The organism is Streptomyces sp. NPDC087845 (assembly GCF_044742755.1).
GTDB lineage: Bacteria > Actinomycetota > Actinomycetes > Streptomycetales > Streptomycetaceae > Streptomyces.
The window spans coordinates 228271-412815 of the sequence record NZ_JBIUVC010000001.1; the positions used below are offsets into that span (position 1 = coordinate 228271).

The following is a 184545-nucleotide window of genomic DNA, read 5'->3' on the forward strand; positions in this document are numbered from 1 at the left end:
TGACACGCATCGCAGCGAGGGGGCCGCGGCATCTCTAAGATCTGCCCATGGCAGGTATGGAGTACATCGAGCACTGGGCGCCGGGCGATCAGATCCTGTGGCGCTACCGCGGCAACGGCCCGCTGCCCGAGGGGGCGCGGGACCCCGCCCCGGCCCCGGTGCACATCTGTCGCCCCGTCACCGTCGTGCAGGACACCGACGAGTTGCTCGCCGTGTGGGTGGCGCCCGGCACCGAGTGCGTGAAGCCGGTGCTGGCGAACGGCACCGAGGTGCACGACGAGCCGCTCGCCACCCGCTACACCGCCCCGCGCACCACCGCCCGCTCGCGCTGGCTCGGCAACGGCGTGCTGAAGCTCGCCCGTCCTGGTGAACCCTGGTCGGTGTGGCTGTTCTGGGGGGCCGGCTGGACGTTCCGCAACTGGTACGTGAACCTGGAGGAGCCGCGCACCCGCTGGGCGGGCGGCGTGGACTCCGAGGACCACTTTCTCGACATCTCCGTCCGCCCGGACCGCAGCTGGGTCTGGCACGACGAGGACGAGTTCGCCCAGGCGCAGCGGGTCGGTCTGCTGACCCCGCGGACCGCCGGGCGGGTGCGGGAGGCGGGCCGCGCGGCCGTCGAGGTGATCCGGGCGTGGGGAACGCCGTTCCGGGACGGCTGGGAGGACTGGCGGCCCGATCCGCACTGGCGCGTCCCCACCCTCCCGGATGACTGGGACCGTACCCCCTCCCCCATGGCATCGTGAGACCCTTGATGCACCCCAGGGGGGCAAACGTAGGATCGCCCTCCGGAGCGCCGCACCGCCCCAACCGGCGGACGCGGCACCGGACCTGACCGCAAGTCACCGCACGAGCACCACGCACTGCATGAGCTGGACGAGCCACATCAGTCGGATGAATCGCATGAGCCACTACGAGGGGGTGGAGACGTGCTCGCTGTCGCCCGCCCCGTCACCGGAAACGTTGTCGGCGAACCACCCTGCGGGCATCCGGTTTCGGCCCCTCTTTCGGGGGCATCCGGTGACAGCCGTTGTTATCACCGCTCTTGCCGGGGCACAGTGGCGCCCCACGAGGTGATTGCCTCATACAACCGGCCCGGACGGACGGAACCCCACGCGTGACGGAGCATCCCACCTCCCACGAAGGCCGGCAGCCTCTCGCCGCCCGGTCGCAGGAACGCACCCGGCCGCGGCAGCAGGATGCCGCGCCGGCTGCTTCCCCTGCCACCGCCGCGATCCCCGGACCCGCCACGGCGCCGGGCGCCGGGGCGAATCCGGCGGCTCCCGCCGCTTCCGCGGTGAACCCCGGCCCCGCAGGACTCGACCCCCAGGCCGCGGCCCGTCGCGAGGGCGACCGGCTGCGTTTCGTGGGGGCCGCCACCCGGCGGATCGCCCGCGGCATAGACCTCGACGAGATCGTGCTGGGCCTGTGCCGGGCCAGCGTGCCGACGTTCTCCGACGCCATACTGGTCTACCTCCGCGATCCGCTCCCGGTCGGTGACGAGCGGCCGGTCTCCCCGTTCGTGCTGCGGCTGCGCCGGTCGGACCGGCTGCGGCTGAACGAGGAGGAGACCGAGACCTCGTCGGAGATCGAGCGCCTGCGGCTGCCCGCCATCGATCCGCACGGCGACCTGCCGCCCGCGGCCGAGCTGTGCGAGGTCCGCTCGGGCGGCGCGCTCGCCGAGGTGCTGCGCGGGGTGCGGCCCGTTTTCGGGGACTCCGCGGCGGCCCGTGCCGCACTGCCCGAACTGCTCGGCTCCGGCCGGACCGTACCCACCGGGCACCGGGCGATCCTCGCCCCGCTGCGCGGCCGGCGGCGGGTGATCGGCGCCGCCGTCTTCCTGCGCGGGACCGAGCGGCCGCCCTTCGAGGCCAATGACCTGCTGGTCGCGGCCCAGCTGGCGACGCACACCGCGCTGGGCATCGACAAGGCCGTGCTGTACGGGCGCGAGGCGTACATCGCCGACGAGCTCCAGCGCACCATGCTGCCCGACTCGCTGCCCCAGCCGACCGGTGTCCGGCTTGCCTCCCGCTACCTTCCGGCCGCCGAGACGGCCCGGGTCGGCGGCGACTGGTACGACGCGATCCCGCTGCCCGGCAGCAGGGTCGCCCTCGTCGTCGGGGACGTCATGGGCCACTCCATGACGTCGGCGGCGATCATGGGCCAGCTGCGCACCACGGCGCAGACCCTGGCCGGTCTCGACCTGCCGCCGCAGGAGGTACTGCACCACCTCGACGAGCAGGCGCAGCGGCTCGGCAGCGACCGCATGGCGACGTGCCTGTACGCGGTGTACGACCCGGTCGCGCACCGCATCACGATCGCCAACGCCGGGCACCCGCCGCCCGTCCTGCTCCACCTGGGCGGCCGCGCGGAGGTGCTGCGGGTACCGCCCGGTGCCCCGATCGGCGTCGGCGGGGTGGACTTCGAGGCCGTCGAACTGGACGCGCCCGCGGGCGCCACGCTGCTGCTGTACACCGACGGTCTGGTGGAGTCCCGGCTGCGGGACGTCTGGACCGGGATCGAGCAGCTGCGCGAACGGCTCGCCACCACCGCCCGGCTGACCGGCCCGGACCACTCGCCGCCGCTGGAGGCATTGTGCGACGACGTCCTGGACATGCTCGGTCCCGGCGACCGGGACGACGACATCGCGCTGCTCGCCGCCCGGTTCGACGGGATCGCGCCGAGCGATGTCGCGTACTGGCACCTCGAACCGGAGGAGACCGCCCCGGGACGGGCCCGCAGGCTGGCCCGCCGGGCACTGAGCCGCTGGGGGCTCGACGATCTCTCCGACTCGGTGGAGCTGCTGGTCAGCGAGGTGGTGACCAATGCCGTGCGCTATGCGGAGCGGCCGGTGACGCTGCGGCTGCTGCGCACCGACACGCTGCGCTGCGAGGTCGGTGACGACGCTCCGCAGCTGCCCCGGCAGCGCCGGGCCCGGGACATGGACGAGGGCGGCCGCGGCCTGTTCCTCGTGAACCGGCTGGCCCGGCGGTGGGGGGCGACGCGTCTTTCGACGGGCAAGGTGGTCTGGTTCGAGATGCCGACCCGGGGCCAGTAGGGGGCCCGGACCGGGCACGGGGAAGAGCCCTGCACGGACGGTAGCCAAATGTTGCCGACCTCCTGTCGGCGGAGTTGACTTCAGTCGTGAACGAGACGACCTGACCGAAACCCCCACCGACGGGAGGACGCTCGTGCCCGAGGAATCGAAGACCAGGAACACCCCCTACACCACGAACAACGCCGGAATCCCGGTGGAGAGCGACGAACACTCGCTCACTGTCGGATCCGACGGACCGATCCTGCTCCAGGACCACTACCTCATCGAGAAGATGGCCCAGTTCAACCGTGAACGGGTCCCCGAACGAGTGGTCCACGCCAAGGGCTCCGGCGCCTACGGCTTCTTCAAGGTGACCAACGACGTCAGCCAGTTCACCAAGGCCGACCTCTTCCAACCGGGCAAGCAGACCGCCATGCTCGCCCGCTTCTCCACGGTCGCCGGCGAACAGGGCTCCCCCGACACCTGGCGCGACCCCCGTGGTTTCGCCCTGAAGTTCTACACCGAGCACGGCAACTACGACATGGTCGGCAACAACACGCCGGTCTTCTTCGTGCGCGACCCGATGAAGTTCCAGGACTTCATCCGCTCGCAGAAGCGCCGGCCGGACAGCGCGGTGCGCGACCACGACATGCAGTGGGACTTCTGGACGCTCTCCCCCGAGTCCGCGCACATGGTGACGTGGCTGATGGGCGACCGGGGCATCCCGCGGACGTACCGCCACATGAACGGCTACAGCTCGCACACCTACATGTGGGTGAATGCCGGCGGCGAGAGGTTCTGGGTCAAGTACCGCTTCAAGACCGACCAGGGCATCGACTTCTACCCGCAGGCCGAGGCGGACGAGATGGCCGGCCTCGACGGCGACGTGCACCGCCGCGACCTCTTCGAGTCGATCAAGCGCGGCGACCACCCGAGCTGGACGCTGTACGTCCAGATCATGCCGTTCGACGACGCGCCGGACTACCGGTTCAACCCGTTCGACCTCACGAAGGTGTGGCCGCACGGCGACTACCCGGAGATCGAAGTCGGCCGGATGACGCTCGACGAGAACCCCGAGGACTTCTTCGTCCACATCGAGCAGGCATCCTTCGAGCCGTCGAACCTGGTGCCCGGCATCGGTCCGTCGCCGGACAAGATGCTGCTCGGACGGCTCTTCTCGTACCCGGACACCCACCGGTACCGGATCGGACCGAACTACGCGCAGCTGCCCCCGAACCGTCCGCGGTTCGGCCGGAACTCGTACGCGAAGGACGGCCCCATGCGGTACGAGCCGACCCGTACGGGAGCGGTCTACGCACCGAACTCGTACGGCGGTCCCGCGGCGGACACCCAGCGCTTCGGCGACCCGGCGGGCTGGGCCACGGCGGGCGAGATGGTGCACGAGGCGTACAAGCTGCACCGCGAGGACGACGACTGGGGCCAGGCGGGCACCATGGTGCGCAAGGTCCTCGACGAAGCGGCCCGCGAGCGGCTGGTGTCGAACATTTCCGGCCATCTGCTCGACGGTGTGAGCGCCCCGGTCCTGGAGCGCGCGCTGCAGTACTGGCGCAACGTGGACAAGGACCTCGGCGACCGGGTCGCCAAGAAGGTCAACGGCGGCTGACACCGTCGCGACGGCCGCACAGGAGAGGGGCGGTGCCGGCCGGCACCGCCCCTCTCCTGTGCGCGCACGGAGTCACGCGCTCATGGATTCACACGCTCATCGACTCGGCGGATTCTCGTTGCCGTTGGTGTTGACGTTGTTGCCCGGCCGCCCGGGGTCCGCCCCGCCGTCCGGCGGATCCGGGGACTCGCTGACCGGCGGATCCGGGGACTCGCTGACCGGCGGATCCGGGGACTCGCTGGCCGGCGGGCTGGGGGGCGTGCTCGGGCGCTGGTCCGGCGAGCCGGACGACTGGGACGGATCCGGGTCGGGGGTCTCCGACGGCGAGGTGCTCGCCGGCGGGCTGCTCGGCAGGGTGACCTCGCCGCGCTCGACGTCCTGGAGGTCGAACCGGGCCCCGGAACCGCCGTTCAGCGCGCCGAGGGTGTAGTCCGCCCAGATCTCCGCCGGGAAGCCACCACCGTTGGCCCGGCCGGAGTTGGCGGTACCGGTCAGGGTGACCTGGCCGCCGCCCTCCTTGGGGGATTCGCCGAAGAGCGCCACCACCGTGGTGAGGTCCGGGGTGTACGCGGCGAACCAGGCCGACTTGTTGTTCTCGGACGTACCCGTCTTGCCCGCCGCCTGGTACGCCGAGGCGTTGGCCGCCTTGCTGCCGGAGCCGCTCTCCACGACGCCCTTCAGGACGGAGGTGACGGTGTCGGCGGACTTGCGGCTGATCACCTGGCCGCCGACGCCCTTGACCGGCTCGACCGTCCGGTCGCGGTGCTTGGCGGACTTCACGATGAACGGGGTGACCTTCTTGCCGTGGTTGTCGAGGGTGGCGTACGCCCCCGCCATGTCCCACGTCGAGGCGTTCATCGTGCCGAGCGTGATGGCGGGACGCTCGGGGAAGTTCTTGTCGGGGAGGCCGAGGGCCAGCGCGGTCTTCTTCACCGCGGGCGGGCCGACATCGACCACCATCTGCGCGAAGACCGAGTTGATCGACTTGTTCATCGCGTTCTGCACGGTGACGTCGCCGTAGCTGACGTTGTCCTCGTTCTGCGGGGCGAACGGGGTGTCGCTGCCCACCACGGGCCGCTTGCTGGTGCCGTCGTAGCGGGTGTTGACGCCGATCAGGTCGCCGCCCTGGGTCTTCGACTCGTTCTCCAGCGCGGAGGCGAGCACCAGCGGCTTGAAGGTGGAGGCGGGCTGGTAGTCCTGGCGCGTGGCGTTGGATATGTAGTGCTTGACGTAGTCCACCCCGCCGTAGAGCGCGACGACGGCACCGGTCTTCGGATCGACCGAGGTGGCGCCCGCCTGGACGGTCGCGTCGACCTTGCTGTCCTTGCGGTCCAGCTTGGACTCCAGCTGGCGGTCGACCGCCTTCTCCAGTTCCTTCTGGCGCTTCTTGTCGATGTTGAGGGTGAAGGTCCAGCCGCCGGCCTGCCGCATGTCGCCGGTGATGCCCTGCTTGTCCAGCTCCTTGTTGGCCGCCTCCACGAGGTAGCCGGTCTGGCCCTCCATGCCGCGGGCGGGCTTGGGCTTGTCCGGGACGGGGAACTTCAGGGTGTCGCGCTCGGACTTGTCGAGCCAGTGCATCTCGACCATGTTGTCGAGCGTGTAACCCCAGCGGTCCTTGACGAGCTTCTTGCCGGTCGGCGACGCGATCGCCCAGTCGTACTGGCTGGGAGCCTGGAGCAGCGCGGCCAGGTAGGCACCCTGGGAGACGTTGAGGTCCTTGGCGTCGACGCCGTAGTAGGCCTGCGCCGCAGCCTGGATCCCGCTCGCACCGCGTCCGTAGTAGGCGGTGTTGATGTACCCGGCGAGGATGAAGCTCTTGTCCTTCTTCTGGTCGACCTTGAGGGAGATCACCAGTTCCTTGAGCTTCCGGCTGATCGTCGGGTCCTGCGTCAGGTAGTAGTTCTTCACGTACTGCTGGGTGATGGTCGAGCCACCCTGCTTGCCCTTGCCGGTGAGCGTGCTGAGGATGCCGCGCGCGGTGCCCTTCAGGTCGACGCCCTTGTCCTGGTAGAACGTCTTGTTCTCGGCGGCGACGAAGGTGTGCTGCACCTCCTTGGGAACCTCGGCCAGGTCCACGATCTGGCGGTTGACCCCGTCACCGGTCCGGGTCAGCACGGTGCCGTCGCTGTACTGGTAGACGTTGCTCTGCCGCTCGGCCAGGGCGTTGGCCTTCGGGATGTCCACGTACATGTAGAGCGCGACGAAGGCGCCCATGATCAGCAGGCAGAACCCGAAGAACGTGCCCAGCATCTTCTTCCAGGTGAAGAGTCTGCGTATGCCGCCGCTCTTCGCAGCCCGCCGCGACCCGCGCCGCTGGGCTCGTCGCGCATCCGCTCGACCCATCTCTGTGTTGCTCCCGTTTCTCTGCTCGACCAGATCAGCTCAGCCCAGCCAGCTAACACCGTCGGCGAGGACAAAAAGCAAGCGATGCGGTCTTTTCCGGACGTGACAATCAGCACCCGTTCTCTAGGGAACCGACTCATGAGAGGGGCCGAGGGTTGCGAATCCGAGTAATGTGTAATCACATTGATAGCACCGAGTACCGCTCTGCCAGTCTTTCGAAACGGGGATCCCATGCCCGACCAAGGCAATCCGCACGCCGTGTCCACCCTGACCGCCGACCTCACGCCCGACGCCCCCGAGATGCCCGAACCACAGGTGAGAGAGGTGACGGCGCACAGCATCCCCGGCGGCCTCGGCCTGCTGCTGACCGTGATCGGGGTGATCGCCGGCATCGGCCTGGCCATCGTCGGCGGCGTCATCGGCTCGAACGGGAACAACGGCGCGGGCATCCCGGTGTGCATATTCGGGGCCCTGCTCGTCATCGCCTCGTTCTTCTGCATGACGGGTGTGAAGATGGTCGCACCGGGCGAGGCTCGGGTGATCCAGCTCTTCGGCCGGTACGTGGGCACGATCCGCACCGACGGGCTGCGCTGGATCAATCCGCTCACCAGCAGCCGGAAGATCTCCACCCGGGTCCGCAACCACGAGACCGCGGTCCTGAAGGTCAACGACGCCTACGGCAACCCGATCGAGCTCGCCGCGATCGTCGTCTGGAAGGTCGAGGACACCGCGCAGGCGCTCTTCGAGGTCGACGACTTCCTGGAGTTCGTCGCCACCCAGACCGAGTCGGCCGTCCGGCACATCGCCATCGAGTACCCGTACGACGCCCACGAGGAGGGCGGCCTCTCCCTGCGCGGCAACGCGGAGGAGATCACCGAGAAGCTGGCCGTGGAGCTCACCGCCCGGGTGCAGGCCGCCGGTGTGCGGATCATCGAATCGCGCTTCAGCCATCTCGCGTACGCCCCCGAGATCGCCTCCGCGATGCTTCAGCGCCAGCAGGCCGGCGCGGTGGTCGCGGCCCGGCAGCAGATCGTCGAGGGCGCGGTCGGCATGGTCGAGATGGCGCTGTCCCGGATCGCCGAGCAGGACATCGTCGAGCTCGACTCCGAGCGCAAGGCCGCCATGGTCAGCAATCTGATGGTGGTGCTCTGCGGTGACCGCGCGGCGCAGCCGGTCCTCAACACGGGCACTCTTTACCAGTGACGGAAGACCAGTGACGGAAGAGACCCCCGGACGCGGGCCGCAGCAGCGCAAGCAGATGCTGCTGCGGCTGGACCCCGCGGTGCACGACGCACTCGCCCGCTGGGCCGCCGACGAACTGCGCAGCGCGAACGCCCAGATCGAGTTCCTGCTGCGCAGGGCGCTGGCCGAGGCGGGCCGCCTGCCCGGCACGGCCCGTCCGATCCCCCGCCGGGGGCGGCCGCCGAAGTCCCCGCCCTCCGAGTGACTCCGGGGGCCGGGGAAGGAGGAACCCCCGGTATACACCCGAGGTATACATGCCGTGTACAGTGCTGTGCATGTCTATCGGCCACACCCTGCTCGGACTCCTGGAGTCCGGCCCCCGCCACGGCTACGACCTCAAGCGCACCTTCGACGAGAAGTTCGGCCACGACCGCCCCCTGCACTACGGGCAGGTCTACTCGACGATGTCCCGGCTCCTCAAGAACGGCCTCGTCGAGGTCGACGGCGTCGAGAGCGGGGGCGGCCCCGAGCGCAAGCGGTACGCCATCACCGAGGCGGGCATCACCGACGTCGGCACCTGGCTCGCGCAGCCGGAGAAGCCCGAGCCGTACCTCCAGTCGACGCTCTACACCAAGGTCGTCCTGGCCCTGCTCACCGGCCGCAGCGCCGAAGCCCTGCTGGACACCCAGCGCACGGAGCACCTGCGCCTCATGCGCATCCTCACCGACCGCAAGCGCAAGGGCGACCTCGCCGACCAGCTGATCTGCGACCACGCGCTCTTCCATCTCGAAGCCGATCTGCGCTGGCTCGAACTGACCGCCGCCCGGCTCGACCGGCTCGCCACGGAGGTGGGCGCATGACCCCCGCCGGCTCCCTGCTCAGCGCCGACGGCCTGTACAAGTCGTACGGCCCGACGCCCGCGCTCGACGGCGCGTCGTTCTCCATCCACCCCGGCGAGGTCGTCGCCGTGATGGGCCCGTCGGGCTCCGGCAAGTCCACCCTGCTGCACTGCCTCGCCGGAATCGTCACCCCCGACCAGGGCACGATCACCTACGCGGGCCGCGAGCTCTCCGCGATGTCCGACGCCGAACGCAGCGCTCTGCGCCGCACCGAGTTCGGCTTCGTCTTCCAGTTCGGCCAGCTCGTCCCGGAGCTGACCTGCGTGGAGAACGTCGCCCTGCCACTCCGGCTGAGCGGCACCAAGCGCAAGGACGCCGAAGCCACCGCCCGCCACTGGCTGGAGCGCCTGGAGGTCGACACCGTCGGCGGCAAGCGCCCCGGCGAGGTCTCCGGCGGCCAGGGCCAGCGCGTCGCGGTGGCCCGTGCGCTCGCCGCCTCCCCCAAAGTGATCTTCGCCGACGAGCCGACCGGCGCCCTGGACTCCTTCAACGGCGAGCGGGTCATGCAGCTGCTCACCGAGGCGGCCCGGTCCGCCCATGTCGCCGTGGTCCTGGTGACCCACGAGGCCCGGGTCGCCGCGTACTCCGACCGCGACGTCACCGTGCGCGACGGCCGGGCCCACAATCTGGAGCACGCCGGATGACCCTGCTCGACCACAAGGACGCCCCGGCCGACGCACCGCCGCGCCCCGCCCGGCCCACCGGTTTCGCCTGCCTGCTGCGCGATCTCGCCCTCGGTGTCCGGTTCGCCGCGTCCGGCGGGCGCGAGGGCTGGATCCGCACCCTGCTGACCGCCGTCGGCGTCGGCCTCGGCGTGGCGCTGCTGCTGGTCGCCGCCTCCGTGCCGAATCTGCTCGACCACCGTTCCGCGCGCGACCAGGCCCGCTCCGAGACCAAGATCTCCGAATCACCCGACGCCCAGGCCGAGAAGACCGACACCTCGGTGCTCCGGATCAACGCGGAGACCGAGTACCGCGGCCGGACCGTCGGGGGCTACCTGATGCGTGCGGACGGTACGCGTCCGGTAGTCCCGCCCGGTGTCGCACGCTTCCCCGGCGCGAACGAGATGGTGGTCTCCCCCGCTCTGGAGAAGCTGCTCGGCTCCTCGGAAGGCAGCCTCCTCAGGGAGCGACTGCCGTACCGGATCACCGGCACGATCGCCGACCCCGGCCTGCTCGCGCCGGGAGAGCTGCTCTACTACGCGGGCAGCGACACGCTGACTCCCGCCAACGGCGGCCACCGGATCGCCGGTTACGGCGACCCGGGCCCGTCCGATCCCATGTCGCCGATCCTCGTCGTGCTGACCATCATGATCTGCGTCGTCCTGCTGATGCCGGTCACGATCTTCATCGCGACGGCCGTGCGGTTCGGCGGCGAGCGGCGCGACCGCAGGCTCGCCGCGCTGCGTCTGGTCGGTGCGGACATCCGGATGACCCGTCGGATCGCGGCCGGCGAGGCGTTCTTCGGGGCGGTGCTCGGACTGCTGGCCGGCCTGGCCTTCTTCCTGGTGGGGCGTCGCTTCATGGGCTCCGTCGAGGTGTGGGACGTCAGCGCGTTCCCGGCGGACCTGGTCCCCAACACCTGGCTGGCGGCGCTGATCGTGGTCGCGGTTCCGGTGGCGGCGGTCCTGGTCACGCTGGTCGCCCTGCGTTCGGTGATCATCGAACCGCTCGGAGTCGTGCGCAGCGGCCGCAACCGCAAGCGCCGGATCTGGTGGCGCCTGCTGGTTCCGGTCGCGGGCCTGGCGGTGCTCGTGCTGTCCGGCAAGACGGACACCGATGTGAACCCGTATCCGGTCGCGGGCGGCGCCGTGCTCGTGCTCGTCGGGCTCGCCCTGCTGCTGCCGTGGCTGGTCCAGGCGTGCGTGAACCGGTTGCACGGCGGTCCGGTGCCCTGGCAGCTCGCCACCCGCAGGCTCCAGCTGAGCAGTGGCGCGGCCTCCCGCGCGGTCAGCGGCATCACGGTCGCGGTCGCGGGCGCCGTGGCACTGCAGATGCTGTTCGCCGCGGTGGGCGACGACTTCAAGCGGATGACGGGACAGGACCCGAGACGGGCCCAGTTCTACACGTACTCCGAGACCGTCACCGGCGACGCGGCCACGCGGACCATCAAGAAGTTCCGGGCCACCGAGGGGGTGACCGGGGTCATCGGGATGGTCGAGACGTACGTCGTCAAACCCGGCAAGTACAAGGGCGACGACGTCCAGCCCACCACCTCGCTGACCGTCGGCGACTGCGCGACCGTGCGCGAGATCGCCCGGATCGGCTCCTGCAAGGAGGGCGATGTCTTTGTCGTCCACCCCCGGGACAAGGACACGGCCAAGTGGACGGACCGGACGGCCCGCAAGGGCAAGCCGGTCGAGCTCAACTACATGGTGGGGGAACCCGGCGAGAAGTCGAAGCTGTGGACCCTGCCCGCCGACGCCCGGACCGTTCCGGCCCGCCCCGATCCGATGGGCCAGGAACACTTCGGCATCGTGGCCACGGTCGGCGCGATCGACCCGACCACCCTGCCGCACGCCCAGACCAACGCGCAGATCCGGGTGGACCGGAGCGTCGAGGACGTCTCCGAGTACGTACGGAACACGGCGGCCGAGCTCGACCCGGGGATGCGCATCGCCGCCGTGAACTCGGTGGTCCGCGACCGGCAGTACGCCAGTGTGCAGAGGGGTCTCCAGGTCGGCGGGACCGCGACGCTGCTGCTGATCGCCGCCGCGATGCTGGTCTCGCAGCTGGAGCAGTTGCGGGAGCGCAAGCGCCTGCTGTCCGTCCTGGTCGCCTTCGGCACCCGGCGGACCACGCTCGGCTGGTCGGTGCTCTGGCAGACCGCCGTTCCCGTCCTCATCGGACTGGCGGTCGCGATCGCCGGTGGTCTCGGCCTGGGGGCCGTGATGGTCCGCATGATCAGCAAGAAGGTGACCGACTGGTGGCTGTTCCTGCCGATGGCGGGGGCGGGCGCGGCGCTGATCGCGCTGGTCACCCTGGTGTCGCTGCCACCGCTGTGGCGCATGATGCGTCCGGACGGACTGCGCACGGAGTGACGTCGCCATAGCCGCGAGGGGTGCGGTCCCGGCAACGGGGGACCGCACCCCTTTCCCGCGCCCTACCTGCCCGCCGTCACCCGGACCGGCAGCCCCCTCATCGCCACCCGCAGCGCCGCCGCGAACTCCTCGAACTCCTCGTGCCGCGCCGCCCCCGTCCGCATCGCCAGCGCCACCCGCCGCGACGGTGCGGGTTCCCCGAAGTACCCGGTGGCCAGCGCGTCGTTGCGGCCGGTCTCGACCGTCACCGCGGTACGCGGCAGCAGCGTCACCCCGAGTCCGCCGGCCACCAGCTGCACCAGTGTCGAGAGCCCGGCCGCGGTCGTGGTGACCGGCGCGCCCTCCGTACGCCCCGCTTCCCGGCATATGTCGAGCGCCTGGTCGCGCAGGCAGTGGCCCTCGTCGAGCAGCAGCAACGGCAGCTCGCGCAGGGCCTCGCGCGGGATGTCGGTGCGCCCGCCCAGCCAGTGGTCCCGCTCCATCACCAGCACGAAGTCCTCGTCGAAGAGCGGAAGCTCGGTCACGCCCGGCACACCGAGCGGCACGGCGAGCAGGAGCAGGTCCAGCCTTCCCGCGGCCAGCCCCTCCAGCAGGGAGGAGGTCTGCTCCTCGTGCACCTGGAGGTCCAGCTCCGGGTAGCGCTCGTGGACCAGCCGCAGCACGGTCGGCAGCAGGTACGGCGCGACGGTCGGGATCACGCCGAGCCTGAGCACTCCGGTGAACGGCGCCCGGACCGCCTCGGCCTCCTCCATCAGCTCACCGACGGCCTCCAGCACCGCCCGCGCCCGCACCGCCAGCCGCTCCCCGGCCGGCGAGAGCAGCACCTTGCGCGTCGTACGCTCGATGAGCTGGACGCCCAGGGCCTCCTCCAGCGCCGACACGGCCCCGGAGAGTGCCGGCTGACTCATCCCGATGGCTGCCGCCGCGTCCCGGAAATGCAGGCATTCGGCGACGGCCGCGAAGGCGCGCAGCTGCGACAGGCTGGGCTGTTTGGTCCGACTGCCCTGATTACTCTGCGCCACTGATAGGCACCTCCGATCATCACGACCGAGTATAGCTATTTCCGTGATCAATGCAGTCTGTGCCAAGGTGGGGACCGTCCAACCCTCAGGAACTCCCCCAAAAGGGATTTCCAACGCTGCAAGGAGAGCGCGTGCTCACTGTCGGTGACAAGTTCCCCGAGTTCGACCTGACTGCTTGTGTTTCGCTGGAGAGCGGCAAGGAGTTCGAGCAGATCAACCACAAGACCTACGAGGGCAAGTGGAAGATCGTCTTCGCGTGGCCGAAGGACTTCACCTTCGTGTGCCCCACGGAGATCGCCGCCTTCGGCAAGCTGAACGACGAGTTCGCCGACCGTGACGCCCAGGTCCTCGGCTTCTCCGGTGACTCCGAGTTCGTGCACCACGCCTGGCGCAAGGACCACCCGGACCTGACCGACCTGCCCTTCCCGATGATGGCCGACTCGAAGCACGAGCTCATGCGTGAGCTCGGCATCGAGGGCGAGGACGGTTTCGCCCAGCGCGCCGTCTTCATCGTCGACCAGAACAACGAGATCCAGTTCACGATGGTGACCGCCGGTTCCGTGGGCCGTAACCCCAAGGAGGTCCTGCGGGTCCTGGACGCCCTGCAGACCGACGAGCTGTGCCCGTGCAACTGGACCAAGGGCGAGAACACCCTCGACCCGGTCGCGCTCCTCTCGGGCGAGTGAGCTGACAGCGACATGGCACTCGACGAACTGAAGGCCGCCGTTCCGGACTTCGCCAAGGACCTGAAGCTGAACCTCGGTTCGGTCATCGGGAACAGCGAGCTCCCGCAGCAGCAGCTGTGGGGCACCGTCCTCGCCTGCGCGATCGCCTCGCGCTCGCCGAAGGTGCTGCGTGAGCTGGAGCCGGAGGCGAAGGCCAATCTCTCCGCGGAGGCGTACACCGCCGCGAAGTCGGCCGCCGCCATCATGGCGATGAACAACGTCTTCTACCGGACCCGGCACCTGCTGTCGGACCCCGAGTACGGGACGCTCCGCGCGGGCCTGCGGATGAATGTCATCGGCAAGCCCGGCGTGGAGAAGATCGACTTCGAACTGTGGTCGCTCGCGGTCTCCGCGATCAACGGCTGCGGCCAGTGCCTGGACTCCCACGAGCAGGTGCTGCGCAAGGCCGGCGTGGACCGTGAGACCATTCAGGAGGCCGTCAAGATCGCCTCGGTGATCCAGGCGGTCGGCGTGACCCTCGAAGCCGAGGCCGTGCTCGCCGAGTAGGACCAGCACCACCCCTGATACGAGAAGGGCCCCGAGGACGACCGACCGTCCACGGGGCCCTTCTTCTGTCCTCGTTCAGGTGGTCTTCCTGCCGCCGCCCTCGTCGCCGCCGCGGCCGATGCCCTCGTGCGGCGATCCCGGCGCGGGTGTCGGAGCGATGTCGAGCGCGGATGCCCCGTGCGGAGGCGGTGCGTGCCGCAGCGCCTCCTCCTGCCCGTACGAGCGCAGATAACCGACCACCGTGTTGGTGACCGCCACCAGCGGCACCGCGACGACCGCTCCCCCGATGCCCGCGATCATGCCGCCCGCGGCCACCGAGAGGACGACGGCGAGCGGATGCACCCGTACCGCGCGTCCCAGGATGAACGGCTGCAGCACATGGCCCTCGATCTGCTGCACGGCGAGCACCACGGCCAGCACCATCAGCGCGGCGAACACCCCCTCGGTGACCAGCGCGACGACCACCGCGAGCGCGCCGGAGACCACCGCGCCGACCAGCGGGATGAAGGCGAAGAGGAAGATGAAGACGGCGAGCGGCACCGCCATCGGCACGTTCAGGAACCAGATCCCGAGCCCGATGAAGATCGCGTCGATCAGCGCCACGACGACCGTGCCCCGCACATAGGCGGTCAGCGTCCGCCAGGCGCGGGGCCCGGCACCCGCGACGCCCGGCCGGGCCTGCGCCGGCACCAGCTTCAGCACCCAGTGCCAGATGCGCTTCCCGTCGTACAGCAGGAAGAGCGTCGAGAACATCGCCAGCAGCATCCCGGTGAGGAACTCCACCATCACGGTGACGCCCTGCAGTCCGGCGGAGGTGATCTGCTCGGTGTTGGTGCCGATGGTGTCGCTGAGGTTCTTCGCGACGTCGTTGATCTGCTGCTCGGTGACGTGGAAGGGGCTGTCGAGGAGCCAGTTCTTCAGGTCGTCGATCCCCGTCCGCACCTTGTCGGAGAGGGTGTCGATGTTGTCCATGACCTGCCAGACCACGAACCAGCCGACCAGCCCGATGATGACGAAGCCCAGAATCGCGGTGACCGCGGTGGCCAGTCCGCGCGGCAGGCCGTACCGCTTCAGCCGGGCGACGGTCGGTTGCAGCATCGCGGTGACGAGCAGCGCGGCGACGAAGGCCAGCACCACCAGCTGCACGGCGCTGATGACCCGCATCAGCACCCAGAGCGTGCCCGCCAGGACGAGCAGCCGCCAGCCCGCCTCGGCCGCGACCCGCATACCCCAGGGTATCGCCGCGACCGGATCGGGCCGGGCGGCCACGGAGGGCGCGTACGCGGGCGGCGGCGGCACATGTTCGGCGGCCGCGGCCTCGCGCCGGGCCCCGTCGTCCGGCACCGCTCCGGCGGGCACGGCTCCGGCGGGCACCGCTCCGGCAGGCACGGCTCCGGCGGGCACCGGCGGTTCGACGGGCTCGGCCCTGCCCCCCTCGGCCTCGGCCCTGCGCTGTTCCAGCCGCTCACCCAGCTCGGTCAGTTCGGCGCCCAGGCGGCCGAGCCACCCCGGAAGTTTCGACATGATCGTTTCCTCTTCCCCCGTCTTTCTCTCCCCACCGCTCCCCCACCGCTCCCCCGCCGAGCCGTCCGGACCCGACCGTACACGCGCGAAGCCCCTCACCGTAGGACGGCGAGGGGCTTCGTGTGGTTGAGACCAGAACCTCCGAAGGTTCTAGTACCAGTGGTTGGCCTGCCAGAAGGACCAGGCAGCGCACGGGCTTCCGTAGCGGCCGCTGTTCATGTAGCTGAGGCCCCACTTGATCTGCGTGGCCGGGTTGGTCTGCCAGTCGGCGCCGGCGGACACCATCTTCGAGCCGGGCAGCGCCTGGACGAGGCCGTAGGCACCGGTGCTCTGGTTGGTCGCCAGGTAGTTCCAGCTCGACTCCACGTTCACAATGTTGCTGAAGCACTGGAACTGGTCGGCGGGCACAATCTGACGCGCCATCGCCTGGATCTCGGCCACGGTGTACGAGCCCTTCACCGCGAACGAGGAAGCGCTGCGCATCTCGGAACGGCTGGCACGCTCGGAGTCCTTCTTGGCCTTGCGTTCCTTCTCCAGCTTGTCCTCGGCCGCCTGCTTCTTCGACTTGGCGTCCTTGGCGGCCTGGATGCGGGCCGCTTCCTCCACGGACCTCTTCGCCGCCGCGTCGGCCGCGGATGCCTGGGCGTCGGCCTGCTGCGTGAGCGAGGCGGTCTGCACCTGGGCCTGCTGGCCCGCAGGGATGTCGGCGAGAAGCGTGGTGTCGGCTGCGGTCGCCTCGAAGTTGTTGTCGTCGGCAGCGGGAGTGCTGCCCGAGGCAACGCCTACGACGGCGCCGACGGTGGTGACCGCGGTGGCTGACGCCACGGCGAACCCCCGGACCGAGATCCGGCTCACACGGTGTCCTTCCAGCATCGCCCGCTTAGGTGACCTCGCGGACGCAATCGTGCCCCTGGCGCTGGCCTCCCTACTGCTTGGGTCACGGGAGGCACGGACCCGGTGGGCAACTCCCCGGAGGGAGCGCCGCGTGGTGCTCGCGGGCGGCATACGGACGGCGATTGTTGAGTTGTGTGGTGCCTGGCACCTCTGGAGGTGCGGGTGTGCCGTATGCGGGGCCTGACGGAAGCAAGACTCTGCCGGACCGGCACACCGGGAGGCAATTCTCCGTTGCGTGTGAAAGCTCACACCTCGTTCGGAGCAAGTGATGTACGGAAAAGCCACCGCAGCACGATGCCGCCCGGCTAAGCTACTTCGCTCGCCGGGCGGCACCAACTGTCCTATCCCGTATCAGATCTGGCCGTCCTCCAGCATTTCGGTCACCAGCGCGGCGATCTGCGAGCGCTCGGAGCGGGTGAGCGTGACGTGCGCGAAGAGCGGATGGCCCTTCAGTTTCTCGACCACGGCCACCACTCCGTCGTACCGGCCGACCCTGAGGTTGTCCCGCTGGGCCACGTCATGCGTGAGCACCACCCGGGAATTCGCCCCGATCCGGGACAACACGGTCAGCAGGACGTTCCGTTCGAGGGACTGCGCCTCGTCGACGATCACGAAGGCGTCGTGGAGCGAGCGGCCCCGGATGTGGGTGAGCGGCAGGATCTCCAGCATGCCGCGCCCCAGCACCTCCTCGATCACCTCGCGTCCGGCGACCGCCGAGAGCGTGTCGAAGACGGCCTGCGCCCAGGGGCTCATCTTCTCGGCCTCGGTGCCGGGGAGATAGCCCAGTTCCTGCCCGCCGACCGCGTACAGCGGGCGGAAGACCATCACCTTCTGGTGCTGCCTGCGCTCCAGGACGGCTTCGAGACCGGCGCAGAGCGCCAGCGCCGACTTGCCGGTGCCGGCCCGGCCGCCCAGCGACACGATGCCGACGTCCTGGTCGAGGAGGAGATCGAGCGCGATGCGCTGCTCGGCGCTGCGGCCGTGGATGCCGAAGACCTCCCGGTCACCGCGCACCAGGCGCACATTGCCCTCGGCGGTGACCCGGCCGAGCGCCTTGCCGCGCTCGGACTGGAGGACCAGTCCGGTGTGCACGGGCAGTTCGGCGGCCTCGGGTACGTACAGCGTTTCCTCTCCGTAGAGCAGGTCCACCTGGTCGGCGGCGAGGGGGATTTCCGACATCCCGGTCCAGCCCGAGTCGGTGATGGCGAGTTCGGCCCGGTACTCCTCGGCGAGGAGGCCGACCGAGGACGCCTTGATGCGCAGCGGCAGGTCCTTGGAGACGACCGTGACGTCGTACCCCTCGGCCTGGAGGTTGCGCGCGACCGCGAGGATCCGTGAGTCGTTGTCCCCCAACCGGTAGCCGGCGGGCAGTACGCCGGGGTCGGAGTGGTTGAGTTCGACGCGCAGGGTCCCGCCCAGATCCCCGAGCGGGATCGGGGCGTCCAGCCGGCCGTAGCGGGTGCGGAAGTCGTCCAGCAGGCGCAGGGCCTGCCGGGCGAAGTACCCCAGCTCCGGGTGATGCCGTTTGGCCTCCAGTTCCGTGACCACGACGATCGGGAGCACGACTTCGTGCTCGTCGAACCGGGCCATGGCGTTCGGATCGGCCAGCAGGACGCTGGTGTCGAGAACGTAGGTGCGCCTGTCGAGCAAGCGGCGCTTTGTGCTGGTCACCACGGAAGGACGTACCCCCTCGGACGAGGTTGGGGTGCGACGGCGTCGCGGAGCATCCCAATGGGAGAGGACGGACCGGGCTGCGGCCCCGATGCACGGGCCGAGCGCCGGCCCTCCGCGTCGGCCGCACTGTATGTACGGTCCTTCGTGTGCAAAGGGCCTCCCGGGCGAGCGGACTCCATGCCGCTCACTTGGACACGACGTCCGCCTGGTTGGCGACCGGACGTCGACCTGTCAGGGGTATTCCCTCGAACACGCGAAGCCATGCCGCCCGGGACGGGCGGGTGAGCTGGGAATGGTGCCTTGAGCACATGGGTCCGGGCACGGGGCCGGGCACACGGAGGGCCTGGCACGCCCGCGGGTCCGGGCACACGGAGCCTGGCACGCCCACGGGTCCTGGCGCACGGGTCCTGGTACACCCACGGGTCCGGGCGTATCACCCGAACGGCTCCGCCCTCGAACGCAGGACGGGCTGGAAAGGGCCGGGGAGCGGCACCGTTCGAGCCCGTCGTGAGAAGGCGGTGTCAGCCGCCGTAGCGGCGGTGGCGGGCCGCGTAGTCGCGCAGGGCGCGGAGGAAGTCGACGCGGCGGAAGGCCGGCCAGAAGACCTCGCAGAAGTAGTACTCGGAGTGCGCGCTCTGCCAGAGCATGAAGCCGGACAGCCGCTGCTCGCCGCTGGTGCGGATGACCAGGTCCGGGTCGGGCTGGCCCCGGGTGTAGAGGTGCTCGGAGATCAGGTCGGTGGAGACGATCTCCGCCAGTTCCTCGAAGGACGTCCCCTTGTCGGAGTGGTCCAGCAGGAGCGAGCGGACCGCGTCCGCGATCTCCTGGCGGCCGCCGTAGCCGACGGCGACATTGACCAGTATCCCGTCGACACCGGCCGTGGCCTGCTCGGCCTCCTTGAGGACGGTCTGGGTGTGGGCGGGCAGCAGGTCGAGCGTGCCGACGTGGTGGACCCGCCAGCGTCCGTCCGCCGCGAGGTCGCGCACGGTGTTCTCGATGATGCCGAGGAGCGGCGTCAGCTCGGACTCGGGCCGGTCGAAGTTGTCCGTGGAGAGCAGCCAGAGGGTGACGACCTCCACGTCGGTCTCACTGCACCAGCCGAGCAGCTCCTGGATCTTGACCGCGCCGGCCTGGTGCCCCTGCGCAGCCGTGCCGCCGGACGCCTTCGCCCAGCGCCGGTTGCCGTCGAGGATGACACCGATGTGCTTGGGCACCTGGGTGTGGTCGAGGCGGGCCTCCACCCGGCGCGCGTAGAGCCCGTACACCAGGTCGCGCAAGTTCACTGAGTTCACCTCTCGGTTCTGTGCGGGCCCGCCCGCCCCAACGCCCGGGGGCCGGGGTCGCCCCCTGGGGATCGCCGCACTGTTCCGCAGAGTCCATCGCCCCGCCGTGCCGTGGCAGTCCCCGAAGCCGCCACACTACTGCGCGGGCGGCGCACCGGCCCAACCCGGCCTGTCACAAGTCCGTGATAAGGAGAGAAACGTGACTGATTCTCCTCTCTCCTACCGGGCCGCCGGTTCGCGCTACGACTCCATGGAGTACCGCCGCACCGGCCGCAGCGGCCTCAAGCTCCCGGCCGTTTCCCTCGGCCTCTGGCACAACTTCGGCGACGACCGCACGCTGGACTCCCAGCGGGCGATCCTGCGCCGCGCCTTCGACCTCGGGGTGACCCACTTCGATCTGGCCAACAACTACGGGCCGCCGCCCGGCTCCGCCGAGCTCAACTTCGGCACGATGTTCCGGCAGGACTTCGCCCCGTACCGGGACGAGCTGATCATCTCCACCAAGGCCGGCTACGACATGCACCCCGGCCCCTACGGTGAGTGGGGCTCCCGCAAATACCTGCTCTCGTCGCTCGACGCCTCGCTGAGGCGGATGGGGCTCGACTACGTCGACATCTTCTACTCCCACCGCTTCGACCCGGACACTCCGCTGGAGGAGACGATGGGGGCGCTCGCCTCCGCCGTGCGGCAGGGCAAGGCGCTGTACGTGGGGGTCTCCTCGTACAACGCGGAGCAGACCGCCGAGGCGGCCCGGCTGCTCAGGGAGATGGGTGTACCGGCCCTCATCCACCAGCCCTCCTACTCGATGATCAACCGCTGGATCGAGGACGACGGGCTGCTCGACACCCTGGAGGCGGCCGGCATGGGCTGCATCTCATTCGTGCCGCTCGCCCAGGGGCTGCTCACGAACAAGTACCTGACGGGCATCCCGGCGGGGTCGCGCGCCACCCAGGGCAAGTCCCTGGACCCGGGCCTGCTCTCCGAAGAGGTGCTCCGCCGGCTGAACGGGCTGGACGACATCGCTCGGCGGCGCGGCCAGTCACTCGCCCAGCTGGCACTGGACTGGGTGCTTCGCGACAGCCGTATGACGTCGGCGCTGATCGGCGCTTCGAGCGTGAAGCAGCTGGAGGAGAACGTCGCGGCGCTCGCCGGGCCGCCGCTGTCCGCCGAGGAGTTGAAGGAGATCGACACCTTCGCCGTGGACACCGCGGGAACCAACATCTGGGCCGGACGGAACTGACGGGAAGGGCCTGCGCGAGGCCGGTACGCGGTCGGCGCTCGGGCCTCACCCGGGCCGGAACAGCCCGGCCACAAAAAACGGGCCGGTCCGTGGGGGGGGATACGGACCGGCCCGAGGGGGGGTTTCCACCATAACCCTTCGTAAGTGATGCTGCGTGCCACGCCACTCCACAATTACTCTCCGAATTCACCGGACTCCGGTGCGAGCACGGCGCGCGGTCGACGGTCAGTGGCCCCGACCGGCTTCACACAGCCGGTTCCTTCGAGGTATCTGCCGTGCGCCTCGCCCTTGACGAGCCCGTTGACCACCCCGTCCAGGGACCCCCGCACCCCCGCGCCGGCGAGAGCCTCGGCCGCACGTCTCGCAGAGGTCATGGGCCGAGTAGAGGGCCGGGACGTGCTGCCGCCGGCCCTCTACGTGGTCGCCGGTGCGCCGCGGTGGCCGCGGGTGAAGCGGATGGTCACGGTGTCGCCGCCGACGACCACGAAGCGTCCTCCCTCGCAGCGGATGACGGCCTCGTGCACCTCGCCCCGCCCGTCCCTGCGCTCCTCGGTGCGGGTGACGGTCCAGCCGCCGTCGGGGGGCTGCGGCAGGTTCGACACGGTGGTGAACTCCCACTGCCCCGCCGGTACGCACCAGTCGGGCAGCCGGGGCCAGGCGCCGGGGCCGACCCGCAGGGTTCCGTCGGAGGCGCAGGTCAGGAGCACCGACTGGCCGTCCGCCAGCAGGAATTCGACCGCCTCCGGCTCACCCACCCGCCCCTCCGGCCGGTAGAAGACGCCGAGCACTCCGACGATCCGTGCGCCTCTGAGCCAGTCGGCCCTGCCCTGCCGCGGGACACGCGGCGCCTCGTCTTCGTTCCCCACCCTCATGGCCGGTTCCCTCCCCATGCGCTCACCGTCCAGGGTCGCACCCTTCGGACGAAAGCAGGGGGCATGTCCTACTCCGGTTTGCGGGCCTCGACCAGAAATCGGGTGGTGTGGGCGACGAACGGCCCCTCGGTCTCGATCCGGCGGTGCAGTTCGGCCAGTCGCGGCCGGTACTCCTCGACGGTGAAGCCCGGCACCATCCAGATCACCTTCCGCAGGAAGTAGACGACGGCCCCGACGTCGAAGAATTCGGTGCGCAGCCGCTCCATCCGCAGATCGACCACGTCGAGTCCGGCCGCCTCGGCGGCGACGCGCGCCTGCTCCGGGTCGCGGCCGCCGCGCACCTCGGGCGGCTGCGGGCCGAGGAAGTACTCGACGAGCTCGAAGACGCTGGCCGGGCCGACCTGCTGCGAGAAGTACGTGCCGCCGGGGGTGAGCACCCTCGCGATCTCCGCCCACCAGGTGGTCACCGGATGCCGGCTGACCACCAGGTCGAAGGCGTGGTCGCCGAACGGCAGCGGCGGCTCGTCGGCGTCGGCGACCACGGCCGCGCCGAGCGGGTGCAGGAGGGCGGTGGCGCGGGCGATGTTCGGCGGCCAGGACTCGGTGGCGACCGTGAGCGGCGGGAGCTTCGGTACGGAGGCGAGGACCTCGCCGCCGCCGGTCTGGATGTCGAGCGCGGCCCTCGCCCGTCCCATCCGGTCCGCCATGGCGCGGGCGTAGCCCCAGGAGGGGCGCTGTTCGGTGGCCCGGCCGTCGAGCCAGGAGAAGTCCCAGCCGTCGACGGAAACGGTGGCGGCCTCCTCGACGAGTGTGTCGAACCGTGCGCGCTCTGCTGCCTCTGCGGGTGCTCCGGACATACGGGAATGGTGTCAGCCGGGCAGTGCCCTGCGCGACCTCAATACGGGCGCGGGCGTACCGGCGCGGGGCGGGTGCCGTCCGTCCTCCGCCCGGTGGCCGGGCGGGCAGCCGGTCAGGCGGGCAGCTGGTCAGGCGGTCAGGCCGCCGAGCAGCAGGCCCAGCAGCGCGCCCGAGATCATGAACGGTCCGAACGGGATGCCGGTCTTGCGCCCGGCCCTCTTCAGGACCATCAGCCCGAACCCGTACACCGCACCGAGCAGGAACCCGGCGAATCCGCCGGCGAACACCACGGCCCAGCCGTACCAGCCGAGGGCTGCGCCCAGCGACAGGGCGAGCTTGACGTCTCCGAAGCCCATTCCGTTCGGGTTGATGAGGAAGAGCAGGAAGTAGAAGGCGCCGAGGGCCGCTCCGCCGAGCAGCGCGGACAGCCAGGATCCGCCGTGCTCCGGGAGCAGCGCCGCGACGCCCAGGAGTACGGCGACCGCCCCGGCGGCGGGCAGGGTCAGCCGGTCGGGCAGGCGGTGGACCCGGCGGTCGATGGTCGCGAGGAGTACGCCGACGGGGGCCAGCAGCAGCCACACCACGAGCTCGGGCCGGAGACCGGTGCCCGCCGCGAGGACGGCGCAGGCGAGCGCGGTGACGACGGGGACGAGGACGCCGGGGGCGTACCGTGCCGCGGGCCGCGCGAGGTCCTCCCCGGTCTCCGGGCCTCCCGGCTCGCCGCCCGCGGGGACCGGCACCGCCGCGCACGGGGCGCACCGGGTGGAGCCGAGCCAGCCGCGTGCGGCCCCGGTCAGGGCGTGGCCCGCGGGGCAGGTGTCCCGCCAGGCGTCCTCCGGATCGACGGAGAACCGATAGGCGGCGCGCGGGACCAGCAGTCCGGCCGCTGCGCCCCAGAGTGCGGCGAACACTGTCAGCATGGCGTACACGGAGCAGACCTTAGGCGGGTGCCGGGACACGGGTCCATGGGTCCTGGGGCCCACCGCGTACCGTTCCGGACCCAGCGGCCGTCACCGGACGCTACCGTCTGGGCCATGGCTCAATGGCGTAATGGGAATGGGACGTTGACGGTCACCGATCCGCAGGGAGGGCAGGAGCCGGAGATACCGCTGCGGATCGCGGCCACATACCGGGCCAGGAGCCGGGGACTGCTCGGGCAGGACGGGATCGACGGCGCCCTGCTGATCACCCCGTGCGGGAGTGTGCACACCTTCCGGATGCGGTTCGCCATCGATGTGGCGTACCTGGACCGGAAGTTCAAGGTGGTCGCCGTCCACACGATGAAGCCGGGCCGGCTCGGGATGCCCCGGCTGCGGGCCCGTCATGTGATCGAGTCGGAGGCCGGGGCGATGGCGAAGTGGGGGCTGCGGCCGGGGGCGAGGGTGCGGATCGCCCAGGCGGAGGAGGGCCGGGGCTGAGGTGCGGGCGGCGTTGCGGCATCCTCCGCATGGTTTTCCCCTCCGCCGTTCTGTTGTGCGCGGCGGCTGTCAGGGGGTGTCGGTGCCGGCCGTCAGCCACTGCGCGGCGGCCGCCAGCAGCGACGTCACGCCGACTTCGACGGTGGGATCGACGGCCGGGGCGAACAGCGGCGAGTGGTTGCCGGGGATCTCGGCGGGGATTCCGTTCTCCAGCAGGGCGTCGGGGTCGACGTCCTTGAACGCGGCGAGATCAACGCCGCCGAAGCACCAGAAGACCGAGGGGACTTGGAGCTCGGTGCCGAAGATCCCGAAGTCCTCGCTGCCGGTGAGCGTATGGGGCAGGGTGAAGACGTACCCCTCTCCCAGGGCCTGGGAGAGTGCCGCCTGGACGGTGGCGGTGGCCTCGTGGTCGTTGACGGTCACCGGGAAGGCGTTGAAGTCCGCGATCTCGGGTTCCCCGGGGGCGCCGGAGGCGGCGGCCTCGGCGCGGACGATCCGCTTGACGGCCGCCAGGACCCGTTCGCGTACCGCCGGAGTCGTGCTGCGGATGTTGATCCTGAGGTCGGCGGTGTCCGGGATGATGTTCTCCTTGGTGCCGCTGTGGATCGAGCCCACGGTCACCACCGCCTGCTGTTCCGCCCCCACTTCCCGGGAGACCACCGTCTGCAGCCGCATCACGATCGCGGCGGCCATCACGACCGGGTCCACGGTCGTCTCGGGCATCGACCCGTGACCACCCCGCCCGAACAGCCGCACCCGCACGCTGTCGGAGGCGGCCATCACCGGACCGGGCCGGGTGCCGACGAAGCCCGCGGGGATGGGCCCCACGTGCTGGCCGAGGCACACCTCGGCGCGCGGGAAGCGCTCCAGGAAGCCGTCGTCGATCATGACCGAGGCTCCGCCGATCTCCTCGGCGGGCTGGAACACCGCGACGACCGTGCCGCGCCAGGCGTGCCGGTTGGCGGCCAGCAGGGCGGTTGCGCCGAGCAGGCAGGTGACGTGCATGTCGTGGCCGCAGGCGTGCATCACCGGGACCTCGTTGCCCTCCGCGTCCACCGCGGTCCTCGTGGACGCGTACGGGAGTCCCGTCTCCTCCCTCACGGGCAGTGCGTCCATGTCGGCACGGAGCAGCACCACCGGGCCGTCGCCCGCGGTGAGGACGCCGACGACACCGGTTCCGCCCACCCCTTCCGTGACGTCCCAGCCCTGCTCCCGGAGCCGGGCGGCGACGATCCCCGCCGTACGGACCTCCTGGAAGGAGAGCTCCGGGTGGGCGTGCAGATCCTTGTACAGGGCGCGCAGTCCGGGCAGTTGGCCGTTCAGTCCGGAAAGCAGCGAAGTGGCCGAGGCGGTCATGAGAGCTCCAGTACGAGAGGGGTACGGCGTGCGGTGGAAGCGAGGAAGGACGGGGTGTCCTGAGGGGTCGCGACGGCCATGACCGCTGCCATGACCGCGCCCAGCGCGAGGAAGGCGAAGGCGGCCTGGAAGGAGGGGGTGTCCGCAAGGACGCCCATGACGGGCGGGGCGGGGGCGGCCATGACAGCGGCCCGTCCGCCGAAGACGATCACCTCGCCGACCGTGCGGTTCGCGGCCTCGGAGCGCGGGATTCGCGGGCGCGGAGCAGGCACGGCACTCCTCTCTCCAGTGGCCGATACTGAGTGTCGGCCGGAAGTGCCCCTACGATCCGGCCTGTGCGTGAGGGAGGACCGAAAATGCCGGAAAGCGTCGTCGGCTCACCGGAAGCACCGGATTCCGGCGCACGGTTCTCGGAGCTGGATCTCGCCCTCGTCGACGCACTCCAGGCGGCGCCCCGCGCACCGTGGACCCGTATCGGCCGGGCGCTCGGTGTGGACGCGACGACCGCGGCCCGCCGCTGGGAGCACCTGCGCGCCAACCGCCTGGCGTGGGTCACCGCCTACGACGCCCCGAAATCGGCCACGGTCGCCTATGTCGAGGTGCGGTGCCGGCCCAGTTCCCTCGAAGCGGTCAGCGCTGCCCTGGCCGAACTGCCGTGGGTCTTCAGCATCGACGAGACCGCCGGGGACTTCGATCTCTTCCTGTCCGTCGCCGCCACCGACCTGCCCGCGCTCGGCCGGTCGGTCCACCGCACCATCGGCGGGCTGCCGGGGTTGCGCTCCACCCGTACCCGGCTCGGGATCACGCTCTACGGGGAAGGCGGCGACTGGCGGATCCGGGCGATGGAACCGGCCGGCCGCGCCACGCTCTCGGCTCCGCGCGCCGCACGGCAGGCCACGTACAGCACGGACATGCACGACGGGCCGTCCCCCGAGGACCGGGCGTTGATGACCGCGCTCGGCGGCAACGGGCGGCTCGGCTACACCGAGCTCGGCGCCGCGACGGGGATGAGCGAGCACACGGCCCGGCGCCGGCTCCAGCGTCTGATCCACCACGGCGACGTCAGTTTCCGCTGCGACATCGCCCATCCCCTGGCCGGTCTGCCGGCCATGGTGATCTACCGGGCCGCCGTCCCGCACGCCCACCTCGCACACACCGGAAACGCGCTGGCGCGCATGGAGCAGGTCCGTATGTGCGTCTCCGTCAGCGGACCGCACAACCTCCTGGTCGTCGTCTGGCTCCACGGCCTGAACGCCATCGGCCCGTTCGAGACGCTGTTGGCGGAGCGCTTCCCGGCGCTGGAGGTCAAGGACCGCACGGTGGCACTGCACTCCCCCAAGCGGATGGGCTGGCTCCTCGACACCCGGGGCCGCGCGATCCGCCGCGTCCCGCTGGACGTACCCCGGTCCTGACCGGACCGCCTGTCCTGACCCGGATTGTTTGGCCTGACCCGGGCCGCCCGCTCGCCCCGGACCGTTTCTACGGCGGGCCGGAGCCGAGCAGCGTCCACGCCCCGTAGGCCGCCGAAGCCACCGCGAGCACGGCGACCACCGTCACCGTGCGGGCCGTGGTGCGCAGCCGCAGCAGCGCGACGGCGGGCGGGAGGAGCAGGGGGAACGCGGGCATCATCAGCCGCGGCCTGGACCCGAAGTACCCGGAGCCGATCAGCGAGATGACGACGACGGCGACGCAGTAGGCGAGCACGGGGAGCGGCTGGCGCTGCCGTACGCACAGGAACACCACCCACCCCAGGCCCGCCAGCGCCGCACACAGTCCGAGCGCGGCGGGCAGCGGCAGCCCGAGGATGAACGAGGCGAGCGCCACGCCTCCGTCGATGCTGTTGCCCCACTGCGCCTGGACGTCGAAGTACGCGAACGGGCTGCCCTGCCGTACGGCGACGAACACCACGTACGCGAGCCAGCCGAGCGGCGCGAGCGCGGTACCGATCAGCATCCGCGCGTTGCGGCGGACGAGGCCGTCCGTCCGGCCGGCCCGGTACTCCCGTACGAGCGCGACCGCGGCGGTGATCGCGAGGGCGGCGATCAGCGCCGCGGCGGAGGGCCTGGTCAGCCCGGCGAGCACGCACAGGGTGCCTGCCACGATCCAGCGCCGGGTCAGCACGGCGTACAGCGCCCAGGCGGCGAACGCGGTGAACAGGGTTTCGGTGTAGGCCATCGACTGGACGAACGCCGTCGGGTACACGCCCCACAGCGCGGCCAGCACCACCCCGGTCCGGCGCCCGTACAGACGCGCCCCGACGGCGAAGATCCCCCAGGCGGCGAAGAGCGCGGCAACCCAGGCGACCAGCAGTCCGGCGCCCGCGAGGGAGAGCGGGGTCAGTTCGGCGACCCCGCGTTCCAACGCCGGCAGCAGGGGGAAGAAGGCCAGGTCGGGGTGGACGCCGCCGTTCGGGAGGACGGCGGTGTGGCCGTAGCCGTTCTCGGCGATCCGCTGGTACCAGACGGAGTCCCAGCGCTCGGCGAGGAGGTGGAAGGCGCTCTTCCCGGCGCCGGACGCCGCGGCGGCGAAGACGGCGAGACCGATCAGGCGTACGGCGGCGTATGCCCCGAGGGCCGGGGCCGCCGCCGCGAGAGCTGCGGTGAGGCGACCACGGGCGGAGGACCGCGAGGGCCGGGGCGGCTGCGTTCGGGGGCCGCGCTGCCGCACGAGCCGCTGTGCGGGGGCGGTGGCCTGGGCGGCCGGTACGTCGTCGGGCATGCTGCCGATTATCTCCGCGGCGGATGGCCCGGCCGCCACGGGCGGCGGAGCGTACGGGCTGCGAAGCTACGGGCGACAGAGCCACGGGCGACGGGGTTACCGGCGGTGCGGCCACCGACTGCGAAGCCACCGGCGGGCTGAGCCACCGGCGGGCTGAGCTACGGGCGGAGTTTGGTGCGGGAGAGCGGCAGGGCGGGGGCGATCGACCAGAGGACCTCTGCCTCGTCCTCCCCCGGGTTGTCCCAGGCGTGCGCGGCGCGGGCCGAGAAGGTCGTCGAGTCGCCGGCCTCCAGGAACCGGGGCTCACCGTCCACGCTCAGCCGCAGCGTGCCGCGGACCAGGTAGGCGAAGACGGTCTCCGCCTCCAGGCTGTACGCCCCGCCCGAGCCGCCGCCGGGCCGCAGGATCGTCCGCATGACCTGGACGTGCCGTTCCTCGGCCGGTGTGAGGAGGAACTCCTCGATCCCGTGCCCGCCCATCTCCAGCTTGGCGCCCAGGCCGCCCTTGACGATGTCCTGGTCCGGGTAGTCGAAGAGCGCGGCGATGCCGGTGCCCAGCGCCTCGCAGATACGGATCAGGGTCGGGACGGAGACCGAGGTCTTGCCGCGCTCGGCGAGGCTGACGAACCCCTTGGTCACGCCCGCGGACTCGGCGACCTGAGCGAGTGTCAGCCCCTGTGCCAGGCGGAGCTCGCGCAGCCGCGGACCGATCGTGGACATGTGGCTGTCAGGGGCTTCGGACATGGCGGACACGCTACCTGCCGGAGAGGTCACGGTCAGTGGCCGGGGACAAACGCAGGTCAGAAGGGTCTTTACCCATCGAGTTTAGTGCTGTAAAACTTTGACGAAAGTTTAATGGCGCTAAACAAGGCGCCCCGGTGGACCGCTGATCCGCCCACCCCGGTGGACCGCCGTGCCGTCCGCCCCGGTGGACCGCCGATCCGCCCTCCCCCTCCCCTGCCCGTCCCGCACCACCCGAGGAGTAAGCCGATGAGCTCCCCGTCTTCCCCCGCGAGCACCGCACGCACCGTGCGCGGCGTCGTCTTCCGCTCCCCCGGGCAGGAGGTGACCGTCACCGACGTCACCCTGGCCCCGCCCGGCCCCGGAGAGGTCGAGGTCGCCGTCGCGGCGGCCGGTGTCTGCCACTCCGACCTGCACGTCATCCGCGGCGAGTGGGACCACCCCACCCCGGTCGTGCTCGGACACGAGGGCTCGGGTGTGGTCACCGCGCTCGGCGAGGGCGTCACCGGTCTCGAACCCGGCGACCACGTCGTCCTGTCCTGGGTTCCGTCCTGCGGCACCTGCCGCTTCTGTGTCTCCGGGCGCCCGGCCGCGTGCAGCCTGGTCGCGGAGGTCGTGGCGCCCGGCGGGGTGCTGTACGACGGCACCAGCCGGCTCTCGGTCGACGGCGAGCGGGCCCACCACTACCTGGGCGTCTCCTCGTTCGCCGAGCGTGTCGTGGTCCCCGCCTCCGGCGCGGTCAAGGTGCGCAAGGACGCGCCCCTCGATGTGATCGCGCTGGTCGGCTGCGCCATCGCCACCGGTGTCGGCGCGGTCCGCAACACCGCGGGGGTCGAGGCCGGGGCCACCGTCGCCGTCATCGGCTGCGGCGGCGTGGGCCTCTCCTGTGTGCAGGGCGCCCGGCTGGCCGGGGCCGGCCGCATCGTCGCCGTCGACGTCGTCCCCGAGAAGCTGGAGCTGGCCCGCAGGCTCGGCGCGACGGACGCGGTCGACGCCCGGGACGGCAATGTCGTCGAGGCGCTGCGGGCCCTGGTTCCGGAGGGCCTGGACTACGTGTTCGACGCCATCGGCAAGATCGAGACCACCGAGCAGTCCATCGCGGCGCTCGGTCAGGGCGGCGCCGCCGTCATCGTCGGCCTCCCGCCGACCGGCCGTACCGCACGCTTCGACCCGCTCGCGCTCGCCGAGGCGGACCAGCGCATTCTCGGCTCCAACTACGGCTCGGTCGACGCCGCCCGCGACATCCCGGATCTGGTGGACCTCGTGGTGTCCGGTGAGCTCGATGTGGAATCGATGATCTCGGCGCGGCGCCCGCTGGACGAGGCGGGCGACGCGCTGGCCGACCTCGCCGCCGGCCACGCCCTGCGTCAGCTGCTGATGATGGAGGACCGGACATGAGCACCGCCGGAAAGCAGGCCGCGCCGGGGAAGCCGGCCGACGGGCTGGCCCACCGCTCCGTCTCCACGTTCGAGGTCGGCGCGCAGAGCGTCGCGAACGTCGCGCCCAGCGCCGTCATCGCGTTCGCCCCCGCCAGCATGGCCGCGTCCGCGGGCAACGGCGCCTGGTTCTCGTTCTTCCTGGCCATGGCGGCCGTCCTCGCGATCGCGTACTGCATCTGCGTCTTCGCCCGCAGGCGCGCCGGGGTCGGTTCGCTGTACGCCTTCTCCCGGCTCTCGCTCGGGGCGCCCGGCTCCTTCGTGACCGGCTGGGCGCTGCTCATCGGGGCGGTGTGCATCGGTTCGGGTTCGCTCGCGGGCGCCGGCTACTACACGGCGCGCGCCCTCGACCAGATCGGCATCGGGATCTTCACCGGGATCACCGGCCAGATCCTGCTCGATGTGCTGCTGGCCGCCGTCGCGATGCGGCTGACGATCGCCAGTGTGCGGACGGCGGCCCGGGTCGCCTCGGTGCTGGAGGTCGTGTCGATCGTCCTGATCGTGGTCGTGCTGCTCCCCGCCTTCTTCAAGAGCGGGAACATCATCGACACCGACCAGCTGAGCCTGAGCGGTTCCACCCTCGACGGCATCGTCTTCGCCGTGGTGCTGGGTGTGCTCGGCTTCGTCGGCTTCGAGGGCGCCGCCTCGCTCGGCGCCGAGGCCACCGACCCGTACAAGGCGATCCCCCGCTCGGTGATGGGCAGCGCGATCCTGGCCGGTGTGCTCTACATGTTCGCGACGTACGCGCAGGTCGCCGGGTTCGGCGGGGCGGACGCGCTCGGGAGGAGCTCCGACCCGATGGACGAACTGGCGGAGATGTCCGGGCTGGGCTTCCTGAAGTTCTTCCTGCACGCGGGCTTCGCCGCGTCGTTCGTGGCCGTGGTGATGGCCTGCATCACCGTCGCCGCCCGGCTGCTGTTCGGCATGGCGAAGGAGGGGGTGATGCCGGCCCGGCTCGGTGTCGCCCACCCGCGCCACCGCACCCCGTCCGCCGCGATCTGGACCATCACCCCGTTCGTCGTCGTCCCCGCGGTGCTCGTGGTCGGCGCCGGGACCGCGCCGCTCAACGCGACGTCGTACATCGACACCATCGGCGTCTTCGGCTACATGCTCAGCTACACCCTGGTGTGTCTGGCCGCGCCGCTGTTCGTACGCCGGATCGGGGCCCGCGGCCTGCTGCTCACCTGGGGCCTCGGCCTGATCGGGGCCGCCGCGATGGTCTACGTCTTCTACCGCAACCTGTGGCCGGTCCCCGAGTGGCCGCTGAACGTGCTGCCGTACGTGTTCGTCGGCGCGCTGGTCGTCGGTGTCGTCGGCTTCGCCGTGCTGCGGATCCGCAGGCCGGAAATCGCCCAGCGCGCGGGAACGTTCGCGGACGACCTGGACTGACTCCCGTACCGCCTCTCCCCGATGCCCGGTCCCGCACGCGCACCCGCGCGTACGGGCCGGGCACCGTACGTCGTTGGGCCCGACTTTGGGGCCAAGGGCCCAGGTCACCCGGCTCGTACACCCGTACGCTCACCCTCACACCCGCATCGCTGAACTGCGGGCACAGGCATGTCGAGTGGGCGTCGGAGAGGAAGAGCCGTGACTGGTGGCGGGGGCTGGGAAAGCGGAGGTGCGGGCCACATACCGCCGGGAAGCGGGGGTGGTTCCCGTGCGAGCGGTGGCGTGTTCTTCGCCCTGACCCGTAGTTGGGCCGCCGGTGCCCTGGTCTACATCGCCGCCGGTTATCTGGTGTCGCGCGGGCTCGTCGAGATGCTCGCCACCGACGACCGGCTCGCGAGCTTCGGCTGGCGCCTCGGGCTGCTGCACGTGCCGAACGTCATCACGACCGTGCTCACGGTCCTGGCGTCGGCCCGCGTCCTGCCCGACGAGCAGCGCGAGTCCCGGCCGCTGACCCTGCTCGCCTCCCTGGGTGTGCCGCTGGCCGCGCTCGCCTACGGATTCGCCGTGTCCTGGCATCTCGTGTCCCTGGAGGGCGCGTTGATGCCGGTTGTCACACTGGTGACCGGTTCGGCCGCGGGACTGGCCGTCGACCGGCTGCTGGACGACCGCGACGACGAGCCGGCCGCGGCTCCGTACCACCCGTACTCCTGGCGGGACGGCGGAGCCACCGCCCTGGAGTACCTCGGGGTGATCGTCCTCGTCGTCACGATGATCGGCGCGATGGCCATGGCGGGGGTCGGCGGGCAGATCGGCGAACGCATCCGCTGTGCGATCAACTCGCTGGGCGGCGGCGGTGGCAGCTGCTCCACCGGCGGCGGGGACACCACCGCGAAGCCGAAGACGGACGCCGACTACGAGCCCAAGATGTGCCAGGTCTCCAGCATCTCCGACACCGTCGGCGACAAGGTCAAGATCGGCTGGTTCGAGTGGGGCAACGAGTACGGCTTCCAGCAGAAGGTCAGCCAGGCCAAGACGGATGTGAACAACGACGGCAAGGTCGACGAGAACGACAAGCTGGTCTACATGACGTTCACCGACGCGGCCTCGGCTGGTGCCACCGCCAGCACCCCCGGCATCAAGCTCGGCAAACTGGGCAAGGCCGACGTGGACGTCGGCGGCGGCATCAAGATCACCAACGGTGACACCTGGGTCTTCAAGAGCGAGGAGGACGCCAAGAAGATGCGGGACGACATCGAGGAAATGAAGATGTGGGAGACCTCCACCAAGTACAGCGGAGGCTACGGCGGCGGCTGGTACTCCGGGATGAAGTGGGCCGACAAGAAGAAGGACGTCGAGAGCAAGATCGGCGACAAGAAGATCTCGTACTCGACCATCGGCCTCAACGCCTACGCGGACGGCGGCCTCTCCATCAGCGCGGGTGACGAGACGAAGCTCGGTGCCAAGCTCGGCGGCAAGGCCAAGTTCTCCCCCGAGGTGACCGTCACCAAGGACGACGTCAACGGCAACGAGTCCTACACGTACACCGCCAAGCTCGAACTGGAGGGCAAGGTCAGCGGTTCGGCCGGTCCGCTCGGCGGCACGGCCGCCGCGAAGGACAACCGGACCGGGGCGATCACCGTCACCCGCGACCAGAAGACCGGCAAGATCGTCCGCATCGACATGACCCAGACCGTCGAGAACGGCTCGACCTCCCACAAGGGCGACATCAGCGGCGACAACGGCGAGAAGGGCAAGGACAAGCGCGGCGGCAAGGTCAGCGGCTCCGACTCCTCCGGCGAGACCGGCATCGAGGTCCTGACGAACTCCATCGTCTTCGGCAAGGACACCGACAAGGCCACCGAGGACAAGCGGGCCGTGGCCGAGCAGTGGCTGAACGGCTCCGGCAACAACACCGCCCCGTTCGAGTACATGTTCGGCGACCACTCCATGCAGCAGAAGCCCGCCGGCACCGACCCGTTCGACCAGCTGATGTTCCAGGACGGGCTGTCGAGCACCATGAAGTACCACGGCGAGACGGACGCCCAGGAGTTCGGCTTCGAGGTGTCGCTCGGCATGAGTCTGGGGTTCTCCATCTCCGACGAGCACAAGAAGGAGACACTGACGGACGCGCAGTTCCTCGGGGCTCCGCAGGGCGACAAGCGGGCGTACCTTCCGTACAGCTACTGCGCGAAGTAGCCGCACGGACGGGTACGGCTATGGCATACGGCACGGCACGCGGCAACCACGCACGACGAAGAGGCGACAGGCGATGACGACGACGATGAAGATGTCCCGGGCAATCGGCGCAGCTGCTGCCGCCGCCATCGGCCTCACCCTGCTCACCGGCTGCGGCGGCGACGCCGCCGCGGTTCCGGAGGGCTGGGGCACGCTCGACACCAAGAGCCTCTCCGTCGGCTACCCCGAGAACAAGGGCTACAAGGAGCAGTCGGCGGCCGACCGTACCAAGGCCAACGCCGCCGTCGCGCTCAAGGAGGAGGGCGGGCTGCGCACCGGCATGGTCTCCGTGCAGCTCGATTTCGCCACGGGGGTGGACGACGCCGGTGAGGCGGCGGCCGCGGCGGGCGCCGGCATCGGTCTGGGGGCGACCCGGAAGGAGACCTCGGACGTGCGGCTGGCCGGTGCGGAGAGCGGCCGCGAGGCGCGCAGGATCGACTACGAGTTCACGTCGAGCGGCAAGGAGCGGACCCCGGCGCCGGGTACCCCGATGACGGGCGTCGTGGTGGCGGGCGTCGATTCGAAGCACGTGCCGTTCGCGGTCCGGATCAATGCGGTGAAGGGCTCGCTGAGCTCGCGGGACCTCGACGCGTTCGTCGATTCGATCACGGTCAAGTAGCGGTCGGGCGGCTTCGACGACTTCAAGGGCCCCAACGGCCCCAACGGCCTCCACGGGCTTCACGGCTTCACGGCTTCACGGCTTCAGGCAGTTTCGAGTAGCTTCACACAGCGGATCAGAGGCGCGCGTTCATGCAGATCCTGCCCGGTGGCACGGCCACGTTCCTGCTCCTGTTCGGCCTGTTCTGCGGCGCGTTCGCGATCCGGTCGGCGCTGCGGCTGAACCGGGTGCTGCGGCTGGTCCGGCACGGCGAACACGCCGAGGGCCGGTGCGCGGACCGCCGGACGGTCGACCGGGGGCCGGGCACGGACCGGAGTCACGTCACCGAGTACGTCTTCGCGTTCCGTACCCGCGACGGCCGCCACATCGAGTTCACCGACCATGCCCCGGGCCCGTTCGGCTTCGAGGTCGGGAGGCCGGTCCGGGTCAGCTATGACCCGGCGGACCCGGCGAAGCGCGCCACGGTGGCCGGGCCGGGGGCGTGGGGGCCGGTGGTGATGCCCGTGGTGTTCGCTGCCGTGCTGGGAGTGTTCGCGGTCGGACTGCTGCTGGGGTTCGCGGCGATGCGGGGGTGGCTCTGAGCGGGAGGTACCGGTGCCCGCGTGCGGTGTGTGCCGTGCGCTCGTGTGCCGTGTGCGTGTGTGCCATGCGCTCGTGTGCCGTGTGCGTGTTTGCCGTGTGCCGGACACCGGCGGTCGTCGCGGAGACCGGAAAGCTGGAAGGCCGGGAGGCGGGAAGACCGGAAGCCGTCCCGCCAGCGGTTGTCGGGGACCGCGCCGCTACCGGCTGGGGACCTCGCTCCCGAACAGCATCCACGGCGATTCGTCGAACGACGCCACCCCGGCCAACTGCGGCTGGGTCGCGGCGATTTCGTGGCGCACGGCGAGCGTGTCCGGCCAACTGTCGAAGTACGTCGTCCCATTGATGACGACACCGCTCCAGTCGGTCGCCGCGGAAGCGCCCTCCCGGTCGACCACGAAGCCGATGCAGAGCACGGAAGCCCGCCCTATCGCCTCCCTGATCGCCCGCGCGGCCACCTCCTGCTCGTCCCGCGCCAGCCGCCCGAATCCGAATTCGAGCGCGACGACCCCGTCCCCCATCCGCCGGACGCGCGCGGGAACATCGGTCCCGCTGTTCACCCACAGCAGGAAGTCGACCCTGTCGATCCGCTGCAGGCCGGCCAGGAGCACGAGCTGCTCCCTGGTCACCCACGAGGGAGTGCCCCAGGGGTCCGGGCCGGGGCCGAGAAGCGTGACCCGTCGCGTGACGGGGTGGCTGAGCCGCAGCCCCGCCGCGTCGAGATCGCCGAAGAGCGACTCTGCGTCCGGGCGGCTCCAGCCGAGGTGGTACGAGTAGAAGAAACCGTCACTCATCGATACATCACCCCATGGAACGGATACAGGTGGAGCGTGCAGATCAACGTGCGTATGGGCGCGCCGGACGGACGCCCGTGACGGGCGCCGGTCAGGGATGCTCACGGTTGGTCACGTACGAGCGTAATGAGCCCGGCCTGTCCGGGCTTGGGCCCACGGGCCCAGGCGCGGGCCCCAATGAGCGGTGCCCGTGGGCCGGGCGCCGGGGATCCGCAATTGTCTGAAAGGCATCGTCGAGCCGCTGCCGCGGGCCGCGAAATCGAAACGATAACCCTGGAACACCTCCCCCTTCTAGCGTCCCCGACAACAGCTGCCGCGCGTCCGTGTGCAGCTCGGAACGGGGGAAACACATGGAGTTCAGCATCCTCGGCCCGGTCGAGGCTTCCGTCGGCGGCACCGACATACCCCTCGACGGAACCAAACAACGCACCACCCTCGCAGCCTTGTTGTTGGCTCATGGGCATATGGTCACCGACGACCGGCTCAGCGCGCTGCTGTGGGGCTGGGAGCCGCCGGCCACGATGAGCGCGCAGATCTACACGTACATCTCCCGGCTGCGCAAGCGGCTCGGACCCGGGATCCGGCTGGAGCGGCGCGGACCCGGGTACTGGCTCGACATCGGACGGTCGGGTTTCGACTGGGCCGAGTTCGAGCGGCTGGCCGGGACGGGGACACGGGCCCTCACCGACGGGCGGTTCGAACAGGCGGCGCGGGACCTGCGGGACGCGCTGGCGCTGTGGAGTGCTCCCGCGCTCTCCAACACCACCGACTACCTGGGTGAGATCGAGCTCCCCCGGCTGGAGGAGGCCTACATGGCGGCTCTGGAGAGCCGCATCGAAGCCGACCTGGCCATGGGCTCGCACACCGCGCTGGTGGCCGAACTGACGCCGTTGGTGGCCCGCCATCCGCTGAGGGAGCGGTTGCGCGCACAGTTGATGACCGCCCTCTACCGCAGCGACCGGCAGGCCGAGGCACTCGCCGTCTACCGCGCCGGACGGCACACACTGCGCGAGGAATTGGGGATCGACCCGGGTCGGTCCCTGCGTACGGTGCACGACGCCATCCTCACCGGGGAGCTGACCGGGCCCGCCGCGGCCACCGCCGTGCTCTCCTCGTCCTCGCGCAGCTGGAACGGACTCGTGCCCGCGATGCTGCCGCCGGACGTCACCGACTTCCACGGCCGCGAGGAGCAGCTCGCCGAGGTGACCGCTCTGCTGCGGCCGCACACGGCGGGGCCGCACCGGGCCGTGATCACCGGTATGCCGGGCATCGGGAAGTCGGCGCTCGCCGTGCACGCCGCCCAGCTGAACCGCGATCACTTCCCCGACGCGCAGCTGTACGTCGATCTGCGCGACGCGCAGGGCCGGCCGAAGAACCCGTACGAGGTGCTCGGCTGGTTCCTGCACGCGCTGGGCACCGCGGAGGCCGATCTGCCGGCTTCGCTCGACGAACGCAGCCAGCTGTACCGCAGCCGACTGGCCGGACTGCGTGCGCTCGTCGTGCTCGACAACGCGCAGGACGACCGCCAGACGAGACCGCTGCTGCCCGGCGGGCGGCTGTGCCGCACGATCATCACCGGGCGCAGTCCGTTGGGCGGTCTGGAGGGCATTCGGCTCGTCCATCTCGGGCTGCCCGAGCAGGGCGAGGCCATCGGGCTGCTGTCCCGGCTGGTGGGGGCCACGCGCGTGTCGGCGGAGCCCGAGGCCGCGCTGCGGATCGTCGAGCTCTGCGACCGGCTGCCGCTGGCACTGCGGGTCGCCGCCACCCGGCTCGCCGCCAACCCCCGGTGGCCGCTGTCGCGGCTGCTGGGCCGCCTCGTCCGGGAAGAGCACCGGCTGAACGAACTGCGGCTCGGTGGTCTCGATCTGCGGGCTTCCCTGCGGCCCGGGTACGACGCGCTGGACGAGACCTCCCGGCAGGCGTTCCACGGGCTGGCACTGGGGTGTTCCGCGGAGCTGAACGCCCGCGAGGCGTCCGGTGCGCTCGGTCTGTGCGAGGAGCGGGCCGAGGAACTGCTGGAGGCGCTGGCCGATGCCCGGCTGATCGAGGTCAGCGGGGTCGGGACCGATGAGCGGCTGCACTACCGGTTCCTGTCGCTGGTGAGGCTCTTCGCTCAGGAACAGGGGCACGTGTCCCCATCGCGCGTCCCGCCCCGCCGGTCGCGGGACCTGCGGCGCCCGTCCTGCCCGTGACATCTGGAGGACCCCGGCCCGCGTCGGGCGATGACACGTCGGCGACGCCCCTGTGGCGGCAGGGGCGTCCCCGGCGTGTCAGGACCAGCCGTGCAGGCGCAGTATCAGGCGCTTGACCTCGGTGGCGTGGTAGCGCTGCTGTGTCTGCGTCGGGTCCGAGCAGAGCAGCATCGGGGCGTCCTGGCCGTCGTCGGGGAGCCGTCCGTGACTGCCCCGTACACAGTGGGGGTCGATCGGTACGACCGTCATCGGCGCTCGCATCCCCGCCTTCTTCCGCAGCAGTGTCAGGGCCGCCTTCGCCTTGATCATCGGATCGGCGGGGTCGAAGAACAGCTCGGCCGGGTCGTAGCCGGGCTTCCGGTGGATCTCGACACCGCGGGCGAAATCGGGAGCGAGGGCGTCGTCCAGCCAGTAGTAGTACGTGAACCAGGCGTCCGGCTCCGCGACCGCCACGAGTTCGCCCGCGTTGGGGTGGTCGATCCCGAAGTCCGCCTGCTGGACGCGGTCGAGTACCAGGTCGACGCCCTCGGTGGCCTTGAGCGCGTCGCGCACCCGTGGCAGATCCGCGGGATCGGCGACGTACACATGCGCGACCTGGTGGTCCGCGACCGCGAAGGCCCGCGAGGTGTGCGGGTCGAGGTACTCCATGCCGCGCTGGACGTAGACGGAGAGCAGGCCCTCGCGGCGCAGAGCCCGGTTGATGTCGACGGGCCGGTGGACGGGCGCGATGCCGTATTCGCTGAGCGCGACCACTGTGGTGCCGCGGTCCCTCAGATCGTCCAGGAGCGGGCCGAGCGCGGCATCCGCCTCCCGCGCCGCGCGCACGGCCTGCGGGCTGTCGGGGCCGAAGCGCTGCAGGTCGTAGTCGAGGTGCGGGATGTAGATGAAGGTCAGGTCGGGGCCGCGGCGGTCCAGGACGTAGCGGGAGGCCTGGGCGATCCAGCGGGTCGAGGCCAGTCCGGCGGTCGGCCCCCAGTAGTGGAAGAGCGGGAAGTCACCATGCAGGGCGGCGAGTTCGTCCCGGAGTCCGGCCGGCACGGTGTAGCAGTCGGGCTGTTTGCGGCCGTCGTAGTGGTAGACGGGGCGCGGGGTGATGACCGTGTCGACCTCGGCCCCCATCGCCCACCACCAGCAGAGGTAGGCGGTGGTGTGGTCCGGATCCCTCTCACGGGCCGCGTGCCAGACCTTCTCGCCGTACACCAGGGCGTTGTGCTGGCGCCACATGAGCACTTCGCCCTGGTCCCTGTGGTACCAGCCGTTGGCCACCGCTCCGTGGTCATTGGGCAGGCTGCCCGTGGTCAGTGATGCCTGGACGGTGGCGGTGACGGCCGGGAAGACCGTGTCCAGAGCGGCGGCGAAACCCCGTTCGCCGACGGCCCGGAGATTGGGCATGTGCGGCAGCAGCCGCGCGGTCAGACCGACCGTGCACAGCACGGCGACCTTTCGGCGTCTTCCGGTCATCGACGGCGCTCCTCACGCGGGGGGTGGTGTGGCCCTTGGGCAGCCGGAACCTGTGAACCGGCCGGGCCCCTGAGACCGAGTGCGGCCAGCTCCGCACGGGTCCAGTCGAGTTCTGCGGCAATCCCCGCGACGAGCCCGTCGCGGCCGGCCGGACGGCGCTCCTTCGGCAGAACGGTCCAGGTATAGGTCTCCACCTCGACGTGGTCCGTGAGGGCACGCCCGCCGGCGAACAGGGTCCGCAGGGTGGCCCGCAACTCCGGCCTGGTGCTGCTCAGCGGTGGAGCGGGCTCGGTGTGCAGGGGTACGTGGTAGTGCACCCGCCACGGGGCACGCCCCGGCAGCCCGGTCTCCTCGGCCAGCGCCTCGTCGAGGTCGTCCCGGGCCTGCGGCGCGAGTACCGGCTCCCGGCCCCCGGGGGCGGAGCCGCCCGCCCGCTCCCTCGTCTGGTGCAGGAAGCGCGGTTCCACGAACGTCCTGAGCGCGGCACGGACCTCCGGGTCCCGCGGACGGTCCGCGCACAGGGCCGCGGACGCCTGGAGCTTGACCAGCGGCACCCCGTGAGCGGCCAGTTCGGACACGGCGTCGTCCGCGCTCTCGTGGGCCACGGCGAGGTGGCAGGCGTCCAGGCACAGCCCGATCCGCTCGTGGTCGGTGCCGGCCAGGGCGGCGGCGGTCTGCCGCACGGTCTCCGTCACGCAGCCGGGTTCGGGTTCGACGGCGACCTTGATGGTCCGGCCCGTGTCGGCCTCGATCCGTCTCAGCCCCGCCGCCAGCAGGTCGAGTTGGCGCAGGGCCGCCTCGTGGCGGTCCGCGGGCCAGGGGGTCCGCCAGCCGAAGGGAAGCGTCGAGATGCTGCCGCGTGCGGCGTCCTCGGGCAGCAGCGCGGCGAGCACCCGCGCCAGGCGCAAGGTGTGGGCGAGCCTGCGCGGGTCGGACCAGTCGGGGGCGTACACGGCGTGTTTGACGACCGGGTCGTGGAAGCCGCGGTAGGGAAAGCCGTTGAAGGTGACCGTCTCCAGGCCCCGGGCCCGCAGTTCGGCACGCAGCCGGGCGAGGGCGGCCGGGTCGGAGTCGAGCACGTCGGCGGTCGAGTGCGACAGCCAGAGGCCGAGCCCGAGCGTGTCGGCGCCGAGCCGTTCCCGTACCGGAAGGGCGTAGTCGTCGAGTTGTGCGGTGATGCCGGGCAGGTCCTCGGCCGGGTGCACGTTGGTGCAGTAGGCGAGGTGGACGTCGGTGCCGTCGGGGTGCTGGAGTCTCACGGTCGTACCGTCCTCAGCTTCCGCCGCGGGCCACGGAGTTGCCCGCATACAGTCCGGACGCCTCCGCGGCCCCGGTGGTGCCGAGGTCGAGCCGGCCGCTCTGTCCGTAGAACTCCTGCGGATTGCGCCACAGGACGCGGTCGACGTCCGTCTCGTCGAATCCGGCGGCCAGCATCGCCTCGGCGGTGGCACGTGTCAGGAGCGGGTCGCTGTGCCCCCAGTCGGCCGCGGAATTCACCAGCATCCGTTCGGTGCCGTATCCCCGCAGGATCTCGACCATCCGGGAGGGCGTCATCTTGGTGTCCGGGTAGATGGAGAACCCCATCCAGCAGCCGGAGTCGGCCACCTGTCGGACCGTCAGTTCGTTGAGATGGTCCAGCACGACGAAACCCGGGTCGATCCCGGATTCCGCCACGACGGCCAGGGAGCGTGCGGTGCCGCCGGCCTTGTCGCGGTGCGGCGTGTGGACGAGTGCGGGCAGCCGGTGCGCGACGGCCAGCGCGAGCTGCGCGGCGAAGGCGTGCTCCTCGGCCGGGGTGACGGTGTCGAAGCCGATCTCACCGACGGCCACGACGCCGTCCTTGGCGAGATAGCGCGGCAGCAGATCCAGTACGGGGGTGCAGCGCGGGTCGTTGGCCTCCTTCGGGTTGAGCCCGATCGTGCAGTGGTGGCTGATCCCGTACTGGGCGGCGCGATAGGGCTCCCAGCCGAGCAGTGCGTCGAAGTAGTCGGCGAAGCTCTCGGCCGAGGTCCGGGGCTGACCGAGCCAGAACGCCGGCTCGACCACGGCACGGACACCGACGCGGTGCATGGCGCGGTAGTCGTCGGTGGTACGTGAGGTCATGTGGATGTGCGGGTCGAAAATCCGCATGTGCGGGCTCCTGCGGGATAGGGGGGTGGGCCGTGGGGCGCGCTAGCCGGCCGGGACGAGCAGCGCGGCATCGGCCGGTACGGGGCGGCCCGCGGCACGCCTCTCGTCGGCGAACGCCTGGGTCATTCGGGACAGTTCGGCGTCCTTGCGCGCGTGCAGTCCGGCCACCGCGGTCAGCGGTATGCCGCTGAACAGGCACTTGAGGACCGCATGGCGCCAGCGGTGCTGGTCCAGGTGGGCTCGGGCGTACGGGCCGAGCGCGGCAGTGATCAGCCGGGCGTCGTTGGTGCGCAGGGCGTCGTCGGTGAGTACCGTTGCGGCGTCGCCGATCGGCAGGTAGGGCAGCGACAGCAGCACTCCGCGCCGTTCGCCGGCGTCGCCCTGCGCGTACCGGCGGGCCGCCTCGGCGGCGGTGCGTTCGGGGGCGAGGGACAGCAGCAGCGCGGCGCGTACGGCATCCTCGACGGCCCAGCCCGCGCGGTCCGGGAGCGCCCGTTCGGGCAGTGGAAGGCGGCCGTAGACACGGCCGGCCGAAGGGAAGCGGCTGTCCAGTGCGGTGGGGTCGGCGGCCACGGCGGCCCGGTCCGCGGCGAGCCGTTCACGGCGGGATCCGTCGAGCGCGGCGTCCAGCGTGCCCAGCAGGGCGCGGACGGTCCGGCTGTCATGGACGGCGCCTGCCGCTGTCGGGGTTTGCGGGGTCGTCATGGCCGGGGCCCGCCCTTCACGAGTTCGGGTACGGACGCGCTCGCGGTCTCGGCCGCCTCGCGCAGGAATGCGATGCTGCGGCGTGCCTGGACGGTCGCGGCATGGCTGTGCCGGGGAAGTTCCACCGAGACCAGGCCGCGGTAGCCCACCTCGGCGAGCGCCGCGAGCACCGGCGGGAAGTCGATCTCGCCGTCCCCGAAGGGAAGGTGCTCGTGGACCCCGCGCCGCATGTCCTCGATCTGTACGTGGGCCAGCCGGTCCGCCGTCCGGTGCACGCACTCCGCCTCGGAACGGGGCTCCAGGCAGCGGCAGTGGCCGATGTCGAGGGTCAGCCGGAGCCGGTCGTGTCCGTCGAGCAGCCCCACCAGGCGGCGGTAGTCGTCCAGCGTGGCGACCAGCATGCCCGGCTCCGGTTCGAAGGCCAGGTCCACCCCTGACCGCGAGGCGTGGGCGAGGACGGTGGCGCAGCCTTCGGCGAGCCGCTGCCACGCCTCCTGCTCGGGGACGCCCTCGTCGGAGGCGACGCCGCTCCACAGGTGCACTGTCGTGGCACCGAGTTCGGCGGCGATGTCCGTCGCCCTGCACAGCAGGTCGACGCGGTGGCTGCGGCCGTGGGCCGACACCAGGGTCGGCCGGTGCTTGCGCATCGGGTCGAGCAGATAGCGGGCGCCGGTTTCGACGACCACGTCGAGTCCGGTGGTTTCGAGGACCGTGCGGACCTGGGCGATCCGCGCGGTGAGATCCGGCGCGTACGGGTCCAGGTGCTGGTGATCGAGGGTCAGCGAGACCCCGTCGTAGCCGAGATCCGCCAGTACTCTCAGTGCGTCCGCGATGCGGTGGTCACCGAAGCCGTTGGTGCCGTAGGCGAAGCGCAGAGCATCGGCCGTCGTCATGTCGGTGACACCTTCCGGGCCAGTCGTCGGGCCAGGGGCAGCGCCGCCGTCAGCGGCAGGGCGGCGGCCGTGGAGCCGGCCGCCGCGGTCAGCGCGGCCTGGAGCGGCATCATCGCGTGGATTCCGGCGCCCACCGCCCGTCGTACCGTCGGGGCCGAGGGGGTACGGGCCGCGTCGAACTGGGCCGGCCCGCACGTCGTGAGATAGACGGCGGCGAGGGTGCGGCCGACTGCCCGGTCCCCGGGCGCCGCCCGGTTCCCGTACGCCGCCGCTGCCGCCGTGACCGCCCCGGTGACGGCGAGCGTTGCGGCGGGGACCGCCCTGGTGGCACCGCTCACCTCGCGTCGGCTGAGCACCGTCACGGCGAAGGTGTGCGCGGCCATGGTGAGCGCGGCGGGGAGCGCGGCCCGGGTCCGTCCGCGCCGCCCGTGCGCGCCGCCCGTACTGCCCAGCAGAACGTCGAGGCCGCGGGCCGCGGCCATGGCCGCGGGGCCGGCCGGGGTCGCCTTGAGGGCGAGGTCGTACGCCCAGACGACTCCGGCCAGCGACACGGCGGCGGGCAGTGCCGCACGACCGCCGCTCAGCGCGGCGAGGCCGAGGCCGGCCGCGGTGAGACCGGAGGCGATGGCCAGCGCCTGTCCGGGCGAGACCTCGCCGGACGGGATCGGGCGTTCGGGACGTTCCACGGCGTCGAGGTCGCGGTCGGCGTAGTCGTTGAGCGCCATGCCCGCCCAGTAGAGGCAGACGGACGACGCCGCGAGTCCCAGCGTCCCGCGTCCCGGGATCCGGCCGTTGGACACTCCGGCCGCAGCCGCTCCGGCCAGCACATCGCCGGGGACGGTGAGTGCCGCGGGCGCCCGTACCAGGCGGGCGACGGCGCCGGCGGAGGGAAGCCACCGGTCGGAGGGACCGGACCGGTACCCGGCACGGCGCCGGCCGGCCGGAGCGTACGGCCGTGCGCGCCGGCCCGCGTGCTCGGCCGCGTACGGGCCGGTTTGCCCGGCGGCGTACGGGGCCGTGTCCCGGCCGGAGCGGCCCGAGCGGCCCTGGAGGCCGCTCACGGTTTCACCGCCGCCGCGCCCAGCGCCCAGTCGGCCAGGGCCGTGAACTGTTCCTCCAGCCCGTGGACGGTCGAGCCCACCGGGTCCTTGAAGAAGAAGCCCAGTTCGGGCACCGGCCCCACGGCACCCGACCGGTGGGCGAGCGCCATGAACCGCGCCAGGTCGAGCACGAGCGGCGCGGCGAGGGCCGAGTCGCAGCCCTCCCAGGTGAACTGCATCGTCATCCGCACGTCGAGGAAGCCGTTGAAGACGATGTGGTCCCAGGCCGTCTTCCAGTCGCCGAGTGCGGCGATGTGGTGGATGTGGACCCCGCCCTCGACGGCGTGGCCCAGCCCTTCGTCGAGCACCCGCCGCTTGGACGCCGTCTTGCTGCGGGCCCGGGACGGCTCGGCGAGGGCCGCGCCGTCGCCGCCGCCGAGCAGGTTCGTACCCGACCAGGAGCGCACCTCCAGGGCCCGACGCGCGAACATCGGCATCAGGACGGACTTGACCAGGGTCTCCCCCGTCTTGCCGTCGCTGCCCGCATAGGGCAGTCCGGCCGCGACGGCGTACTCGTCCAGCGCGGGCAGACGCGCCCCCGCCGACGGGGTGAAGTCGACGTAGGGACAGCCGGCTCTGAACGCGGCGAGGGCGTAGACCGAGCTGTACGTCAGCGGGGACGCCCCCAGGGCGAGTGCCGTGTCCAGTGCGTCCAGCGATGCGCACGCCGGGTCGGGGTCGGCGTGCGGTTCGGTCGTGGCGACGTTGATCACCACGACCCGGTCGAGGCCCGCACGGAGCCGGAAGGACTCGATGTCCGCGGCGACCGCCTCGATCAGCCGGTCCTGCCGGCCGGCCGCCGACGCATCGCGCACGGGCCGGATCTCGGCGTCGGCCGCGGCGAGGTCGGCGGCCAGCGGACCGAGGAGCGCGGAGGGCAGGACACCTGCCTCGGACAGCTGCTCGGCCCGCTTGGCCAGCGGGGTCTCGTCGGTGTCGTGGCCGCCGAACACCAGTTGGTCCAGCCCCGGCAGGCCCAGTTCCGCGAAGGCGGGCAGCGCTGCGACACAGCCGGTCTGCCGGGCGAGTCCGGCCCGGATCGCCGCGGCTCCGACGATCGCGGTCGTCGCCACGGAGCCGCGTGCGCCGATCAGCCAGACTCCGGTTCTCTCCTCAGACACTGCGGTCGGTTCCGTCCGTTTCGACGTATGCATGGCGATGCCCTCTCCCTCTCGGAACTCGATGGACGTGTCAGCTGACGCCCTGCGGGTACGGGAACGTCTCGAAGGCGGTGTCGACCTGGGCAGGGCTGCGGCTGAGCCACTTCGCGGTCAGCGTGCGCAGCTGCCCGGGTGCCATCGGCGGGTAGATGACGTCGGGCTTCGGTTTCACGATCGACTGGATCTCCCAGGAGAGACCGATCAGCGGGTCGATCGGCGCCCAGCGGCGGGAGTCGATGCCGAGCAGCTGCATGGCGCGGAGGTAGCAGTGCCAGGCGTGGAAGCCGACCGGCGGGTTGCCGTTCATGGTGTGGCTGCGCTGGCCCTCGGACAGCCGCGGGTCGTAGAGCACGCCCTGGCCGAAGTCTGCGAACGCCTTGGTCAGACCGGCCGGATCGGTGCGCGGGTAGTAGCGGTCGATGACGCTCCACTGGGCGTCGGACAGTACGGTCAGCGCGTCCTTGAGCGGGGTGACGAGCGTGCGGAAGCCGCTGGGGTAGGTGCCGGCGCTGCGGTGCGCGAGGTAGGCCTGGACGATGGCGACCTCGGGGTCCTCGCCGAGTACCTCACCGAGCTTCTCGTTGGCGGCAATCACCTCCGGAGTGCGGTGGTACCAGAGTTCCTGGTCGAAGACGTACCAGAACTCGTTGGAACGAGGGTCCCCGTTCATGCCCGGCACGGTGGGAATCTCCGGACCGTCCTTGGGCGTGATCCGGCGAGAGGCGGACGGTGCGGCAGGAGATGCCGTTGCCGCAGAGGCCGCCGTGGCCGTCGCGGCGGTGCCGAGGCCGGCCAGGACGGCGGCGCCGGCGGATGTGCGCAGGACCTGGCGGCGGTCGATGGGCGGAGTCATGGGGAAGTCTCCTTCGAAGTACGGAGGTTGATGGTCCAGAACCTAGGAAGAGGGGCTATACCGGCCCTATACAGCGGACCGGTCGGCGGCCGGCGCCGCGTCGGGCCGCCGAAGTGCCGGACTGATCAGGGCGGTCAGGGCCAGCAGCACCATGCAGCCGGCGATCGCGGCGAGGGCGTGTGTCACACCGGCGCCGTCCAGGAGGAAACCGCTGCCGAGTGCGCCGAGGGCGCCCGCTCCGGAGGCGATCAGCGTGAGGACGCTGCTGACCCGCCCCTGCATCGCGTCGGGTGTGACGGAGACCTGATAGACGCCGCCCAGCACATTGACGAGGCCACCGGCGTACGCCATCACGGCGAGCAGCACACCGATCACCACACCGCGGCCGGCGCGAGCCGCTCCCCGGCGACCGGCGGTGCGGCGTCCGTGGCGGCCGGCCTGCCCGGCCACCAGAACCTGCGGCCGACATCGAGGGCCAGGGCGGGGACCAGCACGGACCGGACGAGGAAGGTGTCGATGAGGACGCCGATGGCCACCACGATGCCGATCTCGATGAACGCCACCTGCGGTGCGGTGGTCAGCGCGGCGAAGGTCGCCGCGAGCACGGCGCCCGCGCTGGTGATGACCCCGCCGGTGGAGGTGAGGCCGGAGAGCACCCCGGCACGGTGGCCGCGGTGACCGACCTCCTCACGGATGCGGTGGATGAGGAAGATGTTGTAGTCGACGCCGAGCGCCACCAGGAACAGGAAGCCGATCAGCATGACCTGGATGTCCACCGCCGGGAAACCCAGGACGTGCTGGAACAGCTGCCAGCTGATGCCGAGCGCGGCGAAGTAGGACAGCACCACGGTCGCCATCAGGAGGAGCGGGGCGACCAGCGCCCTCAGCAGCGCCACCAGGATGAGGAAGACGACGGCGAGCACCAGCGGGATCACCACCTTGCGGTCGTGCGCCTGCGCCTCGGCCTTCTCCTGAGCCATCGCCGTGGGCCCGCCGACCTTCGCGTCGGCATCGGTCACGGAGTGCACGGCGGTGCGGATACGGTCCACGGTGCGGGCCGCGGCTTCGCTGTCCGCGCTGTCCTTCAGCACGACGCGCGTGGCGGCGAGAGTGCCGTCGGTGGACTTCTCCGCCGGGGCCACCTCGGCGATCCCGTCGATTCCCTTGAGCGCGGCGGCGATCGCGGGGGCGGCGTCGGCCCTGCTGATGACCTGGGCCGGCTGGCTCTGCCCGGCCGGGTAATGGGCGGCGAGAAGGTCCTGGCCGGCGATCGAGCCCGGCTTGCCGACCACGAGGTGTTCGTCGTCGAGTCCGGTCCTGAGGCCGAGCGAGCCGAGTGCGAGGACGGTGAGGACGAGAGCGGAGCCGATCCACACCAGACGGGGACGCCGGGAGATCCGGCCGCCCATCCGGTCCCACAGGCGGTGGTTGGCATTCTTCACGGCCACTCCGGCACGCGGCACGTTGGGCCAGAACACCCAGCGCCCGAGCAGCACCAGCACGGCCGGGAAGAGCGTGGTCATCGCGGCGAGTCCGCAGACGATGGCGATGGCTCCGGAGGGGCCGAGCGTGTAGTTGAACCCGACGTCCGCCCGGGTGAGACAGAGCAGACCGATGCTGACGGTCGCCGCGGACGCGGCGATGGCCGGCACGGCACGGCGTACCGCGGTCTGTGCGGCCAGGTGCCGGTCGTCGTGGACCCTCAGTTCCTCGCGGTAGCGGGCCAGCAGCAGCATCGCGTAGTCGGTGCCCACACCGAACAGCAGGGCAGTCACCACGATCTCGTTGCCTCCGCCGACCGTCAGGCCGAAGCCCTTGGCGAGGAGATACGAGACGGCCTGGGTGGTGAGGAAGGCGACGCCCACGATGAGGAGGGGCAGCAGCCACAGGATCGCGCTGCGGTAGGTGATCAGCAGGAGCGAGGCGACGACCAGGACCGTGATGATGGTCAGCGCGCGGCCGGTCGACTCACGGGCGTCGGTGGCGTCCAGCGAGTTGCCCGCCGGTCCGGTCAGCTTCGCGTCGAGGCCGTCGGGCCGGTCGGCCGTGGCCCGGTCCCGCACCTTCTTGGCGTTGTCCGCGAGTGCGGTGCTGTCCTCCTTGTCGAGGGGCACCAGTACGGTCAGCGCCTTGCCGTCGGCGGAGGGCCTGGCCGGTCCGACCGGCCCGGCCGCCAGTGCGGCGTACTCTTTGACGTCGGCGGCGACCTTCGCCCTGTCCTCGGAGGTGAGCCCGTCGGCGCGGGCGTAGACGACGATGCCGAGCGAGATCTTGCCGTCGGCGAACCGGTCGGCGAGGCCCGCGACATCGGTGGACTCGGCCCCGCGGGGCAGCTCGACGGTGAGTTCGTCCTTCTCGATGCCGGACAGCTGTCCGGCGAGCGGTACGGACACGGCGACGATGATCAGCCAAGCGACCAGCGTCAGCCATTTCCCCTTCCTTCCGCCCGGTAAGGTCAGGAGCCGGTCGGCCCAGCTCTGCGGTCGTGACATGGGGACTCCTCGTCCAGGGGTTGGATGATGGGGGTGGGGGGTCAGGCCGCGGGTTGTGCGGCGAGTGCCGCCTCCGCGTCGTGGCGCTGGATCCAGGAGGTGTCGGCTACGAGCGCCTTCATCTCCTGGCCGGACTGATTGCGGGGCTGCGGGCCGGCCGGCCCGCCGCCGAGGCGCTGTGAGCCGCTGTCGCGGCTGCCCAGCTGGACCTGTGCGGTGTGCGCGAGGCGGACCGTCTCGTACCGGTGCAGAGCCGCGGCGATGTCCTGCCGCCGGCTCCCGCCCGCTTCGGCGAGGCAAGCGGCCAGCACGACGGCGTCCTCGATGGCCTGGCTGGCGCCCTGCCCGTGGTGCGGCAGCATCGGGTGCGCCGCGTCGCCGAGCAGGGTGGTGCGCGGGGTGCTCCAGCGGTCCAGGGGGTCACGGTCGCGGAGCGACCAGTGACCGGCCTCGCCGGCGGCATCGACCAGCTCCTGGACCGTGGGGTCCCAGCCCTGGAACGCCTTTGCCACCAGGTCGAGTTCGGCCGGCCGGCCCCAGGACTCGCGCTGCTGCTCGTCGTCGTTCTCCGGGATCACCGCGACGAAGGAGAGCTGCCGCCCGCCGCTCACCGGGGCGGTGAGCATCCGGCCGCCGGGGCCCGCCCACACGTACATGTCCTCAGGGTCGAGGCGGGGCAGCCGGTTCATGTCCACGAGTCCGCGCACCGCGCAGGTACCGGTCGGCACCAGCAGGTCTCGACCACCCGCAACAGCCGCCCTGACCAGCGAGTTGACGCCGTCCGCGCCGATCAGGACGTCGGCCCGCGCGGTGGATCCATCGGCGAAGCGGAGTTCGACGCCGTCGGCGTCCTCGGTGTGGCCGGTGCACCGGCTGCCCAGGCGCAGCGAACCCGCCGGGAGCCGCTCGGCCAGCAGGCCGTGCAGGTCGGCGCGGTGCATGGTGTAGTGCGGGCCGCCGAACTCCGTCTCCCAGACATCACCCATCCGGCGGCGGGTGAGAACCTGGCCGTCGTTCCAGCGCCGCACTTCGAGGGCCTCGGGACGTACGGCCACCTCGCGCAACTGCTCGGCCAGGCCGAAGCGGTGGAGGATCCGGCTGCCGTTGGGCGCCAGGTGGAGGCCGACGCCGACCTCGCGCAGTACGGGCGCCTGCTCGTAGACCTGGGCCCGCAGTCCTCGGCGGGTCAGTGCCATCGCGGCGGTGAGGCCGCCGATGCCGGCTCCGACGATGGCGATCTCGGGGGCGGTGTGCCGTGTCATGGAATCTCTCACGCTCTCTCAGATACGACCGGCGGTGGCCAGCTGGTCCCGGACATGGCTGACAAGGGCATCGACCGTGGGGTGTTCCCACACCAGGGCCGCGTCCAGTTCCAGGCCGAAGCGGTCCTCCAGATCGCCGCAGAGCGCGACGGCGTAGACCGAGTCGAGGCCCATCGAGATCAGCGAGGCGTCACGGGCGACGGCGGCGGGGGACTTTTCGAGATAGTCGGCGACCCGTTCGATCAGCCAGTCGCGGGTGGTCGCGGCTTCGAAGTCCAAGGCGTCCTGGTTCGTCATCACGCCTGCCTCTCGGTGGCGTACAGCGGGGTGAGCGCGTCCGAGAGGAACAGCTCCCGCATCAGCGTGCGCTGGATCTTCCCGCTGGTGGTGCGGCGGACCTGGCCCGGCCTGACCAGCACGATGTGCGGGGCCTTCATGCCGAGGCTGCGGCCCATGGCCTCCTTGACGCGGGCGGCGAGTTCACCCAGCCGGGCGGGGTCCCGCTGCCCGGCCCGTATCTCCTGCACGACGACGATCTCCTCGCCCCGGCCGTCCGGGCCGGGTACGGCGAACGCGCTGGCGATGCGTCCTTCGAAGGCCGGATCGAGAGCGCCGACCTCGCGCTCGATGTCGTGCGGGTAGAGGTTGCGCCCGTGGATGATCAGCATCTCCTTGATCCGTCCGGTGATGAAGAGCTCCCCGTCCAGAAGGGCGCCGAGGTCGCCGGTGCGCAGGAAGCCCCGTTCGTCGTCGGTGGTGGCGGCGTGGAAGAGGCGTTCAGTGGCCTCGGGGCGCTGCCAGTAGCCCTGGGTGAGGGATGCACCTCGCACCCAGACCTCGCCGATGTACCCGTCGGAGAGTTCGTCGAGCGAGGTGGGGTCGACGATCCTGACGTCCATGCCGGCGACCCGGCCGGAGCCCGCCAGGGTCACGGAGTCCCGCTGCGGGCCGACCGGCACCAGGCGGTGCCCTTCGAGAGCCTGCGGATCGACCTGCCGCAGCACGGGCGCGCGGCCGGTGGGGGTGCCGGAGACCAGGAGGGTGGTCTCGGCGAGGCCGTAGGCGGGAGCGAAGGCCTCGTAGCGGAAGCCGGACGGGGCGAAGCGCTTGGCGAAGCGCTCCATCGTCGCGGCGTCGACGGGCTCGGCGCCGTTGGCCGCGCAGAGCCACCGGGAGAGATCGAGGCGGGCGATCTGCTCGTCGGTGAGGCGTCGGGCGCAGAGGTCGTAGGCGAAGTTGGGGGCGCAGCTGACCTGGATGTCGTAGCGGTCGATCAGGTCGAGCCACATGTGCGGCCGTTTGAGGAAGGACGTCGCGGTCATGAGGACCGTCGTGGTGCCGAGGTGGAGCGGTGAGAGCACGGTCAGGATGAGACCCATGTCGTGGAACATCGGGACCCAGCCGCAGAAGCGCATGCCGGCGGTCCAGCCGAGCGCGTCGGTGAGTTCCCCGATGTTGTGCGCGATGTTCGCGTGGCTGACGACCACACCGCGCGGCTCGCTCGTCGATCCCGAGGTGTACTGCAGGAAGGCCACGTCGTCGGGGCCGCTGCACGGATCCGTCCAGTTCCCGGGCTCCGCGAGTTCTCCCTGGTCCGTAACGGCGAATTCCAGTACGGGAGTTCCGGGCTCGGCCAGCCATGTCTCGACGTCGGGAAGGCTGACGCTGTCGGTGAGCACGAAGGCGGCCGCACAGTCGACGGCGATCCGGGCGGTCCGCTCGGCCTGGTGGGCCTGGCCGCCGGGCACCGGGACGACGACCGGGGCGAGTCCCGCGTAGAGGCAGGCGGCGAAGGACTTCACCAGGTCGAGGCCCTGCGGGTGCAGCAGCAGGACCCGGTCGCCCGGACGGCAGCGGGTCTGCAGCCAGGCGGCCGTCGACCGGGCGGCGCGGTCCAGGCCGGCGTAGTCCAGCCGCTCGGGGGCGTGGTCCTGTGCCGATCCGCGGAAGAACAGCACGGCGTCCCGGTCGGGCGTTTCGGCGGCATGGCGCCGCAGCCTGCCAACCATTCCTTCGAATTCTGGAGATCCGGCTCGCATTATTCCTACTCTCCCTGTCGGACCGACCGGCCCATTCATGTGGCGCATCTCTGATTTCTCTGAATTTCCCCGAATGAGGTCATGACTCATCGGGCGCAGCATGCCCGTGACGGCTATACGGCGCCTATACAGCTGCGACGTTCAGGAATTCAGATAGGCAAGGACGGCGAGAACGCGGCGGTTGTCGTCGTCGGAGAGTGCCAGGTCGAGTTTTGTGAAGACATTCGACGTGTGTTTGGTGACGACCTTCTCGCTGACGCCGAGCCGTGCGGCGATGGCGGCGTTGGACCGGCCCTCCGCCACCAGCGCGAGCACCTCCCGCTCGCGTACGGTGAGCCGGGCCAGCGGTTCGTCGCTCGCGTTGCCCGCCAGGAGTTTCGCCACCACGTCCGGGTCCATCGCGCTGCCTCCGGCGGCCACCCGGCGCACACAGTCGATGAACTGCCGGCTGTCGAAGACCCGGTCCTTGAGCAGGTATCCGATCCCACCCGAGCCGTCCGCCAGCAGTTCGCGCGCGTAGAGCTGCTCCACGTACTGCGAGAGCACCAGCACCGGGAGTCCGGGGATCCTGGTCCGTGCCTCGATGGCGGCGCGCAGTCCCTCGTCGGTGAAGGTCGGCGGGAGACGTACATCCACGAGCGCCACGTCCGGCCGGTGCTCGATGAGCGCGTCCAGGAGTGCGGGTCCGTTGTCCACGGCTGCGGCGATCTCGAATCCATGAGCCGTGAGGAGGCGGACCAGACCTTCCCTCAGGAGGAAGAGGTCTTCGGCAAGAACAATGCGCACGGGATCTCCATAGTCGCCATCGTCGGTCCGCCCTGGGGGCTGTTCACGGCAAGTATGCCGTCGAATGCGGCAATGCGGCTCTCAATTCCGCGCAGCCCGGTTCCCGCCGATGCGGTCGCACCACCGACTCCGTCGTCGCTCATGCTGATGCGCAACGCGTCGTTCTCGTGCCGGATATCGATCCAGACGCGCCCGGCGCGGGCGTGCTTCGCCACGTTCGTCAGCAGTTCACTGACGGCGAAGTACGCGGCGGACTCGACGGGTGCGTCCAGCCGGCCCGGCAGATCGACGACGACGTCGACCGGGAGGGGACTGTCCAGGGCCAGGGCGCGTACGGCATCGCCCAGTCCCCGGTCGGAGAGGACCGGCGGGTGAATTCCCCTGACGAGATCGCGGAGTTCGCCGAGCGCCTTCGAGGACGAGTCCCGGGTCTCCGCCAACAGGGCGCGGGCGGCTTCGGGGTTGGTGTCCAGGAGTTGCTCGACGGCGTCGAGATTCATGCCCATGGCGACCAGCCGGGCCTGGGCCCCGTCGTGCAGATCCCGTTCGATGCGGCGCAGCTCCGCCGCCTGACTGTCCACGACCGCCCCTCGTGTCAGAGTCAAATGGCCGACCCGGGCGGCGAGTTCGTCCCCGGGCCGCGGGCCGAGCAGCTTGCTTGTGAACAGGGCGTGGGCGGTGAGGAGGCGGGGGCCGGCCCAGAGGCCGAGACCGATGAACCCGATGCCGGCCAGAGGCATCAGCCAGGTCCCCACACCCCGCTCGCCGCTCACATGGATCAGACCGGCGTAGTGGTCGTCGTAGCCGGCCGACACGAGAGCGTCCCAGACGAACGGGAAGACCAGGCCCTCCAGTCCGTAGACGAGCAGGGCCGCGGGCAGCAGCGCGAGCACGGTGCCGATGACCGGGTCGGTGATCGTCCACAGCATGTCCCGCCAGGTGGCGGGGTCAAAGAGCAGTTGCCGGCAGCGGCGCACCCGGCCGAGGAATCCCGGCTCACGGTCGGGCAGCGGAAGGTACGGCTCGGAGATCCTGACCCCGGACCAGGTGTACGCCAGGCGCCGGGACCGGTTCGCCAGCTTCCGTACGCCCGCCACCACGAGCGGCAGGAGCAGCACACCCACACCGAACCCGAGATAGACGAGGGAGATCACCATCAGGACGAAGAGTGCGAGCTGCGGCACCTTCTGGGCCGCCAGGGCGATTCCCCGCAGCGGCGCCTGCCAGAGCCTGGGCGGTGCTGGTGTTGTCATGACTGCCTCCTGCGAGTGGGTCCTCTTGGTCCCGGCAGAGATCAGTCTGTCGTGCGACCGCCTCGGCATCATTGGGCCTGCCACCCCTTTTCCAGGGGGGACTCAGGTCCCCCCTGGAGATCCCCTGGAGATCCCCTGGAGGATCCTTGGGGGGACGCCTATGCGGGAGCCTTGCGCGGGGCCGCCTCGATGAGGGCGGCACGGGCGCCGCGGGTGATCGCCGAGGTGTCGAAGCCGCCCCGGTCGAGCAGGGCACGCCACTGCGACTCGGTACGCTCCCGGCCGCCGAGCAGCACCAGCATGTGCAGGTCCAGGAGTGCGGCCGGGTGCCGCGATCCGTCGTCGGGAACGACCTGTTCCAGGATGAGGAGCCTGCCGTGCTCACCCATGGCACGTCGGCACGACGCCAGGATCCGCACGGCCTGCTCGTCGTCCCAGTCGTGCAGGATCTGCGCCAGCACGTAGACGTCGCCGCCGGACGGCACCCTGTCGAAGAAACTGCCGCCGACACAGTCGGCCCGGCCGTCGAGCCCGGCGTCGGCGAGGACACGGCGGGTCTCTTCGAGTACGTGCGGCAGGTCGAGGATGACGCCCTTCAGCCGGTCGTTGCCGCGCAGCAGATCGCTGAGCAGGGCGCCGTTGCCGCCGCCGACGTCGACGACCGTGCCGACCTCGCTCCAGTCCCACTCCAGGAGCGGCAGGAGGCGGAGGGCCACGAGGCCCGCCTGGCCCTCGTTGAAGGTGCGGGCCGCCTCGGGGTTGTGGGCCAGCCACTCGAAGTAGGGGCTGCCGTAGACGTGCTCGAAGCCGGGACTGCCGGTGCGCAGCGAATGCGTGGCGGCGCCCCACGCCCGATATGCCTCACCCGCCATCAGGCTGGAGAGATGCGCGAGCGAACCGGGGACGTCGGTACGCAGGAGGGAGCCCATGTCCGTCAGTGCGAAGGTGCCGGGCTGTTCCTCGGTCAGGATTCCCTCGGCGGCGAGGACGCGGAGGAAACGGTGCAGGGCGTCGGGGTCGGCGCCGGTACCGGCGGCCAGTTCGTCGATGCGGTGCGGGCGCCGGGCCAGCAGATCGGGGATGCCGAGTTCACAGATCGCGTGGATGGCCTGCGAGACGATGTAACCCATGATCTTCTGGCGGAGTTCATGGTTGTACCGCTCGGCGGTGTCCGGCCGGCTGTCGTGCATCAGTGGACTCCCTCGTCCGTGGTGGTGTGGCTCGCGCCTTCCGCTCCGGCGTCGCGCCTGAGGCGGGGGAACAACGGCACCTGCGCGGCCGTCTTGAGATAGGAGGCGCCGCTGGTCCCGCCGGTGCCGGGCACATCACCGATGATCTTCAGTGTGAGTCCCCAGTGGTTGCGCTTCATGGCGCCCCACGCCTTGTCCAGCCGCAGCATCGCCTCGGCCACCCGGCGTGCGTCATCGGTGTGCAGGGCGGCGGCGCGTGCCACGAACGCGGCGTCCAGACCCGGCCCTTCGACGCGCACGTCGGGGATCTTCTTCCCCGTGGGCATGGGCTGTCCGGGCATGCAGAACGCCTCCACCTGCCGGTACCAGCGGGACTGGATGGCGCTCCGGCCGTCGGTGTATCCACGGATGACCGCGAAGGATTCGACGGGCATGCCGGTCAGCACGCGGTAGAGGATCGGGGTGGCCTCGATGCGGGCGGCCGCGTCGGCCAACAGCTCGCACACGGCTGCCACGTCGCCGCGCTCCAGCCCCGCCGACGCCGCTTCCACACCACGCGCCACCTGCTGGTAGATGCCTTCGAATATCTGGATGCTGCGGATGAACATCAGCTCGTCGTGCAGACGGGTCGTCGGAATCAGGGTGAGTTCCACCGCCTTGCGGTGGATCACCGGGAAGCGTGCGGCCGTCGACTGGGCCGCCTTGGCTGCGACGGCTGCCAGGATGTCGGCGGCGCTCTGCACGCTCAGCACGGTCCGCAGCTGCGCCAGGTCCTCCGACTCGGCTGCCGCGTACGGGAGATAGTCCCCGATCCGGGTCAGTGTCCGGGCGGCGGCCCGCGTGCGCGCGTAGGCGCGCGGCGCGTCCGGCGCCGCGGCCAGGGCATCCGCCTCGATGGCGACCAGGTCGGCGACGGCCACGGCGGTGAATCCGTCGACGGCCTCCACTCTGCGGCCCGGACCCGCCTGTTCGACCAGCGAGTCGAAGACCGTTGTCCCGATGTACGAGTCGTAGTCCCCGTCCGTCCGGTCGTACGTCATGGGCAGCCAGTCGGCCAGCAGCCGCTCCTCCCCGTACGCCGGGGCGGCCGGGGTCAGCCGCTCACCGACGGCCCGGAGTTCGGCGAGCAGTTCGTCGTCGGCGTGGTTGCGTCCCACGGCCCGGTAGTACCCGAGCACGTCGGCGTACGGGAACGCCTGCGCCGGAGCTTCGGACCAGCGTGCGAGTGCCGCGCGAGCCGCGTCCGGGGAGCGGTCGGCCGGTCGGGCGCGTTCCACGGCCAGGCTCACTCCGCCCACGCCGCTGTGGGCCGGCCAGACGGTCTCCTCGGGGGCGGCGGCGGCCTGACCACCGCTTCGATCTTCTGATGTGGATCCCACGGACTACCCCAATATTCCCAGGATGCGGACGGACGGGCCCGCACCAACCGATCAGTCGGGTCTGTGCACCGCCACACTCCTGCTGGTCGGTCTGGCTGCCGCGATCAGCACGGGCCCGACGACGGCGGACGGCCACCGGGTCACCGTCGAGCAGCCGTGGAGCAACCCCGGCAACGGGGACAGCGGCACTGCGACGAACGAGCAGCCGTGGTCGTGACAGCGACGCACCCGCAGACCTACTCGTGACCAGCACCGGACGAGCCCGCCGGGCCGGTCCCCGCCCCTGCCGCGGACCGGCCCGGCGTTTCCACCACCGCCCCGTCGCTCTCAGCGCTCCAGCAGCCGGGCCAGTTCCGCGACCGGTAGAGACCGTCCCGCACCCACCGTCCGTGCCGCCCGGGCGACCCGGGCCACCCGACGCTGCCAGGCATCGGCCCCCAGGTCGGCGAACACCTCCTGACTGCGGCTGAGCACGGACACGCCTTCCCCGTCTCCCCGTGCGACCAGAATGACACCGAGATCGACCGTGATCCTGGCCTGCAGGAACCGGTCGGCCAGATCCACGGCCAGGACGAGGGCGTGCTGAAGACAGCTCTGCGCGTCGTCCAGCAGCTCCTGGCGCCACAGTGCCTCGCCCAGACCACGCAGGGCGTACACCTCGCCGACCGCGTCCCCTTCGACCCGGGAGAGCCCCAGCGCGGTGCGGCAGTGTTCCGCCGCCCTCGCGGGCTCCCCGTTGCGCATCTGGGCTTCGGCCAGCCGGTAGGTGTTCTGCGCCTCGCCCCGGAGGAAGCCGGCCGCCCGGCTCATCGAAACGGCCTCGGCGCTCAGGATGATGCCTTCACGGACCCGCCCACACTCCAGTTCGATCTGGGCCATCAGACCGAGAACGTAGCTCTCGGACATCAGATCACCGACTTTCCGGAATCCCCGCAGCGCTTCCTCGGCGTGGTGCAGGGCTGCCCCGAGGTCCCCCCGGAACCGCTCGCACAGCGCGAGATTGCGGCGTACGAGCGCCAGGCCGTGGTCCTCGCCCTGCGCGTCGAAGAGTTCCTGTGCGGGAGCCAGCCAGGCCTCCGCCTGCGCGTACCGGTTCTGGTAGATCTCCAGTGAGCCGAGCGACTGCAGCATCGCCGCTTCCCCGACCCGGTCGCCCGCGCTGCGGGCCGCCTCCAGGGCATGCGCGGCGCACGTACGCCAGTCCTCCAGATAGTTGTGGGTGGAGAACAGCGTGCTGCTGCTCATCGTCAGATCCCATGCCTGTGCCGACCGGCCGGTGCGCGCCGCCTGCTCGACGACGGCCACGATCGCGGCCCGTTCGGATTCGAACCACTCCATCGGGTCGGCGAGCAACGCGTCGACCATCTCCGCGGGCAGGGTCAGGCGGGGCGCGGGCCCGTGAATGATGGTGTAGTCGCCGCCGTGCGCCCGCCGGTGGGCTGCGTCGGCGAGCGCGAGCCACCCGCCGTGAGCCCGGTCGAGAGCCGCGTCGCGCTCCTCCTCGGTCTCCTCCGCCTGTGCGCGCTCCCAGCCGAACAGGCGCAGCAGGTCCTGGAAGCGGTAGCGGATCGCGCCCTCGCTGTCTCCGGTCACCACCTCCAGCAGTTGGGCGTCGACGAGCTGCTCGATCAGGGTTTCGGCCGTCGCCGGGTCGGTGTCGAGCACGGCGGCGCCCACCCAGGACGTGAAGTCCGGTACGGCGAGCAGCCCGAGGCGTCGGTACATCCGGGCGGCGGTCGGAGGCAGCGCCTGGTAGCTGAGCTGGAATCCGGCGCGTACCCCCTGGTCGCCCTGGCTGAGCTCGTCGAGCCGCAGCCACTGGTTGGACAGCCGGCTGACCAGGGTCCGAACCGACCAGTGCGGTTTGGCGGCAAGCCGGGCGCCCGCGATGCGCAGGGCCAGCGGCAGCCGGTCGCAGAGCCGGCTGAGCAGTTCGGCCCCGGCGGGATCGGCATCGATCCGCTCCTCCCCGGCGACCTTTCGCAGCAGCCGGACGGCCTCGTCCTGGTTCATGACGTTCAGCCCGATGCGGCGTACCGCGTAGTCGCCGGTCAGTCCGTCCAGCGCGTCCCGTCCGGTGATCAGCACACAGCAGCGTCCGTTGCCCGGCATCAGCAGGTGGACCTGCTGGTACGAGGCGGCGTTGTCGAGCACGATCAGCGCACGTCTGCTGCCGAGGACACTGCGGTACAGCGCGGCCCGTTCGTTCGGGTCGGCCGGGATCTGCGGGCCGGGAACCCCGAGCGCCCGCAGGAAACGGTCCAGGACTGCGCTGGCCGCCGTGGGGTCGTCATGTTCGTCGTATCCCCTCAGATCGGCGAAGAGCTGACCGTCGGGGAAGTGTTCGGCGACACGGTGGGCCCAGTGCACGGCGAGCGCCGTCTTGCCCACCCCGCTCACCCCGGATATCGCACCCACGGCGAGCGGTGCGTGCCCCCGGCGCTCGTCGAGCAGTCCGTCCAGCAGCGCGAGTTGTTGCACCCTGCCGGTGAACGCCGCTCCACCGGCGGGAAGTTGGGCGGGCACGGAGAAGGCCGGTGCGGCGACATGCCGTACCGTCAGCTCCGGGGCGTCGCGGAGCACCTGGTCGTGCAGCTCCTGAAGTGCGGGGCCCGGCTCGATCCCCAGCTCCTCCACGAGCAGTTGCCGTGCCTCACGGAAGACCTCCAGCGCCTCCGCGCGCCGCCCCGACCGGTAGTGGGCGAGGATCAGATGGGCGCGCGCCTGCTCGCGCAGCGGATGCTCCTTGACCAGCCCGGCGAGTTCGCCGATGAGCGAGCGGTGCTGGCCCAACTGGAGGCGCAGCCCGGCGAGTTCCTCGTACGCGTCGAGTCTGAGCTCGTTGAGCGCCGCGGCGCCCTCCTCGACGCCGTTGATCCCGTCCAGAGCCGGCCCGCGCCACAGGTTCAGTGCGCTCTCCAGCACGGCTCCGGCTTCGGCCGTCTGCCCGCGCCTGATGAGCTCGCGCCCGCGACGGATCTCTCCCTCGAACTCCAGCGAGTCCACCACGTGATCGCCGGTTGCCAGGATGTAGCCCGGATGGGCCGTCACGATGAGGTTGTCGGCCTTCGCCTCGGACTCGAAGGTCTTGCGCAGTCCCGAGACACAGATCGCGATCTGATTCCTCGACGTCGAGGGCGGGCTTCCCTGCCAGACCGCCTTGATGAGACTGTCCACGGACACGACGCGGTCCGGTGACAGCAAGAGCATGGCCAGGACCGTGCGTTGTCGCGCTCCCCCCAGTGCCAGTTTGCGTTCCCCTGCGTTGACGACCAGTTGTCCCAGAATTCTGAACACCAACTGCTGCGACATGGACTCCCCCGTCCCTCGAACCAGTCTGACTGCATGCAATCAGACCTGGCCATAAAAAATGACCAATAGAATCACTGGATCACCTCGACGCACAGGGTTGCGCCGGCTGGAGCGGTCCGGGCCGAGCTGGACGATCCCGGCTCGCGCGCCCGGCCGGGCCGACCGGGGTTCCCGCCGAGGACCAGAAAGGGATGGACAGGGAGCGGGCCGTCCCACAGGGTTTACGTCGATGACACGTACCGATTCGCCTCCCGCATGGGACGAGCGCACCCAGCTGACCACCTTCCTCGACTACGTACGCGACACCGCACGCGCGAAGTGCGAAGGCCTCTCGCCGGAGGATGCCCGCCGGGCCCCGCTGCCCGGCTCCCCTCTGATGACGGTCGCCGGGCTGATCAACCACCTCAGCTGGGTCGAGTACTACTGGTTCGAGGTGGCCTTCCTCGGCGGCGAGGACGAGGGCCCGTGGACGGACGAGGACCCCGACCGCGAGATGCGCATCGCGGTGGACATGCCGCTCGCCGATGTGCTGTCCCAGTACGAGGCGCGGACGGTCCGCTACCGCGAGCTGGTCGCCTCCCACGACCTGGACACCCGGGCCGAACAACCCCGCAGGGACGGCCGTCACCCCGATCTGCGCTGGATCCTCCTGCACCTGATCGAGGAGACCTCTCGGCACAACGGCCACCTCGACGTGATCCGTGAGATCGTCGACGGCACCACGGGCATCTAGTGCTGTGACCGGAGGACGAAGCACCCCACCTGGTGAACTCCGGCCCTGAGGCACTCGTCGCGTTCACCCGTGCTTACGAGAAGGCCGCCGCCGAGGCCGCTGCAAGGCCCGCGGCTCAAGGGGCCCTCCGACCCGATGTGGATGGCGACAGCGCGGGCACGGTCTGCGAAACCGGGCCCCTGCGGGGTGTGCGGTGCATCCGACTGTCCGTGATGACCGACAAGACCACCAGCCCCGAGCGGCAGCGCGAAGCCGACGGCACAGCGGCGCGAGCGTCCGGCCGGTGCCTTTGGTTCAGGACGGTCCTATTGCGCCACTCGCGGCCGGTCCCAGGGTGGATGCCGACGAGGGGGCCGGCCTCGCTGTTGCCGTACCCGAGATCCGTGAGACGGAAGTACTCCTCCCGCTCACGACGCAGCTTGAAGCCCCGGTGTGCTGCTTGACCGGCCGGATCCCTAAGTCCGTCACATCCCCTGAGCCGGAGTGTTGCGATGACCACTGGAACTCAAGGGGCCTTGTTCTGCAACGTGACACCCACCCCCCAGAGTGTCACGTTCGTTCATACCCCCTCTGGTCCGACGGCAGGCCAGGAAGCAACCGGCCGACGCGCCGCCAGAGGGTGAGTGGGACCGGGCGAGGGTGCCCAACCCCAATGATCGGGGCAATCCCTACCGCCAGACGCCTTCTCGACCTCCGGTCACGGACATCAACGGGGCAGCCGAACCAAGGACTTGGTGCCCCGCTGCGGCGAGGTCGCATCACACGCACCCCACTCCCCTCCCCAGTCGTCCACAACAGCAGTCAGCAGCCAGAGCGCCCGCCGACGCCGCGTCTCACAGAGCGCGGCGTCGGCGGGCGCTCGAAGGTGGCGGGGGTGCTGGTCCCAGACGAGCAGACGGAGCGCGTCGTCGCGGTGGCCCAGCGATACGTACAGCTCCTTGCCCGGACTCATTCTTACGGTCACGGTGATGAGTTCGGCGACAGCGAGCGTGGTCGGCCAGATGGACGAGCTGAGCCCGTGCGCCTTCAGGGCGGCGGCGATCGCGGTACGGCCGATGAACGCGCTGCGGACATCGCCGGGCAGCGTGAAACTCAGCGCGAGGCCGTGCGCGGAGCGGCCCTTCGAGCGGAGGTAGGGCTGCGGGTACTGCTGCGGGTCGGAGTGAGCGCCGGGATGCGGATACGGGACCGGCGTGCGCGTCTCGGCGAGAGCCGGGCAGAGTGCGGTGAGTGGAGATGGGTGCATGGCGGACTCCCCTGGTACGGGTGGCGAGTTGGCGGCGTCTCTCTTTCGCGTGGGCGCGCACGGGTGGCTCACGCCGTTGCGCTGCGGACGAGCAGTGGCCTGTCTCCCTGGCGCGGGACCACCCCTCCCAGGGCAGGAGGTTGCGGGCAGGACCGCGCGATGCACTTCGGCTCGTCGCCGCGTGAGCGGTGCGTGACCCGCCGTAGTGCAGAGATGGCACTTGTGTCATAAAGATGGAGGCAATTGCCTCCCAGTTGTTGGACTCGGTACCCCGCGCAGCGGCAGATTGTGTCCACAGTCCGTGAAAGAGGGGGCCCATGCCGAGCAGTGCCACTCCCACAGAGCGCCAGAAACGACTCGGTGCCGAGCTGCGCAAGATGCGCGTCGCAGCCGAGGCGACCACCGCCTACGCGGCCGGCCTGCTGGGCATCGACCGGACGGAGATCTCCAACATGGAGGGCGGCGTCCGTCCGATCACACCTGCACGAGTTCGCACCTTGGCCTGCAACTACGCCTGCGCCGACACGCTTTACGTCGACGCCCTCGTCGATATGGCCGAGCAGCGCGAACGCGGGTGGTGGGAGCAGTACAGGGGCACGCTCCCCTCAGGCCTTCTGGACATCGCCGAACTCGAATGGCACGCGACACGCATCCGTACGGCGCAGACCGTCCATCTTCCCGGCCTGCTCCACACCGACGGATACGCTCGCGCGGTGTTCGGCTCCGTTCTGCCCGAGCTGTCCCGTCTGGAGGTCGAGTTGCGGGTTGCGCACCGGATGGAAAGGCAACAGCTACTCGACCGTGAAACCCCCGTCGACTACGTGGGATACGTACATGAAGCCGCCCTGCGCATGCAGTTCGGCGGCCGGGACGTCACGCGGGAGCAACTGCTCCACCTGTGCGAGATGTCGGAGCGCGAGCACGTCGACGTACGGGTGATTCCAGTCGCCCGAGGCGCATTCCCCGGAGCCGGACACGCGCTCCTCTATGCGCACGGTGTCGTACCCCAACTCGACACCGTGCAGCTCGACTCAGCTCACGGTCCTGAGTTCATGCACGCGGATGCGCAGCTGACCAAATATCGCGCACATCTGGACTGGATGGAGGATGCCTCGCTGGCTTCCGCCGCGTCCAGAGACTTCGTTCACGCCATCTCCAGCCAACTCTAAGGAAGTTCAGCATGCCGGACATCAACTGGGAAGAGCCCTACTGCGGCGAAGGAAACAACTGCTTCAGGCTCGGGACAGACGCCGAAGGCAACGGCTTCATCGCCGTCCGCGGCGAGGAGGATCGTTACCTCACCGACAGCCGTGAGGCGCTTCAGCAACTGATCCGCGACATCAAGGCCGGCAAGGCCGACCACCTGCTCTAGCAACAACAGGGGCCCGGCACCGCGAAGCGCTCGCGGTGCCGGGCCCCTGTTCCGGCGCGGGGCCTCAGGAAGTGCCGCCACGCGGGAAGGAGACCTCCACGCGGCGGTTCTTCTTGCGGCCCTCTTCCGTGCTGTTGTCGGCGATCGGGTACTGCTCGCCGTAGCCGCGGATGTCGAAGGTGACCGTCGAGCCCAGCTCCTTGACCAGCACCGACTGCACCGCGTTGGCGCGCTGCTTGGACAGCACGTCGCCGTGGGCCGAGGTGCCGAGGTTGTCGGTGAAGCCGAAGACACGCACCTTGATGGCCTTCTGCTTCTTGATCTCGGCGGCGATGGCCGCGATACGGGAGTTGGCAGCGGAGCTCAGCTTCGCGCTGTCCTTGCCGAAGAGGACCTCGGCCTGGAGCGCGAACTTGATGTCCGCGTTGCTGTCCTCGCGGCGCTCGTCGCCGCCCTCGTCCTCGACGACCTGGATGATGTCGAGAACCTTGCCCGGTGCGAGAGTGCCGCCTTCGGGCATCTTCAGGTCGGGGTCGTTGGGGTCGAGCTTCACTGGCGGCACCGATGTCGCCTCAGTGCCGGGCGGTACGCTCGGGCCGTCGTCGGCGAGCGCCGACGAAGCTCCGAACAAGGTGGCCGTGGCCACGACCATGACTGCCGCAACGGAGAGTCCGGCGACGCCGATCGGCTTCAACCGGGTTCGGTTGTGGTCCATGTCGGCCGTCACCCCGAGATCTTCAGGGAAGTCGTGGCAAACGTCGGCAGGGTGAAGTCGACCTCGGTCGTCGTGCTGGGGGGTGCCGGGAACTGCATGAAGATGGGGGTCGACTCCCCTACCGGCAAAGGTGCGATGCCGGTGGTGCAAAGGCAACGGTTCTCCGTGTCCCGAAGGACGTAGTAGCGCTTCTTGCTCGCTTTGTCCACCAGTGTTGCACCGGCGACGGAGTTCGGATTGCCGTTGACAATCGCGGTTTCCGCGCCCTCCCACCCACTGGAGTTCCGCACCCTGTCGCTCACGTTCTTGATCTCGCCCTGAACCGTGACAAAACCTCCGGAGTCACGCTTCACCTGGTTGATCACGAGAGTCAGCCCATTCCCCCTGACCTCGGCGAGTTTCACATTCGGGTCCACGTTCTCCCCGGTGGCGGTGTCCTCCGGTTTCGTCCCCTTGTCCTCTTCGGAGGGCGTGGAGGACTGCGACGAACCGGTGTCGTTCGTCTTTCCGCCGTCATCAGCACCGCAGCCGCTGATCGCCAGGGCGAGCGCCGCCGTCAGGGAGACGGTCAGCACCGCCCGCCGGGACGTGGTGGAGCACCGAATGCTCATGGGTTCTGATTCCTTTACTCGTCGTTCGCTGTCACTTGTCGACCAGGTGCACGTCGTAGAGAATCTTGCTCACCTTGGACCAGGGCGGGGGGTTGCTCGGCTCTATTTCGAGCATCTCGCCACCTCTGCAGGTGAAGAAGTACATGTCCTGGACTCCGTCGTCGTTGAAGTCCACGGACTCCCAGTCAGGGCAGCGGAACTCGATCACCACAGTCGCCTTGGTCTCCGCGAAGATCTTCTTCGTATCCGGAACCACCGGCGAGTCCACCGGGTCGTGGCCCTTGACCTCAACCCTGATCCGGTCTCGAAGGCCGCCAGGAATCGGGTAACAGTCCGTGACACGCGCCCGGTTCGAGTCAGCCAGTCCCTGGGCCGCAGTGCACCCTTGAACCGGGTGGGCCTGTAGAAAGGGATCCAGCATCTTCCCGGGAAGTGACGCGAGGAAAGGTGCCTCGAAGTTCTCACGAGCCTGCTGGCCGGCAGCCAGGGCCGCGGCGTCGGCCGCCCCCTGGGCCCCATTGCGCAGGGCCGCAGCCTTGCCGACGGCAAAGAAGACGAACGCGAGGAAGAGCAGGCCCACCACCATCACTACGTAGATGGGGAAGGCCTGCCCTGCATCGGTTCGGGTGCGACGCCGCATTACTGGGTCTTGATGGTGTTCACCAGGCCCTTGATCTTCTCGCTGATCGCGCTGCCGATACCCGTCGCCACGATCGCGCCGATGATCGCCACGACCACCAGGATGATGCCCAGGTACTCGAACGCCGTCTGGCCGCGGTCCATGTTCTCGTAACGCTTCTGGATGCGGCTCACGGCGGTGTTGGCCCAGCCCTGGACGCGAACGACGGTCTTCAGGGTCATGTCCGACATGGTTTTCCCCTCCGGGTTCGGCCGACCGACAGCCGGCCGACTCGCACGTTTCCTTGGTGTCGCCCGCGGTACCGGCTTCCTCCTGGCCGGTGCCGCTGGCGACATGAGAAACATACGGCCGGGCGCCCTGGCCGCCGGAGGGCCCCAGGACCCATTCCCGGGCCCAAACAGTCGGTTGGGCCTGTGCCGTGATGTGCCGGACCCCACGCCCCGCACTCACGGCCGCGGTATCCCCGTCGCTTGTGCTTCTCCGCTCAGCCACGGTGACCACCGGCCCCGCGTACCCCTGGTCCCGCAGCAGGAGCTGTTCCGAGCCAGCGTGCGATTGCCTCGCTCCGAGTGGCGCTGTGCAGCTTGGTGAAGATGCGGTTGATGTGGTTCTTGACCGTCTTCTCGCTGATGAAGCAGGTGGCGGCGATCTGCTGATTGCTCATGCCGGACGCGATCAGTTCCATGACCTCCACCTCCCGCGAACTCAACCCGTACTGCCGCCCGTTGGGAGACAAGTCCGGCCTCCCGGTCACGGAAGACTGTGCCACAACTGGTTGCAGATGCGAAAGACCCTGTGCGGGAAGGAGCGGTCGTGCCGCAGGTGGAGACGGTTCGGACGTGGGCACACGGGCGGGTACACCATGTTGCTGAAGGGAACTCGGGCCCTGCCCGTCGTACCCGGGTCCCTGGTAGGGAACACCTGTGGTCAGGGCCGCGCCCAGGCCTTCCGGGAGCGGTCGCCCCTGCGGTCCGGGGCCCTGACGCATGTGGGCCAGGAGCGCGTTGGCCGCGGTGGCGGTGAAGTGGGCCCGGCCGTTCTTGGTGTCGCGTACGGCCTGCACCAGCTGACCGGCCGTGAACTCACCGTGGACCAGGTAGCCGCTCGCGCCGAGGCGCAGTGCCTCGTGCACGATCTCGCTCTCGCGGCTGTAGGTCAGCATCATGACCGGTGCGACCCGTACGAGGTGCGGCAGCGCGGAGATGCCGTCGACGCCGGGCATGCGGACGTCGAGCAGGACGACGTCCGGGCGGTGCAGAACCGCCATGTCATAGGCCTGGCGGCCGTCCGTGGCCTCGGCCACGACGTCGATGTCGTCGCGGCCCGAGAGCAGGACGCCCAGGCCTGCCCGGACCACCGGGTTGTCGTCGGCGACGACGACTCGCAGGGCGCCGGGAACGGGCGCGGACGCCGCTGCGGGGAAGGGAGGCATGGACTCGGATGCCGCGGACTGCTTGGGGACGGGGAGCGCTGGGGAGCTGGGCTCCGAATTGAGCGGGGTGACGTGCGAGGACGTGTGCTGGGAGGCGTGGTTCTGTGCTGCCCAGTTCTGGCCCGACGCGCGGGAGACGTCGTCCGGCATCTGCGACCTCCTCTCAGGGTTCTATGGGGGGGTGAGGGTGGAGTTTGAACTGCTCGGTTCGGCTGCTGTTCAGTCGGGTTGTTCTGCTTCCGGTGCGGTGCTGAGAGCGGCGATCGGGAGCTCCAGGCGTACCTCGGTGCCTTTGGCCGCCTGGCCCTTCCCGATGCGGATGCGGGCACCGATGGATGCGGCGCGTTCGACCATGCCGACAAGACCGAAGTGCCCGGCGTGCCGGAGGTCGTCGAGCGTGATGCCCGCGGGCAGACCGCGCCCGTCGTCGTACACGCTGACGCGCAGGACATCGCACTTCACGCCTGCGAGCACGACGAGGTAGGTGGGCTGGGCGTGTCGGTGGGCGTTCTCCATCGCTTCGGACGCGACAGTGAGCAGCTGACGCGCGACCGCCTGGGGGACGTTGGGGACAGGGGTGTCGTTGAGCAGTCGGAAGGTGGCTGTGAGCGGGTGGCGTCGGGTGAAGTCCTCCGCCCGGGCCCGGAGTTCTCGTACGACGTCCACGCCGCCGTCGAGTCCCGACTCGCGGCGCAGGTCAGAGAGGAGTTCGCGGGACTCGGCGGCGGCCCGGCGGGCGGCGCGAGCCACCAGTTCGGCCCGGTGTCTGACGGTGAGCGGGTCCATGCGGTCGGAGGAACCGGCCAGGCCGTCGGCGGCCAGGGCCAGGCCGTGCAAGGTCTTGGCCACCGAGTCGTGCATCTCTCGTGCGAGCCGGGTCCGTTCGCCCTCCACGGCCTCGTTGACGGCGAGACGGGCCCGTGTCTCGGTAAGAGCTTGGCTGGCTGCACCGAAGCGCAGAAGCAGATTGCGCAGGGTGACGCCCACCGCCCCGGCGATGATGCAGAAGCCGGGGAGGAGAAGCGCCGTGGCGTCGGCGGGCTGCAGCTTCGGATCGGTGCCGTACACGCCGAGGACGATCACTATCTGGAGTGCGGCGAAGACCGCCGCCCCACGCCAGCCGTAGACGAGACCGGCCAGCAGCGGAGTGCACACGGTGACGTACGCGAGGGTGGACTCGGGGCTGGCCGTGATCAGCAGCAGGGCGCCGAAGAAGGCGTCTATGCCGAGCAGCCAGGGGTGGCGCAGGAGTACGGGTCCGAAGCGTTCCCAGTCGCGGAAGAGGACGTACGAGCCCATGAAGGTGACGAGGATGGCCGAGCCGATCAGCCAGGAGGCCGGGCCCGAGGCGGTGTGGCCGATCGCGAACGGGGTGGCGATGGCGATCATCGCGAGCCGGAAGCCGAAGACCTGTCGGCACATCGCCTGGAGCGCGTTGACCTGGATCGTGAACGCCGGACGCAAACCGGGATCAGCGATCGCCCGACGCACCTCCGCGTTCAGTCCGGTCTGAATGCCGCCGAGTTGGAACGACATGAGCCTGTCACCTCCGTCCGACCCTCCTGCCCACCGTGCGCGTTGTTCACGTCATCCGCCCGTGAGGAAGCTGAAGTCGACGTTGGCCCCGTAGACGAAGCCGACCGTCAGCAGCACCAGGGTTCCGGGGAGCAGGAAGGTCGTGACCGCGAAGGTCGCCTTGGGAACGGCCCTGGCGGCCTTCCGACGGGCGTTCTGGGCGTCGGTGCGCCGCATGTCGTTGGCGATCTGGATCAGCGTCTCGACGATCGGCGCACCGAGCTCCTCGCCCTGCTGGAGCGTGGTCACGAACATCGCGACCTGCTCCGAGTCGTTGCGCTTGCGCAGCTGCTCGAACGCCTCACGGCGGCTGACGCCCATGTCCATCTGGCGCAGGGTGATCCGCAGTTCGTCGGCCCAGGGGCCCTCGTACTTCTCGGCGACGCGGGCCAGGGCCTGACGGAATCCGAGGCCCGCGGAGACTACGACGGCGAGGACATCGAGGAAGTCGGGGAGGGTTCGGTCGATGTGGTCGCGGCGGACGCGGACCGCCGACCAGAGGCCGACCTCGACCCAGAACAGTCCGAAGGCGATCAGCACCAGGGAGAGGAAGATCTGCCCGCGGATGATCATCGTGAACGCGCCGAGCAGACCGAGGCCCCCGTAGACGGCCCGGCGGGCGGCGTAGCGGTCGATGGTCAGACCGCCCGGGTTGCCCGCCAGGTCGATCTGGTGGCGCTTCTTGTTGACGGCCTTGGGGCCCATCATCCGCAGGACCGAAGGGGCCCAGCGCATGCCGAGACGGTCGATGCCGGAGCCGACCGCGCTGGTGCGGGTGGAACCGACCTCCAGGGCGATGGCGAGGTCGACGGGGAGCTTGGCATCGCGCCGGTACATGCGGATGCCCGCGATGGCTCCGTACACCGCGAGTCCCATGACGCCCGCGAGCAGCAGGTCCATGTGCGCCCCGCCCATCAGACGTCGATCCGGGACATGCGGCGGATCACGATGAATCCGATCGTGTACAGGGTGATGGCGATGACCACCGCGACCTGGCCGATGAAGGCACCGGTCATGCGGTCGAGCGCGCCGGGCATGACCGCGTTCATCAGGAGCATGGCGCCCAGGCCGAAGATGGGGACGGCATAGGCGGTGACTGTGACCTGGGAGAGCTGGGTCTTGACCTCGCGCCGGGTCTCCTTGCGCTCTTCCAGTGTCTCGGTGAGGTTGCGCAGCGAGCTGACGACCGTACCGCCGGCCCGGTTGGACAGGACGAGGGTGGTCACGAGAACGACGAGTTCGCGGGAGGGCAGCCGGTCGGTCAGCTCGCTCAGTGCGTCGTCGAGCGGTTCACCGACGGCGAGGCGGCGGGAGACCCGGGCCAGTTCCTCGCCCGCCGGGTCCTCCATCTCGTCCGCCGCCATGCTGATGGAGGTACGCAGCGCGAGGCCGGCCTGGGTGGCGTTGGCGAGGATACGGGCGAGCTCCGGGAGCTGGTTGATGAAGCGTTCGGTGCGCTTGGTCCGCTGCCAGTTCAGAAAGGCGTTGGTGCCCCACAGGCCGATCAGGGCGGCCACCGGGCCGAAGAAGCTGGCGAGGATCGACGAGGCGATCATCCACAGTCCGGCCATGGCGGCCAGCGCGTAGACGAAGAACTCACCCGGGGTGATGTCCAGGCCGGTGGCGGCCAGCTTCAGTTCGAGCTTCCGGCCCAGGGCGGTCTTGCGCAGCCTGGTGTCGAGGCCCCGGAAGCGGCGGTGCCGTCCGGTCTCCGGGATGTGACCGGTGTGCGAAAGGCGGTCCACCAGGGCGTCCCGGTCGGCCTTGCCGCCCGAGTAGGCGTGCAGGCCCGCGACGCCCGTAATGCCGCAGAGCAGCGTCACGCCGATCGTGAGAAGAGGGAGATTCGTCATGACACGGTACCTAGTTGGCCTCTCGGGTGGCGAGCTGTTCGGCGGAATCGGCGACCCCGAAGGCCTGCGGGACGGGCTGGCTGGCCATGTAGAGGCGCTCGGCGATCTTGCGCGGGATCGGGAGGTAGGTGAACTCGCCGTTGATCCGCCCTTCGGCGTCCATCGGCTGGGCGTCGAACCGGGCGACGGTCACGATGCGGTACGGATCGCGGCCGTGCGAGTCGAGGACGGCGATCTCGGTGATCTTGCGGGAGCCGTCGGCGTGCCGGGTGAGCTGGACAATGACGTCGACGGCGCTGTTGATCTGGTCGTGCAGCGCCTCGAACGGGATCTTGATCTCCGACATCGAGGCCAGGGTCTGCAGACGCATGAGCGCGTCCTCGGCGTTGTTGGCGTGGACGGTGGCGAGCGAGCCGTCGTGACCGGTCGACATCGCCTGGAGCATGTCGAGCGATTCACCGCCACGGACCTCACCGACGACGATGCGGTCGGGGCGCATACGCAGGGAGTTGCGGACCAGGTCGCGGATGGTGATCTGGCCCTTCCCCTCGACATTCGCCGGCCGGGACTCCAGCCGGATCACGTGGCTCTGCTGGAGCTGGAGCTCGGCGGAGTCCTCGATGGTGACAATGCGCTCGCTGTTGGGAATGAGGCCGGAGAGCGCGTTGAGGAGCGTCGTCTTCCCGGTGCCGGTGGCACCGGAGACGATGACGTTGAGCTTGGCCTGGACGAACCCGGACAGCAGAATCAGCATCTGCTCGTCGAGCGAGCCGACATTGATCATTTCCTGGAGCGTGAAGGCCCTCGGGAACCGTCGGATGGTGAGCGTCGCACCGGTCAGCGAGAGCGGTGGGATGATCACGTTGACACGCTCACCACTGGGTAGACGCGCGTCGACCATGGGGTTCTGCTCGTCCACGCGCCGGTTGACGGTCGACACGATGCGCTCGATGGTCTGCATCAGCTGTTCGTGAGAACTGAAGCGCATCGGCAGCTGTTCGACCCTGCCGCTGCGCTCGACGAATATCTGGTCCGGTCCGTTCACCATGATCTCGGTGATGGACGCGTCTTCGAGGAGCGGTTCCAGGATGCCCAGACCGAGGGCCTCGTCGACGACCCGGCGGATCAGCTGGGTGCGTTCGACGGTCGAGAGAACTGGTCCTTCGCGGCTGATGATGTGGCTGAGCACGCGCTCCAGCCGGGCCCGCCGGTCTGCGGCGGCGAGCGAGGACATCTCGGCCAGGTCGATCTCTTCGAGCAGCTTGGCGCGGTAGGACGCCACCATGTGGCTGTCCTCCCGCCCCCCGCCGTTCTTCTCGGGGGCGGTCATGCGTGCCCGCAGACTCATTGCGTAACTCCTCGCTCGGAAAAACTGTGGTGCCCCGGTCGTGCGGTGCGGGCGCCGGTCACCCTCGCGGCATGGTGGAACTGCGCTCGGCCCAGCCCCAGTTGTCGATTCCGGGTACGACGGAGGGGATCTTCACGCGAGCCGTGTAGGTCACTTCGCCGGTCCCGACATCGCGGATGAACCGCGAATTCTTGTAGCGGCCGAGCCAGTCGCTCATCGCCTCGCGGCCGGCCCTCACGGGGTCTCCCTGCGACACGTCCTGGCTGGCGGTACGCGCCGCCGCGCGGGCGCCGGTGCCCGCCTGGTTCACGGCGTACGCCGCGACCCCCAGCTGGATCGCGAGAAGACCCACCAGAAGCAACAGCGGAATGAAACCCATGTACTCGATGGCGACTTGGCCGCGGTCCCGGCGGGACGCAACGGCCGTACCGCCCGGTGTGTGGATCGGCATGTTCATCGCTCAGCCTCCAGCGGTGCCGCGGCATTGCCCTCGACGCCGAACGGCCAGTTGAGTACGCCGGGCACCAGGACGGGCACCTGCAGCCTGACCTCGGCCTTGTACAACCCGCCCGAAGCGCTGCACTTCGTCGTCTTCATCGCACGCCGCCAGGCCTTCGGCAGCTCCCTGTCGGCCGCGTCCCTGCACGCGTCCTTGCGCGAGCCCTCCGTGATGGCCCCCTGGTGCGCCGCCTCGTCCGCCGCGTTCCCCGCCAGGGAGAACGTGTAGCCGATCAGCGCGCACTGCCAGAGCGCGACCGCCAGCAGGATGATCAGCGGCGTGACACCCAGGAACTCGATCGCGGTCTGGCCGCGGTCCCGCTCGCGGCCGAGCAGTCGGCCGTGCATCCGGCCCCGGACCGTTCCCCGGCCCGTTCCCCGGGCCGAGGAAGGATCAACGCAGCGCCTTCCCCGTATCTCCACGTCTGTCGTCTCGGTAACTGCCATTGGTCAACTTGCCCCCTTGGTCGTTGCCCGGTTCCGGGCATCGCCGTCGCGTCTGCCGAGGCGTGGGCGCCCGATCGAGCCCCGGTCGTTCTTGAGTACTCCGCCGCTCTTCGCGCCACTCTTCTCCGCCTTGTCAGGAACCTTCACGATGCCCAGCTCGCCCGCAAGGGCCCAGAGGGCCTGTTTGACGGTGCTCCTGGAGTCGAGGTCGTGCAGTCGGCCCGCGTCGACGACGCTCTGGAGTTCCTTGAAGTTCGCGGGAACGGCCGTGTTCGCCGTCCGGGTTCCGGTGATCTTCTCGATCAGCTGCGGCTGGATCTCGGTGTTGCGGATGAACCGGTTGACCACGGTGACCGTCTCCTCCGCCTTGCGGATCTGGAGCCGGTCCCACATGCGTACGAGGCGTTTGGCACCGCGCACCGCGATCACATCGGGGGTGGTGACCAGCAGCGCCCTGTCGGCCATCTCGATGGCCGCGGCGCTGGCGCCCTGGAGCTGGCTGCCGCAGTCGATCACCACCACCTCGTAGCGCGAGCGCAGGGCGCTGACGATCTGCCGGGCCGAGCGGTCGCTGACCTCCTCGGCGCTCTCGCCCTCCCCGGGCGCCAGGAGCAGCGCGAGGCCGGAGGCGTGGCTGAACACGGCGTCGGACAGGACGCGCGGCGAGATGTCGGTGATGGTCGACAGGTCGACGATGGAGCGCCGGAACTGCACATCGAGGTACGAGCCGATGTCGCCGGCCTGGAGGTCCATGTCGACGAGGGCGACGTTGCGCCCGGATGCCTGGGCCGCCAGGGCGAGTTGGACGGCGGTGACGGTGGCGCCGACCCCGCCCTTGGCGCCGCTGACCGTGATGACCGTGCCGCCGGGGCCGGTGAAGACATCGGCTCCGGCGCTCAGGTGGCGGCGGACGCCGACGGACCACTGGGCGGCGGACTGGACCCGGTTGGCCAGTTCCTCGTAGCTCAGGGGCAGCGTGATGACACCTCGCGCGCCCGACTCCATGGCGGAGGCGAACAGGCCGGGGGTGACGTCGGCGGTGATCAGCACGACCCCGATGGCGGGGAAGCGCAGGGAGACCTCCCGGATCAGCTCCAGCGCCGGCACCGGGCCGATCCGCTCGTGGACCAGCACGACCTCGGGCAGATCGTCGAGCGATTCGCCCGCGAGCCGGGCGAGGGCGTCGATGAGCTGGGTCGAGTCATTGACCGGAGTTGCCGGATCCGCGTCGGGGAGCTGGCTGAGCAGGGTGGTGACGGATCTGGCCGCGTCGAGGTCACCGACGGCCGGGAGGATCCTGGTGGTCATCCGATCCTCACTTGTCCTTGTCGAGCGTGTAGGTGCGGTCGCCCGGACGGATGGTGCTGTCGCTGCCGGAGGCCAGGAGCGCGAGGCGTACGTGCTCCGCGAAGGACTCGGCGTAGGCGATGCGCTGGGTGTCGAGCGTGTTGAGCGCGAAGGTGATCGGGACGGCCTCGGTGCCCATGTTGGACTTGCCGTCGTGGCTCGGCTCCAGGGCGGTGAGCTTGCCGACGTCCAGCACCTTGGCGTTGGAGACGATGACCTTCGACTGGGAGGGGTCGCTGTCGCGTTCACCGGCGAAGGTGGCGTAGATGTTGACCGTGGCGCCGGGGGTGATCTTGCCCGCGACGCCGGTCGCGGCGTCGATCATGATGGCGATCTCCTGCTCCCCGGGCTGCAGTTCGGGGCGCTTCTGCATCATGTCGGATTGGAGCAGCGAGCCCTTGCGCAGCTGGGTGACCGCGATCTTGCCGTTCACCTCGGAGAGGTCGGTCACCGCGTTGGTGGAGAGCCAGCGCTTCGGCATCGAGATCTTCTCGAACTGCCCGGACGACAGGGCTGTGTAGGGCGCCACGTCGGACTTCAGCTGGTAGGCCGAGACTTCGGGGCCGACCTTGGAGTTGACGTCGCTGATCACCGAGAGCACGCCGGCGAAGGCGCCGAAGGCGCACAGAACCGACAAAAGCAGGAGTATCACGCCGCGGCGCTGGCGGGAGTTCATGGGCCGGACAACCTCGTTCGGATCGGATGCGTGGGGCAGCGGACAGGAGGGCGTCTACGGAGGAAAGCGGAAGCGCTAGGACTGCGGTGGTGCGGGCGCTCCGTGGCTGAGGACACCGGCGGGGTGCATTCGGCTCTCGGCTGCGGGTAGCGGGGAGGAGCAGAACCCGCAGCGGTCACCGATGAGCTCCATTCCGCACCAGTGGCAGTTCTCACGGCGTACGGAGGACACCAATTGGTACAGGACGGAGATGTCTGGAAGATAGGCGGCGAATTCCACCAGTTTCCCGGTTCCCCACCAAGCCGGGGAATCGGACGGGAGGGCGGCCTCATGAATGGACTGGACCTGCCACGCGGGTGCGAGAGTCTGCTTGACCCACTCGGATTGCGACTGCCCCTTGGCGGTCATGAGGTGGGTGGCGAACTCCGGGCCGGTCGGCAGGTCCGCCTTCGGGCCGACCTTGACGAGCTGCGGGTTCGGCCCCGCGACCACGGCGAACTGGGAGCCCGGGACCCAGGACTGCGCGTGCGTCCTGAGGTCGACCGGGACCCGGTCGAACTTGGTGACCGAGTTCAGCAGGGCACCGGCGTGGATGTAGTGGGACAGCAGCCGGGCGGCGGAGGCGACCACTCCCGGGCTGAAGTCACAGATGGACAACTGGCGCAGCTGCCTGACGAGCACGGCGACACCCAAGGGGGGGAGGTCCACCTTGAGCAGAGCGATGCGGTCGCTCTCCAGTACGGACCGTACGGAGTAGAGGCGGCGCTCGTGAGCGGGCGCGATACCGGTCGGGTAGACGGCGACGACGTACCCGTGCTGTTCGAGCAGCACATGCATGTCACCGATGGCCATCTCCAGCGCCTGCGCGTCGGGCGCCTGCAGCAGAGCGGCTGTCGGTGTCTGCTGGTCGGTCGGAGGTAGTACCAAATCAGCACTGGTCACTGCTATTGCGGTCGGCACGCTGTTCCCCGTTTCGGCTCCGGCCAAACGCCGGTCATGACGTAGGCCGCAATCGCTCCTGCTCCGCGGTTCTGCCTCAGCACTTTATCCACGTCCTACCTGGCAGAGAACACTTTTCGGGGGCCAGTACGACAACGTGTGCGAGACGGCCGGGCAACGCCCCCGTACTAAATCGGACCAAATCGAAATCCGTTAACTTCTGTACCACTGCGGAGTGTTACGAATCCACCTTCTGATTACCTGTGGCCTCGAATTGATTTCCGCACGTCAGGCCGGATGCGGAACCTGACGCACGACGCCCCCGCGAGGGCCGGGTCGTCACTGTCCGGGCATCTGGGCCGCGTCACCCGCACGGGGGAACACGAGGTCAACAAAACGTCAATTCATTGGGAGTTCACGGCGGTTCCGGAACCTGCGCGGGGGTGGTCGCGGGTGCGCGACGGGGATGGCGCGGAGCGGTCCGGCGGGCACCGCCCGCACAGCTGTCGCCGCCAGAGGTCTTGACAACTTGATTGGTCTGGACCAGTTTATCGGCCAGCGGTGGCCACCGTCGCTCCACTCCACTCCCTCTTCATCCCCGCGTCACTCCGAAGACAGTCAGCGATACCCGTCGGCCGACCCCACCGGCTCCTTCCCGGGTGTCCCCGGGCACCTCCGAGCACCCCTGCCCGGCCTTCCCCGAGTACCCCCGCTCGGCATCCCAACTCCCCCACGGAGGCAGCAAGTGGAACCTTCCCCCGTCAGCGGCCACAGACTCCGCAGGCGCCACACCCGACCGCTCCTCGGCGGCGCCCTGGCCGTCCTCGCGGCCGGCGCGCTGACCGCCACCGGTCTCGTCAGCAACGCCCAGGCCGCCGACATCAACGTCGCCAAGAACGCGGGCTTCGAGTCGGGGCTCGCCAACTGGACCTGTTCCGGCGGCAGCGGCACCACCGTCTCCTCGCCCGTGCACGGCGGCACCGCCGCCCTCAAGGCCACCCCGGCCGGCCAGGACAACGCGAAGTGCGCCCAGACCGTGGCCGTGAAGCCCGACTCGACGTACACGCTCAGCTCCTGGGTGCAGGGCGGGTACGCGTATCTCGGCGCGAGCGGCACCGGGACCACCGACGTGTCGACCTGGTCCCCCGGCTCCACCGGCTGGTCGCAGCTCACCACCAGCTTCAAGACCGGCCCGAACACCACCTCGGTCACGGTCTACACGCACGGCTGGTACGGGCAGGCCGCCTACCTGGTGGACGACGTCTCGGTCAGCGGTCCCGACGGCGGTGGCGGCACCGACCCCATGCCGAGCATCCCCGCCGCGCCCGCCGGCCTCTCCGTCGGCGCGACCACGTCCTCCTCCGTGGCCCTGTCCTGGAACGCGGTGTCCGGCGCGACCGGCTACACCGTCTACCGGGACGGCACGAAGGCCACCACGTCCACCGGTACCTCCACCACGGTCACGGGCCTGGCCGCCGACACGGCGTACCAGTTCGCGGTGACCGCCACCAACGCGGCCGGTGAATCCGTCAAGTCCGCGACGGTCAGCGGCCGTACGGCCAAGGACGGCGGCGGCAACCCCAACCCCGGCACCTCGGTGCCCAAGCACGCGGTGACCGGCTACTGGCAGAACTTCAACAACGGCGCGACCGTGCAGAAGCTCAGCGACGTGCCCGCGAACTACGACATCATCGCGGTCTCCTTCGCCGACGCCACGACCACGCCGGGTGCCGTCACCTTCAACCTGGACACGGCGGGCCTGAACGGCTACACCGTCGACCAGTTCAAGGCCGACATCAAGGCGAAGCAGGCGGCCGGGAAGAACGTCATCATCTCGGTCGGCGGTGAGAAGGGGTCCGTCTCGGTCAACAGCGACGCCTCCGCCACCAACTTCGCCAACTCGGTGTACTCGCTCATCCAGGAGTACGGCTTCAACGGCGTCGACATCGACCTGGAGAACGGCCTCAACTCCATGTACATGACGAAGGCGCTGCGCTCGCTGTCCCAGAAGGCGGGCTCCGGTCTCGTCATCACGATGGCCCCGCAGACCATCGACATGCAGTCCACCTCGGGCGAGTACTTCAAGACGGCGCTCGGCATCAAGGACATCCTCACCGTCGTCAACATGCAGTACTACAACAGCGGTTCGATGCTCGGCTGCGACGGCAAGGTCTACTCGCAGGGCTCGGTGGACTTCCTCACCGCGCTCGCCTGCATCCAGCTGGAGGGCGGCCTCGACCCGTCCCAGGTCGGCCTCGGAGTCCCCGCCTCCACCAGCGGCGCGGGCAGCGGCTATGTGTCCCCCTCGGTCGTGAACGCGGCCCTGGACTGCCTGGCCTCGGGCACCAACTGCGGCACCTTCAAGCCCTCGAAGACCTACCCGGGTCTCCGCGGCGCGATGACCTGGTCGACCAACTGGGACGCCAAGTCGGGCAACGCCTGGTCGAACGCGGTGGCCCCGCACGTCCACGGCCTGCCGTAGCCGGTAGCCGTACCTCCTGACCAGCAGCGCCGCCGCTCCCCCGGCGGCGCTGCTGCATGTACGGGGCCGGGGCCCCGCCCTGGCCGGTCCACCGGGCCGGGGGCGTCCCGCGCCTGTCCCGGACCCGGGTGCGGTGTCCGGGACGGCCCCGGCCCATGGCCTCATGGGCGCTCGCGTGCCACCGTGGTGGGGGCGCGGTGCTGCGACAGGGGGAGTGACATGGCCGGGGCGCGGGTTCAGGCGCTGGGTGCGGACGATCCGGCGGTGCTCGGACCATACCGGCTGATCGGGCGGCTGGCCTCCGGCGGCATGGGACGGATCTACCTGGCCCGCGGCGGTGAGCGCGGCGGCCGGGGCCTGGTCGCCGTGAAGACACTGCTGGCCGAGGGGACCGTCAGCGCGGTCGACCGGCGGCGCTTCGCCCGCGAGGTGTCGCTCGCCCAACGGGTCGACAGCGCGTACACGGCGCGCGTACGTGACTCCGACCCCGACGCCGAGCGGCCGTGGATGGCCATCGACTACATCGCCGCACCGCCGCTCTCCGAACTCGTCCGCAACTGCGGTGTGTTACCGGCCTCGGCCGTACGGTGGATCGCCGCCGGGACCGCGGAGGCGCTGGTCACGCTGCACGGGGTGGGCATCGTCCACCGCGATGTGAAGCCGCAGAACGTGCTGCTGCCGCTGGAGGGCCCCCGGGTCATCGACTTCGGCATCTCGCACGCCAGCGACCTCACCCTCACCGGGCTCACGCTCGGCACGATCGCCTTCACCTCGCCGGAACAGGCCCGTGGCGAGGCGTCGACCGCCGCGTCCGACGTCTACTCCCTGGGTGCCACGCTCTTCCTGCTCGCCACCGGACGGCCGCCCTACCGCGCGGACGGCGACACTCTCCGGCTGCTGGCCCGCGTCCAGCGGGGCGAACTCCACCTCGACGGTCTGCCGAAGGAACTCGTCGCGACGATCCGGCCCTGCCTGGCCGTCGACCCGGCAGGACGCCCCGAACCCGCGGAGCTGCTCGCCCGGTTCCACAGGGACCAGGCCGGTCTGCCGGCCACGCACAGCGGCACCCGGTGGCTGCCGCCGCGGTGGACGGCGCTGATCGGCGCGTACGCGACGCAGGGCCTGGAACTCGCGAACGACCGCCGTACGCACCCGGTGGCCCCGACCGTCGACCAGCGCACGAGGGTGGTGCCGCCCTCGCCGCCGACCCTGGTCTACCCGCCGGAGCGCGAGGCCCGCGCGGCCCGTGACCGCGCCCGCCGCGAACGCGCGCGGCAGGACCTGGCGGTGCTCGCGGAGCTGGCGGAGCGGCAGCGGGCGGAGCAGGCCGAACGGGAACAGGAGGAGCGCGACCGGGCCGAGCGCGTCCGGCAGGAGCGTGCGGAACGGGAACGTGCGGAGGCCGAGCGCGCGGAACGGCAGCGGGCGGAGGCGGCCTGTCTGGAGGCCGAGCGCGCGGAGCGGCAGCGGGCGGAGGCGGCCTGTCTGGAGGCCGAGCACGCGGAGCGGCAGCGGGCGGAGCGGCAACGGGCCGCGCAGCAGGAGGCCCAGCGGGAGCGGGCCGCGCAGGAGCGCGCCGAGCGGGAGCGCGCCGAGCGGGCGGCCCGTGCCGCGCGGGCGCGTGCCGCTTCGGCCGCCACCGGTTCGCCCACCCCGGGCCCGACGCGCACGACGCCCTCGCCGGCCGCCCCTTCGGGCAGCTCCTCGAACTGGGGCTGGCTGGTCGTCGTGGCCGTCGTCGTCGCCCTGGCGATCTGGCAGCCCTGGGAGACGTCGGGGTCGGCGGGCGGCAGCGGCGGGACCTCTTCCAGTACCACCGGTTCCGGTGCCGTCACCGCAGGCAGCGACCTCGACACGCGTACCGACGGCAGCGGCGCCGGCTCCGACAGCCACGACGACGGCGGTTCCGGCGGCGACAGCACCGACGACTCCAGCAGCGGCGCCGCAGATTCGTCCCCCACACCCACACCCACACCTACGCCGACGCCCACCCCGACGCCCACCCCGGACGCCACCGACCGGGCGTTCGCCGCGGTGCGCTCCGGTGACTGCCTCGACGTCTACAACGACGGGCACGGCAACATGAGCGCCACCAGGCCGATCCGGGTGGGCTGCCGGGCGTCGAACGCCTATATGCACGTCAATCGCGTCAGCACCGGCGCCGGGGCCTCCGGTTCCTGCGCCAGCGGGCCGGGCTTCACGTGGTGGCGCAAGTCCGGTGCGGACGGTGTCGCGAGGACGCTCTGCCTCGACCGCGTGTACCAGGTGGGCCAGTGCTTCCCCGCACAGGTCAAGGGGGCCACCAACGCCGATCTGACGGTGGTATGGAACTGCCACGCGTCGACCGTGCCCCGGGCCGGCCAGTCGATCCTCCGGATCACCGGCTACTACCGGGCACCTGCGGCGGGCACGAACTGGACCTGTCCGGCCGGGCCCGGCGAGCGGTTCTGGTACTGGCCGGTGAACAACGGCCGGAGCATCATCTGCGCGTCGGGGGTCTGAACCGGCCCGGCCCGGCGCCCCCGGCACGATCCGGACGGGAGACGCTAGATCACCAGGCTGAGCAGCGCCGCCACCGCGAACCCCGCGACCGACAGGACCGTCTCCAGGACCGTCCAGGACTTCAGGGTGTCGCGTTCGGAGATGCCGAAGTACTTCGACACCATCCAGAAGCCGCCGTCGTTCACGTGCGAGGCGAAGATCGAACCGGCCGAGATCGCCATGATGATCAGGGCGAGGTGTGCCTGCGACAGGTCCTGGCCCTCGACCAGGGGGACGACGATGCCGGCGGTGGTGACGATGGCGACCGTCGCCGAGCCCTGGGCGACGCGCAGCACCACGGAGATCAGCCAGGCGAGCAGGATGACCGGCAGGCCGACGTCGTTGAAGGTCTTGGCGAGGGCGTCCGCGATGCCGCTGGCCTTGAGGACGGCGCCGAACACACCGCCCGCGCCGACCACCAGCAGGATGTTGCCGACCGGCTTGAGTGAGGAAGTGGACACCGATTCCAGGGACTTGCGGGACCAGCCGCGGCGGATGCCCAGCAGGTAGTACGCCAGCACCAGCGCGATCGTCAGGGCGACGAAGGGGTTGCCGAAGAACTCGATGACGGAGCGCGGGGTGGAGGGGTCCAGTGCGATGGAGGAGAACGTCGCGGCGAGGATCAGCGCCAGTGGGGTGCCGATGATCGTGAGTACGGTGGAGAGCGCGACCGGCTCCTCGCGCGGGGCGACGCCCGCGGCCCGCTGTTCGGCGACGACCGCGGCCCTGGCCTCCTCGGCGGCGTCGACCATGTCCTGCGGGACCTCGACGAAGATCCGCTTGCCGATCCACGCGGCGTAGCCCCAGGCGGCGAGCACGGACGGGATGCCGACGACGGCGCCCATCAGGATGACCCAGCCGAGGGAGACGTGGAAGAGTCCGGCGGCGGCGACGGGGCCCGGGTGCGGCGGCAGGAAGGCGTGGGTCATCGAGAGGCCCGCCAGCAGCGGCATCGCGTAGAGCAGGATCGACTTTCCGGAGCGCTTTGTGGCGGCGTACACGATCGGCGCGAGGACGAAGATGCCGACGTCGAAGAAGACCGGGACGCCGAAGACGAGGCCGGTGAGTCCCATGGCGAGCGGGGCCCGCTTCTCGCCGAAGAGGTTCAGCAGGCGGGCGCTCAACACCTCGGCGCCGCCCGAGACTTCGAGGATCGCGCCGAGCATCGTGCCGAGGCCGATGATGATCGCCACATGGCCGAGGATGCCGCCCATGCCGGATTCGATGACGGAGACGGCGGCGGACTTCTGGACCGTGCCGAAGAGCTCGGTGACGGAGAGGCCGGCGCCCAGGCCGACGGCTATGGAGACGGCGAGCAGCGCGACGAACGGCTGCAGCCTGACCTTGATGATCAGGAAGAGGAGGAGCGCGATGCCGAGGGCGGCGACGGTCAGCAGACCGGCGGTGCCGTCGATCAGCGGGAGGATGCCACCGGTGTGGGGTGGGGTCTCGGCCGGTGGTGGGGTTGCGGCGAGCAGCATGCGTAACTCCGTTGTGGGCGACGGGTTCCGGGTGTGGGGGAGCACGGCACGGCGCCCCTGCGGGGTGGGGCGCCGTGCCGTGCGCGGTGGTGCGGTGGAGCGGGTGCGGCAAGTGGATCGCTGGTTCAGCCGAGGACCGCGAGCGCGTCGATCTCGATGAGCAGGCCCTTGGGGAGGCCGACGTAGACCGTCGTACGGGCGGCGGGGGCCGCCTTCAGGTTCTGCTCGCCGAAGTAGGTGTTGTAGATCTCGTTCATCTCGGCGAAGTGGTCCACATCCGTGAGGTAGACGCGCATCATCATCACGTCGTCCCAGCTCGCGCCGCCCTCTTCCAGGATCGCCTTGACGTTGGCGAAGGTCTGGAGGGTCTGCTCGCGCAGTGTCGGACCGGCGGGGGTCGGGGCCTGGCCCTCGACGGCGGGGAGGAAGCCGACCTGGCCGGCGACCTGGAGGATGTTCCCCTTCTTCACGCCGTGCGAGAACTTCGCGGGGGGCGTGGTGTGGGTGCTCGGGGTGAGGGCGATCTTCTCGGTCATGGCTGTTCAGGCTCTCTTGGGTTGGTTGGTGCCGGAGTACTCCCGGCTGATGGTGTCGGCGGTGCGGCGCACCAGGGGGAGCAGGGTGAGGAGTTCCTCTGCCGTGACGACGACATTGGGCGCGGAGACCGACATGGCGGCGACGACCCGCCCGTCCGCTCCCCGGATGGGGGCGCCGACGCAGTTGATGGACTCCTCGTGGCCGCCGAGGTCGGTGGCCCAGCCCTGTTCGCGGACGACGGCGAGCTCCTTGAGGAAGGCACCGGCGTTCGGGATCGAACGGGACGTGTACATGGGGTAGTCGAGCTTCTCGGCGAGGGCACGCCGCTCGGGCTCGGTGAGGTCGGCAAGGAGCAGCTTCGCCACGGCGGCGACGGTGATCGCGACGGGTTTCCCGATGCGCGAGTACATCCGGACCGGGTAGCGGCTCTCGACCTTGTCGATGTAGAGGACCTCGTGCTCCTCGTACACCGCGAGATGCACGGTGTGACCGCAGCTCTCGTTGAGTTCGACGAGGTGGGGGTGGGCGATCTCGCGTACGTCGAGGTTCTCGACGGCTTCCTGCGCGAGGGCGAAGAGACGGGCGCCGAGGCGGTAGCGCTGGTCCTGCTGGCGGTAGACGAGCCCGTGTTCGTGGAGCGTGCGGAGCAGGCGCAGCGCGGTGGACTTGTGGACGCCGAGCCGCTCGGCGACCTGTCCGAGGTCGGCGGGCCCCTGGGCGAGCAGCGGCAGGATGCTCAGCGCCCGGTCGACGGTCTGGCTCATGCGCGTGCCTCGCTGCCCTCGGCCCGGTCTTCGCCCGGGACTCCCCTCTTGTCCGTTCGCTCGCTGTGCTCGCTCACGTCGTCCGTACCTCCTGGTCGTCCCCCGTCCACCCGGGGCCGAGACGAAGTCTCCCCCAGGCGTCGTCGTCCAGTGCCGCAAGGGCGTCAGCGTGCGCGCGGGCCGGAGGGGCGGTGAGGTCGCCGGGGACGGTGAGGACGGCGGCGGCCATGAGGTGGCCGTGCCGGACGCGGTCGCGTACGGGGAGATCGCGGAGGGTGGCGGAGAGGAACCCGGCGGCGAAGGCGTCGCCGGCGCCGACGGGGGCGACGACGTCGACGTGGAGGGCGGGGACGGTGATGACGGAGTCGGCCTCTGCGGAGGCTCGACCGGCCCTTCCGGAGACATGTCCGGCCTCTGCGGAGGCTCGACCGGCCTTCGCGGAGGCATGTCCGGCTTCCCCGAAGGCCTGGCCGGCCCCTGCCGCGTTCGAGGAGCGGGGGCCGGGGCGGCGCCCCGAGAACACCGTCGCGCCGTCGGACCCGCGCTTCACGACCAGCACCTCCGGCTCCGGCAGCACCGCGCGGATCGCCTCCGCGCCCTTCACCCCCCACGCCTCCTCCGCCTCGTCCTCGCCGACGAAGACCAGGTCGGAGCGGCGGGCCAGGTCGAGGAGGACGCCGGGGGCGGCGTCGGTGTCACGCCACAGGCCCGGCCGGAGGTTGACGTCGAAGGAGATCAGGGGGCGGTCGGGCCGGGGCGCGGTCAGGTCGTGGAGCAGGGCCAGGCAGTCGGCGGAGAGCGCCGCCGTGATGCCGGACAGGTGCAGGACACGGGCCGCGAACAGCACCTCGTACGGGACGTTGTCCGGGGACATCGCGGAGGCGGCGGACCCGGCCCGGTAGTACGCGACCTCGTGCACATCGGTGGCCCGGTCCGTCGCCGTACGGAAGTAGATCCCGGTGGGCCGCACCGGATCGCGCCGCACGGCGGAGGTGTCGACCCCGTACCCGGCGATCGCCTCGACGAGGTGGTCCCCGAACCCGTCCGCGCCGACCCGCCCGACCCAGGCCGCCCGGTGCCCGGCCGCGGCGAGAGCGCAGGCGACGTTGGACTCGGCGCCGCCGATGCCGCGGCCGAAGGAGGGCACGTCGGCGAGGCGTCCGGGCTGCGACGGCAGGAACGTCACCATGGACTCGCCGAGGCACACGACTTCGGCGGCCGTGTCGGCGTCGGCGGTCCTGGCCGGGGTTCCGGGCACTCGGGGCTCCTCGCGGGATCGGTGGGGTTCGGCGATGCGGGGCAGTGGTTCCGGGAGGAACGGCGCCGGCCGGCGGCATTGACCCGGCGTCGGCTCGGATGTTAGACAGCGTCAAGCGATATGCGCAATGGGTGTTGCATATGCTGCAACGAACACTTCGATCGAGGAGGCCCCCTTGGCCGCCGACCGTCCTGTGGCCGGACTTGCCGACGAGCTGGTCGACCACCGCTTCAAGGCGCTCCCGCCCGACGCGGAGGGCCTGACCGTCGGCGCCCTCGCCGCCGAGCGGCGCAATCTCTTCTCGGGCGGCTTCACCACCCCGGTGCTCGCCCTGTCCGCCGAGTCGGTCGAGCACAATCTCGCCCTTCTGGAGGCGTACGCGGAGCGCCATGGGCTCGCCTTCGCCCCGCACGGCAAGACCTCCATGTCCCCGCAGCTCTTCGCCCGCCAGCTGGCGCGCGGCGCCTGGGGCATCACCGCGGCCGTGCCGCACCAGGCGCGGGTCTACCGGGCTTACGGAATCCGGCGGATCTTCCTCGCCAACGAGCTCGTCGACGCCGTGGCCCTGCGCTGGCTGGCCGGCGAGCTGGACCGCGACCCGGAGTTCCGGTTCATCTGCTACGTCGACTCGGTGCGCGGCGTGGAGCTGATGGACGAGGCGCTGCGGGCGGCGGACGCCTCCCGCCCCGTGGACGTCGTCGTGGAGCTGGGCGCGGGCGACGGCGCGCGCACCGGTGTCCGCACCGGGGCGGAGTGCGCGGCGGTCGCCGACGCGGTGGCCGCGACCGGGACGCTGCGTCTGGTGGGCGTGGCCGGGTACGAGGGCGAGGTGCCGGACGCGTCCGGCGAGCGGGTACAGGAGTGGCTGGGCCGGCTCGTGGCACTGGCCGTCGAGTTCGACCGCGCGGGCAGGTTCGCGGCGTTGGTGGCGGCCGGTGAGGGGATCGTGATCAGCGCGGGCGGCAGCGCGTGGTTCGACGCGGTGGCGGACGTGTTCGCCCGGATCCCGGAACTCTCCGGTCCGGTGCTCAAGCTGCTGCGCTCGGGGGCGTACGTCTCGCACGACGACGGCCACTACCGCCACCTCACCCCGTTCAACCGCGTTCCGGAGGAGGGAGCACTGCGGCCCGCCTTCCGGCTGTGGGCCCAGGTCGTCTCCCGCCCCTCGCCCGAGCAGGCGTTCCTGAACGCGGGCAAGCGGGACGCGGCGTACGACCTCGACCTCCCGCAGGCCCAGGTCGTACGGTCCGGCCGCGACGGCACGGTCCGGCCCGCGACGGGTGTCACGGTCAGCAGGCTGTCGGACCAGCACACGTGGGTGCGTACGGAGCCGGGCACGGAGCTGGAGGTGGGCGACTGGGTGGGGATGGGCCTGTCGCATCCGTGCACGAGCTTCGACAAGTGGCAGCTGATTCCGCTGGTGGAGGCGGACGGCACGGTCACCGACTACATCCGCACGTTCTTCTGATCCTTCGCGGGTCGGGGAGCGAACACCCCTGAAAGGCGAGCCCCATGGACCTGGTCATCCGCAACGCACACGTCGTCGACGGCACCGGCGCCCCCGCCCGCCGCGCCGACGTGGCCATCGCCGACGGCCGGATCGCCGAGATCCACCCCGAAGACGCCCCCGGCCCGCGCCCCTCCGCCCGTCGCACCCTCGACGCCGACGGGCTCGCCCTCTCCCCCGGCTTCGTCGACATGCACGCGCACAGCGATCTCGCGCTGCTGCGCGACCCCGACCACAGCGCCAAGGCCGCGCAGGGCGTCACGCTCGAAGTCCTCGGCCAGGACGGCCTGTCGTACGCCCCCGTCGACGACCGCACGCTCGCCGAGGTGCGGAAGACGATCACCGGCTGGAACGGCGACGGCGCGGACGTCGACTTCGACTGGCGCACGGTCGGCGAGTACCTGGACCGCCTCGACCGCAACTTCGGCGGGCAGGGCATCGCGGTCAACGCCGCCTACCTCATCCCCCAGGGCACGGTCCGGATGCACGCGATGGGCTGGGAGGACCGCCCGGCCACCGGCGCCGAGCTGGCCCGGATGAAGGAACTCGTCGCCCAGGGCATGACGGACGGCGCGGTCGGCATGTCCTCCGGCCTCACGTACACCCCCGGCATGTACGCGGACGACTCCGAACTCACCGAACTGTGCCGGGTGGTGGCCCGGTACGGCGGCTACTACTGCCCGCACCACCGCTCGTACGGGGCGGGCGCGCTCGGCGCGTACGAGGAGATGGTGCGGCTCACCAGGAACGCGGGGTGCGCCCTCCACCTCGCCCACGCCACCATGAACTTCGGTGTGAACAAGGGCAGGGCGCCCGAGCTTCTCGCCCTGCTCGACGCCGCCCTGGACGCGGGCGCGGACATTTCCCTCGACACCTACCCGTACACCCCCGGCTGCACCACCCTCGTCGCGATGCTGCCGAGCTGGGCGGGCGAGGGCGGACCCGAGTCGGTCCTCACGCGCCTGGCGGACGACACGACGGCGGAGCGGATCCGGCACCACATGGAGGTGCTGGGCTCGGACGGCTGCCACGGCGTGCCCATCGAGTGGGACACGATCGAGATCTCGGGCGTCAGCACGCCCGGCCTCGCCGGCCATGTCGGCCGTACGGTGGCGGAGTCCGCCCGCCTGCGCGGCGAGGCGCCCTGGGTGACCGCCCGCCGGCTGCTCGTCGAGGACCGGCTCGGCTCCACGATCCTCCAGCACGTGGGCCACGAGGAGAACGTCCGGCGGATCATGCGCCACCGGGTGCACACCGGCGGCAGCGACGGCATCCTCCAGGGCGACAAACCGCACCCGCGCGCGTACGGCACGTTCCCGCAGTATCTCGGCAGGTACGTGAGGGAGTTGGGCATCCTGTCGCTGGAGGAGTGCGTCGCCCACCTCACCTCCCGCCCCGCGCGGCGGCTGCGGCTGGCCGACCGGGGGTACGTCCGCGAGGGCTACCGCGCGGATCTGGTCCTCTTCGACCCGGCGACGGTGGCGGCGGGCTCGACATTCGAGGAACCGCGCACGCTGCCGGTCGGCATCCCGCACGTGCTGATCGACGGCCGCTTCGTCATCAAGGACGGCCGCCGGACGCAGGTACTGGCGGGAAAGGCGGTGCGGGGCGGCGCGGCACGGGCGGGGCAGGGCGCCGGCGGTCTGCCGGACCAGACGCCCGGCCACAGGTGATCGGCCGGAGCCGGCACCCGACCAAAAGTGATCCGCCGGAGCCGATGCGCGGCCACGGGTGATCTACCCGCGGCGCCCGGCCACAGGTGATCCGCCGGAGCCGGCGCCCGCGCCCCCGGAGCGCTCGCCGTCCCGAGCCCGAGGCGCCCGCCTCGTGCCGTCACCCTCCCGGACGCGCCCGTGGGAAGCCGGTTGCGACCTGGCCTTCGAGCGGCGGCAGGGCCGCGGGGCGCGGCCGGAGGAGCCCTACGCCGGGTCCCGGTCCTGCGCCGCCCGCTCCTGCGCCCAGGCCAGGTCCTCCTCGGTCGGGGCGTCGTCCTGGGTGAGGCGCGCCCGCCAGTAGCCGCTGAACTCCACGGCGGCCCTGGGCAGTCCGCGCTCCTCGACCAGGTGGCGGCGCAGGGCCCGTACCGCCCCGGCCTCGCCGGCCAGCCATGCCGCACCGGATCCGGCGGGCAGCGCGGCGCCCCGCACCGTGTCCGCCAGCGTCTCGCCCCGGTCCCGGTGCGCCCAGTGCACGGTCACCTCGCCGGGCGAGGCCAGCACCTGCTCCTCCGCCTCGTCGGCGACCTCGGCGCAGACCACCGCCCGCCGCCCGGCCGGGAGGGATTCCAGGAGCGTCCCGATCGCCGGGAGCGCCGTCTCGTCCCCGGCCAGCAGCAGCCAGTCGGCGCCGGGCAGCGGCCGGGCGTACATCGACGACGGGCCGACCATGCCGAGGACGTCCCCGGGGCGCGCGTCCCGTCCCCAGCGGGCGGCCGGTCCTCCGTCGCCGTGGAGCACGAAGTCGACGGTCATCAGACCGAGCCGGCGGTCGTACCCGCGGACGGTGAAGCTCCGCATCAGCGGACGCTCCGGCTCGGGGATGGCGAGGTACGCCTCGTACCACCGCATGCCGTAGGTGTCGTCGGCCTCCGGCTCCGGCAGCCGGGGCGCCCCCTGCCCCGCCCTGGGGAAGCAGAGCTTCATCTGCTGGTCCGGCCGGTCCTCCATGAGCTCCGCCAGCGCGTCCCCGGCGAAGGCGACGCGCGCCGTCCTCGGGGTGATCCGCTCCACCTCCACGACCCGTACGTACGACACAGGCAACGCCCGGCCCATCGCGGCCCCACTCTCTGCGACTGATACTTTATGTCATAAGGAATTGATTGGCGAAGTTACTTTATGCCGTAAGGAGTCGCAAGTGGTGGTCTTTGCCGGACAGGGCGATGCCCGCCGTTCGATGTCCCTGCTGTGGCGTGCCGAACGGCCGGAGCCACCGCGCCGCGGCCCCGCGCCGGGCCCCAGGCCGGGGTTGAGCGTCGACGCGATCGTGACCGCCGCGATCGCCGTCGCCGACGAGGAGGGCATGGCCGCGCTCTCGATGCGCGCGGTGGGCGAGCGGCTGGGGCGTACGGCGATGGCCCTCTACACGTACGTCCCCGGCAAGAGCGAGCTGCTGGACCTGATGTACGACGCGGTCCACGCCGAGCTGCCCGCGGAGTACGCCGATGCCGGCAACTGGCGGACCGGGCTGACCGATTGGGCGCACCACACGCTGGCGTTCCACCTCCGCCACCCCTGGGTGCTCCAGGTCTCCCAGGCCCGCCCGGTCCTCGGCCCGCACGAGTACGCCGCCCTGGACACCCTCGTACGCCTCCTGACCGGAACCGGGCTCGACGCCCGGCTCCTGCGGCGACTGGTCGGTGCGCTGTCCCACTTCGTCCGCGGCTGCGCCGGGACGGTCGCCGAGGCACGGCAGGCGGCGGCGGTGACCGGCGAGTCGGACGAGGAGTGGTGGTTCGCCCGCTCGGCGCTGCTGGGCGAGGTGGCGCCCGACTTCGCGGACCGCTACCCGGGCCTGATCGCCATGGAGCGCGCGTCCGCTCCGGCGCCGCCCTCACCCGCCCCCGGCGACGAGGCGCTGCCGCACCTGGAACGCGAGGCCCGGGAGACGTTCACCGCCGGACTCGACGTGCTGCTCGACGGGATCGAGGCGGCGATCCGCCGCACGGGCGGGCGGTGAGCCCACGAGCGCGTCGCCGCCGCGTCGCCCGGCCGGGCATCGCGGCGGCGACGGGTCACGCGGTCACGGCTTGGGCAGGACGCAGCCGGGCCGGCCGAGGTCGAACTTGTTGCCGGTGCCGATGCACGGCACGATGCCGTAGGTCTCCTGGGCGTAGTTGATGCCCTGGCGCACCGTCACATTGCCGCTCTCGTCGACCTCGCACGGGTTGTTGTCCGTGCACTGCTGGCCGTCCTCGTTGCCGGTGTTGTTGACGGCGACGACCTTGCCGGTGGCGTTGTCGATCACCGGGGAGCCGGACGTTCCGCCGATGGTCTGGCAGGCGGAGGTGTAGCGGACCGAGTCCTTCCAGGTCCACTCGCCCTCCTTGAGGCGGTAGACGAAACCGTCCACATTGCAGGCGTACGTGCGCTTCCAGTAGCCGGAGACGACCGTGATCGCGCTGCCCTGGACGGGGTGCGCGGTGTTGAGCTCCAGCGCCTTGATGCCGTAGGTGCTCTCGATCTGCGCGTAGGTGCGGGTGAGTTGGTACACCGATATGTCGGTGTCGGTCATCGTCCCGTACGCGATCTTGCTCGCCCGAAGGGTGCCGACACCGCTGCCTGCGGCGTTCAGCAGGGTGAAGCTACGGGTGGACGGCTGGTCGAACACCACCTCGCCCGGCCCCGGGAACCCCGACTCCATGCAGTGCCCGTTGGAGAGTACGAGCGCGGGGTCGGACGGCTGGGAGTCGGGCGTGCGGACGACGGAGCCGGAACAGTTGCTGAGCGCGACGGTCCCGGCGAAGTTGACCGCCTTGGGCTTGATCTGCGCCTTGACCGTACCGGCCGTCGCCGCGTCGTGGCCGGCGGCCGCGGTCGCGGGTGCGATTCCCGCCCCGAGGAGCAGAACGGTGAAAAGCGCGCCGACGAGAGGCTTCTTCATGTGGGGGTCCCCTCTAGTGACCTGTGCAGGGTCCGAGTGGCCCCTGCGACCGAAGTTCCTTCGGTTTTGACATGCGCATGTTGGCGCACGAGAGGGGCCCCCACAAGGGGCGGTTTCAAGCCACCCCGTATCGGGCGGCCCGGCACCGGCCCTCCGGTACCGGGCCGCCGGGGCTCAGGACATGGCCCGCTCCACCGGGATCCACAGTTCCGCTTCGGCCTCCCCCGCGTCCGGCGACAGCCGGGTGCGCAGGATCTCGGGTCCGGGCCTGCTCCGGTAGGAGTTGGACGGGAACCACTGCGTGAACACGTCCCGCCACAGGAACTGGAGAGCCTGCGGGAAGGGCCCGGAGTTCTCGAACACGGCCCAGGTGCCCGCCGGGACCACCAGTGCGTCCAGGTCCCCGGGCACGGCCGCGCCGGTCACCACGGCGTGGTAGTAGTCGAGTTCCGTCCCCTCCGCCCGGCCCTCGGCGAGGTTGTCGCTGACCGAGACGATCCCTTCCGGTTCCTGGTCGGACAGTTCGGCGATGCGCCGCACCGTCTCCTGATCGATGCCCCGGATGAAATCGGCGATGGCCGGGTTCACCCCCTCGTGCACGAGGGGAACCCTCGCCTTCTTCCCGACCACACGGAACTCCTCCTTCGCCACGATCCGGTAGCGCATGCTGCTGCTCCCTTCGACCACCAGGCGGAAGGACATCCGGGGCTGCGAGCGCAGAGCCGCACCGGTCCGCCGGGCCTCGCCGGGGCCGATGCCGTGCATGGCCCGGAACGCCCGCGCGAACGCCTCCCCCGAGGCGTAGCCGTAACGCACCGCGACGTCCAGCAGCGTCCGCTCCCCGGCCAGCACCTCGGCGCCCGCGAGCGTCAGCCGCCTGCGCCGGATGTACTCCGACAGCGGCATCCCGGCCAACGCCGAGAACATGCGCCGGAAGTGGTACTCCGACGTCATCGCGATCCGCGCCAGGTCGGCCGCCTCGATCCGCTCATCGAGGCGGCCCTCGATGTGCTCCACGGCCCGGTTCAGCTGCTCCAGCACCCCGGTCTCCTTCCCTTGCAGGCATCACGTGAGGAAGCACGCACCCTGCCGGACCCGACACTCTGCGCCCGGATCGGTCGGGCCGGGTGCGGCGGGGCGCCGAAGCGGGCCAGGCAGTGCCAGACCATCATGAGCGACTGCGGCTCGTACCGGCCGGTGCGGGCGGCGTCCCCGATGATGCGGGGGTCGAGCATCCCGTCCTGTGCGATCTCGGCGCCGAGGCCGACGGACTCCGCTCCCCGGTAGTCGGGGTGGCGCCGCAACCGCTCGACGGTCAGCCGGAATCCGGCGTGCCACTCCGTGCGGCAGGGGAGCCGGCGGGCCGCCTCCTCGACCGGAGTCGACCGGTGGCTGGGGTCCAGCACCAGGGCTTCGACATGAAGGCCGAGGGCGACCGGGCCGTGGATCTGCGCCTCGACGTAGTCGTTGAGCGCGTCCCGGTCGTCGGGGCACCGGGAGCACGACGGGCATGGTCGGCTGCTGGTCCGACGACCCACCCGGTTGCGTACGGTCGGCGCATGACATCCGACCGCGAAGCCGATCACAGCCGACGCACCACCGTCTCCCCCGGTCTCGACCTCGACGCCTATCTCGCCCGCATCGGCTGGACGGGGAAGCGCCGGCCGACCGCGGAGGTCCTGCGCTCCGTGCACCGCGCCCACGCGGTGGGCATCCCGTTCGAGAACCTGGACCCCGTCCTGGGCACCGCCCCCTCGCTCGCCCTGGCGGACCTGGAGGCGAAGCTCGTACGGGGCGGGCGCGGCGGGTACTGCTACGAGCAGAACACCCTGCTCGCCGCCGCGCTGAGAGCCCTCGGGTTCCGTGTCACGCTGCTCTGCGCGCGGGTCGTGCTGGGGGCCGGGCCCGGGGACGTACGGCCGCGCACCCACATGCTGATGCTGGCCGAGGTGCCGGGCGAGCCGACCCCGTATCTGGCCGATGTCGGCTTCGGTGCCACCGGCTCGCTGCTGGAGCCGATCCCGCTGGTCGCGGACGCGGAGCTGCACGACGCCCCGCGCCGCCACCGCCTCGTGAACACTCCGCACGACGGGCCGCTGGCGCGGTGGGAGCTCCAGTCGCACACCGCCGAAGAGGGGTGGGAGGCCCAGTACGCCTTCACGCTGGAACCCTTCGAGGCGCCGGACTTCGAGGTCATCAACTGGCACATCGCGACCAACCCGCGCTCCCCGTTCCAGCACCGGGTGTACGTCCAGCGCACCACACCGGACGCCCACCTGTCGCTGACCGGCCGCACGCTCACGGTCACGGCGAACGACGGCACCCACACGGAACGGGAGCTGGCGGACGGCGCCGAGGTGCTCCGGGTGCTGGCGGCCGACTTCGGCATCCGCCTTCCCCGGGACACCCGGCTGCCGGAGTGACGGCGGGGCGAGCGCCGCCACGCGTCCGTCACGCTCCGCGCATCCGCGCTGACGTGGCGCATCTCACCCGTCCGTGTCCGTCACGTCCCCGTTCCGGCCCATTCCAAGCCCCGCCCCCGTCCCCGCCCGGCGTTCCCACGGCCTGGGGGTGGTGGGCGCATGGGGATGGAAGCCGGGGCGGGGCGCCGGGGGTACCCGGGTGGGGCAACCGGAGGACAAAGGCCGGGCGGCTCGTGAAACGCGGTCGTAAGCTCCCAGACATGCAGGTCATCCAGTCCACGAAGCTCGCCAATGTCTGTTACGAAATCCGGGGCCCCGTGCTCGAAGAGGCGATGCGGCTGGAAGCGGCCGGCCATCGCATCCTCAAGCTGAACACCGGCAACCCTGCCGCGTTCGGGTTCGAGTGCCCGCCCGAGATCCTCGAAGACATACTGCGCAACCTCGCCGGGGCGCACGGCTACGGCGACGCGAAGGGGCTGCTGTCCGCGCGGCGGGCGGTGATGCAGCACTACCAGACCAAGGGGATCGATCTCGACGTCGAGGACATCTACCTGGGCAACGGCGTCTCCGAGCTGATCCAGATGTCGATGCAGGCGCTGCTCGACGACGGCGACGAGGTCCTGGTACCGGCTCCGGACTATCCGCTGTGGACCGCCTCGGTCTCGCTGGCCGGCGGTACGGCCGTGCACTACCGGTGCGACGAGCAGGCCGACTGGATGCCCGACCTCGCCGACATCGAGCGGAGGATCACCGACCGCACCAAGGCGATCGTGATCATCAACCCGAACAACCCGACGGGTGCGGTCTACGACGACGAGATGCTGCGCGGGCTGACGGAGATCGCCCGGCGCCACCGTCTGGTCGTCTGCTCCGACGAGATCTACGACCGGATCCTGTACGACGGAGCGACCCACACCCCGACCGCGACGATCGCGCCCGATCTGATGGTGCTCACGTTCAACGGGCTCTCCAAGAACTACCGGGTGGCGGGATACCGCTCGGGGTGGCTGGCGGTCTGCGGGCCGAAGGCCCACGCGTCCTCGTACATCGAGGGGCTGACGATCCTCGCCAACATGCGGCTCTGCGCCAACATGCCGTCGCAGCACGCCGTGGCCACCGCGCTCGGCGGGCGGCAGTCGATCACCGACCTGGTGCTGCCGGGCGGGCGGATCCTGGAGCAGCGGGACGTCGCGTACGACCTGCTCACGCAGATTCCGGGAGTGACCTGCGTGAAGCCGAAGGGGGCGCTGTACCTCTTCCCGCGTCTCGACCCCAAGGTCTACAAGATCAAGGACGACCGGCAGATGGTCCTCGATCTGCTGCGGGCCGAGAAGATCATGGTCGTGCACGGTACGGGGTTCAACTGGCCGGAGCCCGATCACTTCCGCGTCGTGACGCTGCCCTCCGTGGAGGATCTGACGGACGCGGTGACCCGGATCGCGCACTTCCTGGACGGGTACGGCCAGCCGTAGCGGGGCGGCCGGCCGGCCCCCTTGAATCGATCGGGGCCGGCTGGCCCCCTTGAATCGATCGCGGAGAATCGATTGCGGACAACTTTAGACTAAATCCAATGTAGGATGGTTCCACAGCACCACCAGGAGGCCATCCATGTACGAACCGATCCGCACCAAATCGGTCCACACACCGGCCGACCACGCCGACGACTTCCCGCACCGCTCCCGTGAGGAAGAGCTGGACATCCAGCTCGCCGGGCACCTGGCCGCACTCCTCGCGGTCACCGACGAGCTGGACCTCGGCGCGGCGGGCGACCGCATCGCCGAGCAGGTGGCCAGGCTGCGCGGCGCGCCGCCCGCCCGGCACGCCGGCCGGACCGACGCACCCGCACTCGCGCTCCACCGCCGCGCCCACGCCCTCGCGGGCCGCGCACTGGTGGTGGCCGCGTCCCGCGCCGACACCGCCGTCGCGATTCTCGCGGCCGAGCGCATGGACGCCCACACGGCGGCGATCGCCGCCCCCGCCGCCGCCCCGTCACGACTGGTCGGCGCCCTCTGACGGCCCCGGTCCACGGGCCGTCGAGGCGCGTGGACCGGGTGCCACCCATCCGGACCCGGACCCTGACTCGGACCCCGGGACGGGACGCCGCGGCCGCCCGCGGCCACCGGCTCCCGTTCCGCTCCCGTTGCGTACTGGGATACGCACTTCACCTCCCGTCCACCCAACTCCGCCTGGAATGTGGGTTTCCGCGAGCAGGCTTCGCGTGTGAGACGCATCGTGGGAATCGTCCTGGCGGTGCTGCTGATCGGCGGAGTGGCAGTGGCCGTCGCAGCAGGCCGCGACAGCAGGGACACGAGCACGGCAACGAAGACCGTGCGTGGAGTGATCGGTTCGGAGAAGGCCGAGTTCTTCGCCGATCCCGATGTGGTGAAGGCCCTTGCCGCCAAGGGGTTCACCGTCAAGGCGGAGACATCCGGGTCCTGGGCCATGGACCAACTCCCGCTCAAGGATTACGACTTCGCCTTCCCCGGCTCGAAGGCCCCGGCCGACGAGCTCCGACGCAGGTCCTCCGTCAAGGGCGGGCCGCTCAGGCCGTTCTACTCGCCTCTCGTCGTCGTCGCGCACCGCGGCGCCGCTCAGGTGCTGGCGGACAACGGACTCGCGGCACTGAGCGGAAAGTCCAGCGGCAAGCTGCTCATGGGCCCGTACCTGAAGGCCGCACAGGCCGACCGGACCTGGCAGCAGCTCAAAGGGGCGGCGAAACATGCCGAGTTGACCGGGACGCTCTTCATCACCAGCACCGACCCCGTCTCGTCCAACTCCGGCGCGCTCTACCTCGCCGCCGCCTCCTACGTCGCCGACGGTGGCCGGGTCGCCGCGGACGAGGCCGCGATCAGCCGTACCGCACCGCTGCTGAAGAAGCTCATCCAGGTGCAGGGCGCGCAGCAGACCAGCAGTGACGCCCCGTTCCGGGACTTCATCAGCGGCGTCGGCAATCCGCTGGTCCTGGTGTACGAGTCGCAGGTCGCCTCGCTGCTGACGCAGAAGCAGGAGGCCGGGGACCTGGTTGTGCTGTACCCCGACACCACCGTCTCCAGCGACCACACCCTCGTACCGCTGACCGAAACCGGCCGTCAGTTGGGCGAGCTGCTCTCCACCGACCCGGAGCTGCGCAGGCTCGTCGTACGGCACGGGTTCCGGCCCCAGGGCGCCGCGGCCGAGTTCACCGCGGCCACCGCGGGCCACACCGACTACATCGACCAACAGCTGACCGGGGTCCGTCAGGCGCCCGTGCCCACCGCCACGGTGCTGCGCGCGATGGCCCGGCGGACCCGCGGCTGATGATCCACGCCTCCCGGGAGACCTCACCCATGACCCACGTGCCGCAACCGCCCGCCCTCACCCCGCCCGACGGACCCGCCCCGCCGCTCGTCCTCACCCCGCCGGAGCCGGTCGCCCCGGTCCGCGCCGAGCAGGCCGCCGGTCTCGTACCGGTCGACGACGCGGTGCGGACGGAGATGACGCGTCGCGCCGACGAGTACGTCGGCGGCCTCGCCGGGCTCGACGCCCGGTCGCCCGAGTTCGCCACCCGGATCGGGGAGATCACCGCGCTCGGGCAGGCCGACATCCGCGGTGCCGCCCAGCAGTCCAACCGGATGCTGGACCGCACCGTCCGCTCACTGGCCGGGGACGGTTCCGGAAACGGGAGCGGGGACGCGCAGACCCGGGTCGGCGCCTCCCTCGTCGAGCTGCGCCGCACCGTCGAGGACCTCGACCCGCGCGACACCCCGGGCCGCGGCGCCCGCCGGCTCCTGGCCAGGCTCCCGGGCGGCAACAAGCTCCGCGACCACGTCGCCAAGTACGCGTCCGCCCAGTCCACCCTGAACAGGATCGTGGGCTCACTGCGCGGCGGGCAGGACGAGCTGCGCCGCGACAACGCCGCCCTGCACACCGAGCGCACCCGGCTCTGGGAGACCATGGGCAAGCTCCAGGAGTACGTGGTCCTCACCGAGGCCCTGGACGGCGCCGTCGAGCAGCGCATCGCGCAGACCGCGGCCACCGACCCGGTGCAGGCGGACGCGCTGCGGGCCGATGTGCTCTTCCCCGTGCGGCAGAAGCACCAGGATCTGCTGACCCAGCTCGCGGTCTGCGCGCAGGGATACCTCGCGATGGATGTCGTACGCCGCAACAACGACGAGCTCATCAGGGGCGTCGACCGGGCCGCGACCACCACCGTGTCCGCCCTGCGGATCGCCGTGATGCTGGCGTCGGCGCTGGAGAGCCAGCGCAAGGTGACCGAACAGGTGCAGGTGCTGCGCTCCACGACCGAGGACCTGATCCGCGGCAACGCGGAGATGCTCGCCGGCCAGAGCGGCGAGATCCAGCGCATCGCCGCCGATCCGGCGGTCGGCGCGGAGACACTGCGCACGGCGTTCCAGCAGATCTACCGGACGCTCGACGCCATCGACACGTACAAGGTGCAGGCCACCGAGTCGATGGCGGCGACCGTGGAGTCGTTGACCTCGGAACTCCAGCAGGCCAGTGCCCACTTGGAGCGCAGCCGGTCCGCCGGTGCCCTTGAGGGCGGCGGTCTCGGGTGACGGTCCGCCCCCGGCGCCGGCCGGGACGGCTGCGGCGCCGGGCCGCCCGGTCGCTCGCCTCGCTGCTGGCCGTCGCCGCACTCGTCCCCCTCGCCGCCTGCTCCGCGTCGGGCAGCGGATCGTCCGGCGGGCCGGAGAAGGACGACGGCGCCCCGCGGGCCGGCACGCTGCGGGTCCTGGCCTCCAGTGAACTCGCGGACATGGAGCCGCTGTTGGAGCAGGCACGCAAGGCGACGGGAATCACCGTGCGGCCCACCTGGACCGGCACGCTCGACGCCGTCGAGCTGCTCGGGTCCGGGAAGGCGGACGGGGCGTACGACGCGGTGTGGCTGTCGTCCAACGACTATCTGCGGCTGCGCCCGGACGCGGCGGGGCGCATCACGTCGGAGACTGGGCTGATGACGTCGCCCGTCGCCCTCGGCGTCCGCCCGGCGACCGTGGAGCGGCTGGGCTGGCAGCCCTCGGACGTCACCTGGTCGCAGGTGCACCGGGCGGTCGCCGAGGGCCGGCTGACGTACGGAATGACCGATCCGGCCCGTTCCAACTCCGGTTTCTCCGCGCTGGTTTCGGTCGCCTCCGGGCTGTCGGGCGCGCAGTCCGCCCTGACCGACGCCGATGTCCGCAGGGCGAGCGGAAAGCTTGAGGAGTTCTTCGCGGGACAGCGTTTGACCTCCGGTTCCTCGGGCTGGCTGGCCACCGCGTACACCCGGCGCGGCACGGTCGACGCGCTGATCAACTACGAGTCCGTGCTGCTCTCGCTCAACCGCGACAGTCACACCGGGCTGACCGTGATCCGCCCCCGCGACGGCGTGGTGACGGCCGACTACCCGCTCAGCACCCTCTCCGCCGCCGCACCGGAGGCGAAGGACTCGGTGCGCGCGCTGACGGCCTATCTCCGCACCCCGGCCGTCCAGCGGCGGCTGACCCGGGAGACCTTCCGCCGCCCGGTCGTGCCGTCGGTGCGGCCCGCGCCGCCGCTCGCCGCCGAGGCGCGTCGCGAACTGCCGTTCCCGGGTTCGCGGTCGGTCGCCGACGGCCTGCTCCACTCGTACGAGAACAAGCTCCGGCGGCCCTCGCGCACCGTGTACGTCCTGGACACGTCCGGTTCGATGGCGGGGGAGCGGCTGCGGAGGCTGAAGGCGGCGCTGGCCGGGCTGACCGGGGACTTCCGGGAGCGGGAGGAGGTCACGCTGCTGCCGTTCGGCTCGTCGGTGAAGCAGGTCCGCACGCATACGGTCGACCCCGCCGATCCGCAGGCCGGCCTGGCGGCGATCAGGGCGGACACCGCGGCGCTGACGGCGAGCGGCGAGACGGCGGTCTATTCGAGTCTGGAGTCGGCCTACGAGCACCTCGGCGACGGCACCGAGTCAGCGTTCACCTCGATCGTGCTGATGACGGACGGGGAGAACACGACGGGCGACACGGCCGACGAGTTCGCCTCCTTCTACCGGTCTCTCCCTGCCGCGCGGCGGGTCACCCCGGTCTTCCCGGTCGTCTTCGGCGACTCGGACCGCGGCGAACTGGACCGGATCGCCGCGCTGACCGGCGGCCGGCTCTTCGACGCGACGAAGGACCGGGGGCCGGGCTCCCTGGACGGGGCGTTCGAGGAGATCCGTGGATACCAGTAGACCGCCGGGCGGATCGCGCGGCAGGCCCGCGCACAGGGTCCTGGCCTATGTCGAGTCGCGGAAGAACCTCGCCGGGAGCGCCTGCGGGATCGCCGGTCTGGTCCTCACCTTCACGGGGCTGGCCGGGGCGTACTGGCCGGTGGTGGTCGTCGGGCTGTACGGCGCGGGCGCGCTGATCGCACCCCCCGAGCGGCCGGCCGCCCCGGACTTCCCGGACCCGTCGTCGCAACTGGAGGCGCTGCGGGCCGACTTCCAGACCCTGCGGGCGTATCTGGACGAGGTGGAGCTGCCGCCCGCCGCGTCCGGCCGGCTCACCGAGCTGACGGAACTGCTGGACGGGCTGCTCGCCCCGGGCTGGGTGTCGAAGGCGCTGGCCACCGACCCGGAGGGCATCCACGCCCTGTCGCGCGCCGTCCACCAGGACATCCCGGAGTCGGTCGACACCTTCGTCCGCACCCGCTGGTGGACGCGGATCGCGCCGGGTACGGAACCGCCCGAGCGCCATCTGGAACGGCAGTTGGAGCTGCTGCACCGGGAGGCGGAGGAACTGGCGGCGGGACTGCGGGAGGCGGAGGCGCGACGGCAGCAGACCCATACGCGATACCTGGAGGACCGGGGCCGGAACGGGTAGCGGGGCGGCGGTCGGGGCGAGGACCCGGACCGCCGCTCCGGGACGAGGACCGCCGTTCACGGAGGCGGTGCGTTCACGGAGACGGTACGGAGCTTGCCGGTCGCGGACCCGTGCCGACGCCGGCGTGCCGGTGCCCCGGGTCCCATGAAGGGGCGGCAAAGGGGCGACCCCCGGAACCGTGAGGGGATTCCGGGGGTCGTACCGCGGCGCGGGCCGATGACCCCACAGGTCAGGGCGGATGTCCAGAGACCCGGCCGCGGGGTGTGCGGGGCGCACCCGCGCGGGGTGCGCCCGGGGGCGTCAGCCCAGGCGCTGGACCAGCGCGCGGTACTCGTCCCACAGTTCCTTCGGCGCGTGGTCACCGAAGGTGTCGAGGTGCTCGGGGATCAGCGCGGCCTCCTCGCGCCAGACCTCCTTGTCGACCGTGAGCAGGAAGTCCAGGTCGGACTCGGAGAGGTCCAGGCCCTTGGTGTCCAGGGCACCCTTGGCGGGCAGCACGCCGATCGGCGTCTCGACGCCCTCGGCCCGGCCCGCCAGGCGCTCGACGATCCACTTCAGGACGCGGCTGTTCTCGCCGAAGCCGGGCCACACGAACTTGCCCGCGTCGTTCTTGCGGAACCAGTTCACGTAGTAGATCTTCGGGAGCTTCGACTGGTCCGGCTTGTCCGCGCCGACCTTGAGCCAGTGGGCCATGTAGTCGCCCATGTTGTAGCCGCAGAACGGCAGCATGGCGAACGGGTCGCGGCGCAGCTCGCCGACCTTGCCCTCGGCGGCGGCGGTCTTCTCGGAGGCCACGTTGGCCCCGAGGAAGACTCCGTGCTGCCAGTCGAAGGACTCGGTGACCAGCGGTACGGCCGAGGCGCGGCGGCCGCCGAAGAGGATGGCCGAGATCGGCACGCCCTTCGGGTCCTCCCACTCGGGCGCGATGATCGGGCACTGGCCGGCCGGGACGGTGAAGCGGGCGTTGGGGTGGGCGGCCGGCGTCTCGGACGCGGGCGTCCAGTCGTTGCCCTTCCAGTCGGTGAGGTGGGCCGGAGCGGTCTCCGTCATGCCCTCCCACCAGACGTCGCCGTCGTCGGTGAGCGCGACGTTGGTGAAGACGGAGTTGCCCCACATGGTCTTCATGGCGTTGGCGTTGGTGTGCTCACCGGTGCCGGGCGCGACGCCGAAGAAACCGGCCTCGGGGTTGATCGCGTAGAGGCGGCCGTCCTCACCGAACCGCATCCAGGCGATGTCGTCGCCGATCGTCTCGACGGTCCAGCCGGGGATCGTGGGCTCCAGCATGGCGAGGTTGGTCTTGCCGCAGGCGCTCGGGAACGCGGCGGCGATGTACGTCGGCGAGGCGGCCTCGCCCTGCGGCGGCGTGAGCTTGAGGATCAGCATGTGCTCGGCGAGCCAGCCCTCGTCACGGGCCATGACGGAGGCGATGCGCAGGGCGTAGCACTTCTTGCCGAGCAGGGCGTTGCCGCCGTAGCCGGAGCCGTACGACCAGATCTCGCGGTCCTCGGGGAAGTGCGAGATGTACTTGGTGGAGTTGCACGGCCACGGAACGTCCTCCTGGCCCTCTTCCAGGGGAGCGCCCAGCGTGTGGACGGCCTTGACGAAGAAGCCGTCGGTGCCGAGCTCGTCGAGCACGGCCTGTCCCATGCGCGTCATGGTGCGCATCGAGACGGCGACGTACGCGGAGTCGGTGATCTCGACGCCGATGGCGGAGAGCGGGGAGCCGACAGGGCCCATGCAGAAGGGCACGACGTACATCGTGCGACCGCGCATGGCGCCTCGGAAGACACCCTGGTCCCCGGTGAAGATCTCCCGCATCTCGGCGGGGGCCTTCCAGTGGTTCGTCGGACCCGCGTCCTCCTCCTTCTCGGAGCAGATGAACGTACGGTCCTCGACGCGGGCGACATCGCTCGGGTCGGACGCGGCGTAGTACGAGTTCGGGCGCTTGGTCTCATCCAGCTTCGTGAACGTGCCCTTGGCCACGAGCTCCCCGCACAGGCGCTCGTACTCGGCCTCGGAGCCGTCGCACCAGACCACCCGGTCCGGCTCGGTGAGGGCTGCGATCTCGTTCACCCAGGAGATGAGTTCCCGGTGGTTGGTGGGGGCAGTGAGGGGAGCCGCGATGTCGCGCGCCACGATCGCTCCTTGTTGAGGGTGTCTGTTTGGTTGGCCCCGTGGGGGCTGCGACCCGGATGCTTCGAATCTCGCTGGCGCTCATCCGGTGCCGACCGCACTCATTTGATCATCCGACCGATGCGCCCATATGTCCAGAGGGCCGCACACGTGAGCATTGCCACTCCTGTCCGCTACCTACGGTGGCGTAGGTACGATGCGGGAATGACTGCTGCCGCCGCGCCCGAGCCGACCGGGCTGGAACCAGCCGAGTTCGACACCGCCCCGGTGAAACCACGCCTGCGGGGCTGGCTGCACGCCGGAATGTTCCCCGCCGTGATCGTCGCGGGGGTCGTGCTGATCGCACTGACGGACAGCAGCCGCGGCCGGATCGCCTGCGGCGTCTACGTGCTGTCCGCGTGCCTGCTGTTCGGTGTGAGCGCCCTGTACCACCGCGGCACCTGGGGCCCGCGCGGCGAGGCGGTGCTCCGCCGGCTCGACCACGCCAATATCTTTCTCATCATCGCGGGCACCTACACCCCGCTGACCCTGCTCCTGCTCCCCGAGTCGACCGGGAAGCCGCTCCTGTGGGCGGTCTGGGCGGCGGCGGCCGCGGGCATCGCCTTCCGGGTCTTCTGGGTCGGCGCCCCGCGCTGGCTCTACACGCCGTGCTACATAGCGATGGGCTGGGCCGCGGTCTTCTTCCTGCCGGACTTCATGCGGACCGGCGGGATCGCGGTACTGGTGCTGGTCGTCGTCGGCGGGCTGCTCTACAGCGCCGGCGGCGTCATCTACGGCATCAAGCGGCCCAATCCGTCACCGCGGTGGTTCGGCTTCCACGAGGTCTTCCACTCGCTGACCCTGGCGGCCTTCGTCGTGCACTACGTCGGCATCTCGCTGGTGGCCTACAACCACAGCTGAACGCCCTCGCGGGAGGGTACGGGCATGGTCCCGGCGCCCGCCGATGGCCGACAATGCCGACCATGGCCGCCACCTCCCGTACCCCTTCCGTTTCCGCGCCCGCGGCGCAGCCCCGGCCGGGGCTGCGCGAGCGGAAGAAGCTCAGGACCAGGAGCGCGATCCGCCGGGCGACGTACCGGCTGATCTCCGAGCAGGGGTACGACGCGACGACGATCGAGCAGATCGCGGAGGCGGCCGAGGTGTCGCCGAGCACGGTGTTCCGGTACTTCGCGGCCAAGGAGGACATCGTCCTCACCGACACGTACGACCCGGCCCTGGAGGCCCGGCTGCGCAGCCGGCCGGCCGGTGAACCGCCGCTGGAGTCGCTGCGGCTCGTCATGGCCGAAGCGCTGACGGCGTTCCTCGCGGGCGAGGAGGACGAGCTGCGGCAGCGCACCCGGCTGATGGTGGAGGTCCCCGCCGTCCGGGCGCGGATGACGGAGACCCTGTCCGACACGGCGCGGGCGCTGGCCCGTGCGCTCGCCGACCGCGGCGGCCGGGACCCGGACGACCTGGAGGTCCGGGTGTTCGTCGCGGCCGTGCTGGCGGCGCTGCGCGAGGCCACGCTGTACTGGGCCGAGCACGGGCAGGCGGGCGACCTGGTCGCGGTGATCAACCGGGCGCTGGACACGCTCGAAGGCGGCCCGGCGCTGTAACCGGGACTCCGCGCCCCCGGGGCCATCGCTCCCCGGTCACCACTCCCCCGTCACGGCCGCCGTCGCTCCCCCGCCGGGGGTCCCCGTCACCGCTCCTGTAGCTCCCCCGTCACCGGCGCCCCGTCACCGCTCCTGCCGCTCCCCCGTCAGCGGTCCCCGGACGGGTCCGCTCCGATGCTCCGCGCCAGCTCCCGCGGGTCCGTCGTCGGAGCGTCGCACACGAAGTGCCTGCACACGTACGCCGTCGGCGCCCCGCCCACCATCGGCCGGTCCGCCAGCAGCGGGAACTCCGTCCCCGCCGTCTCCCCCGCCGCCACCACCGCGCCGGGTGCCCGCCCCAGCAGCGCCGTACGGTGCAGCTCGCCGCCGACGGGCCCGGCGACCGCGACCTCGCGCGGCCCGTCGAGGAGCGCCTCGGCGACCGCCAGCCCCCAGCCGATGAACCGGGGAACCCGCGGCCCGAGCGCCTTCACCACCCCCAACGCCCCCTCGGCGGCGGCGCGATGAGCCTCCGAGCCGGTGTGCGCGGCGTACGAGAGCAGCGCACCCGCCGCCGCCGTCCAGCCCGCCGGGGTCGCACTGTCGGTGGGGTCCTGCGGGCGGCGGATCAGCTGCTCGGCGTCGTCCGCCGTGTCGTACAGCTGTCCGCCCTCGCCGGTGAAGTGCTGGAGCACGATGTCGAGCAGGAAGCCGGCGAACTCCAGCCAGACTCCCTCGCCGGTGACCGCGGCCAGGGCGAGGAAGCCCTCGGCGACGTCGCCGTAGTCCTCCAGGACCCCGGCGTGCCCGCCGCCGCGCCCGTCCTTCGAGGTCCGGTCCAGCCGGGCGGCGTCGCCCATGTGGACCCGTACCAGCAGATCCGCCGCCTCCGTGGCGCGCTCGACGAGGTCGGGCCGGTCGAAGTACGCCCCCGTCTCGGCGAGCGCGGCGATCGCCAGGCCGTTCCAGGCGGCGACCACCTTGTCGTCCCGCCCCGGACGCGGGCGCAGCTCACGGGCGGCGAGCAGCTTCGCCCGTACGTCGGCGGCCCGGTCCGCGTCCGCCCCGGTGCCGGCCCGCGCGAGCCGCAGGACGGAGGCGCCCTCCTCGAACGTGCCCTCCTCCGTCACGTCGAAGTACGCGGCGGCGAAGGCCGCGTCCTGATCGCCGAGGACCTCCCGCAACTGCTCGGGCGTCCACACGTAGTACGCGCCCTCGACGTGCCGGCCCGCTCCGTCCTCGCTGTCGGCGTCGAGCGCGGAGGCGAAGCCGCCCTCCGCCGTCCGCAGCTCGCGCACCATGAAGTCCGCGGTCTCCAGGGCGACCCGGCGGGCCTCCTCCGAGCCCGTCGTCCGCCACAGGTGGGCGTAGACGCGGCAGAGCAGCGCGTTGTCGTAGAGCATCTTCTCGAAGTGCGGGATCAGGGGTCCGTCGGGCCGGCGCAGCACGTACCGGTGGAAGCCCCCGCCCACCTGGTCGAACAGGCTCGACTCCGCCATGGCCCGGCACAGCCCGTCGGCCATGTCCCGGGCCCCTTCGGACTCCGTCCGGGCCCAGTGCCGGAGCAGGAACTCGACGACCATGCTCGGGGGGAACCTGGTGTTGCCGGAGAACCAGCCGGAGGCGGGGTCGTACTCGCGGGTGAGCCCGAGCAGCGCCTGGGCCAGCTCCGCCTCGCGGGGCGGTCCGGCCTTCGCGTAGTCGAGCTGCCGGCCGGCCAGATCCCGCACGATCTTCTCCGCCACCTCGGCCACCTCGTCGGGCCGCCCGGTCCAGGCCGCCCTCACCCCCTCCAGCACCTGCATGAAGGACGGCGACCCGTGGCGCGGCTCGGGCGGGAAGTACGTGCCGAAATAGAACGGACGGCCGTCCGGGGTCATGAAGACCGACATCGGCCAGCCGCCCTGGCCGGTCGCCGCCTGGAGCGCCTCCATGTAGACGGCGTCGATGTCGGGCCGCTCCTCCCGGTCCACCTTCACGGACACGAAGTGCTCGTTCATGAAGGCCGCCGTCTCCTCGTCCTCGAAGCTCTCGTGGGCGAGCACGTGGCACCAGTGGCAGGAGCTGTACCCCACGCTCAGGAACACGGGCACGTCACGCCGGCGCGCCTCCTCGAAGGCGGCGGTCTCCCACGGCCACCAGTCAACGGGGTTGTCCGCGTGCTGAATGAGGTACGGAGACGTGGCGTGCGCGAGTCGGTTGGACATGCCCCAATCCTTGCGCACTCGGCGGGGCCGTGCCCATGCGCCACGGGACGGCACGCGAAAGGGCCCCGCTCACGGGCGTGCGGGGAGGGGACCACAGGACAGTAGGCTGAGCCCCAGCAGCTCCGGAACTGTGGAAGCTCCTCGAAGGAGGCACACCATGACCGCCGAGATGGTGGCGCCCGCGTGGATGCACACCCAGATCAGCGCGGAGCAGTACGACTCCTGGTCCGAAGAACAGTGCGCCGGGATCGAAATCGTGGACGGGATGGTCGTCGTGAGCCCGAGCGCCTCGAAGCGGCACAACCGGCTGGCCCGGATCCTGGCCAATGCCCTGGACGCCGCGGCAGGCCCGGACTGGAACGCCGACACCGACTTCGACGTACGCCTGCAGGACGTTCCGCTCACCAACCGCCGCCCGGACGTCACCGTCTACCGGGCAGAGAGCATCGACCTCACGCCCACCCGCCCAGAGCACGTGCTCCTGGTCGTCGAGGTCGTGTCACCTGGCTCGGAGACGACGGACCGGATCGTGAAGGTGGACCAGTACGCCAAGGCCGGCATCCCCTTCTACTGGCGGGTCGAACAGGCCGCCACTGGTGTCCCGATCGTCTACACCTACGTCCTCGACCCCGCCACCAAGGCCTACAGGGACGGCGAGATGTTCACCGGTGTGATCAAGACTGCGGCGCCCTTCTTGGTGACCGTTGACCTGGGATCCGTCTGACAAGCAGGCTGAGGGAGTGGTGGTGGGGCCCGGAAGGGGCAGCATCAGGAGTCTCTCTCCGCCTCGCTGCCTGAGCCCCGCAGGCGGCTCCCGTCGGCAGTGCCTTCCACCTGCCTGCTCATGTCACCCGCCATTGCTCCCAGGTCCCCCAGCGCCGCAGGAGCAAGTGGTGGGAGCAGAGGGATCGTGTGCGTCCACGCGTCGGATCTCAATAGCTTCAGCGCGATATGCCGAGCCGTCGCCTCGGCGGGGGGACGGCCATCGCCAGACACACGGGCGAGTGCCAGGCAGGTCCGGATCACCCGGTCGGCGGCGCGATTGTCCGTGGTCAAGGTCACCTGGGCGCCCGCCAGATGTGCCGCGGCGGTGCGGAGTGCCATCAACTGGGCGTCCGGGGCCCTTGCCGCATCAGCGTGGCGCCACACAGCAACGATGTCACCGTCCACCGCGGCCAGCAAGGCCAGTTCCGCTGCGGGCTCCTGCCCCGGCTGGAGGGAGCGCCACCATCTGTCGGTCGAGCTTACGACGATGAAGGTGTCGTCGTCGGGAAGGCAGCCGAGCCGTGCCAGCAGGGCAAGGACGGCCATCGACTGTGCCGGCCACGGCAAGGAGGGGGCGGCGACGTACAGCGCGGCGCGGTGGAGTGCGTCGCTCAGTCGCGGGACGGGGTGCCGGACGTCCGGGAAGGCGAGAAGCAGCGCCGCCAGCTCGGTGAGAGGGATGCGTGGGCTGCCGTGTCTCCCGACCTCGATCCGCTGTGCCAGGGCCTCCACCAGGGGCGCCGCGACGCGTGCCGCCCCCTCGGGACAGTGTCGTACGAGCCCGGCGGCGACGGCCGCCAGCGCCTGCCGTCTCTGCGGAGCGGTGTCTCCCGTTGCCATCGCCGAGGCCGCGGGCTCGTCTCCGGTATGGGCGAGCGCCTGGGCCACGACGTTCGCCAGATCGGGGGCCGCGCCATCGGACACCAGGCGTGCCGCCGCTTGGGCGTAGCAGGTGCCCAAGTCGTCGTGCCCGGCAAGGGAGCAGCCGAGGGAGAGGGCCGCCAGGTGCCGCGCACGGTCATGTGGGGCAGGCAAGCTCCGCGCGAACGCTTCGGCCTCGTCCTGCCGGCCTCCCGAGCCCATCGCCTGGCAAAGGTCTGCTGTCCAGTCTCCGGGGCGAGGTGAGCTGCTCGCGGGCGTCGAGGGCTGTGCGGCAGCACAGTTCCGCAGCGCTGTCTCAAGCAGTTCTCGGCTGCGCAGGAGGTTGCCGGCGCCCAACTGGTCTTCCGCCTCCAGCAAGAGAGGGAAGTGAGGATGATCGGGGTGAGGGCCGTCGCCGAGGGGAGGCAGGCCGGCCGACCGCCGGTGCGTGGGTTTGTGCCTGGTCGGGGGCGGTCTCCGTACACCTTCGGGCCCCGCCTGTGCCGCCTCTGTCATCTGCACTGCTCGTGCTGCTGCTGCCTTTCCCCGCTCTTTGCGCGTCGCCAGATAGGTGTCGCGCTTGTCCTTCGCGGTCTTGCGCTTGCCGTCCTCCTCCCTGCGCTTCGCCTTCCTCTGCTCGTCGGCAGCAGCCACCACCTCACTGTCCTCTCGCACCCTCTCCTCCTGGGTTGCCTCGAATACCCACTGCGCCCGTTCCAACAGGGCGTCCCCCAGCACCCCGCTGCGCAGCTCTTCCGGCAGGGCCTCCATAAGTCGTCTGATGCCGTCGAGGTCATCCCTCACGACGCCCGTGTCGGCCACCGCCTTGGTCAGGCGCGCCAGCGTTCCGGCCAGTTCGCGGCGAAGGTGGGCCTGATCGTCCTCGGACAGGGGAACGGAGTCCCTCAGCGTCTCGATCGCCTTGCGCATCCGGGCCAGGGCCTTCCGCGTCAGTTCCGGAGCCGAACGACGTCGCTGGGCGGGGAGATCGATGAGCGCCGACGCCGCGGTGGCCAGGACGTCGATCGCTCCCAGACCGTCCGCGTCGCCGAGTTCCTCGCAGATGGCCTCGATACGGTCACCGGCGTACGAGCCGAAGGACGGCGCGGTCCGTGCCAACGCACCCCAGAGATCTACCGCCGCCGTTCGGGCACGCATCCCACCCTCACTGAGCATCCACGCCCGGTCGTGCAACACCGCTGCAGCATCTCGGTCTTCCATCGAAGCCAGCATTCCTGCCGCCTCGATGAGCGTTTCTGTCCCGGCCGTCCGGTCCTGGAGAACCGCGCGCAGCAGCGGTCGGGCCGACTCGGGACCCTTCAGTGTCGCGAGCGTACGGGCCGCGCCAAGGAGCCGCGCGTGCGACTCGGGGTCTCGGAAGGTGCCAGGAAAGCCCTGGTGGGCACGGTCTCGAACCAGCCACTCGACTGCCTCCCGTACGACGGCGTCGGCGTCCAGGTCGGCCCGTCGCGCGTATGCCATTTCCACCGCCACGTCCGCCAGGTGCACGGCTTTGGCGACGGCCGTGGGCGCGGAGCGGGCCAGACCGCGTGCCCGCTCCACGTCCCCCAGCCTGACGAGGAGGGAGGCAGCCCCGGCAGGTACGTCGCGTATGTCCTGGCGCAGTAGAGACCGCGCGGCGCAGAGAGGTACGAGCGCCGCCAGAGCGTCGCCGTCGGGCGTGGCGTCCGACGAGCCGGTGATCTCCTTTTCGGAGGATTCCAGTTGAGCGAGTGCGGCATCCGGCCCGACCATGCGGGCGAGACGACGCAATCGGGGCATGTCGAGGACGTACGCGGCACGTTCGGCGGTGTCGGTCAACAGGCGAAGCTGATGCGCCACGGGGTATGGGGGCGTGTCGTCCGGCCAGCCGGCCGCGCGCCATCTCCGCGACCAGGCCAGTAGTACATGGGTGTACCGAAGGACCCCTGCCTCCCCCAAGTCCTCGCGCACCGCGCGGAGGAGTTGGGGATCGGCCAAGGCGTACGTCCGGAGTACCGGGTCTTCGGTCACGAGCGCGCGCCCCGCCGGTCCCTGCGCCAAACGGTCCAGGCGTTCTGCGGGGAGTCCGGTCAGGTCCGCCAAGTCCGCCGTACGCAGGCCGCCGCCCGCCACAGCCAGCAGGCCCGCGACCGGTTCGCCCAGCGCGGCGACATCCGGCGGTGGCTGTCGGATCAGCGGTACCCCTGGGATGGGTACGAGAGTCCGCAGGTGTCGGCTCTGGCGCAGTGGATGCCGTACTGGGGGAACGTCGTCGGGGAGAACGACGCAGCGCCGGAGGGAGACGATGACGCGCATGTTCGGCGGAGGCCGGGAGGGCAGGAGGGCGGCGATGCTTCCACGCGCGGGCCTCCGCCCGGTTCCGGCCGATCCCATGGCGTTGGTGGCATCGGCTCCGGCCCCCGGCGTCCCGCTCTCGGCTGCGAGGCCCGACCAGGCCACGTCGTCATCAAGTCCATCGACCACGAGCAGAAGCTTCCGTCCGTAGCGTGCGCTCTTCGCGGCGGCCTCGGCGAAGAGCGCCTTCCACCCCCGGGCGTTGCTCGGGACGGGGCTCTCGGTCCTGTCGAGGAAATCGTCGATCTGGTCGACGATCTCCGCCTCGAACTCGGCGCGTGTGTCCGTGCCGTGGGCCGCGGAGATGAAGAAGGTCACGATGTCGGCGTCGGCCGAGGACTGCCGACGGACGTAGTCGGCAAGCAGCGCGGTCTTGCCCACGGGAGCGTCGGCGTGCCAGCACAGATAAGACGGTGCGTCGGCGCGGGAGTCCCGGACGAACGCGTTCATCGCCGTACGCTCGTCCGTTCGTCCCTGAATCGCGACCGCCGAGGTGTCGGGGGCGGAACGGTGCAGCCGGATGAAGCGTAGGCCAGGATTCGCCTCTCGGCGGTTCGCGAGGATCTGCTGTTCCTGCGCGTTCCTTGCTTCGTCCCGAGCCGCATGCAGGGCGGATTCCCACTCGACGTGCGCGTACGTCGAGGAACCGGCGGCACGCTGCAGCTTCCCCACCAAGGCCCAGAAGTCGCGCTCTCGCGCCGACGAGGGGACCGTCTTACCCTCAACCCAGCCCCCCAGCGTCGAGGGAGCGACCCCCAACTTCGCAGCCACTTCTGCGATGTGCGCCCGCCCTTCGGCTCCCCACGCCCCCTTCAGCATGCGGCTCAGTTTGTCGCGCGCGCGTCTCGACGAAACCGCCACCCGCTCACTCCCGTTCCTGACTCATTACCCCGGAAAACTCGGCCGTCTTCGTACGCCCACAGCAGGTCCTACCTGCGGAAATCGTGGCGCGGCAGTAAGCGCAACTTCACGTCGCTCAGAGCCGCCGCGATTCTGGAGCCATCGCCACAGCCGCCGAACCAGGCTCCCGACATAAGGATGGACCGTGCCCCAGATTCCCCAACTGCTCCATTACACCGTGATCTTTAGCGGATGCGCCGGCCTTCTCTACACGGGCGTCCTGTTCGTCGTGGCCCTCGTCTCCGTCCTCGCCTCCGCACCGGAGCGACGCAAGGACGCGAGGACAACGCTTAGCATCCTCGTACGTCGGCGGTCGCGTTGAGACGACTCATCCGATGCCGTGCGAGCCGGCCGCGCCCTCGCTTCCAGCGAGCGATCCCTGCTCAAGCTGATCGGCTGCCGCCGGCAGCGGGAGGTGGCCCGTCGGGAGTTTGAAGGGCTCTGGTCGGGCCTTTCCCCGCGTGGACGGGGGTGTCCCTCTCCACGGCTTACCCAAAGCATGGCGAGAAAAGGAAACACGTCCTTGCTGCGACCATCGCCTGATAGTTTCCTGGCTGTTGCTCCAGACTGGATCAACAGCCAGGCAAAAGGTGGTGACATGAATTGCCCGAAGCTCGACCGCTGAATCCCGCCGGGCAGCACCCCAGTTGGGATCCTCGCTTCAAGCCCTGCATCCCCACCGTCACCATCGCTGGCGCGACCGCTCACCACTCCCTGTGCGGGCTCTTCGCCCAAGCCGATGACCTGGCCACCCTCGACTGCGCCTCACCGGGCGAGACCGTCGCCGTCATCGAGCACCTACTGGCGATCTGCTTCGCATCCAGCACCTGCCCGTCCTCCGACAAGGAATGGCGCGCCTGGATTCTTGACCAGAGAAGCCTCGCGCCGGCTGCCACATGGCTGGCGGATCAACCTGCAGACTCCTGGGACCTGTTCCACCCCACGCAGCCGCTGGCGCAGAACTCCGAACTAGCGGCGGACCTTCGCGAGAGCGGCACCGGAACAGCCCAGCTGGTCATCGAGCATGCCGGCGATTACAACCAGCATTTCGACCACCATCACCTCGAACTCGATAATCCGCTCCCGGCTGCGGACGCGTTTCGCGCCACTCTCACCCAGCACGTCTACGGCCCTTACGGGCGGGCACGTATGTCCGGAAGGCGGCTCGGCGCCAAGGTCACCAATCTCGCGGCGGGTCGTCTGACGGGACGGATCCGGGTCGTCGCCCTGGGACAGACACTCGGCGAGACCCTGCGCCTGAACCTCTATCCGCCCGACGGCCCCGGGAAGCCGCTCAACACCTCTTGGACCACGGCCGGCTTCGAGCGGCGCACCTTCAAGGAGAAGGCGAAGCCCCGGATGCCGCGAAGCTCTGCGGACCTGCACAGCTCCCTGGGGCGTTCCGTGCTGCTGCGTCCGGCGCACGGGCCGCACGGGCAGATCACGGTCGACCGGGTCCTGATCGGAGCCGGCGAGGTACTGGCTCTCGACCCGACACGTCACCTTCAGGACGCCGTATACGGCAAGACGACGAACGGCATGTCGAAGCCGCTGTGGCCCTCCCCCAGCAGGGCCCTCTGGCAACAGGCCCACGCCCTCTACAGCGCCGTCAAGGATGACCGGACCGGGTTGTACGCGCGGCTGCGGTCCATTCTCCCGTACAAGCGGACGACGCCGGGCGCCCCCTACCAGCTCTGGGCTGTCGGTCTCCTGGCCAACAAGACGCTTCCCGTCATCTGGACACACGGTGCCTACCCCTATGCCCCTGGCATGGCCGCGCACCTCTACCGGGCGTCCCGCAGGGGCTCGGACATCGCCGAACACATAGCGCGGACCCTGAAGCACGCGGCGATCGTGGCCGCAGAGACCGCGTTCCCGGCCGTGCGGGCCGCGGACGAGGCCGGACAGGTAGCACGGCTCGACGCCCGCTACGCCTTCTGGCCCGCGGCCGAGAACCCCTTCCACGAATTGCTGGACGAGGTGATCGACCGAGGGATTGAGGACGACGATCCGGTGTCCGCGCCATTGGTCGCCTATGCACTGGAGTTGATGAAGACGGCTCGCACCCACTTGCTCCAGCGCTTGGACGCCCTGCCGCCCAGCGACCGCAATCACCGCGCGCGGGCCCGGGGCGTACAGCTCTTCGAAGAGGCCATGTCCGGTGATCGGGCCCCTGCCGAACTCCGAGGGGAGACCGCACTTGACTGAGCAGAGTCCGCCGGCCGGGGTGGGGGCACAGCAGCCTGGGTTCCCGCACGACAGCACGGCACTCACCGCTTGGCTCACCGCCCTCGTCCGCAACCGCGAGTACGGAACTCTCGCCGAACTCCGCAGGGCCCGGGTCCGCACCAATGCGCATATCCGCGCGGGCTGGTTCGGGGGCGACGACCACCGCGACCTTTTCGAGCAGATGGCATTCCTGTTCGCGATCTACCATCAGGGGCGCCCCACACCCTCGTACGGCCACGGCAGCCTCGGCGCCGCGGCCCGCAGGATCGGGGACGGGACCGGGCGCGGGCCGGACAATCCGGGTGCCCAGCGGCTTCTGGACCGTGTCGTCGCCAGTCGGCGCATCCCCTGGCGCCACCTCCAGCACACGGTCACCCGGCTCCGGTCCTGCGAACAGCCCCCACCGTCCTGGACCGGCCTGACCGAGGACCTCATCCAATGGCATGACCGCAAAGCGCGCGTCGCCTATCAGTGGTCGGTCGAGTTCCACACTCCGCCGGGCGCGACCGGGACGCACCGGACGAACCGATGACGCCACCGACGGCTCCACCAATGATTCGACCGACTACGCGGAAGGACACCACCCCGTGACCGAGTCACCTCGCAGCCAGTTCCTCTCCTTGCATCTCATCGAGACGCTGGCCGCGGTCCTTCCGGTACGCGACGAGAACGGGCAGCCCAAAACCCTGGTCTTCGGCGGCGTGGAACGCCACATGATCACGAGCCAGGCGCGCAGGCGTGCCGAGCGGGTCCACGCGCGTAACCGGGCCAACGCCGGCCGGGGGGCGCTCAAGGGGCGGAGCATGGGCGTCCGTACCCGGGAGTGGGCACTCCTGGCCGGACGCGAACTCGAGTCCGCGCACGGCTGGGACGCGGACAGGGCTCTGGCCACGGCCCGAGCGGTGCTGGAGGGGAGCGGTCTCAAATTCGGCGACCCGAACAAAAAGACCGTTGCCAATCTGACCAGGGTGCTCATCTTCGCCCCGTCCGACGCCGGGGCGAAGATCGCGCATCACATCGCCGGTCGGGCGGCGGAGGTCGAGGAGTGGCGCGGCACATATCTCGAAGCTCAGGCGAACGCCGAGGCGGCGAAGAAGGCCCGTCGCGGAGCGAAGAAGAAGGCCGCGACACCACCGGAGGCGGAGGGAGCCACAGCGGAGGCCCCGGAGGAAACCGCCGCTGCCGTCGCCCTTCCCCCGCTGCCCAAGGCCACACGCGATGCCGTTCTGCTGGCGCTCGCTCCTCGCGACGCCGTCGACATCGCTCTTTACGGCCGCTTCCTCGCCGAGCTTCCCGACTCACCGAACGTCGACGGCGCCGTCCAGACAGGGCACGCCTTCACCGTGCACGAGTCGGAGCAGATCGAGGACTTCTACGCGGCCGCCGATGACGCGAAGCTTGATCGCAAACGCAATGCTCTCGACTTCCTCGACGCCGCCGACGACGCGGGCGCCGGCATGACCGGGTACCAGTCCTTGATCTCCGGCACCTTCTACCGGCACGCGGTTCTCGACCGTATACAGCTCCGCACCAATCTACGAGCGGCCGGAATGGATGAAGTCGAGGCCAAACAGGCCGCGTCCGAGGCTGAGAAGGAGTTCGTGAACTCCTTCGTGGAGGCATTTCCGGAGGCGAAGAAGAACTCCACCGCGTCCACCGGATCGCTCCCGGCGCTCGTCCTCGCCTTCGAAGGGGAACGCCCCTACAACTACGCATCCGCCTTCCAGAAGGCGGTCGACGAGGGGCCCTCGTCGACCGGCGGAGAAGGGCCGGCGGGCCCCGCCGCCGTACGCAGGCTGCTGCGCCACCACACCTTCGTCAGCCGCCGACGCGACGATCTACGTACCGCAAGGGTGCTCACGTACGACCCCGAGATCGACCTGCTCCTGAGCGAGCTCGGACTGCCGGAGTCACTGTCCGTGGTGGAACGAGCCGAGGACCTCACGCCGTGAGCAGAGAGAGCGACACGCACGTCCTGCTCGTCCGTCTGGCCGGACCTCTGCAGTCCTGGGGCGTCAACGGCAGGTTCGCCCGTCGCGACACCCACAGCCGTCCCACGAAGTCGGGCGTGATCGGCCTGTGCGCCGCGGCTCTCGGGCTGCCCCGGGATGAACCCCTCGGGGATCTGGCCGAGGTGCTCTTCGGGGTGCGGGCCGACCGGCCCGGCAGGCCGCTTCGCGACTACCACACGGTCGGCGGGGGAACGTATCCGCTGCGCCCGCGCGACCTCATCACCGACCACCAGCGAGCCGCCAAAGCAACGACGGACCGGTTGTCGGTCCCACCGGCCTCGGAAGCCGGTCCATTCGGCCGGGAAGAACTGGAAGCCTGGTACGGCTCGCCGAAGTACGTCACCGCCGACCGGGCATCAGGAGCCCTCGTCTCCGGAGAGGTTCGCCGCCATAGCCTGATCACAGAGCGCTGGTACCTCGCCGACGCCGCTTTTCTCGTCGGTCTGGAACACCCGGACACAACCCTCCTGGAACATGTGGCCCATGCTCTGGAACACCCGAAGCGGCTGCTATGGCTCGGTCGCAAGGCCTGTCCGCCTTCGGGGGACATCGCCCTCGGCATCGTCCCCGGCCCTCTCCGGTCAGCGTTCGAAACACACGCCCTGCTCCCCGACGCCGTCGGCCCCGAAAGTGAGCCGCCGGCTGCCGTGACGCGCGCACGCCCATGGGCCTGGATCGAGAGTCCGAGACCGCTGCCCAGTGTCGGCCCCCTGTCCGACCAGCCCGTGCACTTCGGAGCGGACGGGGGCACGCACAGCGTCCGCTGGGAGACCCGCCATCGCATCACCATCGCCGCACACGCCCGTGGATGGGACATCATCCTGTGAACACGACTGCCGCTGCGTCGAGTACGCCGTCAGGCGCGAGTGGGGCCGCCAGGTTCGTCGCCGCGCAGACCCTGCTGACCCTGGATTCCCGGCATCCGTTCGCTGGTAAATCACTCATCGACGCCCAGGACATGCACCGGACCGTCATGAGTGGCTTCCCCGGTTGGGTGGACGACGGCAGCCCGGACCCGCGTGCACAGATGGGCATCCTGTCGACCTGGACCGTCGACCTCCGTCAGGCGCGGCTCAACCTGGTGGTCCAGTCGTCACTTCCCGCGGACTGGAGCGGTATCCCCCACGCGGCCCTGGCCGAAAAACCGGAGCCCCTCACCATCGACCGCACCTTCCGCGTCGGTGACCAGGTCGCCTTCCGCACAGTCGTCAATCCGGTCCGCAGCGTTCCACCCCCACCAGGCTCTCCGCCGAAGACCCGAGGTACCCGTGTTCCCCACACACGCCCCGAACACGTGAAGGGGTGGTTCGCGCGCCGCCTCCAACCGCCCGGCGAACCCGCGATCGCCCCGGACGGTCTCATTCGCCTCGGTGCGGACACCGACACCGACCGGATCACCGTGCGCATGCTCCCGCGCGTCTCCAGCCCGGCACCACACAAGGGACTGCGCATCGCCCGCGCAGAGATCAAGGGCACCCTGACGGTCACCGACCCAAGGACATTCGTCGCGGCCCTCACTCAGGGCATCGGCCACGCGCGTGCGTACAGCTGCGGACTGATCCTCGTACGCTGAACCTTCTCGACCGCTGGCCGAGGCGGATCTCCCGGGCGTGGCGGCCAGCGACGGACGCGGGGGTCGTGCTCCGCAGGATCGTCCCCGCACACCTGTGGGGACCACACGGGTCGTCCCGGCCATCAACCTCACTGCCGCGGACGCCGCCTCTAGTACTCGGCGCCAGCGGGAGAGTTCTCCATGCACGAGCGGATCTGGACGTGGTGCTCAGGAGCCCATTCGGGAGAGGCCGAAAGCTGGTCGGCACCCAAGTACCCATCTCTCCAACCGTCCAGTATCGCTTTGCATCCTGATCAGCATGGCATGTTAAGTATCCAGGTCGGGACTACCTGGTTGTGCGCATCTACTGGCACCAGTGGCAGGAGCTGTACCCCACGCTCAGGAACACAGGCACGTCACGCCGGCGCGCCTCCTCGAAGGCGGCGGTCTCCCACGGCCACCAGTCAACGGGGTTGTCCGCGTGCTGAATGAGGTACGGAGACGTGGCGTGCGCGAGTCGGTTGGACATGCCCCAATCCTTGCGCACTCGGCGGGGCCGTGCCCATGCGCCACGGGACGGCACGCGAAAGGGCCCCGCTCACGGGGCTCACGGGCGTGCGGGGAGGGGGCCGCGGGTCAGCCGGCCCACCGTCCGGAGAGGAAGGTGACGGCGACGACGGTCATCAGCGGTGCCGCGACGGCGAGATAGGCGGTCTTGACGTGGCGGCACCGCAGGCTCCAGGCGGCGAGACCGGTCCACAGCGGCCACCACAGGAGGGTGGCGCGGGGGACGGAGGTGTACCAGTAGGACGTGCCCAGGGCCCACAGCGTCAGGGCGATGTACACGGCTTCCGGCCAGCGCCGCCGCCACACCAGCAGGGCCAGCAGGCCGACGCCGATCAGCATGGTGAGGAGTTCGGCCTGGGACATCAGGGCGTACCCGGTGCTCTGGGAGTGTCCGAAGGCCGCGTGCCAGGTGTTCCGCCAGGCTTCCCAGGGGGCGTGGAATTCGCGGTACCAGCCGCGTTCCTCCGCGTGCTTCCACGCCATCCAGTCACCGGTGTGTGCGTGCAGGTACCAGCTCTGGAGAAGCGGCGGGAGGGCGGGCAGCGCCAGCCAGGGAAGACGGCGCCAGTGGGCGGCGGTGCGGGCGGTGGCCACGAAGTGCACCGCCAGGGCCGCGGCGAGGAAGAGACCGCTGACCCGGACGGTGGTGGCCAGGCAGGTCAGGGCGGCCGCGAGCGGCCAGTTGAGGCGCTGGGCGGCCAGCCAGGCCGGCAGCGCCAGGGCGAGGAAGAGCGCTTCGGTGTAGCCGGCGGCCAGGAAGACGGCACACGGGGAAAGCAGGAAGAAGAGGGCGGCGCGCTGCCCCGCGTTCTCCTGCGGCAGGTGCAGCCGGGCGATCCGGGCCAGGGCCAGCACGGCGACGCCTCCGGCGACGAAGGAGATCAGCGCACCGGCCGCGGGCCAGCTCGGGACGACGGCGTGGACGGCCCGCAGCAGGTAGGGGAAGCCGGGGAAGAAGGCTTCCCTGTTGTCCCAGCCGGATATCCAGGGGCCGGTCCCGTCCGGGAAGTAGCCGTCCTGGGCTATGTGCAGGTAGTGCCACCAGTCCCACCGCTGCCACGGCGCGAAGAACGAGGCGGGGTCGCGGGTCTGGCGGTCGTCGAGGAACAGCCAGCGGGTGCAGTAGGCGGTGGTCCAGATGCCCAGCCGGGTCAGCAGGTACAGCCACAGCACCTCGCGGTCGGCGGGCTTCAGCCGGTGCAGGAGCCGGACGAGGAACACCGGGCTCGCCGACGGGGTGTCGCCGGACGGCTCGGAAGCGGTCCCGGTCCGGCCGGGCGGGCACTCACGCGGCCGCCGAGGGGTCGAAAGGCTCACAACGAAATCTCCTGGATCGAACGTGCGCGTGCCGAACGGACCCGGGCTGCGCTGCCGGGACATGGGGCGAACGGCCCCGGCCGGCACTGCCCGGGGCGCGGGAGGCGGGTCGTCAGGGGGGCGTGCTGGTGCTCCCGGTGGGGGCGGTCGGTGTACTTGAGGCGCTCCGGCCGGGAGTGGGGGCGTCCGTCGTCGGCGCACCGGTGCGCGACGGGGAGAGCCGGGGAGAGGGCTTCGGGGTGGTGGGCGTGGTGGCCGGGACGGTGGTGCCCGGGTTGTCGGGCAGGAGCGTGGCCATGGCCGCGCCCGTGCCGGACAGGACCAGGCACGCTCCGACCGCCAGCGCGACGACCCGGCGCCGGCGCACGCGCTCCCCGCGCTCGGTGATGTACGAGGGCGGCGCGGAACGGGCGCGGGACTGGCCGGTGGCCGCGGCCTCCTTGAACAGGGACCGCAGCGGGTCGTTGGGTTCAGACACAGGGCCCCTCCTCGGTACGCGGATCCTGCAGGCGGTGCGAGAGCGTGGCGCGGCCCCGGGCCAGATGGGTCTTGACGGTGCTGGCCGCCAGACCGGTCTCCGCGGCGATCTGCTCGACCGTCAGATCGCATACGTAATGCAGGGCCAGCGTGCGGCGCTGCTTGGACGGCAGCTCCCGCAGCGCTTCCACCAGGGCCACCGACTCCGGGCCGGGCGCCTCCGCATGGGGTGGGACGCCGCTGCGCCGCCAGGCGTCCGCCGTACGCCGCCGGCCGCGCCACCGGGTCACCGCCAGACGCCAGGCGACCGTACGGATCCACGCCTCGGGCTGCCCGTCGAGGTCGAGCTGTCGCCGTCGGCTCCAGCCCTTGACGAAAGCTTCCTGCACCACGTCCTGCGCCTCGTGCTGGTCACCGAGCATCACGAACAACTGCCCCGTCAGCCGGGCGACCGTCTGCGCATAGAACTCTTCAAACTCCTCGACGGTCAACAAACAGCTCCTGGATCTCCTCGGTCTCACCGGGCATACGCCCGGCGCCCCGTGTCCGGACTACACCGGACCCGAAGAAACCGGCGTGACGGTCGTCACACGAGCTGCCCGGACCGGCGCCCACCGCTGCCGGGCCGCACCTCGGCCGCCCGGCCCGGCAGCCCGAAAGCCCTCGGCCGGCCGGGCCGCCGGACCCGCCGGCCGCCGGATTGCCGGCACCCCGGCATGCCGGGGCAGGGACGGGGAAGTCTCACGGTCCGGGCGGGACGGCACACCCACATCCTCTCTCAGGCGCGGTCGGCCGCCTCGCCCCCTCGCACCGACGTGCCGCACGCAGGACACTGGGCGGCGCTGCCGGGGCAGGAACCATCGTCGTATCCGGAGGGGGACACACATGCGGGACAGCCATCGGGCGGAAGCCGAACGGCTGTTGGTACGCGCCGTCGAGGAAGAGGTGCGGCGCTCGGGCGGGCGGGCCGACGCCGACGCGCTGACAGCGCGCGGGCGGGCCGCGCTCGACTCCCTGGCGGCCGGCGCGGCCGACGAGTACGCCGCGTATCTCCAGGCGCTGGACTCGGCGCAGGCCGGGCAGCAGCCTCTGTCGCAGCGGTTCAGCCGGGCGGCCCTGGGGACGCCCCTGCTGGTCACCGGGGTCACCGCGGTCACCGCCTTCGGCGCGGACATCGCGTTCGGTACGGCGGCGGGGTCGGCCCTCGGCGCGGGCGCCGTCGTCGCGGTCGCGGGGGCCGCGGCGACCGTCGCCAAGGCCACCGCGTCGCACTGGCCCGCCGCGCACCGGCGCGCGGGCGCGCTCGGGCAGCCCGGCGGCACCGAACAGCTGCGGCTGCAGTGGCTGGCGGCGCTGGAGGTACGGGGCATCCGCCCGTTCCTCGACCAGCAGCGGATGCTCACCGCCTTGTCGCGCACACCGGCGAAGAAGGTCCCCGCGCAGTCGCGCACCGCCCCGCAGCTGCGGGGCGGGGACCGCAGCGCCGCGGCCCGCATGCGCGCGGTCCTCGATCAGTCGTTCGGCCAGCTGCCCGCCGCCGACGGGCCGTTCGCCGGGCGGCGGGCCGAGCTGGCGCAGATCGCGCAGTGGGTGCGCGAGGCCCGCGCGTCGACGGAGACCAAGCCGACGGTCGTCGTCCTGCACGGCGCGCCCGGCGCGGGACGCACCACGCTCGCGGTGCGGGCGGCACGCAGCCTGAAGGATCAGTTCCGGGGCGCGTGCGTGGTGGACCTGCGCGGCGACGTGCCCGGCGAGGCACCGCTGCCGACCCGGGACGCGCTGCTGCATCTGCTGAACCGGCTGGGCGCGCCCCGCGAGCAGCTGCTCTTCCGTGAGCGGGCCTCCGCCGAGCAGCAGGTGGGGCGGCTGAGCGAGCTGTACCACCAGCATCTGACCGGCACCCCCGTGACGATCGTCCTCGACGACGCGGGCGACGCCGCCCAGGTCCGCACCCTGCTCCCGGAGCGCTCCGACAGCCTCGTCCTGGTCACCGCCCGCGAGCCCCTGGAGCTGCCCGCCGACATCCCGGCCCGGGTCCACCACCTGCCGGTCGGCGCGCTGGACGCGGCGGGCGCGGAGGAGCTGCTGCGCGAGGCGGCCGGGGAGGCGGAGGAGGGGCCGTACGACGCCCGGTCGACGGACACCGTCGTCGAGCTGTGCGGCGGGCTGCCGCTGGCGCTGCGGATAGCGGGCTCCTCGCTCGGCGCGCGCACCCGCGGCGCGCTCGCCACCGATCTCGCCGCACACGGCGGCCGGGCCGCACCGGTCGAGCGGGCGCTGTGGCTGCGCTACACCGACCAGTCCGAGCAGGCGCGACGGCTGCTGCGCCGGCTCGCGCTGGCCGGGCGGGCCAGCCTGGGCGCCGCGGCGGCGGCCGCGCTGCTCTCCGCCGACGAGCAGGAGGCCGGGCGGCTGCTGACGGCCCTGGCCGGGGCCGGGCTCCTGGACCACGTACGCGGCTCGCGCTACCGGCTGCACGAACTCGTACGGGGCTTCGCCCTGGACCGGCTGCGGGATGAGGAGGCGGCGGCCGACCGCACCGCGGCCCAGGAGCGGCTGATCAAGAACTACGCGGAGCTGGCCGGTGCGGTGATCCGCATGGTGGACGGCAAGATGTCCACCCGGGCCGGGCAGTTCGGCTCGCACGGGTTCAGTTCGCTGGACTCGGCGCTGCGCTGGCTGGACGACGAGTCGAGTTTCATCACCTCGGCGCTCCGGTACGCGGAGGGCGTCGACCAGGGGGCCGTACTGGATCTGCTGGGCGCGCTGTGCGACTACTGCCTGCTGCGCGGCGATCTCTACCGGCTGGGCGAGATCAGCGAGCTCACGCAGGCCGTGGACAAGGGGCTGCTGGAGCGGTCCGTGCAGTGGCGCACCGGCATCGCGGCCCGTCAGCTCGGCGAGCTGGACAAGGCCCGCACCACGCTGTCGTCGGTCGTCGGGCTCTACCGCGAGGCGCAGAACGAGGCGGGTGCGGCGCTGGCGCTCTGCTCCCTCGGCATCACCCTGCACCACCAGGGCAATCTGACCGAGGCGGCGGAACGGCTGCGCGAGGCGATCGAGCTCCAGTCCTCCGAGGAGCAGGCGGAGGACCGGGCGTGGTCGCTGCACGCCCTGGCCGCCGTCGAACGCGACCGGGCCCGGCCGGCCCTGGCGCTGACCCTCCTGGACACCGCGCTGGCCCTGCACCGGGAGGGCGAGTCGCTGCACGGCGAGGCGTGGACGCAGTTCCAGCTGGGCCAGACCCTGCTGCGGACGGGCGAGGTGGAACGCGCGGAGGAGGCGCTGCGCACGGCCCTGGATCTGTACGGCCGTACCCGCGACGAGCGCGGTGAGGCATGGGCGCTGACCCAGCTGGCCCGCGCCCGGCTGCTGGACGGCGACGCGGCCCCGGCCGTCGAGCAGCTGAACGGGGCCCTGGCCCGGCACCGCGACAACGAGGACGCGCGCGGCGAGGCGTGGACGCTGTACTACCTGGGCCAGGCCCTGGAGGAGAGCGGCGACACCGACCGGGCGGTGCGGCAGCTGGAGCGGGCCCGCTCGATGTTCTCCCGGATGCGGGACGTGTACGGGCTGGCGTGCGCCCGCCACCACTCGGGCCGGGTCACCCGCGACCAGCGGGCCGCGCAGACCGGGAACCTCCGCAACTCCGGCTTCGCCCGCCAGCTCCTGGTCGACGCACGGGCCGACTTCCGGCGCATCGGGGTCGCCCACGGCGAGGCATGGACGTGCCTGGAGCTGGCCCTGATCGACGCGGGCAACAACCGCGCCACGCAGGCCCTGGAGCTGTGCGGCGAGGCGGCGGAGCTGTTCGACTCCTACGGCGACACGCGGGGCGCGGACTGGGCCCGCTTCCTGCGCTGCACACTGCTGCCGTACGCGTCCCCGGGCGGCAGCGAGGTGGGCACGGTGGTGGCCCAGCAGGAGCTGTCCGACCTGCTTCTGGCCGGCCGTCCGGCGCGCGACAGCAAGCTGGAGGAGTGCGCGGAGGCGTTCGCGGTGGTGCTGAACCGCGGAGTGGACCTGGAGGACGGCTGGCAGGCGTGGCGCCTGGGCATGACGCCGACACGCCAGGCCCGGGAGGTCATGGGCGTGGCGGTCCCGCCCACGGCCGGCCCGTCCGGCGGCTGAGGCCGTGTTCGGTCCCGGCCGGGGTTCTCCGGCCGGGACCGAACACGAACGGTGCGGCCACCGGACTTCCGGGTACCGCCCCGCCCCGCGCCTACTTCCGCTTCGCGGACCCCGCCCCGACGGGGGCGTCGGCAGCCGCCGCCGGGTCCGGCGCCTCCACGAAGTCGACCTTGCCCATGTGCCGGTTCATTGACTTCATCAGCAGCCATACGCCGCCGGCGAGCGCCGCGAAGACGATGAAGCCGAGGATGCCGGGGGTCACCTTGTTGTCGTCGATCTCCTTGGCGAGAGGGACGAGATGAGTCAGTGCCTGGGTCGCGTACATATCAGGCATTGTCGCGGATGCCCGCGAAGAGGTCGCTCTCGGGGAGGGAGGTATCGACGAGAGACTTCGCCAGCTCGTACTCCTCGGTCGGCCAGACCTCCTTCTGGAGGTCCATCGGAACCCGGAACCAGCCGCCGTCGGGATCGATCTGCGTCGCGTGCGCGATCAGCGCCCTGTCGCGGATCTCGAAGAAGTCCGCGCACGGAACGTGCGTGGTCAGCGTGCGTTCGTCACGCTCGAACTCCTTCCAGCGCGCCAGCCACTCGCCGTACGGGGACTCCAGGCCGCGGGCCAGCAGGGCCTCGTGGAGCGCCACCGTGCGCGGCCGGTTGAAGCCCTGGTTGTAGTAGAGCTTCTGCGGCTGCCAGGCCGGGCCGGACTCCGACTCGGGGAACAGCTCGGTGTCCGCCGCACCGTCGAAGGCGATCATCGAGATCTTGTGGGTCATGATGTGGTCGGGGTGCGGGTAGCCGCCGTTCTCGTCGTACGTCGTGACGACCTGCGGCCGGAACGCGCGGATGCTGCGGACGAGGCGGCCGGCGGCCTTCTCCTCGTCCTCCAGCGCGAAGCAGCCCTCGGGCAGCGGCGGCAGCGGGTCGCCCTCGGGCAGCCCCGAGTCGACGAAGCCGAGCCACTCCTGCCCGACGCCCAGGATCTCCCGGGCCTCGTCCATCTCCTTCTTGCGCACCTCGTGGATGTTCTCCTCGATGTACGCGTCGCCCTGGAGCTTCGGGTTGAGGATGGAGCCGCGCTCGCCCCCCGTGCAGGTCACGACCAGCACGTCCACCCCCTCGGACACATACTTGGCCATCGTGGCCGCGCCCTTGCTCGACTCGTCGTCGGGGTGGGCGTGAACGGCCATCAGTCGCAGCTGCTCAGTCAAGACTCGATCCTCATTGATTCTGGACGCCGTGGAGAGGTGTCGCCCCGAAGGGGCGTCGGTGTGGGGTGGCGGTCGGGTGGCGGGCGGCAGGCTTCTATAGTGACCGAACCGGGGGGTGGAAAATTCCTCGATCCCCGGTCCGGGAGGAACGATCATGACTGCGGTGCGCGAAGTGCTTCCGGAGAACCGCTACGGACGCTCCGCGGACCAGCACGCGGACCGCCGCCTCAAGATCATCGGCTCGGTGCTGGGCGCCGTGCTTCTCGGCGTGGTCGGCTGGATCGGCTACGACTACGTCACCGGCCAGACCATCAGCGCCGAGGTGATCAAGCGCAAGGTCGTCTCGGACGAGCGGGTCGACGTCCACCTCGAAGTGCGCAAGGACAAGGACGCCGAGGGCTACTGCACCCTGCGCGCACAGCAGGAGGACGGCAGCGACGTGGCCCGCAAGGACTTCCGCTTCGACGACCGCACGGACCGCATCGACCGTGTCCTGTCGCTGCGCACGACGTCCAGGGCGACCAGCGTCGAGCTGCTGGGCTGCACCGAGGACGGCGGGGCGGCGCGTTGACCGCCGCACGCCGGAACTGAACCACCGTTGCAGGCGCTGACCTGCCCATACGCGGTTCCGACGGTTTACCTTCTCCCCCTTTTCCTGGGGAATTGTTAGGCTCGTGGTTTCGCCCACCCGCGAAGGCACATGCTTACGGGTAGGGCGATGCTTTGTATTCCCAGTACCGACGAGGAGCACCCTGTGACCCAGACCAGCGAAAACGTCACCTGGCTCACGCAGGAGGCGTACAACCAGCTCAAGGCCGAGCTGGAGTACCTGTCTGGTCCCGCGCGCACGGAAATCTCCGTAAAGATCGCGGCGGCCCGTGAGGAGGGTGACCTCCGGGAGAATGGCGGGTACCACGCGGCCAAGGAGGAGCAGGGCAAGATGGAGCTGCGGGTGCGCCAGCTCACCCAGCTCCTGGAGCACGCGAAGGTCGGCGAGGCACCCGCCGACGACGGCGTGGTCGAGCCCGGCATGGTCGTGACGATCGCCTTCGACGGCGACCCGGACGACACGATGACCTTCCTGCTCGCCTCGCGCGAGTACGCGAGCTCGGACATCGAGACGTACTCCCCGCAGTCGCCGCTCGGCACCGGTGTGAACGGCAAGCGCATGGGCGACGACGCCGAGTACGAGCTGCCGAACGGCAGGACGGCGACCGTGAGGATCCTCACGGCGAAGCCCTACACGGGCTGATCCCGCACCACCCGTGCGAGGTGCCTCCGGTCCGCCGGGTCCGAGGCATCTCGCACCGGTGCACGGGCGTCAGCCCATCACGAGGTACCCCGCGTCGCGCAGCGCCGCCGAGACCTCCTCGCAGTGCTCCGGCCCCTTCGTCTCCAGTTGCAGTTCCACCTCGACCTCGGTGAGTCCGAGCCGGGGGTCGGTCCGCACATGGCCGATGTCGAGCACATTGGCGTCGACCACCGAGAGCGCGGCCAGCAGCGTGGCCAGCGCGCCGGGGCGGTCGGTCAGCCGCAGCCGCAGGCTCAGATACCGGCCGGCCGCCACCATGCCGTGGGTCAGGACGCGCTGCATCAGCAACGGGTCCACGTTGCCGCCCGACAGCAGCGCGACCACCGGCCCGCGGAACGACTCCGGATCGCTCAGCAGCGCCGCGACCGGGCTCGCGCCGGCCGGCTCCACCACGAGCTTCGCCCGCTCCAGGCAGAGCAGCAGCGCACTGGACAGCTCGTCCTCGGAGACCGTGCGGACCTCGTCGACCAGATCCCGCACCAGGTCGAACGGCACATCGCCGGGACGCCCCACCTTGATGCCGTCCGCCATGGTGGTCGGTGAGCCGATCGACACCGGATGCCCGGCGGCCAGCGACGGCGGATAGCAGGCCGCGCCCGCCGCCTGCACGCCGACGATCCGCACATCGGGCCGCAGCGCCTTGACCGCCACCGCGATGCCGGCGGCGAGCCCGCCACCGCCCATCCCGACGACGATGGTGCGCACCTCGGGGCACTGTTCGAGTATCTCCAGGCCCACCGTGCCCTGCCCCGCGATGATGTCCGGGTGGTCGAAGGGGTGGATGAAGACCGCACCGGTCTCCTGCGCGTATTGCTGGGCGGCGGCGAGCGTCTCGTCGACGACATGGCCGTGCAGCCGCACCTGCGCCCCGTACTGGCGGGTGGCGGCCACCTTCGGCAGCGGCGCCCCGACCGGCATGAAGACCGTCGACCGTACGCCGAGCAGCTCGGACGCGAGTGCGACACCCTGCGCATGGTTTCCGGCGCTCGCGGCGACGACCCCGGCCGCCCGCTCCACCGGGGACAGCCCGGCAATCCGTACGTACGCGCCGCGCAGTTTGAACGAACCGGTCCGCTGCAGGTTCTCGCACTTGAGGTGGACCGGAGCGCCCACGAGCTCCGTCAGATGGCGGCTGCCTTCCATGGCGGTCACCCTGGCCACGCCGGAGAGCATCTTCTGCGCCCCGAGGACGTCATCGAGGATCAGCGGAGGAAAAGGACCGGGCGTGCGGAAGTTCATACGGTAAGTCTTGCAGCTCGGCGGGGCCCCGGACGTCCGGTACGGCCCCGTCCCGCCCCGTTGTCCACAGGTTTGTGCAGCGCTGGTACGCGTTGCCCCGTGGCCGCGTACTCTGTCCCCCACCCATCCGACACCGCACGAAGAGAGCCCCCGGCCATGCCCCCTCAGGACATGACGACAGCTGCGTCTCCTTCCGGGGGCGCCACCCCCGAATCCACGGGTTCCGACCACGTCCTCGATGCGCTCCAGCACCAGGTCGCGGTATTCGCCCGCCGTGCCGAGCAGACCCGCCTCGGCGGTGTCGGCCAGGTGCGCAATTCCATGGACCGTGCCGCCTATCTGCTGCTCAACCGGCTGGATCGGGAAGGCCCGATGGGCGTCAAGGCACTGGCCGCGGGCATGGGGATCGACTCCTCGACCGTGACCCGGCAGGTCGCGCCGCTCGTCGACACCGGCCTGGTCAAGCGCACCTCGCACCCGGAGGACGGCCGGGCCGTCGTGCTCCAGCTGTCGCCGCGCGGCCAGGCACGGCTGGACGAGGTCCGCGCCTCCCGGCGCGAACTCATGACGCAGGTGACGGACGACTGGACGGCCGAGGAGCGCGAGACGTTCTGCACGCTGCTCACCCGGTTCAACACGGCACTGGCCGCCCGGCAGACCGCGCACCAGGCACCCCCGGCCGGATAGCGGGAGGCGGCGGCGCCCGGCGGTGCGGCGCGGGTCCCGGTGCACACCTCTTGACCAGGAGCCCCCGCAACGGCTCGGATGAGGACTGTGCGAGAGCGCCAGGCGGGCCGGGAGCGGCGCCGCGCCCAGGAGTTCGAGACCTTCGTGGCGGGCGCGGCCGGCCGACTGCTGCACACAGCCACACTGCTCACCGCCGAGCCCCTGCGGCCGCCCGGGGCCAACCCCCGGGCCCAGCGGATGCTCACGGCCGCGCTGGCCCGCACGTACGCGCGGTGGGAGCGGCTGCGCGGCGAGGACCCGTACGACCGCACCCGGCGGGAGCTGGCCGTCCGCTTCGCCCATGAGGTCTGGCGCCACCGCCGGCCGCGCGGCGGGCCGCTGGACCGGCTCACCCCGCAGGAGCGCCTGGTGCTCGTGCTGCGACTGTACGAGGGCGTCGCGGAGGAGCAGGCCGCGGCGCTGCTGGGGCTTCCGGTGGAGCGGGTCCGGGCGATCTGCAACCGTTCGGTGGCCACGATGCGCGGCACCCGCAGGCCCACGGCGCGATGGGGGCTGCAACGACCGCTGGAGGTCGCCCCGTGAGCCGCGGCGGCGGAGGGAGCGGCAGCCGGGAGGACGAGGTCCGGCGCATGCTGGACGGTCCCCATCCGCAGGTGCCCGCCGATCTGGCACAGCGGGCGGCCGAGCGCGGCGGCCGACGGCTGCACCGGCGGCGTCTGGCCCGCCGGCTGATGCTGCTGGCGGCGTTCGCCGCGGTGGTCGCGTTCACGGTGTGGGCGGTGGCGGCGCAGCCCTGGCAGGTGCCGCCCGCCGAGACGACGCCGCCGCTGGACGGCTGGTGAGCTCCGGTGCGGGGCGAACGGTCGAACTATCCTGGAACGGGGCGCCGCGGGAACCGGCCGAGGAGGCTGCGATGACCAGGAAAGTCGCCGACTGCCGCAAGTATCCGAGCGTCACGGACTGCTCGCTCACCATCTCGGGCGAGGAAGAGGAAGTCGTACGGGCCGCGGCGGAGCACGCGGTCTCCGTCCATGAACACACCGACAGCCCGGAGCTGCGTGAACAGATCCGGGCGTCGCTGGACGACGAGAACGGCCTTGGGTAACACCGGAACAGCCCTCGACGCCGAGGAATCCGGCGCGTTGCAGCTGGTCATCGAGACCGGGAAGAACGCGGGCACGCACCCCTCGGTCGCCTCGCTCCACCGGGCGCTCACCGAAGCCGAGGAAGCCGCGGCGGACGGCGGCCTGCTTCTGCGGCCCCAGACCGTCCGCATCCGCCGGCCAGAAGACTCGCTCACCCCCGAGGGGATCGACCTCCGCGAACGCCTCCGGGCCCAGCCCCACCCGAACACGGAGATCCGCAGCTGGACCTCATGATCATTCTCGGCTCCAGCGGCTGTACCGATGTTCGTACCGGGGCCGGGGCCGGTGTCGGTGTCGGTGTCGGCCGGTTGTCGGCGGTGGACGGTGACCTGTCGGTGAGCTGTCGGTGGCTGCCGGGACATTGGAGCTGGTTGGCGTCGGCCATCAACGGCACCGGCCACCAGCATCGCACCGTCCCGACTCAATGGAACGGCGCTCCGGGTGTCACCTGCCGGGTGTCCGCCCAGCGGTCCGTGATCAGGAAGAAAGCCCCATGACCACTGACGTCACGATCATCGGCGCCGGGCTCGGCGGCCTCACGCTCGCCCGCGTCCTGCACGTCCACGGAATACCGGCCACGGTCTACGAGGCGGAGCCCTCCCCGGCTGCGCGTTCGCAGGGCGGGATGCTCGACATCCACGACTGCAACGGGCAACTCGCTCTCAAGGCAGCCGACTTGATGGACGAGTTCCGTGGCCTCATCCTGGAGGGCCGCCAGGCAATGCGGGTCCTCGACCCGGACGGGACCGTCCTGTTCGACAAAGCCGACGACGGCACGGGAGGACGCCCCGAGGTGCAACGCGGCGAGCTGCGACAGGTCCTGCTCGACTCACTGCCCGCCGACACCGTCCGCTGGGGGCGCAAGGTCAGCAGCACCCGCGCCCTCGGCGGGGGCCGCCACGAGGTGACGTTCGCAGGTGGCGGCACCGTCGTCACGAGCCTGCTGGTCGGCGCGGACGGCGCGTGGTCACGGGTCCGGCCGCTGCTCTCCACCGCCACACCCGAGTACGTCGGCAAGTCGGTCGTCGAGACCTACCTGTTCGACGCCGGCACCCGGCACCCCGCCGCCGCGAAAGTGGTCGGCGGCGGGTCGATGATCGCGCCCACGCCGGGCAGGGAGATCTTCGCCCACCGGGAAAGGGACGACACCCTGCACGCCTACGTGGGGCTGTCCGAGCCGCGGGACTGGTTCGCCGCCATCGATTTCACCGATGCCGCCATGGCCACCGCGCGGATCGCACAGGAGTTCGACGGCTGGGCACCGGAGCTCACCGCGCTGATCACAGACGGCGACATCGCGCCGGTCCTGCGCCCCCTCTACGCTCTGCCGACCGGGCACCGGTGGGACCGGGTGCCAGGGGTGACTCTGGTCGGCGACGCCGCCCACCTCGCGGCCCCGAACGGCGAAGGCGCCAACCTGTCCATGCTCGACGGCGCCGAACTCGGCAAGGCCGTCGCTGCGCACCCCGACGACATCGAGGCCGCGCTCACCGAGTACGAGCAGGCCATGTTCCCCCGCAGCGCCGAGGCTGCCACTTTCGAAGGTGCCGAGGCCCACGGAACCGACTCCGACGACAACACGGCCCACGACCTGATCACCGCGTTCACCCGACACGAGCAGGCCCGATAAGACATTCGCCGTCGTGTGGGCCTCGGGCACCGACGAACCGGCCAAGACGAAGCGCGGTCTCGGTTCGCCGGCAACCGAGACCGGAGAAAACCTGGAGCCGATTCGCCGCCGTCGACCACACACGGTCCCCAGCAGGCTGTACTCCACGAGAACTGGCGACAGTTGAACAGGAGAGTCCACCCGCACCAAGGCCGGAGAAGGCCGGCACCTGACGGTGCCGACCGCCCCGGGCGCGGCCGAGCGGGCCGGCGGGCGGGCTTCGGTGACCGGGCCCGCCCGCCTTCACCGAGCCCGACCGCGCACCGGTCTCAGCCGAGGGCCTGCGTCAGATCGGCCATCAGGTCGTCGGCGGACTCGATGCCGACGGAGATCCGGACGAGGTCGGCCGGCACCTCCAGGGGGGAGCCGGCCGCCGAGGCGTGCGTCATGCGGCCCGGGTGCTCCACGAGGGATTCGACGCCGCCCAGCGACTCACCGAGGGTGAACAGCTTCGCCCGGTTGCAGACGTGGACGGCCGCCTCCTCGCCGCCCACGACCCGGAAGGACACCATTCCGCCGAAGGCCTTCATCTGCTTGGCGGCGACCTCGTGACCCGGGTGCTCGGGCAGCCCCGGGTAGAGGACCTGGGTGACCTTGGGGTGCCGGGTCAGCAGATCGACGATCTTGGTGGCGTTCTCGCTGTGCCGGTCCATGCGGACCGCGAGGGTCTTGATGCCGCGCAGCACCAGCCAGGCGTCGAACGGTCCGGCGACCGCGCCCATCGCGTTCTGGTGGTACGCCAACTCATCGGCCAGTTCCGGGTCGTTGACGATCAGTGCGCCGCCGACGACGTCCGAGTGGCCGCCCATGTACTTCGTGGTGGAGTGCACCACCACATCGGCCCCCAGGGCGAGCGGCTGCTGGAGGTAGGGGCTGGCGAAGGTGTTGTCGACGACCAGACGCGCACCCGCCGCACGGGCCACACCGGCGATCGCGGCGATGTCGGTGATGCCGAGCAGCGGGTTGGACGGGGTCTCCACCCAGATCGCCTTGGTGCGCGGGGTGAGCGCCGCCCGCACCGCCGCCACGTCCGAGGTGTCGGCGACGGAGAACTCCACGCCCCACCGCGAGACGACCTTCGCGAACAGCCGGAACGTGCCGCCGTAGGCGTCGTTCGGGATGACCACGTGGTCGCCCGGGGTGAGCAGGGTGCGGAGCAGGCAGTCCTCGGCGGCCAGGCCGGACGCGAAGGCGAGGCCGCGGCGGCCGCCCTCCAGGGCCGCGAGGTTGTCCTCCAGGGCGGTACGGGTCGGGTTGGCGCTGCGGCTGTACTCGTAGCCGCCGCGCAGTCCGCCCACGCCGTCCTGCTTGTACGTGGACACCTGGTAGATGGGCGGAACAACGGCGCCGGTGAGGGGATCGGCGGTGTTTCCCGCGTGGATCGCGAGAGTCTCGAAGCTGTGCTGGTCGCTCATGGGGCCCGAGCGTAGTTCGTCACGAGGGCGCTCACCGGGCTTCAGGGCCGTCCGGTGACAATGGAGGCATGGAGATTCTCTGGTTCCTGCTCGCGCTCTGCATGCTCGCCGCGGTCATCGGCCCCTTCGTGCTGCGCCGCCGCGGCGGAATCCGGCAGGTCGCGCCCGGTTCGCCGGACGCCGCCGATCCGGACACCTACGGCTTCGTACGCCAGGAGGAACTGGACGTCCGGCTGCCGGGCCCGGACCAGGATCTCCTCGACGTGCTCGACGTCGTGCAGCGCTCCCAGGACTGGCGGGCGGCCTCGCAGCTGCTGGCCGGTACGCCGAAGGAGGGCGAGGTGCGGTGGCAGCGGGTGCAGGCGTTCGCGGGTGCCGCCTCGCTGGAGCTGGCGCAGCAGCCCGGTGTCGGTGGTGCGTGGCTGCGCAAGTGGCGGGCCGAGGCGCCGAAGGACGCGGGCGGTGCGGCGGTGCACGCCGAGTTCCTGGTGCAGCAGGCGTGGCGTTCGTCGACCGCGGGGACGGACGACTTCCGGATCATCCTGGAGGAGGCCCGCACGGTCTGCGGCGAGGCTGCGCTGCTGGCGCCGGGCGACCCCGTTCCGTACCTCGTCGAACTGGCCGTCGCCCGCGGACTCGGCTACTCCCACGAGGAGTTCGACCAACTCTGGGCGAAGATCATCGACCGGGCCCCGGCCCACATGGGCGCGCACATCGCCGCGCTGCACTACTGGTGCGAGAAGTGGCACGGCTCCCGCGAGGAGGCCGATCGCTTCGCCACCACGGCCGCCGCCCGTGCCCCGCAGGGCTCACTGCTGGCCGCGCTGCCGCTCTTCGCGGTGTACGAGCACCTGCCCGAGGTCAATCTCGTGCAGGGCTTCTACCGGAGCGCGGTGGTGACCAAGGCGGTCGAGGGCGCCCTGTTCGCGGTGCACGCGGCCCGTACGGACGATCCGATGCTCGCCCACGTCCGGCACCTGCTGGTCCTCTTCCTCGTCCGGATGGAGCGCTGGTCGGAGGCGATGAACCAGCTCGTCCACATCGACGGCCACGTGGGCGCCCTGCCGTGGACCCAGAACTCCGACCCGGCCGCCGAGTACACGGTCTACCGGGCGCTGGCGGTCGCCGGCTACGAGGCGAACGGCGGCAGCCCGGCGACGCTGCCGCGGTAGCCGCACGGAATCCACGGCAATCCCGGTGCGTTGTACCCACTGCACGCCGACCCCACGAGGAGCCCCCGCATGTTCCTGCAACGCCGTACCCCGCAGCTCCCCGCCCCCGAGGAGGCCCTGAAGGGCCGCCCCACCCCCGAATTCACCGTCCCGTCCCGCCACACGGTCCTCGGCAACCCGTTGCTGGGCCCGTACCCGGAGGGTCTGGAGATGGCGGACTTCGCGCTGGGCTGCTTCTGGGGCGCCGAGCGCAAGTTCTGGCAGACGGACGGCGTCTGGACGACGCTCGCCGGCTACCAGGGCGGCTACACGGAGAACCCCGCGTACGAAGAGGTCTGCTCCGGCCTGACCGGCCACACGGAGGCCGTCCGCGTCGTCTTCGACCCGCGGACCGTCTCGTACGCCGAGCTGCTGAAGCTGTTCTGGGAGTCCCACGACCCGACGCAGGGCTTCCGCCAGGGCAATGACGTGGGCACCCAGTACCGTTCCGCGATCTACACCCACTCCCCCGAGCAGGCCGCGACCGTGGCGGCCTCCCGGGACGCGTACCAGAAGGTCCTCACGGGCTCCGGCCACGGCGAGATCACCACGGAGATCCTCCCGGCGGAGGGCCGCACGTTCTGGCCCGCCGAGGCGTACCACCAGCAGTACCTGGACAAGAACCCGGCGGGTTACTGCGGGATCGGCGGGACGGGCGTCTCCTGCCCCGTGGGGGTGGCTCCCGCCGGGGAGTGACAGGCTGCCCGGGGCCCGGTGAGTGTCCGCCCGCCTGCCGTCGGCCGGCGGGCACGCCCACACCCGGGCGTTGCGGCGCACCCCCGCCCCACCTGCTGATACAACCACCGTGACGGTGGTCAGCGGGTGTCTCGTGCCGCCTTCACTTCAGCGATGAACGCTGACCAATTGCGACCGCTGAAGTCGGCCACGGGCCCCGAGGCGTCCCTGCGCGCACCGCCCCTACTTGGTCGTGTGCGTGGGGTAGACCTCGACGTCGGTGTAGGCGCCCTTGATCTCCCCCGCGCCCGCGGGCCACTTCAGGCTCACGGTGTGGGTCTCGTTCGGGGGCGTCACCAGGATGTTGGTCGGGTGCGCGAGGCTGTCGCCGGTGTTGTCGATGTCGTAGGCGAGGTTGAAGACAGCGGCGTCGCCGGGCTTCAGGGTGGTGATACGCGGCTGGGCGTGGCCGCGCTCGATGGGGTTCGAGGTGTTGTCGGCGTCCTTGATGTCGACGCCTGCGAAGCCCGTCGCCGAGCAGGTGGTCGAACCCCGGTTGATCATGGTGATGTCGATCCTCCCGGAGTCCTTGTCGGGCGCGGCGTCCATGGCGTCGATGGCCAGGTCCTTCGTCTTGCAGAACGTGACCTTGCCGCCGGTCTTCGTCGCGGCGTTCGCGGCGCCGGCGCGGGCCTCGGTGCCCTCACCGGAGCCCGACTTCGCGTTGCCGGCCTCCGAGCCGCCGGAGCCCGAGCCGCCCTCCGACTTCGAGCCACCGTCCGAGGACGAAGAAGACAAGGACGAGGAGCTCTTGGAGGACGAGTCCTTCCCGGAGCCGTCGCTGCCACAGGCGGTGAGCGAGAGGGTGGCGGCGACGCCGATGGCGGCGAGAGCAGTGATGCGGGTGTACTTCACGGTGTTCCCCCAGGAGTAGCGCGGTGCATGTGGTCAGAAGCATTTGTATCTCGCACCGAGTTACAGGCGGTCCTCCGCGACGTCTTCGTTCTGTCACAGGCGTATTGACCTCACGGTCCGCCAAGGCGTCGCTGTACGGTCACCTGCCTGGCCTGAGCTCCCGCACCACCAGAGCCTCAACCAGCCTCAGCAACCCTCTGAGCAGGGTTCACATACGGGTTCTGAGCTTGTTCTTTATGGTCTGACCTGGTCACGTTCGGCGATGCTCTCGGGCCGCCTGACCGTTTTGCCCACGTCGTAGCGGGTGGCGGGGTGTCGGTTCTTCGAGCCGAGCGGTCTGCCGGGGCCAGGCCGGCTGGGTTTCGGCGCACGGGCCGGACAGGGCAGGTCCGGGCGGAGGTTCCTGAACCCCCGGCGGACCCGGGCGGGGGGTGAGCCGACCGGGCTCGGCCCGCTTCTCCCAAGGCTGGCGAAGGTCGGCGGCGAGGGTGCGGGCGAGGCGGAGTCGGGTGTGGGCGGCGACGACCGGCCAGGTCCAACGGTCCGCCGCCGCAGGAGTGCGGAGCTTCGGGCGGACCCAGCCCAGCGTCTGCTTGATCATCCGGAAGGTGTGCTCAAGATCGAACCTGCGCAAGAACGCCTGCCGGCGCAGATCGACGTCCTCGCCCGACAGGCCGGTGGCCGAGGACCACAGCCAGACGGGGCGGGTCGTGACCGCCGGGCAGACGGTCGACCTCCAGGCGGATCACCATGCCCTCGATGACGGGGAGTTCGCCGGTGTGGTCGATCCACGCCGGGTGAGTGGTCAGCCGCGGGTGGATGCGGTCCCAGGCCATCGCGCGAGCGGTGCCATAGCGGTCGGTGACCTGCACCGTCGCGGCATCGGGCTCGCCCCAGGTGTCGGGCTTGGCGAAGCGGAACTCCTTGCCGTGCTTCGGCGGTCGTCCGCCCTGTGGCGGTGAGATCCACGGCACCGGGACGGGCTTCCGCATCACGCGGTCCGTGCGCATCCGCCCGAGGACCTCCACCGGCAGCCCTTCCAGCAGGCAGGCCATGCGCGGGGCGTCGTAGCCGGCGCCGAAGACGATCAGGATGTCGCGGTCGCCTGCCTTCCAACGGCCCATGTCGATGAGGTCCCCGCAGAACAAGCGGTCCGCACTGGTCGGCGCGCCCGGCCGGAGCCAGTGGGTGACACCTGAGCACGCTTGTTCGCAAGCGCGCGTGCCTGGGGCTATCCAGGGGTGGTGCCGGGGTCGACGCCGGTCAGGTCACAGCTTGCGTCCCACAACTGCGCCGCGACGGAGGTGTCGGCAAGGTGGTTCCATATCGGTTCCTGTCGGGGCTCGCCGCGCAGGCCGAAGACGCGCGGTCCCCACAGCTGGCCTCCATGCACGGCCGGGTCGAGCACCGCCCGGACCGCGGGCCATGCGCCGGCGTGCTTGCCCTGGACGAGGAGAGCCGCAGGTGCCGCGCTCAGCCGTGCGCGGGTAGTTCGCACATGGACCGGCGGCCGTGACGGGGTGAGGGAGTCCAGCGCGCCGCCGGGATGGACCACCACGCTCTCCACCGTGCTGCCGACAGCGCGCAGGCGGCGGTCGAGTTCGAGACCAAAATACATCTGCGCCAACTTGGAACGTCCGTAGGTGCGCTTGGGCTGGAAGTCGTTCCAGGACTGCAGGTCGTCCAGGTCGAGTCGCTCCGACTTCGCTGCGAAGCTGCCCATGGTCACCACGCGAGCCGCCGGCGCAGCCGACAGCAGCGGCATCAGCCACTGGGTCAACGCGAAGTGCCCGAGGTGGTTCGTGCCGAACATGAGCTCGTGACCGTCCTCGGTCTCCCTGCGCGGCGGGTCGTCAAGCGCGACGCCGGCGTTGTGGACCACCGCGTCGAGGCGTTCAACCTCCAGTGATTTCACCTCCGTTTGCAGCGAACCGAGGTCGGCGAGGTCCAGCCGTACGGACCGCACCCGCGCACCAGCAACGCGCGCACGGATCGAGGCCATGGCGGCCTCGGCCTTCACAGGATTCCGGCTGCCGAGTACGACGGTCGCTCCGGCTTCCGACAACTGCTCCGCGACGAAGTACCCGATGCCGGCGTTGCCGCCAGTGACCAGGAAGATGCTGCCGTCGGCACGTGGCAGCCGTTGGACATTCCAGGGCGGGGTGGAGGATGCGGACGACATGGCGACGGGACTCCCTTGCTGTTGATGGCGGCTGCGGCTGCTCTGCTGGCAACTCGACACCCACGGTTTCAGCGGCCACCGACACATCGCCTAGGGATCAACGACAGTCCCGCCAGACGGCCGATATCCCACCGACACAGTGCTGGCCCATCACGCAGCGTGCCAGTGAACGTCACGTTGGCCAACCGGAGCACTCAAAAACCAACTGGGCCCCTCAGCCACCAGAGGTTAGAAGACAAGCTGAGAGGTCGTTTTCCTCCAATTCGGTTGGGAAGATGGCGATTCTCTCGGTGCGTGAGTGAGGGACGGTTGAGGCCACTGAGGCGGATGCCTCGAAAGTGCTCTTCTGGGGTGCCGGGTGGGGCGGAGTAGGTCTTGAGCCTGTTTCATCCCAAGGCGGGAGGGCGCATTGGCCTTGCTCCCGTTGTCGGTGCCGCACGCCTGGGCGTGGGCTGCCCCGAGCGGTACGTCCAGAGCATGACTGAACGCCGCCCGTATCCGAGTGATCTGTCCGATGCCCCCTGGGAGTTGATCGAACCGGTCCTGACCAACTGGCGCGCCGAGCGCCGCAGCAGGGCCCTGGACATCGGGCGACCACCCGATGAACGGCTGGCCCAGATCACACCGGATGGGGTGTGTCACTTCTCCCGTGGTGGATGGAGTACATCCCTCGGGGGCGCCGCATAGCTCTGGGCTGCTCGTTCGGCGCCGACCCTTGCCATACGGAAGGAAGGTGATTGCATCATTGCTTTCGGCCATCGGCTGGTGCGACGGCCTCTTTCGGTCGCTGTGCGGCCACCGGGTTTGCCTCCCTATGCTTAGGGGGATTTCCCAGCGCTGACGCGAGGTCCTCATGAAGTTCCTGCATCACATCGTGGCTACGACCGCTGTCTTAGGGATGGCAGCAGGCGCCGCTCCCGTCGTTGCCTCAACCCCGACGGATACCGCTCACACTGCAACTGAGGCCGCAGCGGCCGGCTGGCCGCTGGCATATGAGGCGGACCCCGCGACAGGGCGCTACGTCCCTCTGGGGTTCGTAAGCCCACACGGCCGAGTGGTGCCGCTCTCCGCAGGGCAGCAGGGCTACATTGCTGATCCGCGTACCGGCAGGCTCGCGCCCGTAAGGGAGGGGCAACTCTTCTCCCCGGCGCCGGCCGACTACGCCCAGCAGCCAAGGTAGTAAACGGCAATGTCCCCACCGTCGGTGGGGACATTGCCGTTTGTGGCGCGTGCCAGACGGCCTGAAGCGCTCCAGGTGGTCAAGGCAATCGCCGTCGGGCGGAGCCGGGCTCGTCCCGACGATGCGCCGCTCGTCGTCTCCGATCCCCGGGAGGTGATCGTCAGCCGCCCGTACGCGTCCGCGCTCGAAGCCGTCGCCGAGGGAAGCGACGAGTACCACCGAATCCTCCGAGACCTGCGGGCCAACCGGAACCGGCCGGGCGGCTTCTGGGTGGCCAAGGACGACCCGCGGGCGGCGGACGAAGCGATCACCGGAAGCTGCCCGCTCTCCGAGCTGACCGGTGCCGTCCTGCTCAGCAACGGAGCCGGCCGCATCGTGGATCGGTTTGGGCTCGCCGACTGGCCAGGGGTCATGGCCCTCCTGGCATCGAGCGGACCGGCCGAAATCATCCGCCGTGTCCGGCGGGCGGAGGCCCGCCACGCGGTGGCGGCGGACGATGCGACGATCGCGCACTGCACCGGCCTCGGTGGGGCCTGACCGTCGCCGCCGGAGCGCGGCTCCCCTTCGATCACACACAACCGGGGCGGGGGGCGAGGTGGCCTCTGGGGGCCTGCTCCGGGCTTGAGTTCCACCGCCCGGACGGTCCGCATCGGAGGCCGGGAATCACGCTCAGGGCCGAAAAGCCCTCAGCGTGACGTCAACGAGCGAGTCGGCGTACTCGGCGGTCAGCGGGCCCGAGCGGTGCAGCCAGCGCTGGAACAGGGGCGCGTAGAGCACCTCCAGGACCAGGTCGAGGTCGGCGTCCGCAGCCAGTTGGCCGGCCCGTTGCGCGCTGCGCAGCCGCTCCTTCTTGGCGTCGTCCACCGGCCGGGCCAGCTTCTCGCGGTACTGCGCGGCAAGGCCGGGATCGTTGATGATCTCGTTGTTGAGCGCCCGGACCGGCTTCTCGAACTCCGGGTCGGCGAACTCGGCGACCGTCGCGCGCATGACCGTCCTGAGGTCGGCCTCGATGTCGCCGGTGTCCGGCAGCGCCGCGCCCTGCCCCTCGGCGCCCTCGCTGAGCGCCAGGAAGGCGTCGAAGATCACCGCACCCTTGGACGGCCACCAGCGGTAGATCGTCTGCTTGCCGACGCCGGCCCGGGCGGCGATGGTCTCGATCGCCACCTTGCCGTACCCGACCTCGGAAACCAGCGCACGGGTCGCTTCGAGGATCGCCTGCCGCGAACGTTCGCTGCGCCGGGAGCGGTCCGGCTTCGTGGCCTGGGGCATGGGCTCAGGCTAGCACCTCAACGAGACGGACCGGTTCGCGTTGGCAAGGTCGCTGCCCGGCACAAGGTCGCTGCCCCGGCAGGGGAAGAACTCAGCCGCAAGGCTCCGGGCCGACCGGAACCGCGCCCGGAACCGCCCCGGCCCCGGTGCGAGCCCGGCGCGGGGCCTCGCACCGGGGCCCGGCGCCGACGGCATCGCGAGCCGAGGGGACGTCCGGCGCGGGACACGGCCGAGAATGGGGCGTCACAGGATCTGCCGGACACTCCCCGGTCCCGACAGCGCAGTCGGGCCGCGGAGATCCGCGCCCGGTCGGCCACCGCCCCCGGCGGGGACCGGCCACCGTACGAAGAGGAGTTTTCACCGATGACGAACGAAGGCCGCGGCACTGCTGCCGCCCCGGCCGGCCGGCCCTGGTTCATGGCCAACGAACTCCTCGCGTTCGCCGTCGAGCTGGCGGCACTGATCGCTCTGGGCCGGTGGGGTTTCCTCACCGGTGACGGCACGGCCGGCCGGCTGCTGCTGGGGCTGGGAACCCCGGCGGTGGCCATCGCGGTCTGGTGGATGTTCGCCGCCCCGCGCGCCCGCTTCCGGCCGCCTCTCGCGGGGGTTCTGCTGGTCAAGGCGGTGGTGCTCGGCGGCGGTGTGTACGCGGTCCACGCGGTGGGGCATCCGGTGGCGGCGGTGTTCTTCGCGGTGGTGGTGGTCGTGAACACGGGGCTGGCGGAGACCTTTCGGCGCCGCGCGCCGCACAGTGCCGTGGAGGCCGCCTGACACGGCTTCGGCCCGGTCGCGTGAGGCGGCCGGGCCGAAGCCGTCACTGAACGGACGGGCGGGTCAGATCAGTCCCTGTGCCAGCATCGCGTCCGCGACCAGTTCGAAGCCGGCGATGTTGGCGCCGACCACGTAGTTGCCGGGGCTGCCGTAGCGCTCGGCGGTGGTGTGGCAGGAGTCGTGGATGTGGCGCATGATCTCCGCGAGACGCTCCTCGGTGTGGGTGAACGTCCAGGAGTCGCGCGAGGCGTTCTGCTGCATCTCCAGGGCGCTGGTGGCCACGCCGCCCGCGTTGGCCGCCTTTCCGGGGGCGAAGGCGACGCCCGCCTCCTGGAAGACGCGTACGGCCTCCGGCGTGGTGGGCATGTTGGCCCCTTCGGCCACTGCCTTCACGCCGTTGCGCACGAGGGCCAGGGCGTCGGTCTCGTGGAGTTCGTTCTGGGTGGCGCAGGGCAGGGCCACGTCGCAGGGGACGTTCCAGAGGCCGGTGCCGGGGACGAACGCGGCGTGTTCGCCGCGGCGCTCCGCGTACTCGGAGACCCGGCCGCGACCGGCCTCCTTGATCTCCTTGAGCAGGGCGAGGTCGATGCCCTTCTCGTCGACGACGTAGCCGTCGGAGTCGGAGCAGGTCACCACGGTCGCGCCGAGCTGCTGGGCCTTCTCGATCGCGTAGATCGCGACATTGCCCGAGCCCGATACGGCGATGCGCTGCCCGTCGAGGGACTCGCCCCGGCTGCGGAGCATCTCGGCGGTGAAGAGCACACAGCCGTACCCGGTCGCCTCGGTGCGTGCCTGGGCGCCGCCCCAGCCCAGGCCCTTCCCGGTGAGGACTCCGGACTCGTAGCGGTTGGTGATCCGCTTGTACTGGCCGAACAGGTAACCGATCTCGCGGCCGCCGACGCCGATGTCACCGGCGGGGACATCGGTGTACTCGCCGAGGTGGCGGTGGAGCTCGGTCATGAACGACTGGCAGAACCGCATGATCTCGGCGTCGGAGCGGCCCTTCGGGTCGAAGTCGGCGCCTCCCTTGCCACCGCCGATGGGCATGCCGGTGAGGGCGTTCTTGAAGATCTGCTCGAAGCCGAGGAACTTCACGATGCCGAGGTTGACCGAGGGGTGGAAGCGCAGCCCGCCCTTGTACGGCCCGAGCGAGCTGCTGAACTCGACCCGGAAGCCGCGGTTCACGTGGATGTCGCCGGAGTCGTCGGACCACGGCACGCGGAAGATGAGCTGGCGCTCCGGTTCACAGACGCGCTCGATGATCCGGGCGTCCACGAACTCCGGTCGCTGTTCGAGGACCGGGCCGAGGGTCTCCAGGACCTCCCGTACCGCCTGGTGGAACTCCTTCTCGCCCTGGTTGCGACGGAGTATCTCCGCGTACAGCGGCTCGATGACACTCATGTGGTCAAAACCCTTCCGTGGGTCGGGATCGCGCGCGAAGGTGCCCCCGTCCCGGAGGCACCAGCGGTCCCCCTCGCCATTGAGGGCGTCGCCCGGACATCGCGCGCTCTGCGCTCACGAAAGCGACGTACAGAACCGTTGTGGCATCACGATTGTCCCAGTGGCCCCGGAAATCCGTCCACGGTGTCCCCATCGTGGACTCCGCCGTCCTGGACGCTGCCGTCTTGGAGGCCCGCCTCGGGCGCCCCGCCTCGGAGGCCGCCGCCTCGGAGGCCGCCGCCTCGGGCGTCCCCGTCGTGGACGCCCCCGTCGCGGACCCGGTCTACCGCTGCGAGGTGCGGTGCTGCATCCACAGCCCCACTCCGGACGCGAGGACGACCACGCCGGAGACGATGCTCAGCGCGATGTTCAGGGCGTTGTCCCCCACGAGGACATTCAGGAAAACATTCGCGGCGAGCGCCGCGCACAGCACGGTCCAGAGCAGGGCCTTCATGGAGTTCCTCCGTGGTGGGGATGACGTCGACGGTGTTCGGCGATGTCTCCATTCTCCCGGCCGCTGTCCGCCGTCACGAGGGACCGACCCCCCTGATCCGTGGTGGAGCCCGCTCCACCATCGTGCGGTTCTCACGGCCCCGTTAGGGTTTGCGGGATGGGGATCACCGAGGAGACGGCGACGCGCGAGCGGCGGAGCGAGCGGTCCGGTGCCGGTCCGCGCCCGGCGGCCACGGAGGCCGCGCGGTGGTGGGTTCCAGGTGTCGCCGTGCTGGTCGTCGTGCCGTTGTACGGGGTGTGGGCGCTGGTGCTGGCCACCGGCGGCGGTGATCTGGCGGCGCAGTTCGCCTGGGCCGGATTCGCGTCCCGCCACCCCATGTCCGCGTACAACCTCTCCTGGTACGGAGGGACGCACACCGCCAACTACAGCCTGCTGACGCCGCCGCTCATGGCGGTGTTCGGGGTGCGGGCGGTCACCGTCGCCGCCGGGCTCGGCGGGTCGTGGGCGCTGGGGCGGCTCTGCGTGCGGGCCGGGGTGCGGTGGCCGGCCGCGGTCTCGGTGCTGGGGTCGCTGGTGCTCTGGTGCAATGTCGCGTCCGGGCGGACGACGTTCGCGCTGGGCGTGGCGATCGGGCTGGTCGCGCTGTTGTACGTGCGACACCGTACGGGCGTCGCCGCGGCCTGTGCGGCGCTGGCGACGGCGGCGAGTCCGGTGGCGGGACTGTTCCTGGTGGTGGTGGGTGCGGCGTACGGGCTCGACCGGCAGTGGCGGCGGGCGGCCGTGCTGCTCGTACCGCCCTTCGTGGTGGTCGCGACGACAACCGTGCTGTTCCCCTTCACGGGCGAACAGCCCATGGCCGTGGGGAAGTTGTGGATGCCGCTGGCCGCCTGCGCGGCCGTGTGGCTCGGGGCGCCGCGCGAGGGCGGCTGGCGGGTGGTCCGGTTCGCGAGTGCGGTGTACGGGGCCGGTGTCGTCCTGACCTTCCTGATCCCCTCGCCGATCGGGACGAACGTGGAGCGGCTGGTGGGGGTGGCCGGGCCGCCCGTGCTGCTCGCGGCGGCACTGGCCGTCCTGGCGGGGTGGGCACGGGGCGGCAGGCTGCTGCGACTGCGGGCCGTCCTGCTCGTCGGGATGCTCGCGTTCAACACCGGCTGGCTGGTCGACAAGACCGATGACGATCTGCGGGTCTCCAACACGGTGCCCGCCTGGGCGGCCCACACCGGCGGTGTGGTCGCCGAGTTGCGCAGGCTCGGTGCCGAACGGACCCGGGTGGAGGTCGTCCCGGCCCGCAATCACCGGGAGGCCGACGTCCTCGCCTCGCACGTGAACATGGCCCGCGGCTGGAACCGGCAGCTCGATGTGGAGCGCGGGCGGCTGTTCTACGGGGAGGGGCCGACCCCGGCCGCGTACCGCGCCTGGCTGGACCGGTGGGGTGTGGGCCTCGTGGTGCTGCACAGCGGCAGGCCGGACGGCCCGGCGGAGGCGGAGGCGGACATCGTCCGGCGCGGGACGGACTGGCTGGAGCCCGTCTGGCAGGACAACGGGTGGCGGATCTACCGGGTGCGCGACGCCGTTCCGCTGGTCTCCGCGCCGGGCACCGTCGTACGCGGGGACGACGCCTCCCTGGTGGTACGGATGCCGGCGGCCGGGTCGGTGACGGTGCGGATCGCGTACTCGCCCTGGCTGCGGGCCGACGGCGGCGGTTGCGTGCGGCAGGACGGCGAGTGGACGCGGCTCACGGTGAAGCGGGGCGGCGCGTACCGGCTGGACTCGCGTTACCGGTTGTGGCCGTTCGGGGGCTGCTGACGGCGCCCCGAGCGGTTCAGTCGGTGACGCCGAGGTCCTGGCGCATCAGCCCCCGCATCGTGTCGAGGCAGGGGTCGGCCGCCTTCAGGTCCTCCAGGACCCGTTCGACGCTCTCGCCGTCGCGGGCCACGCCCCGGTCGAGGCGTTTGATGGCGGCGTCACCGGCGGCGAGGACCCGGTTGAGGTCGCGGGACGCCTGCAGTATCCGTTCCGGGACGATCATCTGCGCCTCGGCGTAGCGGTCGCGGTGGTCGAGGCGGGCCTCTTCGAGCTGAGTGCGTTCCTGCTCGGTGTAGACGTCGTCCCGGATGCGGTGCAGGGCGTCCTTGAGGAGCGTGTGGAACTGCCGGGAGGCCCGGTTCATGGCCGTGTACTGGACGCGCCGTTCCTCGAACTTCCGCTGCTCGCCGTCGAGTCGGGCCTGCTCGACGCGTCGGCGGTCGGTCAGCCGCTGCGCGAGGACCGGCGCGAAGAGAGTGCCGAGCACCCCGACTACTGCGGTGATCATGGCGGTGACGGCGGCGGTCATGACTGCGAGATTAATGCGACGGGACCGGTGCGGTGAGTCGATGCGGTGATATCGGCGCGACGAGACACGTGCGGTGAGATCCGTGCGACGAGGCACGTGCGAGGGCGTGAGTGCGGTGAGATCCGTGCGACGAGACACGTGCGAGGGCGTGAGTGCGGTGAGATCCGTGCGACGAGGCACGTGCGAGGGGTGGGTGCGGTGCACGGGCCTGCGGGGAAAATCCGGGCAGGAGTGCCCGGGTACGCGGACCTGGGCACACCGCGACGGCTGATCGGACATGATGCCGTCATGACGACGTCGCGGGGCCCCAGACGCCCCCGGAGCGGTACCCGGCCCCTCTTACCGGCCGCCCGGCCGCCGTGGGGACACGGACTGCCGGAACCTGCGGGACCGTACTTCCTCCCCGCCCTCCCACCCGTCCCCGGGCAGCGGGCCGCGCCCCGTGTCCCGCCGCGTGCGGGCGACATGCGCCGCTATCTCGCCGTCGGTCTCGACTGCTACCTCTGCCTGGTCACCGCCGGCCTTCTGGCCCGGCCCTACGTGCACACGGCCGGGGTTCCCGAGATCGCCGGTCTGCTGCTCGGCCCGGCGCTCGCGTTCTCGTTCCTCAATCAGGTGGTCCTGACCGCCGCCGCCGGAGGCGGGGCAGGCAAGCTGATCATGGGGATACGGGTGATCAGACTGCCCGGCGCCGGGCGCCCGGGGCCCCGGCTGCTGGTGCGGCGCTGGCTGTACGGGCTGTGCCGGCTGCCGTTGCAGCCCTGGTACGTACTGCGCTCGTACCTCGCGGGACCCGGCGCCCTCCCCCTCAGCGCCTTCTGGACCAGCGGGCACACCGACCTCATGGGCCTGCGCCAGGTCCGGCGCGGCGACCTCGCCGTCCTCCGGACCGCCGCCGCCCCCTACTGAGGCCATCCGCCGCGATCGGCCGCCGGGACACCGACGGCGGTCCGGCCGCCCGCCGTAGACGGCAGGGGCCCGCCGGGCGCCCGGCGCCCGGCACGCCCCTCCTCAGGCCGCCGCGGGCGTCCCTCCGCCTTGCGATGCACCGCATCCGACGCCGCACGCCGATCCACCAGGGACTACGGGACAGCCCTCAGGGACGCGTTGTGACGGCGGGTTGAAGCCACGATGAGAGCCGGATGAGAACCCCTGCGTACGCCGGAGGCGGCGACACCGCGGGATCCGTGGGATCCGGGTGCCGCCGCCTCCGTACGGGATTCGGGAAGGGACTGCGGGAACTGCGGGAGGGGTGGGTGCCGCGGGTCAGGCCGCGGAGCCCGCCTTCCAGTCGGCCCAGCTCATGTTCCAGCCGTTGAGACCGTTGTCGGGGGTGATGGTCCGGTCCGGGGAGTTCTTGACGATGACCACGTCGCCGACGAGGGAGTTGTTGTAGAACCAGGCGGCGGGCTGGTTGGCGTCGCCCGCGCCCTTCACGTCGGCGAGGCCGACACAGCCGTGGCTGGTGTTGGCGCTGCCGAAGATCGACCGCGCGCCCCAGTAGTTGCCGTGGATGAAGGTGCCCGAGGTGGAAAGCCGCATGGCGTGCGGCACGTCCTTGATGTCGTACTCGCCGCCGAAGCCGACGGTGTCACCGTTCATCCGGGTCTCCTTGAACTTCTCGGAGATCACCATCTGCCCGTTGTACGTGGGGTTGGTGGAGGAGCCGGAAGAGATCGGGATGGTCTTGATCGTCTTGCCGTTCTGGGTGACGGTCATCGTCTTGGTGTTGGCGTCGACCGTCGAGACCTGGTTGCGGCCGACCTTGAAGGTGACCGTCTTCTGCTGCACACCGAAGACGCCGTCCGCACCCTCGACGCCGTCCAGCGCCAGCTTCAGCGTGACGGTGGAGCCGCCCTGCCAGTAGCTCTCGGGGCGCAGGTCGAGGCGCTGGGAGTTGAACCAGTGGCCGACGACCTCCTGGCCGCTGCTGGACGTCACGGTGATGCCGTCCTGGACGGCCTTCTTGTCCGTGATCGGCTTGTTGAAGTTGACCGAGACCGGCATGCCGACGCCGACGGTGGAGCCGTCCTCGGGCGTGAAGTTGCCGATGAAGCTGTTGGCGGGCGACACGGTGGTGAAGGAGGAATTCTCGTGCGCCTCGCGGCCCTTGGAGTCCTTGGCCGTCGCGCTGATCTTGTACGTGGTCGAGCGCTCCAGCTGGACGTCGGGCTTCCAGCTCTTGCCGTCGGCGGCGAGCGAGCCCTTGACCGGCGCACCGGCCGTCGTGGTCAGGGTGACCTCGGACAGCGTGCCCTTGGAGACGGTGACCTTGGCGTCGTTGTTGATGCTCGCATTGGTCGCGCCGTTCTTCGGCGCGATGGCTATCTGCGCTTCCGACGCGTCCTCTGCGGCCGCCTTGTCGACCTCGGCCGTCTGCGACTTCTTCGAGCCGTCGGCGCCACCGCCGTTCGCACTGCCGCCGTTGCAGGCGGTGAGCACCAGTACGCCGCCCAGCAGTGCGGACGCGGCCGTCAGGCCCCTGCGCCGCTTGCTTCCCGTCATCACACGCTTCTCCATCGTTGCCGAATCCCCAAAAACCCCGAGCAGAGCCACCGTCGACCGGCGGAACCCGTCAATGTTCCTAGAACCCATGGAAAGGGTCCTCCGTTCCACATCCAAGGAAGATGTGGGGAACAACACTCATCGACGCGTACGCGGCAGCGGCGGTTCCCGGCGCCGGTCGCGTATGTGCGACCGGTACGCACCACGGCCCCGGTCCGCCGGGAGCGGGCCGGGGCCGTGGCACATCGCGCCTGCTAGACCCGTTGTCCCGCACCGCCGCTCACGCCGCCGCGCTCGCCGTCGTCCACCCCATTGTGCGGGACGCCGTCGGCACCCCCCGTGCCGTCCCCCTCGCCGTTCTCCTCGTCCTCCTCCTCGGCCTCGTAGACCTCGTAGGCCTCGTCGTCCGCCTCGTCCTCGTCGTCGGGGTCCCAGGAGTCCGGGTCGGACGGGTCGTGGTCGACGAGCTCGCTGCTCCACGACGCCTGGGCGAGTTCGACCCCCGGCACCTCGCCGACCAGGTCGAACGGGTCGACGAGAGAGGCGAGGGCCTCCGCGCCGTCCTCCCGTACGGCCGCCTCGGCGCGCCTGCGCTCCTCGGCGGACCCACCACCGGGCTCCCCGTACTCGGCGGCGATGGACTCCAGTGCGGTACCGCTCAGGGCGGCGGGGTCCGTGATCTCCAACACCATGTCGACCCGAAGCCGAACAAAACGCGCTGACTCAGAAGTGCTCATGCGCCGGAGCGTAAGCGCCCCGCACGTGCGACTTTCCCGCGACCCGCTGCTTTCACTAGCATCGGCGTACAGGCCCGACTCACGGCTGTACAAAGGGGATCGATTCCGTGGCCGCTGCTCGCCGCCCGCTCCTGACCGCCACCGCCGCGGGCACCTTGCTGACCGCCCTGTGGTTCGTACCCTCCGCCAACGCGACGGACGATCCGGCCGCCGCACCGGGCGCGCAGGGCCGGCCGGCCGGCGCCGGCGGGAGCGCCGCGGCCGGTCCGGGGCTCGCCGACACCGGGACCGGGGTCGACACCACCCCGTATCTGATCGGCGGCACGGCGTTCCTGGGCATCGGCGCGGCGCTCGTCGCGCACGCGGTACGCCGCTCCGGACCGGCCCCGGTGGGCCGCGCCGACGCCCCGTCCGCCTGATGCGTCCGTTCTTCCGCCGGGTCCAGGGTCTTTCGTTTGGATCAGGCCGGATCAGGGAGCGGGGTCCGGTGCGTGCCGGGCCCCGCGAGCCCGCGTGATCCGAACGAGAGGCCCTAGGCCAGCGGTCCGGTCACCGGCTCGACCGCGGCGACCAGCCGGCCCGCCCGTACGAACGCGTCCGCCGCGGCCAGGTCCGGCGACAGGAAGCGGTCCGGCCCCGGGCCCTCGACGCCTGCCGCGCGCAGCGCCTCGATGGCGGCCTGCGAGGCGGGCGCGGGGGTGAGGCCCTGGGCGGCGCGCAGTTCGACGGCGCGGGTCGCCGCGTACAGCTCGACGGCGACGATCCGGGCGAGGTTGTCGACGGCGGTACGGAGCTTGCGCGCCGCCGACCAGCCCATGGAGACGTGGTCCTCCTGCATCGCGGAGGACGGGATCGAGTCGGCCGAGGCCGGGACGGCGAGCCGCTTCATCTCGCTGACCAGGGCGGCCTGGGTGTACTGAGCGATCATCAGGCCCGAGTCCACACCGGCGTCGTCGGCGAGGAACGGCGGCAGCCCGTGCGAGCGGTTCTTGTCCAGCAGCCGGTCGGTGCGGCGCTCCGTGATCGAACCGAGGTCGGCCGCGACGATCGCCAGGAAGTCGAGTACGTACGCGACGGGGGCGCCGTGGAAGTTCCCGTTGGACTCGACCCGGCCGTCGGGCAGGACGACGGGGTTGTCGACGGCGGAGGCCAGTTCGCGGCCCGCGACGATCGCGGCGTAGTCGAGGGTGTCGCGTCCGGCGCCGTTGACCTGGGGCGCGCAGCGCACGGAGTAGGCGTCCTGCACGCGGGGCGCCTCGTCCTCCTGGAAGTGGCCGGTGAGGCCGGACCCGGCGAGGACCCGCAGCATGTTGTCGGCGCTGACGCCCTGGCCCGGGTGCGGGCGGATGGCGTGCAGTTCCGGGGCGAGCACCTTGTCCGTGCCGAGCAGCGCCTCCAGGGAGAGGGCGGCGGTGATGTCGGCCGAGGTGTAGAGGTTCTTCAGGTCGGCGAGGGCCATGACGAGCATGCCGAGCATGCCGTCGGTGCCGTTGAGGAGGGCGAGGCCCTCCTTCTCGCGCAGCTCGACCGGGGTGATGCCGTGGGCGGCGAGCAGTTCGCCGGCGGGGCGCACGGTGCCGTCGGGGCCCTCCGCGTCGCCCTCGCCCATCAGCGCCAGGGCGCAGTGGGAGAGCGGGGCCAGGTCGCCGGAGCAGCCGAGCGAGCCGTACTCGTGGACGACGGGGGTGATGCCCGCGTTGAGGACGTCGGCCATGGTCTGCGCGACCTCGGGCCGTACGCCGGTGTGCCCGGAGGCAACTGTCTTCAGCCGCAGGAACATCAGGGCGCGGACGACCTCGCGCTCGACCCGCGGTCCCATGCCGGCGGCGTGCGAGCGGACGATGTTGCGCTGGAGCCGGCCGCGGAGCTCCTGGCTGATGTGCCGGCTGGCCAGCGCCCCGAAGCCGGTGGAGACGCCGTAGACCGGCTCGGGCTTGGCGGCGAGCGCGTCCACGATCTCGCGGGCGGCGGCGAGTGCGCCGACGGCCGCCTCGGAGAGCTCGACTCGGGCGTTGCCGCGGGCCACGGCGATGACGTCCTGGGCGGTGGTACCGGACGTCCCCACCACGACTGTGTGCATATCCATATTCAGAAGCGTACGGACTGAATCCCTTCATGTCACTAGTCGTCGTACGGTTGACCCCTTACCGATCCGTCGTACGAGCGCGGCGCGCCCCGCGCCGACCACGTGCCGGTGCGGCGCCGTACGGTCACGGACGGCTGCCGCGCAGGTGGCGGCGGTCGTGCGGAGACCTGGGCGGCGAGTCGGCCAGCCGGATCACCTCGCCGTCGCGCCCCGCCACCACCGGCTTGGCGGAACGGGCCGCCTTCGCGCGGTACTGGGCCGCGTCCGCCAGCCGGAACAGCCGCCGCGCCGACACCACCGGGCCGATCGGATCACCGGTCGACGCGATCCCGCACGCCACCCCGTCCCCCAGCTCCAACTCGGCCGCCCGCTCGCAGAGTTCACCGGCCACCCGGATCACGTCGTGCGCCCCCGGCCCCACCGCGAGCAGACAGAACTCGTCACCGCCGAGCCGGGCCGCGAGCGCACCGGGCAGCATGGCCCCACAACGGGACAGCACCGAGCCGAAACGTTCCAGCAGACGGTCCCCGACCGCATGGCCATGGGTGTCGTTGACCCGCTTGAGGCCATTGAGGTCGCACACGACCAGGCTGACCACGGCCCCGTCCACCCGGTGCCGCTCCACCGCCTCGTCGAGCCGCACGTCGACGGCGCGGCGGTTGGCCAGCCCGGTGAGCGGATCGGTGAAGGCGAGCTTGCGGACCTCTTCGAACCGTTCGCTCTGGGAGATCCCGGCGGCGACGACCGAGGCCAGCACGGTCGCGAAGTCCGCGTCCTCCCGCCCGAACACCGGCTCCCCCATCGGGCGGGCCACATACAGCTCGCCCCAGGCGCGCCCGTGCAGCACGATCGGCGCCACCACACAGCAGCCGCGCCCGCGCCGGCGCAGGGCGGCCACCCGCTGCTCGCAGTACCCGCGGCCGTACCCGCGCACCCCGGCGCACGGCATCCCGCCCGCCGGGCCGTCGGCGGTCTCCACCCAGGCATCCGGTTCGCCGCCGCCGGCCCACCGTTCGTGCAGGAACTCGGTGATCTCCGGGAACTGGTGCACCGGGTACGCCTCGTCCTCGGGGAACTCCTCCTCCCCTTCGGCCCGTTCGCCCGCGTTGACCAGCACGCGCAGCCGCCCGGGGCCGCGCTCCCACACGGAGAGCGCGGCGAAGCTGCCGCCCAACGCCTCGCACGCCCCCAGCGCTGCCGCTCGCCACGACCCCCGCGGGGTGTGCGCCGCCGCCATCGTCTGTGCAAGCGAAACCACGGCCCGCAGCCGCGCATCATCACCACCCATCACTACAGCTTATGTAGCTTTGTGGTGATTTGATCAGTTTGGGACATCGACGATATTCACTGCGTGTCTTTTTGAACGCGCAACGTTACTCACCGGGCCAGTTCGGCTTCCTCTTCTCGTTGAACGCGGCCACGCCCTCGGCCCGGTCGCCGGAGAAGGCGACCGACCGCCAGGCGGCGTCCTCGACTTCGAGACCGGCCCGCAGGTCGAGGCCGTGCCCGAGCCGCAGCGCCCGCTTGGCGGCCCGCAGCCCCACCGGGGAGTTGGCGGCGATCCGGCCCGCGAGCGCCAGCGCGGCCTCGCGGTCCCGCCCCTCCTCCACCAGCTCGTCGACCAGCCCCGCCTCGCGCGCCTCGGCCGCCTCCACCCGCCGGGCCGTGAAGACCAGCTCGGCGGCGCGCGCCGCGCCGATCCGCCGCGGCAGCAACTGCGTACCGCCGCCGCCCGGAATGACGCCGACGGACACCTCGGGCAGGCCCACCACGGCGGTGCGGTCGGCGACGATCAGATCGCAGGACAGGGCCAGCTCGAATCCTCCGCCGAGGGCGAAGCCGTGGACGGCCGCGATCGTCGGCATCGGCAGTTCGAGCACGCCGGTGTACGCGGCGCGGGCGGTGGGGCGCTGGCGCAGCAGCTCGGCGTCGGTGAAAGAGTTCCGCTCCTTGAGGTCCGCCCCCACGCAGAAGGCCCGCTCGTGGCTGGAGGTGAGGACGGCGACCCGTACACCCGGGTCGGCGGCGAGTGCGGCACAGGCGGCGGCGATCGAGCGCGCCATGTCCGTGGACACCGCGTTCATCGCCTTCGGCCGGTCCAGAACCAGTTCGGCGACGTGCTCCTGCCCCTCGTGGACCCGTACGACGACATGTTCCCCGAACCACTGCTCGGACGTGACGGTCATGACTGCACCCCTCCGGTTAACGAGCGTTACCGGAGGGATCCTATGGGGCGCCCCGCACAACGGTCCCGGGCCGGGACCGGGCCGGGACCGGGGTGAGTCCGCGCCCGGGGCCGGACGGAGGCCGGAGCCGGGGCCGGACGGAGGTGTCAGCCGACGCCGGGGCCTGGACCAGGGTGAGTCCGCGCCCCGGGCCGGACGAGGGATGGGACCGGGACCGGCTCAGGACGTGCCCCGGCGCGCCAGCAGCCAGGGCTCCACGACGCCGAGGCCGCGCACCGGGCGCTGCCACATCGGCTGCAGCCCGTAGCGGTACGCGGGCACCGCCATCGGCTCCACGCCGGCCTGGCGCTCCTTCTCGGCGACCGCGGCCTCCGCCGCCGCCTGCGCCTCGGAGGCCGGGGCGTCGCCGGTGCGGGTCAGCTCCTCCGCGAACGCCCCGTCCACCAGCACGGCGTCCTTGGGCGCTATGGAGGTCAGCCTGCTGGCGAGGTTCACCGTCGTACCGAAGACATCGCCCATTCGGGTGGTGACCGTGCCGAACGCGATGCCGACGCGCAGCGCGGGCATCGTCTCGTCCTGGGTCATCGCCTCGATCAGACGCAGCGCGATCTCGGCCGCGGTGCCCGCGTCGTCGGCGGCGAAGAGGACCTCGTCGCCGAGGGTCTTGATGAGCCGGCCGCCATGGGCGGCGACCAGGTCGGCGCAGGTGGTCTCGAACGCCTCGACCAGTTCGCCGAGCTCCTCCTCCTCCAGCCGCCGGGTCAGCCGGGTGAATCCGACGAGGTCGGCGAAGCCGACGGCCAGGCGCCGGTCGACCATCTCCTCGTCGTCGGCGGCCTGCACGACCCGGCCGGTGGCGGCGGCGAGCTGGCGCCGCCACACGTACACCAGGAACTCCTCCAGCTCCGGCAGGAGCAGCTCGACCAGCGGGTACGTGACCTCGGTCCGGGTCATTCCGGGCTCGGGCGGCTCGGTCAGCCCTTCCAGGAAGGAGTCGATCTGCCACTCCGCCAGCCGGGCGGTGGTCTGCCCGGTGGACCGGGCCACCTGGATCGCCATCGGCTCGCTGAGCAGCCCCGCCTCGACGAGGCCGGCGAGCCGGCGCAGCGCCAGCACATCGGCCTCGGTGAGCGCCCTGGCCTGTCCGATGTCGGCGAAGCCCATGGCCCGCCAGAACCGGGAGGCCAGGTCCATCGAGACGCCGGCGGTACGGGCCGCCTGGAACGGCGTGTAGCGACGGTCGGCGCCCAGGATCAGCTGCTCCAGCCGGATCGCGAGGGGGTCGTCGGTCGGTTCCGCCGTATGGTCGACTTCGTGATGCGGCGTCGGGTGGACCGAGGGTTCCGACGGGGGCTCCGCGCCCGCACCGGAGGTCGTGTCGTCGACGGTCACCAGCCGCCTCCTGCCCGTTCCCTGCGCACTGCCCTGCCGATCTGTCGGTGGATCGCCTCAACGATACGGCAGGTGTGCCGTGGCTCACGTCCCCAGGGCGTCAGGGAACGCTCCCGGGTGAGCCGGGAGCGCGGGAGGTTTCGGCCGATGGCCGGTTTTCGGGAGGGCGTGGTCCCGTGCCCCGGGTACGCGGCCGGGTGAGCCGGGGGCGCGGGGCGGGGCGGAGACGTCGCGGCGGCCCCCGCGGGCGCCCGTGCCGGAGGTACCGCGGCAGCCTCCGTGCGCACCCGGGCACGGGCACCGTGCGTACCGGGCCCGCGTCCGGGCGGCGGCAGGGGTGGCCGGGCGCGCCGTGGCGGCCGCTTCCGCGCCCTCAGGTCAGGCCGCCCCCGATCCCCCGCAGGTGCACGATGTCGCCCGCCGAAACGGGTTCCTGAAGGCCGTCGTCGGTGGACAGGACCAGCCGGCCGTCGCCGTCGACCGCCACGGCCTCGCCGATGAGTGTGCGGCCGCCGGGCAGCTGGGCCCGTACCGTCCGGCCCAGCGTCGCGCAGCCCGCCGCGTACGCCTCCTGCAGGCCGCTCGCCGCCGCGTCGCCGTCCGCGGCGCGCCACTGGCCGTACCAGTGCTCCAGCGAACGCAGTACGCCCCGCAGCAGCGTCTCCCGGTCGGTGGAGACCGCCCCGGCCAGGGCCAGCGAACCGGCCGTGGGGGCCGGGAGTTCCCCGGCGCGCAGGGAGACGTTGAGGCCGATGCCCACGACGACGCCGTCCCCGGCGCGCTCGGCCAGGATGCCGCCCGCCTTCCGCTCCTCGCTCTCCACTGTCACGAGGAGGTCGTTGGGCCACTTCAGGGCCGTGTCGACGCCCGCGGCGCGCGCCAGGCCGGTGGCCGTCGCGACGCCGGCGAGCAGCGGCAGCCAGCCCCACCGCCCGACCGGGACGCCGCCCGGCTTCAGGAGGACGGAGAAGAAGAGGCCCGAACGGGCCGGAGCCGTCCAGGTGCGGTCCAGCCGGCCGCGGCCGGCGGTCTGCTCCTCGGCGATCAGCACGGCGCCCTCGGCGAGCCCCTGCGCCGCCCGCCGCGCGAGATCGGAGTTGGTGGACCCGGTGGTCTCCACGACGTCGAGCGCGGTCCACAGCCCGCCCGGCCGCAGCAGCCCGCGGCGCAGCGCGGGGACGTTCAGGGGCGGCCGGTCCAGGTCCGACCAGCGGCTGTGAGGCGCATCCGAAGGTGTCATGCAAGCCAGACTAGGTGTGGTAAACGACGCACTGCCGAACCGTATCCACGCCGATACGCTACGGGTCAGTAGGTGTCCAGTACCTGATCAGTGGTGGTTCAGCAGCTGATCAGCAGCACAGTCGTCCCCCGTGACCAGGCAGGGAGCCGCCACCCGATGTCCGAGCCGGAAGAGATCGACATCCACACCACCGCGGGCAAGATCGCGGACCTGCAGCGCCGAATCGACGAAGCGACGCACGCAGGCTCCGCACGCGCGGTCGAGAAGCAGCACGCGAAGGGCAAGTTGACCGCCCGCGAGCGGATCGACCTCCTGCTCGACCAGGGCTCCTTCGTGGAGCTCGACGAATTCGCCCGGCACCGCTCCACCAACTTCGGCATCGAGAAGAACCGCCCGTACGGGGACGGCGTCGTCACCGGATACGGCACGGTCGACGGCCGCCCCGTCTGCGTCTACTCGCAGGACTTCACCATCTTCGGCGGCTCGCTCGGCGAGGTCTACGGTGAGAAAATCGTCAAGGTGATGGACTTCGCGCTGAAGACCGGCTGCCCGGTCATCGGCATCAACGACGGCGGCGGTGCCCGCATCCAGGAAGGCGTCGCCGCGCTCGGCCTGTTCGCCGAGATCTTCCGCCGCAATGTGCACGCCTCGGGCGTCGTCCCGCAGATCTCGCTGATCGTCGGACCGTGCGCGGGTGGCGCGGTCTACTCCCCCGCGATCACCGACTTCACCGTCATGGTCGACCAGACCTCGCACATGTTCATCACCGGCCCCGACGTCATCAAGACCGTCACCGGCGAGGACGTCGGCTTCGAGCAGCTCGGCGGCGCCCGCACCCACAACACCACCTCCGGCGTGGCGCATCACATGGCGGGCGACGAGAAGGACGCCATCGAGTACGTCAAGTCGCTGCTGTCGTATCTCCCGTCGAACAACCTCTCCGAGGCACCGGCGTTCCCGGAGGAGGCGGACCTCACCACCACCGACGAGGACCGCGAGCTCGACACCCTCATCCCGGACTCGGCGAACCAGCCGTACGACATGCACACCGCCATCGAGCACGTGCTGGACGACGGCGAGTTCCTGGAGACCCAGGCCCTGTTCGCGCCGAACATCCTCACCGGCTTCGGGCGTGTGGAGGGCTATCCGGTCGGCGTCGTCGCCAACCAGCCGATGCAGTTCGCGGGCTGCCTGGACATCAACGCGAGCGAGAAGGCGGCGCGGTTCGTCCGCACCTGCGACGCGTTCAACGTGCCCGTGCTGACCTTCGTCGACGTCCCCGGCTTCCTGCCCGGCGTCGACCAGGAGTACGGCGGCATCATCCGCCGCGGCGCCAAGCTGATCTACGCCTACGCGGAGGCCACCGTCCCGCTGATCACGGTGATCACCCGCAAGGCCTTCGGCGGCGCGTACGACGTCATGGGCTCCAAGCACCTGGGCGCCGACATCAACGTCGCCTGGCCGACCGCGCAGATCGCCGTCATGGGCGCGCAGGGTGCGGTGAACATCCTGCACCGCCGCACCATCGCCGCCGCCGAGGATCAGGACGCCACCCGCGCCGAGCTGATCGCCGACTACGAGGACACGCTGCTCAACCCGTACGTGGCGGCCGAGCGCGGCTACGTGGACGCGGTGATCATGCCGTCCGACACCCGCGCCCACATCGTGAAGGGGCTGCGCCAGCTGCGTACGAAGCGGGAGTCGCTGCCCCCGAAGAAGCACGGCAACATCCCCCTCTAGAAAGGGTCCTGGCCATGATCAAGGTCGTACGGGGCAACCCGACCCCTGAGGAGCTCGCCGCCGCACTGGCGGTGGTCCGGGCCCGCGCGGCGGCGACGTCCGAGGTGTCGTCCGGCGCGCCGGCGCTGCCCGGCCAGTGGTCCGACCCGGGACGCCTTGCCCGGCGCGGGCGCCGTCTGCCGGGGCCGCGGGCCTGGGCGCGCACGTACTGGCCCGGATAGTCGCGGCCGCACCCGTTCGCACGTGTTTCCGGAGGTCCGGGTCCGTACGGGACCCGGACCTCCGGTGCGTCCGGGCGCGATTCTGGTCCGTACGCACCAGGGCGCCTGAGTACCCGTACTCAGGCGCGGCATACGCGACCGCAGCAGGATCGGTCCCATGCTGTGGTCCGACCCCGAGAACAAGCCGCCGAAGGAACTGCGCGACGCCCAGGACATGATGCGTCGCGCGGGGCTGGTGCTTGCGCTCGCGATGGTGGTCGCGATGCTCGTGCTCGGGACGCGGTGAGGGGCACCGTCACCGGGCTCCGCCCGGCCCCTGGTCCCTGATCCCGAACCTCCCGGACCCCGGTCCCGGCCTCTGGTCCCGAACCTCCCGGACCCCGGTCCTCGAACGCCGGACGGCCGGGTTGCCGCCCGGCGGGCCGGCCGCCGCCCGTCTGCTTCTACGATGGCGCGTATGACTGATCAGCGCCGTCTCGTGCTCGCCTCCGCCTCCCCCGCCCGCCTCGGTCTTCTGCGGCAGGCCGGGTTCGCGCCCGAGGTGATCGTCAGCGGGGTGGACGAGGACGCGCTCGACGCCCCGACGCCGGCCGGACTGGCCCTCGTTCTCGCCCAGGCCAAGGCCGCCGCGGTGGCCGGCCGGCCGGAGGCGGCGGGCGCCCTGGTCATCGGGTGCGACTCGGTGCTCGAACTCGACGGCGAGGCGCTCGGCAAGCCGGCCGACGACGAGGAGGCCACCGCCCGCTGGAAGTCCATGCGCGGCCGCGCCGGGGTACTGCGGACCGGCCACAGCGTGATCGACACCGCGACCGGGCGCACGGCCTCGGCGACCGCCTCCACGACCGTCCGCTTCGGCGAACCGACGGACGCGGAGATCGCCGCCTACGTGGCCTCGGGCGAGCCGCTCCACGTTGCGGGCGCCTTCACCCTGGACGGCCGCTCGGCGCCGTTCGTCGACTCCATCGAGGGCGACCACGGCAATGTCATCGGGCTCTCGCTGCCGCTGCTGCGCCGGCTGCTGGGCGAGCTGGGGATCTCCGTCACCGAGCTCTGGGCCTGAGCCGGACCGGTGTCCCGGCCGGACCGCCCTCGGGCCGGGCCGGGCCGACCGGGTTCGGGCCCTGTACACCGTCCGGGTCAGGTCGTGGCCGGCGCGCTCGGCTCGGCGTCGCCCGCGGGCCGGTCGGCACCGGGCCCGGCCTCGGGGCCGGGGCCGTACGCCACCAGCGTCAGCACGATCAGCCCGAGCACCACCATCATGGACCCGAACGCGGCCCAGCCGACCAGACCGACCGTCAGCGCACCCAGCACCCCGTGCACCACGGCGCAGGCGATGAGGGCGATGCGGCCGATACGGCCGGGGGTCCGGTCGCGGATGCCGGTCAGCAGGAGGACCAGTCCGCACAGCAGCAGGTACAGGCCGAAGACACCGCCCATCACCCAAGTGCCGTGGGAGATGGCGGCGGGGTCCAGCCCGGCCAGTGACATGTCCTGGTTCTTGACGACCGTCGCCAGGACGGCATTGATGAACACGATGCCCACGGCTTCCACGAACAGCACGATCGCGGCCACGAACGCCACCGGTCTGCGCACCACGGTGCTCACCCCCTGTTACCTGCAGTACGTGCGACAGCGGGGACCCTACTCATGGGTAACGCGCGGGACAAGGGTGCGGCCGGCCTTCACTTCCGCCCCGCACCACCCGCGCGCGTCCGTGCGCTTCCTCTGCGCCCCCTTGTGGCGGCTCTCGTGCGTCGGGCAAAGAATCGTTCGCCCGTTAGTGGGGACTCGACAAAGAAACGCCGGGCGTAGCTGCTTGCGTGAACAGAGACCTGGACCACACCTTGTGGCTACTGTGCGGTCATGAAACCCGGCGTACCGTGGTGCCACAAGGGATTTCGCGACTTGAGCAAGCCTCGAATCACACTCCGTGTGGGCAAGCTCACCATTGGGGACGGGTCGTAGGGCCGTGTCGGTAGTCCCTAAACTCAGCTTGTTTCAAGGAGGGAGCCATCGTGCGCAAGGTGCTCATCGCCAACCGTGGCGAAATTGCTGTCCGCGTTGCTCGGGCATGCCGGGATGCCGGGATCGGGAGCGTGGCCGTCTACGCCGACCCGGACCGCGACGCTCTGCATGTGCGTGCGGCCGACGAGGCATTCGCTCTGGGCGGTGACACCCCGGCCGCCAGCTATCTGGACATGGCCAAGGTGCTCCAGGCTGCCAAGGACTCCGGGGCGGACGCGATCCACCCGGGATACGGCTTCCTGTCGGAGAACGCCGAATTCGCCCAGGCCGTCATCGACGCGGGTCTGACATGGATCGGCCCGCCGCCGCAGGCGATCCGGGACCTCGGTGACAAGGTCGCCGCCCGGCACATCGCGCAGCGCGCCGGTGCCCCGCTGGTGGCCGGCACGCCCGACCCGGTCGAGGGCTCAGCCGAGGTCGTGGCGTTCGCCGAGCAGCACGGGCTGCCGATCGCGATCAAGGCCGCCTTCGGTGGCGGCGGTCGCGGACTGAAGGTGGCGCGCACGCTGGAGGAGATCCCGGAGCTGTACGACTCCGCGGTCCGTGAGGCCGTGGCGGCGTTCGGCCGGGGCGAGTGCTTCGTGGAGCGCTACCTCGACAAGCCGCGCCACGTCGAGACGCAGTGCCTGGCCGACACCCACGGCAACGTCGTCGTCGTCTCCACCCGTGACTGCTCGCTCCAGCGCCGCCACCAGAAGCTGGTCGAGGAGGCCCCCGCGCCGTTCCTCTCCGAGGCGCAGAACGCCGAGCTGTACGCGGCGTCGAAGGCCATCCTCAAGGAGGCCGGATACGTCGGTGCGGGCACCGTGGAGTTCCTCGTCGGCACGGACGGCACCATCTCCTTCCTGGAGGTCAACACCCGCCTCCAGGTCGAGCACCCGGTCACCGAGGAGGTCACCGGCCTCGACCTCGTACGCGAGATGTTCCGCATCGCCGACGGCGAGGAGCTCGGCTACGACGACCCGGCCGTACGCGGACACTCCTTCGAGTTCCGGATCAACGGCGAGGACCCGGGCCGCGGCTTCCTGCCGGCTCCCGGCACGGTGACCGTCTTCGCCCCGCCGACCGGCCCCGGCGTCCGCCTCGACGCGGGCGTGGAGTCCGGTTCCGTCATCGGCCCCGCCTGGGACTCGCTGCTGGCGAAGCTCGTCGTGACCGGCGCGACCCGTGAGCAGGCGCTGCAGCGGGCGGCGCGCGCACTGGCCGAGTTCAACGTCGAGGGCATGGCCACCGCCATTCCGTTCCACCGCGCGGTCGTCGCCGACCCGGCGTTCACCAGTGACCCGTTCCGGATCCACACCCGGTGGATCGAGACCGAGTTCGTCAACGACATCAAGCCCTTCACCGCCGCCGCCGACGTGGAGGCGGAGGAGGAGGCCGGTCGCGAGACCGTGGTCGTCGAGGTCGGCGGCAAGCGGCTCGAGGTCTCGCTGCCCTCGTCGCTGGGCATGAGCCTGGCCCGTACCGGTCTCGCGGCGGGCGCCAAGCCCAAGCGCCGCGCGGCGAAGAAGTCCGGCTCCGCGGTCTCCGGCGACACCCTGGCGTCCCCGATGCAGGGCACCATCGTCAAGATCGCCGTCGAGGAGGGCCAGCAGGTCCAGGAGGGCGACCTCGTCGTCGTCCTGGAGGCCATGAAGATGGAGCAGCCGCTGAACGCGCACCGCGCCGGCACCATCAAGGGACTGGCCGCCGAGGTCGGCAGCTCGGTCTCCTCCGGCGCCGTGATCTGCGAGATCAAGGACTGACCGGGCGGCCGATCGAGCGGCACCCGTTGTTCCACCGGGCCCCCGCGGGCTCGGAGCCGTACGGCTCCGAGCCCGCGGGGGCCCGTCGTGCGTCACCCCTCGGCGGACGTCACCCCTTCGGATCCGCGATGGCATCCTGGACCCTGGGGCGGAAAAGAGGGAGGACTGCGCAATGGCGATGAGCACGGCACAGACGCCGGCCCGGCCCATGCGCGCCGACGCGCGGCGCAATTACGACCGGCTGCTGAGCGAGGCCCGTACCGCGTTCGCGGACCACGGCACCGACGCGTCCCTCGAAGACATCGCGCGCCGCGCGGGCGTCGGGATCGGCACGCTGTACCGGCACTTCCCCAGTCGGCACGCGCTGATGAACGCCGTCTTCCAGGAAGCCCTGACCTCGCTGATCTCCCGTGCCCACAAGCTGGCGGGGGCGGAGCAGCCGTGTGCGGGCCTGGTGGAGTGGCTGGGCGCCCTCATCAGCCACGCGGGTGAATATCGCGGGCTCGCCCAGGCGCTCATGTCGACGTCACGGGACGAGACGTCCGCACTCTCGCCGTGCAATGTGCCGCTGCGCGAGGCGGGGGCGGCCCTGCTGACGCGGGCACAGGAGAGCGGTGCGGTGCGGGCGGACGTGTCCATCGACGACCTGATGCAGCTGACGAACGCGATCGCGCTGGCCGCGGAGCAGGCGCCGGACGACCCGGAGTTGGCTGGCCGGCTGCTGACGCTGACCTTGCAGGGGCTGAAGAGGACCGCGGCAGGGAGCGGTTGAGCGGGCGCGGCCGGCCGTGGGCGGTGCGGGGTCGCTGCGCGGGGAACCGTTCCCCTGCCCGCCCCTTCCCACAACCGGGGCCCCGCCCCGGACCCCGCGCCTCCGATCGCCGGTGGGTCCGGCTTCGCCGGGGTGCACCCACCCCTACCGGCGCCGCAGGTCCGCCACCCTCGCCCGGTCCCCCGGCCCCTGGCCCTGTTCCGCCAGCGCCGCCGCGCTTCGGAGTTGCTGCGCCCCCGGGCCCCCGGGGCCGCCACGCGTCCGGCGCTGGCCGGGGAGCGGCATGTCGCGGCGGGGCTGGCGGCCCGGTGGAAGGGCTTCGGCCGGTGCGGGGCCACTGCCCGCGCCGGCCACCGCGATCTGCACCCCCTGGTCCGCCAGGGCCTGCAGTTCGGTGGCGGCGCGCTCGTCGTGACCGGGCGGCTCGTCCGTCACCAGGCGGGTGATCAGATCCGTCGGCACCGTCTGGAACATGGTGTCGGAGCCGAGCTTGGTGTGGTCCGCCAGGACCACCACCTCCGCCGCGGCCTGCACCAGGGCCCGGTCGACGCTCGCCGAGAGCATGTTGGACGTGGAGAGGCCGCGTTCCGCGGTGAGGCCGCTCCCGGAGAGGAACGCGCGCGACACCCGCAGCCCTTGGAGGGACTGTTCGGCGCCGCTGCCCACCAGGGCGTAGTTGGAGCCGCGCAGGGTGCCGCCGGTCATCACCACCTCCACCCGGTTGGCATGGGCCAACGCCTGGGCGACCAGCAGCGAGTTGGTGACGACGGTCAGGCCGGGGACCCGCGCGAGCCGGCGGGCCAGCTCCTGCGTGGTCGTACCGGCGCCGACGACGATGGCCTCGCCCTCTTCGACGAGGCCGGCGGCCAGGTCGGCGATGGCCGTCTTCTCCGCGGTGGCGAGATGGGATTTCTGCGGAAAGCCGGACTCCCGCGTAAAACCGCCCGGCAAGACCGCACCGCCGTGCCGGCGGTCGAGGAGTCCTTCTGCCTCCAGCGCCCGCACGTCCCGCCGTACGGTCACTTCGGAGGTCTGGACGACGCGGGCGAGCTCACGGAGCGATACCGCCCCGTTGGCACGCACCATTTCGAGGATCAACTGACGACGTTCTGCAGCGAACACGAAACTGACAGTAACGTGATGTCCGAGCGTTTTCAGCGGTTTGCACCGAATACCAGAAGTTGTACATACACGGGGCCGCCAAGTGGTATAGGCGGCCCCGTTGTTGTCCCGTACTGACCGGACGGCGGCCGGACGACCGCCCGACCGCCGCAAGTTGACGGGGATCGCCGGGTATCGCCGGGTCCCCCGAGGTGCTTACGCCTCGCCCGCGCTCTTACGGGTGTGCAACTGGCGGGCCACTTCCGCGATCGATCCCGACAGGGACGGGTACACGGTGAAGGCGTTTGCTATCTGTTCCACCGTCAGATTGTTGTCGACGGCGATCGAGATCGGATGGATGAGTTCGCTCGCCCGCGGCGCGACGACACAGCCGCCGACCACGATGCCGGTGCCGGGCCGGCAGAAGATCTTGACGAAGCCGTCGCGTATGCCCTGCATCTTGGCGCGCGGGTTGCGCAGCAGCGGCAGCTTGACCGCCCGGGCGTCGATCTTGCCGGCGTCGACGTCGGCCTGGGTGTAGCCGACGGTGGCGATCTCGGGGTCGGTGAAGACGTTCGACGAGACCGTCTTCAGGTTCAGCGGGGCCACCGCGTCCCCGAGGAAGTGGTACATCGCGATGCGGCCCTGCATGGCGGCGACCGAGGCGAGGGCGAAGACCCCGGTGACGTCACCGGCCGCGTACACGCCGGGGGCGCTGGTGCGGGAGACCTTGTCGGTCCAGATGTGGCCGGACTCCTTGAGCCGGACACCGGCCTCCTCCAGCCCCATGCCCGCGCTGTTCGGGATCGCGCCGACCGCCATCAGGCAGTGCGAACCGGTGATGACCCGGCCGTCGGCCAGGGTGACCTCGACCCGGTCGCCGACGCGCTTCGCCGCCTGGGCGCGGGAGCGGGCCATGACGTTCATCCCGCGGCGGCGGAAGACGTCCTCCAGCACGGCGGCCGCGTCCGGGTCCTCGCCCGGCAGCACCCGGTCGCGGGACGAGACGAGGGTGACGCGCGAGCCGAGCGCCTGGTAGGCGCCCGCGAACTCGGCGCCCGTGACACCGGAGCCGACCACGATGAGCTCCTCGGGGAGCTCGTCGAGGTCGTAGACCTGGGTCCAGTTCAGGATGCGCTCGCCGTCGGGGAGCGCGTCCGGGATCTCCCGGGGGTGACCGCCGGTCGCGATCAGCACGGCGTCGGCGGTGAGCCTCTCCTCCGTGCCGTCGGCGGCGGTCACGACGACCGTGCGGGAGCCGTCGGCGGCCTGGAGGCCGTCGAGGCGGCCGCGGCCGCGCATCACGCGTGCGCCGGCGCGGGTGACGGAGGCGGTGATGTCGTGGGACTGGGCGAGCGCCAGGCGCTTCACACGCCGGTTGACCTTGCCGAGGTCGACGCCGACGACCCGGGCCGCCTGCTCGATGTGCGGCGTGTCGTCGGCGACGATGATGCCCAGCTCCTCGTACGAGGAGTCGAAGGTGGTCATCACCTCTGCCGTCGCGATCAGGGTCTTCGAGGGCACGCAGTCGGTGAGCACGGACGCGCCGCCGAGGCCGTCGCAGTCGACGACGGTCACCTCCGCGCCGAGCTGGGCGCCCACCAATGCCGCCTCGTACCCGCCGGGTCCGCCGCCGATGATCACGATCCGGGTCACGAAAAGTCCGCCTCGCGTGTGTCATCCCGCGGCCGTCTGCTGCCCCGGCCGGGGGTCCGGGGGGCCGCCCCGGGGAATGCAGTACGTACTTCATTGTCCCGCACGCGCCAAGGTGCTTCGCCCCGGGGCCCTCCATACGGGCACCGGGGCGTACGGGACGGGGCCGCGGGGCCGGGTTCCCGGACGGGAGCGGAACCCCGTACGGGGTCTTCCTCACAGGAATCGACGTTCCGGCCACCACCTCCCGTACCCTCGATCACATGTCGCTCTACGCCGCGTACGCCGGCAACCTCGACGCGCGGCTGATGACGCGCCGCGCACCGCATTCCCCCCTGCGTGGCACCGGCTGGCTCAACGACTGGCGGCTGACCTTCGGCGGGGAGCAGATGGGCTGGGAAGGCGCGCTCGCCACGGTGGTGGAGGCCCCCCGTTCCCAGGTCTTCGTGGCGCTCTACGACATCGCGCCGATGGACGAGGACTCCATGGACCGGTGGGAGGGCATCGGCCTGGACATCTACCGGCGGATGCGGGTCCGGGTGCACACCCTGGACGGCGAGGAGCCGGCCTGGATGTATGTGCTGAACGGGTACGAGGGCGGGCTGCCGTCCGCCCGCTACCTGGGCGAGATCGCGGACGCCGCGGAGTCCGCGGGCGCGCCGCACGACTATGTGATGGAACTGCGCAAGCGCCCCTGCTGACCGGCCGACCAGCGCTTTTGTGTGAATGTACGAAGAAGCGTGTGCAGTCTCTGCGCAAGGGCATCTACGCGCGTAGGGAATCACCGGCTACCCTCATCCGCGTGAACGCATCAGTTATTCCGGACAACATCCAGGGCGACCCGCACGCCGCCGCCGCCGACGCCGCCGCCCGCCTGCGCGAGCTGACCGGTGCCGAGACCCACGACGTCGCGCTCGTGATGGGTTCGGGCTGGGCGCCCGCGGGCGATGCGCTCGGCACGCCGGAGGCCGAGTTCCCGGTGACCGACCTGCCCGGTTTCCCGGCGCCCGCCGTGCAGGGGCACGGCGGCACGATCCGCTCGTACCGGATCGGTGCGAAGCGTGCCCTGGTCTTCCTCGGCCGCACCCACTTCTACGAGGGCCGGGGCGTCGCCGCGGTCGCGCACGGGGTCCGCACCGCCGTCGCCGCGGGCTGCAAGACCGTCGTGCTGACGAACGGCTGCGGCGGCCTGCGCGAGGGCATGCGTCCCGGGCAGCCGGTCCTGATCAGCGACCACATCAACCTGACCGCGGCGTCCCCCATCGTCGGCGCCAACTTCGTCGACCTGACCGATCTGTACTCGCCGCGGCTGCGCGCGCTGTGCAAGGAGGTCGACGACACCCTCGAAGAGGGCGTGTACGTGCAGTTCCCCGGCCCGCACTACGAGACGCCGGCCGAGATCGGCATGGTCCGGGTCATGGGCGGCGACCTGGTCGGCATGTCCACCGTGCTGGAGGCGATCGCCGCACGGGAGGCCGGCGCCGAGGTGCTCGGCATCTCGCTGGTCACGAACCTGGCGGCGGGGCTGAGCGGAGAGCCGCTGAACCACGAAGAGGTGCTCCAGGCCGGGCGGGACTCCGCCACGCGGATGGGCGCGCTGCTCGCGCGGGTGCTTGAGCGGATCTGAGCCGAACCGGGGCTCCGCCCCGAACCCCGCGCCCCGAACGCCGGTGAGGCCGGCTCGCACGCCGCACCCGCCCGGGATCAGGCCCGCCGGCGATCGAGGAGCGGGGGCCCGGGGGCAGCGGCCCCCGCAACCCACCCCACCCCGCAGAAAGGCGGACACCGTGCAGCAGGAGCTGATCGCGCAGGCCAGGACGTGGCTCGCGGAGGACCCCGACCCCGAGACCCGTGACGAGCTCGCGGCGCTCATCGACGCCGAGGACCTCGACGAGCTGGCCGCGCGGTTCGCCGGCACGCTGCAGTTCGGCACGGCCGGGCTCCGCGGTGAGCTGGGGGCCGGGCCGATGCGGATGAACCGCGCCGTCGTCATCCGCGCCGCGGCCGGCCTCGCCGCCCATCTCAAGGCCGAGGGCCGAACCGGCGGGCTCGTCGTCATCGGCTACGACGCCCGCTACAAGTCCGCCGACTTCGCCCGCGACACCGCCGCCGTGATGACCGGCGCGGGCCTGCGCGCGGCCGTGCTCCCCCGCCCGCTGCCCACCCCCGTGCTGGCGTACGCCATCCGGCACCTGGGCGCCGTCGCGGGCATCGAGGTGACCGCCAGCCACAATCCGCCCCGCGACAACGGCTACAAGGTCTACCTCGGCGACGGCTCGCAGATCGTCCCCCCGGCGGACGACGAGATCGCCGCCGCGATCGCCGCGGTCGGCCCGCTCGACGGCGTGCCCCGCCCCGACGATGGCTGGGAGGTCCTCGGCGACGAGGTCCTGGCGGCCTACCTGGCCCGTACGGACGCCGTGCTCGCCACCGGATCGCCGCGCACCGCCCGGGTCGTGTACACGGCGATGCACGGCGTCGGTACGTCCGTGCTCACCGCCGCCTTCGCCCGCGCCGGGTTCCCCGCCCCCGTGCTCGTAGCCGAGCAGGCGGAGCCCGACCCGGCGTTCCCGACCGTCGCCTTCCCCAATCCGGAAGAGCCCGGCGCGATGGATCTCGCCTTCGCCACCGCACGCGGTACGGACTGCGACCTCGTCATCGCCAACGACCCGGACGCCGACCGCTGCGCCGTCGCCGTCCCGGACCCCCTGGCCGAAGGCGGCTGGCGGATGCTGCGCGGCGACGAGGTCGGGGCGCTGCTCGCCGCCCATCTGGTGGACCGGGGCGCGACCGGTGTCTTCGCCGAGTCGATCGTGTCGTCCTCGCTGCTCGGCCGGATCGCCGGCAAGGCGGGCCTCGGCTACGAGGAGACGCTGACCGGCTTCAAGTGGATCGCCCGCGTGGACGGCCTGCGGTACGGATACGAGGAGGCGCTCGGTTACTGCGTCGACCCGGACGGCGTACGCGACAAGGACGGCATCACGGCCGCGCTGCTCGTCGCCGAACTCGCCTCCGGGCTCAAGGAGCGGGGGCGTACGCTCCTGGACCTCCTCGACGACCTCGCGGTCGACCACGGACTGCACGCCACCGACCAGTTGTCGGTCCGGGTGGAGGACCTGTCGGTCATCGCGGACGCCATGCGCCGGCTGCGCGAGCAGCCCCCGACCGCGCTCGCCGGACTTCCCGTCACCTCGGCCGAGGACCTCTCACGGGGCTCCGCGCAGCTGCCGCCCACCGACGGGCTGCGCTACCACCTTCGGGGTGCCCGGGTGATCGTCCGCCCGAGCGGCACCGAGCCGAAGCTCAAGTGCTACCTGGAGGTCGTGGTGCCGGTCGCCTCGGCGGCCGAGCTGCCGGCGGCCCGTACGCGGGGTGCGGAACTGCTCGCCGGGATCAAGCGGGACCTGGCGGCGGCGGCCGGGATCTGACGGCGGGGCCCGCCCGGCGGTTCGGCCCGATGCGTGGCCGTCCGCCGGTCCGCGCGGCATTCGCGCATCAGGTACGTGAAGCCGGTGTCCGGCCCCGGCACGGCCGGGGGCCGGGGGTTCGGGGCCGCCGTCCGTACGGGCGGGGAGGTCCGGGCCTGCGGAACCGCGGCCGGTCCCGCCCGCACGGGTTCCGTCGGCCGGGACCGCGGCGGCGCCGCGGCCGTGACGGCACGGGCTCCGCCGCCCGTGCGGCCACGGGGAGCTCCCGGGCCGCCGGGCCCGCGCCGCACCCGGTCAGCAGGGCGAGCGGCAGCCAAAGCACGAGCACGGCGGGCCCGCGGGGGGTCAGCCGAAGCGGCCGTTCACGTAGTCGGCGGTCCGGGTGTCCCGCGGGGAGTGGAACATGCCGTCGGTCGGGCCGTGTTCGACGACGACGCCCGGCGTGCCCTGTTCGGCGAGGAAGAACGCGCAGTGGTCGGAGACGCGCGCCGCCTGCTGCATGTTGTGCGTGACGATGACGATGGTGACCTCCTCCTTGAGGTCGGCGATGGTCTCCTCGATCCGGCGGGTGGAGGTCGGGTCGAGCGCGGAGCAGGGTTCGTCCATCAGGAGCACTCGGGGGCGCACCGCCAACGACCGGGCTGTGCACAGACGTTGCTGCTGTCCGCCGGAGAGCGCGCCGCCGGGCTGGCGGAGCCGGTCCTTGACCTCGCGCCACAGCCCCGCCTTGGTCAGGCATTCCTCGACGAGGTCGTCCCTGCCGTCCCTGGCCGCCTTGATGCCGTTGAGTTTCAGGCCCGCGAGGACGTTGTCGTACAGGGACATGGCGGGGAACGGGTTGGGCTTCTGGAAGACCATGCCGATCTCGCGGCGGGCGCGGGTGATGCGGCGGCCGCGGTCGTAGATGTCGTCGCCGTCGAGCAGCACCCGGCCGGCCAGCGAGGCGGAGCCCACCAGTTCGTGCATCCGGTTGAGGATGCGCAGGAAGGTCGACTTGCCGCAGCCGGACGGGCCGATGAGGGCGGTGACCTCCAGGGCCGGCATGCGCAGGGAGACCCGGTCCAGGACCTTGTGGTCGCCGAACCATGCGGAGACCGCTTCGGCTTCGAGGGTGGCCGGGGAGACAGCGGTGGCGGTGCGCGGCCGGTTCCGCGCGGCGCCGGGCAGCGGGATGGTCTCGGTCATCGGGACGTTTCAACTCCTGTTTTCTCAGAGCAGGTTCGGGAGGAGGCGGGTGGCGGCTCCGGCGACCGCGAGGCCGAGTGCGGCCAGGACGGGGCCGGCGGTGATCCAGGTCTGCCACTTCCCCCAGACCCGGTGCAGCCAGACCGTGAGGAGTGCGGCGGCGAGCAGGGCCTGCGACCGGAGGAAGACGGCGAGCCAGGCGTCGCCCTCCCCGCTCTCCTGGCCGAGCGCCTGCTCGGCGGGGCCGATCCAGCCGGGCCGGACGTAGCGGGGCGGGCTGGGCTGGACGGGGGTGGTGAGTCCGGCGTCGACGTACAGCACACCCTCGGGGGTGTACGGGCCGCCGGACGCGGTCACGAGGGTCAGCCGGCCCCGGGTCCCGGCGGGGGCGGGAAGCCTGTCGCCCGAGCGGCGGACCCCCAGGACCTCGTACACGGCCCTGCCCTGGCCGGTCGTCACGTCGATCTCCGCACCGGCCCGGAGTCCGGACAGGGCGTGGAAGGGGCTGCCGTATCCCCACTGGCGCCCCATGATCACGCTGGTACCGGCCTGGCCGGGCAACGGGGTGTCGCGGCGGTGGCCCGGTCCGGACATCAGGACGCCGGAGGTGGTGCCTTCGCCGACGACCTCGCGCAGGCCGAGGGCGGGTATGCGCAGGAGGGCGACGGGCGCGCCCGGGGGGACGGGCTTGTCGTCGAAGGTGCGCTGGCCGACGGGGGCGGTACCGAGGGCGAGTTGGCGGCGGAGTTCGTCGTAGGCGGTCTGCTGGTCGCGGGCGTGCTGGAGGTGTCCGACGACCGTGAGGTTGGCGGCGAAGCCGAGGAGTACGGCCGCGAGCACGCACAGCGCCGCTCCGGCCAGGGCGAGACCGGGGCGGGCGGGCGGCCGGGGCTCGCCGGCGCGTTCCGGCCGGGGCGGCGCGGGAGCCGGGGCGGGTGTCGCCGGTGGGGGCGGAGTCAGCACGGTCGTCACGTCGGATGCGCTCCTGTCGGGGCGGGAGGGGATACGAGGCACGGGGAAGGCGGGGGCCGCGGCCCCCGCCCCCGTACGTCAGAACCGCAGCAGGCCCCTGCGGCGGGCGTGCGTCACGAACGCGGTACCGAGCCCGCAGAGCGCGAGGGCGGCCGCGCCGAGCGCGAGGGCGCTGGTGCCGGTCGAGGCGAGCGGGCCCGTGGCGGTGTCGCCGCCGCCCGGTCCGCCGCCCCCGCCGGTGGCCGTCCGGTCGGCCGCACCCCGCGCCGGGTTCGCCGACCCGGCAGAATCCGCCCTCCGGCGGGCAGGCACGCGCCGCGCTCGGGTGCGGGCACAGGTGCGGCCGCGCACACTAGGTAGACTGGTCTACCTAGTAACGGAGAGGGGCAGCCATGACGGACGCGAGGGCCACCGAAAAGCAGCGGGGGAAGGAGCCGGGGAAGCGGCGGCAGGGGCCCGCGCGGGGGCGGATCCTCGATGCCGCGGCGCGGCGGTTCTATGCCGACGGCGTGGCGGCGACGGGGATCGACACGATCACGGCCGAGGCCGGTGTGGCGAAGATGAGCCTCTACAACAACTTCGCCTCCAAGGCCGACCTCGTCCGCGCCTACCTCCAGGCCCGGCACGAGGAGTGGCTCGGCCTCTACCGGCGGCGCCTGGCCGAGGCACAGGGACCGCGGGCGGCCGTGCTGGCCGTCTTCGACGCCTACGCCGACCACGCCGGTCTCGCCTACGAGCACGGCTTCCGGGGCTGCGGGCTGCTCAACGCGGCCGCCGAGCTGCCCAGCGGGCACGAGGGCCGAGCGGTGGTGCGCCGCCACAAGGAGGAGGTCGAGAGCCTGCTCGCCGCCCATCTCCGGGAACTGCTGCCCGACCGCGAGGAGGAGGCCCGAGCCGTGGCGGAGCACCTGGCGTTCCTGCTGGAAGGAGCCATCGTGCGCGCGGGCCTCGAAGGAGACGGCGTACGCATGCGGCACGCGCGCGACATGGCGGCGCGCCTGGTGGACGGCCTGTGACGCGGCAGGCCGGGCGCGCCGCCGGGCCGGGGGCGGGCGCGCTCGCCGTGTTGCTGGCCTCGGTGCTCTGGGGCACCACGGGTACGGCGGCGACCTTCGCGCCGCAGGTCGGGCCGCTCGCGATCGGCGCGGCGGCGATGGGGCTGGGCGGCCTCTTGCAGGCGCTGATGGCCGGGCGCCGCATCGCGCGGTTCCGCACGGAACTGAGGGCGCAGTGGCGGATCGTGCTCGTCGGCGGAGCGGGCGTGGCCCTGTACCCGCTGGCGTTCTACACCTCGATGCATCTGGCCGGTGTCGCGGTGGGGACGGTCGTCTCCATCGGCTCGGCCCCGCTGGCATCCGCCCTGATCGAGCGGATCGCCGACCGGCGGCGTCTGTCCCGGCGGTGGACGGCCGGTGCCGCCCTGGGGCTGGCCGGCACCGTGCTGCTGTGTGCGGCCGAGGCCGCGCAGGCCGGTTCCAAAACGGGCACGGGCTCCGCCGGGCAGACCGTCACCGGCGTCGGACTCGGGCTGGTCGCGGGAGTGACGTACGCCGTGTACGCGTGGGCGGCGCACCGCCTCATCACGCGCGGCATCACCTCGCGCGCGGCCATGGGAGCGGTGTTCGGGCTGGGCGGGCTGATGCTCGTACCGGTGCTGGTGGCCACCGGCGCCCCGCTGCTCACCTCCTGGACGAACGCGGGTGTCGGCCTCTACATGGCGCTGGTGCCGATGTTCACCGGGTACGTCCTGTTCGGGTTCGGCCTGTCCCGCATCCCCGTCAGCACCGCGACGACCCTGTCCCTGCTGGAGCCCGCCGTGGCGGCCGTGTTCGCGGTCCTGGTGGTGGGCGAGCACCTGCCCGCCCTCGGCTGGACCGGCATCGTGCTCGTCATCGCCTGCCTCGGCGTGCTGACCGTTCCCTCCCGGCGCCGGCGCCCTCCCACCGTGCCGCAGGAGGCCGGGACCGCGCCCGGTGAGCCCGGACCCGAGGCTGCCGGGCGCCGGATCCGCCGGGCGCGGTGCGACCGCTCCGAAACACTGCCGGCCAGGAACGCGTAGCGGCGCGAACGGCCGGCGCGGGCGGCCGGGGTGACGAGCGGCGGGTTTCTCGCCCCGGAGGGGCCCGCCCGGCCTCAGCCCCGGCCTCAGCCGATCGCGAGCAGCACCACCAGCAGCACCGCGCCCACCACCGCCGGTGCGATCACCTCGTACGCCCAGCGCACCGAAACCGAGGCCTCCGAAGACGCCGAATCCACCGAAGCCGCGGAAGCCTTCGAAGACGCCGAGGCCTTCGAGGACGCCGAGGCCTTCGAGGACGCGGAAGCCTTCGAGGACGCCCCCGTCTTCGCCCGCTCCACCAGCTCCCGCAGGTCCGCCATGGTCTGGTCGGCCGTCGCCATGCGGGACCTGCTGTCGCGGACGTCGGCGTGCACGGAGGTCCGGCCGTACGGGTCGTCCAGCGACTGCCGGGACTGCTGGCGGGCCGCCTTCTTCCGCTGCCGCAGCGACACCGGTACTGCCCACAGCTGGAACTTGGCGCCGCTCTCGGTGAACAGTTCGCTCGAATACCCGGCCCGCAGGTCCACCACCTCGGTCCACGGCATGGTGATCGTCCGGAACGGGTTGCGGATCCGGATGCGCTGCTCATTGGCGTACACGACGGGCCGCAGCGTGAACGCCACGACCAGCGGCACCACGGTCAGCAGCCCGGCCAGTGCGAGCCAGGGCACCCGGCCGTGGCCCCGGAACACGGCGTCCCCGCCGATCCAGCAGACGAGGAGAAGCAGCAGGACACCCCCGACGATCCCGGCGGGCGACCGGAAGGTCCGGTCGGCGTAGGTCGGCTCGGCGGGCGGTGTGGGGCTTGTCATGGGCCCGATTCTGCCTGACGTACGCCAGGAGTACCGGGGCGGCCGCCCCGGTACTGCGCGACGCTCGGAGGACCCGGCCCCCTGTACAGGTCGCTACGCGCGTAGATATGCTCATCTGGTGACCATGCCCACCACAGCTCCCGCATTCTCCGACGCGACCGCGTCCGACAGTGCGCTGCGCCGCTTCCTGCACGGGCTGCCCGGCGTCGACGCCGTCGGCCTCGAAGCGCGCGCCGCGTCCCTCGGAACCCGCTCGATCAAGACGACGGCCAAGGCGTACGCCATCGACCTGGCCATCTCGATGATCGACCTGACGACGCTGGAAGGCGCGGACACCCCGGGCAAGGTCCGGGCTCTCGCCGCCAAGGCCGTCCATCCCGACCCGACCGACCGCACGACCCCGCACACCGCGGCGGTCTGTGTCTACCCGGACATGGCGGCGACCGCCGTCGCCGCGCTGGCCGGTTCCGGTGTGAAGGTGGCGTCCGTGGCGACGGCCTTCCCCGCCGGCCGCGCCGCGCTCGACGTCAAGCTCGCGGATGTCCGCGACGCCGTGGCGGCCGGGGCCGACGAGATCGACATGGTGATCGACCGGGGCGCCTTCCTCTCCGGCCGCTACCTGAAGGTGTACGAGGAGATCCTGGCCGTGAAGGCCGAGTGCGGCAGCGCGCGGCTGAAGGTCATCTTCGAGACCGGCGAGCTGTCCACGTACGACAACATCCGCCGCGCCTCCTGGCTCGGGATGCTGGCGGGCGCGGACTTCATCAAGACGTCGACCGGCAAGGTCGGGACGAACGCCACCCCGGCGAACACCCTGCTGATGCTGGAGGCCGTGCGCGACTTCCGGGCGCAGACCGGTGTGCAGATCGGGGTGAAGCCGGCCGGCGGCATCCGCACCTCCAAGGACGCGATCAAGTTCCTGGTGCTGGTGAACGAGACCGCGGGCGAGGACTGGCTGGACAACCACTGGTTCCGCTTCGGCGCCTCCAGCCTGCTGAACGATCTGCTGATGCAGCGCCAGAAGCTCAGCACCGGCCGTTACTCCGGCCCCGATTACGTGACGGTGGACTGATCCCCATGGCATCTGCATTCGAGTACGCACCCGCCCCCGAGTCGCGCTCGGTCGTCGACATCGCGCCCTCGTACGGCCTGTTCATCGACGGCGAGTTCACCGACGCGGCCGACGGCAAGGTCTTCAAGACGGTCTCGCCGAGCAGCGAGGAGGTGCTCTCCGAGGTCGCGCAGGCCGGCGCCGCGGACGTCGACCGGGCCGTGAAGGCGGCCCGGAAGGCGTTCGAGAAGTGGTCGGCGCTGCCCGGCTCCGAGCGCGCCAAGTACCTCTTCCGGATCGCCCGGATCATCCAGGAGCGCAGCCGCGAGCTCGCCGTTCTCGAAACCCTCGACAACGGCAAGCCGATCAAGGAGACGCGCGACGCGGACCTCCCCCTGGTCGCGGCGCACTTCTTCTACTACGCGGGCTGGGCCGACAAGCTGGACCACGCCGGGTACGGCGCGAACCCCCGCCCCCTCGGCGTCGCGGGCCAGATCATCCCGTGGAACTTCCCGCTGCTCATGCTGGCCTGGAAGATCGCCCCGGCGCTCGCCACCGGCAACACGGTGGTCCTCAAGCCCGCCGAGACGACCCCGCTCTCCGCGCTGTTCTTCGCAGACATCTGCCGCCAGGCGGGCCTGCCGAAGGGGGTCGTCAACATCCTCACCGGCTACGGGGACGCGGGCGCCGCCCTCGTCGAGCACGAGGACGTCGACAAGATCGCCTTCACCGGCTCGACCGCGGTCGGCAAGGCCATCGCCCGGCAGATCGCCGGTACGGACAAGAAGGCCACCCTGGAACTGGGCGGCAAGGGCGCCAACATCGTCTTCGACGACGCCCCGGTCGACCAGGCCGTCGAGGGCATCGTCACCGGCATCTTCTTCAACCAGGGCCAGGTCTGCTGCGCGGGCTCGCGCCTGCTCGTGCAGGAGTCGATCCAGGACGAGCTGCTGGACGCCCTGAAGCGCCGGCTGTCCACCCTCCGGCTCGGCGACCCGCTGGACAAGAACACCGACATCGGCGCGATCAACTCCGCGGAGCAGCTCGCCCGGATCACCGCGCTCGCCGAGACGGGCGAGGCGGAGGGCGCCGAACGCTGGTCCGCCCCCTGCGAGCTCCCCTCGTCCGGCTACTGGTTCGCCCCGACGCTGTTCACCAACGTCACCCAGGCGCACACCATCGCCCGCGACGAGATCTTCGGCCCGGTGCTCTCCGTGCTGTCGTTCCGCACGCCCGACGAGGCGGTCGCCAAGGCCAACAACAGCCAGTACGGCCTCTCGGCCGGCATCTGGACGGAGAAGGGCTCCCGCATCCTCGCGGTGGCGAACAAGCTCCGGGCGGGCGTCGTCTGGGCCAACACGTTCAACAAGTTCGACCCGACCTCGCCCTTCGGCGGCTACAAGGAGTCGGGCTTCGGCCGCGAAGGCGGCCGTCACGGCCTGGAGGCGTACCTCGATGTCCGATAACCGTCTGAGCGTCTTCAAGACCTACAAGCTGTACGTCGGGGGCAAGTTCCCCCGCTCCGAGAGCGGCCGGGTGTACGAGGTGACGGCAAAGACATCAGCCGCCGGCGCGGCGGGCAAGGGCAAGTGGCTGGCGAACGCCCCCCAGTCCTCCCGCAAGGACGCACGTGACGCGGTCGTGGCCGCGCGCAAGGCGTTCGGCGGCTGGTCGGGCGCCACCGCGTACAACCGCGGCCAGATCCTCTACCGCGTCGCGGAGATGCTGGAGGGCCGCAAGGACCAGTTCGTCCGGGAGGTGGCGGACGCGGAGGGCCTGTCGAAGTCCAAGGCGGCGGCCGCCGTCGACGCGGCGATCGACCGCTGGGTCTGGTACGCGGGCTGGACCGACAAGATCGGCCAGGTCGTGGGCGGGGCGAACCCGGTCGCGGGCCCGTTCTTCAACCTGTCCACGCCCGAACCGACCGGTGTGGTCGCGGTCCTGGCGCCCCAGGAGTCGTCGTTCCTGGGGCTGGTCTCGGTGATCGCCCCGGTGATCGCGACCGGCAACACGGCGGTCGTCGTGGCCTCGGCGGACTCCCCGCTGCCGGCCCTGTCCCTGGGCGAGGTGCTGGCCACCTCCGACCTGCCGGGCGGTGTGGTGAACATCCTGTCCGGGAGGACGGCGGAGATCGCGGCGCCGCTCGCGTCCCACCAGGACGTGAACGCCATCGACCTCACGGGGGCGGACGCCGCGCTTGCGAAGGAGCTGGAGATCGCGGCGGCGGACAACCTGAAGCGGGTCCTGCGGCGGCGGCCTGCCGAGGAGGACAACTCCTCCGACTGGACGGCCGATCCGGGCACCCACCGCCTGACGGCCTTCCTGGAGACGAAGACGGTCTGGCACCCGACGGGCGCACTGGGCGTGTCCGGGTCCTCGTACTGATCCGCGCGGGCACACCGGCCCGCACGGAGACGGCCCGCTCCTCCGGATTCCCGGTGGAGCGGGCCGTCTCCGTGTACGCGCCCCGTGCGTTCCCGCGACGGTCTCAGCCGTGCAGGACCGCTGCCGCCTGCCCCACCACCGGCAGGTCCTTCAGGGCGCCGCCGCTGGTCAACGGGTCGGTGACCGCGCTCGTGGAGAGCGGCTTGAAGTCGGCGACCTGTGTCCCCACCGCGTTGTCCAGCGGGTCCGTGCCGGTACCGGCCAGCGGGTCGAGCCGCAGATGCGTCACCGGTGCGATGCCGTTCCTGAGCGAGTGCCCGAGCGCCCCGGTCACCGCGCCCGTGGCCGCCTCACCCGCCGCGCCGAGGCCGGTGTCGGCGCCCGTGGCCGGTACGAGGGGAAGCGGCGCCGCCTGGGCCGCCGCACCTCCCGCTCCGAGTGCGGCGCCGACCGCCGTGACGGTCAGACCTGCCCGCAGCAGGGCGCGGCGCCGGGACGTGGATAGTGCGTGACGTGCCATGGATTTCCCACCTGATCGAGCCGATCGAGTAACCATTTGAGTACGTAGAGTAGTTGAGGTGTGATGCTCGATACCAACCCGACCTCCGGGGGATCCCCTGCGCGGGTCAATGCCTCACACTCGTGTCCTGTGAATTCCCAACCGCTCCCGACCCGCGTCGTGCTGCTCGCGGGCCCCTCCGGCTCCGGCAAGTCGTCCCTCGCCGCCCGCACCGACCTGCCGGTGCTGCGCCTGGACGACTTCTACAAGGAGGGCGACGACCCCACGCTGCCGCTCGTCCCCGGCAGTACGGACATCGACTGGGACTCCGCGCAGTCCTGGGACGCCGATGCGGCGGTCGCCGCGATCACGGAGCTGTGCCGCACGGGGCGGACGGATGTCCCGGTGTACGACATCGCGACGAGCTCCCGCGTCGACCACGAAGCCTTCCACATCGACCGCACAGTGCTGTTCGTGGCCGAGGGGATCTTCGCCGCGGACATAGTCGAACGGTGCCAGGAGCTGGGGGTGCTCGCGGACGCGCTGTGCCTGCGCGGCCGCCCGACGACGACGTTCCGCCGCCGGCTGCTGCGGGATCTGCGGGAGGGCCGCAAGTCGGTGCCGTTCCTGCTGCGGCGGGGGTGGCGGCTGATGCGGGCGGAGCGGCGGATCGTGGCGCGGCAGACGGCGCTGGGCGCGTATCCGTGCGGCAAGGAGGAGGCCCTCGGACGGCTGGCCGCCGCGGCGGCGGGCCGGTGCCGCCGGGCGCCCGCGGCACGGGGCGCGGCGTAGCGGACTTGCCGTGCCCGGGGCACCGCCCCGGGCCCCGGCTCCCCCGCTCCTCGGTCGCCGGCACAGTCGGGCTTCACGCCGACGGGGCCGGACAGGACCCCCCGGCCCGTCCGACCCCGCAGCACTCCCCCGTGCACCGCCGCCTCCCCCGAAGCAGCGGCACCACTCTCCCCCGTATCCCCCGTTTGTTCCCCCGTCCCCTCAGGCCACCAGCTCGCCGAAGGACTCCTCCTCGTCACGGCCGAAGCTGAGGACCTCGTCCTCGCGCAGCCGGCGGAGCGACCGCCAGATGCTCGACTTCACCGTGCCGACACTGATGTCGAGGATGGCCGCGATCTCCGGGTCGGTGCGGCCCTCGTAGTACCGCAGGACCAGCATCGTGCGCTGGAGTTCGGGCAGCCGCGCCAGCGCCTGCCAGAGCACGGCGCGCAGTTCCGTGCCGCGCATCGCGTCCGTGTCGCCCGCCGTCTCCGGCAGCTCCTCGGTCGGGTACTCGTTGAGCTTGCGCCTGCGCCAGGCGCTGATGTGCAGGTTGGTCATGGTGCGGCGCAGATAGCCGCCGACCGCCGCCTTGTCGCTGATCCGGTCCCATGCCCGGTACGTCGAGAAGAGGGCGCTCTGCAGCAGATCCTCGGCCTCGAACCGGTCACCGGTCAGGTGGTAGGCGGTTGCGTACAGGGAGGCGCGGCGCTCCCGGACGTAGGCCGTGAACGCCGTTTCGGCGTCGTCGGCCCCCGCCGGGGACTTCCGCTCCCCCATGGCCTCCCCGTACGCGGATCCCCCGTTGCTTCCCCCGCCGATTCCCCCGTTGCCCCTCGCAGGCACGTCAACCACCGTCATGTACGACGTGTGCTGACGCCCGGCGCCACGAACGCACCCCCGCCCGTTCGCGGCCCCGGACTTCTCGGTGCTCCGGCCGACATCGTGGAGACGCGTGACAACTGCGCTTGCGGTGATGCTGTGACTTGCGTTCATCTCGCGCCCCCCATCGGTGGAGTCCGTTCGTTCCTTGTGCCAATGAGCTTGCCGGGGCAGTTTCATCACGCTGTCCGCCGACTGTCACAGCCCTGTCACAGGGCCTGCCGTCGGTGCGTCCGCGGTGTGCCGGATGTATGAGTCGGCACCAACTGTCGAACTGGGGCTCCACCATGGGTCAGAATGACCAGCGTGCCTTTCCTGTTGCTGATCGAGGACGACGACGCCATCCGCACGGCCCTCGAACTCTCGCTGTCACGCCAGGGCCACCGTGTGGCCACCGCGGCGACGGGAGAGGACGGCCTGAAACTGCTGCGTGAACAGCGGCCTGATCTGATCGTGCTGGATGTGATGCTGCCCGGCATCGACGGTTTCGAGGTGTGCCGGCGCATCCGGCGCACCGACCAGTTGCCGATCATCCTGCTGACCGCGCGCAGCGACGACATCGACGTGGTGGTCGGGCTGGAGTCCGGCGCCGACGACTATGTGGTGAAACCCGTGCAGGGCCGGGTGCTCGATGCCCGTATCCGGGCGGTGCTCCGCCGCGGCGAGCGCGAGTCCACCGACTCCGCGTCCTTCGGGAACGTGGTGATCGACCGTTCCGCGATGACCGTGACCAAGAACGGCGAGGATCTGCAGCTCACGCCGACCGAGCTGCGACTCCTGCTGGAGCTGAGCCGCCGACCGGGCCAGGCCCTGTCCCGGCAACAGCTGCTGCGGCTGGTCTGGGAGCACGACTACCTCGGTGACTCCCGGCTCGTGGACGCCTGTGTGCAGCGGCTGCGCGCCAAGGTGGAGGACGTGCCGTCCTCGCCGACCCTGATCCGTACCGTCCGGGGTGTGGGCTACCGGCTGGATTCGCCTCAGTGAGCGATGCCACCAGGCGGAGCCTGCTCACCGGGCTCCGCTGGACGAGTCTGCGGCTGCGCCTCGTCGTCGTGTTCGCGCTGGTGGCGCTCACCGCCGCGGTGTCCGCCTCGGGGATCGCGTACTGGCTGAACCGCGAGGCCGTCCTGACGCGTACCCAGGACTCGGCGCTCGGGGACTTCCGCCAGGAGATGCAGAACCGGGCGGCGTCGCTGCCGCTGCGGCCCACCAAGGACGACCTGCAGAACGCCGCCGTGCAGATGGCAAGCAGTTCGCCCGGCTACAGCGTGCTGCTGGTCGACGAGCGCGACACGGGCAAGCCGATCGTCGGCAACTCCGATCTGGACACCTTCACGCTCGACAACGTGCCGCTGTCGCTGCAGAAGGCGGTCACCGAGAAGCAGCCGGTCGAAGCGGGCAACAAGTACGAGTACCACCTGTTCTGGCAGCGGACCAGCATCCGCGGTACGCCGTACCTGGTGGGCGGTACGAAGATCATCGGCGGTGGCCCGACCGGCTACATGCTCAAGTCCCTCGACCAGGAGCGGCAGGATCTGAACTCCCTCGCCTGGTCGCTGGGGATCGCCACCGCGCTCGCCCTGATCGGTTCCGCGCTGCTCGCGCAGGCCGCGGCGACGACCGTACTGCGGCCCGTGCAGCGGCTCGGCGACGCCGCCCGCAAGCTCGGCGAGGGCAAGCTCGACACCCGGCTCGTGGTGTCCGGCACCGATGAGCTGGCCGATCTCTCCCGTACGTTCAACAGGACCGCCAGTTCGCTGGAGAAGAGGGTCGCGGACATGAGCGCGCGGGACGAGGCGAGCCGACGGTTCGTCGCCGACATGTCGCACGAACTGCGCACCCCGCTCACCGCGCTGACCGCCGTCACCGAGGTGCTGGAGGACGAGGCGGACAGCCTCGACCCGATGATCGCGCCCGCGGTGCGCCTGGTGGTGAGCGAGACCCGGCGCCTCAACGACCTGGTGGAGAACCTGATGGAGGTCACCCGTTTCGACGCGGGGACGGCCCGGCTCGTCCTCGACACGGTCGACGTCGCCGACCAGGTCACCGCCTGCATCGACGCCCGCGCCTGGCTGGACGCGGTGGATCTGGACGCCGAGCGCGGCATGATGGTCCGCCTCGATCCGCGCCGGCTCGATGTGATCCTGGCGAACCTGATCGGCAACGCGCTCAAGCACGGCGGTTCGCCGGTACGGGTCGCGGTACGGACCGAGGGCGGCGAACTCGTCATCGAGGTCCGCGACCACGGCCCCGGCATCCCCGAGGACGTCCTGCCGCACGTCTTCGACCGGTTCTACAAGGCCAGCGCCTCCCGCCCGCGCTCCGAGGGCAGCGGTCTGGGCCTGTCGATCGCCATGGAGAACGCGCACATCCACGGCGGTGACATCACGGCCGCGAACTCCCCGGACGGCGACGGCGCGGTGTTCGTCCTGCGGCTACCGCGCGACGCCGAGCCGCTCACCCGTTCCGACGGGAGTGACGGGGATCAGGACGCGGGGGTCCAGGACGAGGAGGGCGACGCGACGTGAGGGGCAGCAATCGCCGGGGGCGCCGTTCGGCCGTGGCGCTGGCCGGTGCCGTGACCGCGGCCGTGCTGGCCGCGGGCTGCGGGATCAGGACCACCTCCGTGCCGGTGGACGCCGGGGCCGCGCCGTCCCAGGTGCCGTGCTCGATGTCCGCCGAGGACGTCGCCACCCAGGCGTTCCGGGGCATCCCCGTACAGATCTATCTGGTCTGCTCCTCGCAGCTGGTCACGGTGGACCGCACGGTGCAGGTCGACGAGACGACGTCGGACCGGGTCCGGATCGCGCAGGCCCTCCTGGCGGAGCTGGAGCAGAAGCCGTCCACCGAGGAGCGGCAGGCCGGTTACTCCACCGCCGTACCGGCGGGCCTGCGGATCGGCGCGGCCCGCGGCGGCGACCGTCAGGGCGCGCTGCGGCTCAGCGAGCAGCCCGAGGACCTGCCGGCCGAGGCGCTGGCGCAGATCGTGTGCACGTACGCGGAGAGCGAGGCGCTCGCCCCGGACGGCAGGGTGACGCTGGGCGGGCCCGGGAACTATCCGGCGCGCGGATATCTGTGCACCTCGGAGACGAAGGCCCGGCCGAAGGCCGTGCCCACGCCGGCGGCGGGAACGGGCGCGGGGGCCTGAGCGGGAGGGGCGCCGGGGGCCGGTCCCGCCGCCCGGGGCCGGGCCCGGTTCCGGGCGAGCGGAACCGATCCTGCCGCCCGGCGCGTCTTGGGGAACGTGCGTCCAGGTTCGGGCAGTCAAACTGTCATCCGCTTCCGCGCGGCCGGAGTCTCCCTCCTCCTCGCGCATCTGCTGCTTGTCGGGTGGCTGACTCTGCGTCCGCTCGATGTGCCGTGGATGACCGCCTCGAATCTCCGACCGCTCGCCGGCATCAGAGCCGACCTGTCCCTCGGTCCGGTCGAGGCCACCCGCCGCATCGGTGAGGGGCTGCTGCTGCTCGCCCCGCTGGGCGTCCTGCTGCCGATGGCCGGGGGCCGGCTGTTCGTCTCCCCGTGGGCCTCGCTGGCCCGTACCGTCGCGGCGGGGGCGCTCATCTCGATGGCGATCGAACTGGCGCAGACCGGAGTCCCGGGGCAGGTCGTCGACGTCGACTCACTGCTGCTGAACACCATCGGGGTGGCGCTCGCCCATCTGCTGGTCGTACCCATGTGCCGGTCACGGCTGCGCCGCAGGAAGCAGCGGCGGATCAGGGTGATGCCCCATCCCAGGGACGAGACGGCCCAGGGATCGACCCCGACGATTCCCAGGGTCGGTATCGCACCGTAGAGCGACGCTTTGCCCCCGTTCGCCCGGCGACCATGGATGCATCGGGAGCACGACGGAGCTGCTCCCTCAGCAACGGTTCGCGAAGGAGCCCACCATGGCCGCACTTGCCCGCCCCCGTGACGGACGCATGATCGGCGGAGTGTGCGCAGCGCTGGCACGGCGCTTCGGCACCTCCGCGGGAACCATGCGCGTCATCTTCGTCCTCTCCTGCCTGCTGCCGGGGCCGCAGTTCCTGCTCTACCTGGCGCTGTGGGTGCTGTTCCCGTCGGAGAAGACGGCGTCCACCGCCTGGTGACCCGCGTACGCACCACATGCCTGTGGGGCGGGCACCCGGTCCGGGTGCCCGCCCCACGGGCGTGTGTACGGGGATCAGCCGCCGAGCGGGAGACCGTTGGCCGACAGGCCGCCGGTCTTCAGGCCGCCCGCGGGGAGGCCGCCGAGCAGGCCCTTGACCGGGGCGGTGGCGTCGCCGACGAGCTTCTGCTGGCCGGTGCCGAGGAGCTTGGTGGCCGTGTCCTGGACCGGCAGGGACTGGGTCGCGGTCTCCAGCGCCGAGCCGGCGACCGGCAGGGCGGTGGCCGCGGCGTCGGTCGGCAGCACGGCGGCGGAGGCGGTACCCGCGGCGGCGGCGAAAGCGGCGCCGAGAACGGCGGCACCGAGAGTCCTGACAGCAGACTGCTTCATGTGAAATTCATCCTTGGGGAGAGGGATGTGAGCAGCTCTGAAACGTAGTCAGCCCACTACCGGTCCCGCAAACATGCCCAACACGGAAAACAGCCGGGCAGCGGCTTCGATTTCGCCGTCCCGGCCGTTGCCCGGAAGCGCGGATCAGCCCGCGGAGGCGGAAGACGCGCTGGTCGTAGCGGTCTGCTCGAAGAGCCACTCGGACTTCAGCTCGGCGTATCCGGGCTTGATCACGTCATTGATCATCGCGAGACGTTCATCGAAAGGGATGAACGCGGATTTCATCGCGTTGACGGTGAACCACTGCATGTCGTCGAGCGTGTATCCGAAGGTCTCGGTCAGCTTCTCGAATTCACGGGTCATGCTCGTACCGCTCATCAACCGGTTGTCCGTGTTCACGGTGGCCCGGAAATGCAGCCTCCGCAGCAGCCCGATGGGGTGCTCGGCGTACGAGGCGGCGGCGCCGGTCTGGAGGTTGGAGGTCGGGCACAGCTCCAGCGGGATGCGCTTGTCCCGCACGTAGGAGGCGAGGCGGCCGAGCTTCACGGTGCCGTCCTCGGCGACCTCGATGTCGTCGATGATGCGGACGCCGTGGCCGAGCCGGTCGGCGCCGCACCACTGGAGGGCCTGCCAGATCGACGGCAGGCCGAAGGCCTCGCCCGCGTGGATGGTGAAGTGGTTGTTCTCGCGCTTGAGGTACTCGAACGCGTCGAGGTGCCGGGTGGGCGGGAAGCCCGCCTCCGCGCCCGCGATGTCGAAGCCCACGACGCCCTGGTCGCGGTAGCGGTTGGCGAGTTCGGCGATCTCCAGGGAGCGGGCGGCGTGCCGCATCGCGGTGAGGAGGGCGCCCATGCGGATGCGGTGGCCGTCCCGGCGGGCCCGCCGCTCGCCCTCCCGGAAGCCCTCGTTGACCGCTTCGACGACCTCTTCGAGGCTCAGCCCGGCTTCCAGGTGCTGCTCGGGCGCGTACCGCACCTCGGCGTACACCACACCGTCCGCGGCCAGGTCCTCGGCGCATTCGGCGGCCACGCGGACCAGTGCGTCGCGGGTCTGCATGACGGCGCAGGTGTGGGCGAACGTCTCCAGGTAGCGCTCCAGCGATCCGGAGTCGGCCGCCTCGCGGAACCAGACGCCGAGCTTGTCGGGCTCGGTCTCGGGGAGTCCGTCGTATCCGCTCGCGAGGGCGAGGTCGACGATCGTTCCCGGGCGCAGGCCGCCGTCGAGGTGATCGTGGAGAAGAACCTTGGGGGCACGTCGGATCTGATCCTGGCCGGGCACATGGAGGGTCGGGCTCATCATTTGGGCACTCTAGCGCCTACGCGCGTAGATTGTCGCTTGCCGATGCGTAACAGTGACCGCGAATACGGGTGGAGTACACCTGTCCTTCTGACACTGTTCTGTCATGGCACAGCGCGCACTCCCCCTGCCTGCTGCGAGGCTGGGACGGGCCGTCAGAACGGCCGGAGCACCAAACGCGGTCAGCGGCGTGGTTCTGCTGCTCCCGGACGGCGAGGCCGACTCGCACCGCCGTCCTTCCCCTCTTTCGTACGCCCTCCAGCTGCCGCTGGCCCGGACCCTGGCCCGCGCGGGCCGGGAGGACGGGCTCGCCGCGCATGTCGTGCGATACCGCTGCCGCGGCTGGAACGCGACCGACGCGCAGCTCGCGGCGGACACCCGATGGGCGGTGGACGAGGTCGTACGACGCTACGGCGACGTCCCCGTCTGCCTCGCCGGCCACGGCATGGGCGGCCGGGCCGCGCTCCGGGCGGGCGGCCACGCGGCGGTCGGCTCCGTCCTGGCGATGGCCCCTTGGCTGCCGGAGAACGCCGCGGACGAGCCGGAACCGGTGAAGCACCTGCTCGGCCGGCAGGTCCTGCTCGTCCACGGCACGAACGACTCCCGCACCGACCCCGAGCTCTCCTTCCGCCTGGCCGAACGGGCCAAGAAGGCCAACCGCGACACCTGCCGCTTCGAGGTCCACTCGGACGGCCACGGCCTGCGCCAGCACCGCGCCGAAGTGATGGCCCTGGCCACGGACTTCGTCCGGGGATCCCTGTTCGGCCGGGCCTACGCCCGCCCGGTCGCCGACGCCCTGGCGGCGCCGCCCCCGCTGGGGCTGCGGATGCCGCTGGCCGCGGGGTTCGGGAGATCACTGAGGGACTGAAGAGGCCGGGGCGGGTACCGGCCGTGGAGCGGGTGCGCGGTGACTGCGAGGACGACTGGACCACGACCGCCTGTCCGGCAGCCCGTCGGCTGAGCCCAGGCAGTGCAGCACTGTCTGGGCCCGCTCACTCGTGACCTGCGCTCAGCTGGGCTGGTCGCCGGTGTACCGGTAGATGTTGCCGCCGGAGTTCACGCCCCACACGGTGCCGTCGGCCGCGGCGCCGATGTCGCTCAGGGA

The 184545-nt window shown here is 71.2% G+C and carries 170 protein-coding genes and 4 pseudogenes (1 of these 174 only partly in view); 82 read left to right on the forward strand and 92 right to left on the reverse strand.

The window, feature by feature from the left end; all coding sequences use genetic code 11:
* The 4 genes from ACIOMQ_RS01010 to ACIOMQ_RS01025 all read left to right on the forward strand — a co-directional run.
* Positions 1–3: the final stretch of a class II fumarate hydratase gene (locus tag ACIOMQ_RS01010; RefSeq protein ID WP_401985443.1), read on the forward strand. It extends 1422 nt beyond the left edge of the window; the window shows 3 of its 1425 coding nt (coding positions 1423–1425); its start codon lies beyond the left edge, outside the window; its stop codon occupies positions 1–3.
* 44 nt (positions 4–47) lie between these two features.
* Positions 48–743, forward strand: coding sequence for a DUF402 domain-containing protein (locus tag ACIOMQ_RS01015; RefSeq protein ID WP_362200160.1), 696 nt, complete (start codon positions 48–50; stop codon positions 741–743).
* Positions 744–1114: 371 nt separating this feature from the next.
* Positions 1115–3055: a SpoIIE family protein phosphatase gene (locus ACIOMQ_RS01020; RefSeq protein WP_362200157.1), complete on the forward strand. Its 1941-nt coding sequence runs from the start codon at positions 1115–1117 to the stop codon at positions 3053–3055.
* A gap of 133 nt (positions 3056–3188) precedes the next feature.
* Positions 3189–4658, forward strand: a complete 1470-nt coding sequence (locus ACIOMQ_RS01025) for a catalase (RefSeq protein ID WP_402187471.1) — start codon at positions 3189–3191, stop codon at positions 4656–4658.
* 96 nt (positions 4659–4754) lie between these two features.
* Here ACIOMQ_RS01025 and ACIOMQ_RS01030 read toward each other — a convergent pair whose 3' ends face one another.
* Entirely contained in the window at positions 4755–7001 is a 2247-nt protein-coding gene (locus ACIOMQ_RS01030; RefSeq protein ID WP_362200151.1) for a transglycosylase domain-containing protein, read from the reverse strand.
* A 231-nt stretch (positions 7002–7232) separates the two neighbouring features.
* On the opposite strand from ACIOMQ_RS01030, the gene ACIOMQ_RS01035 reads away from it, so the two are divergent.
* The 5 genes from ACIOMQ_RS01035 to ACIOMQ_RS01055 all read left to right on the forward strand — a co-directional run bounded on the left by ACIOMQ_RS01035 (position 7233) and on the right by ACIOMQ_RS01055 (position 12122).
* Positions 7233–8204, forward strand: a complete 972-nt coding sequence (locus tag ACIOMQ_RS01035; RefSeq protein WP_402187475.1) for an SPFH domain-containing protein — start codon at positions 7233–7235, stop codon at positions 8202–8204.
* Positions 8205–8259: 55 nt separating this feature from the next.
* On the forward strand, positions 8260–8448 hold the full coding sequence (locus tag ACIOMQ_RS01040) for a hypothetical protein (protein ID WP_389794583.1): 189 nt from the start codon (positions 8260–8262) through the stop codon (positions 8446–8448).
* 70 nt (positions 8449–8518) lie between these two features.
* Positions 8519–9043 carry a helix-turn-helix transcriptional regulator gene (locus ACIOMQ_RS01045; RefSeq protein WP_401753805.1) on the forward strand — a complete coding sequence of 175 codons (525 nt, stop codon included), beginning with the start codon at positions 8519–8521 and terminating at the stop codon, positions 9041–9043.
* Complete coding sequence (locus ACIOMQ_RS01050; protein ID WP_362200139.1) at positions 9040–9726, forward strand: ABC transporter ATP-binding protein; 687 nt, start codon at positions 9040–9042, stop codon at positions 9724–9726. Before ACIOMQ_RS01045 ends, ACIOMQ_RS01050 begins: the two co-directional genes overlap by 4 nt.
* Positions 9723–12122 carry an FtsX-like permease family protein gene (locus ACIOMQ_RS01055; protein ID WP_401938071.1) on the forward strand — a complete coding sequence of 800 codons (2400 nt, stop codon included), beginning with the start codon at positions 9723–9725 and terminating at the stop codon, positions 12120–12122. The genes ACIOMQ_RS01050 and ACIOMQ_RS01055 overlap by 4 nt, the downstream gene beginning before the upstream one ends.
* A gap of 62 nt (positions 12123–12184) precedes the next feature.
* Here the strand turns inward: ACIOMQ_RS01055 and ACIOMQ_RS01060 are convergent, their stop codons facing one another.
* Positions 12185–13144, reverse strand: a complete 960-nt coding sequence (locus ACIOMQ_RS01060; RefSeq protein WP_362200133.1) for a hydrogen peroxide-inducible genes activator — start codon at positions 13142–13144, stop codon at positions 12185–12187.
* A 131-nt stretch (positions 13145–13275) separates the two neighbouring features.
* Here ACIOMQ_RS01060 and ACIOMQ_RS01065 point away from each other — a divergent pair, with 131 nt between their 5' ends.
* Positions 13276–13830 (forward strand): peroxiredoxin, encoded by a 555-nt coding sequence (locus tag ACIOMQ_RS01065; RefSeq protein ID WP_362200130.1) that lies wholly within the window; start codon positions 13276–13278, stop codon positions 13828–13830.
* A gap of 12 nt (positions 13831–13842) precedes the next feature.
* Positions 13843–14376: an alkyl hydroperoxide reductase gene (locus ACIOMQ_RS01070; RefSeq protein ID WP_361442585.1), complete on the forward strand. Its 534-nt coding sequence runs from the start codon at positions 13843–13845 to the stop codon at positions 14374–14376.
* A gap of 75 nt (positions 14377–14451) precedes the next feature.
* Here the strand turns inward: ACIOMQ_RS01070 and ACIOMQ_RS01075 are convergent, their stop codons facing one another.
* The 4 genes from ACIOMQ_RS01075 to ACIOMQ_RS01090 all read right to left on the reverse strand — a co-directional run bounded on the left by ACIOMQ_RS01075 (position 14452) and on the right by ACIOMQ_RS01090 (position 19751).
* Positions 14452–15900 (reverse strand): AI-2E family transporter, encoded by a 1449-nt coding sequence (locus ACIOMQ_RS01075; RefSeq protein ID WP_401753799.1) that lies wholly within the window; start codon positions 15898–15900, stop codon positions 14452–14454.
* A gap of 150 nt (positions 15901–16050) precedes the next feature.
* Positions 16051–16755, reverse strand: coding sequence for a lytic transglycosylase domain-containing protein (locus tag ACIOMQ_RS01080; protein WP_362200123.1), 705 nt, complete (start codon positions 16753–16755; stop codon positions 16051–16053).
* A 390-nt stretch (positions 16756–17145) separates the two neighbouring features.
* Positions 17146–18468 (reverse strand): PhoH family protein, encoded by a 1323-nt coding sequence (locus ACIOMQ_RS01085; RefSeq protein WP_362200120.1) that lies wholly within the window; start codon positions 18466–18468, stop codon positions 17146–17148.
* A 521-nt stretch (positions 18469–18989) separates the two neighbouring features.
* Positions 18990–19751, reverse strand: coding sequence for an isoprenyl transferase (locus ACIOMQ_RS01090; RefSeq protein ID WP_362200117.1), 762 nt, complete (start codon positions 19749–19751; stop codon positions 18990–18992).
* Between the two features lie 199 nt (positions 19752–19950).
* Between ACIOMQ_RS01090 and mgrA the strand changes: the two genes are divergently transcribed.
* The gene (gene mgrA / locus ACIOMQ_RS01095) at positions 19951–20991 is read left to right on the forward strand and encodes an L-glyceraldehyde 3-phosphate reductase (protein WP_401938066.1); all 1041 of its coding nucleotides are present in this window, start codon (positions 19951–19953) and stop codon (positions 20989–20991) included.
* Between the two features lie 173 nt (positions 20992–21164).
* Here the strand turns inward: mgrA and ACIOMQ_RS01100 are convergent, their stop codons facing one another.
* From ACIOMQ_RS01100 to ACIOMQ_RS01115, 4 genes are all read right to left on the reverse strand, one after another.
* Positions 21165–21365, reverse strand: a complete 201-nt coding sequence (locus ACIOMQ_RS01100; protein ID WP_362200111.1) for a hypothetical protein — start codon at positions 21363–21365, stop codon at positions 21165–21167.
* A gap of 39 nt (positions 21366–21404) precedes the next feature.
* Positions 21405–21863: a hypothetical protein gene (locus ACIOMQ_RS01105; RefSeq protein WP_362200108.1), complete on the reverse strand. Its 459-nt coding sequence runs from the start codon at positions 21861–21863 to the stop codon at positions 21405–21407.
* Positions 21864–21931: 68 nt separating this feature from the next.
* Positions 21932–22720, reverse strand: a complete 789-nt coding sequence (locus ACIOMQ_RS01110) for a class I SAM-dependent methyltransferase (protein ID WP_362200105.1) — start codon at positions 22718–22720, stop codon at positions 21932–21934.
* 129 nt (positions 22721–22849) lie between these two features.
* Positions 22850–23641 carry an A24 family peptidase gene (locus tag ACIOMQ_RS01115; protein ID WP_362200934.1) on the reverse strand — a complete coding sequence of 264 codons (792 nt, stop codon included), beginning with the start codon at positions 23639–23641 and terminating at the stop codon, positions 22850–22852.
* A 114-nt stretch (positions 23642–23755) separates the two neighbouring features.
* Between ACIOMQ_RS01115 and ACIOMQ_RS01120 the strand changes: the two genes are divergently transcribed.
* Positions 23756–24139: a DUF192 domain-containing protein gene (locus ACIOMQ_RS01120; RefSeq protein WP_401985451.1), complete on the forward strand. Its 384-nt coding sequence runs from the start codon at positions 23756–23758 to the stop codon at positions 24137–24139.
* 69 nt (positions 24140–24208) lie between these two features.
* On the opposite strand, the gene ACIOMQ_RS01125 is transcribed toward ACIOMQ_RS01120, so the two are convergent.
* Together ACIOMQ_RS01125 and ACIOMQ_RS01130 are read right to left on the reverse strand one after the other, a co-directional pair.
* Positions 24209–25495, reverse strand: a complete 1287-nt coding sequence (locus ACIOMQ_RS01125; protein ID WP_401261387.1) for an amidohydrolase — start codon at positions 25493–25495, stop codon at positions 24209–24211.
* Positions 25492–25767, reverse strand: coding sequence for a hypothetical protein (locus ACIOMQ_RS01130; protein ID WP_362200096.1), 276 nt, complete (start codon positions 25765–25767; stop codon positions 25492–25494). Before ACIOMQ_RS01130 ends, ACIOMQ_RS01125 begins: the two co-directional genes overlap by 4 nt.
* An 84-nt stretch (positions 25768–25851) precedes the next feature.
* On the opposite strand from ACIOMQ_RS01130, the gene ACIOMQ_RS01135 reads away from it, so the two are divergent.
* Positions 25852–26907: an Lrp/AsnC family transcriptional regulator gene (locus tag ACIOMQ_RS01135; RefSeq protein WP_402187480.1), complete on the forward strand. Its 1056-nt coding sequence runs from the start codon at positions 25852–25854 to the stop codon at positions 26905–26907.
* Between the two features lie 67 nt (positions 26908–26974).
* Here ACIOMQ_RS01135 and ACIOMQ_RS01140 read toward each other — a convergent pair whose 3' ends face one another.
* Together ACIOMQ_RS01140 and ACIOMQ_RS01145 are read right to left on the reverse strand one after the other, a co-directional pair.
* A complete protein-coding gene (locus tag ACIOMQ_RS01140) occupies positions 26975–28213 on the reverse strand; it encodes a hypothetical protein (RefSeq protein ID WP_362200090.1) in 1239 nt (412 codons plus the stop codon).
* A 158-nt stretch (positions 28214–28371) separates the two neighbouring features.
* Positions 28372–28956, reverse strand: a complete 585-nt coding sequence (locus ACIOMQ_RS01145) for an XRE family transcriptional regulator (RefSeq protein ID WP_362200087.1) — start codon at positions 28954–28956, stop codon at positions 28372–28374.
* Positions 28957–29202: 246 nt separating this feature from the next.
* Between ACIOMQ_RS01145 and ACIOMQ_RS01150 the strand changes: the two genes are divergently transcribed.
* From ACIOMQ_RS01150 to ACIOMQ_RS01170, 5 genes are all read left to right on the forward strand, one after another.
* Positions 29203–30351 (forward strand): Zn-dependent alcohol dehydrogenase, encoded by a 1149-nt coding sequence (locus ACIOMQ_RS01150; protein ID WP_362200084.1) that lies wholly within the window; start codon positions 29203–29205, stop codon positions 30349–30351.
* A complete protein-coding gene (locus tag ACIOMQ_RS01155; protein ID WP_402187483.1) occupies positions 30348–31778 on the forward strand; it encodes an APC family permease in 1431 nt (476 codons plus the stop codon). Before ACIOMQ_RS01150 ends, ACIOMQ_RS01155 begins: the two co-directional genes overlap by 4 nt.
* Positions 31779–31976: 198 nt before the next feature.
* Positions 31977–33974 (forward strand): hypothetical protein, encoded by a 1998-nt coding sequence (locus ACIOMQ_RS01160; RefSeq protein ID WP_401261394.1) that lies wholly within the window; start codon positions 31977–31979, stop codon positions 33972–33974.
* A gap of 73 nt (positions 33975–34047) precedes the next feature.
* Positions 34048–34632 (forward strand): hypothetical protein, encoded by a 585-nt coding sequence (locus tag ACIOMQ_RS01165; RefSeq protein ID WP_402187485.1) that lies wholly within the window; start codon positions 34048–34050, stop codon positions 34630–34632.
* 131 nt (positions 34633–34763) lie between these two features.
* Positions 34764–35213 (forward strand): DUF3592 domain-containing protein, encoded by a 450-nt coding sequence (locus ACIOMQ_RS01170; RefSeq protein ID WP_362200075.1) that lies wholly within the window; start codon positions 34764–34766, stop codon positions 35211–35213.
* A gap of 198 nt (positions 35214–35411) precedes the next feature.
* Here the strand turns inward: ACIOMQ_RS01170 and ACIOMQ_RS01175 are convergent, their stop codons facing one another.
* On the reverse strand, positions 35412–36005 hold the full coding sequence (locus ACIOMQ_RS01175; RefSeq protein ID WP_362200072.1) for a hypothetical protein: 594 nt from the start codon (positions 36003–36005) through the stop codon (positions 35412–35414).
* Positions 36006–36355: 350 nt separating this feature from the next.
* On the opposite strand from ACIOMQ_RS01175, the gene ACIOMQ_RS01180 reads away from it, so the two are divergent.
* Positions 36356–38197, forward strand: coding sequence for a BTAD domain-containing putative transcriptional regulator (locus ACIOMQ_RS01180; protein WP_402187488.1), 1842 nt, complete (start codon positions 36356–36358; stop codon positions 38195–38197).
* A 78-nt stretch (positions 38198–38275) separates the two neighbouring features.
* Here the strand turns inward: ACIOMQ_RS01180 and ACIOMQ_RS01185 are convergent, their stop codons facing one another.
* The 17 genes from ACIOMQ_RS01185 to ACIOMQ_RS01265 form a co-directional block, all read right to left on the reverse strand.
* A complete protein-coding gene (locus ACIOMQ_RS01185; RefSeq protein ID WP_402187490.1) occupies positions 38276–39658 on the reverse strand; it encodes an alkaline phosphatase family protein in 1383 nt (460 codons plus the stop codon).
* On the reverse strand, positions 39655–40917 hold the full coding sequence (gene eboE / locus ACIOMQ_RS01190) for a metabolite traffic protein EboE (RefSeq protein WP_401261401.1): 1263 nt from the start codon (positions 40915–40917) through the stop codon (positions 39655–39657). The genes ACIOMQ_RS01185 and eboE overlap by 4 nt, the downstream gene beginning before the upstream one ends.
* Before the next feature lie 13 nt (positions 40918–40930).
* Positions 40931–41788 (reverse strand): TatD family hydrolase, encoded by an 858-nt coding sequence (locus ACIOMQ_RS01195; RefSeq protein ID WP_401261402.1) that lies wholly within the window; start codon positions 41786–41788, stop codon positions 40931–40933.
* Between the two features lie 42 nt (positions 41789–41830).
* Complete coding sequence (locus ACIOMQ_RS01200; protein ID WP_362200056.1) at positions 41831–42493, reverse strand: EboA domain-containing protein; 663 nt, start codon at positions 42491–42493, stop codon at positions 41831–41833.
* Positions 42490–43386, reverse strand: coding sequence for a sugar phosphate isomerase/epimerase family protein (locus ACIOMQ_RS01205; RefSeq protein WP_362200053.1), 897 nt, complete (start codon positions 43384–43386; stop codon positions 42490–42492). The genes ACIOMQ_RS01200 and ACIOMQ_RS01205 overlap by 4 nt, the downstream gene beginning before the upstream one ends.
* Positions 43383–44447, reverse strand: a complete 1065-nt coding sequence (locus ACIOMQ_RS01210) for an SCO3242 family prenyltransferase (RefSeq protein ID WP_362200050.1) — start codon at positions 44445–44447, stop codon at positions 43383–43385. The genes ACIOMQ_RS01205 and ACIOMQ_RS01210 overlap by 4 nt, the downstream gene beginning before the upstream one ends.
* Complete coding sequence (locus ACIOMQ_RS01215) at positions 44444–45640, reverse strand: inositol-3-phosphate synthase (protein WP_362200047.1); 1197 nt, start codon at positions 45638–45640, stop codon at positions 44444–44446. The genes ACIOMQ_RS01210 and ACIOMQ_RS01215 overlap by 4 nt, the downstream gene beginning before the upstream one ends.
* Before the next feature lie 37 nt (positions 45641–45677).
* Positions 45678–46499, reverse strand: a complete 822-nt coding sequence (locus tag ACIOMQ_RS01220) for a hypothetical protein (protein ID WP_401261406.1) — start codon at positions 46497–46499, stop codon at positions 45678–45680.
* 66 nt (positions 46500–46565) lie between these two features.
* Positions 46566–46865, reverse strand: a complete 300-nt coding sequence (locus tag ACIOMQ_RS01225) for a hypothetical protein (protein WP_401753776.1) — start codon at positions 46863–46865, stop codon at positions 46566–46568.
* A gap of 5 nt (positions 46866–46870) precedes the next feature.
* The gene (locus tag ACIOMQ_RS01230; RefSeq protein WP_402187495.1) at positions 46871–48991 is read right to left on the reverse strand and encodes an MMPL family transporter; all 2121 of its coding nucleotides are present in this window, start codon (positions 48989–48991) and stop codon (positions 46871–46873) included.
* Positions 48992–49032: 41 nt separating this feature from the next.
* Positions 49033–50253, reverse strand: a complete 1221-nt coding sequence (locus ACIOMQ_RS01235) for an FAD-dependent monooxygenase (RefSeq protein ID WP_402187498.1) — start codon at positions 50251–50253, stop codon at positions 49033–49035.
* A gap of 18 nt (positions 50254–50271) precedes the next feature.
* The gene (locus ACIOMQ_RS01240) at positions 50272–50550 is read right to left on the reverse strand and encodes an acyl carrier protein (protein WP_402187501.1); all 279 of its coding nucleotides are present in this window, start codon (positions 50548–50550) and stop codon (positions 50272–50274) included.
* The gene (locus tag ACIOMQ_RS01245) at positions 50550–52262 is read right to left on the reverse strand and encodes a fatty acyl-AMP ligase (RefSeq protein ID WP_401943208.1); all 1713 of its coding nucleotides are present in this window, start codon (positions 52260–52262) and stop codon (positions 50550–50552) included. Before ACIOMQ_RS01245 ends, ACIOMQ_RS01240 begins: the two co-directional genes overlap by 1 nt.
* A gap of 171 nt (positions 52263–52433) precedes the next feature.
* Positions 52434–53078: a response regulator transcription factor gene (locus ACIOMQ_RS01250; RefSeq protein ID WP_362206933.1), complete on the reverse strand. Its 645-nt coding sequence runs from the start codon at positions 53076–53078 to the stop codon at positions 52434–52436.
* Positions 53042–54331, reverse strand: coding sequence for a sensor domain-containing protein (locus ACIOMQ_RS01255; RefSeq protein ID WP_362206932.1), 1290 nt, complete (start codon positions 54329–54331; stop codon positions 53042–53044). The genes ACIOMQ_RS01250 and ACIOMQ_RS01255 overlap by 37 nt, the downstream gene beginning before the upstream one ends.
* Before the next feature lie 158 nt (positions 54332–54489).
* Positions 54490–55521 (reverse strand): methyltransferase, encoded by a 1032-nt coding sequence (locus tag ACIOMQ_RS01260; protein WP_401943211.1) that lies wholly within the window; start codon positions 55519–55521, stop codon positions 54490–54492.
* Positions 55521–56900 (reverse strand): hypothetical protein, encoded by a 1380-nt coding sequence (locus ACIOMQ_RS01265; protein WP_401261428.1) that lies wholly within the window; start codon positions 56898–56900, stop codon positions 55521–55523. Before ACIOMQ_RS01265 ends, ACIOMQ_RS01260 begins: the two co-directional genes overlap by 1 nt.
* A 22-nt stretch (positions 56901–56922) precedes the next feature.
* On the opposite strand from ACIOMQ_RS01265, the gene ACIOMQ_RS01270 reads away from it, so the two are divergent.
* The gene (locus ACIOMQ_RS01270) at positions 56923–57117 is read left to right on the forward strand and encodes a hypothetical protein (protein ID WP_362206929.1); all 195 of its coding nucleotides are present in this window, start codon (positions 56923–56925) and stop codon (positions 57115–57117) included.
* A gap of 110 nt (positions 57118–57227) precedes the next feature.
* Here ACIOMQ_RS01270 and ACIOMQ_RS01275 read toward each other — a convergent pair whose 3' ends face one another.
* On the reverse strand, positions 57228–60212 hold the full coding sequence (locus ACIOMQ_RS01275; RefSeq protein WP_362206928.1) for a BTAD domain-containing putative transcriptional regulator: 2985 nt from the start codon (positions 60210–60212) through the stop codon (positions 57228–57230).
* Positions 60213–60441: 229 nt separating this feature from the next.
* Here ACIOMQ_RS01275 and ACIOMQ_RS01280 point away from each other — a divergent pair, with 229 nt between their 5' ends.
* Positions 60442–60945: a DinB family protein gene (locus tag ACIOMQ_RS01280; protein ID WP_401261435.1), complete on the forward strand. Its 504-nt coding sequence runs from the start codon at positions 60442–60444 to the stop codon at positions 60943–60945.
* Positions 60946–61651: 706 nt separating this feature from the next.
* Here ACIOMQ_RS01280 and ACIOMQ_RS01285 read toward each other — a convergent pair.
* Positions 61652–62191 (reverse strand): ATP-binding protein, encoded by a 540-nt coding sequence (locus ACIOMQ_RS01285; RefSeq protein WP_402187506.1) that lies wholly within the window; start codon positions 62189–62191, stop codon positions 61652–61654.
* Positions 62192–62508: 317 nt separating this feature from the next.
* On the opposite strand from ACIOMQ_RS01285, the gene ACIOMQ_RS01290 reads away from it, so the two are divergent.
* Both ACIOMQ_RS01290 and ACIOMQ_RS01295 read left to right on the forward strand, forming a co-directional pair.
* Positions 62509–63360: a DUF5753 domain-containing protein gene (locus tag ACIOMQ_RS01290; RefSeq protein ID WP_402187508.1), complete on the forward strand. Its 852-nt coding sequence runs from the start codon at positions 62509–62511 to the stop codon at positions 63358–63360.
* Between the two features lie 11 nt (positions 63361–63371).
* Entirely contained in the window at positions 63372–63563 is a 192-nt protein-coding gene (locus ACIOMQ_RS01295) for a hypothetical protein (RefSeq protein ID WP_362206924.1), read from the forward strand.
* 64 nt (positions 63564–63627) lie between these two features.
* Here ACIOMQ_RS01295 and ACIOMQ_RS01300 read toward each other — a convergent pair whose 3' ends face one another.
* The 14 genes from ACIOMQ_RS01300 to ACIOMQ_RS01365 all read right to left on the reverse strand — a co-directional run bounded on the left by ACIOMQ_RS01300 (position 63628) and on the right by ACIOMQ_RS01365 (position 75647).
* Positions 63628–64215 (reverse strand): OmpA family protein, encoded by a 588-nt coding sequence (locus ACIOMQ_RS01300; protein ID WP_401261670.1) that lies wholly within the window; start codon positions 64213–64215, stop codon positions 63628–63630.
* A gap of 71 nt (positions 64216–64286) precedes the next feature.
* A complete protein-coding gene (locus ACIOMQ_RS01305; protein ID WP_362206922.1) occupies positions 64287–64889 on the reverse strand; it encodes a hypothetical protein in 603 nt (200 codons plus the stop codon).
* Between the two features lie 31 nt (positions 64890–64920).
* Positions 64921–65529 carry a pilus assembly protein TadG-related protein gene (locus tag ACIOMQ_RS01310; protein ID WP_389794149.1) on the reverse strand — a complete coding sequence of 203 codons (609 nt, stop codon included), beginning with the start codon at positions 65527–65529 and terminating at the stop codon, positions 64921–64923.
* Positions 65529–65759: a hypothetical protein gene (locus tag ACIOMQ_RS01315; protein ID WP_362206920.1), complete on the reverse strand. Its 231-nt coding sequence runs from the start codon at positions 65757–65759 to the stop codon at positions 65529–65531. The genes ACIOMQ_RS01310 and ACIOMQ_RS01315 overlap by 1 nt, the downstream gene beginning before the upstream one ends.
* Before the next feature lie 254 nt (positions 65760–66013).
* Positions 66014–67111 (reverse strand): response regulator, encoded by a 1098-nt coding sequence (locus ACIOMQ_RS01320; protein ID WP_402187512.1) that lies wholly within the window; start codon positions 67109–67111, stop codon positions 66014–66016.
* Between the two features lie 69 nt (positions 67112–67180).
* Positions 67181–68497 carry a sensor histidine kinase gene (locus ACIOMQ_RS01325; protein WP_402187515.1) on the reverse strand — a complete coding sequence of 439 codons (1317 nt, stop codon included), beginning with the start codon at positions 68495–68497 and terminating at the stop codon, positions 67181–67183.
* A gap of 51 nt (positions 68498–68548) precedes the next feature.
* Positions 68549–69436, reverse strand: a complete 888-nt coding sequence (locus ACIOMQ_RS01330) for a DUF5936 domain-containing protein (RefSeq protein ID WP_362206948.1) — start codon at positions 69434–69436, stop codon at positions 68549–68551.
* Positions 69437–69450: 14 nt separating this feature from the next.
* The gene (locus tag ACIOMQ_RS01335; protein ID WP_362206917.1) at positions 69451–70389 is read right to left on the reverse strand and encodes a type II secretion system F family protein; all 939 of its coding nucleotides are present in this window, start codon (positions 70387–70389) and stop codon (positions 69451–69453) included.
* 10 nt (positions 70390–70399) lie between these two features.
* A complete protein-coding gene (locus ACIOMQ_RS01340) occupies positions 70400–71737 on the reverse strand; it encodes a CpaF family protein (protein ID WP_362206916.1) in 1338 nt (445 codons plus the stop codon).
* A 58-nt stretch (positions 71738–71795) separates the two neighbouring features.
* On the reverse strand, positions 71796–72194 hold the full coding sequence (locus tag ACIOMQ_RS01345) for a TadE/TadG family type IV pilus assembly protein (RefSeq protein ID WP_362206915.1): 399 nt from the start codon (positions 72192–72194) through the stop codon (positions 71796–71798).
* On the reverse strand, positions 72191–72583 hold the full coding sequence (locus ACIOMQ_RS01350) for a TadE family protein (RefSeq protein ID WP_362206914.1): 393 nt from the start codon (positions 72581–72583) through the stop codon (positions 72191–72193). The genes ACIOMQ_RS01345 and ACIOMQ_RS01350 overlap by 4 nt, the downstream gene beginning before the upstream one ends.
* Positions 72584–72685: 102 nt before the next feature.
* Positions 72686–73990, reverse strand: coding sequence for an AAA family ATPase (locus tag ACIOMQ_RS01355; RefSeq protein WP_362206913.1), 1305 nt, complete (start codon positions 73988–73990; stop codon positions 72686–72688).
* Positions 73991–73997: 7 nt separating this feature from the next.
* Complete coding sequence (gene cpaB / locus ACIOMQ_RS01360) at positions 73998–74705, reverse strand: Flp pilus assembly protein CpaB (RefSeq protein ID WP_362206912.1); 708 nt, start codon at positions 74703–74705, stop codon at positions 73998–74000.
* Between the two features lie 75 nt (positions 74706–74780).
* Positions 74781–75647, reverse strand: a complete 867-nt coding sequence (locus ACIOMQ_RS01365; RefSeq protein ID WP_362206911.1) for a hypothetical protein — start codon at positions 75645–75647, stop codon at positions 74781–74783.
* 742 nt (positions 75648–76389) lie between these two features.
* Here ACIOMQ_RS01365 and ACIOMQ_RS01370 point away from each other — a divergent pair.
* Positions 76390–78126 carry a chitinase gene (locus tag ACIOMQ_RS01370; RefSeq protein ID WP_402187519.1) on the forward strand — a complete coding sequence of 579 codons (1737 nt, stop codon included), beginning with the start codon at positions 76390–76392 and terminating at the stop codon, positions 78124–78126.
* A gap of 219 nt (positions 78127–78345) precedes the next feature.
* On the forward strand, positions 78346–80628 hold the full coding sequence (locus tag ACIOMQ_RS01375) for a serine/threonine-protein kinase (protein ID WP_402187522.1): 2283 nt from the start codon (positions 78346–78348) through the stop codon (positions 80626–80628).
* A gap of 44 nt (positions 80629–80672) precedes the next feature.
* On the opposite strand, the gene ACIOMQ_RS01380 is transcribed toward ACIOMQ_RS01375, so the two are convergent.
* From ACIOMQ_RS01380 to ACIOMQ_RS01395, 4 genes are all read right to left on the reverse strand, one after another.
* A complete protein-coding gene (locus ACIOMQ_RS01380) occupies positions 80673–82148 on the reverse strand; it encodes a GntP family permease (RefSeq protein WP_401985478.1) in 1476 nt (491 codons plus the stop codon).
* A gap of 125 nt (positions 82149–82273) precedes the next feature.
* Positions 82274–82684, reverse strand: coding sequence for a RidA family protein (locus tag ACIOMQ_RS01385; protein WP_362206908.1), 411 nt, complete (start codon positions 82682–82684; stop codon positions 82274–82276).
* 6 nt (positions 82685–82690) lie between these two features.
* Positions 82691–83449 carry an IclR family transcriptional regulator gene (locus ACIOMQ_RS01390; RefSeq protein ID WP_362206907.1) on the reverse strand — a complete coding sequence of 253 codons (759 nt, stop codon included), beginning with the start codon at positions 83447–83449 and terminating at the stop codon, positions 82691–82693.
* 73 nt (positions 83450–83522) lie between these two features.
* Entirely contained in the window at positions 83523–84707 is a 1185-nt protein-coding gene (locus tag ACIOMQ_RS01395; protein ID WP_362206906.1) for a sugar kinase, read from the reverse strand.
* A 127-nt stretch (positions 84708–84834) separates the two neighbouring features.
* Between ACIOMQ_RS01395 and ACIOMQ_RS01400 the strand changes: the two genes are divergently transcribed.
* Together ACIOMQ_RS01400 and ACIOMQ_RS01405 are read left to right on the forward strand one after the other, a co-directional pair.
* Positions 84835–86175, forward strand: a complete 1341-nt coding sequence (locus ACIOMQ_RS01400; RefSeq protein WP_362206905.1) for an alanine racemase — start codon at positions 84835–84837, stop codon at positions 86173–86175.
* 44 nt (positions 86176–86219) lie between these two features.
* A complete protein-coding gene (locus ACIOMQ_RS01405) occupies positions 86220–87887 on the forward strand; it encodes an amidohydrolase family protein (protein ID WP_402187527.1) in 1668 nt (555 codons plus the stop codon).
* A gap of 246 nt (positions 87888–88133) precedes the next feature.
* Here the strand turns inward: ACIOMQ_RS01405 and ACIOMQ_RS01410 are convergent, their stop codons facing one another.
* The gene (locus ACIOMQ_RS01410; RefSeq protein ID WP_402187529.1) at positions 88134–88985 is read right to left on the reverse strand and encodes a siderophore-interacting protein; all 852 of its coding nucleotides are present in this window, start codon (positions 88983–88985) and stop codon (positions 88134–88136) included.
* An 82-nt stretch (positions 88986–89067) separates the two neighbouring features.
* Between ACIOMQ_RS01410 and ACIOMQ_RS01415 the strand changes: the two genes are divergently transcribed.
* On the forward strand, positions 89068–89889 hold the full coding sequence (locus ACIOMQ_RS01415) for a TetR/AcrR family transcriptional regulator C-terminal domain-containing protein (protein ID WP_402187534.1): 822 nt from the start codon (positions 89068–89070) through the stop codon (positions 89887–89889).
* A gap of 63 nt (positions 89890–89952) precedes the next feature.
* On the opposite strand, the gene ACIOMQ_RS01420 is transcribed toward ACIOMQ_RS01415, so the two are convergent.
* The 3 genes and pseudogenes from ACIOMQ_RS01420 to ACIOMQ_RS01430 form a co-directional block, all read right to left on the reverse strand.
* The gene (locus ACIOMQ_RS01420; protein WP_362206901.1) at positions 89953–90813 is read right to left on the reverse strand and encodes a serine protease; all 861 of its coding nucleotides are present in this window, start codon (positions 90811–90813) and stop codon (positions 89953–89955) included.
* A gap of 174 nt (positions 90814–90987) precedes the next feature.
* A complete protein-coding gene (locus ACIOMQ_RS01425) occupies positions 90988–91854 on the reverse strand; it encodes an AraC family transcriptional regulator (protein WP_362206900.1) in 867 nt (288 codons plus the stop codon).
* Positions 91839–92300 (reverse strand): annotated as a pseudogene (locus tag ACIOMQ_RS01430) (DUF3626 domain-containing protein); the annotation flags it as partial. The gene ACIOMQ_RS01425 and the pseudogene ACIOMQ_RS01430, both read right to left, overlap by 16 nt.
* Before the next feature lie 72 nt (positions 92301–92372).
* On the opposite strand from ACIOMQ_RS01430, the gene ACIOMQ_RS01435 reads away from it, so the two are divergent.
* The 7 genes from ACIOMQ_RS01435 to ACIOMQ_RS01465 all read left to right on the forward strand — a co-directional run bounded on the left by ACIOMQ_RS01435 (position 92373) and on the right by ACIOMQ_RS01465 (position 100051).
* Positions 92373–93236, forward strand: coding sequence for an arylamine N-acetyltransferase (locus ACIOMQ_RS01435; RefSeq protein WP_401759083.1), 864 nt, complete (start codon positions 92373–92375; stop codon positions 93234–93236).
* 260 nt (positions 93237–93496) lie between these two features.
* Entirely contained in the window at positions 93497–94708 is a 1212-nt protein-coding gene (locus ACIOMQ_RS01440; protein ID WP_362206898.1) for a pyridoxal phosphate-dependent aminotransferase, read from the forward strand.
* A gap of 136 nt (positions 94709–94844) precedes the next feature.
* Complete coding sequence (locus ACIOMQ_RS01445) at positions 94845–95249, forward strand: hypothetical protein (RefSeq protein ID WP_401261461.1); 405 nt, start codon at positions 94845–94847, stop codon at positions 95247–95249.
* Between the two features lie 180 nt (positions 95250–95429).
* Positions 95430–96533 (forward strand): hypothetical protein, encoded by a 1104-nt coding sequence (locus tag ACIOMQ_RS01450; protein WP_401759085.1) that lies wholly within the window; start codon positions 95430–95432, stop codon positions 96531–96533.
* 29 nt (positions 96534–96562) lie between these two features.
* Positions 96563–97792: a toxic anion resistance protein gene (locus tag ACIOMQ_RS01455; protein ID WP_401985488.1), complete on the forward strand. Its 1230-nt coding sequence runs from the start codon at positions 96563–96565 to the stop codon at positions 97790–97792.
* Positions 97789–99420 carry a substrate-binding domain-containing protein gene (locus tag ACIOMQ_RS01460; protein ID WP_401261466.1) on the forward strand — a complete coding sequence of 544 codons (1632 nt, stop codon included), beginning with the start codon at positions 97789–97791 and terminating at the stop codon, positions 99418–99420. Before ACIOMQ_RS01455 ends, ACIOMQ_RS01460 begins: the two co-directional genes overlap by 4 nt.
* Positions 99421–99460: 40 nt before the next feature.
* Positions 99461–100051, forward strand: a complete 591-nt coding sequence (locus ACIOMQ_RS01465) for a hypothetical protein (RefSeq protein WP_362206946.1) — start codon at positions 99461–99463, stop codon at positions 100049–100051.
* A gap of 300 nt (positions 100052–100351) precedes the next feature.
* Here ACIOMQ_RS01465 and ACIOMQ_RS01470 read toward each other — a convergent pair whose 3' ends face one another.
* Complete coding sequence (locus tag ACIOMQ_RS01470; protein WP_362206893.1) at positions 100352–102187, reverse strand: phosphoenolpyruvate carboxykinase (GTP); 1836 nt, start codon at positions 102185–102187, stop codon at positions 100352–100354.
* Between the two features lie 201 nt (positions 102188–102388).
* Here ACIOMQ_RS01470 and ACIOMQ_RS01475 point away from each other — a divergent pair, with 201 nt between their 5' ends.
* Positions 102389–103084, forward strand: coding sequence for a hemolysin III family protein (locus tag ACIOMQ_RS01475; RefSeq protein WP_362206892.1), 696 nt, complete (start codon positions 102389–102391; stop codon positions 103082–103084).
* A 62-nt stretch (positions 103085–103146) separates the two neighbouring features.
* On the forward strand, positions 103147–103779 hold the full coding sequence (locus tag ACIOMQ_RS01480) for a TetR/AcrR family transcriptional regulator (protein ID WP_401759092.1): 633 nt from the start codon (positions 103147–103149) through the stop codon (positions 103777–103779).
* Between the two features lie 146 nt (positions 103780–103925).
* Here ACIOMQ_RS01480 and ACIOMQ_RS01485 read toward each other — a convergent pair whose 3' ends face one another.
* The gene (locus ACIOMQ_RS01485) at positions 103926–105965 is read right to left on the reverse strand and encodes a thioredoxin domain-containing protein (protein ID WP_402187537.1); all 2040 of its coding nucleotides are present in this window, start codon (positions 105963–105965) and stop codon (positions 103926–103928) included.
* A 157-nt stretch (positions 105966–106122) separates the two neighbouring features.
* Between ACIOMQ_RS01485 and ACIOMQ_RS01490 the strand changes: the two genes are divergently transcribed.
* Positions 106123–106689, forward strand: a complete 567-nt coding sequence (locus ACIOMQ_RS01490) for a Uma2 family endonuclease (protein ID WP_401759096.1) — start codon at positions 106123–106125, stop codon at positions 106687–106689.
* A gap of 44 nt (positions 106690–106733) precedes the next feature.
* Here ACIOMQ_RS01490 and ACIOMQ_RS01495 read toward each other — a convergent pair whose 3' ends face one another.
* Positions 106734–110378, reverse strand: coding sequence for a hypothetical protein (locus tag ACIOMQ_RS01495; protein WP_401759098.1), 3645 nt, complete (start codon positions 110376–110378; stop codon positions 106734–106736).
* 1053 nt (positions 110379–111431) lie between these two features.
* Here ACIOMQ_RS01495 and ACIOMQ_RS01500 point away from each other — a divergent pair.
* The 5 genes from ACIOMQ_RS01500 to ACIOMQ_RS01520 are packed head-to-tail and all read left to right on the forward strand — an operon-like array spanning position 111432 to position 116642.
* Positions 111432–113036: a type I-E CRISPR-associated protein Cse1/CasA gene (locus tag ACIOMQ_RS01500; RefSeq protein WP_401759101.1), complete on the forward strand. Its 1605-nt coding sequence runs from the start codon at positions 111432–111434 to the stop codon at positions 113034–113036.
* Positions 113029–113589, forward strand: coding sequence for a type I-E CRISPR-associated protein Cse2/CasB (gene casB / locus ACIOMQ_RS01505; RefSeq protein ID WP_401759104.1), 561 nt, complete (start codon positions 113029–113031; stop codon positions 113587–113589). Before ACIOMQ_RS01500 ends, casB begins: the two co-directional genes overlap by 8 nt.
* Positions 113590–113644: 55 nt before the next feature.
* The gene (locus tag ACIOMQ_RS01510) at positions 113645–115009 is read left to right on the forward strand and encodes a type I-E CRISPR-associated protein Cas7/Cse4/CasC (RefSeq protein ID WP_401759107.1); all 1365 of its coding nucleotides are present in this window, start codon (positions 113645–113647) and stop codon (positions 115007–115009) included.
* Positions 115006–115896, forward strand: a complete 891-nt coding sequence (gene cas5e, locus ACIOMQ_RS01515; protein WP_401985496.1) for a type I-E CRISPR-associated protein Cas5/CasD — start codon at positions 115006–115008, stop codon at positions 115894–115896. Before ACIOMQ_RS01510 ends, cas5e begins: the two co-directional genes overlap by 4 nt.
* Entirely contained in the window at positions 115893–116642 is a 750-nt protein-coding gene (locus tag ACIOMQ_RS01520) for a type I-E CRISPR-associated protein Cas6/Cse3/CasE (RefSeq protein WP_401759113.1), read from the forward strand. The genes cas5e and ACIOMQ_RS01520 overlap by 4 nt, the downstream gene beginning before the upstream one ends.
* A gap of 349 nt (positions 116643–116991) precedes the next feature.
* Here ACIOMQ_RS01520 and ACIOMQ_RS01525 read toward each other — a convergent pair.
* The 4 genes and pseudogenes from ACIOMQ_RS01525 to ACIOMQ_RS01540 all read right to left on the reverse strand — a co-directional run.
* Positions 116992–117150: pseudogene (locus tag ACIOMQ_RS01525) on the reverse strand (DUF255 domain-containing protein); the annotation flags it as partial.
* A gap of 107 nt (positions 117151–117257) precedes the next feature.
* Positions 117258–118505 carry a mannosyltransferase family protein gene (locus ACIOMQ_RS01530; protein WP_402187540.1) on the reverse strand — a complete coding sequence of 416 codons (1248 nt, stop codon included), beginning with the start codon at positions 118503–118505 and terminating at the stop codon, positions 117258–117260.
* A 112-nt stretch (positions 118506–118617) separates the two neighbouring features.
* Positions 118618–118983: a hypothetical protein gene (locus ACIOMQ_RS01535; protein WP_362206889.1), complete on the reverse strand. Its 366-nt coding sequence runs from the start codon at positions 118981–118983 to the stop codon at positions 118618–118620.
* Positions 118976–119473, reverse strand: coding sequence for a SigE family RNA polymerase sigma factor (locus ACIOMQ_RS01540; RefSeq protein WP_362206888.1), 498 nt, complete (start codon positions 119471–119473; stop codon positions 118976–118978). The genes ACIOMQ_RS01535 and ACIOMQ_RS01540 overlap by 8 nt, the downstream gene beginning before the upstream one ends.
* 394 nt (positions 119474–119867) lie before the next feature.
* Here ACIOMQ_RS01540 and ACIOMQ_RS01545 point away from each other — a divergent pair, with 394 nt between their 5' ends.
* Positions 119868–123113: a tetratricopeptide repeat protein gene (locus ACIOMQ_RS01545; protein ID WP_402187542.1), complete on the forward strand. Its 3246-nt coding sequence runs from the start codon at positions 119868–119870 to the stop codon at positions 123111–123113.
* Positions 123114–123204: 91 nt separating this feature from the next.
* Here the strand turns inward: ACIOMQ_RS01545 and ACIOMQ_RS01550 are convergent, their stop codons facing one another.
* Positions 123205–123438 (reverse strand): hypothetical protein, encoded by a 234-nt coding sequence (locus ACIOMQ_RS01550; RefSeq protein WP_362206886.1) that lies wholly within the window; start codon positions 123436–123438, stop codon positions 123205–123207.
* 1 nt (position 123439) lies between these two features.
* The gene (gene mca / locus ACIOMQ_RS01555) at positions 123440–124321 is read right to left on the reverse strand and encodes a mycothiol conjugate amidase Mca (RefSeq protein WP_402187544.1); all 882 of its coding nucleotides are present in this window, start codon (positions 124319–124321) and stop codon (positions 123440–123442) included.
* A gap of 154 nt (positions 124322–124475) precedes the next feature.
* On the opposite strand from mca, the gene ACIOMQ_RS01560 reads away from it, so the two are divergent.
* Positions 124476–124892, forward strand: coding sequence for a DUF4307 domain-containing protein (locus ACIOMQ_RS01560; protein WP_402187546.1), 417 nt, complete (start codon positions 124476–124478; stop codon positions 124890–124892).
* A 183-nt stretch (positions 124893–125075) separates the two neighbouring features.
* Positions 125076–125573 carry a transcription elongation factor GreA gene (gene greA, locus ACIOMQ_RS01565; protein ID WP_362206883.1) on the forward strand — a complete coding sequence of 166 codons (498 nt, stop codon included), beginning with the start codon at positions 125076–125078 and terminating at the stop codon, positions 125571–125573.
* Between the two features lie 69 nt (positions 125574–125642).
* Here greA and ilvA read toward each other — a convergent pair whose 3' ends face one another.
* On the reverse strand, positions 125643–126872 hold the full coding sequence (gene ilvA, locus ACIOMQ_RS01570; protein WP_362206882.1) for a threonine ammonia-lyase: 1230 nt from the start codon (positions 126870–126872) through the stop codon (positions 125643–125645).
* A gap of 156 nt (positions 126873–127028) precedes the next feature.
* Between ilvA and ACIOMQ_RS01575 the strand changes: the two genes are divergently transcribed.
* The 6 genes from ACIOMQ_RS01575 (at position 127029) to ACIOMQ_RS01600 (ending at position 130334) form a co-directional block, all read left to right on the forward strand.
* The gene (locus ACIOMQ_RS01575) at positions 127029–127559 is read left to right on the forward strand and encodes a MarR family transcriptional regulator (RefSeq protein ID WP_362206881.1); all 531 of its coding nucleotides are present in this window, start codon (positions 127029–127031) and stop codon (positions 127557–127559) included.
* A gap of 87 nt (positions 127560–127646) precedes the next feature.
* Positions 127647–128141: a sigma factor-like helix-turn-helix DNA-binding protein gene (locus tag ACIOMQ_RS01580; protein ID WP_362206944.1), complete on the forward strand. Its 495-nt coding sequence runs from the start codon at positions 127647–127649 to the stop codon at positions 128139–128141.
* A gap of 47 nt (positions 128142–128188) precedes the next feature.
* Positions 128189–128401, forward strand: coding sequence for a hypothetical protein (locus ACIOMQ_RS01585; RefSeq protein WP_362206943.1), 213 nt, complete (start codon positions 128189–128191; stop codon positions 128399–128401).
* A 71-nt stretch (positions 128402–128472) separates the two neighbouring features.
* Entirely contained in the window at positions 128473–128664 is a 192-nt protein-coding gene (locus ACIOMQ_RS01590; protein WP_401261483.1) for a DUF1059 domain-containing protein, read from the forward strand.
* Complete coding sequence (locus ACIOMQ_RS01595; protein ID WP_401261484.1) at positions 128657–128938, forward strand: hypothetical protein; 282 nt, start codon at positions 128657–128659, stop codon at positions 128936–128938. The genes ACIOMQ_RS01590 and ACIOMQ_RS01595 overlap by 8 nt, the downstream gene beginning before the upstream one ends.
* Before the next feature lie 259 nt (positions 128939–129197).
* Positions 129198–130334: an FAD-dependent oxidoreductase gene (locus ACIOMQ_RS01600; protein ID WP_402187548.1), complete on the forward strand. Its 1137-nt coding sequence runs from the start codon at positions 129198–129200 to the stop codon at positions 130332–130334.
* A gap of 308 nt (positions 130335–130642) precedes the next feature.
* Here ACIOMQ_RS01600 and ACIOMQ_RS01605 read toward each other — a convergent pair whose 3' ends face one another.
* Entirely contained in the window at positions 130643–131788 is a 1146-nt protein-coding gene (locus ACIOMQ_RS01605; RefSeq protein ID WP_362206877.1) for a cystathionine gamma-synthase, read from the reverse strand.
* Positions 131789–131856: 68 nt separating this feature from the next.
* Between ACIOMQ_RS01605 and ACIOMQ_RS01610 the strand changes: the two genes are divergently transcribed.
* Both ACIOMQ_RS01610 and msrA read left to right on the forward strand, forming a co-directional pair.
* On the forward strand, positions 131857–132960 hold the full coding sequence (locus tag ACIOMQ_RS01610) for a hypothetical protein (protein ID WP_402187551.1): 1104 nt from the start codon (positions 131857–131859) through the stop codon (positions 132958–132960).
* Positions 132961–133029: 69 nt separating this feature from the next.
* Positions 133030–133695: a peptide-methionine (S)-S-oxide reductase MsrA gene (msrA, locus tag ACIOMQ_RS01615; RefSeq protein ID WP_402187553.1), complete on the forward strand. Its 666-nt coding sequence runs from the start codon at positions 133030–133032 to the stop codon at positions 133693–133695.
* Between the two features lie 222 nt (positions 133696–133917).
* Here msrA and ACIOMQ_RS01620 read toward each other — a convergent pair whose 3' ends face one another.
* The 3 genes and pseudogenes from ACIOMQ_RS01620 to ACIOMQ_RS01630 form a co-directional block, all read right to left on the reverse strand.
* The gene (locus tag ACIOMQ_RS01620) at positions 133918–134589 is read right to left on the reverse strand and encodes a DUF4232 domain-containing protein (RefSeq protein WP_362206874.1); all 672 of its coding nucleotides are present in this window, start codon (positions 134587–134589) and stop codon (positions 133918–133920) included.
* Between the two features lie 234 nt (positions 134590–134823).
* Positions 134824–135728: pseudogene (locus ACIOMQ_RS01625) on the reverse strand (transposase); the annotation flags it as partial.
* A gap of 92 nt (positions 135729–135820) precedes the next feature.
* Positions 135821–136771, reverse strand: coding sequence for an SDR family NAD(P)-dependent oxidoreductase (locus ACIOMQ_RS01630; RefSeq protein WP_402187555.1), 951 nt, complete (start codon positions 136769–136771; stop codon positions 135821–135823).
* A 477-nt stretch (positions 136772–137248) separates the two neighbouring features.
* On the opposite strand from ACIOMQ_RS01630, the pseudogene ACIOMQ_RS01635 reads away from it, so the two are divergent.
* Both ACIOMQ_RS01635 and ACIOMQ_RS01640 read left to right on the forward strand, forming a co-directional pair.
* Positions 137249–137339, forward strand: a pseudogene (locus ACIOMQ_RS01635) (IS5/IS1182 family transposase); the annotation flags it as partial.
* Positions 137340–137993: 654 nt separating this feature from the next.
* Entirely contained in the window at positions 137994–138488 is a 495-nt protein-coding gene (locus tag ACIOMQ_RS01640; RefSeq protein ID WP_401261489.1) for a hypothetical protein, read from the forward strand.
* 132 nt (positions 138489–138620) lie between these two features.
* On the opposite strand, the gene ACIOMQ_RS01645 is transcribed toward ACIOMQ_RS01640, so the two are convergent.
* Positions 138621–139220: a TetR/AcrR family transcriptional regulator gene (locus ACIOMQ_RS01645; RefSeq protein WP_362206871.1), complete on the reverse strand. Its 600-nt coding sequence runs from the start codon at positions 139218–139220 to the stop codon at positions 138621–138623.
* A gap of 363 nt (positions 139221–139583) precedes the next feature.
* Here ACIOMQ_RS01645 and ACIOMQ_RS01650 point away from each other — a divergent pair, with 363 nt between their 5' ends.
* Complete coding sequence (locus ACIOMQ_RS01650) at positions 139584–139991, forward strand: YrdB family protein (RefSeq protein WP_362206870.1); 408 nt, start codon at positions 139584–139586, stop codon at positions 139989–139991.
* 63 nt (positions 139992–140054) lie between these two features.
* Here ACIOMQ_RS01650 and gdhA read toward each other — a convergent pair whose 3' ends face one another.
* Both gdhA and ACIOMQ_RS01660 read right to left on the reverse strand, forming a co-directional pair.
* Positions 140055–141392 carry an NADP-specific glutamate dehydrogenase gene (gene gdhA, locus ACIOMQ_RS01655; protein ID WP_362206869.1) on the reverse strand — a complete coding sequence of 446 codons (1338 nt, stop codon included), beginning with the start codon at positions 141390–141392 and terminating at the stop codon, positions 140055–140057.
* Positions 141393–141714: 322 nt separating this feature from the next.
* Positions 141715–141885: a hypothetical protein gene (locus ACIOMQ_RS01660; protein WP_362206868.1), complete on the reverse strand. Its 171-nt coding sequence runs from the start codon at positions 141883–141885 to the stop codon at positions 141715–141717.
* A gap of 156 nt (positions 141886–142041) precedes the next feature.
* Between ACIOMQ_RS01660 and ACIOMQ_RS01665 the strand changes: the two genes are divergently transcribed.
* The gene (locus ACIOMQ_RS01665; protein WP_401943289.1) at positions 142042–143691 is read left to right on the forward strand and encodes a hypothetical protein; all 1650 of its coding nucleotides are present in this window, start codon (positions 142042–142044) and stop codon (positions 143689–143691) included.
* Between the two features lie 16 nt (positions 143692–143707).
* Here ACIOMQ_RS01665 and ACIOMQ_RS01670 read toward each other — a convergent pair whose 3' ends face one another.
* The gene (locus tag ACIOMQ_RS01670; protein ID WP_362206866.1) at positions 143708–144220 is read right to left on the reverse strand and encodes a hypothetical protein; all 513 of its coding nucleotides are present in this window, start codon (positions 144218–144220) and stop codon (positions 143708–143710) included.
* A gap of 465 nt (positions 144221–144685) precedes the next feature.
* Here ACIOMQ_RS01670 and ACIOMQ_RS01675 point away from each other — a divergent pair, with 465 nt between their 5' ends.
* On the forward strand, positions 144686–145129 hold the full coding sequence (locus ACIOMQ_RS01675; RefSeq protein ID WP_401261496.1) for an RDD family protein: 444 nt from the start codon (positions 144686–144688) through the stop codon (positions 145127–145129).
* 357 nt (positions 145130–145486) lie between these two features.
* Here ACIOMQ_RS01675 and ACIOMQ_RS01680 read toward each other — a convergent pair whose 3' ends face one another.
* On the reverse strand, positions 145487–146740 hold the full coding sequence (locus ACIOMQ_RS01680) for an Ig-like domain-containing protein (RefSeq protein WP_362206864.1): 1254 nt from the start codon (positions 146738–146740) through the stop codon (positions 145487–145489).
* Positions 146741–146979: 239 nt separating this feature from the next.
* Positions 146980–147462 (reverse strand): hypothetical protein, encoded by a 483-nt coding sequence (locus ACIOMQ_RS01685; protein WP_362206863.1) that lies wholly within the window; start codon positions 147460–147462, stop codon positions 146980–146982.
* A gap of 107 nt (positions 147463–147569) precedes the next feature.
* Here ACIOMQ_RS01685 and ACIOMQ_RS01690 point away from each other — a divergent pair, with 107 nt between their 5' ends.
* Complete coding sequence (locus ACIOMQ_RS01690; RefSeq protein ID WP_402187558.1) at positions 147570–147881, forward strand: hypothetical protein; 312 nt, start codon at positions 147570–147572, stop codon at positions 147879–147881.
* Between the two features lie 113 nt (positions 147882–147994).
* Here the strand turns inward: ACIOMQ_RS01690 and hutH are convergent, their stop codons facing one another.
* The 5 genes from hutH to ACIOMQ_RS01715 all read right to left on the reverse strand — a co-directional run bounded on the left by hutH (position 147995) and on the right by ACIOMQ_RS01715 (position 154366).
* Complete coding sequence (hutH, locus tag ACIOMQ_RS01695) at positions 147995–149548, reverse strand: histidine ammonia-lyase (protein WP_362206861.1); 1554 nt, start codon at positions 149546–149548, stop codon at positions 147995–147997.
* A 124-nt stretch (positions 149549–149672) separates the two neighbouring features.
* Positions 149673–150836: a diguanylate cyclase domain-containing protein gene (locus ACIOMQ_RS01700; RefSeq protein ID WP_401261501.1), complete on the reverse strand. Its 1164-nt coding sequence runs from the start codon at positions 150834–150836 to the stop codon at positions 149673–149675.
* Positions 150837–150921: 85 nt separating this feature from the next.
* Positions 150922–151734: an enoyl-CoA hydratase/isomerase family protein gene (locus ACIOMQ_RS01705; RefSeq protein ID WP_402187560.1), complete on the reverse strand. Its 813-nt coding sequence runs from the start codon at positions 151732–151734 to the stop codon at positions 150922–150924.
* A 219-nt stretch (positions 151735–151953) separates the two neighbouring features.
* Positions 151954–153126, reverse strand: coding sequence for an adenylate/guanylate cyclase domain-containing protein (locus ACIOMQ_RS01710; protein WP_362206858.1), 1173 nt, complete (start codon positions 153124–153126; stop codon positions 151954–151956).
* Positions 153127–153499: 373 nt separating this feature from the next.
* Positions 153500–154366: a biotin--[acetyl-CoA-carboxylase] ligase gene (locus tag ACIOMQ_RS01715; RefSeq protein ID WP_362206857.1), complete on the reverse strand. Its 867-nt coding sequence runs from the start codon at positions 154364–154366 to the stop codon at positions 153500–153502.
* Between the two features lie 156 nt (positions 154367–154522).
* Between ACIOMQ_RS01715 and ACIOMQ_RS01720 the strand changes: the two genes are divergently transcribed.
* The 4 genes from ACIOMQ_RS01720 (at position 154523) to ACIOMQ_RS01735 (ending at position 157387) form a co-directional block, all read left to right on the forward strand.
* Positions 154523–156106 carry an acyl-CoA carboxylase subunit beta gene (locus ACIOMQ_RS01720; protein ID WP_362206856.1) on the forward strand — a complete coding sequence of 528 codons (1584 nt, stop codon included), beginning with the start codon at positions 154523–154525 and terminating at the stop codon, positions 156104–156106.
* Positions 156107–156120: 14 nt separating this feature from the next.
* On the forward strand, positions 156121–156327 hold the full coding sequence (locus tag ACIOMQ_RS01725; protein ID WP_402187563.1) for an acyl-CoA carboxylase epsilon subunit: 207 nt from the start codon (positions 156121–156123) through the stop codon (positions 156325–156327).
* A gap of 157 nt (positions 156328–156484) precedes the next feature.
* Positions 156485–156613: a morphogenic membrane protein MmpB gene (mmpB, locus tag ACIOMQ_RS01730; RefSeq protein ID WP_018519111.1), complete on the forward strand. Its 129-nt coding sequence runs from the start codon at positions 156485–156487 to the stop codon at positions 156611–156613.
* A 162-nt stretch (positions 156614–156775) separates the two neighbouring features.
* Positions 156776–157387, forward strand: coding sequence for a nucleoside triphosphate pyrophosphatase (locus ACIOMQ_RS01735; RefSeq protein WP_362206854.1), 612 nt, complete (start codon positions 156776–156778; stop codon positions 157385–157387).
* Positions 157388–157464: 77 nt separating this feature from the next.
* On the opposite strand, the gene ACIOMQ_RS01740 is transcribed toward ACIOMQ_RS01735, so the two are convergent.
* The gene (locus ACIOMQ_RS01740) at positions 157465–157932 is read right to left on the reverse strand and encodes a hypothetical protein (RefSeq protein ID WP_362206853.1); all 468 of its coding nucleotides are present in this window, start codon (positions 157930–157932) and stop codon (positions 157465–157467) included.
* 410 nt (positions 157933–158342) lie between these two features.
* Between ACIOMQ_RS01740 and ACIOMQ_RS01745 the strand changes: the two genes are divergently transcribed.
* Entirely contained in the window at positions 158343–160097 is a 1755-nt protein-coding gene (locus tag ACIOMQ_RS01745) for a biotin carboxylase N-terminal domain-containing protein (protein ID WP_362206852.1), read from the forward strand.
* Between the two features lie 172 nt (positions 160098–160269).
* Positions 160270–160869, forward strand: coding sequence for a TetR/AcrR family transcriptional regulator (locus ACIOMQ_RS01750; RefSeq protein WP_402187566.1), 600 nt, complete (start codon positions 160270–160272; stop codon positions 160867–160869).
* 144 nt (positions 160870–161013) lie between these two features.
* Here the strand turns inward: ACIOMQ_RS01750 and ACIOMQ_RS01755 are convergent, their stop codons facing one another.
* Together ACIOMQ_RS01755 and ACIOMQ_RS01760 are read right to left on the reverse strand one after the other, a co-directional pair.
* Positions 161014–161991, reverse strand: coding sequence for a DeoR/GlpR family DNA-binding transcription regulator (locus ACIOMQ_RS01755; RefSeq protein ID WP_362209728.1), 978 nt, complete (start codon positions 161989–161991; stop codon positions 161014–161016).
* 195 nt (positions 161992–162186) lie between these two features.
* Positions 162187–163626 (reverse strand): NAD(P)H-quinone dehydrogenase, encoded by a 1440-nt coding sequence (locus ACIOMQ_RS01760; RefSeq protein ID WP_362209731.1) that lies wholly within the window; start codon positions 163624–163626, stop codon positions 162187–162189.
* Positions 163627–163886: 260 nt separating this feature from the next.
* Here ACIOMQ_RS01760 and ACIOMQ_RS01765 point away from each other — a divergent pair, with 260 nt between their 5' ends.
* From ACIOMQ_RS01765 to ACIOMQ_RS01775, 3 genes are all read left to right on the forward strand, one after another.
* Complete coding sequence (locus ACIOMQ_RS01765) at positions 163887–164324, forward strand: gamma-glutamylcyclotransferase (RefSeq protein ID WP_362209734.1); 438 nt, start codon at positions 163887–163889, stop codon at positions 164322–164324.
* A 101-nt stretch (positions 164325–164425) separates the two neighbouring features.
* A complete protein-coding gene (locus tag ACIOMQ_RS01770; protein WP_362209737.1) occupies positions 164426–165250 on the forward strand; it encodes a purine-nucleoside phosphorylase in 825 nt (274 codons plus the stop codon).
* A gap of 160 nt (positions 165251–165410) precedes the next feature.
* Positions 165411–167051, forward strand: a complete 1641-nt coding sequence (locus ACIOMQ_RS01775) for a phospho-sugar mutase (RefSeq protein WP_362209740.1) — start codon at positions 165411–165413, stop codon at positions 167049–167051.
* Between the two features lie 345 nt (positions 167052–167396).
* Here ACIOMQ_RS01775 and ACIOMQ_RS01780 read toward each other — a convergent pair whose 3' ends face one another.
* The 3 genes from ACIOMQ_RS01780 to ACIOMQ_RS01790 form a co-directional block, all read right to left on the reverse strand.
* A complete protein-coding gene (locus ACIOMQ_RS01780; RefSeq protein ID WP_402187568.1) occupies positions 167397–168236 on the reverse strand; it encodes a phosphate ABC transporter ATP-binding protein in 840 nt (279 codons plus the stop codon).
* A gap of 24 nt (positions 168237–168260) precedes the next feature.
* Positions 168261–169208: a sortase gene (locus tag ACIOMQ_RS01785; protein WP_401753452.1), complete on the reverse strand. Its 948-nt coding sequence runs from the start codon at positions 169206–169208 to the stop codon at positions 168261–168263.
* Positions 169209–169286: 78 nt separating this feature from the next.
* Positions 169287–169520, reverse strand: a complete 234-nt coding sequence (locus ACIOMQ_RS01790; protein ID WP_402187570.1) for a hypothetical protein — start codon at positions 169518–169520, stop codon at positions 169287–169289.
* A gap of 80 nt (positions 169521–169600) precedes the next feature.
* On the opposite strand from ACIOMQ_RS01790, the gene ACIOMQ_RS01795 reads away from it, so the two are divergent.
* Positions 169601–170224, forward strand: a complete 624-nt coding sequence (locus tag ACIOMQ_RS01795; RefSeq protein WP_362209748.1) for a TetR/AcrR family transcriptional regulator — start codon at positions 169601–169603, stop codon at positions 170222–170224.
* Positions 170221–171267 (forward strand): EamA family transporter, encoded by a 1047-nt coding sequence (locus tag ACIOMQ_RS01800; protein WP_362209751.1) that lies wholly within the window; start codon positions 170221–170223, stop codon positions 171265–171267. The genes ACIOMQ_RS01795 and ACIOMQ_RS01800 overlap by 4 nt, the downstream gene beginning before the upstream one ends.
* 86 nt (positions 171268–171353) lie before the next feature.
* Here the strand turns inward: ACIOMQ_RS01800 and ACIOMQ_RS01805 are convergent, their stop codons facing one another.
* Positions 171354–172079, reverse strand: coding sequence for a PH domain-containing protein (locus tag ACIOMQ_RS01805; RefSeq protein WP_401943318.1), 726 nt, complete (start codon positions 172077–172079; stop codon positions 171354–171356).
* A 124-nt stretch (positions 172080–172203) separates the two neighbouring features.
* Here ACIOMQ_RS01805 and deoC point away from each other — a divergent pair, with 124 nt between their 5' ends.
* Genes deoC through ACIOMQ_RS01820 form a run of 3 tightly spaced genes read left to right on the forward strand, consistent with a single transcriptional unit; the run spans position 172204 to position 175515 of the window.
* Positions 172204–173151 (forward strand): deoxyribose-phosphate aldolase, encoded by a 948-nt coding sequence (deoC, locus tag ACIOMQ_RS01810; RefSeq protein WP_362209867.1) that lies wholly within the window; start codon positions 172204–172206, stop codon positions 173149–173151.
* Between the two features lie 5 nt (positions 173152–173156).
* Entirely contained in the window at positions 173157–174596 is a 1440-nt protein-coding gene (locus tag ACIOMQ_RS01815) for an aldehyde dehydrogenase family protein (RefSeq protein ID WP_362209757.1), read from the forward strand.
* Positions 174586–175515 carry an aldehyde dehydrogenase family protein gene (locus ACIOMQ_RS01820; protein WP_362209759.1) on the forward strand — a complete coding sequence of 310 codons (930 nt, stop codon included), beginning with the start codon at positions 174586–174588 and terminating at the stop codon, positions 175513–175515. Before ACIOMQ_RS01815 ends, ACIOMQ_RS01820 begins: the two co-directional genes overlap by 11 nt.
* Before the next feature lie 103 nt (positions 175516–175618).
* On the opposite strand, the gene ACIOMQ_RS01825 is transcribed toward ACIOMQ_RS01820, so the two are convergent.
* Positions 175619–176035: a hypothetical protein gene (locus ACIOMQ_RS01825; protein ID WP_362209761.1), complete on the reverse strand. Its 417-nt coding sequence runs from the start codon at positions 176033–176035 to the stop codon at positions 175619–175621.
* 63 nt (positions 176036–176098) lie between these two features.
* Between ACIOMQ_RS01825 and ACIOMQ_RS01830 the strand changes: the two genes are divergently transcribed.
* Entirely contained in the window at positions 176099–176806 is a 708-nt protein-coding gene (locus ACIOMQ_RS01830; protein ID WP_362209764.1) for a uridine kinase, read from the forward strand.
* 201 nt (positions 176807–177007) lie between these two features.
* Here the strand turns inward: ACIOMQ_RS01830 and ACIOMQ_RS01835 are convergent, their stop codons facing one another.
* The gene (locus ACIOMQ_RS01835) at positions 177008–177781 is read right to left on the reverse strand and encodes a SigE family RNA polymerase sigma factor (RefSeq protein WP_362209767.1); all 774 of its coding nucleotides are present in this window, start codon (positions 177779–177781) and stop codon (positions 177008–177010) included.
* 192 nt (positions 177782–177973) lie between these two features.
* On the opposite strand from ACIOMQ_RS01835, the gene afsQ1 reads away from it, so the two are divergent.
* From afsQ1 to ACIOMQ_RS01860, 5 genes are all read left to right on the forward strand, one after another.
* A complete protein-coding gene (gene afsQ1 / locus ACIOMQ_RS01840; protein ID WP_176729344.1) occupies positions 177974–178651 on the forward strand; it encodes a two-component system response regulator AfsQ1 in 678 nt (225 codons plus the stop codon).
* Positions 178648–180195, forward strand: coding sequence for a HAMP domain-containing sensor histidine kinase (locus tag ACIOMQ_RS01845; protein ID WP_362209770.1), 1548 nt, complete (start codon positions 178648–178650; stop codon positions 180193–180195). The genes afsQ1 and ACIOMQ_RS01845 overlap by 4 nt, the downstream gene beginning before the upstream one ends.
* Positions 180192–180815, forward strand: a complete 624-nt coding sequence (locus ACIOMQ_RS01850; RefSeq protein WP_401261521.1) for a hypothetical protein — start codon at positions 180192–180194, stop codon at positions 180813–180815. The genes ACIOMQ_RS01845 and ACIOMQ_RS01850 overlap by 4 nt, the downstream gene beginning before the upstream one ends.
* A gap of 96 nt (positions 180816–180911) precedes the next feature.
* Entirely contained in the window at positions 180912–181460 is a 549-nt protein-coding gene (locus ACIOMQ_RS01855; protein WP_362209776.1) for a VanZ family protein, read from the forward strand.
* Between the two features lie 94 nt (positions 181461–181554).
* A complete protein-coding gene (locus ACIOMQ_RS01860) occupies positions 181555–181755 on the forward strand; it encodes a PspC domain-containing protein (protein ID WP_362209779.1) in 201 nt (66 codons plus the stop codon).
* A 74-nt stretch (positions 181756–181829) separates the two neighbouring features.
* On the opposite strand, the gene ACIOMQ_RS01865 is transcribed toward ACIOMQ_RS01860, so the two are convergent.
* Positions 181830–182144, reverse strand: coding sequence for a hypothetical protein (locus ACIOMQ_RS01865; RefSeq protein WP_362209782.1), 315 nt, complete (start codon positions 182142–182144; stop codon positions 181830–181832).
* Between the two features lie 144 nt (positions 182145–182288).
* Complete coding sequence (locus tag ACIOMQ_RS01870) at positions 182289–183443, reverse strand: adenosine deaminase (RefSeq protein ID WP_402187573.1); 1155 nt, start codon at positions 183441–183443, stop codon at positions 182289–182291.
* Positions 183444–183546: 103 nt separating this feature from the next.
* On the opposite strand from ACIOMQ_RS01870, the gene ACIOMQ_RS01875 reads away from it, so the two are divergent.
* Entirely contained in the window at positions 183547–184308 is a 762-nt protein-coding gene (locus ACIOMQ_RS01875; RefSeq protein ID WP_362209788.1) for an alpha/beta hydrolase, read from the forward strand.
* The last annotated feature ends 237 nt before the right edge of the window (positions 184309–184545 follow it).

What these genes read in the sequence shown, in the direction of transcription:
- ACIOMQ_RS01040 (WP_389794583.1), top strand. Translation starts at nt 8,260, where the DNA reads ATGCTGCTGCGGCTGGACCCCGCGGTGCACGACGCACTCGCCCGCTGG.
- ACIOMQ_RS01610 (WP_402187551.1), top strand. Translation starts at nt 131,857, where the DNA reads ATGGAGATTCTCTGGTTCCTGCTCGCGCTCTGCATGCTCGCCGCGGTC.
- ACIOMQ_RS01175 (WP_362200072.1), bottom strand. Translation starts at nt 36,005, where the DNA reads ATGAGTGACGGTTTCTTCTACTCGTACCACCTCGGCTGGAGCCGCCCG.
- ACIOMQ_RS01035 (WP_402187475.1), top strand. Translation starts at nt 7,233, where the DNA reads ATGCCCGACCAAGGCAATCCGCACGCCGTGTCCACCCTGACCGCCGAC.
- ACIOMQ_RS01300 (WP_401261670.1), bottom strand. Translation starts at nt 64,215, where the DNA reads ATGGTCGTGGCCACGGCCACCTTGTTCGGAGCTTCGTCGGCGCTCGCC.
- ACIOMQ_RS01835 (WP_362209767.1), bottom strand. Translation starts at nt 177,781, where the DNA reads ATGAACGCAAGTCACAGCATCACCGCAAGCGCAGTTGTCACGCGTCTC.
- ACIOMQ_RS01750 (WP_402187566.1), top strand. Translation starts at nt 160,270, where the DNA reads ATGGCGATGAGCACGGCACAGACGCCGGCCCGGCCCATGCGCGCCGAC.
- ACIOMQ_RS01070 (WP_361442585.1), top strand. Translation starts at nt 13,843, where the DNA reads ATGGCACTCGACGAACTGAAGGCCGCCGTTCCGGACTTCGCCAAGGAC.
- ACIOMQ_RS01075 (WP_401753799.1), bottom strand. Translation starts at nt 15,900, where the DNA reads ATGTCGAAACTTCCGGGGTGGCTCGGCCGCCTGGGCGCCGAACTGACC.
- ACIOMQ_RS01280 (WP_401261435.1), top strand. Translation starts at nt 60,442, where the DNA reads ATGACACGTACCGATTCGCCTCCCGCATGGGACGAGCGCACCCAGCTG.
- ACIOMQ_RS01155 (WP_402187483.1), top strand. Translation starts at nt 30,348, where the DNA reads ATGAGCACCGCCGGAAAGCAGGCCGCGCCGGGGAAGCCGGCCGACGGG.
- ACIOMQ_RS01820 (WP_362209759.1), top strand. Translation starts at nt 174,586, where the DNA reads ATGTCCGATAACCGTCTGAGCGTCTTCAAGACCTACAAGCTGTACGTC.
- ACIOMQ_RS01585 (WP_362206943.1), top strand. Translation starts at nt 128,189, where the DNA reads ATGCTGGACGGTCCCCATCCGCAGGTGCCCGCCGATCTGGCACAGCGG.
- ACIOMQ_RS01440 (WP_362206898.1), top strand. Translation starts at nt 93,497, where the DNA reads ATGCAGGTCATCCAGTCCACGAAGCTCGCCAATGTCTGTTACGAAATC.
- ACIOMQ_RS01805 (WP_401943318.1), bottom strand. Translation starts at nt 172,079, where the DNA reads ATGACAAGCCCCACACCGCCCGCCGAGCCGACCTACGCCGACCGGACC.
- ACIOMQ_RS01205 (WP_362200053.1), bottom strand. Translation starts at nt 43,386, where the DNA reads ATGACGACGGCCGATGCTCTGCGCTTCGCCTACGGCACCAACGGCTTC.
- ACIOMQ_RS01165 (WP_402187485.1), top strand. Translation starts at nt 34,048, where the DNA reads ATGACGACGACGATGAAGATGTCCCGGGCAATCGGCGCAGCTGCTGCC.
- ACIOMQ_RS01860 (WP_362209779.1), top strand. Translation starts at nt 181,555, where the DNA reads ATGGCCGCACTTGCCCGCCCCCGTGACGGACGCATGATCGGCGGAGTG.
- ACIOMQ_RS01335 (WP_362206917.1), bottom strand. Translation starts at nt 70,389, where the DNA reads ATGACGAATCTCCCTCTTCTCACGATCGGCGTGACGCTGCTCTGCGGC.
- ACIOMQ_RS01870 (WP_402187573.1), bottom strand. Translation starts at nt 183,443, where the DNA reads ATGATGAGCCCGACCCTCCATGTGCCCGGCCAGGATCAGATCCGACGT.
- ACIOMQ_RS01105 (WP_362200108.1), bottom strand. Translation starts at nt 21,863, where the DNA reads ATGAGGGTGGGGAACGAAGACGAGGCGCCGCGTGTCCCGCGGCAGGGC.
- ACIOMQ_RS01560 (WP_402187546.1), top strand. Translation starts at nt 124,476, where the DNA reads ATGACTGCGGTGCGCGAAGTGCTTCCGGAGAACCGCTACGGACGCTCC.
- ACIOMQ_RS01435 (WP_401759083.1), top strand. Translation starts at nt 92,373, where the DNA reads ATGACATCCGACCGCGAAGCCGATCACAGCCGACGCACCACCGTCTCC.
- ACIOMQ_RS01600 (WP_402187548.1), top strand. Translation starts at nt 129,198, where the DNA reads ATGACCACTGACGTCACGATCATCGGCGCCGGGCTCGGCGGCCTCACG.
- ACIOMQ_RS01700 (WP_401261501.1), bottom strand. Translation starts at nt 150,836, where the DNA reads ATGGGTGGTGATGATGCGCGGCTGCGGGCCGTGGTTTCGCTTGCACAG.
- ACIOMQ_RS01315 (WP_362206920.1), bottom strand. Translation starts at nt 65,759, where the DNA reads ATGTCGGACATGACCCTGAAGACCGTCGTTCGCGTCCAGGGCTGGGCC.
- ACIOMQ_RS01270 (WP_362206929.1), top strand. Translation starts at nt 56,923, where the DNA reads ATGCGGACGGACGGGCCCGCACCAACCGATCAGTCGGGTCTGTGCACC.
- ACIOMQ_RS01170 (WP_362200075.1), top strand. Translation starts at nt 34,764, where the DNA reads ATGCAGATCCTGCCCGGTGGCACGGCCACGTTCCTGCTCCTGTTCGGC.
- ACIOMQ_RS01475 (WP_362206892.1), top strand. Translation starts at nt 102,389, where the DNA reads ATGACTGCTGCCGCCGCGCCCGAGCCGACCGGGCTGGAACCAGCCGAG.
- ACIOMQ_RS01145 (WP_362200087.1), bottom strand. Translation starts at nt 28,956, where the DNA reads ATGTCCGAAGCCCCTGACAGCCACATGTCCACGATCGGTCCGCGGCTG.
- ACIOMQ_RS01245 (WP_401943208.1), bottom strand. Translation starts at nt 52,262, where the DNA reads ATGGTTGGCAGGCTGCGGCGCCATGCCGCCGAAACGCCCGACCGGGAC.
- gdhA (WP_362206869.1), bottom strand. Translation starts at nt 141,392, where the DNA reads ATGAGTGTCATCGAGCCGCTGTACGCGGAGATACTCCGTCGCAACCAG.
- ACIOMQ_RS01325 (WP_402187515.1), bottom strand. Translation starts at nt 68,497, where the DNA reads ATGTCGTTCCAACTCGGCGGCATTCAGACCGGACTGAACGCGGAGGTG.
- ACIOMQ_RS01590 (WP_401261483.1), top strand. Translation starts at nt 128,473, where the DNA reads ATGACCAGGAAAGTCGCCGACTGCCGCAAGTATCCGAGCGTCACGGAC.
- ACIOMQ_RS01405 (WP_402187527.1), top strand. Translation starts at nt 86,220, where the DNA reads ATGGACCTGGTCATCCGCAACGCACACGTCGTCGACGGCACCGGCGCC.
- ACIOMQ_RS01255 (WP_362206932.1), bottom strand. Translation starts at nt 54,331, where the DNA reads ATGACAACACCAGCACCGCCCAGGCTCTGGCAGGCGCCGCTGCGGGGA.
- ACIOMQ_RS01260 (WP_401943211.1), bottom strand. Translation starts at nt 55,521, where the DNA reads ATGCACGACAGCCGGCCGGACACCGCCGAGCGGTACAACCATGAACTC.
- ACIOMQ_RS01445 (WP_401261461.1), top strand. Translation starts at nt 94,845, where the DNA reads ATGTACGAACCGATCCGCACCAAATCGGTCCACACACCGGCCGACCAC.
- ACIOMQ_RS01550 (WP_362206886.1), bottom strand. Translation starts at nt 123,438, where the DNA reads ATGTACGCGACCCAGGCACTGACTCATCTCGTCCCTCTCGCCAAGGAG.
- ACIOMQ_RS01735 (WP_362206854.1), top strand. Translation starts at nt 156,776, where the DNA reads ATGGCGCGTATGACTGATCAGCGCCGTCTCGTGCTCGCCTCCGCCTCC.
- mmpB (WP_018519111.1), top strand. Translation starts at nt 156,485, where the DNA reads ATGCTGTGGTCCGACCCCGAGAACAAGCCGCCGAAGGAACTGCGCGAC.
- ACIOMQ_RS01715 (WP_362206857.1), bottom strand. Translation starts at nt 154,366, where the DNA reads ATGACACCTTCGGATGCGCCTCACAGCCGCTGGTCGGACCTGGACCGG.
- ACIOMQ_RS01825 (WP_362209761.1), bottom strand. Translation starts at nt 176,035, where the DNA reads ATGGCACGTCACGCACTATCCACGTCCCGGCGCCGCGCCCTGCTGCGG.
- ACIOMQ_RS01235 (WP_402187498.1), bottom strand. Translation starts at nt 50,253, where the DNA reads ATGACACGGCACACCGCCCCCGAGATCGCCATCGTCGGAGCCGGCATC.
- ACIOMQ_RS01795 (WP_362209748.1), top strand. Translation starts at nt 169,601, where the DNA reads ATGACGGACGCGAGGGCCACCGAAAAGCAGCGGGGGAAGGAGCCGGGG.
- ACIOMQ_RS01645 (WP_362206871.1), bottom strand. Translation starts at nt 139,220, where the DNA reads ATGCCCCAGGCCACGAAGCCGGACCGCTCCCGGCGCAGCGAACGTTCG.
- ACIOMQ_RS01575 (WP_362206881.1), top strand. Translation starts at nt 127,029, where the DNA reads ATGCCCCCTCAGGACATGACGACAGCTGCGTCTCCTTCCGGGGGCGCC.
- ACIOMQ_RS01705 (WP_402187560.1), bottom strand. Translation starts at nt 151,734, where the DNA reads ATGACCGTCACGTCCGAGCAGTGGTTCGGGGAACATGTCGTCGTACGG.
- ACIOMQ_RS01030 (WP_362200151.1), bottom strand. Translation starts at nt 7,001, where the DNA reads ATGGGTCGAGCGGATGCGCGACGAGCCCAGCGGCGCGGGTCGCGGCGG.
- ACIOMQ_RS01390 (WP_362206907.1), bottom strand. Translation starts at nt 83,449, where the DNA reads ATGAGCCAGACCGTCGACCGGGCGCTGAGCATCCTGCCGCTGCTCGCC.
- ACIOMQ_RS01100 (WP_362200111.1), bottom strand. Translation starts at nt 21,365, where the DNA reads ATGACCTCTGCGAGACGTGCGGCCGAGGCTCTCGCCGGCGCGGGGGTG.
- ACIOMQ_RS01865 (WP_362209782.1), bottom strand. Translation starts at nt 182,144, where the DNA reads ATGAAGCAGTCTGCTGTCAGGACTCTCGGTGCCGCCGTTCTCGGCGCC.
- ACIOMQ_RS01295 (WP_362206924.1), top strand. Translation starts at nt 63,372, where the DNA reads ATGCCGGACATCAACTGGGAAGAGCCCTACTGCGGCGAAGGAAACAAC.
- ACIOMQ_RS01385 (WP_362206908.1), bottom strand. Translation starts at nt 82,684, where the DNA reads ATGACCGAGAAGATCGCCCTCACCCCGAGCACCCACACCACGCCCCCC.
- ACIOMQ_RS01220 (WP_401261406.1), bottom strand. Translation starts at nt 46,499, where the DNA reads ATGACTCCGCCCATCGACCGCCGCCAGGTCCTGCGCACATCCGCCGGC.
- ACIOMQ_RS01120 (WP_401985451.1), top strand. Translation starts at nt 23,756, where the DNA reads ATGGCTCAATGGCGTAATGGGAATGGGACGTTGACGGTCACCGATCCG.
- ACIOMQ_RS01115 (WP_362200934.1), bottom strand. Translation starts at nt 23,641, where the DNA reads ATGCTGACAGTGTTCGCCGCACTCTGGGGCGCAGCGGCCGGACTGCTG.
- ACIOMQ_RS01215 (WP_362200047.1), bottom strand. Translation starts at nt 45,640, where the DNA reads ATGCATACGTCGAAACGGACGGAACCGACCGCAGTGTCTGAGGAGAGA.
- ACIOMQ_RS01015 (WP_362200160.1), top strand. Translation starts at nt 48, where the DNA reads ATGGCAGGTATGGAGTACATCGAGCACTGGGCGCCGGGCGATCAGATC.
- ACIOMQ_RS01140 (WP_362200090.1), bottom strand. Translation starts at nt 28,213, where the DNA reads ATGCCCGACGACGTACCGGCCGCCCAGGCCACCGCCCCCGCACAGCGG.
- ACIOMQ_RS01665 (WP_401943289.1), top strand. Translation starts at nt 142,042, where the DNA reads ATGGGGATCACCGAGGAGACGGCGACGCGCGAGCGGCGGAGCGAGCGG.
- ACIOMQ_RS01340 (WP_362206916.1), bottom strand. Translation starts at nt 71,737, where the DNA reads ATGAGTCTGCGGGCACGCATGACCGCCCCCGAGAAGAACGGCGGGGGG.
- ACIOMQ_RS01180 (WP_402187488.1), top strand. Translation starts at nt 36,356, where the DNA reads ATGGAGTTCAGCATCCTCGGCCCGGTCGAGGCTTCCGTCGGCGGCACC.
- ACIOMQ_RS01545 (WP_402187542.1), top strand. Translation starts at nt 119,868, where the DNA reads ATGCGGGACAGCCATCGGGCGGAAGCCGAACGGCTGTTGGTACGCGCC.
- hutH (WP_362206861.1), bottom strand. Translation starts at nt 149,548, where the DNA reads ATGGATATGCACACAGTCGTGGTGGGGACGTCCGGTACCACCGCCCAG.
- ACIOMQ_RS01830 (WP_362209764.1), top strand. Translation starts at nt 176,099, where the DNA reads ATGCTCGATACCAACCCGACCTCCGGGGGATCCCCTGCGCGGGTCAAT.
- ACIOMQ_RS01630 (WP_402187555.1), bottom strand. Translation starts at nt 136,771, where the DNA reads ATGTCGTCCGCATCCTCCACCCCGCCCTGGAATGTCCAACGGCTGCCA.
- ACIOMQ_RS01400 (WP_362206905.1), top strand. Translation starts at nt 84,835, where the DNA reads ATGGGTGTTGCATATGCTGCAACGAACACTTCGATCGAGGAGGCCCCC.
- ACIOMQ_RS01495 (WP_401759098.1), bottom strand. Translation starts at nt 110,378, where the DNA reads ATGAACGCGTTCGTCCGGGACTCCCGCGCCGACGCACCGTCTTATCTG.
- ACIOMQ_RS01485 (WP_402187537.1), bottom strand. Translation starts at nt 105,965, where the DNA reads ATGTCCAACCGACTCGCGCACGCCACGTCTCCGTACCTCATTCAGCAC.
- ACIOMQ_RS01680 (WP_362206864.1), bottom strand. Translation starts at nt 146,740, where the DNA reads ATGGAGAAGCGTGTGATGACGGGAAGCAAGCGGCGCAGGGGCCTGACG.
- ACIOMQ_RS01330 (WP_362206948.1), bottom strand. Translation starts at nt 69,436, where the DNA reads ATGGACCTGCTGCTCGCGGGCGTCATGGGACTCGCGGTGTACGGAGCC.
- ACIOMQ_RS01490 (WP_401759096.1), top strand. Translation starts at nt 106,123, where the DNA reads ATGACCGCCGAGATGGTGGCGCCCGCGTGGATGCACACCCAGATCAGC.
- ACIOMQ_RS01725 (WP_402187563.1), top strand. Translation starts at nt 156,121, where the DNA reads ATGATCAAGGTCGTACGGGGCAACCCGACCCCTGAGGAGCTCGCCGCC.
- msrA (WP_402187553.1), top strand. Translation starts at nt 133,030, where the DNA reads ATGTTCCTGCAACGCCGTACCCCGCAGCTCCCCGCCCCCGAGGAGGCC.
- ACIOMQ_RS01320 (WP_402187512.1), bottom strand. Translation starts at nt 67,111, where the DNA reads ATGCCGGACGACGTCTCCCGCGCGTCGGGCCAGAACTGGGCAGCACAG.
- cpaB (WP_362206912.1), bottom strand. Translation starts at nt 74,705, where the DNA reads ATGAACTCCCGCCAGCGCCGCGGCGTGATACTCCTGCTTTTGTCGGTT.
- ACIOMQ_RS01050 (WP_362200139.1), top strand. Translation starts at nt 9,040, where the DNA reads ATGACCCCCGCCGGCTCCCTGCTCAGCGCCGACGGCCTGTACAAGTCG.
- ACIOMQ_RS01350 (WP_362206914.1), bottom strand. Translation starts at nt 72,583, where the DNA reads ATGCACGGCCGACTGCTCGGCCGCGAGCGGGACCGCGGCCAGACCGCG.
- ACIOMQ_RS01285 (WP_402187506.1), bottom strand. Translation starts at nt 62,191, where the DNA reads ATGCACCCATCTCCACTCACCGCACTCTGCCCGGCTCTCGCCGAGACG.
- ACIOMQ_RS01045 (WP_401753805.1), top strand. Translation starts at nt 8,519, where the DNA reads ATGTCTATCGGCCACACCCTGCTCGGACTCCTGGAGTCCGGCCCCCGC.
- ACIOMQ_RS01240 (WP_402187501.1), bottom strand. Translation starts at nt 50,550, where the DNA reads ATGACGAACCAGGACGCCTTGGACTTCGAAGCCGCGACCACCCGCGAC.
- ACIOMQ_RS01765 (WP_362209734.1), top strand. Translation starts at nt 163,887, where the DNA reads ATGTCGCTCTACGCCGCGTACGCCGGCAACCTCGACGCGCGGCTGATG.
- ilvA (WP_362206882.1), bottom strand. Translation starts at nt 126,872, where the DNA reads ATGAACTTCCGCACGCCCGGTCCTTTTCCTCCGCTGATCCTCGATGAC.
- ACIOMQ_RS01290 (WP_402187508.1), top strand. Translation starts at nt 62,509, where the DNA reads ATGCCGAGCAGTGCCACTCCCACAGAGCGCCAGAAACGACTCGGTGCC.
- deoC (WP_362209867.1), top strand. Translation starts at nt 172,204, where the DNA reads ATGCCCACCACAGCTCCCGCATTCTCCGACGCGACCGCGTCCGACAGT.
- ACIOMQ_RS01055 (WP_401938071.1), top strand. Translation starts at nt 9,723, where the DNA reads ATGACCCTGCTCGACCACAAGGACGCCCCGGCCGACGCACCGCCGCGC.
- ACIOMQ_RS01200 (WP_362200056.1), bottom strand. Translation starts at nt 42,493, where the DNA reads ATGACGACCCCGCAAACCCCGACAGCGGCAGGCGCCGTCCATGACAGC.
- ACIOMQ_RS01660 (WP_362206868.1), bottom strand. Translation starts at nt 141,885, where the DNA reads ATGAAGGCCCTGCTCTGGACCGTGCTGTGCGCGGCGCTCGCCGCGAAT.
- ACIOMQ_RS01110 (WP_362200105.1), bottom strand. Translation starts at nt 22,720, where the DNA reads ATGTCCGGAGCACCCGCAGAGGCAGCAGAGCGCGCACGGTTCGACACA.
- ACIOMQ_RS01720 (WP_362206856.1), top strand. Translation starts at nt 154,523, where the DNA reads ATGTCCGAGCCGGAAGAGATCGACATCCACACCACCGCGGGCAAGATC.
- ACIOMQ_RS01685 (WP_362206863.1), bottom strand. Translation starts at nt 147,462, where the DNA reads ATGAGCACTTCTGAGTCAGCGCGTTTTGTTCGGCTTCGGGTCGACATG.
- ACIOMQ_RS01605 (WP_362206877.1), bottom strand. Translation starts at nt 131,788, where the DNA reads ATGAGCGACCAGCACAGCTTCGAGACTCTCGCGATCCACGCGGGAAAC.
- ACIOMQ_RS01310 (WP_389794149.1), bottom strand. Translation starts at nt 65,529, where the DNA reads ATGCGGCGTCGCACCCGAACCGATGCAGGGCAGGCCTTCCCCATCTAC.
- ACIOMQ_RS01355 (WP_362206913.1), bottom strand. Translation starts at nt 73,990, where the DNA reads ATGACCACCAGGATCCTCCCGGCCGTCGGTGACCTCGACGCGGCCAGA.
- ACIOMQ_RS01410 (WP_402187529.1), bottom strand. Translation starts at nt 88,985, where the DNA reads ATGGGCCGGGCGTTGCCTGTGTCGTACGTACGGGTCGTGGAGGTGGAG.
- ACIOMQ_RS01375 (WP_402187522.1), top strand. Translation starts at nt 78,346, where the DNA reads ATGGCCGGGGCGCGGGTTCAGGCGCTGGGTGCGGACGATCCGGCGGTG.
- ACIOMQ_RS01780 (WP_402187568.1), bottom strand. Translation starts at nt 168,236, where the DNA reads ATGACCGAGACCATCCCGCTGCCCGGCGCCGCGCGGAACCGGCCGCGC.
- ACIOMQ_RS01675 (WP_401261496.1), top strand. Translation starts at nt 144,686, where the DNA reads ATGCGCCGCTATCTCGCCGTCGGTCTCGACTGCTACCTCTGCCTGGTC.
- ACIOMQ_RS01150 (WP_362200084.1), top strand. Translation starts at nt 29,203, where the DNA reads ATGAGCTCCCCGTCTTCCCCCGCGAGCACCGCACGCACCGTGCGCGGC.
- ACIOMQ_RS01185 (WP_402187490.1), bottom strand. Translation starts at nt 39,658, where the DNA reads ATGACCGGAAGACGCCGAAAGGTCGCCGTGCTGTGCACGGTCGGTCTG.
- ACIOMQ_RS01195 (WP_401261402.1), bottom strand. Translation starts at nt 41,788, where the DNA reads ATGCGGATTTTCGACCCGCACATCCACATGACCTCACGTACCACCGAC.
- ACIOMQ_RS01650 (WP_362206870.1), top strand. Translation starts at nt 139,584, where the DNA reads ATGACGAACGAAGGCCGCGGCACTGCTGCCGCCCCGGCCGGCCGGCCC.
- ACIOMQ_RS01305 (WP_362206922.1), bottom strand. Translation starts at nt 64,889, where the DNA reads ATGAGCATTCGGTGCTCCACCACGTCCCGGCGGGCGGTGCTGACCGTC.
- ACIOMQ_RS01380 (WP_401985478.1), bottom strand. Translation starts at nt 82,148, where the DNA reads ATGCTGCTCGCCGCAACCCCACCACCGGCCGAGACCCCACCCCACACC.
- ACIOMQ_RS01875 (WP_362209788.1), top strand. Translation starts at nt 183,547, where the DNA reads ATGGCACAGCGCGCACTCCCCCTGCCTGCTGCGAGGCTGGGACGGGCC.
- ACIOMQ_RS01275 (WP_362206928.1), bottom strand. Translation starts at nt 60,212, where the DNA reads ATGTCGCAGCAGTTGGTGTTCAGAATTCTGGGACAACTGGTCGTCAAC.
- ACIOMQ_RS01135 (WP_402187480.1), top strand. Translation starts at nt 25,852, where the DNA reads ATGCCGGAAAGCGTCGTCGGCTCACCGGAAGCACCGGATTCCGGCGCA.
- ACIOMQ_RS01420 (WP_362206901.1), bottom strand. Translation starts at nt 90,813, where the DNA reads ATGAAGAAGCCTCTCGTCGGCGCGCTTTTCACCGTTCTGCTCCTCGGG.
- ACIOMQ_RS01670 (WP_362206866.1), bottom strand. Translation starts at nt 144,220, where the DNA reads ATGACCGCCGCCGTCACCGCCATGATCACCGCAGTAGTCGGGGTGCTC.
- ACIOMQ_RS01230 (WP_402187495.1), bottom strand. Translation starts at nt 48,991, where the DNA reads ATGTCACGACCGCAGAGCTGGGCCGACCGGCTCCTGACCTTACCGGGC.
- ACIOMQ_RS01480 (WP_401759092.1), top strand. Translation starts at nt 103,147, where the DNA reads ATGGCCGCCACCTCCCGTACCCCTTCCGTTTCCGCGCCCGCGGCGCAG.
- ACIOMQ_RS01345 (WP_362206915.1), bottom strand. Translation starts at nt 72,194, where the DNA reads ATGAACATGCCGATCCACACACCGGGCGGTACGGCCGTTGCGTCCCGC.
- ACIOMQ_RS01125 (WP_401261387.1), bottom strand. Translation starts at nt 25,495, where the DNA reads ATGACCGCCTCGGCCACTTCGCTGCTTTCCGGACTGAACGGCCAACTG.
- ACIOMQ_RS01455 (WP_401985488.1), top strand. Translation starts at nt 96,563, where the DNA reads ATGACCCACGTGCCGCAACCGCCCGCCCTCACCCCGCCCGACGGACCC.
- ACIOMQ_RS01815 (WP_362209757.1), top strand. Translation starts at nt 173,157, where the DNA reads ATGGCATCTGCATTCGAGTACGCACCCGCCCCCGAGTCGCGCTCGGTC.